The following is a 230,686-nucleotide window of genomic DNA, read 5'->3' as shown; positions in this document are numbered from 1 at the left end:
TGTACCGATGAAATAATAAATTTAATCAACGCTTTAAACGGAGAATATATTCCAATTGGAAGCACGGGAGACCCGATTAATAATCCGGAAGCGCTTCCGACCGGCAAAAATCCGATTCAAGATGATTCCCGAACAATTCCGTCCGAAACGGTTTTTAACGGCGTCGGCACTGTCCTGGCGAACGGACTCGTTGCCACCTATCAAAAAGAACACGGCGCCGGAAAATATCCGGAAAAGGTCGCTTTCCTTTTGTGGGCAGTTGAAACGACCCGTAATAAAGGGTCAATGGAAGCTGAAATCTTCTACCTGATGGGGACGAAGCCGATTTGGGGAACCGGATCAAGTGCCGGACGAATCAGCGGTGTCGAACTCATTCCGGGTTGGGACAAGCCGCGTGTGGACGTTGTGGTTGAAACATCCGGTTCTTACCGGGACACATATAGCCGACAAGTGATTTGGATTAACGAAGCGGCAAAATTGGCGGCAAATGCTCCCGATAACGGGCAGAGAAACTTTGTCAAAGAAAATTCTCTTGAAATTGAGCAGGCGCTCAAAGACAAAGGATACAACGAAACTTTTGCCAAAGAAATATCCACCGCCCGCGTTTTCGGACCGCCGCCGGGAGAATACACGCCGGGACTTGAAAATTTGGCCGGCAGCGGCAATGAAGGGAACGAATCCGATGTGGCAAACCTCTATATCAGCCGGATGAGCTACGTCTACGGCGTCAACCTGACGACGGACAAAGATGGAAACGATATTCGCGTCGATGGAAAAGCTGTCACCCAGTGGGGCGTCCCCATGCCGGATTTACTCAAAGAGAACTTAAAAGATGTGGAGATGGGCGTCTTTTCCAGAAGTTCCAACACTTATGGTCTCTTGGATCACCCGATGGTTGCATCTTACTTCGGCGGACTTGCTTCGGCCATTAAAGAGTCCGGCGGAAAACCGGACATGTACATCAACGACCAAAGGAACAAAGGAACCGATGTGACATCTCTTTCCGAATTCTTAAACGCTGAATTGAATTCGCGCGCTTTTAACCCGAAATGGATTGAAGGCATGATGGATTCCGGGTACGCCGGAACGGCCCACATGAACGAGCTTTTTGAAGCGCTCGCGGTTTGGAATATGGCAATGCCGAGCTTGGTTACGAGCGACACATGGCAAAAACTCAGCGACATTTATGTCAACGACGCCACCGGACAAGGTGTTCCGGACCACCTCAAAAATACAAATCCGTATGCTTACCAAGCGATGGTCGGAAATCTTCTCAACGCCGCCTACCTTGGCCAGTGGACACCGTCTCCGGATGTTTTAAAGCAGCTTGAAAAAGAGTATGTGGAACAAACGGCTTTAAACGGCGTCGTCTGTTGTCACCACACCTGCAGCAACATGAATTTCAACAACAAAATCATGAGCGGTCTCATGGCGTTGGATTTGCCGGATGATGTCAAAAAGCAATATGTCGATACAGTCAATGTGGCGCTGGATAAGAGTTATTCCCCGAGTTTAAGCCCGGAAAAGTCCACCGGATCGTCTTCCGGAACCGGAACCGCCAAAGTGGTGAACGGAACCGACACCGGCAACTCAACCGAAAACACATCCTCAACGACACCAACCGACGCAAACTCTCCCGGCTCGGGTTACGGTACGGACACAAGCACACCCGGACAGACCGGACCGCAAGTTTCAGGATTTGAAATGACGGTATCCGTTCAGAATGCCGCCTCCGCCGTCCGCGACTTTATGGCCAACCCGTCCGTCTCATCATCCAGCGTGATTGCGATCGCGATTGTGGTTCTCATCATCGGCGCCATCTTTTACGGATACAGAAAGAAAGGGGTTTGAAAAGAAAATATTGAAATGAAAGATTGAAAAGGAAAAGATAAATCATGGTGAAGGAAAATTCCCTTCACCTTTCTTTTTTTGAATGATTGGCGGGAACGAACGCTTAAAACGAATGGCTCCGCTGAAATTTATGATTATTACCACGGCTCGTTCTTAATGCCGAGTTTGTATCCGACAATGTTGGTTCCGACATGCAGAAGCGGCGTGATGATGATCACCGCAATGAGCGGCCAAAACGCTAACGTTTGGAAGAACCAAGTCCAAGAGGTCAGCATTGTCAGCAAAAAGGCGCCGATGAGAAAATCGTATTGGTCGACCAACGGGAAAGGCGCGCCGCGTTTGAGACCGATTCTTCTTTTGATGAAACTGAACGTCATGTCGCCGAGAAGCGCGCCGACCGCCAGAGACAAAATCGCGAGACAGGCGGACAAGTCAAGCGCATCCGGAATGCCGGTCGCTGAAAATCCGGGAAGCGCGATTCCGAAGAAATTAAATCCCATTTTGAGAAGAAAAATTTCAATAATTCCGACCAAAAAACCAAGGAGTGTTCCCGCGAAAAATCCGCGCCAGGTTTTCCCGTCGCCTAGAATCCGGCGGCCATCTTTTAATGTTTTTCCGCCGTCAATCGGACGCCCGCCGCCAAGAAGCGCGGCAAAGGAGTTGGGCAAATACGCAGGCAGCATAATCCAAACGCCGACCGCAACCGCTGTTACAATTTCAAGAAGCATAATCATCTTTTTCCATAATCACTAAAATATTTCAAATAATAATATGTTGCCGGTTCATCATTTTGGGACTTTTTGTTATTTATGATTTGTTTTCTTCGTTGATTAAATCACGGTACAATATTCTCAAAAAGTCGCGTTTGCTGTTAAGTATTCGGAATATTCTGACAACATTATTTTGAAACTTGTAATAGACAAAATAGTTGCCACAGATTAAATACCGGTAATTAAATTTAAGCCCTTTTCCAGAGGACATATCTTTTCCAAGCAAAGGAAAATCGGACAACTTTCCATAACAATTCATCAGATTGGCAATGTGATTGACAGCGGTTTCGGAACTGCCGGACACTTCCTCAATATACATTTTAATATCTTTTAAATCTAATTCAACGCGGGGAGTTAAAACAAGTTCTTTCATTCGACGCCCAACCTTTTTCTCATTTCCTTGTCGCTAATCCAATCGGCATCGCTTTGGATAGAATTTTCCGCGACCGCTAATTCCGATAACAATTGGATTAAAGCATATTGCTTTTCAAAGCTTTCGATGTCCATGATGACATATTTCCCGTAACCGTTTTTTGTCAGAAATACAGGCTCTTCGGCGGTGATGTCTTTTAATATTTCATTGTAATTTCTTAAATCAGATACCGGTTTTATATTTGGCATGGAAATTCCTCACAAATTTGGAATGTCGGGATCATAGATAAATTTTACGAATGATTTTGAGATAAATTTTAAGAAAAATATGACGCAAAATAAAGCTTAATCTTACAAAGATTAGGGGTAAAACTTAGAATAAAAATTGAATCAATTTTTTTCTTCCTTTTTATTCGGCAACAACTCCGCCAAAACAACGCTGACAAACACAATCGCTGCCCCAAGATATTGAATCGGAAGCAAATGTTCCGACGCGAACAGGTAAGCAAACAGCGCCGCAAACACGGGTTCCAGCGCGAAAATCAAACCGATGTGCGACGGCGTCGTATATTTTTGAGCGACGACTTGAGCGATGAAACCAAACGCGCTGCAGAAGACGCCGAGGAACAGAACCGGAATCCATAAGTCAACCGTACTTGGAATAAACGGGTCTTCAAAAACCAATGAAAAAATCAACCCGAAAAGAGCGGTGAATCCGAGTTGAACAATTCCGAGATTGAGCGGGTCAACTTCTTGGATTTCCACGAATCTTTTGGACAACATGATATGCGTTGAATAAACAATGGCCGCAAGAACACAAACCAAATCGCCAAGTCCGACGCCCATGCCGCCTTCAAGCGTCATGAGTCCGATTCCGATGGTGGCGCAAATGCTGGCCGCGATAATTTTCTTTTCCGGAAATTTTCTGTAAGCGACCGATGACATAATCGGAACGAAAATGACCGTGAGGCTGCCCAAAAAGCCGACGTTGGAAATGGTCGTGTGCTGGATGCCGTAGTTGACGCCGGCGAGCGTCAGAAACAAAAGAAAACCTAAGACGACGCCGCAGCGGATGGTTTTGGAATTGATTTTGGAAAAATGGCGGAAAAACAACAAAAGCGCAACGATAAAACCAACAGCGAAACGGAGCGCAATGAAATTAAAAATCGGAATGGACGCAACACCCGCACGCGTAAAAAGATAAGAGAGTCCCCAAAAAAAGACGACCATAAACATGAGCAAGTCCGCTTTTTTCTGAGAATCCATAAAACTTCACGGGTGATTAAATTTAGTCTTACCTTATAATTTTATCTATATGCCGTTATTTCTTTTACGGAAGCGATTCATATGAGAACACTTAAAACAATATAAAAACAATATAAAAACAATAAAATATTATGATGAGAATGTCAGAAGAGAAAAATATGAAAATTTAATAAATCAAAATTAAATCAGAATATTCAAAGGACGTGTCAAGTTGGCGTTTTCATTTTCCGATTCCAAAATGGCGGTTCTTCCGTTTTCGGAATTACCGGTCCGCTACCGGATCAATGCAAGTCCGTGGCAGCCGAAGGCATCTGATTTTGAATCCGGCGTTGAGTTGGCGGAAACACTGCTCGAAAAGGCGGTCGGAATCTACAATGAGAAAGCGTCGGAAGATTTTGTGGAATTTATGGCCAAAAATCCGGCCTCGAATTGGGCGCAAACCGATTTGTTCATCGAACTTGATAAGTATTACCGCCAATACATTCCTTTTTTGAACGAAAAGGGCGAACATTGTTTTTGGATGAACTTTTTTTGCCGGCCGGTCGGAAACTGGAAACTTCACCGGGTGGAAGTAAAAGCCGGGGGAACTTGTTATTTTTCAATCGGATTTAACATCGACACCGGGAAACGGTTTGATTTTTTGGTCAACGGCAAAGAATAATATTTTTCATCGCTTAATTTTTTTTCGCCGAACCGTCAATAATACGTTCAGCCGATTCTAATTTTGTATGTATTTTATATACGATTTGATGTATTATAGAATTTGCAAGTAATGATTTTAAAAATTGAGTTACTTCATTGTTGTAGATTCAGATTTACTTCTGTTTAACAAAACCAACAAGTAAATCAACTGTATGTCAAACAAAACTAAACCAACTGAATTAATAGTAAATAATAAAAAACAAAATAATGAGGAATAAAAAATGTTAGCTGTAATTGATAAAAATGAATGTACCGGATGCGGAGCCTGTGTGGACGAAAAAGAATGCCCGACCAACTCGCTTTCCATGGGAACTGAATACTCCGTTGTTGACAAAACAACCTGCACCGGATGCGGCGCTTGCGTCGATGTCTGTCCGACCGCTGCCATCAGCATACACAAAGCAACTTAAATGTTAAAAATCCAAAGCTTCAAAAAAGATATATAACTTATATGTCTTTTTGTTTTTTTCTTCAAATCTGCTTTTTTAATTGAATAAATATCATAGCCAATGTTTTATATGCCGACATTTTTTCGCCGAACCGTCAAATATACGGCTGACCGTTGCTGTTTTTTGCAAAACGTATATAAAATATATGCGTATTATCTGGTGTATATGATTCATGTAATACCGATTCGGAACATTACATAATCCAAAAAAGATGAAATTAAAGATAATATTTTGAAATTAAAATAATTGAGGAGGAGAAAATTATGCCAGCAGTTATTGATGAAAACGAGTGTACCGGATGCGGACTTTGTGTGGACGAATGTCCGAGCGAAGCGATTACCCTTTTGGATATCGGCGTCTCCCGCGTTGACCCGGCCGAATGCACCGAATGCGGCGCCTGCGTCGATGTGTGCCCGGTGGCGGCCATTACTTTAGAGTAAATATATGATACGAATGATACCGATCATTTCGGTTTCATTCTCTTTTCTATTAAATTTTGTATCTTAATTGGTTTATCTGTTTTTCATTCGAATTGTCTCAGATTCTAAATTTTTAAATGATCGTCCATCACCTTCATTAATTATAAATAGGGTAATTTCACCATAGAGGTTATTCTTTTTATGTTGTATTTATCGATTCATCTATTGATTCGCTTTTCAACTTTATAATTTAAAGGAGTCTACAATGTCGGAAACACAAGAAAAAAGTTCTCCATATCCGGTCATCAACGTGCTGGAATGCAAATCGTGCGGCAGATGCGTGTATGATTGTCCGAAAGGAGTTTTGAAAATCGGAACCGCTCTCAATGAACGCGGATACGCGCCGGTTGTCTATGCCGGTACCGGATGCACCGGATGCGCGAACTGCTACTACACCTGTCCGGAACCGCTCGCGATTGAGATTCACATTCCGAAAAAAACAAAATCGGAGGTCTGATTATGACGGTTCAATTGATTAAAGGAAATACGGCAGTCATCATCGGCGCCATGTATGCCGGTTGCGACTGCTACTTCGGATATCCGATTACGCCGGCCAGCGAAATTCTGCATGAAGCGTCCAAATATTTCCCGATGGCGGGCCGAAAATTCGTACAAGCCGAATCGGAAGAAGCGGCGATTAACATGGTTTACGGCGCCGCCGCCACCGGACACCGGGTGCTGACGGCATCGTCCGGTCCGGGAATGAGTTTGAAACAGGAAGGCATTTCCTATTTGGCCGGCGCGGAATTGCCGTGCGTCATTGTGGATGTGCAGCGGGCAGGCCCGGGTCTCGGCAACATCGGTCCCGAACAAGCGGACTACAATCAGATTGTCAAGGGCGGCGGACATGGCAACTACAAAAACATCGTGCTTGCACCCAATTCTGTTCAGGAAATGTGCGACTTGACCATCAAAGGATTTGAGTTGGCATTCAAATACAGAAATCCGGTCATTGTTTTAGCGGACGGCGTTTTGGGACAAATGATGGAACCTGTGGTGTTCCCGAAATCCGCCGTCGAGCCGAAAATCGATAATTCCTGGTCGGTCGGCGGAAACGCGGAAACCAAAAAGAATTTGGTCACCTCCATTTTCCTGGACTTTGACCAGCTGGAAGCGTTTAACAACAAACTCATGAAAAAGTATCAAACCGTTTTCGAAAATGAACCGCTCTTTGAAGAATACATGATGGAAGACGCGGACATCATTTTGGTTTCTTACGGCATCAGCAGCCGGATTTCGAAAAGCGCGGTCGATACCGCCCGCCAAATGGGCATTAAAGCGGGGCTTTTCCGTCCGATTACACTCTTCCCGTTCCCGGAAAAACGGTTGCAGGAAATTGCAGAGCGTAACTGTACGTTCTTGGCGGTGGAAATGAGTTCCGGACAGATGCGCGACGATATTATGCTGGCGATCCGCTGCAAACGCGATGTGGAACTTTCAAACAGAATGGGTGGAAACATTATTGAGATGGACAAAGTGATTCAGAAAATCAAGGAGATTGACCAAAAACAAAAGCAAAATCCGGGTCAATCTCAAAGTCAAAATCAGGCCCAAGACCAAAATCAAACCAAAAAGAAACCGGAGGCGAAATAATGGCAGGTGAAATCATCAACAGTCCGCAATCAAAAGCCGGAACCGGTTCTGTTGAAAAAGTCATTCAAAAACCGGCGAGCATGAACGATATTTATGAGCGAAAGGGCGGTGCCGCGCCGACCGCAACGCACTACTGTCCGGGATGCGGACACGGTGTGATTCATAAATTAATCGGGGAAGCGATTGACGATTTGAGTATTCAAGACCGCTGCGTTCTCATCAGCCCGGTCGGTTGCGCTGTTTTTGCGTATTATTACTTTGATTTCGGGAATGTGCAAACCGCCCACGGACGGGCGCCTGCTGTCGGAACCGGCATTTTCCGGGCGCAGGATAACGCGATTGTCATGTCGTACCAAGGCGACGGCGATTTGGCGTCAATCGGTCTGAACGAGACCATTCAAGCCGCCAACCGCGGTGAAAAAATGGTGGTTTTCTTCGTGAACAACACGGTTTACGGAATGACCGGCGGCCAGATGGCGCCGACGACTTTAATTGGTGAAAAAACCGTGACGTGCCAGGATGGACGCGACCCGAATTTTGCGGGTTACCCGCTTCATATGTGTGAGATTTTGAGCAACTTGCAGGCGCCTGTATTCATTGAGCGGGTGTCGGTGTCGGATGCCAAACACATCAAACGGGCGAAAATCGCGATCAAAAAGGCGCTTGAGATTCAGCGCGATGGCAAAGGATACGCTTTTGTGGAGATTTTGTCGGGCTGCCCGAACAATCTCAAACAGGACGCGAAATCGTCCGCCGATTTCATCAACGAGCAAATGGAAAAAGAATTTCCGCTCGGCAATTTCCGCGACCAGTCCGCTGATGTTTGTCCGATGGTCCGTCCGACAAGCGATTTTTCAACAAAGCGACTGATTGAAATTTTCGGAACATCGGATGCCGCTGTTAAATCAGATTCCAATGCCTTTGAAAATTGCCGGATCAAAATCGCCGGTTTCGGCGGCCAGGGCGTTCTTTCCATGGGAATTATTCTTGCGGAAGCCGGATGCGCCGGCGGCAAAAATGTATCGTGGTACCCGTCTTACGGTCCCGAACAGCGCGGCGGAACGTCCAACTGCTCCGTCGTTTTGTCCAAAGATCCGATCGGGTCGCCGGTGGTGTACGCCCCCGATATTTTGGTGGCGCTTAACCGTCCGTCTCTGGACCGGTTCGCCAAAGACGTCAAACCCGGCGGATTTTTGCTTTACGATTCCTCCATTGAAGGATTCGTGCCGCCAAAAGGCGTGACGACGATTGCGGTTCCGGCCGTTGAAATCGCGACAAAAGGCGGCTCTCAAAAAGCGGCGAATACGGCGATGCTTGGCGTGATCTTAGCGCTTAAAGCGACCGGGTTAACAGACGCCGAATTTGAAAAAGCGATTGCGGAGTCTTTTGCCGATAAACCAAAATTGATTGACATGAATTTGGCGGTTTTGAGAGCCGGAAAAGAATGGGCGTTGAAAAAATGATGAATTGATTGAATTCATCATTTCAAAAAAACGACCCTTTATTTTTCCTCAAAAAAAAGTGTCGCCATAACGCGTGTGTGACGGCACAGACGCAAAAAACAAATCAAAAGTCGCTCAACGTCTTGTTTTCCGCTTTTTTGTTTTTCATCTCATCCGCTTTTTCCATTTCAGCAATCACTTTTTTCATCAGTGTTGAAAACGGATAATCTTTGAAGTTTTCTTTAGCGACAAAAATTCCGCCGGTTTTGTTTTTGAAGTTCTTAAAACCCGAACTGTTTTCCGTTTTGTTGTCGATTTTTGTCTGATAAATCTCCAAACTCAACTGAATGTGTGTAAAAACGTGTTTGACCGATTTGTTTGTGAAAGTCCAGCCGGCCGCAAATGGAAAATCCGGTTCCGTTTTTCCGGCGTTTAAATCTCCGGCCGACCACGGAAATTCAAAAAGTCCCGACAAAAGGCCGTTTTCGGTTCTTTTCCGAATATAAACGCAACCACTTTCGTTTTCAACCCAGAACAAAGGCCCTGATTTTTTGACCTTTTCAAGTTTCACAATTTTCGGAATTTCGGTCACAAGATTATCTTTGAGAGCGCAGCAATCCGAATTAAACGGACAGCTTTTGCATTTCGGATTTTTGGGCGTGCAAACGGTTGCCCCCAAATCCATAATCGCAGATGTGTAATCGGCCGCACGCTTTTGGGGCATCAAATGCTGTGCTTTTTCTACAATTTCCGGTTTGATTTGATCGACCGGATCCGTCATCGAATAAAGGCGCGCGATCACCCGAATGACATTGCCGTCGACGACCGCTTCCGGTTTGTCAAACGCGAGCGATGAAATACTGGCCGCTGTATACGGGCCGATTCCGGGAAGTTTGATCAATTCAGAATATGTTTCCGGAAAAATCCCGTTGTAATCGGTAACAATTGCCTTTGCGCATTCGTGCAATTTTTTGGCGCGGGTGTAATAACCGAGTCCTTGCCAAAGCAAAAGAACTTCCTCAATGTCGGCGGACGCAAGCGATTCAATGGTCGGAAATTTGTCCGTAAACCTGTGAAAATAGGGAATAACTGTCTGAACGGTGGTCTGCTGAAGCATAATTTCGGAAACCCAAACCAAATACGGATTCGGATGCGCGCCGCGGACTCTCCATGGAAGGTCGCGCCCGTTTTCGTCATACCACGCCAGCAACTTAGATGGAAGGAAGGACTCTTCCGTTGTTTCCGGCTCCGATTCCGCTTCTTTCACCTTTCTTGCCATAAAATCATCAATTCAACTCTCTCTTATTTCAACACTTAAAATCTCAAATGCCGCGGATTGCATACGTTTTCCCGGTCGCAATCTAAAATTTCAGGTATTTGGTACCGGTTGAATTTATCCAGAAGATTTTCGGCACCGTACTTGATTTTAAATTCCAGTTCCTCCGGATAAAGCGGAATCGCCGAATAAATATGAATGACTTTTTCCGGAAGTTCGATTTTGACAAATTCTTCCGGCACGGTAATGGAATACACGAGCAGAGAACTCTCAACCGAAACAAACCGTGAAAACGGCGCGTCTTTGTTTGAAACCGTGTGTCCCCAGGAAACCCAAGTTCCGTCCGGAACCGGAAGTTTGGCAATCGTTTGAAGAACCTGAATCGGCCAGTTATTTTCTTCCTTTTCTAACTCATCCGCAAAAAGCGGCCAATATTCCGGCAGAAGCATCATCACTTCGGAAAACCGGAAGTCTTCAAATCCCGGCGGTACATCCATTTGAATTCGACTCATTCCGGCGGTGATTAAAAGATGATACGGACGCTCTCTGTTGGCTTTGACAACGTAAACATGAATCAAATCTTCAGTTTTTTCAATCCGCCCAATATCTTTTTCATCATAAAACCGCTTCAAATGGTCAAGAACCGTTCGGTCAGGATTTTCATTAGATATAAAAGATTCCTCTGCATTCATTTTTTTGTTTTCATTTTTTTGTTTTCATTTTTTTGTTTTCATTTTTTTGTTTTCATTTTTTGTTTTTATTTTTTTTGTTTTCATTTTTTGTTTTTATTTTTTTTGTTTTTTATTTTTTGATTATTGTCCGATATTTTCATAATACAAGTCAAACAGTTTCGGGCAAATGTTTCGGAGTGTTTTCGGGTCGTCTTCGTCCCAGTTGAGTTCGATTTCAATCATCATGAAATCGTCCTCAAAAGTGTCAAGGACGTCATAAAAGTCTTCTTTTCCGGTGGCTTCTTCATACGAATCAAGGGCAGCGTATAAGATTTCTTCATTTTCCGGATATTCGTTTCGTCCCATTTTTGAGCAAACTTCGTAGAGCGAATCCGGATCCTTAAGAGCGTTTTCATACACGTCTCGTCCCTGCGAAATCAACCATGCCCGAAAAATATCAAATTCATCGTCGGTGCATCCGCCGCAGATGATATATGCTGCCGCCCACAGTTCCGGATTATAAGAGTTTTCCAAATATTTGTCGAGCCGGTAGTCAAATCCCAAAATATCCTCAATCGGGCGAACCGAAAGCTCGGCAATCAAACTGTCCAGTTGATCTTGGGGGTCACCGCCTTTTGTTTTGTCAATCAATTCCCAAAACAAGTCTTCCGACATCATGTCTTTTCTTGAAACCATTTTCTTCATTCCTTTACGCTTATAAATATTTTAAAAATTTAAATCGGTCAAACAAGAGCGAAATTAAACAAATGTGAATAATATGAATAACAACAAATAAACTACAAATAAACTACAAATAAACTACAAATAAACTACAAATAAACTACAAATAAACTACAAATAAACTACAAATAAATTAAAAATAAATTACAAATAAACAACAAATAATGGATAAACTTCGAATAAATAATGAATGAATTGAAATAAACGATGAAATAAAAAACGAATGATTGAATAAATATTCATCCGTGAAAAATCTTAATCCAATTCCAAATTCCACGGGAGGGAATTAAACGGACTCTGCGGGTCTTGAATCAGCAATTCATGATTTTTAACGGCTGTTGTTCGTTCCCGAAACGAGTTATTCCACAAAAGGCATCCGGTTAAATATGAAACGGATAATTCGTCCCAAGATTCAAATTCTTGTTGAAGGACAGCCGCCGCCGGCATTATTGAATCCCACGCTTCCTCTTCGCCGATATACCCGGCCGCAAAACCGAGACGGCAGACGTAAATAAAACAGCTGAGGTCCCATGCCAAAACACTTGTCACCAATTCGGTTGCGATGATCTGTTCCCGTTTCAATAAATGAAATGCGGTCTCCATGGATTCTAATTGCGGAATTAATGTGACGATTGTGTCGCCGTCTTCATTTTCTTGCGTGAATTTTTCGATTTCCATTTTCCACTCATGCCACGACAGCGGCAGAATGTTTTCAAGGACGATATCATAATTGAGATGCTGCCCTTCATACCAAAAGTAATCCAAAGTTTGAACCAGTTCGGCTCTGGAATTAATTTGCCATTTCTCCGACAAATGCGTTTGTGCCTCTTCCCGACTCATATTCAGCCGTAAAGAGTCTAAACATTGCCCTTCTCGAAGGGAGATGTGCGCCGCCGCCGTCAGCGCCCAATATTGAGCTTCCCGAAGCGTTAAATCTTCACAAAACAACAGTTCACTTTTTGGATTTTTATCCGGCAAAACCGACCAATAATCCAGGCGCGCTTCAATTTTTTGAACGGCAAAAGTTGCGCTTTTGCCGGAAATATCGTTATCGGAATACCGGTCAATATTTTGTCCATCCACGCCGTCCGCCCACATTTCTTTGCCGTCCGCATTTCGGAAATAGATCACGGACTCCGGATAGCCGAAAACTTTGAGAACGAATGTCATCGGTTTCATCAGCATCGGCAAATTTAATTTTTCAAAACCGGCGGTTTTTAAAGCGGTGGCGACAAGCGGTTTTATGAATTTAAAAAAATCTTCTTTTGAAAAGGACGGGCCTTTTGAAATGTCAAAAACCCAACTTGGAAACAATTCGGAAGCTAAAAATACGGTGTCATTGTCGGCGTTTTCTTTAAAATATTCTTCCCAAAGCGCATTCGAGTCCGACTCTAATGGTTTTTGGGAACAATATTTTTGAGAGATGTAGCCGCCGTTTTTGATGAGGATATTGATAAATCCTTCTTCGTAACAGGCAAAGATTTCAATTTCGTGAATCAGAATATTCGTGTGATTCGTTTCTAAATTTTGAAACATTCTCTCAAAAACATCTTTCAGTTTCTGACACGTCTCGGAAATATCAATCATGCCTGTTCTCGCTCTGTTATTTTTTCGGCTGGTCTTCAAAGGCTTTGATTTTGGTATCGACGCCGTTTAATACGTTTTTAAAATCCGAGTCTTCCCACATCGATTTGTAATCGACGTCTTGAAGCGCCCATTCTTTGGACTCTGCGTTTGCTGAAATGGCTTTTTTCAAATATTTCAAGCTTTTTTCTTTTTCGCCGACGACTGCCAAAATGCCGCCGATTCTGAACCAAGCGTCCGGCAGGTCCGGAATCAATTTAAGCGCCATACTGAACGCTTCTTTAGCGTCCTGCTCCCGCCCGAGCGTCATTAAAAGTTGTCCTTTGTCGTACCAAGCTTCCCGATTCGACGGGTCTATTTGGATCACCGTGTCAAATGATTTGACGGCGTCATCGAATTTTTCCATTCGAGCTTCCGTAAGCGCTTTGTTGTAAGCGGCGCCGAAGTGTTTTTTATCCTTTCTTAAAATAATGTCATAGGCATTTTCAGCTTCCGGATATCGTTTCAATTCCATCAGCGTATTTCCTTTGTTGAAGATGGCGTCTATGTTTTCGCTGTCCGCCAAAATTGCTTTGTTATAACTGTCAATCGCATCTTCCATGAGTCCGAGTTCCGATTGAATCAATCCTTTGTTGTAATAGGCGTCGCTGTCATCCGGATTGATGACGGTTGCTTCGTCATAGGCGTCCATCGCTTCATAATATCGGTTCAGCGAGTGAAGCGTCAGTCCTTTGTTGTACCATGCGTCACCGTTTTTCGGGTCTTCTTCAATGACACTTTCATAATACTGAAGCGCCTTTTCGCGTTCAGCCAATTGGTTGTACATATATCCGGGATCGGCGGTGGATTCATATTTCTTACCGAGCTGGACGGGCGTTTCACCGAATTCCGGGTCTGAAACTTGGTTTTTTTGAATGTTTTCATCGTTTGTCATTTTTGTCACATTACCTAAGCATTAAATGAATAATCTGAATAACTATCTAAATGATAATAAGAATCTTTATCCGATTTTCGATCCGATTTATCTACTTTCCAATTAAATGTAACCTTTTAATCCTTTTGGGTCATTTTTTCATCGACACATTTAAAAATTTGGCCTCGCTTTGTTTAGCCATTTAGTAAGAATTGATTAATATTGGATAAATCATAAAGACTCAATTTCAAAATCAGGATGGAGTAAATCATTATGCTTATTGTTATGTCCCTTGGCGGCTCTATTTTGGCGGGAGATTTAGATCCCCTCCGTTTTAAAAAGTATGCGGACGCTCTTTTGGAAATGTCAAAAGAACACCACCTTTTGATTGTAACCGGCGGCGGCGTTTACGCGCGCAAATATATTGAGGCGGCGCGCGGCGTCGGCGCGGATGAAGTCACCTGTGATTTTATCGGAATCGATGTGACCCGCCTCAACGCAAAACTTCTCATTGCCGCCCTCGGCAGCGCGGCTTACCCCGAAGTTCCGCAAAATTACAATGAAGCCGCGATGGCGATGGAATCCAAAAAGATTGTTGTTATGGGCGGCGTTCTCCCCGGACAAACAACGGATGCGGTTTCCGCCGCGCTTTCCGAATACTTAAAAGCCGACCTTCTCATTATTCCGACATCGGTTGACGGCATTTATACGGCCGACCCGAACGTGGACAAAACCGCCAAAAAATATCCGGTCATGACGGCGACCGAATTGGTGAACTTGTCGGCCGGAATGTCTTTGAAAGCCGGCTCCAAGTCTCCGATTGACCCCATTGCCTGCAAATTGATTGAGCGGGGCGGTATTCGGACAATTGTGATGGACGGGCGAAGGCTGGACGATTTGGTGGAATTGGTTAAAGAGGAAGCGAAAGGGCCTCAAAAAGAATCTTGTGGGACGATTATTGTTCCTTAAAAAATTCCGAAGCGCAGCGGAGGAAATTTTCAATGGCGATAGGAGTCTGTTTCTGAAAGTTCGCTTCGCGAACGGCTCCCTTCGGTCGCTATTCTTTTTTTCTTATTTTGGGCGGGCGATAGTGTGCGCGCGGTATGGCGTGAGGTTTTATTTTGAGGTTTAAAAATCCGTGCATGGTTTTTAAAATGAAATCAAAATCGTCCTAATTTTTATCAATAACTTTTACCTTTTTCTTTTTAGTGAGGAATTTTTGTGGACAAATTAACGCCCGAACAAAGAAGAAAGAATATGCAAGCCGTCAAGAACAAAGGCAGCAAAATTGAACAAATTCTTCAAGAGGCGCTCACAGAAAGAGGATATACTTTTACAATAAATGATTCTTCGGTTGTTGGGAAACCGGATATTGTTTTTCATGAGGAAAAAATTGCTGTTTTCTGTGACAGTGAATTTTTTCATGGTTGGAATTGGGAAGTTAAAAAGAATGAAATAAAAACCAGAAGGGAATTTTGGATTCCGAAGATTGAAAGGAATATGGAACGAGATGCTGAGGTTAATAAAGAGTTGCAGCGAGATGGGTGGATTGTTTTGAGGTTTTGGGGAAAAGATATCAAAAAGAATACGGGTGAATGTGTTAAGGAGATTGAAAGGATGGTTTGGGCTTTCCAGGTTCTTCGAAAATAATTTTATTAAAATTGCCAAAAATATAATATAAATTAATGTGTATAAAGGACATGGACATGTCTTCTCTAAAAGCCGTTGACTTTTTTTGTGGTTCTGGTGGAATGACCTGCGGGTTTAGAAAAGCCGGAGTAAAAGTTCTTGCAGGAATTGATATTGAAGAAAAATGTCGGAAAACATATGAATTCAATAACGAGGGATCCAAATTCATTCATGCAAATATCAAGGAATTAACATTTGAAGGATTGGAGAAAGAAGTCAAAATATCTCAAAATGATAATGATTTAATTTTCATTGGGTGTAGCCCTTGTCAGTATTGGAGTGTTATTGCGACAAAAAAAGAAAAATCCAGCGAAACAAAGAATTTGCTTGTAGATTTTCAAAGATTTGTTGACCATTATAATCCTGGTTATGTTGTTATTGAAAATGTTCCCGGGATGCTGACTCGAAAAGATGAGAGTCCGTTGGATGAATTTTTGAAATATTTATCTTCAAGGGAATACTCTGTTGTTTATGATGTTGTCAATGTTTTTGAATATGGTGTGCCGCAATCAAGAAAGAGATTTATTTTAATTGCGTCCCGTCTGGAAAATAAAAATAAATTAAAGTTTCCGGAAGCTGATACCAAAAAAAATCCTCCCACTGTTAGACAATTTATCGGAACAGGGTGTGGATTCAAAAAAATTCCGGCAGGTCACAAAGATGATACCGACTTCAATCACACATGTGCAGGACTCGGCGAGAAAAATATGAAACGGCTTCGTGTAACGCCCCACGATGGTGGAACCCGGATGGCTTGGAAGGATGATAAAGAGCTTCAATTGCTTACATACATTGGTAGGGATAATTGCTTTAAAGATTCTTATGGAAGAATGTTTTGGGACAAGCCCGGTCCAACAATCACAACCAAATTTTTTAATATTAGTAACGGAAGATTTGCTCATCCCGAACAAAATCGACCGATTTCAATAAGGGAAGGGGCAACTCTTCAAACATTTGACAAAGATTATTTATTTTTTGGAACTTCACTTGCTTCCAATGCAAAAATGATTGGCAATGCGGTTCCGCCTGAGCTTTCAAAAAGAATTGCAAACATGATATGCACAATTCATCAATAATTTGCTTAAGGAGATTAATAATATGCCACAATTTAGAGCCAAAGCCCGTGCAGTAGATTTACTAGGAAAAGGACAAATTTCAGATTTACCTACTGCAATCTCTGAATTGTGGAAAAACGGATATGATGCTTATGGTGACAACCTCGAAGCTTACCTTTATTTAAAAGGTTATAAAGATGTAAAAAAGCCATTCTTTGTGATTTCCGATGATGGAAAAGGAATGTCTCAACAAGACATATTAGAAAAATGGATTGTTCTTGGAACGGATTCAAAATCGAGGGATGTTGTAGATATTAAAGGGGAAGAGACCCTTTGGAAACCTCCCCGAATAAAAATGGGTGAAAAAGGTATTGGTCGTTTATCTGTAGCCTATCTCGGCAGTCCAATGTTAATGCTTACAAAAAAGAAAGGACAACCATTACAAGCTTTATTTATTGATTGGAGAATTCTTGAAAATTTTAATTTGTATATTGAAGACGTTAATTTTCCACTAAAAGTAGTGTCGACAAAAGATGATTTTGTGTCAGTTTTTTCACAATTGAAGGATGAATTCTTAGATAATTTTGGGGATGATGATTCTTGGAATGATCAAATCCAGTTAAAAAAATCTATAATCTCTGAAATAAATGAGATAGAGTTGCCTTCTTTTTTCTCATCTCAATTTGTAGATCCGTTCATTAAATCTTCAACTGAAACACACGGCACAAAATTTATTATTTTTAATCCTGATGATCAACTCACAGGATTGTCGTATTCCGGAAAAGAAGAATTGCATCCGGAATATGCAGCTTCAACACTGGAAATTCAAAAAAGTCTTAGCGGTTTATTTAATGTATTTAAGGAAGATAATGAAAATAATAATGTTTCTACAAAATTCATTTTGCTTAGTGAATATGAAGTAGATTTAATTGCAAATAAAGATTTTTTTATGTCTTTAGATTTTGTAAAATGTGATCATTTGATTGATGGTTCTTTTGATGAAAATGGTCAATTTAAGGGAAAAATTAGAATTTATAATGAAAATATAAGTTATGAATTTAGAGCAAATCGAAAACCTGGGAAAACTCCTTATGGATGTTTTAATTTAAAAGTAGGTGTTGTTCCCGGCAACCCTACCGAATCAAAGTTGCCCGGTGCCGAACTTGATTATTTCAATAAAAAACTTGAAAATTTTGGTGGGCTTTACATCTACCGAGATGGATTTCGTGTTTTGCCATATGGGCGCTCAGAACATGACTTCTTAAGGTTCGAGGATAGGCGATCTAAAAATGCAGGTACCGCCTTCTTCAGTCATCGAAGGATGTTTGGATACATTGAAATATCACGAAATGGAAACAGAAAACTAACTGATAAAGCTGGTAGGGAAGGGTTCATAAATAATATTGCGTATCGAGAATTTAAAACAGACCTCGAAGCGTTTTTTAAGGACCTTGCATACCAATATTTTGGAACTCATGCAAAATCAAATATAAAGTCTGAACAAAAAGATAAACTGACTGAAGCTGCAAAAAATGAGAGGCTGGAGAAAGAAAAGGAAAAAAAACTCCGGGCAGAATATGTAATGAATTTAAAAGAATATCCTCAACAGCTGGCAACATTAGCCAAAGAGTATGGCCACTTGATTGAAATGTTCGCAGAAAAACAAAATCAATCAAAATTAACTTTTGAAAGTATGAGAGATCTGTTAAAAGATATAGAAGTTTGCAAGTCTAAAGTTAAAAAGCTAGAATTAAAGGAGCCGGTCCGTTTTTCACTTACTGAAACTCAGCAAAAAAACTTATTTAATTATAACAAAGAATACAGCAAAGTGTGGGAATGCAATATTGAGGAATCACAGCCTGTAATTGAAAATATAAAAAGTCGTCTTAACGATTATGAATTAAGTAAAGAGTTTGATGAACGTTGTAATCGCCATAGAACTACCTTATCTCAAATTTTTGATGAAGCTGCTGACGAAATAAAAAATTCTGTTTTTCAAAAAATTGAAAATATGATTAAAGAAGAAAAAAATATTTTTTTAACTGAATTTGACAAGTTTACTTCTAATCTTGTTACAAGAAATATTAATTCAAATCTTAATAAAAATGAGATTGTTAAAAACTCTTCAATATTGGATAATTTTTATGATGATTTGCAAAGCAGAGCTGATGATAAGATAAAACCATTCATAAGTCATATCAATGGATTGAGTTTTGAAATAAATGAAGATGAATTGACTGGATTTTATAAAATACGATATGAAGAAATTTTAAAACAATGGGATCAAACAAAAGAACTTGCACAGTTGGGAATTGCTGTTGAAATTATTGATCATCAATTTAATGCTCTTTATTCGGATGTTTCAAATTCAATTAAAAACATAAAAGTATTTATTCCAAATGATCCCAAAGCATTAGACATATATTCTGCTTTAAAAAATTCATTTGAGCATTTAGAAACAAGATATAGGTTGATGTCTCCTTTGTACAGAACAACCGGAAGAGTTCGTAAAAATATCCGCGGAGATGATATCAAAAGGTATTTGGATTTATTTTTTAAAAATATGCTTGCAGAACAGCAAATATCTTTTGATAGCTCTTCTAATTTTAATAATGCTTCATTCTTAACTTATGAATCAATATTATTGCCTGCATTCATAAATGTCATTTATAATGCTGTTTATTGGTTAAAATCTTCCGAACATAAAAAAATATATTTAGATTATGATGGTGCGTCCAAAATTTTAATTATAAACTCAGGGGTGCCCATTGAGGACTTTTATTTGGAAAAAATTTTTGAATTATTTTACTCACAAAAACCTAATGGTCGGGGAATTGGTTTATTTTTAGCAAAAGAAACACTTCAAAGCATTGGCTATGATATGTATGCTACAAATGACCCGGAATTTAATTCACTTAAAGGAGCTTGCTTTATTATAAATACTAATTTTGAAAAGTTATAAGACTAAATTTGATGAGGGATATATATTACAGGAACAGATTTTAAAACAGTGGCCAAATCAATTATGGATGATTCTATAAAGTCTGCAATATTTATTGATGATCGGATCCCTTCTTTATTCAGTAATGATAAAGATGAGGAGGAAATTTGTAAGCCTCTCTATGAGTCATTCCAATCAAAATCATGTTCTTTGGATTTTTTTAGATTTGATAAGGAAAGTTGGAAAAGTAAAGAAAAATTAATCTTTCACCGAAAAGATTTGTTGATATTAGATTGGGAGTTAAATGAATCCCCGGATTTACCATATGAATCCACCCTTGAAATAATAAATACAGCAGTTTCTACAGATAATTTACACTTCGTATGCATCTATTCTTTAGAAGGAAATGAAATCGATCGCATATTCTATAAAATATTAGCATATTATTCCGGAAATTCTGAAGGTAAAGACAAAGAATTGATAGATAATTTGAAAGAGATACTTGAATTTAATAATATTGATTCCGGAAAATTTTTAGAAAAAATATCTTCAATAATAAAAGAGAAAACTCTTAAAATAGAGACAAAGAAAATAGGTGAAAAGTTAAAAAAAACATTTGAAGATGAATGTGGGGATAAAAGGTTATATGGAATATTTAGAAAATTCTTAAGTGAAAATTCTAATAAAATGAAATATTGCGATGAACTAGATAAACTTGGATTTACACTTAATTCCAGAAATGACGGTTTAATATATTAGAAAGATACATGCGATGTTTTTATAAATATTGACCTTCAAAAGAATTACCTTCAAATTAATAACACATTTTTTACTGTATTTGGGAAAAAAACAGCCAAAAAATCAGGCGGAGTGCCGGCTGAGGATATATATAATGCATTTTGTGAATCTGTAATTTCCGGCAATAAGAATTTTCTTACATTAATGAGTTTGGAAATGAGAAATCAGTTGTTGGCAAATTCTTCATTTATTGGTAAAGATTTAAGTCAAATAAATGAGAACGTTTTTTTCCACTATATGGAAAATGCAGATTCTGATGATGTTTTTAATGAGTATCTTATAGATCTTTGGAAGACTTATAATACCTCCTCTTTTTATAAAAATAAACCAAAAATGCTTCATAAAAATGTTTTAAATGATTATAAAGTCGTCAGAAATTTAAAAATGGATGTAGATGAAAAAGGCTTAGCAAAATTAAATTATTATTATAATATGAATCATCAAACCGAAATAGATAGAAACATTCAGTTTGGAGATATATTAAAAATGAGAAGCAAAGATCAAAATAAATACATACTTTGTATAACCCCTCATTGTGATTGTCTCCACCCCGATAATATAAATGGTCTTTATTTTTTTGTAAAAGGTAGTGAAACAGGTATTGGTAATGGATTAAAAGCGCCAGATGCGGAATATATTTCATTTATAAAGTCTGATAAAGAAGAAATAGTATGTATTGAGTGGAGCCTTAAACCTTTTACGATATACCTTTGTGCAGAACAAAGAAAAATAAATGGTTCCCATTCCATTCTTTATATGAATAATCCATGTAAGGTTCAATATGTTGCTTCTTTAAAAGATAATTATACACAACGTATATCGAATCAAGCATTTTCTCACTCATCAAGGGTTGGTATTCCTTTTGTAAAAACAAATGGTGCCAACTCAGATAGTAGTAGCTCCTGATTCAAAATCCAAAGTATCGAAGGGGAAAAGGTTGAAGGACCATCTCCTTCAAAGACCCTCCAACCACCAAAAATTCAACGCTTACTCCGAGAAAATCAAACGCAGAGCGTTTGATTTTTCGGGACGGTTTGCTTGAATATTTTTAAAAATGACGGATAGGTTCTTGTTTTTTCAAAAAACCGCCCATGTGTTTTCTGAACTCAAAACGAAAATGTGCTGCCGTAACGCGCGCATGCCGCCGCTCAAAAAAACAAAAAGAAGAAAAGAAAAAAGAAGAAAAAGGAAAACAATTCTCACTTTCTCTTATTCTACCGGCACTTCTCCACGAAATCCCCGATCGGGAAAGACCCCGGATGCATTTGCATGTAACCGGCCATCACATTGTATTCGTAAAGCCCGTCTTTTTTGTCGGAAATGCCTTTTCCGCGCGACATTTCATAACCGAACTTCGCGTCCTTTTCCGGCGTCGTCAGCGAATAGTGGAACTCATGGGCCCGGATGGTTTTGTTTCCAAACGGCGGCGACGGCGACAACGGTTTTGCTTCAACATAACCGAGTCCCTGAAGCTTTTTCGTGATTTCGGATTCAGCCGGCAAAATGTCTGCCATTTTAAACGTTCCGTCGTCCGTTGTATAGGATTTGCACAAGTAGGAAAGTCCGGCGCCTTCGCCAAACATCGGAATTCCGTCAGCGGCTAATTTTTTGAGCTTCTTTGTCGCCGGCGAATCCGCCAGTTCCTGAATACAAAATTCCGGGTAACCGCTTCCGAAATAATAACCGTCGGCTTCCGGAAGCTCTCCCTTGGCGGGACTGAAAAAGACAAGTTCCGCGCCGGCTTTTTTGAGAGCGTTTAACATGGCCGGATAATAAAAACAAAAGGCTTTGTCTTGCGCAACGCCGATTTTTACATCCACGTCGTGCAGCAGATGCGGCGCCGGTTCCGGGCGCTTCTTTTCGTAGTCGGCAGCAATTTTTAAAATCAAATCGATATCCATATTTTGTTCGACAAAATCAGCCAGTTCCGAAAAATCAAAATCGGATTCATCCGGCATATGAAGTCCCATGTACCGTTCCGGAACAGCGATGTTCACATTCCGGGGAAGCGCGCCGACGATCGGGATTTTTCCGTCCAAAGATCCCTTGATCAATTCCAAATGACGCGGGCTTCCGACTTTATTGAGAATCACGCCCGCAATTTTCACGTCTTTGTCAAATTCAGCATAACCTTTCAACATCGCGGCCGTGCTTCTTGACATGCCGTGAACGTTGACGACCAAAAAAACCGGAACGTCTAATGTCTTTGCAACGTGGGCGGCACCCGAAATTTCGGTCGAATCCATGCCGTCAAAAAGCCCCATCACGCCCTCTACAATCGACAAATCCGTTCCCGACGACGCGCGCAGATACGTGTCCAAAACACCGTCTGTCCCCATCATGTAGGTGTCCAAGTTGAGAGATTCGCGGCCGCAAATCGCTGTGTGGTAACTCGGGTCGATGTAATCCGGACCCACCTTAAACGCCTGAACGCTTTTTCCGCGTTTTTTAAGCGCCGCCATCAGACCCATCGACGACGTTGTTTTACCGACACCGCTGTTCGTTCCCGCAATCAAAAATCCCTTTGTCATGGTTTCACCTTTTTGTCGATAGGAATATCAATATCAAAAATAAAAAATAAAAAGTAAATTGAAATCAAATCGCAAAAGAAAAGAAACCTCTATCACAAATAAATATTTCCCTAATTTCATCAAAAAATGATAGCAATGAATAAAAATGACAAAATAAATGGAGTAAAAATTAAAAAATAAAAACTTAAATCTGTGAGATTTGTTCTTCAATATTTTAGATTTTGAAATAAACTTCATTTTGAACGGAAGAATTCAAAAATAAAAAAGGCCGGCGGAAAATTTTTTATCCGAGTTTTGACGTTCCCTTTTTTATTTCCAATTTTGAATTCTTCGATTCTCTTTTTATTTTTTCATCACAAAACCGGCGAAAATGATTTGAACGGCCAAAATCAGACACATTGGAATTGTCTGCAGGTCCATTAAAATCATTTCTCCCTTCAGATTTTCTGTTGTCAGGAAGAAAATCATCAAGAAAAGGCCCGGAAGAATCCCGAACAGAGCGGCGATATTCTTCTTTTGGTTTATTTTATCGGTTTGAGATTTCATTTTATATTTTTTGTATCGGTTCACCGCAATGATTCCGGAGGTTAAAACGCCCGCTATGGACACGACCAGGTTCAACAACGCCCAGTTGTCATTCGAAGATTCGGGAACCGGCGGTTCAAGCTTTGGCTCTTCGGTTGAATTTGGTGGAAGTGTAAAGCCTTCAGATTCATTAATTTTGATGGATGCATTGCCTGTACCGTTACCTGTACCGTTGCCTGTACCATTGCTTTCTGATGGCGGCAATGTTTCTTGTGTCCATTGCGCTTCAAAAACAATGTCCGACGCATCAACGGTATAAACTGCCAAAGCATCGGCAATATGGTCATCACCATGCGCGTAAATCGTTCCGTTCGCATCATCTCGAATTTTAAATCCGGCAAACACACAATCTGCTTTTGTAAAATCATTTTTCAAAACATTGACCGTTGCGCCGTCTAAATAGGGTGACTGCGCATCCGCCATCGTCCCCGCTCCACCATTGGCGTCATAAGTTGCCGTGTATGTCGCTGGCTTATTGTTATTGTATAAAACGGCCCAATTTCCAAATCCGACGTTTTCGGAATGGACAGAAAGAATCAAACCGCTTCCATCATGAATATCCAAAACATAACTTCCGGACACACCCGTATAATTCCACGTATATGCGTCGCTGCTTGTTGTTTCAGTATCCGCACCCGCCAGCGGGAATGTACCGTCGGCAGGCATCGTATAGGAGATTATTTTTGAAACACCCGCTCCAACCGCAGTCGGATAGGCCGGCCATTCCGTATCTTGATTGAATAAACGAAGATTGGCGGAATCGCCGATATTTAAAATGCATAAGTTACCGACAGCAGTCAAATCACAATAGGTTCCAACACCGATTGCTTGAGCCTTCTGCCCGCCGTAAGCTGTTACGCTCGCATTATCTTTAACAGTGATATTTCCGGACGGATTATCTAGGAAAAAACTGTAAGATGCCCCGATTCCGGCACCGCCCAAAGAATGAAGAGTTCCGGAACGGTTCAATTTTCCGCTGCCGCCGATTGCGACAACTTCCGCATAATCCGAGATTGTAATCTGTCCCATGGTTAAATTATCGTCATCATCAACAGCATATACCCCGCCATCCGATCCGGCACCGATTCCCGCGGAAGCCGGTCCACCGATTGCTTTCACCGTTGAATTTCCATCAATGAAGATGTTGCCGCATAAGAGTATATCCCCGTAACTGCTGTAACAATTTCTTCCGGAGCCGATGCCGGCGCCGCCCATCGTTGTTCCCGTAGAAGCTGAAACAAAACCGCCGCCGGTTGCGGTGACACTGGCATTTTCCGAAATCAGAATCTTTCCGGGACGGATGAAATTGTAATCTTCATCCGTCACCCAGACACCGCCACCGTTTCCGCCGCCGATGCCGGCCGCTCCGCCTTTTCCGATTGCGTGAACCGTCGCGTTTCCTTGAATGGTAATATTATTTGCCCATCCGTTATCGCCGCCACCGATGCCGGCACCCCCCCAGGTTGTATTGTCCCCTTCGTCGCTGCCGATGGCAACAACAACAGAGTCGCCCCCGATCTCAATTGTTCCGCTGTTGACATTCGCGCCGCCGCCGATCCCGGAACTGTCGTTAAATCCGGTTGCTGTCACATCGCCGCCAAAAATTTGAATCAAAACGTTCGAAGGCTGAGGACGCCATGGACCTCCTCCCATGCCACCTGTTCCAATGCCGGCGCCACCGAGCGTATCCATGCTATTGTAGCTTTTTCCTCCATTGGCTTGAACTTCTCCTCCATGAATCAGAACCGACCCGGACGGAATGATCAAATTCCCCATGTTGCTGTTGAGTCCCCCACCACCAATTCCGGCGCCGGCACCGTAATTTCCATTTGCCGCGCGTCCACCCGAAGCGGTTACATTTCCGGAATGGATAACAATTGTTCCAAAATCTCCTTCGCCGAAAGCACCGTATCCGAAATCCGTTGCCGACTTATTATAATTTGAATTCTGGCCATTTCCGCCGATTCCGGCACCGCCGCCGATGGTTGGATTGCTGAATACACTTTGCCCTGAGCCGCCGGTCGCCGTTAGATTTCCGCTCCCTTCAATCGCCAGGCTTGAATCCGCCGAAACATAAATACCGGCGCATCCGGCCGTCGAATTTAAAACATTGTTTCCGGTCAAAATTAACGTGACGTTTGAATCATTGATTGAAAAAGCGCAGACTTCTGCGGATTTCGTTGTATTGGCCGCAACTTTTGCCGGGGGAAGTGAAATGCTAACGCCGTTGAGAGTGATGTTGTGCGTTCCCGACGTTATTTGAACCGTATCAGAAGCCGAGTTTCCGGTAATTGTATAATTTCCGATGTAGGGCGTTTCCGGTCCGGCCCCGCCTTGCGTGTAGCCGGTTGCCGTAATTGTAATACTTCCATCCCCGATGTCTAAAGATTGATCGGCAGCGGCAACCATCGGAAATGCGGTCAAAAAAAGAATTAACAAACCAAATGACAGCAGCCATATGCGATGGAGATTGTGTTTGTTTTTTCGGTCTGTTTTTTTATTACGAATGTTTTCCGACATAGTTCATGGGACTCCGATTGCTCAAATGTAAGCGTTTTTGGTTAAAAATTCATCGGATATATCATATATAATTATGTCGGATACGTTTTATTGCGTATGTAATAACTCATTAGATAATGTATGAATCTTAATTGTATTGTTAAATTCACATCATTTGCATGGTTTTGCCGAAAATACAAAAAAAGTATGCGATCAACACAGCAAACAGCAGATGCAATCCGGACAGTTAATAGCAGATGCAATCTGTACCGGAAATGGAAGATGCTATCCGGGCAGAAAATCGGAATTGCCGGCCGGGAAAAATTCAATTCAACCAGATGCAAGTGGCATCTGATTGAATCCGGAAGAGTTTCTCAATATTGAAAAATGAAGAGCGAATGGTCTTTCAATTCCTAAAAAGCGACCCCAAGTCCTTGAATTTGTCGGGAAAATGTGTCCCCATAACGCGCGCGGCGCCACTCGCCAAAAAAAGAAAAGAGAAGAAAGAAAAAAGGGATAATGGAAAAAGATTGAGTTAAGCAAGTTCCGGCGCTTTTCTGACTTTGTCCATCAAACTGTTGACATAATCGGCAAGCGCAAACAATTTTTCTTTGGACGGCGAATCCGAAATGCCGGAAAGCGCTTCTTTTGCGCGGCTTAAATACGCTTCAGCTTCGAGAATTGTTTTCTTGGCGGCGTCGGCGTACGGCATGGATCTTAAGTGAATCGAGAACAAGCTGTCCGAAAGAATGCCGGATTCTTTGTCTTTGTAAAGCCCGAAATCTTCGAGAAGATCATCGATAATTTGGTACGCCATGCCGAATTCATAGCCATATGTTCCAAAGGCGTTGATTTGTTTTTCGTCGTTCGGCTGCGCAATCCGCGCGCCGATTTTGGCGCTGATTTCAAAGAGAGCGGCCGTTTTTTTGTAAATGCATTCGAGATATTCGTCCGCTGTCATTTCACCGCGTTTGATGCTCGCGTCAATGATTTCGCCCTCGGCAAGAAGAACGCCGGAGTGCCCGAAATCCCAAACAACAGGATGATCGTAAACGGAAATCCATTCGATGGCCTTGGCAATCAAAAAGTCGCCGCAAAGAATCGCGGCGGTTATGCCGTATTTTTCATGAATGGTTTGTTGGTTGCGCCGCATTTTGCCGTCGTCTAAAATGTCGTCATGCGCAAGCGACGCCGTGTGAATCGCTTCAATCGACAGGCACGCGTTTGTCGCCGATTTATAGCCGCCGCCGGCTGCTCCGCAAGACAACATGATTGTAAGCGGGCGCAGCTTTTTTCCGCCGGCGTTAAAAATATAACTCGTCACTTTCGTGAGCGCCGGCGAAGAAGATATGCTTGATGCGGCCTCGTTCACAGCACCGATAAAGTGCCGGTATTCTTCCCAATCCTCAATTCTCATATTAACCCTTCATAAATAAACCAAATATAAACCAAATGTAACGACCATAAATAAACGTAAACATGGGTATATGACTCAATCGCTCAACAAAGAAACAAGCTGAGCTGCAATGATTTTTTTGTTTTTCCCTCAAAAGCCGAACTTCAAATGCAAATCAATTTCCTCTGAAAATTAATCAGAGACGGCATTTTTATTCATCATTATTCTCTTTTTTATTATATATCTGTTTTGAATAATAACAAAAAGATTTGAATTTACGTTTTATTCAAAATTAAAAATTTGAATTTAGATTTATTCAAAGTTATATCTTTGAAATTTTTTATTCTTTTTGTAACGCTCATAAATAAATCTGATGATTGAAATAGACGCTGAACTCATAATATATTTCACAGTAATTGAAATGAATAAAATGAGCCAACTTATAATCTTCGTTGAACATCAATAAAAACAAAGCGGATGACGGAAATGAGTTCTTTCACCGCGCTTTCATCAAGTTTATATAAAAACATGCCTTATGGGCTGTGTATGACTCTTGAGCCTGTCCACATGAAAGAAATCGAAGAAATCGCATCAGGTATCGATTATTCTTTCACGGAAAGAGAGAAAAAAGAGAATCTTGAAATTTTTAAAAATCTCTCCGAACTGAAAAGCGACGGGAAAGTGATTCTCAAATCAATCGGAACGCTCCATCGCTTTAAAACCGACATTTCCACCGCAGCTCTTTCGGAAGACAACTTTTCCGTAACATATGCGTCCGACAGCGGGAGTACCAACCCGATTCCTTTTGAAAGCGGTCTTTTTTTAGATATTTGCCACTGCGCCGCCGCGGCTGTCCCGACAGATTTAGATGTTCAAAGAAAACGAACCATTGTTTGCGTCGGGTTTTCGCCGGACAAAAACAGTTCCTTAACCGCCGGCGACGACTGGAAATATTTTGACGACGGGTTCGGGCGCAGCAAAACAATTCAGATTGATCCGGCCCTTTTGAAAAAAAGAATGGGGCGAATGGTCCACGACATGGCGATTTATGCTTCCGAGTCGGAACACATTTTGTGGCTTCAAAAAGAGATGAACAAAAAAACGGATAACGCAAAAAAAGGACAAAACAATACCGGAAGCGACAATTCTTTTTTCATGATGGACGGACCGATTTATCCGAAACAATTGATGTATTGGATGGGAACGGATTCAGACGACATAAAAATCCGGTACGATAAAAACGCGCAAAAGGTCCTTCAAAACTACATTGACATCATGGATTTTCACATTGAGCATAAGATTCCGCTCGCCGGATTTGTCAAAAACCCGGCGGAAACGCAAATCATGAATGCGCTTCGGGAGAAAATCAAATCCGAAAAGCGATATTTGGATTTGCCGTGGGCGACCGATTCCCAGCTTTTTAAATCGTTTTTAAAAAATCCGGACGAACAACAAAACAAAGCGCCGGAAACAACAAACTCTCCAAACCGCCGGAAATATTTAACGTACACCAACTGGTTTTTGCAGCCCAACCAGTTTTATGAAGCGGAAATTAAGGAAAATTCACCGCTTGTCGGGAAGAATTTATCTCACAAATTCGAGCCGGACGATTACTCTTTGGCCTTTTTTATGATTTATGTGCCGTATGAAACAGACGGCCTCTTGTTTAAAATCGAAAGCCCTTACGGACTTATCAAAGATGATGAAATTCGGGCAAAAATCACTCGGAAAATGCTTTTTGAATTATCCATGGATATCACGCCGGCCGCCCTTTTAAAAGCGGATTCTGTCGCAAAAATCGGAATGGAAGAAAAGAAAGAAATTAAAAACCTGTTCTCAAAAGAGACAATTGACCGGACATACAACAGCATCCGCTGGGGGGATATCGATGATTTTTGAACAAAAAAAGTTGAATGCGGAACAACAAGATTTTAACAGCATCAAAGAAAAATTAAGCGCTCTGAAAAAAACGGAAGCAAACGGAACCGACTTGAAGGAACCCGAAAATAATAAGATGTTGCCGGAAGACGATTTACCGTTTTTGGAAAACGATTATTTTTCGGAAAAATCGACAATAAACAGCGGCGTTGGCCGGAATAAAGCTTACGGAATCGTCACGACCGGCGTCGAACCGCTTCAAATTGACGAAACAGGCGCAAACATTATCGGCTACATTTCGGCGTCCGAGCGGGAACAAATCCGGCTTGGCGGATACGTCACCATTCCCTACAAAAATGAAAATTTGTTCGGAAAAATATCAAAATTAGAATACCGGCAGGAATTTACGGTAGATGACGCCACCGAAATCCATTCCCGGCGCATGCTTGAAAAAGAGAAACGGCGTGAAATCAACGAAGAAGATTATAAACTGCTGGCACTCATTGATCCGATTTGTATTCTTTATGAGAAACAGAATCAACTTTTGCGCCGGATGGCCGACCGGATTCCAAAGCCTAACACGCCGATTTTACCGGTCACGGACAAAAAAATGGTTCAGACGGGACTTAATATTCCGAAGGAAGGTATTTTTTTGGGACATTTGAGCGTCGGCGGCGAATTGGTCAAAACCGAATCTAAACCGTCCACCGTCGCGTATTATTTGAAAAATGATTATTCGACCGGAGATCCGCTCATTTTCCGGCACATGCTTGTTTGCGGCAGTACCGGTACCGGAAAAACGTTTCTCACAAAAAATATTTTGCGCCAATTCCTGGCAAAAACCAGCGTTTATCGCCAGCGGAGCGACCTGAAAATCGAAAAAAACCCGTGCTTGGTGATTATGGACCCGCAAGATGAATATTCGCAACTTTACGAAAACAATTCGCTTTCGGAAGATGAACGCTTTTCCTTTGAATCGGAAAATGTCGTTTATGGCGGCGTTTCCGATACGAAAACATTTACAGCGAAAGTGGACGGCGAACGCTACAGCGGAAAATCCCGGGCCCAGCAAGTGGAATTTACGATTCCGTTCTCATTTATCCGGCATAATCCATGGATTTTGGAAGCGGCCGAAATGCCTGAAAATCAAAGAATCGGCTATGAAGTGTTGATTGACGATTACTTTAAAAAAGCGGATCAGAAAAAGGAAACACCGACTTATCTCGGATTTAAATCATTCTTGGAAGACTCGCTCAATAAAGAATATTACACCGAACAAACCGGTAAAATTCACGAAGCGACTTACGGCGGCATTGTCAGAAAAGTTCTCAACAAGTCGTATGAACGTGTTTTTGATAAAGACGCAAAACCGATGACGGCTCTTTTTGAAACCATGTTCAAGCCCGGCCAAATCTCCGTATTTCCGACCGAATACATTCAATCATCACGCATCCGCGATTTGATTGTGTTGTCCATGATGACCGTGATTGTGGACAACAAACTCGGAACGTCCGGAAACGAAACCGTTAAAGATACCCCGATCATTCTTGTTTTGGATGAAGCGCACCGGTATTTGTCAGGCGCGTCATCCGCGCAGTCGGGAAAAATCATTCATAAATTTTCGGAAGCGGCAAAGCAAGGGCGAAAAGAAGGACTTGGACTGTTTTTGATTACGCAAGACCCGCAAGATATCGAAACTGAAATTCTTAAACAGGTAAATACCAAAGTGATTTTGAATCTCAACAACGACGCGGCGATTAATGCCGTTAAAGTTCCGAAAGAGTATGAAAAGCGGGTTCCTTATCTGAAAAAGGGGCAAATGATTATTCACAGTCCGGACAATGGCGATATTGTCGAGATTACGGGACTTTCAAATTGTGTGGTTAAACACCAATAACCGTCTGTTTTTTTCAAATTCTTTTTTTATTTTTCATTTTTTGTGCTTTTAGAGCCGGTCTGCGCGTGCGTTACAGCAGCCGTTTCTTTCAGATTCGTCAAAAGACATTCCCGATTTTTCACCAAAATCGGAAGGGGGAATACTTTCACACCGCTTGGATTTTTCCTTTATATTGAAACAGTCTAAAGGAATATTTGCCTCCCAAAACCAAACCGAATAAAATTGGAGGTCTACGGACATGACGAATATGACAAACACAACTGAAAAAGGCGAAAAACCTGACAGAAGAAAGAAAAGCGAATCCAAGAACGAGCACATCGTTGCTGAAACGCTTGAGAAATATGAAATACCCGAAAAAGCACAGCCGGATATGACAACAGAGATGACAGATGCGAAACCCGACGAAATAAAAGAGCCGGTCGGCGGGCACCCGGACAAAAACACCGGCACGTCGGACGATTTGATTTCGGAGTGCGCCGGAAAGATTTTGAAAAACTTTTCGGAAAAAAACATTGAACTTTCAGCCGATGAGGTTTCCGAAAAATTGCGCGACTTAATTTTCGTCTACAAAGTTCCGCCGTTTGAAGCGGAGCGAACGGTTTCAAATGTTTACGCTAAAAGGCACAACTTGTCAAAAACGGAAGTTTTGACCGGCCGCGGCGCAAAATCCATGAAAATTGAGGAGATTCCAAAACCGGACATGATTGAAAATTCGGAAAACGTTTGGCTCACGCTTGAAGGAAAGGTCATCCAGCTGTGGGACAATCCGCACGAAAGCATTGCTCAAGCCGGCCTTTTGGGAGATGAAACCGGCGTGATCAAATTTACGCTTTGGGGAAATGCGGGACATTCGGCTCTGAAACTGAATCAGTCTTACCAACTTAAAAACGTAATTGTTAAGACTTGGAACGGCAAAACTCAAATCGAGCTCAACAAAGCAACCTCTGTCAGCTCCTTAGACCGGAATATCCAGGTGTTGCCTTTTGAAACTGCCGCAGAGGCCGGTAAACAAAAAAACAATGAAATGCGGACTGTTTCGGAACTGAACAAAGACGGAGTTTGGACGGATATTTCCGCAAAAGTGGTTCAGGTTTTTGACAAATCGCATGACAGTATTACGGTTGCCGGTATTTTGGGGGATGCGACGGGAACCATCCGGTTTACCATGTGGAAAACAGCGGAATGCGAACCGGTCGAAGCCGGAAAATCCTATTTGTTCACCAACGTTATTGTCAAAGAATGGAACGGAAAATACGCGATCGAGCTCAATAAAAGCAGCCGATTGGAGGAACTTTCCGAGGAAGTCGTTGTCAAATCCGCGTCTGTCGAAGTGACAGGCTGTGCCGTTGATATTCAAGCCGGTTCCGGCCTTGTGAAAAGATGTCCGGAATGTAACAAGGTGTTGTCCAAAGGCAGCTGCGGCGACCACGGCAAAGTCAAAGGAAAATATGATTTACGGATCAAAGCCGTGATTGACGACGGAATAAATGCGCAAGAAACGATTATCAATTGCGTGCTGACGGAACAAATTTTGAAGATGACGCTGGACGACGCCGTCTCAATCGCGACCGAAACATTGGATCCGGAATCGATTGCCGATATCATCAAAAAGGATTTCTTGGGAAAATATTACACCGTCACGGGTGCCAAAACCGACCGCTACATCATTGCCGAAACAATTGAACCGGCCATGCCGATAGATGCGGCTGTGGTGAAGGAATTAAAAAGCCGGATTGAACTTGAAAGATTGGAATATGAGATCTTTGGAAACAAAATCGGAAATGAAAATGAAAAAGACCGGGTTTTTGAGCCACCCGGATCTTATTCAGAGAATATGAGCGTTGATTCTTTCGATTCGGGCAGTTTTTCCGAATCCGGCCGTCGAACGCATCTTGACACCGATCGTAAAAAGGAATTTGCCGACATCGGATATGAATTTGAATCGGTTGCGAAAGAGGTGATTTAAATGCCGGGTTACTTCAGAGAGATTGCTGTCCGCGTCTTTGCCAAAGAACTGCGTGACTCCTGCGTTTTTTACCGGGAGGAAGGCGACCAATACGCGCCGCAGTATGTGATGACGCCGACCGGCGCCCGAATCAACCGGGTGTTGATTGCGGGAACGCTGACCGAAAATGAAAATATCGGCACGGATTCCGAATATTATCGGGCGCGTATTTCAGACCCGACCGGGACATTTATGGTTTACGCCGGCCAATATCAAGCCGAAGCCATGCGCTTTTTATCGGAGGTTGAAACGCCGGCGTTCGTCACGGTTGTCGGAAAAGTCAATGCTTTTAAGGCGGATGACGGCAACATTTTAATTTCGATTCGTCCGGAACATATTCAAAAAATCGATGAAAAAGACCGCGATTTATGGGTTTTTGAAACCGCGCAAAAAACACATGAACGGTTGACAGATGTTGAAAACAATCCGGAAAAGACCGCCGAAATTCTGAAACATTACCGGCCGGATTTTACGGGATACCGCAAAATGATGGTGGAAGCTCTTGAAACCATTCAATAAGTTTTAATGAAATTTATGATAAGCCGTCTTTGGCTTATTCATAAATTCATTTTCATATTCATTTTCATATTCATTTTCAAATTCATTTTCAATATTCTGTTTGTTTTATCCAAACGTTTTTATTTTTCCGTTCTGTTCTTTCGTTCATGTACGATGTAAACTTAATTCGAAAAGATTTTCCGGTCTTGGAAAAGGTTATTTATTTGGACAACGGCGCCACCACGCAAACCCCAAAACCGGCCGTTGACGCGATGCTGGATTTTTATTATAATTACACGGCCAACTACGGGCGGGGAGCGCACCACTTATCGATTGCCGCGACAAATGCCTATGAAGATGCGCGGGATTCTGTCGCTTCATTCTTAAATGCGCCCTCTGAAAAAATGATTTTAACAAAAAACACAACAGATAGTATCAACATGGTGGCCAACGGTTTTGGTTTCGAATCCGGCGACCACATCATTACAAGCGTCGTTGAACATCATTCAAACATTGTCCCGTGGCTGCGTCAAAAGGAGAAGGGCGTCTCTGTATCGGTTGTAGACATTGATTCGGAAGGAATGATCGACCCGAAAAATATCGAAGCAGAAATCACCGAACAAACAAAACTTGTTGCCGTCTCTCATATTTCAAACGTTTTCGGGTCCGTTCAAGACATAAAAACCATTATCCAAATCGCGCATAAGAGCAATGTTCCGGTACTCATTGACGGCGCCCAGTCTGCCGGACATACGCCGGTGGATTTAAAAGAATTGGATTGTGATTATTTCGCGGCGGCCGGACACAAAGGACTCCTTGGGCCGCAGGGAACCGGTGTTCTTTATCTGAAAAATCCGGAAACAATTAAGCCGACAAGCCTTGGGGGCGGAACAACTTCTGATGCTGACCGGACTTGCTTTGTGACAAAAGAACCGCCGGAAAGCTTTGAAGCGGGAACGCCGAATCTGCCGGGCGTCATCGGTCTTGGAGCATCGGTGGAATACCTGAAAAAAATCGGCGTTGCTAATGTTGAAAAGCATGAAGTTGCGCTGGCAAAAGAAGCCGCAAAGCGTTTGTCCGAAATTGACGGCGTTTCAATTTACGGACCAAAAGAGCGGGCAGGACTTGTCGCTTTTAATGTAAAAGATTTGGAACCGCACACCGTTGCCATGCGGCTTGACAAATACGATAATATTTGCGTCCGAAGCGGCTTTCACTGCGCGATGCCGAGCCAAAAGTTTTTAGGGATTAAGGGGTCGTCCCGTGCGTCTTTCGCACTTTACAACACACCGGATGAGGTCGATGCGCTCATAGAAGGGGTCAAAAGAATTGCAAAAGAATCTTAAAAATGGTTTTTCAAAAGGGCAAGATAAATAAGTAAAGAAGAGGAATGAAATCTTATGAAAACGTATCTTTTAATTTGGTACAACAGCAACAGCGATTGTTCCAATCCGTCCGAGGTCAACAGCCGCCTCATGTCTCTTGGGTTTAAGCCGATTCAAGGGTCCTATGATTATGTCTATGAGTGGAACAAACAGGTAACGCTTGAAGACGTTTTGAGATTTGGAGATAAAATCCATTTGTCTTTGGCCGGAACCGGTGTTTTCTTTAAAATCGAGACGGATTAAGCTGAAAAACCTTCGGAAAACGGGAAAACGATGACGAAATGCCATGCCTGCGGGAAAGAAGAGCCGGCGCAGCCGGTCTGTAACGTGTGCGGAAAAACATATTGTGAAGAACATATTTCCCAAAACCGGCACATTTGTTTTAAAGACCCGAAAGGCGTCAATGTCGGAAATGGGACCGCACGTGTTTATGTGAAGACATACGGAACAGGCGCAGCCGCCGGAACAAACCCGCCGAAGGCCGATTATTACGACCAAGACAATTTTGAAAAAAAACATGGCTATTCGGCAAAAAGAAGGGACAGCCTTTGGAAAATGATCTTTGGAAGTCCGACCTACACGATTATTTTAATTTGCGTCCTGATGCAAATCATTGAAGTGATCGGCTTTGTTTTTAACTTCACGCCGTTCTTGTACGTTTTTTATTATTTATCGTTGCAGCCCAATCTTCCGTTTATCACTTCTTATCCGTGGTCGCTTGTCACGCACATGTTCCTGCACGCGCCCGTTAACATCACGCACATTCTTTTCAACATGATGACGTTGTTCTTTTTCGGAACTTATCTGGAAAAAGTGATCGGAAAGAAGGCTTTTATCGCGACCTATTTGGTTTCCGGAATTGTGGCAGCAATCGGTTTTGTTGCCGTCGAAATTTTAACGTCCGGTCCTTCAACCGTGCCTTTGGTCGGCGCCAGCGGTGCGATTATGGGTGTTTTGGCGGCGATTGCCATCATTAATCCGAACTTGCAAGTTTATATTTATTTCATCCCGGCAAAAATTAAATATCTGATTATCTTTTACGCGATTTTCGACTTTGTATTTATGGGATCGGGAGACTCCATCGCTCACGCCGCTCACTTAAGCGGTCTTTTCATTGGCCTTTGGATCGGATACTATTACCGGAAAAAATTGAGGAGCCGGCGGCCCCAGGAGTTTTAAGTGACGAAACCGCTGTTGGGGCCGGAAACCGAAAAGCCCGATGATGAATCAGCTTTTGACGCGGAAACGAATTATGACAGCGAAACAAATTCGGGTCCGGCCGTATCGGGAGACAAATTTGCCATTCCGGTCAAAACAACTGTTTCTCCACTCGTCGGCCATCATTACTTAAAACCGGCGGAGGACGAAAAAGTATTCATTCAGGTTTTGGATTTTAAAAAAATGTACGCTTGCTGGCTTCCGGGACTTCGTTACACACTTTATTTTGAAGAAGAACCGAAAACGGAAGAATTAAAGCGGGTCCGGCAGATTGTTCTTTTGGAAGTGTACGACGGGGACGGAAAAAAACTGATCGAGCTCAATGATGAAGAATTTGAGCAATTTGAAATTGTCTATGATATGTTTTCAACATATGGCGGCGAGATTTGGTTTTACCGGCAAAAAAGCGGGCGGCGGCTTCGTAAAAACTTCTGGCTGAAACAAAAAAATCAAAAGACGGGAAACCCGATTCGGAAATATAATTTATCGGAGATGGTTGAACAGAAATCAGATCGAAAATAAAAACAACCGGGACATAAGTTCAGATACATTGATTTTTGGTTTGATTTTAGATAATTATTAATAATTCGGATGCCTCATACAGTATCGTTATTTTTTATTGTTATTGTTTTTAATTGTTATTGTATTGTAATTTTTATGAATGAAAAGGTTTTGAAAACCATGAAGACAACAAAGACCGGTCTCGGTTCCATTACAAAGTATTTGTCTTCCAAAAAAGAGGTTGAGCGAAGACGCATCGGTCTTTTGGTGGACGGCCCGAATGTTATTCGGAAAGAATTTAATGTGGATTTATATGAAATTAAAAACGTTCTAAAAGAGTATGGGAATGTCAAAATCGGAAAAGTGTTCATTAACCAGTACGCCTCCGAAAAGCTCATCGAAGCCATTGAAAATCACGGCCTTGAGCCGATTGTTTGCTCAACGGATGTAGATGTGCGCCTTGCCGTGGAAGGAATGGAACTTGTTTACAACGACAACATTGACACGATTGCGATTGTGACACGAGACGCCGATTTTAAGCCGCTTCTGAACAAAGCGAACGAAAAAGGAAAAGAAACAATTATTTTCGGCATTCAGCCGGGCTTTTCAATCGCGCTTAAAAACTCCGCCGATTACGTGATTTTGCTCAAAGACGCGCAAATGATGTATGAGGAAGAAGTTGAGGACGAGCCGCGTTATTTGGGCGTTGCTGAAGAAGACGGGCAAGAGGAAATCGAAATCGCCGGAAAAGAGAAAGAAAAGGCTGTTGAAAGCAGCGAAAAGCCGCCGCAAAAAACCGAAAAAAGATATGAGGTCATCAAAAGCAAAGACGACAAAATCGGTTCTGCAGAAGGCGATTTGAAAAAATAAAACAAAAATATATTTTGGTTTTATCTTTTTTTAATTTTTACTTTGTTTTCTTTTGTTCAAGCGGTGGCATCGCGCGCGTTATAGAGACGTGTTTTCTTCGAGTTTTTAAGAAACTCGGATGTTGTTTGATAAGATCTGTTTATTGACGGATACAGCAGTGACAGAGCAATCAGAACTGAAAACTGCAGATATAGTTCATTTAATGATTACTTGTTCCCAAACTCTTCAAAACAAGTTCCTCACCAATCTTCAAAAACTTCTCCGCTTCTTCTTTTGTTTTCGATTCGGCGACCACCCGGACAATCGGTTCAGTTCCGGACGGACGGATTAAAAGCCAACCGGTTTTGAAATGAAGCTTAACGCCGTCGATGGTATCGGCGTCAACATACCCGATTTCCTTTTTAGATTCCGGCGACAAAATTGTTTTTGTGAGCGTTTCCATGACCGATTTCGGATCTTTTGGAGTGGTTTTGATTTTGGTTTTGGTGTTGAAATATTCGGGAACGATTTGCTTAAATTCCGACGCTTTGACATTGTTTTTAATCATAGACTCCAAGACAAAAGCGGCCGCCATCGCCCCGTCCCGGCAAATCTGGTGGTTCGGAAAAATCATGCCGCCGTTTCCTTCGCCGCCGTAAACGGCACAGGTTTCCATCATTTTCCGACCGACATCGATAGATCCGACTTTTGTGTACAAAATATCGACGCCGGCTTCTTTGGCAATATCGGTGAGCCGGTTTGAGGTGCTGACAGTCGTCACAACCGGACCGATTCCGCTTCCATTCGTTTTGCCCGCATTATTTTTAGGATTTTCTTTTTCCCGTTGAAGCATAAATTTCCCGATGACAGCCAACATGATTTCTTCGTCGATGAATTCGCCGTTCTCGTCCATGAAAACCGCGCGATCGGCATCTCCGTCTTGAGCGATTCCCAAATCGCCGCCAAACATTCGAATCAGAACCGACATTTCACCCAAAGATTCGACAACAGGTTCCGGGTTTCTCCAGGGGAACGTACCGTCCGGCTGCGCGCCGACCGTCAAAACTTGGCAACCGAGTTTTTGAAGCAAAACCGGAAGTGTCAACGATCCGGCACCGGACCCGGTATCCACAACGACACGCAGTTTGCGACCGGAAATGGCGTTTTGATCGATTTGGGATAAAATACCGTTGACATACAAATCGTTGGCATTGGAATCGGAAAGCAGTTCACCTGTTTTGGACCAGTCCGCATACATGAATTTCCCGGAATTGTAAATTTCTTCAACAACGGATTCGTCCTCATGCGAAAATTCGGTACCGTCACCGGCAATGAGTTTGATGCCATTGTATTCCCGCGGATTATGCGAGGCGGTGACGACAAGTCCGGCGTCAACAGTTGCGTTTTTGACGTAATATTGAAGAGACGGCGTCGGGGCGATTCCGAGATCAATGACCCGGATGCCGGAAGAAAGAAGACCGGAAATGACGGCGCATTTCAGCATCGAACCCGTAACGCGCGTGTCGGTTCCGACCGCAACGGCGGGGGTTTTTTTATGACTGCGGCTGATTAAAAACGCGCCGAAACTTTGGGATAATTTGAGCGCCATCTCAGGCGTCAGTTCTTTGTTCGCGAGCGCACGAACACCATTTGTTCCGAAAAGTGACAAAGTGATCCTTCCTCTTAAATTAAACACAATAAATTAAACAACAAATCGTAAATTAATGGTTCTGATTAAGTGTTTGAATATAAGGACAAAGAAATATAAAAGTCATGCAGACGAATCAAAAAAGAAAAGGCTTTTTTGACATTTTCGCCATTTTTTGAATGCTTTATTTAAACATTCTGATTTTGAACAAATGAAAATATTTAATAATTGATAAGTTGTCCCTGTTTTCGAGGGAATAAATGTCAACCAACTTGTTAAAAAATCCGTTTAAAAATATTAACCGGTACAGCGGACAATTATATCACGGAACCACCAAAGAAAGTGCCGCCAAAATTATGACCGACAATTTTACAATGTCATCAAAAAACACGTTGCATTTGGGACAGGGCGTCTATTTTTATGACAATGAAATTTACGCGATTTGGTGGACGCTTCGGGATTATATGAAAAAGCAATCAGATGACATTGAAGAATTGGATTCGGACACCGGAACTAACAAAAAGAAATGGGAGGAATTTTACCAAAAAGTATATGGCTATTTTGAAGAGCGTTTTGCGGTAATTGAAACCTGTTTTGAAAATGTGCGGTGTCTTGATTTGGATAATGTCAAAAATAAGTTAACTCTGGAAGAAATTTATGTTAAATTTTATCGAAAAACAATCATTTCAAAAGAACTCAAAGGCTTATCTGTATATGAATTCCTTTTCAAATGTTCAAATTTTAAAGACGAATACGATATGATTGTTTTAACAACAAATAACTATTCAACCATGATTGGAAGACCGAAAGATCACCGACTATTTCCATACATGAATCTTCCTTATCGAATCTATTGCCTCAAAAATATCAAAGCCATAAAATCTGTAGAAAAAATTAATATAGAACTTGAAAATATTGAAGATTGTATTCATTTTGTTGTTTTGAAAAATAAACTCTATGAAAAAAAGGAACGAAGAAAAATGTATAAAAATAATCGGATTCGGGAAATTTCTGAAAATTACAAATTTAAAGAAAAAATTGAAGATGAAGCAAATGATGGAACAATCAGTAGAAGGCTTGTTCAAGGGGTTTTTGATTTTTTGGATAGTTTAACGGACGAAGAATTTGAAAGAATGCTGGACGAATGCGGCAACAACGATGATAATGTCCCAAACGGACCATTTCACATGAGCCGCGAGGATTATGAACGTGTCAAAGATATGGATCCGGAAACGGCTGTTCGGGAATTGGGTTGGTAATACCAACCCGAATTCAAAAAAAATCAAAACAGCATAAAAATCAAAAATAAGCATAACAATCCAAAAGGAAAAGAAAACAATAAAAAATGTAAAACATGTAAAAAAAAATAAAAAATGTAAAAACAATATAAAAATAATAAAAATGTAAAACATGTAAAAACAATAAAAAAATAATAAATTTATGAGAAAATCAATCTGATTTTCCCGATGTATGGAATTCTATATTTGGAGATTCCGATGACCCATTCTTCTTTTACCGGTGTGTTGTAACTGATTTGAGTTTGCTGGTCCAGAAGCGGATTTGTAAACGGATTGTCGCCTTTTGTCATGTATCCGGCGTGTGGCGCGGCCGGGCCGCCCTCCCACATCGGCTCTCCTTTTTCAACATAATACATCGCCCGGTGAATAATCGGAACAGCCGTTTTACTGCCGTTTGGGCGGTATAAAATCACATCACCATAACCGCCAAACTTCATTTTCGGATTTGCGGATGAAAGAGCTTGTTCGTTGGTCTGGACCGTCACACGGTCAATATCCTTAATAAAAATAATATCCCCGATATTCATATGCGGTTCCATGCTTCCGGATTGAACGACATACATCGGTGTCCAAAGACCGAAGACCAATTGGCAAAAAATCAAAAAGGCGGCGACAATTGCCAAAACGGTTAAAATATCTTTTCCGAAGTCTTTTATTTTTTCATCCATTTCAGAACCTCTGGAATAGAAACTAACTTAAAAGTTTAAAAACGTATTGATTTCATTAAAATCGAAAAAAATAAATACGGGAAAAATAGCCAAATTGACACGCCTGTGAAATTGTAACCGAATGACAAATGTTCACGAAATAAAGAAACGGATACGTCAGTGGAATTTTAAGAGAATATGAAACTTATGTTCTTTATGTTCTCAAATGAGCATCATTTAAAAATGTGGAATTATTGGAAAAATATTCCATTTACATTGAAATAAATATTTCACTTATATTGGAATAAAAAAGAAGCGTCAAAATTTTTAGTTTAGAGTGAATTTAAATTTTATGAATCAATAGGTAAAACAATAGTTTTAAAAACAAAATTGCTTACTACAACATCAATAATCGGAATAAAAACAAAAGAGGATTTCAAATGGACGAATCGATTATCTTAGAAAAAGCATCAGAGGCCGGATTTATGATTAATCCGGACGCGATTTCTTTGCTCATCGAATGCCGGTTTCCGGATTCTTGTCTGGTTTCTCTCTTTTCCGAAGTCGACGAATCTGTTTTTGTGATTGAGCCGCAACACATCATCGCCTCTATTCCGAGTTATACGGAAAGAAATCTAAATTCAATGACAGATTCCGATATCGATTCTGATTTTCCGGATTATGACGCCGAGTTGGGTTCCGATCCGATTCCGAACTCCGCTTCCCGTTCAATTTCAGATCCCGATTCGGAATTTCATGTCAAATATACGTTTGAACAAAACCCGATTCAAGTGTTGGTTGACGTGAGCGATCAATCCACCAGCATCGGTGAATATTCTCAATATGTTCAATATTTCCGGGACCGCTACACCCGGCTCAGCGAAATGATCCGAACGCGTGTGAGCTCACGTCCGATTGAAAGTATTTCCAAAGGAAAATATATCAAACCGCTGTCCAGAGAAGAAGGGTCTTCCGAAATTTCCATTATCGGGATGGTGTCCGAAAAAAGCACCACTAACAACCAGCATATGATTATCGTTCTTGAAGACCCGACCGGCTCGTTTCCGGTTCTCGTGAACCAAAAAGATACCGCTTTGATTGAAATCGCGTCCAACCTGATTTTGGATGAAGTGGTCGGCGTTACCGGAAGCTTGTCTCCCGACGGCGGGATTTTGATGGCGTCCAAAATTACCCAGCCCGATGTTCCGAACAGTTTGTCGTCCAAACGAAATTCGGAAGGGGTGGCGCTTTTCATTTCCGATATCCATGTCGGCAGCAAAGAATTTATGAAAGACGAATGGGAACTCTTCTTGGACTTTTTAAACGGCAAAAATGAAAATCCTGTTTTGAGACAAATCGCCTCCGAAGTCCGTTATTTGATTGTCGCCGGCGATATTGTTGACGGCATCGGCATTTATCCGAACCAAGAAACAGATCTTGAAATAGCCGAAATTTACGATCAGTACCGGGCGGTTGCCAACTATTTCCACCAAATGCCGCCTCACATCCGCATCGTCATCGCTCCGGGAAACCACGACGCTGTCCGCCGAGCGGAGCCGCAGCTGACCTTCCCGAAAAAAATCAGGGATATGTTTCCGAAAAATGTCACTTTTGTCGGAAATCCGGCTTTGGTGTCGTTGGATGACGTTTACGTTCAAATTTATCACGGCTGCTCCATGGACGATTTGGTGTCAAACATCAAAGGCGTTTCCTACCAAGCCCCGACAACCGGCATGCTTGAAATGGTTAAACGAAGGCATTTGGCACCGACTTACGGCAGTCGGGTGATGATTTCACCGGAGAAGAAAGATTATCTTCTGATTGATCAAGTTCCCGATATTATTCACTGCGGGCACGTGCACACGGTCGGCATTGCCAACTATAAAAATATCATTTTGATCAATTCCGGCACCTGGCAGGCGCAAACGGATTTCCAAAAGAAAGTAAATATTATGCCGACGCCCGCAAAAGTGCCGATGGTGGATTTAAAAACAATGAAAACCCGGATTTTGGATTTTAATTTGTATGAGGACTCGGGTTTTTAATTTTTATATTTTTTATTTTACAAAAACCCTGATTTGATGCGGGTGACGCCGACGCGCGCGTTACACACGCATTTTTAAGAGAAGAGTTAAACAAGCCAATGCCGATTTCTTAAACCGTTTTCGTATTCGGCTTTCGCGTCAATATTGAATGAACAATCTTAACAGCGTCCACGGTTTCCGAAACATCGTGCGTCCGAATGATATGCCCGCCTTTGTAAGCGGCGATACTTGCGGCAACGACGCCTGAAATTAACCGTCCTTCCGGCGGCTTTTGCGTGGCATCGCCCAAAAAAGATTTTCGGGAAACGGCAATTAAGATCGGTTTTTCAAAGACAAGTAAACGTTCAAAATGTTGGATTAAATCAAAATCATAGTCGGACGTCTTCTCCGGGATCCAGTGACCAATGCCGGGATCCAAAATAATTTTCTGAGAATCAATTCCGCTGCACTCTGCCATGGAAATAGAATTGGAAAGCGCGGACAAGACGGCGTTCATTCCGAGCGGATCACCCGGCTTTTTTTGAGCGGCCATTAAAATGGCGCACGCGTCAAAATCTCCAATCACGCCGGCCATGTCCGGATCATTTTTAAGGCCGGAAATATCATTGACAATCGATGCGCCTCTATGCAACGCTTCTTCCGCAATTTCCGCATACATCGTGTCAACGGAAATCGGAACGGAAATGTTGTCCGCCAAAATGTCCAACGCAAAAAGAAGGCGATTCTTTTCTTCTTCGGTTGTAATCGAGGGAGAATTTGGCGCGGTCGAGCGGGCGCCGACGTCCAACAAAGCGGCACCGTCATCAACCATTTTTTGGGCGGCCGACAGAAGAGAGTCGCGGTCCTGAACGGATTTTTTGTAAAAAGATTCGGGACTCAAATTTAAGACGCCCATCACGAGCGGCGGATTTGAGCCGCCAATTTTTAACCCGCAAATTCGCGTTTGAAATGCCAATTTATCTCTCCTCTATGATAACTTTGGTTTTGAACAGGCTTTTCCATTTTGATTATTTTCTTTGAGCAATCAGTTCCGCGCATTTTACGACGTGCGTCATCAAAATGGCAATGGTCATCGGGCCGACACCGCCCGGAACCGGCGTGATGAGCGCGGCCTTTTTGACGACGTTGGCAAAGTCGACATCACCGTGCGTGCCGGTTGAATCTTGATTGATACCGACATCGAAAATAACAACACCCGGTTTGACCATATCTTCTTTAATCAGGTGCTTGACGCCGACGCCAACGACCAAAATATCCGCCGCTGTGGTGTAGGATTTCAAATCTTTGGTAAAAATATGGCAGACGCTGACAGTTGCGTTCCGGTTGAGAAGCATCGCCGCCATCGGTTTTCCGACAACATTGCTGTGACCGACAACAACGGCGTTTTTGCCTTGCACATCAACTTTGTATTCCTCCAAAAGCCGAATAATGCCTTTGGGCGTGCACGGAACCAACCCTTCTTCATTGATGAGAAGATTGCCCATGTTAAACGGGTGGAATCCGTCCGCATCCTTTTTCGGGTCAATCATATTCATGACGGTTTGCGAAGAGATGTGTTTCGGAAGCGGTAACTGAACCAAAATGGACGATACTGTTTGATCAGCATTCAGCTCCCGGATTTTATCCAGCAGTTCCGATTCGGTCATTGTTGCCGGAAGAATACAATCTTCCGCCAAAATGCCGACACGTTCGCACGCTTTGTGTTTCATCCGGACATACATTTGGGAAGCCGGATCTTCGCCCACCAAAACCGTGACCAGTTTCGGGAAAATTCCTTTTTCTTTGAGAGCGGCAACCGTTTTTGAGACTTCCGCTTCCACTTTTGGGGAGACCGCTTTCCCATCAATTATTTTTGAAGAATCAATTGCGTCAGACATGAAAATTACCAAGTTACAATGAATATGTGATAAAAATTAAATAAGCCATGGAATATTGTTTTTGAAAAAAATAAATAATGAAATTAAATAGAGCTAAAGTCGGAAAAGAAAGCAATCGCTTTCTTGACGACCGTTACTTGTAAACCGGAAACTTTTCGCAAAGTGCCTTGACGTCGAGCCGGATTTTTTCAAGCTCGGCATCGTTGCCGGCATTTTTCACCGCGCGGGAAATAACATCCGCGACGACTTTCATTTCCGGTTCCTTCATGCCGCGGGTGGTGGCGGCCGGTGTTCCGACACGGATACCGCTGGCAATAAACGCTTTTTGTTTGTCAAACGGAATGGTGTTCATGTTAAGAACGATTCCGGACTTGGCGCAGGCGGCTTCCGCATCTTTTCCGGTGATATTGTAAGACGTCAAATCAATCAACATTAAGTGGTTGTCAGTTCCGCCGGAGACGATTCTGAATCCTTTTTCCGTGAGCGTGTCCGAAACGACTTTGGCATTTTTCACGGTTTGGATTTGGTCTTTTTTGAATTTGTCCGAAAGCGCTTCTTTAAAGGCAACCGCTTTGGCGGCGATATTGTTCATCAAGGGACCGCCCTGAATTCCCGGGAACACGGATTTGTCAACAGCTTTCGCATATTCAGCTTTGCACATCACCATGCCGCCGCGGGGACCGCGAAGAGTTTTGTGGGTCGTCGTGGTCACGAAATCGGCGTGCGGAATCGGGCTTGGGTGCGCGCCGGCGACGACAAGTCCCGCGATGTGGGCAATGTCGGCAAGAAGGTACGCATCAACACCGGCCGCGATTTCGGCAAAGCGTTTGAAATCAATAATCCGGGAATAAGCGGAAGCGCCGCAAACAATCATTTTGGGTTTGTGTTCTTTGGCGAGTTTTTCAAGTTCGTCGTAGTCGATCATTTCGGTTTCCCGGTCGACGCCGTACGGAATGATTTTATAAAGCTGGCCGGAAAAACTGACGGGGCTGCCGTGAGACAGATGGCCGCCTTCGGATAAGTTCATGGACAGAATCGTGTCTCCCGGCTTTAAAACGGAGAAGTAGACCGCCATGTTGGCGCCCGATCCTGAATGAGCTTGAACGTTCACGTGGTCGGCGCCAAACAGTTGTTTCGCGCGTGAAATCGCCAAATTTTCCGCCAAGTCCATGTTGTCGCAGCCGCCGTAATACCGGTTTCCGGGATAACCTTCCGCGTATTTGTTGGTCAAAATGCTGCCCATGGCTTCCATGACGGCCAAACTGGCGTAGTTTTCGGAAGCGATTAAGTCCAGACGCGTTTCCTGGCGTTCCAATTCTTTGGCAAACACTTGCGCCATTTCAGGGTCGGCTTTTTTCAGATTTTCAAGATCAAAATAAGACATGAATTTCATTCCTCTGTGTTTAAAAGTAAGCGGTACAAAAATAAGGATTAGAAATTAGAATTGATATGTGGTAAAAAATGATTAAAATATAAATATATAACCGGAGAAAACGGGATTATAAATTTCAAGTTATAAAATATCGGAAAAAATTTCAACAATACTATTCCGGGATTTAAAAACTGTTTATCAAAACTTTTTACTTTTTCTGTTTTAGGGCGGCAGCGCGCGCGTTATGGCAGCACATTTTCACGATTCTTTAAAACCGTTCGCCTTCTTTTATTATTGAAAACGTTTTTACTCAACAATTTTAATCTTGAGTCGTGCAAACCACCCCGCAAATTTTAACTCTCTGCGTTTGTATTTTGCGGATTTCCAGCAGATACATTCCAATTTGTAATCAGAATGCGTTTCTAATACCGTTCTTTACTTGCTGCTTTCAGCTCTGAGTTGCACCTGCTGCTGTACCCAATCCGATTCATCGGAATCCGCTTAAACAGACGCGTCATCGCGTCTGTTTAAGCGGGAGGGGTTGCTTGAAACGATGGAGAAATAAACGAAAAATAAACGATAAACAAATTTCATGAATTTATGGATGATCAAAAAAGAAATGAAAGGACAACTTTCGTTGCCGTTTCCAAAAAATGTGTTGCCATAACGCGCGCTGCCGGCCGCACAAAATAATAAAAAACAAATCAATCGGCGATAAATAACCGATCGATTAATATTTCTTTTGCTTCAAATAATTCTGCGGGCTGTAACCCGGGAAATCGCGGCGTAAAAGTTCATCCTGCGCCAGCTTCCGGTGGTCTTCAAACGACAGGCGGACCGTGGAAATCCGGTTGCCTTCATCGTCCGAACAAGTCACCATAATGTCTTTCTTTTTGGAAATAAAATGCAAAAAGTTGCTGGTTGCCGGCGTATTGACGGACCGGAGACGGTTAATCGCCGCCACCACTTCTTTATTGTTCGGAATCGGGTTGTTTTCAAAACTGTCGTAACCGTAAGCGTAACCGGCCGCCCGGATAAACGCGTTGAGAACGTTTCGGTCAAAGCCCACCAAATCCGAAATGCCTTTGAGCATTTCGTCGGCGTACGATGTGCCGTAACCGATGCCGTAAGACTCAAAAATACGTTTGACCGACCACTCGATCACATCCGACAAATCCGATGTTCCGAGAATGCTCATGACTTCAGATGGCGTATCCAAGTTTTCCATCACGCAATAGTCCCGCATTTTTTTAGCCAGCGCGTCGACGCCGGATTCGTTACCACAGTGCTTTTTCATGACCAAAGCAATATATTTAAACGCCGGATAGCCTGCCCGTTCCAGAAGAAGCGAATCGTCTCCCAAATAAACCGGGAGCAGGTTCTTACAAATGAGAGCGCCGGATTCTTTCATGTAATTGGTACATTTGAGCGCGCAAATGATTTCGTCTTGCGTCCCGTTTTGCGCGTACCAAAAGACCATAGGGCGAACCTCCGTTTCAATCCGTCCGAAAAATTTCATGCCGCGCTCTTCCGTTAAATTGGAATCGGTGTTGACCAAAATCATCCACAAAAGATCCAATTGCTTCGGACTCGGTTGTTTGCCTTGCTGCTGCTTCTTTTCCAAAAGCTCAAGCGTATTCGCGCGGGCAGATTCGTCCTCCAAAATCGGATGTTCCAAAAGCATGTACAAGGATTCGTCGCCGATTTCATCTCCCGTGCTGTAAACCGTTTCCGGTTCGGCGAGCGCAATTGTCGTATAAATCGCGCGTTTTTGAAGCGGCGTGTTGATTTCAGCCAAAAACTGATTCAACTTCGGAACGTTGGCCGGAAGACGGCCTTTAAGCGAAAGAATCGCGTTCATGGCGGCGTCACCGTGCGGATAAACGTCCATCGCATCATAAAGAGCGTCCGAAACGGGAGTCAAATCGCCGTCAACAAGCGGAATTAAAGACAAACATTCATCCATGACGCCGGATTCGCGGGAAAGAAGGGGCGCCAAAACCGATAAAAAGGACGGTTGAAGACGAATCATTTTCAAAAATGGAATCGCGCGTTTTTTAACATCAACGCTTCCGGTGCGGAAAGTCTCTTCCAAAAGGGTATAGCTGTGTTCGCACATCGATACCGGCAAAATACTTAAATCAAAAGAAACAGTTGCCGGCTTTTGAATCAGTGTTAAAACGATTTGAGAACTGAACTGGTAAGGAACTTCCGATTTGCAAAGCAGCGCGTAAAGATGCTGGGCAATCTGAGCGTGCTTTTTGGATTTGTCCGCCATCGGCACTTCTTTTGAAAAAGATTCCACCATAAAAGGAATTACCTCGGCACCTCCGGCAACCAAAAAATCAATTCCTTTCTCCACTTTGGACGGGCTATCCGCCCCAAGCATCTCAACGGCTTTTGCCGGTGTTGTTTCAAAATTGAATAAGCCCATAAATAATTCCCCCAAAAATCATTTTTAAAAACTTATGAATCCAGTCCATGAAAATGATTCAAATCAATTTAAAAATAAAATGAAAGTCCGATATTAAACTCGGACCTGCAAATGAATGAATTGAATTTAATATCGTTGTCATGATTATTTAATTTTTCTTTGAGAAATATTTGTGCGCATTTTCGGCCGCCGCCACCACAAGAGTAACGCAGGCTTCAATATCGTTCAAGTCCAAAACTTCCACCGGAGAGTGAATATAGCGAGTAGCGATACTGATTGTTCCGGTCGGGATGCCTTCTTTGGTCAAATGAATGGACGTCGCGTCCGTGGTTCCGCCTTCACCGACACCGAGTTGAACATCGATTTTTTTGGATTTGGCCGACTCTCGAATCCATTTCACGACCGTCGGATGCGCGATGAGACCGCGCCCGGAAGCGTCGGCGATGGTGACGACCGGCCCTTTTCCAATTTCAAGGGCGGAATCATTCTTTGAAATACCGGGGTGATCTCCCGGAATCGTGGTGTCAATTGCCAGCGCAACATCCGCATCCACCGCGTATGCTGACGTTTTTGCGCCTTTGAGACCGACCTCTTCCTGAACAGTTCCGACAGCGCAAACGGTTGCCTCAATCTTTTTGTCTTTCAACCGGCGCATTGCCTCAATCATAATCACAAGTCCCGCGCGGTTGTCAAACGCTTTTGACGTCACCCGGTCGTTGGCAAGTTTTCTAAATTCGCGGTCCGTCGAAACATAAGTTCCGGCTTCAATCCCCATTTTGGCGGCGTCCTCCGCATCTTTGGCGCCGATGTCAATAAACATGTCCGTGTGCTTCACCGGATGTTTAGCGTCTTCAGCCGTCATAACATGCGGCGGTTTTGAGCCGATCACACCGTAAAGGTCGCCCTTTGAGCCGTGAACAATAACCCGTTGGTTCAAGAGTGTTTGGTCGAACCAGCCGCCGATTTTGGCGAATTTTAAAAACCCGTTTTCATCAATTCGTTTGACCATGAGGCCGATTTCATCCATATGGGCGGCCAGCATAATGACAGGGCCTGATGTGCTTCCGCGGCGGACGGCGATTAAGTTGCCGAGCGGATCTTCTTGAATTTCATCGACGCAAGCTTTTAAATCTTCTTTCGCAAGCTTGTAGATTCTTTGTTCATCCCCGGAAACGCCATAAGCGTTGGCGTATTTTTCAAGAAGAGCTGAAACGCTATTCAGATTCCCTTGTGAAGCGGCCTTTTTGGCAGTTGTTTTTGAAGACGGCACGGATTTTGCAGAGGTGGATGCTTTTTTAGATTGAACGGGCATGCGGATTCCTTTCATATTTTTTAAAATATAAAGAATTCAATATGAATGAGAGGATGAAGGAAGTGAATATTTTTAAAGGTTTGTTTTGGCCGGTACCGCACAAAAAAAGAAAAGAAACAGACAAAAAAGAAACAGACAAAAAAGAAAAAAGATTCATTTTTGACGACGTGTCAAAAACGACGGCAATAACACGCATGCTGCCGCTTCAAAATTCAAATCGCCGGCCGATCAAAGATAGCGGTCAATTTCCCACTGGTGAACGCAGCTGATATAATCATCCCATTCCGCATCCGCTTTTTGAATGATACCTTTTGAAAGCATGTCCCCGAGAACGTTTTGCAGAAATTGGTCGCACTTAAAATTCTCGACGGCTTCGACAAAGGTTCCGGGGAGTGTTCCCTGAGAATAAGATTCTTTTTCGGATTCGGAATAATCATGTGTTTCAAAGTTGACGGCGTTATTCGGAAGCAGTTGCTCGTTGATTCCGGAAATTCCGGCTGACAAGACCAAGGAAAGCGCCAGATAGGGATTACAAGAAACATCCGCATTTCGGAGTTCTATTTTTGTTGCGCGGCCGCGAGACGATGGAATTTGAATTAAGGAACAGCGATCGACTGTGGACCAAGTCACGTAATGCGGTGCCTCACTTTTTTTGACCAGCCGTTTGTAAGAATTGACGGTCGGATTCGCAACGGCGCAAATCCCGCGAATATGCTTGAAGATACCGCCGATAAAATAGCGGGCGGAGTCGGAAAGCATCATTTCCTTATCGGGGTGGTAAAATTCGTTGATGTCGTTTTTGAGAAGCGACAGAGTAAACGGCATTCCAAGACCCTCTTTAGAGGTCATGGGCTTTGGCATAAACGTTGCGTGAAGACCGAATTTTAAAGCAGCGTCGCGAATGATTTGCTTGACCGTTAAGATGTTATCGGCAATCCGAAGCGCGCTGCCTTCTTTGAGAACAACGGCGTATTGGCCGATTTCGCGTCCCCGGTGGAAAGATAAAATATCGACTTCCGACGCCGAAAGTGAACGAAGAATTTCTTGTTTGACCTTTTCAACGGCAACTTCATTTCCGTATTTGAAATTCGTCACGTCTGACGATGATTTTTCCATATTTCCGGCGTTAAAACCGGCGTCCAGTAAGAAGAAATGGACGGAAGACGAAATGTAGAAAGTGTAGCCGGATTGGTAAATTTTCCGAACGACCGTTTTAAGCGTGCTGCGCGGGCAGCCTTCAAAAGGTTGTCCGTCCAAATAGCAGAGTTCACAAATCACGCGCGCATATTTTTCATCGGAAGAGAGGTCAATGATAGAAAAAGTACGCGGATCCGGCTTTAAAACAATATCGGCGCCGGTAGACCATGAAAACCCGCCCGCGGAACTGTCAAACGGAACGCCTTTTGAAAACGCGGTTTCCAAAAAGGAAGTGGGAACTTCAAGTTCCCGGAAAACGCCGCCCAAATCTGAAAATTGAAATTTGACGTAGCCGATGTCATTTTCGGAAACACCGTCCAAAATTTCTGAAATCGTGTTAAATTGAACCATAAAATCACCTAAAACAAGAACTGTCAATGCGAAATGGGAAAATGTGTTTGGAATAATAAGAATTACAAGTATAAATAAAAACGCTCAAACAAGATTCCGAAAAAAACGACAGCGTTTGGACGAAATGTGTCAAAACAAAAGCCGTGTCCCGGTTTAGAACAAATACATGAAAAACATGAAAAATGAGCGAGAAATACGCGCGTAGCGACGCAATCCAAAAAAAGAAAAAGATTGAGGAAATTCCTCATTAAACAAACTTAACGCCGGCGTGCCTCAACGCTTTATTCATCTTGGCGACGTTTAAAAGAAGCGGCGTAATCGGCTCGGTGAGCGCGGCGGCTTCCAACGGCCCGACGTCTATCGGGTTTAAGCCGGGAATGTCGCGAACGAGTTCCATGATGACATCTTTGGTTTGCTTGTTGTTGCCGCAGACGGCGATGTCCAAATTAAACGGCTGGTCGAAATCTTCGAGCCGTTTTGCGGAAACGTTGTGGAAAGACGCAACAAGGTCCACGGATTTCGGAAGCATGGCTTGAATTTCTTTGGCGGCGCTTCCGGCTTGCGGAACAGCGTAACAGAAGTAGTCGGCATTGTATTCTTCGGGATCGACTTCAATTTTAATGGAGTCGGTGGCCATATTCAAATAGCAGCGGTCCTTAATCATTGGAACGACCACTGAGAGAACGACTTGGTTGCGTCCGAGAGCCGGTTTGATGTGTGTCAAAACTTCCGACACTTGGTCGTAGCGAATGGCGATGACCACAACATCGGCCGCTTCTGTTGCCGCTTTATTTTCATCCCCGCTGATTTTGGACGGAAGCGAACGTTCTTTCAAAAACGCCGTGTATTCCGCCGCCGCTGCTTCCGCGCGGTCTTTGTCGCGAGAACCGACAATAATTTCATGCTTTTGTCCCCAGCGGAGAGCAAACCCTTTACCAATGTTTCCGGTTCCACCTAATATTGCAATCTTCATGATTTATCACCAATAAAAATTATCGTTTTTGAAAAAGATCAAATTCAAACAAAATCAAAGCAATATATAAATGATTTGGTTGAATTCGAAAAACAAAAATGAAAAACAGTAACAGAAAGAAAGGCTCAAAATAAAATGAAGTATTAAAATCAGGTTTGTTAAATAACTTTTGATTGAAATAATTATACTGAATATAGATGTAAAATAGTCATGTCAAAGAAACCGTGTTAAAGAGTTTCGATAATGCGTAATGCCGGCATAAAACAAAAAGAGAAAACAAAAACAAAAAAACAAAGAAAAACAAAAAAGGAAAGAGAAAAACAAAATACAGAAAATCATATACAGAGAATCTATATTTTGATTTCAAACAAAGAATTTATTTTTCAAAATGCGTCAAAAGTTCTTCTTTAACATCGTTGACAATGACGGCATAATTTTCCTGACTGACCCAAGCCCGAATTTGAAGATCCGCTGTCGCGTCCGTCATATTTGAAATGTAAATCTTCGGCTCCGGTGTTTTGAGAATGACCGGGTTTTTGTTGAGAACATCCATGACGGCCTTGACTGTTCCTTCCGAGTTGTTGACCAACTTAAAAGTCATGGTTAAATCGAACCGGCGGGTCGGAAGACGCGTGGTGTTGATGATCGGAGCGTTCCAAACCATTTTGTTCGGAACCATAATGAAAACGTTGTCCGCCGTCACAAGTTCGGTGGCCATAACGCCGATGGTTTTAATAGAACCGGTCTGTCCGGCGATGGTGACGTTGTCGTTGACTTTAAACGGTCCCAGAACCGCAATCCAGATACCGGCCGCCAAGTTGGTGAGCGTATCTTGAAGACCAAATCCCAAAATCAAACCGATAACAGCAGAAAGTCCGAGAATCACGGAGCTGACGGAAACGCCAAGAGCGCTGACCGTTGCCAATAACACGGCGACGTAAAGCAAAATGGTCAACAATTGGACCAAAATGGATGAAACCAAAACCGGAATACTTGTTTTGGAAAACATTTTTTTGAAAATGCTGACAAGAACCCGGGCAATAATAAAACCGACAATTAAAACGATGAGCGCAAACACCAAGTCCGCGATCAATAAATCCGTATACGGAATTGAAATCTCTAAAAATTCAAGCATAAATGCACCTCAATATAATTTTTATGATTTTAACGGTTCATCTGAAAAACAATGAACAGCAAATCATGAAAAAGATGGAGATAATATAATATTGTCTAAATATATAACACATCCGATGAAGGAGGTTTGAAACGAAACATATAAAACGGATTCGATATTATTAGATTCGATACTATTATATTCAAGTTATAATTTGAGTCATATGATTCCTATTGCTTCCACTTCTGATTATAACTCAAATCACACAAAACAATCCAATCAATTCAGATTCAACAACGATCAACATATTTTAATACCGATTTTTAATTTGACAAATTCTAAATTCATAGATTTTTGACAGCGGACGGATACCATGAAACAAGAACTCGTTCAACTTTTGAGTGAGATGTTTAAGTCTTACGGATACAAAACCGAAGAGAGCGCCTTTTGCGATATTATCGGTAAAAGACAAGATTATGAAATCTGGGTCAAGTGCGACCTCGACGGGAATTTAGACACATTGGAACGTTTCACTCAGCAGTCCAACGGTAAAAACAGCCTTTACATCACGACCAAAAGAATCAAAGGCGGCGACGAAACGGTCAAAAGGTATGCGGAAGATACGGGCGTCATGATTTGGGACCGGGACGAACTGGCCAAAAATGTCGGCGCGTTTATGCTGGCCAACTTGAGCCGCGAAACCTTGGAAATGGTTGTCGGCAGCTACTGTTTGGAATCCATCGTCGATCAAAAAAAAAACTTTGATCCCGTAAGCGCTTTTGCAAATTCGAAAAATCCGAATACGTCCGAAAAACCCGAATTTTTGGAACAGGCCGGCATCCCGGAGGAGCCGGCGTTTTCTGAAAATGACGGATTCCCAAGTTCTTTCTTAACAGCTGAAGAACAAAAAGAGACGCAAAAAAATAATTTCCCGCCGACGCCGAAGAGCGAATATATCATCGCCGAATCAAAAAAACCGGAAATAAAACAAAAAAAGCCGGAAGTGTCGGTTGATGATAAATTCAAAACGGAAAAGAAAGAAATCATTGCTGTCCGCGCATCAAAATTAAACATGCCGGTTGAAAAGGCGGTCGCGATCGGGAAATCAACATTTGGGGAAGTCAAAGATGTCGTTCTCAAATTTGTCCCGTACTGGAAGTACACCTATACAATCAATGTGGACCGGCGGATGGGGTCCGAACAGATTCGGATGTCGGCATCCGGAGACGGTATTTACAATGCGGTTACCGGAGCGGAAGATGAAATCGAACTGGGAGAAATCAGCGAACAAACCGAAATTCCGGACATTGATTATGTGCTGAAGCAGCCGAAAGTATCAAAAGATGAAATTAAATCCAAGATTTTGGAAAAATTAATCAAAGAACACACGCAGCAAGTCAAGACCAACAATACCGACGCGCAATCCATCATTTATCAAAATAAAACGTTTAAACCGCTTGAAAAGGATTTTGATATTAAAATCAACCAAGTTTTCGCCTCCGTTTGGGAAGTGAAGGGAAAGAAAGATTGTATCGAAATCAATGCGTACAATTCCCAGCAACTTTCTAACCCGGCCGACGACGGCGCCGAATTTGTTTAAAAACTGAACAGTCAACGCTGCTCAAAAGACGAACGGTGATTATAGAAATGGAATTAAAAGTAAAAGATGAAAATCATCGAAAGGTTTTATATTCTATTTCTCATTTCTTCTTTTTATTAATTTTTTATGGTTAGGGTTATACAATTGAACACTAATTAATAGAAATATTAATATAAAAGAGTTTGAATTTAAACTGCATCAGCAGTCTGTCAAAGATTGAAAGTATACTTTATATATCAGATATTAAATTAATATCTATTCCGAATGAATTAAAATCAACAAAAATGAGGTCAAATGATGATAACCATTACAGATGAAGCCATCACGGCATTGAACGGTGTTTTGGAAGAACAAAACAAAAAAGACCACTACTTACGCGTCTTTATCGCCGGTCTCGGATGCAGCGGTCCGTCCTACGGACTTTCTTTGGACAACGAGGTCAGCAAAGATGACAAAACCACCGAAATCAAAGGCGTCAAATTCGTTTATGAAAATGAACTTGAAAAAACCATTGAAAATTTGATTATCGACTACATTGACAATGAAATGGGAACCGGATTCATCGTCGAAGACCCGACAGCCATGCAGTGCGGCGGCGGATGCGCCGGATGCCATTAAATTGATGAACGCCGGTAAAATTTGACCGGCGGTTTTTTTCTTTTTTTAGTTTTCTATTTTTTAGTTTTCTATTTTTTATTTTTCTTTTATCTTTTTTCAGGCGGTTCCGACGTGTGCGCTGCCGGCATTATTTTTGTTGAAGCAATAAACCAACCCGAACGTCTATTTTCAAGGATATTTGAAAGCATCGCAACGGGATTTGATAAGGTTAAAAATTCGAAAGGCGAATAACTTTTATATTTTAGGTCAAATTATGATTCACAATAGTTACATGATTTTTACGAAAAAGATTGAGGAGAAATAAAATATGTTTCCGGGAATGGGCCGCGGCATGAATCCGAAAAAGGTTCAAGGAATGATGAAGCAACTCGGCATTGACATGGTTGAAATTGAAAACGCCGAACAAGTGATTATTAAAACAACGGATGGCGACATTATTATCGAAAATCCGGCCGTCTCGATTATGAGAGCGCAAGGTGTTGACACTTATCAAATCAACGGGAACGCCAAAAAGGTGCCGAAACAACTTTCCATTCCGGATGAAGACGTACGCCTCGTGTGTGAGCAAACCGGTGTCAGCGAAGAAGACGCGAAAGCCGCGTTGGAAGCCGCAAATGGAGATTTGGCGGAAGCGATTTTAGCGCTTTCTTCATAAGTTTTCACATAAAAGATTAAAATATTATTTTCTTTTTTATTTCTTTTTTGTTTTCTCTTCATTAATTTCATTTTTTATTCAATTTCATTTTTTATCCGGTTTTTATTCAATTTTATTTTTTTATTTATATTTTTATTTGATTTTATTTTTTCTATTTTAGAATGAATTATCAAATTTTCACAATCAACAACGATATTTAAAATGAAAAAATGAGATTAAATATATAATTATAAAAGGATATAAATTAATTTTCATTCATTGAATTGATTTATTAAAAACAGAAGCAATGGAAGATATAAAGTCTTATGTAAACAAATCCATCATTTCGATTGTTAAAATTATAATGATAAATTTTTTTTCTATTAGAAGGATATTAAAATAATGTTGCTTTTTGATGGCGATTTTTGAGATATATAAATTTTATTAAAATAACTATATATATTTTAAACCATATTATCCTCTCATTGAATTATGTCGAAAAAATAATTAGATGGATATAATTCAGTTTTCGTTAGGAGGAATATATTTGATAAAAAGACGGATGACACCGATTATTTTAATTTTAGTAACACTTTTCGCGCTGGCCGGAACGGCGGCGGCTTTTACAGGAACGGGGATTTCAGGTGATCCCTATGTTGTTGAAAGCACAGATACAGATTTAAGCGGATGGACAACCATTGCTGAAGGAGATTACATCCGGGTTGAAAATACCAGTTTGCTTCCAAATGTCATAAGCAGCATTGCTAACAACTCAACAATTATTTTGATTAACGGGCCATACGCAGCATCCCAATTTTTTATCCCGAGCACAAAAGAAGGGATTACAATTACAAATAATGCGGGAACCGCACCTGAAATTCAATTAACAGCGGTTAGCGACGGTTTCAAAATCTGGTCCAACCGAACAACAATCACAAACGTTACTCTGAATGGTACCGGCGTTGCCAACTATGGGTTCCGCGTCCAGATTGACTACGTAAACGATACCGGTGGACATAACATTACATTTGACAATGTCACGGCAAGAAACATGGTCAAAACCGCTTTTGACTTCAGCCGCAACACCGACTGCAGTTTCACAAACCTGACGGCCGAGAATAACGGCGGTTTCGGGATTACAATCAACCAGGGAAGCAATGTTACTGTTTCCGGAAATACCAGCAACAATTCATGGGGAGGGTTAAACGTCAACAACAAAAATTTCACGGACGGAACAAACATTGCAACGGCCGGCATTAATGTTTCCGGCATTAATCTAACGGAACAACTTCCGGTCGTCATTGAAGAATATGACAATGCTGCACGAACAACTGTCAGAACACTGATCGGCGCATCTTTGGAAATTAATTTAACCAACGACTCCATCATCATCACCAATAACAATTCAACCGGTATTAACGATGACAGCATCCCGATTCTTGGAAAAATTATGATCTTGAACCCCAACAACACCGCTGACCAAAACGGCGCTATTTTAGCCGGTATTTTGGGAGACACCGGAGCTGAAGATGGAAATCAAGTGAATGTTCCGCCGGGAACCTACAATGTCGGAAACGTGACTGTCCCGACAAACATGACAATCGTTGGGTCCGGAAATCCGACCATCGTCGGTGTTTTGACGCCGGCGGATTCGAATGTGACGATTGGGGAAGAAAACGTAACGGTCACTCCGACCGCGCCTTCATCGGGCGGCTCAGGCGGCGGGTACGGTTCCGCAACCGTTGTGAACACCACAATGACCAACAACACAACCAATGCCACCAACACAACAAATACCACCAACACAACCCCGTCCAACACATCCAACACGTCGTCCAACACGTCAACCAACACATCAACCAACAACACATCAACCCCGTCAAGCAGTGAAAGCTGGTGGGACAAATACATGTGGTATGTGATCGGTGCGGCCGCCGTGATTATTATTATCGGAGCGGGAGCCTACTATTACTTCTACATGTACAAACCGAAAAACCCGTAATTAAAAACAGAAAGGGGCTTTCCCTTTCTTTTTAATATTATTTTCACATTTGTAAACCCGATAAAAGTCAATAAAAAAAGCCGTCACCCGACAGGGTGACGGCTTTATTTTTCTTTTTTGCTGTTTATCTGAATGTTTTACTGAAACTTTCATTAAAACATTTTGTTGAGACATTTTGATATGTCTTTTCGTTTTTAAACATTCAACTGAACCGTTTTTTCTTTTCAATTTATTTAATCAAATGTTCTTACATTTTTAATTTGAGGGGGGTATACTTGTTGTACAAGTAAATCACCGGAATCATCAGCAAGGTCAAGATGACCGGAAGTCCGATCCACACATTGCTCATGGAGCAGTGGTTTGCGTAGACGAAAGCGGATGTTGCGATAACCAGCACAAACAGGATTGCCAGAACGATCCACCATTTGTTGGCCAACGTTGTTTTGTATTTCTTGTACAGGAACGCGCTTTGGACGAGAGCTAAGGCAACAATCAGCAAGAACACCCAGGTGTAAGCAAACGGTTCACAAATTTCCTCGGTGGGAGTCGTTTGGTTGTTGTCACCCGTTGTTGTGTTGTCCTGGCTGCTGTTGTCTTTGACTTCGGCAAATCCGCTGCCTTCCTCTTTGGGCGGAACAACAGTTCCGTTGCCTGTACCGCCGCTACCGGAAGCCTCAACAACAACAGTCGCGGTTGCGTTTCTGAAAACACCGGAGCCGTCTTCAATAACAACCAAGTTTTTGTGTGTACCGGAACCCGTCAGTGTTCTTGTGTATTCCAACGTCGCGGATTCGCCGTCGGTTAATCCCAGACCAGTTCCCGGCGCGTAACTTCCGCCCGCCAAGGTGGCATTGCCAAGCAAATCGTTTTCAGCTTTATAAACATCGGTATTACTTGTCCCGCCAACTTTGTCGGCCACAAACTCCAATGTTTTCGCCGTTGAGTAACCGTTTGTCACCGTCACTCTATAATGAACGGTTCCGCCGCTGTTTGGCAAGTCCGCGGACCTTGACCAGTGCGTTCCGTCCAAACTGACTTCCTTTTTAACGGAAATGGCGTCTTTGGCAATGGTCGGCGTGTTGAAGGGGATATAGTAAGTGTTTTTGGTTGGATAGACCGCTTTGGCTTTTGACGGCTCAAGATGATCCGGAGCTGTAAATTTCACATAACTTCTGTTATCGTCACTGATATGGACGTGATCATCACCAGATGAAACTGAAACATCAGTGATTGTATATTTTATAACATATTGAACTGTTGATGTTGAAGCAAGAGACGTTGCCAAAACTTGGGGGTTTTCAAGATTTAAAGAAATATTACCGTCAGAATAATCGGAATCCCCTGTTGCTGTTGCCGCGCCCGGAGCGCCGCCGTCAACACTGACAGTTGCCGAATATGACCCGGCGTTGTACTCGAACAACGTTGTGTTGATTTGGTCCTGAACAACAATGTCATCCACCGGCGCCCAGAAGTAAGTTGACGACTGAACGGCTTGTTCCATCATATCATCAATTAAGCTCATGTCATTCGCATTAAAATAGTGTGCATTGCTTGTCGGAATCTTGCTGAGGAATTTAGCAACATCAATGTAACTCAATCCTAACGGAGCAGCGCCTGCCGTAAGAACCCCATCTTCTGGAGTTATTTCAGTTCTTCCATCAATTGTTTCCGTATAACCTTGCCAACCGTTACCGGAGAAAAAAGCATAAGCAACACCAATTCCAAGAGCATAAACAACAGCATTACCGTCACTTGGATCCTTTATTTGCGAGGACATTTCCCGTGCTTTTAGATTAGCTGTCAATACATCATATCTGTTGTATCCACCGATGCTGACATCCCCATTTGACAAATAATATCGGCCTGCGTTACCGTCCGTCACAAGAATAACAACACGGTTATTTTGTTCAGTATTTGCCGTAAAGTTAGAATCCGTTGTCAAAAAATTATAAGCTGAGGTCAACCCGCCTTCCGTATTTGTATCTTTTCCCATTGGAATGTCAAGAATCGATTGATTGAATGTACTTGTTCCGTTGGTCATATTGTTAACATCGGCTTTCGTGACGCGGTAATACAAATGATTGATGTCATTTCCAAAAACATAAGCTGTGTTGCCACTCAGATTTGCCGGAACGGTGGAATTAACCAATTTTTTGTATGTTTCATTATCTAGTGAACCGATCATGTAAGCTTCGGGGACTATACCAGTATTATAGGCAATGTCGGGAGAATAACCGGCAGATGTATACATTTTTGTATTGTTAAACTCAAAACCACCTGTCGGAAGCGGCTCAAAGACATCTCTGGCAAATGGAATAATTGTAATTGTGGATTCCGGATTTTGTGCCCAAATAGACTCCGCAGATTTCATGATGGCATCTTGAGCATTTCGAAGTCGAATCGGCTCATTATCTGAAGTGTCCAATGTACCTTTATCATCAATGTCATCAAGCATGCTGCTTGTGACGTCATAAACAAAAATGACATCCAATTTCGGTGGCGGATAATATGTCATTCTTCCGGGAACAACATCAATTGTCATCGTAACATCATATTCCCCAGGAGTTGCGCTTTTAACAACTTCTTTATTGATAGTGACTAAGTCATCGAATTGTGTTTTGTTTGTTCTCCAAACACCGTTATCAATCACCGTAATCGTTCCGGACGCGACCGGTCCGCTTAAATCGTATTTTGAGGGAGAATCAGCGCAATAATCCGACAAAACTTTCACAGTCGGATGCGCAACGTTGCTTTCGTCGTAGACGTTAATTGAACCGCCGGCCGCCGACGCAAGCGGCGCCGCCAAGAATAAGAGAACAAAGAATAAAGCTGTCAACTTGAATATATTTTTCATATTTACCAACCAAATTTTTTAAAAAATTGTTTTAGCATATTTGTTTCAAATCAAATACGTAGAAGAATTATTTATTTTTATGGTATATATTATTATCGCAAACATATTGATATTTAAATGACATAATGAATATACAACGCATATTATATTTTTTAAAGAATTATTTTGAAGATAACAGAACATTCAAAAATAATAAACCTTAAAATGTAAACATAATTTAAAAAATAAAAATTTGTTATAAAATTCAGGTTAACAATATCTTTCCTGATAATTTTTAATTTTTGAAATTCAATGATTACATTTATTAACAATAACAAAACTGTATGATTTGAGGTTATAAAAATGGACGCAAAAAATTACGTCGAAACGGTTTTGGAAGATGTCAAGCGCCGAAACCCCGGAGAAACTGAATTTCACAACGCTGTTGCCGAAGTGCTTCACTCTTTAACACCTGTGTTCGAGAAGAGAAAAGACTTAATGGACGCCGCGATTCTTGAAAGAATCGTCGAGCCTGAACGCGCCATTTCATTTCGCGTCCCGTGGATGGATGACGCCGGAAAAATCCACGTCAACCGCGGATTCCGCGTTCAATTCAACGGCGCCATCGGACCTTACAAAGGTGGTCTTCGCTTCCACCCGTCCGTGAATCAAAGCATCATCAAATTCCTCGGCTTTGAGCAAATTTTCAAAAACTCTCTGACCGGCCTGCCCATGGGCGGCGGAAAAGGCGGTTCGGACTTTGACCCCAAAGGCAAATCCGATGCCGAAGTTATGCGTTTCTGCCAAAGCTTTATGACCGAACTGTACAAACACATCGGGCCCGATGTGGACGTTCCGGCCGGCGATATCGGAGTCGGCGGACGTGAAATCGGCTACATGTATGGTATGTACCGCAAATTATCCAACTCCAGCAGCCAAGGCGTTTTGACCGGAAAAGGTCTGACCTACGGCGGTAGTCTCGGAAGAACACCGGCCACCGGCTACGGACTTCTTTATTTCACGAGCGAAATGTTGGCCGACAAAGGCGAATCTTTCAAAGGAAAAACCGTCGCCATTTCCGGTTCCGGAAACGTGGCCACTTACGCCATTGAAAAAGCACAGCAAATGGGCGCCAAAGTCGTCACCTGCAGCGACTCTTCCGGATATATTTATTGTAAAGACGGCGTGGATTTGCAAGCCGTCAAACAAATCAAAGAAGTCGAACGCCTCAGAATTAAAGAATATGTGAACCGTTGCGGCGGCGAATATTTCGAAGGCTGCGCAAACATTTGGGACGTGAAATGTGACGTTGCGCTTCCCTGTGCCACCCAAAACGAATTGGACCTGGCGGCCGCTCAAAAATTGATTCAAAACGGCGTGAAATATGTCGTCGAAGGCGCCAACATGCCCTGTTCTTTGGACGCCATGAAAGCTTTCCAAGACGCCGGTGTTTATTTCGGACCCGCCAAGGCCGCCAATGCCGGCGGTGTCGCCTGTTCCGGACTGGAAATGACGCAAAATGCGCTTCGATTAAGCTGGTCTTTTGAAGAAGTGGATGAAAAACTCCAAAACATCATGAAAAACATCTTCAAAAGCGCCAAGAAATCCGCCGAAGAATACGGCTACAAAGACAACCTCGTGGTCGGAGCCAACATTGCCGGTTTTATGAAAGTCGCCACCGCCATGATGGGACAAGGTCTGATTTAATTTCGTTCATTTAAAAAACGGGGAAAAGAAGCAATTCTTTTCCAAACCCTCTTTTATCTTCTATATCTCCCGGTTTGATTCTTCCTCTTTTATCCTTTGGTTTTTTGTTTTATTTTCATATTCTCATTAATTTTGTTTCACCAGAATTATTTCCAAAAACACCATCGGCAAAAAAATCGGAAGCCATATATATCACTGACAAATATTTCGGAATATTGACTTTTAAAATCTGTTTGAATATAATATTAAGAAGTTTAATGATTCAGAATAAATAATAATAAGATGGTGTTAAAATGGCGATTGAACTTGAATTATCAAATATGCCGGCGGACTTGAAATTGAAATGGGTTTTAAATGAACTTCAAGCGGATGACCGGTTTTTGGTAAAAGGAATTGAAGATATCAAGTATTATTATGCGGCAAAACAAAACTTTTCTGAAATTCTGTGGTATGTCACCCGAGTCTTAAAAGAAAAATACGGGTCCCGATTGCTTCGGCAAATGAAAATTGAAGTGGAATATGACTGTCACTTTTTGGAAATTCAAATTCCGATTGCACAAAGCGGACTTGAATTAAGTCGTGAGATGATTAGCATTTGTGAAGATGCTCGAAAAATGTATGGGACAACGGCAGACGATTTCTTTTTGATAACACAATACGAGAAGTATTAAAGGGCAATTGGGGTGAATTTATGGGGAAAAATATTAAGGGGCAAGATCTCCAATCAGACTTTAAACCGATTCATTTCTTGTATATTTCTAAATACTTATTTAAAGTCGCTCAAAACGATTGTCCTATCCCGGATTCGGCATATAGGTCCGCTATCAGCCGAGCTTATTATGCCGCGTTCCTAGAGGCACGGAGCTATGCCGCAAACCGAATGGATTTTTCAAGTTCCAAAACCGGAAAAGATCATACAATATTAGCCAATTTTTACAAAAAGTCAAAAGAACATTCGGTTCAAGATATCGGAGATTATTTGTTCAAATTAAAAAAGTGGAGGTTGATCAGCGATTATGACATTCCGGCTGAATACAGTGTTCCGATTAAAGAGCAAGCAAAGGACGCGATTCTTCATTCCATCCAAATCTTTTCAAAATTGAGAAGCATGAACTAAAGATAAAAACATATGAATTCTCCCCATTCATTTTTTGGAAGTTTGCTCTCTCGATTTGTATAAACTTCACAACCATTTCGGCCACGAAATCCCAAACGACCGGACCATTCCTGCCACTTCGTCATGAACCGGCCGGTCCGTTTTTAAAAGAATTAATCCGTACAAAAGACCACCGGCCGTAAAAACAATCAAAAGCCAAAGAATGTTTGAAATCGGAACAAAATATTTGACCGCCAGCAAAAACACGCACATGACAAGGGAAGCCGCAACCATTTTGGCGGCGGATTTCCAATCATAGGAAACCGGAATAACCTTTCGAAGAAAGAGATAAGATAAAACAGAGTTGAGCGTCATCGCTATAATTGTCGCAACAGCCGCGCCTTCCATGCCGAAATCCGGAATCAAAACCGCGTTTAAAACAACATTTGCCAAAATGCCGGCGGCAATGGACAGGAACGCAAATTTCGGATGGCTGGCAGCGTTTAAACAAATGCCTTGCAAATACATAAAAACAGTAATGATTTGAATAAACGACAGCAGATAAAGAGGGACAACACCCGGAACGTAGGCGTCGCCGTAAAAGAGAAAAATAAAATCAGAACCGAGAATCAAAAAACTGAAAAAAATCGGAATCGCCAGCATCAGAGAAATGTTTGTACCTGTTCGAAGTCCTTTTGTAATCGCGCCGGTTTGACCGGATTCATTCCAGGCGCTGAATTTCGGATACAAAACCGCTTTCATGGACGTGGCGGCCAGTCCGGCCAGCATTGAGAATTGGTAAACGATCCGGTAAATTCCGGCTTCAGTTTCCCCCATGTATTCGCCGATGAACACCACATCGATATTTTGGTAAACCAAGTAGCAGCTCATTACCAAAAAAATCAAAACGGCATAAGTGAGCAAACGCTTAAAAATATCCTTTGAAAATTTGACCAAACGAAGACCGGTATAAAACTGCGCAAAAACAGCCGCCGCAATCATGCCGGCTAAAAAACCGCCCATCAGGCCGAACGCATGGTAACCGAGCCAAACGAAAACAATCTGAAACAACGATCGAACAGCCGTATTCAGAAGAAGGGAGACTTGAAACGCGTTCACTTTTCCATCGCTGTAAGCCGCGTAAATCCGGCTGTTATAGAAATAATCAATCAGAAGAGCCGCAATGATCCACCAAAGAATCCCTGTCTTCATAACAGTGGATTCCGGAAAGAGAACGGATGAAATCAACAGCAAGGAGATGACAAAGACAAGGTAAATCAAACGAAGCGCCATGGACGCCGAATAATATTCGTTTTTCGTTCGCCCCTCGCTGATGAGTTTAACGCCGGCTTCACCAATCCCGCTCTCGGAAAATAAGTAAAAGAGGGCGTTGTAAGAGAAGAAGAGAAAGTAAACGCCGACAATTGAAGGGTCGACAGTTCGCGTAAAATAAATCGTGCTTAAAAAACCGATGGCTGTCAAACCGAATTGAGAAATGAGCGAGACCAGCGTTTGAGTTCGAAGGTTTTGCGTCCGCTTTGGGTCTTCATCACCGCCGGAACCATTCTTTTTGCGTCCGATGTTTGAAAAAATATCCGCCGTCTGAGCCATCCATTTTTAAACAGAATTGAATGTATTTAACAGTTGGGTTGAAACAACTTTTGTTGATGCTTTTTTAGGATTGCGTTGAATTTCAACAACTCCATTGAAGGCTATTTTCTAAAACAAATTCAAAAAGAACAAATAGAATTAAATAATTTGCCTGATTATTGGCTTTTTATTTGGAGTTTGACTTCATATTGTTTTTATTGTATTTTTATATTATAGTTAACATTGACCGATTATTTTAAGAGGTATAAAATTGGCACAGAAAAGTAATCATGAGCCGGGAAATCCTGTGAATGAAAAGGCGGCAGCGCCGGTTTCAAAACAAGAACCCGCCTCCAAAGATTCAAAATCCGATGACTTGGCGCACAAATACCTCGGAGACAAAAGTTCCATTTTAACAAGCGTTTTTTACGGCGTTTTACTTTTGATTTCCGCAATTTTGGCATTTGTCATCCGTATCGCTCCGAAAGATGGTGTTTTTTTAAACAACGGATTTATCCGGCTGGGAGAAAATGACCCTTGGTACCACTGGAGAAACATCGACTATCTCCTGCATAATTACCCGCACATGATGTGGTTTGACCCGGCGACCACCTACCCGTACGGAACAAACCAAGCGTTTGCACCTCTTTTTGACATGATGGCGGCAACATTCATCAAAATTCTTCAATTTTTGACCGGCAACACGTCATCCGATTATGCGATGACGATTTTTGCGTACTGGCCCTGCCTCCTTGCGGCCCTTTGCGTCATTGTGATTTACTTTGTCGCCAAAAAGATATTTGACAGCCGTGCCGTGGGTCTTGCATCCGCGTTCTTCGTGGCCATCGCCCCGGGACAATTCTTGTCCAGAAGCATAATCGGATTCAGCGACCACCACGTTGCTGAAGTTCTTTTCAGCACAATCGCCGTCTTTTTCCTCATCGTCGCGCTTTTAAAAGCCAAAGACAAAGTGATTACTTACGCCGATTTAAAAAATAAAAATTTCAGCGCCTTAAAACCGATCCTTCCATATGCGGTTTTAACCGGAATTTTCCTCGGTCTTTACGCCCTTGTTTGGGAAGGCGCGCTCCTCTTTGCGTTTATGATCGGCGTTTTCGTCACCATTCAAATGATGGCCAACCACATGAAGGGCGAAAGCACTGTTTTTATCGCCATCACCGGAATGATTATTTTTGTGATTAACTTCATCATGGTCGTTGTCACGCCGCAGATTGGTGAATACAAATCTCTTCACATGCTGGCGCTTAGTGCCGGATTTATCGCGATTTTGGCAATGGCTGTTTTGTCTTACCTTTTGGAAAAGAAAAACGCAAACAGAATCTACTACCCGATTATTTTGATCGTTCTCGGCGCCGCAGCCGCTATTGCCGGCAGTTTGATTTCCGACTCTGTCAGAAACGCGGTTTTCGGTGTTGTCGGGTTCTTTACAAGAACAGGCGGCGCTCTTACAATCGGAGAAGCATCCCCGTATTTCGGGACATCGATCCCACCGATTGCGTTTACAATCTTAATCGGAATATTCCTCATCGTTTTGCCGTTCTTGGGAACACCGTACATTAAAAAAGACTTTTCAAAAGCTGTTTACTTGATTATTTGGTCGGTTGCATTCCTGATCCTGATGATGATTTCCGGCGACGGATTCATTAAACTTTATGGCAGCTTCTCTGTATTCGGATACTTGTGGTTAATTGCCCTTCCGCTCTTAACATACAAAGCGGTTCAAGACAACAAAATGGAAAGAATATTCCTGGTCATTTGGACGATGGTGATTTTGTGGGCGCTCGTTCAGCAGAACCGTTTCGCTTATTATTTCGTCGTCCCGATTGTCATTTTAACGGTTTACCTCTTGTACGAGTTGGCTCACTATTACAAGTTGGACGCGGCCGCTGCCGGATGGAAGAAAGAAATCCTCGGTAAGATGAACGGAAACAGCAATAGCACGAAACCGGAAGCCAAACCGGAACCGGCTCGTGCGGAAAAAGCGGAATCTAAAACTTACCGCCCGGATTCAAAGGCTGCCAAACAGGCCGCCAAATCCGAAGCGGTCCGGCAACCGTCAAAACCCAAGAAAAAATCAACTTCCCAAACCGCCATCACCGGTCTTGCGATTTTATGCATTGCGCTCCTTGTCATTGTGGTTCCGACCGCGTTTTTGACCGTCCAGTACACTTACGGAACCGGCGGCCCGAACATGCCGTGGATTAACGCGACCACGTGGATGGCCAACAACACGCCGGCGCCGACTTTGGACCCGTACGGCACTTACACGCAGCCGTTCCAAGATTTGGACGGCGACGGCAAAGCCGACAGAGTTTCCGGAAGCGGTATTGAATTCTATGAAAATCAGGTGAGTACCGTTCCGTTTAATTATCCGGCCGGCTGCTATGGTATTATGTCGTGGTGGGACTACGGCCACTGGATTGAAGTGATCGGAAAACGGATGCCGGATTCCAACCCGTTCCAGTTCGGAGTGGGCGGACGCCGCGGAAACGTGACGGACCCGATGATTCCGGGATCTGCTCCCTACTTCACAGCGGAAACGGAAGCTGACGCGACCTACTACTTGGAAGCCATTGACCCGCGCGACAACATGTCAGGCGCCCGTTACATTGTGACGGACATCGAAATGGCGTCCGGCATGAGCAAATTCTACGCGATGACCGCATGGACATTGGATACCGACGGCTACACCGTGACGGTGCCGACCAGCGAAGGCAACATGACCTTAATCGGCAGCGACCGGTACTTTAACTCTCAGGTTGTTCAATTGCATCTGTTTGACGCCCAGCACATGAAACAGTACCGGATGGTTTATGAATCTGAAAAAGAAAGCCTCAACATGCAACAGCAGGAGAGTTACTACAAGGAGTTATACAACTTCTTGCACGGAACAAACATCAGCACACAAAGCACCGGATACGTGAAAATCTTTGAATACGTGAAAGGCGCCAATGTGACCGGAACAGCAACACCGAATTCGACGGTGACGATTTCCACCATGGTTCAGACCAACCAAGGACGAAACTTCATGTATTCGCAAACAGCAACCGCTGATGCAAGCGGACACTATTCGTTTACCGTTCCGTATTCCACAACCGGCCCGATTTCCGGACAAACAAACTTCGTCGTCAAGCCGACCGGACAGTACTCGGTTACGCACGATGGAACGACATCCAAAGTGGACGTGTCCGAAGAAGCGGTTTTGCAGGGACAAACGGTCCAAGTTGTTTGATAAAAATAAAATAAGCGATATGAAACCGGATTTCCGGTTTCATTCTTTTCTTTTTTAAATTTCAATCGGACTTCATTCCGGACTTTATCTTTTTTCACTTTTTTATTTGATCCATTCTTTTCATCAATGCCAGGCCGGGGGTGTTTTTACAGACAGGACGGCGGCGGCACATGAAAAAGGGATGAAAATTTTATTTTCATCGAAAAGCAGGACAACAGACGAAAAAGGAAAAATGAAGGGACGAAAAAAAGGAAAAGAGGAAAAACACGAGAATCAAAATCAGTAAAAGGGACGTTTAAAAGCTTCCGTATGTTTCTCCGGATGCCTCAAAAAATCCAATTTCTCTAAATCATTCACAAGCCCATACATGTCTTCCCCTGAAAATAAACCAAATTCGGGATAACTTTTGGGTTTTCTCACGGAAATTGCCGGCGATTCATCATAATTTTTGTTTTTGACAAAACCGTCTTCCGTCAGATAATACATAAGACCTGCTTTTTTTCGAACCGGTTCATAATCGGAATCAAAAGCGTCCGAGACCCAGTTGGCCATGGTCAATTTTTCACCGGAAGCGTTCACCGTCACGTGACCGAAATCCGGCGGGATCAGAACAACGTCGCCTTCATGTGCTTCTATGACAATGAATTCCGAAAAATCGCGTTTTTGAAGGAGATACGTGGCGGTTCCGTGAATGACTTGATAAACTTCGGGATAAGACGGCGCGTCGGCACAGGCCAGATGCGAAACCGGCGGATGATAATGACCGGCGGTTTTGATGTACTCGGGACCCAGCATTCCGGGCGGGATGACTGTAATGTCGTAACGCAGCACATGCATTTTCATTTTTGTCAAATCTTTGTCGGACAGATGGACTTCCCGGTACATATCATAAAGAACACGGTCCGGCTGTTTATTCAGCCAAATCTGATCCATCAAAACGTCAGACATGCCGTAAAGCTTCCGGGTGGAAAAAGCCGTACAGACCTTACTGAAATCCATTTGCGAATTCATATCAAATCTCCGTGAATTTGTTGAAAAGTTAGTGTGAGTGGCGTAAAATAAAATGATTGGAATCGAATTTTATAATATTTGGCTTTATAATAAGCACTGATTTGTTTTATAGTTTACCTTAATTTCAAACTGAGTTGACAAATACCCAACTCGGAAACAAACAAATATCAAGCATAACCATCAAACAGATGCCATTATCAAATTGGACTTTGGACTCAAATTGGACACGATTTTTACTCAAATCTTTTCCGAACCGCCTCAGCATGTTCGAAAAGACCTTCTTCTTCCGCCAGCGCAATAATCGTGTCTTTGATAGCGTAAAGCCCGTCTTTGCTGATCTTTTGAACCGTCACAAATTTCAAAAAGTGAGCGGTATTCAGTCCCGAATACATCCGCACATATCCGGAAGTCGGAAGCACGTGATTGGTTCCGGAGGCATAATCTCCGGCCGGGACGGGCGCGTAGTTGCCGACAAAAACGGAGCCGGCATTTTTAATTTTGGACAGCACTGAATCTTCCCGCTTCGGGTCCACCATGATTTGAAGGTGTTCAGGCCCGAATTTATTGGAAAAGGCAATGCATTCGTCCAAATCTTTTGTCACCAAAAGAGCGGAATTCGCAAGAGCTGACTCAATAATTTCATTTCTATGGGCCACTTTCCTTTGAACATTGACCTCTTCCATCACTTTTTCGGCAAAAATACTCGATGGTGTCACCAAAATGGAAACGGAATTCGGATCATGCTCCGCCTGCGCTAAAATATCAGCCGCTGCCATTTTCGGGTCCGCAAAGTCGTCGGCGATGATAAGAACTTCGCTTGGTCCCGCCGGAAAATCAATTTCCGCGAAATCCCGAATTTTCATTTTGGCAACGGTGACGTAAACATTTCCCGGACCGACGATTTTATCGACGCGCGGAATGCTTTTTGTTCCGTATGCCATTGCCGCAATCGCTTGAGCGCCACCGGTTTTAAAAATTTGATCAACACCCGCAATTTTGGCAGCGGCTAACGTTAGTGGATGAACGGTTCCATCGCTTCTTGCCGGTGTGCAGACGATCACATTTTCGACACCGGCGGCTTTTGCGGGAATGGCGGTCATTAAAACTGTTGACGGATAACTGGCGCGGCCGCCCGGAACGTAACAGCCGACACGCTCTACCGGAATCGGTTTTTGACCGAGAAGAATGCCTTTTGTGTTTTCGACCCAAATTTCTTTCGGGATTTGCGCTTCATGAAATTTTCGGATGTTGTCGGCTGCTTTTTGAAGGTGGGCGAGCAATTCGGGAGAAAGGCCGGAAACGGCGTCATCCATTTCTTTTTTTGAAACCAGGAGCGACGACAATTTGGCCTTGTCGAATTTTTCGGCGTATTCCAAAATCGCCGAATCGCCGTTTTCCTTGACATTTTTCAAAATCGCGTCCACGGACGCTTCAACATCGGAAAGCGCCGTATTGCGGGAAAAGAGTTTTTTTTGGTCCGATTCCGATAAATCGGATAAGTTTTGACAAATCATGAGGAATAAAACCGCCTGAAATCAAATAAACCTTATCATTTTGAACAAAAAGAAAAGATTAAATGAAGAGAATGGAGAAGGAACGAAAAGTTAAATGGAAAAAGAATCAGACGAACGAAAAGGGGAAGGAGAAGAGAAGGAAAAGGAAAAGAAAGAAATCATAAATACCGGTCAACCCATCTCGCATACCGTTTGTACCAAACGTTTCCATACAATAAAGACCGGTATCCGAAACGCAGGCTGTTGGAACTGACGATATAGAAATCAGAAAGAACCGTTCTCAAAAACGGGTAGTGATTTCCGGTTTGAACCAGAAATTTGAGTAAAAAGAAAAATTCATAAGTCACATAGCGAAGATCTGAGATGATCATCGCCGGGTGAATGAACGCCAATTTGATTTCGGCCGCCAAAAACATAAGCGCCCCGAATATGACAGAAATGCCGCAAAAAACCGCCATGCAGACATCCGTCAAATAATACCGCCGCGTTCCGTCCGGATTAAACCGTTTGAGATTAACCATTCTCATCACTTCTTTTTTGAATGATAAATAAAATGGATTTTTCAATATATATTCTTTCTCTACGACAATTGTTTTTTTGTGACTTAGATTGTTGACGAAATTCAAGAACAGAAGATGGTTTTTTCAATCTATTGTACTATTTTAAAACTTGCCGCCGGCATCTGCAGTTTTAAAAATTCGAGGTGGCATGACTGCTTAACATGTTGAGAATTTTGGATTTGAGTTTTCAGTACCGATTGTGGCTGCTGTTTACAGTTCCAATTGCACCTGCTGTTTGCAGCTCCAATTGCAGCTGCTGTTTACAGTTCCGATTGTGTCTGCTGTTTGCAGTTCCAACTGCAGCTGCTGTTTACAGTTCCGATTGTACCCGCTGTTTACAGTTCCAACTGCAACTACTGTTTGCAGCTCCGATTACACATATTTATTTTATATTTCAGTTGCATCTGCCACTTCTGTACCAAATTCCGTTCATCGGAATCCGATAAAATCAAACGCAAAGCGTTTGATTTTTCGGGGCGGCTTGCTTGGTTTTTCAAAAAGTGGTGGAATATATTTTTGATTTTTCTAAAAATCGCCCGAATTTTTTTACTCAAAAGAAATGTGTTGCTGTAATGCGCGCGTCGCCACCCGTCCCATCAAAATTTATTGCTTATTTTTGTTTTTGGAATAATACCAATAAGTTGCACCTGCTAAAACAATTGCACTGAGAATTCCGACAACGGCAACTATCCAAATCGTATTTTCCGAACCGGATGTGGAAACCATATTGATTCCGGACTCGTCGACCTTTGTTACAATGGCTCCCGGCTTATAGGATTTGCCGTCCGAATCTTCCCATCTCAATGACGAAAATGGTTGAAAACCCGCATTGAAATCCAAGTTGAGCCGCTCAATCGTCGGTAAAACGGCATCACTTTTTTCGCTGTTAACCGAATACGTCAATGTCAGTTCAGTCGCTTCATCAAAATAAGTGATGTTCTGCAAAATATATGATTCGCCATCCATTGCCTCTCCTTGGATTCCGGACCCTCCATAGAGATGATCAGTGTAAATGGAATCCCTTGGATCAATTTCCGACCATACACCGCCGGAACCGACGGTGGCGCCTTTTCCCCAGTAGAATGGTGCGCCAAAACCATTGACACCGCTTCCGGCATCATCTGTTGAAATTTGGCTGAGAACAACACCACCGCTGAGTGTTATAGTTCCATCATAGTTACATTCGGTCGAATTATAACATGTACCGCCACCGATGCCGGCACCGCCCTTTTGTCCTTTTGCAGTCACATTTCCGCCGGAAATGGTAATAGTTCCGACATTTCCGGCATTTCCACCACCGATACCGCTGCCGCGCTCCCCACCCATTGCCGCGACCGTGCCACCTTCAATTATAATATTTCCACCGTTTCCACCCCATCCGCCACCGATGCCGCTTGCGTAAATGCCGCCGATTGCGTTGATGGTTCCACTTTTGATGATAATTGTCCCGGCATCGCCACCATTTGTTATCTCGGGTTCTCCAAGCTCAATTTTATCAATACCCCAACCGGAACCGCCGCCAATGCCGCTACCGCCGGGGCCGCCGCTGACAGTCAAACTTCCGGTTCCATTTTCAATCTCTGAGATTTCCAAAGTGACACCAACCGGAACACCGATAGCCGCACCTTGTTTGGAGAAAGTATAATCAGATGGTTGATATACATTGATTGAATTCACTCCCGACAAGCATAATTTATTATTTCCGCTCGCAAAATGGAGTGCTGAATAAGGTTCTTGAGAAAGACCAACCGGATGAGGAATTTCGCTGTAATAATTAACATCCATAAGTGTTAAATTGACACCATTCGAGCCTGCGTTACATAGAATAAAAAAGGGTTTTTGCAACTTTCCGCGAGTTCCATCTAATGTAATTGGCTCGCTTGTTGTAACTATAATTACCGCAGGAAGATAATAGTTGCTTAGATCATATGTCCCCCCAGAACTAATTTCATAAATATGCGTAGGAGGGGGAGGAGTTTGATCTGCAAGAGCTGGGAATATAATTCCAAAAAATAAGAACAGAGTAAATAAAACTGTTAAAGATTTGTGATAATTCAATTTGAACATTATGTCACCTGCCTATTGTAATTAAATTGAAAATTATGTTCAGAAATAATTCTGAACATATTTTCTGAAGTCCATCTTTAACTAATTTTAGACATGACTTGCTCTTCAATATCTACAGTCTTCCCAGTTGAAGTAATTGCTAAGGTGTCGTTAACAATAAACAATTGTCCATCGTTGTTCAATTCAGAATAACAAACAGATTTATCGTTACTTGAAGATACGTCTGACCCCTCAATCAAGTACAATATCACCTCATCGCCTACAATATAATCTCTGGTATCTAAAGTTTGTTTAACATTGTCAACAATTCCCCCGATTCTTCGAACACGAATTTCTTTACCGGAGAAATTGCCTTTGTAAACATCATCAACTTCAATTATGACATCATGGAATATGTCATATTTGCTCATTTCTTTAATAGAGGGAGATTCTCCATCCTGTGTGTTCCATTGCCCTGGAAGAACTTCTTTCACTTTTCCCCTAACAACCAAATCAGATGCATTCACCATGAGGTCTTCAGAAAGTGAAACATATGTTATGGAAGTTGATATTTCAATATCATCATAATCATCAATGGCATTTTGAGGAGAGAAACTATTTGCAATAATTACATTGTAAATTGATTTAAGATCATTAGTATCCGTTGTGGATAAAGTCCTCCTGGCTTGACCATGTTGATACATAACTGTTGAACTGTTATCGTTATCACCAAGCCCCAAAGGATGGCCCAATTCATGAAGTGCAATTGACTGAATATCATAAACACCCCAACTTGTAGAATTAGGCGAAGTAGCTTGCGAAATATTGGATGTAAAATTATGATTCGTGTTAAATTGTATTCTGCCATAAAGAATGTACTCTCGTCCATTTCGAGTGCCAACATAACGAGTAGCTGATGCGATTGTATTATTACTGAATGATTGCTTGTTAAAAGAAATACCATCTGTGTCATTGTAGCCCGTTTTATTTACAAATTGCAATTTACGTGAGTAACTTGAACTTGCTGATTGCCAAGTGGAAGCTGCAGACATTATTTCAGATTTCCATGTGCTGTTATAGTCATTAGTAAAAGTAACGTTTATCGTTGTATTATGCATACCATACCTATAATCTACCACTGCACCAGCAGGAACTGCCAGAATCGATAGAATTAAAACGCAAACTAACATAATAGCTGAAATTTTTTTCATATTTAAAACCTCTTTATTTATTAATCGTTGTTAATACTGCTATTAACAACCAAAAATAAATAATATTCCAACTATTTAAATATAGTTACCTTATAAAAAAATAATATTTTATAAAATTTTATAAATAATACATTTATAGTTATTTCATGAATTTCTAAACCATGAAATATAAATGTTAAATCTGTTTCGTCAGCTTTTCTGCCATCCATTTCCAAAAGGCCGGACTTTTGATTTCACAAATCTCGTCCAAGCCGATGATTTCGTATCCGTCGGACACCGCCGCCCGCACATGCCGTCCGAGCGCCGCTTCTTTGAGAATTTTATCGGCGATTAAACTTTCCGCTGTTTGATATTTTCGGACGATTTCAGCGACAAGAAACTCATTTTTTATTTTAAGCGAAAACGTTTCTTCCGCATTCTTATATTTGTCATAGAACGATTTGGCGTTATCGGCCGCCCAAACCGGAGGTCCGACTCTTTTTTGAAGCGGCGGAAGTGTTTTGGACATCAGCTCAAAGAGAATAAGACATTTGTTTTCGGCAAACGAATGCGTGTTCATGACGGCAAAATCATTGGCGGCTAAAATTTCACCGAGCGAATTTTCGAGACGGAAAAGCTGCGGATAAAGTGTGTCGTCCGCCTTTTTCGGCGCGTCAAAGACAAGGCCAACCCATTCCGTTCCCCGGCATTTCATGATTTCTTTAAATTCGGAAACCGAAAGCGGCGCATATTCTTTTTTGATAAAGAAATCGACGTTTGGGCTTTGCATGTAACGCTGAGCGACGTTGATAAATTGAGCAAAACGTGTCAGAGAAAGTGCCGCTGCGACATTACGCTTCGGGTCGGTCGGATCGATAACAACCAGCGGGTCTTCGTGGGAAAGCGTTTGATGGCCAACGATATCAATCGTTTGACCGAAACGCCAACAAGCGGCGTTTTGAAGAACGTTTTCAAACGAGCCGTACCAAATGACCAAAAGTTCCGTCAAATAGCCGGAAAAACCGCCGTTTCGAACTTCAGAGCCGTAAACGCCGGTGCTCTTCATGAACTGTTTCAAAAGGAGAACATCGTCTTCCTTTCCGGAAATTCGTTCCTTGACAAAGCAACAATGAAACGGCGTCCGGTCAACGGCCGACTTGATGTCGGACGCGCTTTTAACCCGGAAACACGGCACCAAATCCACTTCAAACCCGCTTTTGGTCATATGAATATAAGGGTGTTCCGAATGCCGGTCTTCCCAAGAATCCCCGGTTTTGGCGACTTCCATCAAAAGCCGGCGGCTGCGCGTTTCCATCTCTTCCCGGGAAACGCCTTCCGGATAGGAAACAAAAAGATCAATGTCATGGTTGCCGGAAAGCCAAGTGGAACGCTCAGCAGAGCCGACAGAAATCGGAATGATGTCATCCTCATGGAATTTTTCCGCCGTTTTGCAAATCGCCTCCAAAAGTTCAGCTTTGACGGCTTCCAATTTTACTCTTTCCGTTTCCGACGGCCGGATTTTTGGAAGAACTTCCGCCCGGATTTTTGAAAAAACGGCATCATTTGGAACCTGTTCTCGATTTGCCTTTTTGTTGGAAGTCATATGGTCACAAGCCTGAAAATATAATAAGCAATTAAAAAGTCACTTCTTTTTATTAATTTTTATCTGATTCGGAGATTGAGGAAATAATTTTGAATAACGGTGAGGCAGATGATAAAGGAATGGATAACCCGTCCGGTTTGTTCAGCATTTACATCATTTCGCCAGCGTTTCTTTCATATACCAAGAATAAATATAAACTTCATCTTTTTCGATTGGCCAAATAATTGAAAAAAAGGAAACAAATAAAAACAGAAAAAACGAAATCTTTGAAACAGATTCGTTTATCCCCAATCCCGGTCATTCAATCGAAAAACCGTTTCGATTGAATGATTTGAGGGGCAGACATGTTTTTATGTTATTTCACAGCGAAATCGCATGATTGAAACCCGTGCCTTTTGCGTTCCTACCTCATGTTTTCATGAAGGTTTTGTCAGGCTTGATTTCTGAAAGTTATGCTGACATGCTCCATTTTTGGAATATGACTTCGAACTTTAAAAGATTTAAAAAAGGAAAATCGGAATCAACCAAGCCATAAATTATCAATTATTACCGATCGAGGAAGTTGAATATGGATTATACCGTTTTATACATCATTTTATTTTGGCTCATTACAATGACGGTCGTTACACTCGTGTCCGTCCGCATCGTTAAAAAATATCCGGTCTACGGATTTGTTGCTTTGACCGCCTTTTACGTCACCTACCTGCTCAGTTCGCAAGTAATCGCGACACGCATTTCTGTTTACGACCTTGGAACCTGGTTCGGATACAGTTTCGTCCTGGCAGCTCCGACGGCCGCCATCATTTATCCGTTTATTTCCCAAGTGCTTGACATGATCAACGAAGTGTACGGTAAAAAAAGAGCGGTCACCGCAATTACCATCGCGCTTTTGACTCAAGTCTTATACGTCATGTTCGTCGCTATGGCCGTTAAAATTCCGGCTGCGCCGTTTTACGAGCTTAACGATGCTTGGCTTTCCATTTTCGGGCTCAGCGTCGGTATTGTGTTCGCCAGCTGGATTTCATTTTTGGTCTGTTCAATCCTTGACACCTACATGTTTTCCTACATCAAACAAAAATTACGCCCCCGGGAACTGGCATTTAAAGGCGACACATTCTTCAACCCGTACATTTGGATCCGGTCGCTTCTGACAGACGTCGTCAGCCTGGCGCTTGACTCCGTCATTTTCGTCTTCATTGCGTTTTATCTGATCGGCGGCATGCCGCTTGATGTCGTCATTGGACTCATTGTCGGACAAATGATTGTCAAAGTGCTTGTCGGTGCCGTCGATACGCCGTGGTTCGTTCTGTATAAGAGGATGCTTGGGAATACCGATTATTCAAAAGAACTGAAACAAAACGAACCGTAAATAAAAATTTTTATTTTATTCGTTTCTGTTTCTTTACCTCTTTTTTTCTTTTTTCACTTCTTTTTCTATTTTTATTTTTTCACATTTTTATTTTTTCATTTCCTTTTTCATTTCTTTTTTTCATTTCCTTTTTCATTTCTTTTTTTCATCTTCTTAATTTTTAGACCAATATGAAAAAAATTAAAAGTCAAAATATCCGCTTTTTAACGCCATACTTTCCCGAACTTTTGTGTTACAAAACTGTTTTAAACAAAGGATATCTTTCTGTTTCTATTAGACTCTTTAATCATAATAATCATAATAATCATAATAATCATAAAATAATTTAAAATCCCGCTTGACCGTTTCAAACCGAATCAGTGCTTTTCGCATCTTTTATTCGCCTTACAAGCCGGGATATCCGCCAAAATTTTTTACCACAATAAACCGACAAGGGAGCCTGAGAAATGGAGAATCCGGAAATACCATGGACCAAAATTGCCGTTTTTGACTTGAATCACGGCGGACTTGCGATCGCGAGCCAGCTGCTTAAAAAAGGCGTTCAAATCACTGCCTTTGATATTTACAAAAAAATGAGCGATGAAAAACTTCAGGAAGCTACGAAAGAGTACGGATTTTTAGTTTCAAACAACCCGGCGGATTTGGACCCCAAAGACAAAACCTTTGAATTGGTCTGCCTGCCGATTCATGTGGACAGCAAAAATGAATTTGTCCAAAAAGCGGGCGAACTTAAAATTCCGACAACGACACACCACGACATTGTCGGCCGGATGCTTCACGGCGACAAAAGATTGGAAGGAAAAAAGCTCATCGAATTTACAGGCGTCCGTGGAAAAACAAGCGCATGTACCCTTTTTGCTCAAATGCTTTCTTACAAAAAATGCGTCGGCCTTCACACATCAAAAGGAATTTTCATGTGGAAGGACGGAAAATTTAAAATGATCCGGGAAGGTATCAGCATTTCCCCGGCCTATGTTCCGGACATTATCGACTTTATTTTCGAGAGCGGTTATAATCCGGAAATTTTCGTGTTTGAAATTTCACTCGGCAGCACCGGCGCGGAAGACATCGGCATCTTAACGACACTTGAACCGGAATACATGGTTTCCGGAAAATCCATGACGTCAACCGAAGTCAAAACACAAATATTTACCCGCGCGAAGGAAAACGGCACATTTATTGTGAACTACAATGATTGGGAAAAAATCAAAAATTACATTCGGCAGGACCAGGAAATCATTGTTTTTGACGCCTCCGGAAAAGCCGTTGAAGACGGAAAGCCGACCGATGTTTTTTTAAATATCACCAAAGGAAAAGACGGCAAAAGAACCGCTGAAATCGAATCGTCCCGAAACAGTAAGTTTTTCAGCATCGGTCTTCGAGGCGGTTACGACGCCGAAGCTTACAAAACCGCCTTTGCGGCGTCCATTTCCGCCGCTCTTGAGTTTGATGTCTCCGAATCCCAAATCATGGAAGCCCTGGATCAATTCGGCGGAATTTCCGGCCGGATGAAAGAAACGACCGAAGACGGGCGACATGTTTTAGACAATTCCAACTCCGGCTTGGATATTTATTCTTGTGAATGGGCCATAAAATACATGCTGGACAAATACTTCGAGAAGAAATCACCGCATTTTGACGCAACCGCTAAACGGGAATTCATCGTGGTTATCGGCGAGGAAAGACAGACGGTTTGCGAAGGCATCGAGCCGTTTGCAATTGATAAATTGATAGAGTATTATAAAAAAGACATCGACAAGTTGATTCTGGTCGGCGACCGTTTGAAAAAATATATGGGTGACAAATGCAGCCGGGATGTCGAACAAGAAGAAGCCGGAGCAGTAGATGCCCCTGTTGAAGCCGGTGAAAACGGCAACGTGTGTACGGCTCTTTACGCTGACGATTTCAAATCCGGATTTATGAAAGCTCTTGAAGTTTCAAAAGAAGGCGACGTCATCATTATGGCTGTTAAAAGTTTCAGATAAACAATACCGGATGTAAAAAAGAAGGGATATTAGATCGAAATCGCTTTGGGACGGAATGATGATGATGAGAGACGCGGCACAAACACTGGGCAACCTGATTGATAAACAAACCATTTGCATCATCAGTTCCATTGACGAAGAGGGATTTCCCAACACAAAAGCAATGCTTGCGCCAAGAAAGCGTGATGGGATCAAAACATTTTATTTAACGACGAACACATCGTCCGTGCGGGTTTCTCAATACCGGAAAAACCCGAAAGCCGGCCTTTACTTCTTTGACAAGAGGTTCTTCCGCGGCGTGTTGTTCAAAGGTACCATGGAAGTTCTTGAAGACGCCAAAAGTAAAGAAATGATTTGGCGGGAGGGAGACACCATGTATTACCCGCTCGGTGTGACCGATCCGGATTATTGTGTCCTCAGATTTACGGCAAGTTCCGGAAGATATTACAGCAATTTCAAATCCGAAAATTTCTCAATCGATGAATAATTCGGTCCTGCAAATGCTGTCCAATAGCAATTTACATGTTAGTTGTCCTTTTTAAAAACGGAGGAAAAATGTCTGCAAATAATGATTTAATTGTTCATCCGAGACCCAGTTCGATTGTGGCGTCGCTTTACACACTTCGGGATTTGAATGTGGACGTTGCGATTTTGCACGGCCCGCCCGGATGTTCATTTAAACACGCCCGGCTGCTTGAGGAAGACAATTTGCACGTTTTGACGAGCGCGATGGATGAAAGTGATTTCGTATTTGGCGGCCGGGAAAAACTGTCGGCGACCATTGACCGCGCAGTGGAACTCTTTTCTCCAAAATCAATTGCGCTTGTCGGTACCTGTACCAGCATGATTATCGGCGAAGAACTGAAAGATTCGGTCGGAGCGGTCTCGGACGATATTGCTGTCATCTGTGTCGAAACACATGCCGGTTACGCGAACAACACCGCCGGTGTGATGGCGGTTCTTGAGCCTGCGGCGGGTCTTGGACTTATCAGTACAGAAGAATTGACGCGCCAGCGGTTTTTGCTCAAAGAGGCGACAAACATCGAACTTCGAAACGGCGCCGCCAGCCGCGGTTATTTGGAACCGTCCCGAGGAGATTTAAAATACAAAGTGGCGGAACATCTCTTAGAACTTCTCAAATCCGGCAAAAAAATTCTGGGAATTTTAAACGCTAAAAAAGAAACGGCCTACATGTTTTCCGATGAAATATTGGCGCTTTATGAAACAGCCGAAATATTAGGCGTTTCAAAAAACATTGTTTTGATGGCCAATACGGACGTTGATTTGGGTCTTCCGCGCGTTCGCGAACACGCCAAAAACATCATGGCGGAATTTGAAAAACGCAATGTTCCGATTCATGAGATCATCGGCGGACTTGACGAATACGCCGTCACCGGTGACCGGGTGGCAAAACTCATCGATGAAAAATATTCGGATTTTGACGCCGCTTTAATTGCCGGCGTCCCGCATGCGCTTTTGATGGAGCCGTTTGCCGGAATGGAACTCATTTCGATCACAAACGGCCCCCGACAAGTGGCACCGATTAAAGAAATGGGGCACGATTATGTCATCGTGGAAATTGACTTGCACCCGAAAACGCTCGGCATTTCCTCAATTGTCCCTTCCGAATTCGGCGACACGCTGCGGGCGATTTGTGCCGACCAAATAAAAAACAACCCGCAAAAATAAACCGAGTTTGTTTTTATTTTCAATTCGGACTTTCACTTTTTGAATTCGTTGGGTGAAGTTTCCGAAAAAAATGGGAAACAAAAGTTTAAATAAAAACCAAGAAATTGTTATTTTTCATATTTTTATAACATGATTCATCATTTGATCTGACATGAAAAAAGTGATTGCGATTTACGGAAAAGGCGGCATTGGAAAGTCGAGTACCGCGTCAAACATCGCGGCAGCCGCGGCTCTCTCCGGAAAAAAAGTTCTCATCATCGGCTGCGATCCGAAAAGCGATTCTTCAATAACGCTTCTTGGCGGAAAACGGATTCCGACGGTTTTGGATTTGCTCAAAGAAAAGCAAACCATTGCCAAAGAAGACGTGATTTTCGAAGGTTTCGGTGGCGTTTTGTGCATGGAAGTCGGCGGCCCCGAACCCGGTGTCGGCTGTGCCGGCCGCGGCATCATCGTTGCGATTGAGACACTCAAAAAGATTTATCCGGAATTCATGGACAACGATTTGATTATATACGATGTCCCCGGCGATGTCGTCTGCGGCGGTTTTGTCGCCCCCATCAAAAAAGGATTTGTGAATGAAGTTTACGTTTTAACATCGGGCGAATACATGCCGCTTTACGCTGCCAACAACATCTGCCGCGGCTTTGTCCGAATCGGAATGGATTTGGGCGGTGTCATTTGCAACTCCCGAAACGCTGACCGGGAACGGGAACTTGTGGAAGAGTTTTCAACCAAAATCGGAAGCCGACTGATCGGCTACATTCCAAAGGATCCGATCGTTCAAAGCTGCGAACGCGACGGATACAGCGTTCTTGAAAAAGCGCCGGATTCCGACATTGCGAAAGTCTACAAACAACTGGCTGTTGAACTGATGAACAATAAAACACGCGTAAAAGCCGTACCGCTTGACGACGAACAATTGCGAAATTTGTCCAAAAAATACAGCGAATAAGTTCAAAAAAGAAACAAGCGGCAGAAAAATAAAACAGAAAAATCATTCAAAAACAATCAAAAAAGGAGGAAAAATATGGCAACATCCGAAAAACCCGAATTGGTTCCGCGAATTTTAATTTCCGCCGACCGGTCATCGTCGGGAAAAACAACGATTTCGATGGGGATAATGGCGGCATTGAAGGATTTGGGTTACACGGTTCAACCGTTTAAAGTAGCGCTTGACTACATCGACCCGGAATACCATACCGCAATTACGGGCCGCCGGTCTCGAAATCTTGACGGATATCTCATGAACTCAGATGAAGTCCTGGATGTTTTTTCTCATGCGTGCGATTCTTTCGAAAAAGGCGAAAAAAGCGCGGATATTGCCGTGATTGAAGGTGTCCGCGGCCTTTTTGAAGGCCTTGACGCCTATTCCGACATCGGAAGCACAGCCCAAATCTCCAAAATATTGAAGTGCCCCGTGATTATGGTCATTAACGCCAAGAGTATGACGCGTTCATGCGCGGCGCTTGTTTCCGGATTTGCGTCATTTGATCCGGAAGTAAACATCGCCGGCGTTATTCTCAACAACATCGGAAGCAAACGCCATGCCGAAAAAGCCGTGGCGGCGATTGAATCAACGACAAAAATCCCGGTGATTGGCGTCGTCTACCGCGACCCGAATATGGGATTTTCCATGCGGGAACTCGGACTTGTCCCAATCCCGGAGGGGCGGAAATTCCACGACGGGTTCTTTGATAAAATGGAAAAGATCAAAGACGGCGTCGCCGAAAATGTGGATTTGGAAAAACTGGTCAAAATTGCCAAAACCGCCGGTCCCATTCCCCGGCCGGCAAACAGTCTTTTTGAGACGCGAGCAGACCCGTTCAGCATGGTTCATCCCAAAATCGGCGTCGCTTTTGACGAAGCCTTTAACTTTTATTATCCGGACAACATTGACTTGATGCGCGCGGAGGGCGCCGAAATCGTCAAATTCAGTCCCTTAAACGATATCGAGATTCCGGATGTTGACGCTCTTTACATCGGCGGCGGCACGCCGGAAATTTTTGCGGCAAAGCTGGCCGGCAACAAAACCATGAAAGATTCTGTCAAAACCGCTTCAGAAACCGGAATGCCAATCTTTGCGGAATCGGCCGGCATGAACTATTTATCCAGGTCCGTTTCCATTAAAAGCAACAGTGGCTGCGATATCAAATTTGAAATGGTCGGTATTTTTAAGGCGGCAACCGTTTACGGAAGCGGAAAACGCGTTGTCACGTATACGAACGGTAGATTTGAAAAAGATACGCCCATCGGGAAAGCCGGCGAGGAGTTTATCGCGCACGAATTTCACCACTCCGCTTTGGAGAATATTTCAAAAGACGCGGAATTCGCCATCCGGATCACACGCGGTGTCGGGATTGCGGATAAAAAGGACGGATTTATGGTCAACAACACGATTGGAACCTATACCCATTACCACGGCGTTTCTTACAAGGGATTTGCTCGAAATTTTGTTGAGAGCGCCCGAAAATACCATGAAAACAAGAAAAATAATCAAAACGGCAAAAACAAAAAATAAATAAATTGAAAAGAATAAAAAGAAGCAGAATGAATACAGATTGTGAAAATATTTGAATCTGAAATGACTGAAATTTAATATCATCACCGGGTGTCTTTTTGAAAACAAAAATCCAAGGAAATTATGTTGTGGCCGGCGCGGAGGCTATTCCCGCCTTATACCAATCCGGCTATTTCGGGCGTCCCAAAGACAACGTCCTTTATCTTCGGTTTGTGGAAGCGGCTTACCTTCTTTACCGGAACAAAATCGAAATCTTCAAAGATAAAACAGCCCTTGATTTTGACGCGTTCCTTAAATTTGCCGCTCTGAAAGAGGATTTTTTCGAACTGAAATACATTGTCTACAAAGATCTCAAAGAACGCGGGTATTATATTCAATCGGCAGCAACCGATTTTCGGATATATCCGCGTGGCGGATCCCCCGGAAAAACAGCGGCGAAAAGCTTTGTTTTTGTTCAATCGGAACGAATTGACTTGCCGTTTTCCGCTTTAATTCAACACTTGAACAACACGGAAAATGTTCGAAAACAATTTATTTTGGCGTTGGTCGATGAAGAAAGCGACATCACGTTTTTTGAAATCAAACGCGTCGACCAAAACAACGGATTTTTCGGGGAAATGAGTTATCCCATCCCGGATTTGAAGACCGGACCGGAAGGTTTCAGGCCGATTCCCGCCATTCTCCTCAAAGAGCGGGTGGTTTTGGACAACAAAACCGTTTCCGAAAAGCTTTACCAGAATGCGTTTTTCGGAAAAATGATGGATGAAGACCGGCTTCAGTTATCGCTTGTGGAAGCGCTTTACCTGATGGAACAGAACAGAATTGAGATCTTCAACTTAAATTCCGAAAAAATGACGCCGGATGAATTCGTTGAACACGCATCATCGATTGAACCGGATTTTATGAAAAAATATGCCATTTATAAAGATTTAAAGGACAGAAAATTTGTCCCGAAAACCGGATTTAAATTCGGAACGCATTTCCGTATTTATGAAAAAGTCGAATCGCTTGACAAAATCCCGCACTCCGAGTTTTTGCTTCACGTGATTTCACCGGACCACCTGTTTAAAATGCCGGTGACGTCGGGGGCAATCCGCCTGGCGAACAGCGTCCACAAAAGAATGATTTATGCCGCCGACACCGGCCGGAAAATCGAATATATCGAGTTTGAACGGATCAAAATGTAACGGAAATGAAACAAAACACTTGGCAAAGGACTGAATATGACGATAACGGCAAAGTTGGAAAAGGGCTGAGGAGAACAATGTTTACGTCGATTGCGGTGGATATTTCCGGAAGGCACAAAATAAACATCGGGTATTATGCGGTGTGTTCGGCGGTTTCCGTATTTATGACACCGACCGGCATTGAAAAGGTGAATGAAATCCAATCGGACGCCTTTCTCATGAACAAACCGCTTGAACTTTCCGACATCGTCTTTATGATTGAGAAAACAATCGCCAAAATCAAAGAAAAAGGACCGATCATTATCGAACGCGGTGACTTATTCAACACGGACATCAGCCTGTGCAAATCCCTTTTCTCAGCCGACATCCGATATCAGGAATCCATCGGAGACCGGAAAGCCATTGAAATCGCACATCATGTCTCTCACAGCACCCGAAATATTTTGATGAAAGAACTTGGAATCGACATTCGAAACGCTGTTTCCGAAAAATGAAAAATCCGAAAAGAAAGGACCAGAAGGAGCAAATAGTATTCAAACGGAACAAACAGCCCTCCCAAAAAATAGAAAAAACCGCATCGAAACCGTTATTTTGGTGATGCGGATTTCCCCGAATTCGGATGCGGACAAAAATGCCCGAAAAGCTGCGGAATTTGTTGAGCTGGCCAAAGCGCTGGATTACAAAGTCGCGGACACCGTCGTTCAGGAGCGGTATCCGGACCGCAAGTACAATGTCGGCAGCGGAAAAGCGCGGGAAGTCGCCATTTTAGCCCGTGATTTGAAGGCAACGCAAGTCATATTTTATGATCCGCTGTCCACTTCTCAAATTTACAATATTTCTAAACTCTGCGGGGAAGCCGGCGCCGCCTGCAAAGTTATTGACCGGTTTCAATTAATTTTAGATATCTTTGCCGAGCGGGCGACAACGCACCGCTCCAAACTTCAAGTGGAACTTGCACGCCTCCGGTATGAGCTTCCGAGTGCGAAAATGTTGATCGCGCTTTCCAAAAAAGAAGAGCGAGCCGGCTGGGGCGGCCTTGGGGATTACGAAGATTCTTATGAACAAGACATCAAAAAACGCATTTCCAGAATTGAAACGGAGCTGGCAAAAGCTGACTTGGAAGAGGAAGCGCGCCGCCTTTACCGTCACAAGCGCGGGTTTTTTATGATATCTCTGGCCGGTTACACCAATGCCGGCAAAAGCACACTTTTTAACGCGCTTGTGGACGAAAACGCGGAATCCAAAGACATGTTTTTCACGACGCTGATTCCGAAAACCCGGGCGCTTGAATTCGGAAAGCGAAAAATTCTTCTCACCGACACGGTCGGATTTATCGAAGATTTGCCGCACTTTTTGGTGGACGCGTTTCGTTCGACGCTGGAAGGCATTTATTTTTCCGACATGATTCTCTTGGTGGTCGATTTCAGCGAACCGGCCGACCATATCCGAGATAAATTGATCACGTGCCATGAAACGCTTTGGGAAAAGGGAACGTCGAACATTATTACGGTTTTAAACAAATCGGAATTGGTCTCCAAAAAAGAACAAAAACAAAAGTTGGAAGAGCTGGAACATTTGATTTTAAATCCGGTATTCATTTCCGCCAAAAACAAAACCGGCCTTGATAAACTTCTCCTTGAAATCGACAGAAATCTGCCGCAACCGGTTGTGAGAACAATATCGCTTCCGAATACGAAAGCCGGCGCGTCAGCTTTGTCATGGTTTTATGAAAACGGAATTGTGGACGAAATTCTTTATGGAAAATACATGACGTTTGAATTTTGCGCAACGGACGATGTGATGGCCAAAACGGACGATGTTTTAAAAAAGGCGGAAGAAAAAGGAGTTGCCTGCTGAAAAAGTCAATAAAAAAAGGGAACTTCTGCCACGAAAATTCCCTTCTTTTCACACAATTTCGCCGTTCGTTCTTTCGTCCGGCTGTTTTCGTTTTTGGTTCACACAATTTCTATCCGTTCAAAGGGATAAATTTGATTTAAATTTTTGAATTTTGCCCGTGTTTTAGTTGAGTTTGGGATTTAGTCCGTAAAACGAATCGGACGCTTGAAAATAATGAATTCGCCGCAAATGGACGCGAATTTCCAGCCTTGGACCGCATAAGCATTGATTTGTTCCACAATGTTGAGCTCGTCAACGATGTCCATTTCATATTCACAGTCCAGCAAACTTTCATATTTTTGATGTTTGGATTTTCCGGATCCGACAAGTCCATCAATTCCGATTTCAAAAAATTTGGATTGCGGCTCAAGCACTTCAATTGACATTTGAGAATCACCTCTGGGTTCTTCTTCTTTTATTTTAAGAACAAACATGACATGGGGCTTTAAGAATATAAAGCTCAAACAAGCGGGGTGAAAGTATTAAAGAAATGTGTTTTATAGCTTCCTGCCGTTTTAATTCTTAAATTTATACAAAGAGAATATATAATCAGATATCCAATTTCTTTGCATGCTCAAATACGATTTACATGTTCATTCACAATATTCACGAGACTCAATGGCGTCTCTCAAAGATATTTTAAGAACCGCCAAGGAAAAAAACCTAAACGGAATCGCGATTTGCGATCACGACGAAATCAAAGGCGCTTTTAAAGCGATGGAGCTGGTGCGTGAATTTCCGGAAAAATACGGCGGAGTTGTCGTCATTCCGGGAATTGAAGTCAGTACCGCCAAAGGTCATATTTTGGCGCTGGGGGTTTTTGAAAAAATCCCCCCGAAGATGACGCCGGAAGAAACCACTGATTACGCCCGTGATTTGGGCGCCCTTTCCATTATCGCGCACCCGTTTCGAAAAAGCGCTCACGGAATCGGATACATTGAGGGCGCGGGCGCGGACGCCGTTGAAACGTTTAATTCAAAAAGCATCACAAACGGCGCGAATAAAAAAGCTGAAAAAGAAGCCAACCGGCTCAACATGCCCAAAACCGGCGGAAGCGACGCCCATATTGCGGAGCTGGTCGGTCAAGGATACACGAAAATCGATGTCCCCGACAACACGGCGGATTCGGTGATTTCGGCAATTCTGCAGCAAAAAACAGTTCCCGGCGGCGAATTGACGCCGTATTCGGTCGTCGCCCGCCAAATGGGCGGAAACGTGATCCGACGAACAAAATTACTCTTTAAAAGGCAATTTCATGAGGTTTAAATGATTAAAATTGTACATACGGCCGACACGCATCTCGGATACCGCCAATACCAAAGCGATATCCGAAAGCAGGATTTTTTTGATTCGTTTGCATATGTGACAAAAAGCGCCGTTGAATTGAATGCCGACGCCGTCGTCCATGCCGGAGATTTATTTGATTCCAGAAATCCGTCCCTGGAAGATTTGGTGGCAACGATTGCGATTCTTCAACCATTAAAAACGGCCGGCATTCCGTTTCTCGGAATCGTCGGAAACCACGAGGGGAAACAAAACACGCAATGGCTCGACCTTTTTGAAGGAATGGGGCTGGCCAAACGGTTGTCTGAAAAACCCCATATAATTTCAAAAGATGATGTTTCCGCATTTGTTTATGGAATGGACAACTTATCGCACCCGAGACTTTCCGCCTTTGATTTTTCCGTTTTCGAGGCGGAGAAAGCCGGCATAGGAGACGCGGAAAACTCAAATACCTCTGCGACGAACGAGCCGATTCACACTTACAATTTATTAGTTCTCCACCAGCTTCTCAGTCCGGTTTTGCCGATGCAGCCGATGTGCTGCGACGATTTTTTAGACAATATTCCGATTCCGTTTGACGCCGTTCTTCTCGGCGACAATCACAAATACGAATGCGTGAAATACAAAGACTGCTGGGCCACCTATCCGGGAAGCACCGAGCGGTGCAGCGCGTCGGAAGACGAAAATCGGTCTTTTAATTTGCTGACGCTTGATGAAAATGAATTGTCGATAACCCGATATATGATTCCGACCCGCGACTTTGTAACCGTTTCCGTTCCGTATGGCGGCGACCAATCTGATTATTTGAAAACGGTTTACGCCAAAATCGATGAATATTCTCAAAAAATACCGGACGCGGTTGTTTTTGTCGAGCTTTTGGGATTGAAAAAAACATTGATTTCAATCAGCGAAATTGAAGAATATGTTTTAGAAAAAGGCGCTCTTGTCGTCAAAGTCGGCGACAGGCGGGACCGTTACGACGAAGAGCCGGAACGGTTGTCAAATATCACATTTCAAGATCCGGACGACGTGGTCAATCAAACCATTCGGACGCTTAATCTGACAGGGGCCGGTTTTCTGTTGGACAACATTGTCCGCAGTAAAGAAATTTCGAAATCCAGTGTGGACGAAGAATCTGAAAACAGTTTGAAAGCGTATTTGGAATCGGTTGACTTTTCCGAAGAAAGCCGGCGGGAAAATCATATTCGTCCCGAAAATTTCATTCAGCCGGAAACGAAAACAAAAGCAGAATCGGAAATGGAAAAAGAAATAAAAACGGAACAGAAAAAAGAGCCTGAAAAAGAGAAAACGCAAGAGAAAGAACAAAAAGAAAAGGACAAAGAGAAAAAGCCGGGCCAAAAACCGAAACAATACACGCTCGGCGACATGTTCGGATGAGGAGATTAGCATGAAATTCAAATCGTTGCATGTGGAAAATATCCGCAGTTATAAGCATCTGGACATTGATTTTAAAGACGGCGTCACGGTCATTTCAGGCGTCAACGGCAGCGGAAAGTCCAGCATCCTTGAGGCGTGCTTTATCGGTTTATTTGGAGCCGGCGCCCTTTTTGGGACAAGTTTGGCGATTCCGGACATGATTCGAAAGGGCAGTACGGTTGCGGAAATCGCTCTTGAGTTTGAACATAAAGGCGCCGATTACCGAATCGAGCAGCAATTCAAAGTTCAAAAATCGGGTGCCGCCGGAAATACAAAATCTATTCTTTACAAAAACGGGGAAATCGTTGCGGAACAAGCCAAAAAAACATATGCGGCACTTTGCGAACTCCTCAACATGGATGAGAAAAATTTCCAAAATTGCGCTTACATCCGGCAGGGCGATGTGGACGCGCTCATTAACGCTAAGCCCAAAGAGCGTCAACAGATGATTGACGACCTTCTCCAATTGGGAAAATTGGAAGAATATCGTGAACGGACAAACATGTCAAAAACAGCCGTCAACCGTGTCCTCCGCCAAGAAGGAGATCGGCAAAAGGAAATTCAAAAGAAAGCAGCGGACATGAAAGAAAAAAATCTGTTCGGCTTGGTCAATGACCGCAAAAAAACATTGGAAGACATCAACGCCGCCGTTTCCGAACTTCGGGAGCAAAAAGAAGCCGTTGGAAAAGAAAGCGCTCTTTTGGATACGAAAATGAAAGAATTGAAAGAAAGCGAAAAAGAACTTGAAACGCTTTCAAAAGAAAAGACGGTTTTGGAAAACGAACACCGGCAAATTATCGTTGACAAAGAAGAAACGGTTGAAAACATCTCGTCAAAAGAAAAAAGAATCGCAGAACTTCGAAACGACAGCCGGACGGTTAAAAATGAAATCACCGATTTGTGCGGAAATGAAGAAACAGAAGAGTTGATCAACAATATTCCGGCGCTGGTTTCCAAATTCAAAACGGATGAGAAGGCGGCAAATGACCAGTTGCATCATGTTTCAAAGGCACTGGAACTGATGATGGCGGAAAAAGAAACGCTGAAAAAACAAACGGCTGAAAAAGAAAATGAGAAAAAGAAAGCGGAAGAAATTCTTGCCACTGTCTTGTCAAAATTGAAAAATCAGGAAAAAGACATTGAAAAAATGAACCGGGAAGTTGAATCCGGATTTTCAGACGCGCAAATTCAAAAAGACGAATTTTTGGTGTTCTTTGAAGACATTTTGGAAGATTTCAAAAAATCAATGATCATGGCCGGAACAGATCCTGTCTTGGAAAACAAAAACAATTCGGAGTCTTCCGAACAGGACATGAATTTCGACGCGGTAATCGAACCCGGGTCAACGTCGGACACGGAATGCAAACCCATTTCGATCGGACCTTTTGAAGACATGTCATTTTGTTTCAGCCTGGTCAAAGCCGAAGACCTTCCGATTCCGTCCGACGCGGAACTTTGGAAAAACTTAATGTCCGACATTGAACGGCTGGAAACATTTATTCTTCAAAAATTAAAAGAAGACGAAAGACGGCAAAATGAGCCGGAGATGGAGATTGCTCAAATATCGGGAGAACTGGAGGAAAAGAAAAAACGGAGAGAAGAAGCGGAAAAGGACATCCGGGAACTGGAAATTGAGCGCGAAAGAATAGAATCGGACCTTCAGACTGAAACAAAAGCAGCGGGAACGATTGTAAAATCCCGATCGGACTTTCATTTCGTTCTCTCGGAAAGCCAAAATAAGAGAAACGTGAAAATCAAATTATGCCCGGCGTTTCTCGAAACAGTTTCAAAAGCGCATTTGGATTTCATGCAAATCGAACCGGCGGACGTGGAAAAAACATATGATTTCGCGGTGAAAAAGCAGGAAGAAATTGTTGCCGAAAAAGCCAAACTTTCCGCCGAAAAGACCGGAATCGAAAAGGAGTGGCTCAAAAAAGAAGAACTGTTCAAGTCCGGAAAATGCCCGACTTGCGGACAGGTTGTTCCTCAGCAAAACCCGTCGGATGCCGGAACAACTCAGCACACCCATGCCTACGCAACGGATGCCGAAATGAAAAGGCTGGACGATATTTCCGCAACGCTTTTGAAATTTGAAGAAAACGAAGTGAAAAACCGTGCTCAACTTGCCGTTTTAAAGGAAATCAAAGACCTTGATGTCCGAATTGAAGAACTCAATTCCAAAATGAAAACAGGAGCGGTTGAAGAGAGCGGCAAAAAGGAACTGATTGAAAAATACAAGCGGGACCTGATTGAAAACGAAAAGAAGCGGACTGAAAAAGCAGCTCAGAGGATGGAAAACAAAATCTTTTGCGAAACCCGGCAAAAAGACTTGGAAGCGCTGAACCGCCGCCTTCTTATTTTGAAAGGCGAATCCGCGAAAAGAACCGCCAAGGCCGGACAGCTGACTGCGAAAAAGAAAATGTTCGCCGACACGGCAAACGGCATTCTTCGAAATTATATGTCTTTGGAAAATTTGAAAAAATTAAAAGAAGAGTCGGAAAATCGAAAAGGTGAACTTGAAAAATCAGTCTCGGACTTAGCTTCGGCGATTGAATCTCAAAACCAAGCCCAAACGAAGATGACCGAAAACGAAGAAAAAACCCGGGCAGAAAAACAGATCAAAGAGAAGGCGTTCACTCAAAAGGCGGATCTTCTCAAAAAAGCCGAACTTTTGGCGTTAATATCCGGCGAAGAAGAAAAAGCAAAATTAGAATTATCGGCGCTTTCGGATAAAATAAAGCATTTGGACGGAACGGTTGTTCAATACCGGCGTCAAATGGCCGAAAAAACGGATAAAATCAACCGGCTGTCATTAAATATGAACGCGTTAAAAAGCTTTGAGGGCGCGACGCTTGAAGAAAAAAGAACTGAAAATAAAAGAAAAGAATTGGAAATATCCGGTCAAATAAAAGAGTGGGAAGCGCACAAGTCGACGCTGACGGAACAAATCGGAATGTTGCAAAGCGAAATCAAGCAACTGCATCAACTCGAAGACGACGCGAAAATTCTCCGCAACAAAATCGGGTTTTTGGCGCTCGTTCTTGAAGACGTGACGGCTCTCGAAGACATGTATTTGAAAATCCGGGCCGATATGCGTTCCCGAAACATTGAGGCGCTTGATATTTTACTCAACGATATGTTTGAATTTATTTATTCAAACAACGCGTACTCTCATCTGGAGCTGGACGCTGATTACAATTTAAAAGTCTACGAAAAAGACGGGTCTGTTTTGGAACCCAAGCAGCTCAGCGGCGGCGAACGCGCAATTTTCAATTTAGCGCTTCGGTGCGCGATTTACCGGCTTCTTTCTCTCGGATTTGGGGAAGACAACCGTGGAAAAACAGCGCTTCCACCGCTTATCTTTGATGAACCGACCGTCTTTTTAGACAGCGGGCACGTGGGACAACTGATCAAACTGATCGATCGGATGAAAGAAGACGGCGTCGGACAAATCATTGTCGTTTCACATGACGAATCGCTCATCGGTTCCGCCGATCAAAACTTCCGCATCGAAAAAGATTCATTGACAAACGCGTCGGAATTGGCAAACACGTAACCGGCCGGCTGTTACCAGTGAATGGCAAAATTCAACAAATACTCAACCCGCGCGCCCAATTCCTCTTTAAAAAGAGAGGCGTCCACAATCAAGTATCCGTCCGATTGATCTTCCAAGATTTCGGCCAGGAAACCGAACCAATAGACAACAAGACCGCTGCCGTAAAGACGGGTGTATTCCGAGAACTGGTTTTTTTCATAATGCTTATGTTCCACAATACCGCCAAAAAGCGCTTTGCTTTCAACCCAGTGAATCTAGTGGTCTGAAATACAAATCGGCTGTTTGAGGACAAAATCCGGCGTTTTTCCGGGACCGTTGGCACGAATTTCATTTTCGGACAGAAATTCGCTGTTTTTCAGTTTCAGCCAAAGAGAAATAATTTCTTCGCCGGCTTTGCCTTTGATTTCCTGCATTTTATGCGCGCGCGGGGAAAAATAGTAATCGGCGTTAAGCGCTTCTGAGAGTTCTTTTCGGATCCGGGCATTTTGAGCTTCTTTCGGGTTCTTATAAAGCGCCGCAACTTCCTTTTTGTTGTAGCCGATTTTTCTTAAAATGACCGTGGCAATGAGCGTCGGCGGATATTTGTGCTTTTTGGCCAGCTCCAAAAAGGAAACGCCGGAAACCCAATCATGCACGATTTCCGATTCTTTTTTCGCCAACAAATGATATGATTTCTTAACTGTTTGAACCACTTTTTGGTTTAAAATCGTCGATAAAACACCAATCGGAATGCCGTATTTATTGGAGAGGGCGATGACGTCGTCATGGCTTTTAAGTGTGTCATAGCATGTTTTGTAAAGAGCCGAATCCATAATGCCGTCGTCCGTTTCAAATATCACGGCATTGAAAACAAATGCGTGATAGAATGTCTAAAAATAATAAAGCCGTCAAATGATAAAGTTTTGAAAATGTTATTTCTTTCGGATTGTGAAATAGTTGATATTATTTAATTTTATTTGACCAAAATCCGGAAATCAAAAATGGTTATTTATATTAATTTTGAGATTATCATTATATTTCTGAAAGTATTCATTTGGATTTTATTCGTTTTGTCCGGTTTTATGATTTATTTCATTATTTAGTTTTATACCAGGAGCAGTCAGATGCGGACCGTTTTATCAAAGCCCGGCCGGTTTTATGAAATCGATGTCTTGCGCGGTTTTGCCGTCATTTTAATGGTTATCTATCATTTTCTTTATGATTTGGATTATTTCGGTGTTTATTCTCTGCCGTCCTGGTTTTGGCCGCAGCAATTTTACGGATTTCCGATTACGGATTTGTTTGTTTTAATCGCCGGCGTGTCGCTCGTTTTTTCCGCAGCCGCCGTCCCGGATGACAAGGTTCTGGCCAAAAAACTAACCCGCCGCGGACTGAAAATATTTGCGCTCGGTCTTTTGATTACGTTGGCGACGTGGATCTATCCGCATGACGGTTTTATTGTCTTCGGAATTTTGCATTTAATCGGCATTTCCACAATTCTGGCCATCCCGTTTTTAGCCGGACACACCAAATCGGGATCAACATCCTCAAAAAACGCATGGGCTCCGCTGGTTTTCGGGTTGATTCTTTTGCTTCTCGGACCGGTCGTCCGGCGGATTTCCGGCCCGCCTTACTTGATACCGCTCGGCATCTGTCCGCCCGGATTTTCATTCTTGGATTATGAACCGCTCATTCCTTGGTTTGGCGTCATTCTCATCGGAATTGCCCTTGGATTTTGGTTGTATCCAAACGGCGTTCGAAAGTTTTCGGTTCCCGAAAGGATGCCACGACTTTTAAGTCCGTTTTCCATACTCGGCCAACATTCTTTAGTCATTTACTTAATCCACCAGCCGGTTATTCTCCTGCTGCTTTGGCTTTTCGGAATCATCCAATTGGGCTTTTGATGCCGGTTGACTTTAAAAGAGAAAAATGAAAACATTTTTGTCGTATATTCATAAGCCTTACGGTTTTGCCGAATTAAAAACGTTTAAAAGGTATCCGTGACTATTTGTTCAGAAATTGATATTGATATTTTCGAAATCGAAATGAATATCTGATTTAAGTTGAGTTTTTATGTTTAATTTTTAGTTTTAATTTAAGTTTTAATTTAAGTTTGCTCAAAATTTTACGGACGGAAAATATGTATTCAAAAGAGTTGGCAGAAATGGGCGTGGTGGTGTTTCGCCGGCAAAACGAATCCGGCGGCATCAAGCCTCATCTGTTGATCCGATTTAAATCCGTCTGCGGAAATGTGATGACTTTTGCGGTAGATACCACCCGTTCCGCGTCGCCTCACCTTCAACCGGACGCTTATCTGATTACGCATGCGCATTCCGATCATTACGGCAAATCGGCCATGCTGTCCGAACAGGCTTGGTGTTCAGCCGAAACGGCAAAAGCGCTTGAAATCCGGTACGAAAAAGAATATCGCGGAAATACGTTCGATCTTGGGAAAAGTTTTTCGATTGGCGGGGTTCTTGTTCAAACGTTTCCGGTCTTTCATACGGCCGGTGCCACGGCTTTTTACTGGGAGAATGAAATAGGGACCCGAATTTTAGTCACCGGCGACGTCAAAGATGCTTCCTGTCTTCCGCCTTGCGACGTTTTGATTACGGAAGCCAGTTATGGCGACCCGGAAGATTTCGGCTGCTACTTCTCGGACGATATAAAAGGTATTGAAGAAGCAATTTTGTCCAACATCGGCAAAAATTCGGTTGCTTTTGGCGCTTACGAATTCGGAAAAGCGCAAAAGGCGGTGTCGATTATCCGGGAACTCGGATACAACGGACCGATTTCGATGAACGAAAAATCACTCCGGCTCACGGAACAATTTTTAAAAGGGGCCGGCAAATTGGTTCTCCTGTCCGAAAGCTGTGAGATATCGAGGACGGAAGAAAAGATTTCGACTTTTGAAACGTCGGAAAACGGCATATTTATTGTCCCGCCGCATGTGCTTTCCGAAATGGAAATCCGGACGCAAAAGTATGTGTTGACCTGCCGGACGGACTACCCGTTTCAAAATATCCGCCTCAGCGACCATTTGGATGTAAACGGACTGACGCAAATGGTCAAAGCGCTCCATCCGAAAATCACGGTTGTCTACCATCCGAACAACAGTCCGCGCACGAAAAAGTTTGCGAAGCATCTGAAAAAAAACGGTTTTTCAGCCATGTCTCTTCAGGAGATCAAAAACATCGTCGGCAACGAAAAACAAAACAATGTCCCAACCAAAACCGCGGAAAACTCTCAATCATCTCAAAATCAATACGCTGAAATCATAGAAGAGATGGAAATAAAAAGCCAAGCCGTTTGAAAACATTTATAAGTCTTTCTTTTGTTGTATCTGCTCAATCATTGCAATTTTTCAGAATTAATTTCATATTTTTCGAATGACCCGATTTCGGCGATTAACTTACGGATTATAATTCATTCTCGGAGAACATAAAGAATGGCAAAAAGAGACGCGGTAAAAAAGGAAGAACAAGGTAAGCCCGAATATGTCGAGGCGGAGCAAGTCGCCGGCAAGCCGGACGCACCAAAAACAACTTCCGGAAAACCTGAAAAAACACCCGAAGAAAAGAAACGCATTTACATCGAAAATTTGATCAAAACAATGAGCGCAACCATTTTCGGAATTGTTTGCGGTGTGATTTGCTATGTTGCTTTCGGAACCGGGGAAGATGTGTTTTGGCTGTTGGTATTGGTTCCGCTCCTTGCCGTTACATATTATATTCAAAGACGGTTGGTGTTTCCGGTGGCAAAACTGGATGTCAGTTCCATTTCAAGCAAAGAATGGATCGGTATTCAGTTCCTCGTTTTGATTTTCTGTCTGGTGACTTGGACCATTCTTTTAAACGCCAGCTTTTTATGAGAAGCGCCGGCTTTGTGTCAGCAAAGCCGATCCTTTTTTAATTGACCTTAATTGAACCGGATAGATTTGAAATGAAATTTTTGATGCCGGCCTGCTTGAAACGGACGGACGAAAAACGGAAATAATTTGCTTTTGGGAAACGATTATGAGAATAGCAGTTTTAAATAAAGATAAATGTCAGCCGCGCCAATGCAGTCAGGAATGCTACAAATATTGTCCGCGCGTCCGGACCGGAGATGAAACGATTTTATTCGGCGACGACGGGAAAGCGGTTATTTCGGAAGAACTCTGTGCCGGCTGCGGCATTTGCGTCAAAAAATGCCAATTCGGCGCGATTATGATTATCGGCCTTCCGGAGTCTTTGGAGCATCCGACCCACCGGTATGGTCAAAACGGTTTTACGCTTTTCGGGCTCCCGGTACCGCAAAAAGGAAAAGTGACCGGTATTTTGGGTCCGAACGGAATCGGTAAATCGACATCGGTTCAAATTTTATCAGGAACGCTCATTCCGAATTTCGGTGAAAAGAAAACGGATTGGGACACGGTTTTGAAACATTACGCCGGAACAGCGCTTTACGATTACTTCAAATTGGCGGCATCGGGACAACTGCGGGTTTCTCAAAAACCGCAATACGTGGACTTAATTCCGAAAGCATTTAAAGGAAAAACCATTGATCTTTTGGAAAAAGCCAATACAGGCGGCGATTTGGACTATTTGGTCAAACGACTGGATATGGCCGACATTCTCAACCGCGACATCAAAGCGCTCAGCGGCGGCGAACTCCAAAAAGTGGCGATTGCGGCCTGCGCGGCAAAAGACGCCGATTTTTATTTCTTTGACGAAATCAGCCCGTATCTGGACATTTACCAACGGATTAACGCCGCTCGCCTGATTCAGGAAATGGCGAAAGAAAAAGGAAAATCTGTTTTGGTCGTCGAACACGATTTGGCGATTTTAGATATGCTGGCCGACACCGTTCATGTCGCGTACGGGCAAGCTGCCGGTTACGGTGTGATCACGCTTCCGAAAACCGTTCGCATCGGTATCAACCAATATATTAAAGGCTACCTGCCGGAAGAAAATATGCGTATCCGCGATGAAGCCATCCGGTTTGAAACGCATCCGCCGGTTGAAGGCCCGGATATTAAAACAATTTTGTCTTACGATTCCTTCTCCAAGTCCTTTGAAAACGTCTTTTCACTGGAAGCCAAAGGCGGCAGCATCAAAGAAGGCGAAGTTTTAGGAATTGTCGGTCCGAACGGAACCGGGAAATCCACTTTTGTGAAGATTTTGGCCGGCGAAATTGAGCCGGATGCCGGAGAAGTCGGCATTGACGTGAAAATATCATACAAACCGCAATACATCAAAGCAGATACGCCGATTCGGGTTCGGGACTTTTTGATGGACATTGCCGATAATTTCGGAACCAGTTTCTATGAAGTGGAAATTGCCCGTCCGCTTCAATTGGCAACGCTTTATGACAGCTTGCTCACCGATTTAAGCGGCGGCGAACTTCAGCGGGTTGCGATTGCCGCCTGTTTGAGCCGAAACGCTGATTTTTACATATTGGACGAGCCGAGCGCCCACTTAGACGTCGAACAGCGCGCGATTGTGACAAAAGTCATCACGCGGTTTGCGGAAAGCAACAGTAAAACGGCAATGGTGGTCGATCACGACATTTATATGATTGATATGATCAGCCAAAGATTGATTGTTTTTGAAGGTGAACCGTCGAAAAACGGTATTGCCAACGCCCCGACAACCATGAAAAAAGGCATGAACAAATTCCTGTCGAATTTGGACATCACGTTCAGGCGCGATGAGGAAACAAAACGCCCGCGTGTGAATAATTATGATTCTCGTCTTGACCGCGAACAAAAGGAGAAGGGAGAATATTATTATACGGGCGAATAACCCGTTCATTTTTTTGAAAAACAATACAAAATTATAATACATTTGAAAACTTTCATCAGATTATGCCAGACGTTCTCATTAAAAACATTCGTTTGCTTGCGGATGGCGCGTTGGCGCCCGCCGAAATCCTCATCGAAAACGGAAAAGTGATCGGAATTTCCAAAGAATTCCGAATTTCCGAATACGATGAAGTCATTGACGGAAAAAATGCCGTCGCCATTCCGGCCGGCATCGACGCCCACGTTCATTTCCGGGACCCGGGAATGACCTACAAAGAGAATTGGTACACCGGATCCTGTTCGGCAGCTGCCGGCGGAATCACAACCGTTTTGGAACATCCGAATACGCTTCCGCCGGTTGTGGATAAATCCGGATTTTATTTAAAATTGAAACAGGCCAAGAAAAGATCGGTCATTGATTTTGGAATCAATGGCGGCGTCACCAATAATCTGGAAAAATTAAGTGAACTCTGGGCGCTTGGCGTCAACTGTTTTGGTGAGATTTTCATGGCGGAATCAACCGGCGGCCTGAATATCAATAATCAAACGCTGGGCAGCGCGTTGTCAAAAATCGGACAAATGGAAGCCGTTGCCGCGATTCACGCCGAGGACGACGCCCTTCGCCTTCAAAATGAGGCGCTTCTTCTTCACGATAATTCCGACGATGTTCATTCCCGGATTCGTCCGAACGAATGCGAGGAAATCGCCGTCCGAAATTGCCTCCGGATCAACGAATCCGAAAAGGCGCCCGCAAACATTCATTTTTGTCACACAAGCACCCCGGAAGCGGTGGCTTTAATTGAAACGGCTCGAAAAAACCTTCAAGAAAAACAAAATCAAATGGCTGAAAAGAATAAAAACAAAGATCAAAAAGAAAAATCAAGCGATTATCAAATCTCCCGGCGAATCACTTGTGAAGTGACGCCGCACCACTTGTTTTTGTCCACCAAAGATTGCGGACGGTTAAAGACGTTCGGTAAAATGAACCCGCCGCTGCGCGATCCGAAAAGTGCGGAATATATGATGACGGCGCTTCGAACGGGACTTGTGAACGCCGTCGCGTCGGACCATGCGCCGCACCGGGTTTATGAAAAAGAAACAACGATTAAGGCAGCGCCTTCCGGTGTTCCCGGCGTTGAAACGTTAATGCCGTTGATGTTGGCGGCCGTTCGGAAAAATATGCTGACACTTGAGCGGATGGTTGAAGTCACCAGCCGGAATCCGGCCCGCATTTTTGATTTGGAGCGGCTCGGAAAAGGATTTTTAAAACAGGGATTTGACGCGGACATTGTTCTTTTTGACCCGAAAGATGTGCGCATCATCAAAGCCAAAAACTTGCATTCCCGATGCGAATGGACGCCTTACGAAGGCATGGAAGGCATTTTCCCGACGATGACGTTGTCACGTGGGGACGTGGTATGGGACGGCAGCCAAATCATTGCCAAAAAAGGATGCGGCCGGTTCTTGCCGGGAAAAGGATTAAAACCGGGCGCGGATGATTTTGACGGTGTGGACGACCGGGAACTTGTCGATGAGAATGATATTGAAAATGAAGAAGAGGAATGAAGAAGAAGAGGTTGATTTGATTCAAAATCATGCCGTCAGCATTTCAATATATTCACCTTTTTTTGACCAAATAATTGGTTCAATTTCATAACTCTCCAACGCTTCCAACGTTGGAGCCGGAATTTTTATATCCATGTCATTCAATATCGGATATAATTTTGACCCTGTTGGTCTTGTTTCTTTTGTATCTTCCCATTCAAAAAGAAGAGATTTGATGAGGTCTTTTGAAGGATTGTTAACCGCTTTAAGTATCCTCTCCGGATATTTTTTCGATTTAGGAATAGCAAAATCAAATCTATAACTGTATTTGCTTTTTCCCGTGAAATGAATGTTTGGGACATACCTGACATCCGATTGGTCAAGCCACATGACAATTTCTTCAATGAATAAATTAGTGATATTTTGAGTCGAAGTATAGAACAAATCGTTAACGGAAATCATCGCCTGAATTATATCATGTTTTTTCTGGGGAAAATTTTCATTTGTAGCGACAACAGTAATTTCACGTCCAATGTTTTGGACACCAAAGCCGTTTAAAGTGGCCTCCATTAATTTTTTTCTGTTTTTAGTCTCCAAAGATACACCCATACTTTTCAAATCATCGATGATGTATCCATCATCCGTTATTTTGTATTTATCTCCTTCCTTTTTTACATATATTTGCAAATAATCGTTGTGTGAATCTAAAAACGGAGTTGTCACTTCCACCCAATAATTATCTATTTCTTTAAAGGTTGTTTCTTCCTTCAACCAACTATAATATCCTAACATGAGTTTTTCTACTTCTTCTTTTACTGTTGCCATCCCATCAACCCTGTATTCATTTTCGGTTTTACTATTATATGGCAATAATTCATGAAATCATCAAATGTTCTTAAGATATTATCCGGATTTTTAAAATACTCCGAAGGCAACGGCTAAGCCCATTGATCTCTGTATTTTTCTTTAAATATGTGAACATGCGGGCAATTTAAAATTACTCCATCCGGATTTTTATGCGGCGGACCATTCAAATCAACACGGACAAGAGGAATAGAATTGCCCCACCGAGTTTGATATGTTATTTTCAAGGAATTAATGTTACCTCTATTAATGTCTAAAATAAACTTCTCTGATCCATCAAGAGACTCTAAATCAATTGAAAACCTTTTACCGTTCTGTGGGAATTCATTCTCTTTTGAATTAGATTTATCAGATGTTTTTTTGTTCATTTTCTATAACCGTTCAACATCTAAATCATTAATGGTTTCAACAACTTCATCCATAAATAAAAAAAACGGACAATCTATTTATAATTTTTTACATTTTGATTAATTATATTTATTCATCATCAAACTCATTTTCAGCATTCACATCAATGTATTCAATGGAATCCATTTGCGAACGGATCAGATCGTCATGCTTCTTTTCCAGGAAACTGTAAACGGTTCCGTGGTTGACGCCGTTAACCAGCATATCGATGGCTGTCCGGATGATGGTGGTTTGCTCAGGATACCCGATAACGCTGACAGTTTTTCCGTAGACAGAGAGTTTCACATTGATCAGCCGCTCCGCGATTTCACGGGTTTTTCCCTCCCGGCCGATAATTCTGCCTTTCAGGCGGGCAAGTTCTTTGGGCGTGCTGGCCGCTTCCGACAAATCAATGACGTCCAGCATCAGGAAATCATCGTTGAACAACTCAAGCGCTTTTTCCGGCGAAAACCCACGGGCGATGGCTTTGATGACTTCCATCGCGCGCATGGATAAGATGACGTCTTCTTCCGACTTGATTTCAATTCGTCCATCTTCGCCATCAATCTCCATAACTACTTTGGCAGCGTCTTCAATTTGTTTTTTTGTGCTGCCGCCGGGACCGATGATGACGGCGACTCTTTCTTTGGGAACTTTAATAAATTGTGTCATTTTAATCTTCCTGTAAATGATTTGGTGATTTGATAATTTGATAGATTTATTTTAAGATATGTCTTTTGAATCCGTTTCATCAATTTCTTCAAGCTCTTTTTCAAAGAGTTCATCCGTTTCATTTCTTTCTTTGACGCGGTCTGAAATTATTTTTTTATCTTCTTTAATACCGTATTTTTTAAAGAAACGAAGAATGTTTTCAATATCTCTTGCCATGAATTCACGAACGTTCGGATGGTCAAGTGTGACCGCTTGCCCGACATCGATGATGACGGCTTCCATCTTTTCGACATCGACAAGAATATTGTACTCGCTTAAATCGGAATGAACCAAATGCGCGCGAACATAGAGCCGCCGCATGCCTTCAATAATTTGGTCAAAGAGGTTTTGAGCGTCAGCGTCATCCAGCGGCGTATCTTTGAGAAGCGGAAAAGGAATCTTGTCTTTCCCCATAAATTCCATCACCAAAACATTTCGGTCATTGACGATCGGACGGGGCGCCCGAACGCCCGCTTTTCGGATTCGAAGAAGATTTTGGGCTTCTTTTTGCGTCCAGGCGAAAACGATATCTTTTCGGCTGTGGCGGATGTTTGAAAAACGCGGGTCTTTGAGGATGTACGGGTCCATTGCTTTGAATGTACCGGATGTCAGCCGGTAAATTTTGACGGCGACTTCGCCTTCGTTTCCGGTGGCGTAAAAAACGTTGGCTTCTTTTCCGGTACTGATTGATCCGCCCATTTCAGTAATATATCCTTTGTTGGCGAGCGTGTAGAGCAATTTCAGAGTCGGAACGTCAAAGACATTCTCTTCGGCTTTTAAAAAGGATGAATCTTTCTTAAAAGTCCGGTTTTTATCTCGCTTGTCTTCGATTTTTCGCATTTGTTTTTCGATTCTTTTTTCGCTCACTCAATCACCCGTTTCAATTCAACTCTTGCGATTGAAAAAAAGAAATGACGAAACGGTTAGAACATCACCGTTGGTCAGTTTCGAAGGTCATGGTTAAAATTAAAAAAATAAAGAATAAAGAACTAAAAGGTCTTGTTAAACCAATTTATGTTCGAAGGAAACCTTTTTTGTCCAGCCAGTCCACTTGCGGCCGGGTGTATTTCCAAATAATATCGGCTTTTTCGTCTTGGAAATCCCAAGGAACAGCAATAACGACATCACCTTCATGAATCCAGATTTTCTTTTTCATGGACCCCGGAATTCTTCCCATGCGAACGACACCGTCCATACATCTTAATTTAAGGTGGTTCGCTCCAAGGAGGCTTTCAACAATAGCCAATACTTCACGGTCTTCTTTTCTCGGAATTCGGACGCGAATGACTTGATCAGCTTCCGGCGCCGGTGCTCCTTTTTTTACAGTTCTGTTGGCGCTTGAGTTTGAGCCACGCCCTGAATTACTTGCTGTCATATTTTACCTATCTTTAATCTTTAAAAAATTATAATTTTATGATGTTAGCTCAACATTGTTTTTAATGATTTGCATACCCATGTTTTAAATTTTTTGTGCTAATAACAGTGTTCCTCTGTTTAAAGGTTGTGTATGTTTAAGCCTTTTTGGTTTTGCCTTTTCATATTTTAAAGGACTTATTCTTTTTAAATTTTTCATAAAACCACTGTGTAATGAACACACCATCGTGAATATAAATCACGAATGTAAATATTCAAGACCGGTGAAACGTTAATATTGAAAATTAAATTTCAAATTATAAAAAACGGCAATTCGTTTTTGTTTCTTCGTGTATTATTAAACATAAATGAATATTAAAAAATACAAAAACAAAACGCTCAAAACCTTTATATACAAAATATGTCTTGTTATGCTCCGCTCAACAGGCATTCAAAAAGGATGCTAAAAGAGTTCTATTGATAGTGATTTTATCAATTTTGTGAAATAGTGTTGCTGACTTTTTTGATTAAAAGTTTGATTTTTTAACAAATGCCGCTCTTCTGAGTTTTTGGTTTTTGTAAAAATGAATCAAAATCGTTATATACGATTTCAACATTACTGTCAATTCCGCACAAATTTCATAAAAATTTGTGTGATAAATTGAATTTATAAATCTTACAAACAAGTGAGGTCGGGAGTTTTTTCCTGACTGATATGTGACCTGATGTTTCGGTAAACTCTGACGGTGTTTTTTACAATCTTAACCAAGTTTAAGGTAAACCAAAAAACACTTTTAAAAGAGTGTATTGAAACATTAAAATCAAATGTGATGCAAGCGAATGCAATATTAGAGATTGGTAGTTTTTCCAAGTTTTTGAATTTTAGAACTAAGATTTAGAGATTTGTGTAAGCGCTTTATTCTTTGATTGTAATTCCTTGGCCATATAGATTTGAGTTTTAACTTTCCAAAATTAAAAAAAGATAAAAGTTGTGCAGGCAACAGTAAAATGTTGCGCATGTAATTCCGGTTGATTCTGCCGGAGGTTACTGCTATCGGTGTTTGCCTAAGCCATGCGAGTCAAATGTTCTTCGTGAACATGGCGTAATGCTCAGTAACACGTGGATAACCTGCCCTCAGATCCGGCATAACCTCGGGAAACTGAGGATAATTCCGGATAATTCTCTTCTGCTGGAATTGCTTAGAGAGTGAAAGAATTTCGTCTGAGGATGGGTCTGCGGCCTATCAGGTTGTAGCGGGTGTAAGGTACCCGCTAGCCGACAACGGGTACGGGTTGTGAGAGCAAGAGCCCGGAGATGGATTCTGAGACATGAATCCAGGCCCTACGGGGCGCAGCAGGCGCGAAAACTTTACAATGCAGGAAACTGTGATAAGGAGACACCGAGTGCTCGCATCAAATGCGGGCTGTCCGCTTACTTAAGTCGTAAGCGTTAGCAAGGGCCGGGCAAGACCGGTGCCAGCCGCCGCGGTAATACCGGTGGCCCGAGTGGTAGCCGCTTTTATTGGGTCTAAAGGGTCCGTAGCCGGACCGGGAAGTCCGTTGGGAAATCCGGATGCTCAACATCCGGGCTGTCAGCGGATACTTCCGGTCTTGGGATCGGGGGAGGTAAGGGGTACTACAGGGGTAGGAGTGAAATCTTGTAATCCTTGTGGGACCACCTGTGGCGAAGGCGCCTTACCAAAACGAGTCCGACGGTGAGGGACGAAAGCTGGGGGCACGAACCGGATTAGATACCCGGGTAGTCCCAGCCGTAAACGATGCTCGCTAGGTGTCAGGCATGGCGTGACTATGTCTGGTGCCGAAGGGAAGCCGTGAAGCGAGCCACCTGGGAAGTACGGCCGCAAGGCTGAAACTTAAAGAAATTGGCGGGGGAGCACAACAACGGGTGGAGCCTGCGGTTTAATTGGACTCAACGCCGGAAAACTCACCAGGGGAGACAGCAATATGTAGGTCAAGCTGAAGACTTTACCTGAATCGCTGAGAGGAGGTGCATGGTCGTCGCCAGTTCGTACTGTGAAGCATCCTGTTAAGTCAGGCAACGAGCGAGACCCGTGCCCACAGTTACCAGCAATATCTTCGGATAGTTGGGGACTCTGTGGGGACCGCCGGTGCTAAACCGGAGGAAGGTGCGGGCTACGGTAGATCAGTATGCCCCGAATCCCTTGGGCTACACGCGGGCTACAATGGACGGGACAATGGGTCACTACCCCGAAAGGGGATGTTAATCTCATAAACCCGTTCTAAGTTCGGATCGAGGGTTGAAACCCACCCTCGTGAAGCTGGAATCCGTAGTAATCGCGTTTCAACATAGCGCGGTGAATACGTCCCTGCTCCTTGCACACACCGCCCGTCAAACCACCCGAGTGAGGTATGGGTGAGGGTATGGACAAAGTGCCGTATTCGAACCTGAATTTTGCAAGGGGGGTTAAGTCGTAACAAGGTAGCCGTAGGGGAATCTGCGGCTGGATCACCTCCTAAGAAAAAATCACCGTCAGATGCCGAAAAAACATCAGGTCACAAATAAAATATAAAAACAAAAACAGCAGATAACAAAAAAGTCTGCCAAAAGCAGCGGGCGCAAACCCCCAAAACGGGAATAAACCCGTTTTCAACAACAGGGGCTTGTAGATCAGCTGGAAGATCGCTCCCTTTGCAAGGGAGAGGCCTGGGGTTCAAATCCCCACAAGTCCATCGGAAAACTGTTCTTAAAAACAGTTTGAGGTTCGATTCCTCAAAGGATATTTCAATGCACTCCGTGAATTTTCGCGGGGGAAGGACGGATTAAACCTGAACAGCCATTCGGGTTTGTGTGAAGTCATGTAGAGGATTGAGACAAAAAACAAATTCGACGACAGTGCGGAAATTTGGATATGCTGCCAAAACCGCATGAATTTGTTTAAACGTTTTCATAACCAACCAGAGAATATGAAAACAACTTTTGGTTATATCAGACGCTAACTGAAGAAACGGTTTGTGCTGGTATAACGCCAACAGGTGGATGGCTCGGCTCAAGGGCTGATGAAGGACGTGCCAAGCTGCGAAAAGCTCAGGGTAGGCGCAAGGAGCCGATGAACCTGAGATCTCCGAATGGGAATCTTGACGCGAAAGCGTCGATCAGTCATGATCAGGAACGCCCCGAATTGAAACATCTTAGTAGGGGCAGGAAGAGAAATCAAATGAGATGCCGTTAGTAAAGGCGATTGAACACGGCAGAGTTCAAACTGAATCCGCTTTAGGAATAAGGCGGAGATGTGGTTTATGGACGGCTATATTTTTCCGGCATTATCAAACCAAACTTGCCTGAAACGGCAGACCATAGAGTGTGATAGTCACGTCGGTGAACATAAAAGGAAAAAGGCCTGATCCGGAGTAGCGTGGGTCGGAAATCTCGCGCGAATAAGGGGAACACCAATCTCCAAAACTAAATACCTCTTGAGTCCGATAGCGAATTAGTAGGGTGACCGAACGCTGAAAAGTACCCCGAGAAGGGAGGTAAAAAGTGCCTGAAACCTGTTGGTTATGGAACGATACGGCGCGAAAGGATCTTTTTCGCGAAGGAAAAAGCCGCGAGGCTTGTGTACGAGCGAAACTGCCGGCGTCGTATCCTACGTTTTGAAGAACGGGCCAGGGAGTTTATCTTGGTGGCGAAGGCTAATTAATCGTTTAAGAAGCCAAAGCGAAAGCAACAAGTGCGCAACCGCAAGGTGAGGCACGGCGTATACAAGTGCGCGGAGTCACCGGGATAAGACCCGAAGCCGGGCGATCTAGGCGTGGACAGGTTGAAGCGTAGCGAAAGCCGCGTGGAGGACCGCAAGTGGTATTGATCTGCAAATCATTCACGTGATCCACGTCTCGGAGTGAAATGCTAATCTAGCCCGGCATCCGCTGGTTCCCTCCGAAACATGTCGCAGCATGACCTGGCTTGAGGTCGTTGGTGGAGTAGAGCACTGATTGGGGAATCCGGGGAAGAAATTCTTCGCTCCCCTGTCAAACTCCAAACCCACCCACACCAAAGACGGCCGGAGTCCGCACTGCTGGGGTAAGCTTGTAGTGCGTAAGGGAGACAACCCTGCCCATGGTTAAGGTCCCCAAGTGTCGGCTCAGTGTAAACACTAAAGGGCGTCCCAAGCCCAAAACAGCTGGAAGGTTAGCTTAGAAGCAGCTACCCTTTAAAGAGTTCGTAACAGATCACCAGTCGAGGTTTGGGGCCCCGAAAATTGACGGGGCTTAAGCCGACCACCGATACCATGGAGTACCGTATAAGGTAATCTTGTAGGAGGGCGTTGCGTTCGGGCAGAAGCAGGGCCGTGAGGTCCTGTGGACCGTGCGCAAACGAAAATCCTGGTAATAGTAGCAGCATAGTCAAGTGAAAATCTTGACCGCCGAAGGGGCCAGGTTTCCTCGGCAATGATCATCAGCCGAGGGTTAGTCGGTCCTAAGGTGCACCGTAACACGAGTGCATCGAATTGGGAAACAGGTTAATATTCCTGTACCGTTGACAAAAAATCCTGACGCTTAAGGGAAGACCGGGCGGCGCTGTCGCGCCGTTTAAGCATTGAAACGAATGGAGAGCCGTCATGGCGAGAAGTTCGAGAATGTGTGATGACGAAAGCCGGTTGCACCCATGAGCCCGTGAAAAGGGTGTCAAACGTCCGTACCAAGATCCGACACAGGTGCCCCTAGCTGAAAAGGCTAAGGCGTGACGGAGTAATTCAGTTTAGGGAATTCGGCAAATTAGCTCCGTAACTTCGGGAGAAGGAGTGCCTGCTGTGAAGACAGCAGGTCGCAGTGACCAGGGAGCTCCAACTGTCTAATATCAACATAGGAGATCGCAAATCCGTAAGGATGAGTACGATCTCTGAATCCTGCTCAGTGCAGGTACCTCAACCTCCGGTTCAACGGAACGAAGGGCCTGTAAACAGCGGGGGTAACTATGACCCTCTTAAGGTAGCGTAGTACCTTGTCGCTTAATTGGCGACTTGCATGAATGGATCAATGAGAGCTCTACTGTCCCAAACTGGAATCCGGTGAAGCTTACTTTCATGTGCACAGTCATGAGACTTCCGGGGGGAAGTGAAGACCCCATGGAGCTTTACTGCAGCCTGTCGCTGAATTGTGATTTCGAATGTACAGTGTAGGTAGGAGGCGTCGAAGCGGGTGCGCCAGCATCCGTGGAGCCGAAAGTGGGACACTACCCTTTTGGAATTACGATTCTAACTCTCAACCGAGAGGACCCCGATAGGTGGGCAGTTTGCCTGGGGCGGGACGCCCTTGAAAAGATATCAAGGGTGCGCAATGGTTGACTCAAGTGGGTCGGAAACTCACTGAAGAGTGCAAGAGCATAAGTCAGCCTGACGTTATTCCGCACAACAAGGGATGACGAGACGAAAGTCGGTTCTAGCGAACTTTTGAGCCCGCTTGGTGCGGGCCAAAAACTACAGAAAAGTTACCCTGGGGATAATTGTGTCGTTGCCGGCAAGAGTACATATCGACCCGGCAGCTTGCTACTTCGATGTCGGTTCTTTCCATCCTGGCCGTGCAGCAGCGGCCAAGGGTGAGGTTGTTCGCCTATTAAAGGAGATCGTGAGCTGGGTTTAGACCGTCGTGAGACAGGTTGGTTACTATCTACCGGAAGTGCCCGATGTCTGAGGGTAAGTTGCTTTTAGTACGAGAGGAACAGAGCAACGGCGCCTCTGGTCTACCTGTTGTCTGACAAGGCAACGCAGGGCAGCTACGCGCAAATGAATAAGAGCTGAACGCATCTAAGCTCGAAATCAAACTCAAAAAGAGACATCAATAAGGACACTCATAAAAGATGAGGTCAATAGAAACGGGATGTAAGCATCAAGGCAACGAGGTGTTAAGTCCGCGTTCACTAATTGTCCGTTCCATCACAAACACGTTTCTTCGGGCGATATCTGAATATAACCAAAAGAAAAAATATAAGCGAAATATAAAATATTTCTCTTAAAAAAATCTCAATCCACCCTACATGCCAAAACAAATTTAAACAAAAAATCCGTTCCTACATCCAACTTAAAGCAAAGGTCTTTGGCGGCCATAGCGGCGGGGAAACTCCTGTACCCATACCGAACACAGAAGATAAGCCAGCCGGCGTTCTTTACGGTACTGAAGTGTGCGAGCCTTCGGGAAATACTGATCGCTGCCAAAGGCCTTTCTTTATATATCCACAAACATCCAACATTTTTTACAAATCTGATGCCTGCTATTACTTTTTTCAGTAATACTATTCTTTTTGAAGTTAAAAGTTCATTTTCCGTCGGATCGTGTTTCGTCTGAACCTGCGACTTCATTTTTCTGCCTGACTGTGTTCCGTCTGAACCTGTGGCTTCATTTTTCTGTCCGACTGTACATGCGAGAGACTGCGCAGCTTCTGTTTTTTAGAGCCGGTAGGCGTATGAATGAAGGGGCAAGGAGGGTTTTTTGCTAAACAATTAAAAGAGGAATGGAGAAGTTTGACTATCAAACCACTTCCATCAAACACCAATTATCTTCAAGATCTCGTTTGAAACAATCCCGCCTTGATCTGCGTTTATTAAAACAACAGCTTTCGGATTGATTTGAAGAACGCTCTCTCGAATCATCCCCAGAGTATTAACGTCAACCAAATCCGTTTTATTCAAAACGACGACTTCTGAAACTTGAATTTGGTCAAAAGTCATCTTTTTTTTCTCTTTGACATTTTTAAAAAAACGGGAACAATCAACAAATGTAATCAATGGCGCAAAATCATATTCTTCGCCGTCCGGCTTGATTTGCGCTAATCTCAGCTCTTCACGAACCACAAGCGGAGACACCGATTCTTTCGGCTCGATGAATAAAATATCCGGATGAGCTTTCTCAACCAATTGGACGACAGATGTTGTAATCGCCGCCTTCAAATTGCAGGTGACACAAGCCATCGTCACTTCTTTTGTAGGGATATCATAACCAAATAAGTCACCGCCGATATCAACAACGCCGGCTTCGTTCACCAAAACAGCAACGGTTTTCCCGAGCTGCGCAAAATATTTACCCAAAGATTGAATGGCCGTCGTCTTCCCGCTTCCGAGAAAACCGCCGATGATTATGACTTTCATCAAAACACCTCAGATTATGATTGTTTTTCTGTCATTTAATCTTTTCATTTTTGTTGACCGGTTTTTTTACCGTATTCTTTAAATAAAAGAAAAACCACTAGTACAATCCTTCAAGTATCCATCGCCAACGTGGCAGAGCGGCTATGCGTTCGCCTGCAGAGCGAATATATTTCGGTTCGAATCCGGACGTTGGCTCTTTCTTTTTTTGTAATTTAAATTGGTGACCTTTGTTTTTCTTTATGAGTTGGTGAATTCTTTTCTTTGTTTTTGATTTTTTATTTTGAATGATAACTCTGCAGAGCCATGATTTCAAAAAATTAAAAAGAATTCAAGTTCAAAAATTTTGAATAAAAAAAGCCGGCATCGAAAATGAGACCGGCCTTACCTTTTGCCTTTTGTTTGAATCAAATCGGTATTACATTTTTAATTTCGGGAAATACTTGTTGTACAAATAAATGACCGGCACCTGAATCAACGTTAAAACCGTCGGCAACAAAATCCACCAATCGCTCAAATGACAATAATGTTGGTAGAACCACAAGGCTGAGACCAGCGTGGCGAAAATCATAATCAAAAGAATGACCCACCATTTGTTGTCAATCCCGGCCGTCTCAATTTTTGGTCCCGGTCTAAACTTTTTCACCAGATAAACAGACTGAACAATCAACAAAAGCGCAAGCAACGCATAGAGTCCCCACCAGTGGAAGACCTTACATGCGCCTGTAGCCGGATCATTCGGAATCGTGAGTGTGTAAACATCGCCGTTTTTGGTCAACTCGTAGCCGTCAACCGGCTGAATCGTCAAATCCTCGTTGACGGTCACCTTGATGCCGCTGTCAACCGGCTTATAACCGGTTGGAGATTCCGTTTCATAAATCATATAGGTGGTTCCGTGCGTCAAATAAATCCGCTCGGTGTGGCCGGATTGATTGGTTTTGTAAATCATTTTCGGACTAAACGAATGACCATTCTGGTCCCGGATTTCAAACGTGGCCGAAAGTTTTTTGGATGCGTTGGTACTGTCCGTTTTTTCCAAAATCAATTCGGCCCCCGGACCGCTGCTTTCAAAACCTTCCGCTGCGACGGTTGTGTTGCTCGGCGGCGTGACATTTCCGCTACCACCGCTGCTGTTATTACCGCCATCCGGTTTTGGAACCGTCACGCCGGCGATGGAAGCGCGCAGCTTTCCGCTGCCGGTGTCGTAATCGGAAACCGGATAGATGTCAAATTGCCGGACAACGACCATATTTTCATATGTTCCGGCCGTTGAGTTGTAAGTTTTGTTATAGTAAAACGTTGCCGTTTCACCGGCATTTAATGTCAAAATACCGCCGGAATAAGACGGGACAACCTTGCTGACAGAAGAGTTTTCAAGCAAATTGCTGTTGGTTTTATCAATGTAAATTGCCGTCGAATCGTTTACTCCGAACCGGTCATTCACACGGTCCAAAGTGGCAGAGGTCAGAAGACCGTTTGTCACCGTTATTTTGTAGTAAACTTGACCGCCTGTCTTCGGCAAATTAACGTGTTTCACCCAAGTAGAATTGTCGGTGCTGACTTCTTTACGGATAGCCAAAGCATTCAAAACAACCACCGGCGTATTGAACGGAATATAACCAAAAACCGTCTTCGGAGCGCCTTGATTTGGATAATAAACGATATTTCCTTTTGAATTCGGACTCAAATGATGCGGTGCGGCATAGCTGACATAACTCATATTGTCATGGCCGAGATGTAAATGGTCACCTTCTACCCCCGGTTTTGCAGTGATTTTATAAGAAATAACATATTGAACCGGCGTTGAAGATGTTCCGGTTCCTTCCGGATACGGCGCTTTGCCCATATTGACAGATATTTTTCCGTCCGCAAAATTGACGTCCGAACCCGGTTGGTAATTCGAAAACGTTGTCAACGGATTTCCGTTTCCGTTTGAGTATTTGATTTCCAAACTTCCGGGAACAAATTCAAAGTTTTGCGTGTTAATGGCGTCATTGATCGTAAAATTGTCATAAGGCGCGTAACAATTTAATGCGTCAAAAACAGCATTGGCGATTGCGTCTTCAACGGCTCCCTCGGGAGCTACTTGAGGAACAAAATACACATAATCATTGGTTGACACATTTTTAAAAGAGTCGCGGACATTTGTTGTTCCATTTATCTCTTTCATTCCAATGCCAACAACATAAACAACCGCCTTTCCTTTTAATACATCTTTGATGTAATCAGCTGTATCCTCACACGCTTGATGCGCATAAGGAATATCTTCCGGACTTGCCGCTTGCGGAAGCCATCCGGTTACGTTAAGATTGGCGGCACTGTTGTAATCATCCGGGTTCAGAACTCTTTTTCCATTCATATAGCTATTATAATTAGCCGGAACATCAAGTCCTGTGCCGGGGTCCGGCCATATCGGATCTCCAGTCATATAATGACGGTTTGCATCGCCGTCCGTAATTAACAAAACGACCCGATTCTCTTGATGTGGACTTGGAAATTTGGTAGAATCGGACAACAAATCATAAGCTGCTTGCAATCCGGATTGGGTGTTTGTATCTTCGGCCATCGGAAGCTTAAAAACAGATTCTTTAAACTTGTCCAGTTCAGCCGAATCAGCCGGCTTTTGAATTTTATAGTAATTGTATTGCGTTAATACGGTGAAAGTATCTTGAGCATTATAGTTTGTCAGATTTGAAAGCGTGTCTTGAATATTTACCAATGTACTTTGTTTTTCATATGTATCGTCATTGTATATGAACGATCTATATCCGTAAACATTTCCGGAGACAGTATTGGTAACAAATGTTGTAAGAGGAGTTCCTGCAGTCATTGGACTGTACATCAAAGAAGCATTAAACTGAAGACCACCTCCCTCTATTGGCACAAATGCATCCCTCGCATACGGAATAATTGTAATTGTTGAACCCGGACTGCTGTCCCAGATCACTTGAGCTTGTTTAATGATCCCATCTTGAGCATGTTTTAACCGGGTCTCATCAAACGGAACACTATCCACGCTTGTTGTTGCGCTTTTTTTCATACTGCTCGTCACATCATAAACGATGATAAAATCCATCGGCTTATCGTTGTAAGTGAATTTGGCCGGCGCCACATCAACCGTTAAGTTAACGGTATATTCCCCGCTGACAGGCCCGGATACGCTTTTATTAATTTCAATTAAATCCGTCAAATTAATATTTTTGTTTGAACCCGGCGCACCGTTATCCGTTACTGTCACGTTTCCGGATTTGACCGGCCCGTTTAAATCATATCCGCCAATCGCCATCGGATTTTGTGTTCCGGGGCCTTGTTCTAAACAGGCGGTTGTTGTGATTCCGGTATTATGACCGTCCACGACGATTTGAACACTGGCGGCGGCTGCCGGCGTCAACAGCAAAATCAAAATAAAAAATAAAGAAACCCCTTTTTCTAAGATTTTCATAATCAACCCACATTCTTTTAATCATTTTTTAAGATATTTATAGATATGACTCAGAAAACATAAGTTCATAAAAGTATAAATTTATTAACTAAAAATATATTAATAGAATAATAAGATATGATTAAATTTCATGTATAAATACCTAATTATTAAGAAAGGGTCATGATAAGAATAGAGGATTTTCTCTGACAATTTTTAGGATTTTAAGATATAAATCCTCATTCCTATAATTATACCTAAATTCACATTCCTTCAAGTAAAGATTAAAGTATCTTTTATCAATTCCTCTGTATTTACTCATCCTGGTTTTGGAGAATCCCCAGAATCCCTCAATCCCATTAATGTGACTTCTTCCATTGACGAATTCATATTTGCCATGATCTACTCGATAGTGTTTATCATATCCCACATCAACTAATCCATCATATCCATGCCAGTTGTCGGAATAAATAACGCTATCAAGATCAACTTTTCCTTTAATGATAGATTGTAATGTGGATTTAGAACAATCCGGAACAATTTCTGTGTAAACCTTCCCTTGCCGTTTCACCAATCCAAATACAATCGTTTTATTGCCGGCGCCGCGTCCTCTCTTTCCCTTTACACGTTTCGGGCCAAAGTATGACTCATCAACTTCAATTTCTCCTTGGAAGGGAGATTCCAATTTACAGAATTCGGCAATCCGCTCGCGGATTGCCATGAGGTATCGGTTGATCGTAATACGGCTGACTCCAACAATTTGGGATATTTGTGTTGCATCCAGATCCAAAGCAAAAAGCTTGACAATTTGACGAAATTTTGCTTCAGAAATTTTTGAACGATTGACATATTTGTTTTTCATATTCTTGAGCATGATTTGAACACCAAATTATATTTGTGTTCTTATCATGACCCTTAAGAAATAATACCAAAAATGAGAATCAAAAGAACAAAAACAGTAAATTGATCCGGACGAAAAAAATCAAACATAAATAGATAAAAAATAAGGATGTTGTAGAAATAATGGCTATATTTGAAATCAATGTTCAAATTCAAAGTTTAAATCTTCCCCGTCTTTAAGCCGCCAGACAAAATCACCGTTTGAAAGATACTTTTCAATAATTCCTTTTTCCTCAAAAGTTTTCAACCGCGGCACTACTTTGGCCGGCGCGTACCCGGTTTCATGACAAATATCAGCCGCCGTCATTCCGTCTTTTAAAAGACGGAATAAAATATCCAAGTCCACGTTGTCTTCCGAAAGCTGCGTCGCATAGTGGATAAACGAATTCATCAGACGATTCTTTTTCACATCCAATTCCTTTTGGCGGAAAGACAAGTCCCGCTGTTCTTCTAAAACAACGTCAATTTCGCGCTGAACCCGGTGAATCTGGGACAAAAAAAAGCCATCCCGGCTTTTGAGTGTTTCGTCCAAACTGTTTTTTTCAAAATCGGATTCCGAGTTTACTTCATTACCGTTTGGTCTTGATTTGCCTGTGTTTAAAATATATTCAGGCTCAGCCCCCGGGTTGCTTGCCGGTTCATCCGGTTCTCTTCTCTCAAAGAGGTGCGCGCTTTCAGCTGTTTCAATGTCAAAGGAATCTTCCGGATAAAATGTCGCCGGAAACGGTGGCGCTAAAAAAATCACGGGCCTTGACGCAAACATCGGAATCTGAGACATCCGTTTCAAATATCTTCGCCGCTGAATTTTTTGACTTGGATTTTTAAAAGCCACAGACAAAGAATACGTCGGCTCGCTCGGGATTTCAAAATCAGACCGGCTGACTTGAACGGAATAAGAATAAGGGGAAACAAAAACTTCAAGGCGCATGCTTCTTGTGATGTTGTAATATTTTCGACGCTGCAAATCGACGCTGCTTTCGATCAGACCGGCCTTCTCAAGCAGATTTAAATGGCCGATGACGGCTTTGGGAGCCACGCCGATTCGGTTGGTGATCTCATTGACATAAAAAGGGCGGTCAGCGAGAAGCGCTAAAATCTTTCGCCGGTTTTCATTTCCCAAAAGATCCAAAACCTCAGACGGGTCCATTTTTTTATCCTCCGATATTATAAACAGAAAAAAACCGAATTGATATTTTTATTGTTTTTGCTCTTTTGGAACATGCTGCTCCACCAACACGCCGGCTTCTTTGAAAAAACCCATGGAATTCGGGTCCGGATATGAATTTAAAAAAACAACGCGTTTAATGCCGGCATTGATAATCATTTTCGTACACAAGATGCACGGCTGGTGCGTACAGTAAAGCGTCGCCCCCGACGTCGGGATTCCGTGGAGCGCCGCCTGAATAATCGCATTTTGTTCGGCGTGAACGGCCCGGCATTTTTCATGCATCGTTCCGGACGGAATTTTTTGCTCCTCCCGAAGGCAACCAATATCCAAACAATGGGACAAGCCACGTGGAGCGCCGTTGTACCCTGTGGTTAAAATATGATTGTCTCGAACAATTACGGCTCCAACCCGGTTTCTCAAACAGGTCGACCGTTTCGCGACCGTTTGGGAAATTTCAACATAATAATCATCAATGGAAAGCCTCTCTGCCATGACTATACAAATAGAGGACAATATATATAAGTTTCATCTGACTCCGTCACCTGCAATCCGCCCGCTGTCACTCAGCACCATCCGCAATAGAATCAGATGAAAAAAGCAAAAATAAAAAAGAAAAGAATGGGGTCTGAAAAATCTAAAAAAATAGAAACCTGTTTCAAAAAAATAAAAACCAATAACGAAAAGTAGAAATAAGATTAACAAATAGAAAATCAAAACCTTTCAAAAAAATAATGTCCGTCGACTCGGTCTTTTTATCGTTTTCTCATCGACTGAATAAAACGATAACGAAAAAAAGAGACCCGCGAAAGTTGAAAAAAGCCGGCGAAAGCTCAGAAGATTAAGACGATTTAATCGGAAGAAGGCAAAAATATGGCGTTGGAACTCTACAATTACCTTTACCCGTTTGTGGAAAAAACGGACGATAAAAAATTAATTGCCATTCCATTAGCGGTTTTGGCAGTAGCGATCATCATTATTCTTTTGACAACCGTCAAAACCGGATATCCGGTCGCTCTTGGAATGGACTTTGTCGGCGGCACGCAATTTTCGGTCACCACCAACCTATCTGAATCTCAAATTCAAGAAATGTTTTCGGATTATCCGCTCGACGAAGTGTTGATGAACGGAAACCGCGTCATTATGCAATTCGGACAAATGGAAGACGGTGAAACCGAAAATCTTGAAAAAATAATTTACGGCAATTCGACGTTTACCAACGTTGAAGAAAAACAAGTCGCGCCGGTTTACAGTGAGCAGCTCCAAGAAACGGCGTTATTGGCCATCATTTTCTCATTCATCGGCATGGCTATCGTCATTGTGTTGATGTTTCGAAAATTAATTCCGGCCGGTACCGTTATTTTGGCTGCCGTTTCCGATATAATTGTCCCGATTGCCTTCATGGATATTTTCGGAATTGAATTAACACTCGGAACCGTTGCAGCTTTACTGATGTTGATCGGCTATTCGGTGGACAGCGACATTTTGTTGACCAACAAAGTGCTCAAACGCTCCGGAAATATGAATGATAAAATTTCAAGCGCGATGCGAACCGGTCTTTTAATGACCTCAACCACTGCCGCCGCGTTCCTGGTGATGTATTTGGTCTCCACTTATCTTCACTACATCGTCCCGAGCGTCCCCCCAATCCCGCTTTTGTCTCAGATTTCACTCATCGTCCTGGTCGGGCTCGTGATTGATATCTTCAACACCTGGTTCTTAAACGTCGGCATCCTCCGGCATTACTTAACGAGAGGCAAATCCGCTTACCACAGCAGTGGACATGGCGGACACGGCGGAAAACCGCTGAACACTTCTGTCAAACCCAACAAAGCTGAAAAATCAAAAACCGGCGCAAAAGGAGGGAAAAACGCATGATGGAAGAAAAAAAGGAAACGCCGATTTATAAGAATTACAAAGTCATCCTGTTGGTTCTCGGACTTCTGATCTCAATCATCGCTATCGGACCCGGGTATTCCGCCGAGGATGGATTTCACACAAGAATCAGTTACGGACTTGATATCGAAGGCGGGTCTTGGATTCAACTGAAATTAGACGGCGCCGTCACAAGCGTTGACGCAAACCCTGAAAACATCGTCTCCAAAATGCTTGAGAAAGAATATCCGAATGGGCTGACGATCACCGGCTCTTCATTTGATCCAACCGGAAACGGGTCCGTCACATTTACAACACCGGATCCTGTCAATGAAACGCGCTTGGATTACCTCTTTGGAAACGCGACCGTCAAACAAAGAGCTTCCGACACGGAGGTAACAATTACGGCGCCCAAAGTCTCTTTCATCACGTCCTACTTGTCAAACGCTTACAACACTGAAGTGATTCCATATGCGGTCCGGGGTGGCAGCGGATATGAATGGGAAATCCGAAAAGCGACAAGCTTGGATGAACTGACCGGAATTATGACGGCCGTCAATGGAACCGTTGTAAAAGACACTTCCGGAAATCCGATATATCGGAACGGAACCACCAAAGAAACGATGCAGACGACGATTGATGTTCTCAACAACAAACTCGGAAACGGCCTCGGCATCAAAGACCTGCCGATTCAGGCGGTCGGCGACGAATATATTTTAATTGACTTTGCAGGCGTCGATTTGGCGGAAGCCCGAAAACTGGTGGAAACGCCGGGTAAGTTCGAAATCCGGGTTCAGGTAAACGCAAATGAAACCGCGCACATCCTGTACGGCGACAGCGTGGTCGGCGTGAATCCGGTCGGCCAAACTCAAAACGGTCAATGGTATGTTCCGTTTACATTAAACGAACAAGGAGCTGTGGCGCTTCAGCAAGCCGCCATTAAAGCCGGCGCCACAACTGACCCGAACAGCCACAACCTCATCATGCTTTTGGATGATGAAGTCGTCTACAGCGCCCCCTTAAGCGGCAGCGCGGCCGCACAGCTGAATACGGGACCGATCTATTCCTGGCAGGCAACAACGTCCACATATGAAGAAGCCAAAGAACTTCAGATTCACTTGCGCGCCGGTGCTCTTCCGGTCAACGTCGAAATTATCGGTTCCGGACAAGTGGACGCCGCACTCGGGGAAGGATTCTTAAAAGGCGCCATTATCACCGCCTTCTTTGCGATGATTGCGGTTGCGCTTTTAGTTTATAACAAATACAGACGCCCTGAAATCGTCATCCCGATGGTTGGAACGTCCATTGCGGAAGTTGTGATGCTTCTCGGGTTTGCCGCCCTGGTCGGACAGGAACTGGATTTAGCGTCGATCGCCGGTATTATTGCCGTTATCGGAACCGGCGTTGACCATCTGGTCATCATCACGGAAGAAGTCGTTCATGAAGGGAAAACGCCGTCTCATAAAGTTTATTCCGCACGCATCGGAAAAGCGTTCTTTATCATCTTCGGCGCGGCCGCAACGACCGTCGTCGCCATGACGCCCCTGGTCTTCTTGGGATTCGGCGCTTTGAAAGGATTCGCCATCGTCACGATTGTCGGCGTTCTTATCGGTGTTTTGATTGCCCGTCCGGCATACTCCGCCATTTTAAAATACATTCTGACCAAAAGAGGACTGGTGGACGAAAACTTATCGGAATGAAAGAATAACAAATCGGATTGCCGGATATCCGGCTTTTCCGAAAAAACGAAATCAGAGAAAAGGATTGAAAAGAGAATGACTGAAAAAGATGTTTGGACATTGAAGTACCGCCCGAAAACCTTGGATGACATTCTCGGGAACCGGCAATCTGTTGCTACGCTGAAAAGTTTGGCCGCATCCGGTTCACTTCCGCACCTCATTTTGTTCGGCCCCGAAAACTCCGGCAAAATGACGGCGGCTCTGGCGCTTTCGGTAGAACTTTATGGGGAAGAAAGCGAACAAAATTTGACTTATTTTAACGCATCTGACTTTTTTGAACAAGGAAAAAATTATCTGGTCAGAGATCCGCGTTTTTATAGAATTCTCGGAACGGATGAACCCAAAAAAATCCAAAAAAGTGTCATTACGATTTTTAAAGACATCATCAATGAATATGCCGCCATTGCGCCGATAAATGCCGATTACAAAATAATTTGCATTGATTCGGCCGAGTCGTTGACGATGGACGCTCAGCATGCACTTCGCCGCATTATGGAAAAATACTCCAAAACCTGCCGGTTTATTCTTTCCACAAAAAGCATTTCAAAATTAATCGCGCCGCTCCGTTCCCGGTGTGTGACCCTCTTTTTCAATTATCCCAATCCGGAAGATTTAGGAGATGAACTGAAAAAAATCGCCGAAAAGGAAAACGTATCCGTTTCGGAAGAAATCTTTGCGGAATTGCCGTACTTGACGGGCGGCAACGTTTCAAAAGCGTTGGAACTTTTACAAACGGGACTTATTGAAGCCGCCGGCATGAAATCAACTCTGACCTCGGGAATGGTTAAAATGCAAATGCAGCTGGAAGAAGAAACCGCGTTTAAAGAGCTGTTAAATGCGGCTTCAAAAGAGAAAGATTTCCTCAAAAGCCGAGAAAAATTAGACACCCTTCTTGTCGATGTCGGCTATTCGGGGTCAGAGATTTTGGAGCAAATGGCTAAGATCATTGACGAATCTGAAACGGATGAAAAAGCCGCCGCCCGGAAAATTTTAGCCGTGGCCGACTGTGACAGCCGGCTGATTCACGCGCAAAGCGAACGCATTCAACTGGAAAGATTGTTGGCCGAATTTAATTAATAATTCTTTATTTCGTTTCTTCCGGTTTTATATTTTTGACTTTTTTCATCATTTCTTTTTATCAATTTTTTCGTCAATGTTTTTATCAGTATTCTTTTTATCAATTTTTTTATCAGTATTCTTTTTATCAATTTTTTTATCAATGTTTTCGATCAACATTCTTTTTATCAATGTTTTCGATCAATATTCTTTAAACTCACCGAAAACCCATACAACGGTCGTTTTTATGAAATCAAGAACATAAAAGCGATGTGAACAAAATCATTTGAAAAAAGTAAAGAAAATAAAAGAATATAAAAGAACAAAAAGAAAAAGTTGGAAGAAGTATTTGAAAGGCGAACCACTCCAAATACTTCGAGGTTTTAAATAGGTGTTTAGTTTGGAAAGTTTAAAACAGAGGTTTTAACTTTCAATTCCATTGTGTCCGTTTTTGATGCTTAAAATGCTATAACGTTTTTTGTTCAAGCACTCGTTTTTAGCAGGACACACTAAATATCAGAACCTTATTTAAAGTATCGTCCCTTTATTTCATACTTATGTTTAAAAATTATTGTCAAACAAGAAAACAAAAAAAGCGCTACAAAATGACAAGGGGGGAGTAATATAGAAAAGCCATTGACAAACCCAATCAAATAATTTGACTGAGCCTGCCAATGGATGGTGTTTTTGTTAGACCTTTTGTTTTGCTTTTTTTGTTGTTTTGTGTTTTTCGAGTTTATTGGTTTTTAGAGTGTTGCGTTTTTCTGTTTTTGAGTGATTTTAATAATCATAATTCTTCACGGAGTGATACAAAATCACAATGAAGAATATGAGAATTACAATCAGCGTGGAAAAGTATCCCGGTGCATTCCAAACAATTTGGCTGCCGACACCGCTGCCGCCTTCTCCGACAATCGTTGCTCCTTTAAGATACACAGGAATCACGACGCAAGCAAAGGCTAAAGCAAAGATGAAGATGATGTCAAACACCTGCATGGCCAAACCTTGCTTGGCGACGGCTTTGTTTTCAGTGGTTGTTGATTTTGCGGACATATTTTCACCTCATCCGTAATATTCAAATTCGTACATGTGTTCCTTAATGGAAACCCACACTTTGTAGCATCCGAGACCGTTGATGGTAAACATCAAAAGCAGGAAGAGACCATAGATACCGATCAAAAACATCGGAAGTTCAAGCCCCTGGCTGGTGACAGAGTGGAGAATGTAATACGCGACATACGTCTCGGAAAGTACGAGCGCAAGCCACATAATCACAATCACGGCAGAGTCAAGCGTCAGCCATTTCTTATAGTGCTGTTCATTGATCTCCGCCATTAGTTTTTGCCTCCTTCTGCGTTTATTGCTTTTTGTCCCAATTGGACTTCCGGGTCCGGCCAGCCCAACTTGGCATCCCAACTGAATTGAGTCTTTCTCGAATTCTTCATCTTCTTATAGCGCCAAGAGAAGTAGAAGTAGGCGACCACATAGAAAACGAGGGCGAAAATCAAGTTCAACTGATAAGCCCAGTAGAAAGTGGACATGATCACGACCGCAATCACAATCGCAAACATAGCGATATATGGCTGAAGCGGTCCGATGTACGGACGGATTTGAGACGTGTTGGTCGGGTACATTTTACGGAACCGGATCAACGCAAACGGAATCATCACATAGCAGACAAGTCCGGACACGATGGAGAAGGTAATGACCTGGTCCAAGAAACCGCTGAACGCAAAGCCGATAGCGACCGGCAATGTGAAAATAACCGCACGGTACGGGCTTCTGTATTTCGGGTGAACGGCGGTGAACCAGTCCGACACGAATTCGTCTCTGGCGAGAGCGAACCAAGACCGGGAAGAGTCGTTGACACAACCGTTGGCGCTGGCGATACATGTAAACAAGGTACCGACGGCCAAGAGGAAGATGAAGATGCCAACACCGCTGTTTTGAGCGGCTTCAAAGAGCGGGTACACGGATGCACCGAGTTTGTCGCTGCCAATCAAGCCGGAACAGATAAAGAGTGTCATACCGGCCATCAAAAGCAAGGTAATCATACCGGCCTGCTGTCCGAGCGGAACGGCACGTGTCGGCTTCTTACATTCTTCGGCACACATGGCGGCGCCTTCAATACCCAAGTAGAACCAGGGACCAAACTGAAGGGCTGCGAAGAGTCCGACCATTCCGTACGGAATAGCACCGCTGAACAGGTTTTCCGGGTGCAATGTCACGCCGCCGAATCCGGTGACGGAAGACAAGAAGAACAATAAGATCGCAACGGCTGCCACGAACGTCAGGAAGAAGTTCAAGGTGAGCGCCGTAACGGCACCACGATAGTTAATAAATGTCAAAATGGCTAAAATCAATAAAGCGACGGCTTGAACGTTAATACCCGGAATATAAGCAGCGGCAAGTTGCCCGACGACAATGGCGTCAGCTGCGGAGAGAGCAATATATTCCATATAAACGCCGAGACCGACGATTGCGGCAGCGCCCGGTCCCACGAACAAGCGGACCCAGTCATACGGACCGCCGGCCAATTTGGTCGAAGCGCCGAGTTCACTGGCACAGATGGAAATAATGATATACATCACACCGGCCACGATCATGGCCAAAAGGGCTCCTAAAATACCGCCTTTTGCCACCGTAAAGTTCCAGCCCATGTATTCACCGACCAACACGATACCGACACCAAGTGCCCATACGTGATACGGACGAAGTTTCTTTTCGAGTTCCATCTCCCATCACTCCTTCTTCGGTTTCGATTTTATCGAAACCCGATAGGCATCAAGCAACAAGTAGGCAATCAAAATAAAAGCCACAAGAAAGATGCCGATATTTAAAATGTCAATTGTACTCATATTTACACCTCTTTTCTGTGATCCAAAAAGGGAATTAAACTTCCGTGAGGTGTTTAAAAAGAGGCGCGTCTAAAATAGCATCGGGAAAAAAGAAACAAAAAATAACGCAGAATTTGTCAATAATATGAAATACCGGAGACGGATCAAGCACAGTAACAACTACTGCAACCCAAATAATCAAATGATTTACTCCGGTTGATTAAATCCGTACGAGTCGATTGCTCGCGATTAAATCCAAATCCGGTGTTTTTCAATTGAATCACATCCAAATCCTTGATTTCAAAAACCACAATCGCAAACATTTTTTACAATTTGTTTTTTGAACCGTAGATATCCCCAAATATCTAACAATTACGATCGGTGACGATTAACAATTTCAGCGTTCTTTTTTGAGAATAATTCCCACACATTCTATTTCCATAAACACACATTATTTTAAACAACCAACGTTGTTCAATGACCCGTTTTTAATCTTTTATTGGGTTAAGGTATGTAAGCAATATCAATACGAATCGGCTCAAAGAATCTTGATAAACCACAATCGATAACTCTTTTCGTTGCCGGTATTGACAGACAATTAAGTCATAATTTTAAACATGAAACGGATGATGGATTTGGAGTTGCCTCCAAATCCGTTCCTGATTTCATTATTTTTACGGGCGGACAGTTTAGAAGACAAGTCCGAGTTGTTCGAGCTTCTTCTTGGCGCCTTCATAGACTTTAACGTGTTCGGCAGTCGGGGTGACTGTCTTGACATCGTAGCATTCTTGGAAGGTCTTTCCGGCCGGGGCGGTTGCATAGTTCTTTTCGTAGAGCGGGATCAACTTGTCGAGAATCTTATTGATTTCAGCAATGTCAACACCTGCTGCGGCACGGGCAACTTCTCCCATCATGCGGGCTTCCATACCGGTTGTTTTGTTTTCAACGACTCCTTTTGCGGCGGCAACTCCGGAGAGGATTTCACGGCCGGATGCAGAGTCGGTGATGGCTTGTGCGGCAAGTTCGAGGAAGCACATTTCTGTGCACGGACCGGCACACGGGTAGTACTGGTTTCCGGAGAGGAAGTCAGTGTGGTTGCTGATGGCAGAACAGGTCCATCCGGCAACGGCGAGGGTTTCTCGGGTGTTGGTGGATCCCCATCTGATGTGGACCGGACCGTCAAGGTGCCAGCTGGCGCCGGACATGACGAAGGCGTTCAAGTGGGATGCAACGTCAACAATTGCGGTTTCTTCAAGGCCACCGGCATATCCGCCGTAAATCGGCATCTGCTCGTCCATGATGATGTCGCTGTTGCCGTGGTAGTGGGCAATAACGGAGATGGCTTCGAGGTCAATCTTCAATTCGTTCAATTGGGAAACCTCGTGGCTGTCCCAGGGTTTCATGCCGCCTTCACAGTCCGCGCTGATGTTTCCTTGTGCGGAGAGGGAAGTCTCGGGTCCCTAAACACCCATGCCGGGTCTTCCGGCAAGAGCCGTTGCTTGTTTAATAAGTCTGGTTTCTGTTTTTGCGGACAAGATTTCGTACGGTGTTTTCGGAACCGGCGGTTTTCCGCGAACGGAGGTCATCACACCGTTGACGATGGTGTCAACTTCTTTCTCAAGAGCGTAGCTCATGTGAATGGGCATGAAAACTTCTTCGGAAACCGGAGATCCTGTCGGACCGCCCTGAATGACCGGGCCTCTTTTGTCGGCAACTTTTCTCTTTCTGACTTGGACGGCGTCTCTGCCGGATCCGAGTTGGAATTCGTATTGCGGGTTGGAAATAGCGTCCCAGATTTCGTCAGCGGTGTATTTAACGACTCTTTGTTGGTCGGTCACGAAGATACCGCATTCGAGGAGCATGTCAAAGCCGGCCCAGAAGAGTTTTTCGGTCATGTCGGCATTGGTCGGAACAAATTCGCCTTTGAAGTCGAGTTTGTATTTTTGTTTAAGCTCCATGGCTTTCATCGGGATTCTCATTAAGTCCCAGTCGTCTTGAGAGCATTTCTCTCCGGTTTTGGAGCGGTCATAGAATTCGTAACAGTCAACTGATTTTGTGTATGCCATTTAAATCACCTTAGGCCATAATTTTCTTTGCAACGTTCACGGCTTCTGCTGCGTTTTCGGCAGTTCCGTCAGCGCCAATTTCTGTGATCCAGGCTTTGGACACCGGTGCGCCGCCGAACATGCATTTCACTTTGGAGCGGATGCCTTCTTCGTTGATCATAACCATCAAGTCTTTCTGACCGAGCATGGAGGTGGTCATGAGAGCGGAGCCGACGAGCAAGACTTTGCTGCCTTTTGCGGCTTTGGCTTCTTCGACGACTTTCTCATTCGGAACGTCGACACCGAGGACTTTGACTTCAAAGCCGTTTGCGCCGAGCATTGTGGACACCAGTCTGTTGCCGATGTCGTGGATGTCGCCTTCCTGAACGAAGGAAATCGCAACGCCTGCGCTTGCACTGCTGCTGCTCTTGGCAAGTTCCGGTGTAAGGAGAACCATGGCTTCATTCATGGCTTTCGCGGACATCATGATTTGCGGTAAGAAAAGTTCGCCTTTTTCAAAGCGTTCTCCGACGTTCTTCATACCGGCCGCGAGACCTTTTTGGATAATGTCGAGCGGTGCGACATTTTTAGAAAGAGCTTCTTTTGTTTTCTCAACGGCGCCGGCGATGTTTTGTTTCTCAACGGCTTGTGCTAATTCTGCAAATATATCTGACATGTTTTCAAACCTCCGTACGAGTAAGAATTCAATCCAACCAAAAAACCGGTTTTCATGATTCTCTTATTTTTTTGTACGCAAAAATAAATCAATCAAATTACAGAAGACTTTTAGAAGAAAGACCAAAACCCCCGCTTTGATCTTTCTTGTGTTGGTAATAATACCCCCAAAGTCAAAATCGACTGTAATCTACCTACAATCTGATTTTTTGATATATAACTTAAATCACAATGAAATTTTCAAGTTCTTTATATAATTCGTAAGCTGTTTACAAAATAATAAAGCATTATAAAAGATATAAAGCAACATAGAATAGAGAGCCTAACAAGAAAATGCGACCCAAAAAATAATTCATTTTAATTTAAAAACACAATCAAGAAATGTCCACATTATATATCTTTTTTGTTTTATAAAAATAGAAAAATACGAGATGACTCAAACATTTAAAAAATAAAATAACAAACCGATGTTAAAATAATATTTGAAACATAATATTAGATTTATGAAATAAGCACGCGCATCCATTCGAACATTGACCTTGGATGCAAAAAAGATGACCGGAAAGATAAATTATATATATTAAATCTTACACGTTCCTGTTTTAACGGCGAAATTATGGGAATGCAGACCATAAAAGTAACCGGCCGGTTGATAAACGCCGTTTGCTTTTCGTTTAACGCCTGATTCTTTTTAAATACATGAACTTTCTTTTTGCTTTTCATGGCAAAACCCGTTTTTTTAGGAAAACTTGTTCTTCACTGGTGCGGCAGTTGCAACGTTCCTGTCCTTGGTGAAAAATGTGCATGCGGCGCAACGACAAAATTTGTCAACGTAACACCGCCCGGAGACATCCGGCCGGCATTTCCGTATGATATCGCCCGGATCAATGACGTTTCAATCCGTCAATTCGGAAAAAAATTAATCGCGGACGACGAATTTGTCGTCTACAATAAAGCGCCTTACGAAGACCGGATGGAAGAAATCATTTGCGGCGGAACCGTCATCGGTACGATTCGTTTTGAAATTGAAAAAAGACAGTGGGTACTTCTTTTACGTTTGGAAGGCGCGCGCCGGATTTTTAACCCGAAAATTAAAACAATCGCAGAAGACATTGAAAACAATGTGCTAAAAAGCTGGATCATGATTAACGAAGGTGCCGTTCCGTTCATTGCCGAGGGAACCAGTGTTTTGGTCCCAGGAATTTTGAAAACGGCACCGGATATCAAACCGGAAGATGAAGTGGTTGTCATCACTCCGAATTTTGAAGTGGTGGCGGCCGGACGCGCCAAAATGAGCAGCGAGGAAATGAAAAATTCCGGACGCGGCAAAGCCGTAAAAAACCGCTGGAGCGGGCTTCCGGTTGAATCGGAACCGCCGTTGGATTTCGGAAAGGATGAAAAAGAGAGCGAAAAGCAAGAAAAATCCATGGCCGAATCTTGGAACAAAGTTGTCGCCGCAAACACCGAAATTCTCAATCAAGTGGAGACGGACTCGATTTTATTCATTAGAAACGCGGCGGCGAATGTCAACAAAAAAATTACCTGTTCCTATTCGGGCGGTAAAGACAGTTTGGTAACGCTTCATATGACCCAAAAAGCATCGGAAGGAACATTTGATTATGATATTTTATTTTCCGACACCGGGCTTGAGTTTGAAGAAACCATTCAAAACGTGGCGGAAATCGTTCAAATATACCAAAAACCATTCAAAGAAATCAGCGCCGGCAATATCTTTTGGGACGGATTTGAAATCAACGGACCGCCGCACGTGGATAACCGCTGGTGTACCCAATCCTGTAAACTGACGCCGATTACAACACTCATTGAATCAAATTATTTGGAGAGCGGCGGATGTTTAACATTTATCGGACAACGCCAATATGAATCTCTTGCCCGTGCAAGAAGCCAGCGGATTTGGAAAAGCCCGTCGGTCCGCGGACAAGTCGGTGCCGCCCCGATTCAGGAGTGGACAGCGCTTCATGTTTGGCTTTACATTTTCAAGCACAACCTTCATTACAACCCGCTTTACGAAAAAGGACTTGACCGCATCGGCTGCTGGCTTTGTCCGGCTGCGTCACTCGCGGATTTTGAAAACCTGAGAAATACGCACCCTGACGCCATGAAGATGTGGGATGAAAAACTTCTCACTTACGCGATGGCCGAGAAAATCCCGAATGCGGAAAACTGGGTCCGGTACGGGCTTTGGCGGTTTGAAAAATACACGCCGGCAATGGAAAAACTGGCCAAGGAAAAAGGCGTCATCGAATCAAATGCGGAAAAACAACCCTAAACCATTGTTCAATCAAGATGCTTTTAGATGTCGATTTAAAAAACAAATTCATTTTTTCAATATCGGCCGGAAAAGGGATAATCTTATAAATTATCCCATACTTATTGCTTACCTGGTGGGCTAGTCAGGGCAGCTCGGCGTTGCCTGTAACTCGAAATCGCCGATAAGCGAGTGACGAAGCAAAGGGAAGATGTTCCCAACCATAGATATGCCTAAAATCTTAACGTTGAAACCTCGTCCTGTCGGGAATGTGGTGGTAAGCGAATTGAAAGGAGTTTCGGTTTGTTTATCTTAATCGTGGAAACCGGTTCAGGCCCGGAAGGGAGCAGACTTACCGCGGACAACAGTCGCTGAAAGGGTTGCGGGGCGGAGGAGAGGTTTTCGAAACTGTCTGTGGAAGGGGCAGCAACTTGATGCACGCTCACCTTTTTTTATCCGATTTGGAAAAAATAAAACTGAATAAATCATTTTTTACGGCAAACATTAAATATTTCATCTTTCTTTATAGGGGAAAGACTGAGCCGTATTTGATTCATTTTATTCGTTTTCGTGACGAGATAGCCTAGCTCGGTAGGGCGTAGGATTGCTAATCCTATGTTGCACTGCAACTCGGGGGTTCAAATCCCCCTCTCGTCGTTTTTTAATTTATTATGTCTTTTTTATGATAGCTTTTTTGTTGTTTTTTGTTGTCCGGCGGCATACGCACGCGTTATGGCGACACAATCATTTCGATTTCAAAATCCGGCATCGTTTTAAAAATGAAAAGAGAAAAATAGAACAGAACTTATTGTCGCGCCCGAGCTCATTCAAACCGGCTTTCATACTCTTTTCTGAATTCAGCGTCCCGCATGAGACAGCCTTCCGCTTTACGATAAGCCGGATCCTTTCGGATTTTTTTCCAGGCTTCCGCCACAGCGTTTTTGCCGTCTTTGACATTGCCGTACGGAATCGGAACGCAGGAGCAGGGCAAAATATTCCCTTCGGGGGTTATGTGCATCCATTGCCGGCCGGCCATACAGCCGAATGTGTTCACAATAATCGGACCCGGAAACAGTTTGGGGCCAAACGGTTCACTTTCATGTCGGCGGACAAAATCGGCAAACATTTCGTGCTGCTTTGGCGTTAAAATTTCATTCGTATTATTCAACCAGCGTCCGGTCGGCACAATTTCATAAAAAGACAATTCATGAACGCCCAAATCAGCCGCCAGTTGATAGATTTGTTCCAAATCATCCACATTGTAAGGCGCGAGAACAATGTACATGTTGACCAAAAGACCGACAGAAAGAGCGTTTTTAATTCCGGCCGTCGCTTTGTCAAAAATGCCAAAAACACCGCGCATCCGGTCATGTTCTTGAGGACGCGGACTGTCAATGCTGACCGTAATCGAATAAAGACCGGCGTCCTTTAACAACCGGGCTTTTTCAAGAGAAAGGCCGACGCCGGAGGTAAACATGCAGGCAATCGCTTGCTTTGGATCGACGTAAGAAATCAGTTCTTCCAGACCGGCATAACCGAGCGGTTCGCCGCCGTCAAAAATAATACTGGTCGCGCCGGCACGTATGCATTGATCAATCGCATCTTTCACTTCCGGAACGCTCAGTTTGGCATGATTGTTTTTATTCGGAAGCGCGCAGTGCAGGCAGCGGTTCGGACACTCTTCCGTAATGGAGATCGTCACTTGTTCCGGCTTGTATTTTCCAAATCCCGACATCATCCGGCTTTGAACCAAACGGGAAAAAACCGGAGACGGAATCGGCGCCATCCAAGTTGAGAAGATAAGTGAACGGCCGTACCGTTCCGAATAGGAATTCAGAGTAGAATACGAATTGGAATTTGAATTGGAATCCGAATTGGGGTCCGGATTGGAAACGGGATCCGGTTCTAATTCCGCAATATACTTCTTTTGATCGAAAAAGGACATTTCTTTGGAAACGCGTTTTCCGAGAATCGGAGACAAAAGACCCTTGGACGTCACTTCTGTTTTGCCGAGGACCGGCTCGATATCGACTTCAAAGAAAGGATTTTTGTAAATCGGATATTTCATTTTGTCACCAAATGTTACTGTTTTTTCTTAATTTTGCCCGGCGTTTCGTTGATTTTCGGTTCTTTTGTTTTCGGTTCCTTAGCCTTTGTTTCTTTAGCCTTTTTCTCGGTTTTCGGTTTTTTCGGCTTCGGTTCCGGCAATTCCTCGTATGTTTTTCGGATGAGCGCGCAAAGAAATTCACGGTCTTCCAAATCGTCAATTAAAAATTGAGGCTTAGCGCCCGGATATGGCGGCGCTTCCGTAACGTTTTGAAGCATTTCTTTCCCGACGTCCGTTTTTTTGAGGAAAAACTGATTATCGCAAATGAGCGCAACAATTTTCCCGTTCAAGTAAATCGCGTATTCGCCAAACATTTTCCGGGATGAAATCATACCCGCATCTCTTAATTGCTCACAAACAAAATCAACAAATTCCTGTGAAGAAGCCATGAAATCTCGACCATTTGAAGACAGAAGACAGAAAAAACAAAAATAAAAATAAAAAAACAAATTTTTCAGATTTTTTGGTTTGAATCATCTGTTTCTGAAATAAGCGCCCGCTTTTAAAATAGCGGACGGTTTTTTCCGAAGCATCAATTCCAAAACGGAAAGTCCCTGATCCATCGCGCTTCCTTTAATCAGCGACGAGATGTCCTCATTTTCAAACACTTCGAAAAGCTCGTCAATTTCCGTGTCGTCCATTTTCCGAAGGGTTTCAAGGCCGACGCGCCCGAATGTATGCTCGACGGATAAATCCTTTTTCCATTGGGAAGAGTAATTGGACAGCGATTTTTCCGATAAATCATCCTGAGCGATTGCTTTAGCGCCGACATTTCCCGCAATCTGTCCGGCTCGCATGGCGTATCCGATTCCGGATTGACCCGCCGCGCCGCCAACCACCATGACGTTTGCACCGTAAATTTTGTCGGGAATGGTGACAATCGGGTCGCCCGCGCTTTTGGACGCGACAATTTCGAAATGATCATCGGACAAGTTTTTCAATTCCTTGAATTTTTCAACCCACGGATTTAAGAATTGAGAAACATCTTTTCCGAAATAACGGACGTAAACGCCGATCGCCGCGTTGTCGCCGCCCCGCGGCAAATAGCTGGATTTCCAACCGGGCGCATGACTTCCGACATAATACTCGGCAAATTTTGCATCACCAATGCCGGATCCGGGCGCTCGGATTTCAAGTTCGGTTCCCCAGGCAATGTCTTCGGGATGCTTCATGGTGTTTAACCCGACCGCTTTGGCGTTTTTAGACAAAATGCCGTCGGCGATAATCACAATTTTGGCTTTGACTTTTTCCTTTTGGTCGGAATCCGCACCGACAGGTTTTATTTTCAAAACGACGCCGTCTTCTTTCCTTTTGACGTCGAGAACTTCCGTTCCGGTTTGAATGTCAACGCCGGCCTTCATTGTTTTTTGTTCATAAAAGCGGTCAAAAATGGTTTTATCAATCGCATAGCCGGGCGTTTCCACCGTAATGGTGTGGCCGCCCGGGGAAATCAGTTTCATGCCGTCGATTTCGTGAACCACATAGGAGGAATCGACTTTTTCGCCGGCGTAGCTGAGCATTCCCTTAAAAAAAGAATTGGCCGGGTGCGGATCGTCGCCGATACGCTCCTTTTTTTCAAACAATCTGACATTGGCGCCGCCCATCGCCGCATACCGGGCCGCCATTAAACCGGCAGGAGACGCGCCGATGACCGCAATATCAATTTTTTCGGATTTTTCAGACATTTTATAACCTCAAATCATAAATGAACGAATTATTTTTACTGTTCATTCCCTGTAAATTATATAATTATTTGCCAGACAAAATCAAATAAAAATTAAATAAAGATTAAATAAAAATTAAATAATTGAAAATCAAATAAAAATCAGTCCCCTCTTTTTGAAAACGAAAGAAAATGTGATGCGATAACGCACGCGTATGCCGCCCGCCAAAAAAAAGAAAGATGAGATGGAAGATTCATCAGAATCCGAAAAATTCCAAAAGCGTCGGGTAAACGTCAACAAAAACCAACAGCAGAATGTCCAAAATCATGGCGGAGAACATAACACCGCGATAGTTGGAACCATCGACGAACAATCTTCCGCCAAGTTCAGGCGTCGGGTTTTTGATGAATTTGACGCAATGGAGCAACATCCAAAAACCGGACAACAGCGCAATGATGAAGTAAAGCGGTCCGAGGTTAGCGGAAAGCCCGATCGCGATGGAAAGAACAATGCCGATGACCCAAATGATCAAAATGAATTTGGCCGTGAGCGGAATGCCGTAAGTGACCGGAAGCGTGGGCGCGCCTTTTTGACGGTCGCCTTCAACGTCGCGGGAAACGCCGGCGAGCGTAAATCCCCAATCGGTCATGCAGATCATCAATCCGAAGAAGAGCGCCGGAAGCGGAAGCAAGTATGTCAATTTGAGGTCAGCGAGCGCGCTTGCCATTCCCGTAAAATACGGGCCGACAGCCGGCGTCAGAATTCCGGCCGGCGCAAACGCGAGCCAAATGCCGATCGGAACAAGACCGTAAGCCAAACCGACCGGAATGAAACTGAACGGCGTCTTTCTTTTAAAGAAAACGGAGTACAGCGTGATGATAAAAAGCGCAATCAAAAGGACGACAAAAGATTCCGGATTCATGTAAAAAGAAATGAAAACCGCAATCAAAGCCAGAGCTGTGGCATAAATAAAAGCGCTTCGCCGGGAGACTTGGCCGGACGGAAGCGGACGGTTCGGCAGATTGATTAAATCAATATCGACGTCAACACAATCGTTAAAAACATAAGAGCTGGTGATGGCAAAAAATCCGCCAATCGTCGCCAGCAGCAAGAGCCAAAGATTCGGGAGGTCGCCGGTTGCAAAATAATAAGCAAGCATTGCGGAGGAAGCCGGAAGCGTAATATCCATAAACGCGATTTCCGGACGGAGCATCGTAATGTAAGGCATTATTTTATTTTTGAGAGACAAATTGATCACCCGGACCGACACCGAAAAAGTCAACCGGCTATAAAAAATATTTTATTTCAAAGATTTGTTTGGAATATTATAGGATTAATAGGAATCGTTTTTGATTTTTTGAAAATATTTTACGATAAATTGAATCCTGAATGAATTCATCATTTTAATATTTATTGTCACATATATTGGCCGTATTCGGCATTCAAGAGATAAATAAACAACTCACACCTTTTTCCATTAATCCTCAAACTTTTCCAAGACGGCACAAACGGTTTTCAATTCTTCAAAGTAAGAGTCATCGAATTGATTCAGCCGTCTTCCTTTCACAAATGTGAATTGCGCGTTCGGGTTTTGCCGGATGAGCTTGATTGTGTTCTCAATTGCCTTTTTAAGCGATTCGGGGCCGGCGACGTCTCGAACTTCCGCATTAAACGGATAGTTTTCATCCAATTCAACCGGGTAAGCGCCAAAGGGCGGCTTAAACGTGAGAATGTTATCGTATTCCTTGTCTTTCTGGGACGGATAAGAGCGGATGAGCGCCGTTCCGAAAAGGTTGAACCGGTCAAGCCTCATTTCATAACGCAACACTTCCGGACGGTTCGCGGAAACCGCGCTGCATTCGAAAAAGGTGGATTTTGCCGCCGGATCGTGCTGTTCCAGCCAATCGGAATGGGAAAAAACGGCATCTAAAGCGCCCAGCATTTGCGGATGGGAATGGCACCGGAGTTCCACCAGTTCCATCAATTTTCCGTCCGCAATCGCTTGTTTAATTTGCCGGATTTCTTCAAAAGTCACGTATAAATTGTGACGGGCCAGCAGCTCTTCAAGATTCGGCGCTTTTCGGAGGCTGTCAGCCGTGTGGGCAACACAAACCGGACAGGAGCAGGGCAAATACTTCAGCCGGTCAACTTGGTACGTACCATTCACCGTAATGTATCGTCCGCCTTTGGCATACAGCGCGTACGCTGCCGAATCAAAAAGATCGCAGCCAAGAGCAACGGCGAGCGCAAACATCATGGGATGTCCCGCTCCGAACAAATGGACCGGCGCCACCGGATTGAGATTTTTCTTGGCGGCGACGATGATGTCGACAAGTTCCCGGTAGCGGTAGGCTTCCATAAGCGGAACGACCGCTCCGATCGGATAAACATCAAAATCAAGGTCGGACAAATAAGCTGCGCTTTTTTCCCGAAGATCAATATGCGTCGATCCTTGAATGGGACCGGCGAGCATCATGTCATCCCCGCGCTTTTTTTCTCCGGATTGCGCGCCGATTCTTGTTTGCTCGACAATCTCGCGCGCTTCTTTAAGCCGTTCGTGTGTGGTTGTCATTTCCGCAAGCGCCTTTTCGTAAGAAACATCCGGTCCGGTCGGAATGTCCAGCGGAACCCCGATATCGGTTCCGATTTGCTGCTCAAAAGAAATAATTTCGGCGTTTTCAACATTGATTTCACCGTAGACGGACAATTGGAAAGATCCGGAATCAGTCATGATCGGACCGTCAAACCCGAGTAAAGCGTGAAGACCGTCGGCAATCGCCTTTTCCCGAAGTTCCGGTTTGTTATAAATGATATACGAATTGGTGATTAAAATTTCAGCGCCGAAATTTCTCATTTCGGACGGGTCAATAATTCGGAGGTTTGGGTTAATGACCGGCATAACAGTCGGCGTTTCCACAACCCCGTGCGGCGTTTTCAACCGTCCGATTCGGCCGGCGCCGTCTTTTTCAATAATTTCAAAATTGGAGGACATAAAAAATCAACCTGTTTTAGGGAATGAAACAAATGGAAGTATTAAATTCTTCTCTCAAATTCAATTGATTTGAAAACAATAAAAGTGGAGAAACGCGGTTTTCTTATTTAAGCAAACCGTTGAACTTTTGAAAGATCCTGACGAGTGGCGAAGAGGCGTTGGCGGCGTCCGCGCGCGCTATAGCGACACATTTTTTGAATCAACCAAACCGAGATTTCAATTTCTATTTTTGATTTAGAAAATTCACCTTTGAGTTCTAATTTTGAACCCGATAAACCATCTCAATTAAGCAGACGTCATCCGTCTGCATAATTGGAGATTGTATGGCTGGAAAAGTTATCAGGAATGGCAGATGCAAATCGGAAAAAGAAAGCAACTGTATTCGGAAACGGAAGATGCAAACCGCAACAAGTAAGCAACCGTATTTCTGTGACCGAAGGGACCGTTTGCGAAGCAAACTTTCAGAAGCATCTTCCCACCGCTCCCGGAAAATTCCGAGCGACGCGAGGAATTTTCATTTATAAAAATCCGGAATCAATATCCGACAGCTTGAACTGTTTCGTTTTCGGTTTTTTGGACACGTCAAAGAAATCATAAGCCGCTTTGGAAACCACTTCCAAATGCTCCTTGGGCGAAAAAACACCCATTTTCCAAACGCTTTCCTGAGCCACTTCCAAAACGCGAACGAACGGAGACGCGTCCGTCAACTTTCTCATCGTCCGGTCCATGACTAAGGCTTTCATTTCGGCCATTTCCGGTTTTTGCGGGATGTCAATCATCACGTATTCCGGTTCAACGCCGGCGTTTTCAGCGATTTCTTTCTCAATCCGGGGAATGTTTTTGCGATACTCAAACACGTTTGTCCCGACGACGTCGAGTCCTTCGTAAAGGGCGCGCTTAAACAAATTGCGATTGTCGAGACGCTCGGCGATTTCACCGGGGAATCCTTCGGCGTTTCGCATCACACACGTGAGGCCCGGATCGTCCAGGCGGGCAAAGTCGGACGGGCGGATAACTTTGTTTTCCAAAAGATGGCCGCAGGCGCGGGAACACATGGTCTCGGAAATCCGGGAAACGTGATGGTAATAGACGGAGGAGTTCATCCAATACCGGGAAACCAACAGCGATTCAGCGGCTTTGATGGCGCTGGCGGATAAGACCAAACGGTCTTCATAAAAACTCATGTGATTCAAAAGACGCATATAGTCAACGCTTCCGGATGAGACGCCCGTATAATGCATGTCGCGCGCCAGATAATCCATTTTATCAACATCCATTTCGCTGCTCAAAATTTGACTGAGCGGGGTTTCGCCGGCAATGTGTTTGGCGATTTTGGACGGCGTAAAACCTTGGTCTTTCAAAACGTCGCCGATTTCGTTTTTGGAAATCAACTCCAAAACATTGTCATGCTTCCGGTTGGTGTAAATCTCAATGAGCTTTTCCGTCGCATGCGAAAACGGACCGTGCCCGATGTCATGAAGAAGCGAAGCGACGACAATCTCATCCATTTTGTTGCCGTCCAATTCTTGAATTTCTAAAAAAAGGGACGCCAAATGCATGGCGCCCATGCTGTGCTCAAAACGAGTGTGGTTGGCGCCCGGATAGACCAAATTCGAAAAGCCGAGCTGTCTAATCCGGCGCAGGCGCTGCATTTGAGGCGTATCGAATAAACGCTGCTCAAATTCGTTAAATTCAATATAACCGTGAATCGGATCTAAGATAACGCTTTTTTCCATTGAGACGACCGCTTTTTTTGTTCATAAATTATTTTTTCTTTGCCTTTTATTTTATTTAATTTAATTTTCCTTTATCTTCTGGTCTTATTTATATTTAAATATTCAGAAATGTGAACCCGCCAGAATTTTTTTATTTCGATACCCACCTCTTTATTGTTTACCCGTTGATTTCAACTGCATGTAAACGATAAAATAACTATATATAGATTCAAAAAGTTGAAATAAGCGGTGATTCCCATGGACCCGTTTCAATTCAAAAACAAAGAGATATCGAAACAGGAATGTTTGGAGCTGTTTGAAAACGATGCGATTTTTTTTGACACATTAAAGGCGGCTGACAGCGTTCGCGGGGACCTTTGCGGGAACGTCGTGACTTACATCTTAAACGCCAACATCAATTTTACCAACGTCTGTACCGGCTCCTGTCAATTTTGCGCGTTTAAAGTTTCTAAAAACAGCCCGTCCGCATTCTTTTTGACACCGGACCAAATCGGGCGAAAAGCTTGCGACGCTAAAATGGCGGGCGCTATGGAAGTCTGTGTTCAAGGCGGTCTCTTGCCGGAAATTGACACGCATTTCCAAATCGAAATTCTGAAAAGTATTCGGGCGCAAACCAATCCTCTCGGCGGGATTTCAATTCATGCGTTTTCGCCCATGGAAATATATACCGCTGCTGAAAATGCGGGACTTGATATTAAAACGGCCCTATCCATGCTCAAGGAAGCGGGACTGGATTCAATTCCGGGAACCGCCGCTGAAATTTTGGTTGACGACGTTCGAAAAACACTTTGCCCGGATAAAATTTCAGCCGACGACTGGGAAAAAGTGGTTAAAACCGCCCACAGAACCGGCATTCCGACAACCTGTACCATTATGTACGGCCACATTGAGGAAAACAAAGACCGTGTGGAACATCTTTTCCGCCTCAAGCGGATTCAGGAAGAAACCGGCGGCTTTACGGAATTTATTCCGCTTACATTTTTGCATGAAAACACGCCGCTCATCAAAAAAGGACTTGTGGAAAGCGGCGCTTCCGGTCTTTTGGATTTAAAAATGTACGCCATTCCGCGCCTTTTGTTCAAAGAAAAACTTCCCAATATTCAAGTGTCTTGGGTCAAACTCGGAACCAAATTCAGTCAAGTAGGGCTTTGCGCCGGCGCCAACGACTTTGGCGGAACATTGATGGAAGAAAATATTTCAAAAGCGGCCGGCTCAAAATACGGATCTTCCATGACGCAGCAAAAGATTGAAAACTGCATCCGGCAAATCGGAAGAGTCCCGAAACTCAGAAACACGCAATACAAAATCATTGAAGAAACGGCGCCGAAAACGCCGATTCAAACGTTCTGAAAACGGAAAACAAAAAAAACAGAACCGAAAATCATTAAAAAATCACGATTGTTCAATTAAATTAAGATTAAATAGAACCTCAAACTCAAAACAACCCTCTTTACTGCCCTAATTTTTAAATTCAAATTCTGAACCTGAGAATAATCGTGATTTCATGGATATTATTTACATCATCGTCATTTTGATTCTGCTGGGTTTTCTTCTCAAATATTTGGGCATTCTTTCCGAAAAAGATAAAGTGGCGCTCAACAATATCGTCATCAATGTCGCAATTCCGGCAACGCTCTTTTTATCTCTCCTGACCAATGTCAAGGCATCCGATTTGAGTTCTTATTTCAAATTGACTTTATTTATTCTGATCATTTCCCTGGTTTGCGCCGGCTTGTCTTATTTGATTGGAAAAGCGCTTAAAATGGATCTCAAATCATTGGCAGCGTTCATATTAGTTTCCTGTTGCGGCAACACTGCTTTTATGGGGTTTGCCGTCTGTTCCGGGTTCTATGGCGTTGACGGATTTGTCCGCGCCATTTTCTGTGACACAGCAACACTGTTTCTCATCATTATTCTTGGCACGTATCTCGGCATAAAAGTGAGCGGTCAAAAAGTCAGTTTCGTCAAACAAATCGTCAAGTTTCCGCCGATGATTGCTTGGGTTGTGACAATCATCCTGGTCATTCTCGGATTTCAAATCAGCATGCTGCCGACTTTTGTCGCAATCACACTCGGTTATTTGTCCGGACTCATGGTTCCACTCATTATGATTTCTCTGGGGTTGTCACTCTCTCCGAAATACTTAAAAGTCGCCGCCGTTCCCGCCATTTTGGTGACCGCCATTCAGTTGTTTTTTGCGCCGGTTCTCGGCATCGGCCTTTCCCATCTGTTTTCATTTGCGCCGCTGGACCGGAATGTCGCTGTTATTGAATCCGCCATGCCGCCCGCCATGACACCGTTGGTCTTTTCGGAAATTTACGGCATGAATTCCAAACTCATTTCCGGCGCTACCTTTTTGGCAACGGTCGTGTCCCTTGTGTCAATTCCGGCGTTGCATCTGCTTTTGGAAGCGGGACTTATCTGATGAAAAAGAGGATTATTTTTTGAGCATAAAATAATTTAATATATTTTTAAAAAAAATAATATAAAATCAAAAGAAATATATACTTTAAAATTAATCCCAGATTGTACAATTATTTTTAATTGTATGTGGGCTCAAAAACAATTCGACTCGATTTTGAACCCACAAGTGCTTAATAGCGAGGAAAGAATGGGGATTTTAGGATGGCACAACAGTTTGTGATATTTGCTTTATTATCACTCATAGCAATGGTGATATCACCATTTCTCCTAGTATCGATCATAAAAAAAGTACATAACCAGACATCAACACTTTTAATGTGCTTGCTGGAGGACTGCTTGTTAGAATGTATGTTGTTAGTTGCCAGTGCAGTCTGCTTCTGGTTTTGGCTTCTTATGGTATTTGGAAGTTTGCCAGCCTCCTAAAATGAATTCGGCAATGAATCATTTCATTGCTTTTCTTTTTTATGTTGTTGCTTTTCTGTTTTCTTTATTTCGTTTTCTTGACATCAACAAAGATTAAATCCATTGAAGCCGATGAACTATCATTTTTTAACGGAGGTTCTCAAAATGATCATTCTTTCCGGCGGAACCGGAACGCCAAAATTGATTGACGGTCTTCGGGCTCATCTTTCCGATGATGAAATCACCGTTATCGTGAATACCGGCGAAGACATCTGGATTTCGGAAACGTTCGTGTCACCCGACATCGATACGGTTCTCTATTTATTTTCCGGCGATTTGGACAAAACCCGATGGTGGGGAATGATTGACGAAACTTACACGACATACAATCAAATGAAAAAAATGGGAAAAACGGAGCTATTGATGCTCGGAGACCGGGACCGGGCAACCAATTTGATTCGGACGAATCTTCTAAAAACCAAAAGCTTGACGGAAGCGACCGTTTGTGTTGCCGAAATGCTTGGCGTTTCTGCCAATATCATTCCGATGTCGGACGAAATCATCACCAGCCGGATTAAAACACCGGATGGGGAACTTCACTTCCAGGAATTTTGGGTCGGAAAAAAAGGTGCGCCGGAAGTTTTATCATTTTACTATGAAGGAATTGAGAACGCGAAAATCTCAAAAAAAGCGCTGGAAGCGCTCAAAAAAGAAGACTGCGTCATCATCGGCCCGAGCAATCCGATGACCAGCATTGGTCCGATTTTGGCACTGCCGGAAATGAGAGAGATTCTGAAAAACAAAAAAGTCATTGCCGTCAGCCCCATTATCGGAACGGAACCGGTGAGCGGCCCGGCCGGAAAACTAATGGCATCTATTGGAATGGATGTGACGTCAAAAAGTGTCGCTGAATTTTATCGGGATGTTGTTGATGTTTTTGTGTACGACATTCGGGATACTGTGATTGACCCCGCGGAAATTGAAAATATGGGAATTTTGCCGGTTGCTTTTGATACGTTAATGACGGATTTTGAAAAACGGGAAAAGCTTGCGGGAAAGGTTTTAGAATTGTTTAAATTGATTTAAAATGCAGAAAATTGTTTGAAATTGGAATTGATTCAACGAAATCAAATCAACCTCAATTAAATCAATCCAAATTAAATCAATTTCAAGAAAATCAATCTAAACAAATTACATAATTTTTTAAAAAATATAATAATGTATTAATACGAATAGGTGTAACCTTCTTTGATAAAATAAAACGATCATTGAAGGCGACTATGATGGAAATTGAAAATTTAAAATACGATTGGCTTATTCTGGACTTAATTTCAAAAGGATATGTTTTTCCTTTTGAGTCTGTTTTTGAAATTGAAAAAGAAATGCCGGCATTCCGATTCGGCTTTGAATCATTTCCGGAAAAGAATCACACGATTCAGTACCTGGAAGAACCAAAACGATTTGAAAATAAAGAGAACATTTTTTCATATTGTGCGTTATCATGTTATAATTCACAAGCAAACGCTGAAAAAAGATATAAAGAACTCGCAGAAGCTCATTCCAATTTCAGAAAACTGACAGGAGACAGTTTATTTTTTGGAGTGATTAAACCGCCAGATGGGTGCGTAACAAAAAAAGATAAGAGAGGGCACTTTGACTTATTCGAATATAAAAATTTCCATGCGTCTGATAAATTCAAGTTTTTTAAAAGAATTCAAATGGTGATGATAAATGATGAATCCTGTTGAAAATATAAAAATACCAAACTTTCAGATATTTGAAAAAAAGGCCGACTTAATTTATTATGATGGGCCGCTTTTGTCTCATTTAATTTCACCGGCTGGAGAAGATTATATTTTTTACTGGGTGGATGTTAATGAAAAATACAATAAATGGATTGTCTTTCAAACAACTCCGAGTCAAATAGAAGAATACCTCAACAAGAAAATTTCACTACGACAATTTATGTTTGATTGCCTTGAAGGGATAGCTTATTCGATTGACATTGACAACAATATCGACTATCACAACGTATTCGCGTTTAACATCAATACAATCCTTCCGGAATACCTGCCGACAGAAGATTCGTATCATGTTTTTGAAGTCCGGGAGTATCCGGCTCGGAAAAAAACAGATGAAAACGTGAATTATGTGCGAAATGAACATGAAAAAATACAACAAGTCCGGGAGGAAGACTCAGATTACCGGATTGAAAACAGCGATGGTGAAAATTGACCGGAGAATGGCAAACTTTTAAAAACCGAAAACCATCAAAAATAAATAAAAAAGGCAACCGGTTCTTTGAAACGGTTGCCTTTTCTTTTTTCAGCGTCCAGACCGGGATTCGGACCCGGGTCGGGGCCTCGACAGGGCCCCATGATAGTCCCCTACACTATCTGGACAACAGATACTATTTTTTAAAATTTTCAAGCATTAACTGCTTAGCGTCCCATAAAAGAGACTTTTTGTATATATACCTTTCCCGCATCTCTCTCCTCAGAAAGAAAGTTCAACCGAATATGATTTCAAGCCAAACTTTCTGTCTGATTGTGAGTCCCGCCTCCCAGACTCGAACCGGGGGCATCGCGGTGCCTGCGCGATTTTTGCGAACCTCGCAAAAGACCAAACTACAGCCGCGCACTCTACCACTGAGTTAAGGCGGGAAGTTGACGAATCAACCCTTAACTCTTGTTGATTTACAGGTTTCAACGAAGCGGAAACCCATAAGGGACGGATTCTCAGTGAGAAAACGTACCCTTTCCATAGGATTCTTCATACTTATATATTTCGCTAAATGCCCGATAAGCCCAAGCATTCTGAAACAGAGCCGCCGGATTACATGGATTCCGGCGCGTCGATTCCCAAAACAAAAAGCGCATTTCCAATCGCGATTTTTGACGCGTAAACCAAAGACAAACGGGCTTTTTTCAAGTCGGCGTCGTCAATGTTTAAAACCGGAACATACCGGTAAAATTGATTGAAATCATCCGCCAACTCGCGGGCATAAATCGCGAATGGATGCGGTTTTAAATCTTTGGCGCACTCAAAAATTGTTTGTTCAAAACGCGCGATTCGTTTGATTAAAGCCGCTTCCTGCGGTTCGATGAGCCGGGAAAAATCGGCGCTTTGCAGATCGTTTTCCGACCGGATGATTCCGTCTTCTTTTGCCTTTAACAAAATATTGCTGGCGCGGGCATGGGAATATTGAATAAAGGGAGCGCCTTGTTTTTCAAAGTCAAGCGCCGCCTTCCAATCAAAAACGGTTGATTTTTCGGGAGACACTTTGATGATATCGTATCGGACGGCGCCGACACCGACCATTCTGGCAACATTGCGTTTGAATTCTTCCGACTCTTCCGGCCGCCTCTTTTCGATTTCTTCATAGGCCTTGTCAATGACTTCTTCCAGCAGATCGTCCGCGGAAATAAAAACCCCTCGGCGGGTACTCATCGACCCTTCCGGAAGTGAAACGAACTCAAAGATAACGACTTCAGGAACCTTTTGACCGAGCAAATCAAGCGCCGCCCGAAGCTGTCCGGAAATCAATTTGTGGTCGGCACCGAAAATATCCACCATCCGGTCGCACTGCGGACCCTTCCATTCGTGATAAGCGATGTCTCTGGTGGTGTAAAGTGATGTTTTGTTTGACCGCTGAATCACCAAGGTTTTTTCATACCCGTAATCCGACAGATCAACAACTAACGCCCCGTTCTCATCTTTTGTTTTACCGGTCTTTTTCAAACGGTCAATCACATTCCAAACGGCGCCGCTTTCGATAAACATCGACTCGCGAATGGATTTGTCATGTTTAACATTCATGAGGGACAAAGTTTCTTGAATGCCGGAAATCGCCAAATCGACGGCTGTTTTGAAACTCTCAATTGTCGCTTTATCGCCGGATTCCACTTTCTTCATCAAATCTTCAATATGATTGTTAATCGTTTCATCTTTGGACAGGTCAACGTTCGCTTTGATGTAAACATCCGCGATGGCGCTGTCGGATTTTTTGGTTTTATCGAGGGGATAATGAGCGCACGCCCAGGAAACAACCGCAATCTGGCGGCCGATGTCATTGACATAATATTGAACATCCACATCATATCCGGATTTTTTTAAGATGCGGGAGAGAGTGTCCCCGAGGGTTGAATTTCGAATGTGCCCGACATGAAGCGGACCGTTCGGGTTTGCGGATGTGTGTTCCAAAATAATTTTGCCGGTATTTTTCCCGCACCCGTAATTTTCCTTTTGGGCAACAACGTCCGAAACTGTTTTTGTCAAATAAAGATCAGACGCAAAAATATTGATATACGGACCGGTTGACGTCACTTTTTCAACCAAATCCGCTTTTTGAAGGTTTTCCGGGCGGATCGCGGAGACAATTTCCGCCGCTAATTTCGCCGGGCTTCCTTTTTCGGATTTGGATGCCATCAACTGAAACGCAAGCCTTGTGGATAAATCGGCATGTTCCGACACTTCAAATAAAATATCCTCCGCCGAAACATCGAATCCCAACGAAGCCGCCGCCTCTTTCAAGAGGAGCTGAACTTGATTTTTAAACTCAATAAACAAAAATCATCACACCTGAAAATTCAAAATGAAACTTTATCGATTTATAAATGTGTGACTAAATTGAGCATTTGAACTTAAAGATTTCTATATTTGTCTCAATCCGCCATCCGTTTGGAATTCAGTATTCTTATTTGGAAAATGATGTGATTCAATCGCCGATAACTACGAATCGGACCAAACAGGAAGTATTGTATATATAGAAATGAGAACTAATGAAGTGTGTCTTATTCTTGCGAATACAATTTCTCAATACATGCAAATACAATTTCATAAAATACAATTTCATAAAATACAATTTTTCACATAAAACCGTATCTTTGATGGATAATTATGCCGATTTCAACCAACAAAAATGTCTGGATTTCACTGAGCGCCATTTTCATAATCATGTGCGTGATTCTGGTGACACTTTTTTATTTCCAAGACATTTTTCTGATCTTTCTGGTCGGCTTATGTTTGATTTCGATTGTGGACAAATGTTCCCGGTTCTACAATAAACACACCGCGCGCCTGACGCATTTGCAAAAAATAACCGGCGTTGTTTTTTTGCTCATCCTGTTTTCATCCGCAATCATCTATTTTATTTCCTCGCAAATGGCTATCTTTTCCGACCTTTTTTCAGATATGTCTCAAATTCAAGGCATGATTGATGAAGGAACAAACTTTGTTTTTGCGACATTGGATGTCCTCCCGGATTCACTTTCCATCATTTTGGAAAACTATTTCATTAATTTGACAAACAGCGTTTTCGCCTCTTTGATGGACACGCTGTCGAAAATGTTTTCAGATGCACTCTTTTACGGCTTTTGCGCTGTTTTGCTCTACCCGATCATGTTTAATCTTTATTTTAAAGAAAAGGAACAAATTCGAGACCGAATGGAAGGATATGTCCCGAAAAAATTCAAAAAAGCCTATACGAACGCATCATCATCTATTTTGACGCAGGCCAATAACTTTTTTGTCGCTAAAATCATCGAAAGCATTTTCATTGCCGTCATGGCAAGCATCGGTTTTTATTTAGTCGGAATTCCGGGCTGGCTTTTTTTCGGAATCTTGTCCGGCCTTTTGAACAATGTTCCTTACATCGGCCCCACCCTTGCGGCTATCCCACCCGTTTTAATCGGCCTGACCATCGGCATTAACGTGGCTGTTTGGGCCGGCATTGTTTCCATTATTGTCCAGACTGTTGACAACTTTTACTTGATTCCGTTTATGATTTCCGACAAGGTGAACGTCAATCCGCTGACAACCGTCATTGTCGTTTTGATTTTTGCGGAACTGTTCGGCGCGCTCGGTATGATTCTATGTATTCCGATCTATATTTTTATGAAAATCATCTTGATTGAATCGTATAAGCAACTTGTTCAAATGTTCCCGGGTACCCCGAAAACAACACAAATATCTGAAAAACATTCAACCTGATATACGATTTTTATTTTTAATTTCGATATTTTATCCGACTCCGTTCACTCAGTTCCAATTTCCACTCATTCAACCCGTCTCAACAACGTTGAATAAAAAAAGAACCCGAAAACGAATCTCAAAAGACATCGTTAATATAATCCCATTTTTAATTAATCAAATTTATTTATCCCATTTCGATAAACATTTTTATATATTAATGGACAATATATGCTCTAACGTTTTTCTCAAATTAAAAATGAAATTGACCCAAAAAACCAGTATCCATCACCATTTGCAGGAAAGATAGCATGCCCATTTCAATGAATAAAAATGTATGGATTTCGATAACAATTATTTTTATTATCCTTTGTATAGGTTTGTTTACCCTTTTCTATTTCCAAGACATTTTTGTCCTTTTGCTGCTTGGACTCTGTATTATTGCGGTCATTGACAAATGTACCAAATTCTACAACAAACATACCACCAAACTGACACGGACACAAAGACGAATCGGCGCTGTCTTTGTTATTTTGACATTAATCGCGGTAACCGTTATCTTTGTTTATACTCAAATGGCCAGTTTTTCAAGTCTTTTTGAAGACATGAGCAACATCCAAAGCATGATTGAAGAAGGAACCCAAATTGTTTTGGCTCTTTTCAGCGCTTTGCCGGAATCGATCACCACTTCCATCGAAAATGCCGTCATGAGTTTGACAAACTCTATTTTCGCATCCCTCGTACAGGGCCTCTCAAAAGCGTTTTATTATATATTTGGAATGATTTTGCTTTATCCGATTATGTTCCGTCTTTACTTTAAGGACCGCGGAAGAATCAAAAATATGATCCTGGGAATGGTTCCGATGAAGTTTAACGAATCGTTTAAAAACGCATCTTCTGCCATTTTAACCCAAACCAATAAATTCTTCGTTGCCAAAGTGATGGAAAGCATTGCTCTTGCGGTCATCACAAGTGTCGGCTTTTTCCTCCTTGGAATTCCCGGTTGGCTGTTTCTCGGAATCCTTTTCGGTCTTCTCAACAACATCCCGTACATCGGTCCGTGGATTTCAACCATCCCGCCTCTTTTAATCGGACTCGCCATCAGTTGGCAGACCGCGATTTTAGTTCTTGTTGTGTCGCTCATCGCCCAAGCTGTTGACAACTACTACCTGGTCCCGTATATGATTTCCGACAAGGTGAGCGTCAGCCCGTTTACAACAGTCATTTTAGTGTTGGTTTTCGCTCAAGTTTTCGGCGCGCTCGGCATGATTTTGAGCATTCCGTTCTACATTGTTTTCAAAATCATCCTCGTGGAGTCTTACAAGCAACTTGTCCAAATGTTCCCGGACGATTCCTCAAAAACAGCAGCTGTAAAACCGGCTCCGGAATGAGGAAAAGCCGGTAACAAATAAAAATAATATATGATACAAAATTTTTGGAGATTTTAAATGTTAAAAACGAGGAACTTGAATTATAAAACTTTAATTTTTTTTCAAATCCGGCAAATATTTCCGGTCAAAATTGTATCCCGCAAAATTATTTTTCCGCATCAGTTTTCCGTCTTCTTCTAATTTTCCGAGCAATTCCACCACCGAATAAGATGCTCGCGTCACACCCATGCTTCTTTTATCGGCGTCCGTTCCCGCAACGTAGAAGTTTTCAATCGGCGTCCGGATGTCCGCAAATTCACCGGAAATGGTAACAGCCGCCTTTTCCGGAACCGTAATCTGTTCATGGCGCATAACAACATGTTTTTCAACATCCGGCGTCATTTCAAAAATTTGATCGTAAGCGTCTTTCACGCGCGAACGGATATTTTTTTGCGGCCGCGGAATGAACGCGAACCCGGCGTTTTGACAATCCGGCGGCGCCAATTTCTCATCATAATTGCTGGTCGAACCGCCCCAATACGGCATGTTTTCAAATTGAACTTCTGACCCGACGTAATCATATTCCGGCATTTTTTTGTCAAAACCGAGCCAAATTGTCAAAGAAACCGTGTGGTCAATGCGTTCTAACTTTTGAACATATTCCGAGGGAAGTGCCATGATTTGAGGCAGGCGGCTTGCGAAAGCGGTGTAAATAATCAAATCGGAATAATAAGTTTCATCTTCCACAGATACGCCTGTTGCTTTTAATTTTCCGTTTCGGCCTTCTTCCGTCAAAATCTCCGTAACTTTGCAGCCGGTTTTGATGTCCGCATTTTCCGGCATGGATGAAAGCACACAATTTGTAACGGATTGAATTCCGCCAACGGGGTATCCCTGAGTTGTAAAGCTGCCGCCATGCGTCATCATTTTTTTGGCAACCGTAAACATCGATGATGGCTCTTGAACCGGTTTTGATGTCTCGGCGTGACCGGAACTTCGGACGGAATACTGACCGTTTTGACTTGAATCTTCTTTTTGCTTTCCGAGATCGGATTCCCCGCGGACAATCGCTTCAAAATCCTCCCGGGTGAGATTTTGTTCTTTGACGACGCCGCTTCCGGCCAGCATTCTGTGAACGGTTGTTTCCTTCATACCTCGCCCGGACATGAACATGGAAAACGTATCCGCAAATGCCATTGTTTCCGGACCCAGTTTTTTGGGCAAACACTCGTAAACCGTTTTTTGAGAATAATCAGCGCCCATACCGGCTTTGACAAAAACGGATGCGATCGTTGATGTCAGTTTGAGCCGGTCTGAGAGCGGCAAATATGCGCAACCCATAAATCCGCGGACATTGGTCGGACAGCGGACCAAAGAATCACGCGTCCGAATGTAATAGTCGCCGTACGGATGAAAAGTCGGAACGGTACTGAAATATTGATTCATCAGATTCGGAAGCGGGCCGGCCCGAAGCGCCGTTATGGCATGCGGACCCGTGTCAACCATGAATCCGTCCACATTGTATGTCCGGCAGTTCCCGCCGACCACACTGTCTTTTTCAAGAACCAAAACACGGCTTCCATGCTTGGAAAGAACCAGCGCGGACAATAGACCGCTGATGCCGCCGCCGACAACGATGGCGTCATAAGTTTCATTTTCAGAACCGGGCTTCATAACAACACCAAAACAAGTCACATAAGGAAAATGAAAAATAAAGAAACAAAGGAACAAAAATAAAAACAAACCTAAATATGAAAATGAAAGATTTGTTCAAATCTTTCAATCTTTCAGTTGAAATTTTTCAGTTGAAAATTTTCAGTTGAAAATTTCCGGCACCAATTTTCGGGCAACGATTTCATATGTTTTTGACGGGTCGCCTTTGTCGAACCGGAAGACGTCTTTGTCCAAAGACTGTTTGGTTTCTTTGTCCCAAATCCGGCAGGTGTCGCAGGAAATTTCGTCCGCAAGAACGATTTCTTTGTTTGGTCCGCGGCGGCCGAACTCTAATTTAAAGTCCGGAAGTAAAAATCCGTTCTTTTCGAAATAGGATTTGAGAAGCTCATTGATTTTGAGCGCCGTCTTTTTGATTTCGGCCATTTCCTCAAAAGTGGCGACGTCCAGCGCGTAGGCGATGTCTTCGTTAATCATCGGGTCTTGGTATTCGTCGCTCTTGTAATCGAAAGCGACAATCGGCCGCTCAAAAACTTTTCCGGGCGGCATCGGATATTTTTTGGTGATGGAGCCGGCCGCGATGTTTCGGACGATGACTTCCAATTTGACGATTTCAACGACGTCGACGACCATGTCCACATCGGACGCCATGTTGACGTAATGCGTTTTAATGCCGTTTTCCTCAAGCATTTCAAAAATTTTCCGGGAAATTTGAGCGTTGTAGTAGCCTTTTTTAGGCGCTTCGCTTTTTTTGCCGCCGTTAAAAGCCGTTAAACTGTCTCTGAATTCGGAAATGAGTTTGGTCGGGTCATTGGTCTTGTAAAGGGTTTTGGCCTTTCCGGAATAAATCTGTTCAAGTTTTTTAATTTCTGTCAAGAAAATCACCGATTTGGGATGATTGAATGAATTGAAATGGAAAATGTCATTTAATGAATTATAGTATTTAAAAAGTTTGTTGATAAAAATAATTGGAAAAGAGGACAAAAAGAAGAAAAAAAGAAAAAGGAAAAAAGAAAAAGGAAAAAAGAAAAAAAAAGAAAAAAGATTTATTGTTTTCCTTTTCCTTCTTTTATGCCGTTTCGGACGGCGAATTTAATAACAAAATAAAGAAGTATCAACGGAATCACAAACATTAAAAGAACTGTAAATACAAGAATAGTCTCCGTTGTTCCAATCCCACTCATCACATTTTCACCTTTTGATTTTTTTATTCATTTAAATTTTTAGTCTTTCGTATTACTTTTTATTTTTAGATTCAGCTTCTATCCATCCGTCCCTGACCGCTTTTTTAATCACAAAATAAAGAAGCACTAAAAAAATGAGGAGCGGAACAATTGTCATAATAAACGCCATAAATAAAGCCATCGTACTTTCGTATGTTAAATCCATTTTTTCACCGGTTTTATTGTTTAATTTATTTAGATTCCAGAATACCGTCTTTAACCGCCTTTTTGACAACAAAATAAAGAACGACAAAGAAAACAACGAATGAACACGGATAAACTAAAAGCATAATTCCAAGAAGGAGTTGACTGCTAAAAGCCATATACAATAAGAAAGCGATAAGCACCAAAACCAATAAAAAGGCAGCCAGATTTTTTTGTTGTTTTGTATTCATTGAATCACCTTAAAACCACGGTTATTGCATTCTGACGTCGTATTTTGAAACAGACCGAACGCGCCCCCGGTCAATTTCATTCTCATATGCCAGCACAATCGTTTGATATTCCGATGAATTTCGGATTTCTTCAAGACTCTCTGCTTCAATGAGAATCGTTGAAGAGGAACCGGACGCCAAGATCGAACCGTCTGTTTGCGCATACACGCAGATTTTCATGGAAACCACCATTATTTTAACACAAATATGTATAAAATAAAATATAATTTAAAGGGATAAAATATTTTAAAAGTAATTGATTTGCATTGTATTTAATTATGCCGATTCAAAAAAACGGATAAATGAATAAAAAATCAATTTAAATAAAATAAGAAAACAAGAATATTCGCCATGCAGCGAATTAATTCTTGTGAACATTTTTATTTTAATCTTTTTCCGGTCAAACAAAAGTGACGTAAATCCAGAACTTGCTGATCGGCGCGTCTTCCCAGGAGCGGGCGTATTGGGCGTCAAACGTGTATGTTCCGGCAATGTCGGAAGTCACATACCATTCATAGGTTCCGCCGACACCGGCCATTCCGGGGCTGGACGGATCTGAAACGTATTCGGAATCCAACAATTTGAGCATGCCGTTTTCGGACATGAGAGCTGTCCATTCGTAACCGGTGGTCGGATTTCCTTTGGTTTGGATTTTGATCACTTGGGTTGTATTCGGCGTCGGAACACCATCATAGGCGATGATGAATTTGGGGTCTGCTGCCGGTGTTGTCGCCGGACTCGTAAACGTTAATGTTTGAACGACCGTGTTCATCGTTTCGTTTTGCGCGTTTTTGTAAACAGCGGTAAAGTTATAGGTGCCGGCCTGCTTGGCGGTAATCGTAAAGACGGTTGTTCCGCCGGTCACGCCTTCATTGACAATGAAATCGCTTGTGACATTCAAACCGTCAACGGGAACGGGTTCCCAGTGGCTGCCTGTCCGGGACGCGGTCGGGAAAGTGATTTGAACTTTTTCGTTAGCGGCAATGTCGGTGCCGTTTTTGGTGATGGTCATGGTGGTGACCGGATTGTAAGTTGTATTGTTGGTTGTATTGTTGGTTGTATTGTTGGTTGTGTTGTTGGTGTTGTTCGTCGTGTCATTCGTCGAGTTGTCGGAATCACCGATACAACCCGAAAGTGCGCATGCGGCCAAAAGGACGCAGAGCAGAACCAGGAGTGTTGTCTTCTGCTTCATAGTAAACAGAAATGGGTTCGAATCATATATAAAATTTAGTTTATATTCAAATGAGTTTGAAGTTAACCGGTATTGAAAAAAAATGACAAGGGAATGGATCGGCAATATTTAACGAAAAAAGAAAAAGAAATGGAGTGTTTTGAAAAGCTGCTTGGATTTGTTTATTTTTATTTTACGGTTTTTTGGTTCAATCCACGCCGAATCGCTTCTTTTGAAACCAAATACAAAATGGCGAAAAAGAAAGCAAGTCCGAAAAGTTCGGACAAAAGAAAGACGACGGTTTCGGCGCCACTGAGTGAGTCTGCTGTTTTGCCGTATGCAAAAATACAGACCGTCAGAAAAATTTGAATAATAGAACCAATGAACAACAGATGGAATCAAATATGACGTTGTCGGAATTAAAAAACCAACCAGAATGGACAGCTTTCTGTTTTTTGACAAAAACCCATAGACAAACTGCCGGTCAAAAGAAATATCATAAAAAGAATCAAGAAAACGGTTGACAACGCGGCTGGGAAAACGCCGTCCGGAGAGTAGACAAAGAATAGGCTTGCCGCAAAAATAAACAAAAAGACGGCAAAAAGAATCAGATTGTTTTTAAAAATTGAATGATATGGATGATTGGCCATTTTATTTTCCTCAATTTGGTTATTTAAAGGATAAATATCTGTATTAGAAATAAAAAATAGTATTATAAATTTTTTAAATTGATTCAAAAATTTATAAGGGTCATGATAAGAATAGAGGATTTTCTCTGACAATTTTTAGGATTTTAAGATATAAATCCTCATTCCTATAATTATACCTAAATTCACATTCCTTCAAGTAAAGATTAAAGTATCTTTTATCAATTCCTCTGTATTTACTCATCCTGGTTTTGGAGAATCCCCAGAATCCCTCAATCCCATTAATGTGACTTCTTCCATTGACGAATTCATATTTGCCATGATCTACTCGATAGTGTTTATCATATCCCACATCAACTAATCCATCATATCCATGCCAGTTGTCGGAATAAATAACGCTATCAAGATCAACTTTTCCTTTAATGATAGATTGTAATGTGGATTTAGAACAATCCGGAACAATTTCTGTGTAAACCTTCCCTTGCCGTTTCACCAATCCAAATACAATCGTTTTATTGCCGGCGCCGCGTCCTCTCTTTCCCTTTACACGTTTCGGGCCAAAGTATGACTCATCAACTTCAATTTCTCCTTGGAAGGGAGATTCCAATTTACAGAATTCGGCAATCCGCTCGCGGATTGCCATGAGGTATCGGTTGATCGTAATACGGCTGACTCCAACAATTTGGGATATTTGTGTTGCATCCAGATCCAAAGCAAAAAGCTTGACAATTTGACGAAATTTTGCTTCAGAAATTTTTGAACGATTGACATATTTGTTTTTCATATTCTTGAGCATGATTTGAACACCAAATTATATTTGTGTTCTTATCATGACCCATTTATAATATTATTTGTTAAAATTAATTTCAATCGGGTAGTTACCTTGGTCTACATATACATCCACATCCGCTTCAGATGTCGTTAGAGTTTATACTAAAATCAAAACCGACAGAAAATGGATAAGAAAATGAAATTCCATATGATGCAGAAAGGCCAATCGTTTGGTGACAATATGCTGTATAGATTTTAAGTCTGTCATTAGGATTATCCGTAAATTTTCTTGCTTAATTTTTTTAGATAAAGAGCAAAAATCGTAAAAATTATGATGAAGGGAGTTTGAATTAAGGCATACCCCAAAAGGTAGCTGCCGACCGGTTCCAATCCATTCGAATTTGTATCATACGAATAACCAAATTCATTGAGTGCCAAAATCGCGATCCAAACGACAATCAAAAAGCAAATGATTCCGAAAACGGTTTTCCACAGAACTTTGAAATTAAAAATGGATTTGCTTTTAAAACATTCTATAGCCTGCTCTTTCTTTTTAGAATGGGCTGCCCAACACCAAAAAAGAAAGCCAACCAATAGAAGTGGCAATGTCAATAACATATACGCCAATCCGAAAAGCCCGAATTTCAAAGAAAGCAGAGTTCCTGCAAAACCAATGATTGTGAAAATCCAACCGACAATAATAACGAGTTCATTGTGATTCATAACATTCACCTATAAAAAATAAAAATATTCAGCACAGCCTGCTGAATATGGAGTTCAGATTAAACCAACAAGATTCCAAATTGCCATCTATCAGACCACGAAAAACCAATGGGTAAGTCACCAATTTGAATAGCAACGCGTTGAATTCCATCAATGGTAACATTCATTCCACTACCATTTTTATAACTATTGGTATACGTGTCTGTTTCGGACCACACTGGAATAGTTAAACCCGTCTGCCATGTCAGAATATTATCAACAGATTTAAATTTGGGGACACCATTAATGTATTCACATGTAAATAATACATTTGCATTTTTTTCGATAAGCGGAATAGTAGTATTTCCGATTGTGATTTTATCATCAATTTCCCGATATGAAAACAGATTTGACCCAGATTGGGGACCGTACCGATATTCTTTGTATGGAACAGATTTTAGACCAGAACTGCTTGCTGAACTTAAAAAGGATTCCACATCTTGAATACTTTCAACTTTAATTAATTCTCCATATTGATCTTTATCATATCCATTATCAAGGATTTCATAAGATATTCCATGCATTTCACATAATTTTAATAATTTAATAAGTTCATTTTTGTCTTCATTCGTTAATTGAGATGAATAATTCAAAATAGGCTGATTTGTATCTTTTGTTTCATTACTAATTTCAGCCATTGCCGGTACAATCAATGCTATCAAAATAATGAAAACACCAACAAATCTGATTAATTTGTTTTTCATTTTTGAATACCTCTTAACGTTTTTGTTTTTCAATACTTTTATTGAACAGGAAATCAAAGAAGAAATGAATTCTTGTCAGTCAAGAAAATTCGTTCACATCTAAGCCTCAGTTGGCAAAAGAAATTGCCGATAACTAAAGATGAGTTTTATTTTTCATATTTCCAATTGTAAGGTTGTGTTGATGTTATAAAAAATAACCCTGTTGCAATTAAATAAATAACGATATCAGTTGAATGAATATATATTTCATTTTTATGAAAAAACTGAAAAAAACGTGCTTCCGTTTTTTGAGGAAATCAACAAAAAAAGTTACAATAACGTGTGTGGCGCCGCCAAACGAAAATCATAATTATAACGTGTTAAAATATCGAGCGGTTAACTTTATTTAAATTTTTTCTTATCCGGATAATATGAAACAATTTTGATAATGGAAGCAATCAGACAGCTTATTGCTACGGTTCCAAAGACATAAACAAACCGTCCGAATGAATAAGGATCATTCTGAGTCAGCAAATCCGAACGTTTTACATAAATTAAAAAAATGACCCATGAAACCGCAATTAAAACGTAGAATATGTAAAACGAAATCATTCGGGCGGGCAATTCATCGTCCTTTTTATGAAGCGATTTGTATTCCTTCTCATAAAAGAGAGAGGAGACAAAAAGAAAAGAGAACAAAGCCAACTGCGGCAGATAATAAGAAGAAGACTCGTCGCTCAAACAGATGTAAATGAAAAAACATAATATCAGAAATAAAAGACCTGCTAAAATTCGAAATGGGTTTATGATAATAACCACGCTCCTTTTTTATAATTTAAAAAATGAAAAAATTTGTTTTCTATTTTAACCATATTACCATGGACGAAAGACAATTATAAGTACTGAAAGAGTTAAAAAAACAATGTCAAAAATTGGTGTGTCGGATGATTCTCCATAAACCGGTACCGTTGGATGTGCATAACCAACAGCCGGGCTGGCATTATAGAATGGGCGCGGGTACAATTGGAAATAGTAATCCACTCTATTTGATTTTTTAGATAAATGTTACAGAAATCCTAAAAATTTAATTGGAAATATTTTTTATTTTTAAGATTAAGATTTTGTGTCATTTTTCTCCTTTGCAATTAAAAATAATAAGAAATAAAGGAAAGAAATCAAAAGGAGTCCTGTCCCGATTCTTAATTCTAAATAAAGGTTCAGAAAATAGAAAAGATACATAAGAACAGAAAATGAAAAAAGAATAACATTCCATATACTTGATAAATTTGTTTTTTTGAAACTAAAATAGAAATAAAAGGCGCCCAGAATCAAGGCATAAAATCCGGAATAGTTCGGATTTTTGAGATAGAAATGAGAATAAAATAATTGGAAAAACGCACCCAAAATCAAGATATAAAAAATATAATTTGTGATTTTTGAGTGAGTCATGTTTTTTACTCCTGAATTTAAATTGAAATGAATAAGAATGATTAAATCATTCTTATCTTTAACTTTAATAATTTATGTAATCGATTTCATAATATAGAGTATGCACATGTAATTTGTTGTCATATCATGAGAATCACTCTTAAAGAATTAATGATTATGCCTTAATATTCTTTTTCCACTTTTTTTCATTGAAATAAATAAAAATGACAAGATATACCATAAGAAGAATTAAAAATATAATGTCGAAAAATGACGTGTCGGACGATTTCAGCGAAATATACAATACAGTAATCGCAAACAAAAAAGTGACAAAATTCCATATTTTGGGAGCATCAGAAAGAAGAAATATCAAAATCAATAATGGAAAAGTCGCAAAAAGCAGGATGGATTTGGTGATATTATAATTGAATAATATGGAAAAAATACCTGCAAAAATAAACATAAAAATTGTTAATAAACCACCAACATAAGGTTTGTTTAAATAATTTCTTAAATAATTCATCATGAAATTATCTCCTTTTAAAAATTATCCGAATATTTAAGAAATGAATACCAAAAAATTAGTCCGCATCCGAAAACAATTTATAAAATCTTTAAGATATCAGTTTCTTCCATTTAAAGTAAACAGATGCCATCAAGTAAACCATTGAGAACAAAATCAATATTTATTAAATAATAAAGGAGAAGAAAATCAGAAAACCCCCCTGATCTTCATCATTATATAAGACAAATATCCATATTTGTTATTGCTTTCACTCAACGAATATTTATCATTGCTATCAAGAACGACATTTAATCTACCATTAATAAATATAATTGGAAGGTCCTCAATTCCCTCGTCTTGCGCATATTTTTCAAGAACAGATTTCATAGATTCAAGATCTTCCGGAGTTTTTTGATTGTTCATTTCCGGATCCAGATAAACGGAAACAAACCCATAAATATTGCAACTGTACCCGCAAATCGGACCACCGTTAACCGCCAAATAGTTTCCAAAGGCTTGATCTTCATGAACGGATTCGGTAACTCCTTTTAAAGACATCCACCAAGAGTGAGCATCCTCTCCGGTTTTCAAAGGAACAACACCAAAAGAAGCCAAAGATTTATCAGAATCTGATATTTCTTTAAAGAATTCAGGATTTGTCGGAGGCGTATTTTTAGGAACAGACTTGACTTCACCGTCTGCTAAAAATACGTTTTCCGAATCCTCATAGATTTCTTCTCCCAAAGCAATACTAACCGAACTTAAAAATATAAAAAATATAAGAGAAGATAGGATAATTTTCAATTTTTGATTCATGGAATACCTCCCATTATTAATAGAATAGATTATAAAAGGTCAATGATAAGAACATAGGATTTTCTCTTATATTTTCCAGAATTTAAAATATAAATCTTCTGTTCTTTTATAATTTTTTGGTTCGAATCACTCCGATTAATCCAACCAGAACGAAGATTGAAACCGCCATACCAAATCCGGGGATAGGTAATGAATTTTGTTCTTCTTCCTCAATCGTAAACGTTTGGGCGTTCCCATAAACAACAATCGGTGTCGCTTTAACCCCTTGATCTTTACCGATTTGAGTGATAATTTCCATGGATTTATTTAATTCGCTGCTTTTCATAGGATACGAATCAGACACTTGAACGCTGATAAAATCATAATCGACGCGAACCCATTCAATAAAGCCATGATTATCTGCCTTGTATTTGCTGAAATTTTCTTTGTATTCCGGGTCCGAATTTAAATCCGAAACAATAGACGTCAGTTTATCATTCCATTCCGAAGACTCCATTCCTTTCGATTTTTTAGGAACGTTGCCGTAAGTCATTAAAACTGTATCATTCTCCTTCAAACCTTCAAAATAAGAAGGACGTGTCGACGGAAAAAGCCCGGAACTTGGCAAAACGCTTGGAATCGGCTGTGTCGACGCACCAATAACAAACGGAACATTTTGGATTTCATTTTCTTTTGCAATCTTTGTCAAACTATTAATGATCACATCAAAATCTTGGTTCATAATATGAAAATCCGGATTTATGCCGACATAAATATATCCGTCGATTGAAGGGGTGCAATGAACGATAGGTCCATAAGGAACTTGATTTTGCTTAAACTCGGTGCCGGTTCCAAAAGAATTGCAGATAGAAAGTAATTTTTTCTGCCATTCGTAAGCTTCATTCCCGGCCTCTTTGACAGGAATATTACCTGAAATTTTATAAACATGATAGGTAGTGTTATTGAGTTCATCGAAAGCTTCCGGATTTGTAGCGGGTGTCGCATCAATCTGTTCCAGCGTTGCGCCAAAACAAACCGACAGGAGAATAGACAATACAAAAAGGAGAACAAAAGACCATTTTACTAAATTCATATTATGACCTCATAAAATAAAACTTATCTTAAATCAAGATTTTGAATTCAATTACTATTTCGTAAACTAATATTTTTGTCAAAAAATAAAATTTATGGATAAAAAACAGAAGTGATCAGATTATAAGGCGGATTGTAAAACAAATACAAAGAAAGTGCCGAAAATATAATGACCAATAAATAGGAAATGCCTTTCTTGAAATTATCCTCTTCAGTTGTTGCTGAAAAATAACCGGCGATTCCGCTTGAAACTCCCATTAAAACAAATGGAAAATGATTCGAAATGATAGTGATAATATATCCCGAATCAAGGACTAATCGATAAAGATACAGATCAGAAATGAGATTAGACGCACCCCAAAAAAATGGAAAAAGAAACCCTAAAAAAACAGCTCTCCATTTCATTTTTGACAAAAAGCCATAGATTGGACCGCTAAAAGGAAGAAAAATCATAATTAAAATAGCCCAGCATGCTACTGCGAAGTCACGATCTGTAAAATCAAATAAATAAGGGACAGAAAATAATATTGTAAAAATTAACAAAAAACAAATAAAAAGTCGGTTATTGTTTTTTGAGTTTGGGTTATAAAAAAACATATTTTCCTCCTGTAAAATAAAAAAGTAAGAACGATGTTCTTACCTTGAAAGATTAATTTTTTGAAGCAGAAGCTGACAAAAGTTTTTTGATGTCAACTTTTTCACCATATCCATTGACAGCTATTTTTGATTCGTTATCAATAAATATTTGACCTTGTCGGGGATATGCAAAGTAGTGTTCCGGACCCAAGCTGTAAGATCGCGTGCCTGTATCTTCAAACAGATAGAGCAGAACCTGTTCACCTTTGGAATATTGGGCAGAGTTATCATCAATCATGGTTATGCTACCCGTTGACCCCCCGGGTAATCTGACAATTATTTTGCCACTTTCTTCGGAAAGTTTTCCCTTATAGATTTTGTCAACTTCAATAACCGTATCATGATAAAGCATGTATCCTTCTGTTGAATACGTATCTTTGGTCCTTATGCTCGGGTCCGAACCATCCGATGTATCCCATTGGGCCGGAAGAATCTCTTTGACAGATCCTTTCACAATTAAAGTTGCTTTTTCAGCCATTTCCTCCTCGGTCATAGGTTCTATTGTGGCATTTACATAAATTTCCACATTATCCAGGACTCCATTAGAACTATGCCGGTAAGATGGATACAATGCGCGAATTCCTGCAGTATCATCGACCGTTAAAGTCCTCATGACCGAAGGAAGTGCTGATGCCCTCATTAACGCATTTTCATCATTCGAGTGAGACATTCCGGCAGCATGTCCAAGCTCGTGAAGAGCAACCGTTTGAATATCATAATGAAAAGGCGAATATGCCAAAGTAGAATTTGTTGTCCAGTTCCTAGTATTACTAAATGTAACCAGAGACAATTGTTTATAACTATTGTTATACATGATTGCTTGCTCTTGAGCTAAATAATTGGGTTGTGCCACAGCCCCCAATTGAACTGATGTATAACACGTATCCGTCGAAGAATTATAGAAATAAAAACTTGATCCCGAAACAGATGTCCACGTGTTTGCTGCGTTGTAGACACTTGACCGGAAAGAAGAGTTGAGATTGGATGAAAATGTCAGTACGGATTTACTGTCATACCACTTGCGAGATTGGTGGTTGTACGCAGCAGCCGGCGCCATGAGAACACATGCCACTAACATACAAATGAATAGTAATGTTAGAATTTTATGATATTTCTTAATCATATTCTTTTATCTCCTAAATCTTTACATTTATTTTAAATACTTAAAAATCAAAGATAGGAGTGAATTCTTTAGGATGCCTAACTTGAATTCACTCACGTCTAAGCATCGGATTTTGACAACTCGACTTGTCAAAATCCGATGGTGAGTTATCTTTTTTGTTAAAAGAGATTTTTCACATTACTAAATTATATTTTGATGTATAAATAACCATAGGTGTTCCCAATACATATTTTTATATGACGAATATAATTCATATAACCGAAATTCGTATATATGAAATAAATTGGGACGAAAAATAATTATAATTGAGAAAAATTGAATGATTCTGAACAATCATCGGATTTAAAAACAAAGAAAAACGTGCCCCTTTTTTTGAAAAAACAAAAACGACACCGATAACGCGCGCGACGCCGCCGCGCAAAAACCAAAAAAGAGATCAAAACCAACAAAATCAAAGAAAAGAAAGAAAAAAATTAAAGAATCGAAAGACTCCTTAATCTTTGGCATCAATTGCCGCTTTCTTTTGTTTAATCTTTTTCAAACTGGACATGCTTTCGCGTTCCATTTCCTCAAGGCGCAAACGAATGAACTTGACCTGTTCCTGAAACTCCGGAATCACCTTAAATTCAAGCGCGTTCACACGGCGCTTGGTTTTTTCGATGTCATCCAAAAGTCTTTTCATGGTCGTTTCAAGTTCAGCGGCGACGATAATTTTTTCCACAAGGATTTCATATGCGTCGGCCACTTCATCAATATATGTGTCCGTTCCGACCAGACCGTAGCCGCGTTCATGGAGCGGTTTTTTAACACCGCTGCCGTGAATCTTCGGAACGACAACACCCATAATGTTTGTGCTTTTGAGTTCAATGGTCGGGACAGCGTCGACGGCAAAAGACGCGGATTTCAGCGTAAAAGAACCGTCGACCGCGCTTGCCAAGTTCGACTTTTGAACGGCGAACTCGTAAGCGGCGTCTAACTCTTCCCGAACGCCTCGGGCTTGATTCAGAATCTTGAAAAATTCAAGAATCAAACCGTCCCGCTTCATTTTGAGCAGCTTGTACCCGTTTTGGGAAAGTTTGATTTTTTTCTGAACATCCTGAAGCTCGGAACGAGTCGGCTTTACATCTTGGACTGCCATTGAACATCACCCAAGTTATTTCTTCGGATAGTACTTCTCAATGTATTTGTTATCAATTCTGTGCAAATACTGAGTGGGAAGGCTTCCCAAAATGTCCCAGCCGACTTTAAGCGTGTCTTCAATCGTTCTGTTTTCCGATCTGCCTTGGCGGACGAACTTGTCCTCAAAGAGGTCGGCAAATTCCAAAATCTTTTTGTCGCGCTCGGAGAGAGCTTCTTTTCCGACGATGGCGACGAGACCACGGAGGTCGCGGCCTTCGGCGTAACCGGCATAAAGCTGGTCAGAAACCGCTTTGTGGTCTTCGCGGGTCTTTCCATTTCCGATACCGAGGTTCATCAAACGGGACAAAGACGGAAGAACGTTAATCGGCGGATAGATACCCTTTCTGTTCAATTCACGGGAAACCACGATCTGTCCTTCGGTAATGTAACCGGAAAGGTCAGGAATCGGGTGCGTAATGTCGTCTCCCGGCATCGTAAGAATCGGGATCTGAGTGACGGATCCTTTGTTTCCTTTAATGACGCCGGCGCGTTCGTAAATACCGGCAAGGTCCGTGTACATGTAACCCGGGTAACCGCGGCGGGCCGGAACTTCTTCACGGGCCGCACCCATCTGGCGGAGCGCTTCACAATAGTTCGTGACGTCTGTTAAGATAACGAGAACGTGCATGTTGTGTTCGTATGCCAAATATTCAGCGGCGGTAAGCGCCATTTTCGGGGTAATCAAACGTTCGACAGCCGGGTCGTCCGCAAGGTTTAAGAAAACGACAGCGCGCTCAAGAGCGCCGGTCTTTTCAAAGTCCTGCATGGCGTACTGGGCCTCTTCGTTGGTGATACCCATGGCCGCAAAGACCACGGCGAACTTTTCTTCAGAACCCGGAACTTTGGCCTGTCTCGCGATTTGGAGCGCAATGTCCATGTGCGGAAGACCGGAAGCCGAGAAAATCGGAAGCTTCTGACCGCGAACGAGCGTGTTTGTTCCGTCAATGGTGGAAATACCGGTTTGAATGAACTCTTTCGGCTGTGCGCGGGAGTACGGGTTCATGGCAGCGCCGTGAATGTCCATCATCTTTTCCGGGATGATTTGCGGACCGCCGTCTCTGGGCTGTCCGGAACCGGATAAGATTCTTCCAAGCAAGTCGATGGAAGCCGCGAGTTTTAACGTTTCGCCGGTGAAAATCACACTGCAATCACCGTTAAGACCGCCTGTTCCTTCATAAACCTGAACGACCACAACATCTTCGGAGGTATCCAAAACTTCTCCTCTTTTGACGGAACCGTCAGCCAATTTGATGTTCACGAATTCGCCGTAACCGACCGGCTCCGTCTTTTCGACGAAAATCAGAGGGCCTGCGACTTGCGTGATTGTCTTGTATTCTTTGACCATTTTAATAACCTCCGCCAATGTTTGCGAATTCGGTTTCCATCTTGCTCATCACTTTTTCAAGCAATTCGTCAAAGTTTTCTTCGTATTTGACTTTCGCGAGTTCGGATTTGGATTCCATGTTGATGAGCTGTTTGACCATCGCGCCGTCGGCCAAGTGTTTCTGAGCCGTGTCGCCGTAGTACATAATGCTTTTCAAGAGCTTGTACTGGTGGTCAAAGGAACAGTAGGTGTCAACCGGGTGGAACGAGTTCTGCTGGAGGAAAATTTCACGAATCATACGGGCGGTTTCCAAAGTCACCTGCTGGGATTCCGGAAGCGCGTCCGAACCGACCAACTGAACGATTTCCAAAAGTTCGGATTCGATTTGGAGAATTTCCATCGCTTTGTTTCGAAGGTCGTTCCAGTCAGGCGCCACGTTTTCCGTGTACCAGGGCGCGAGTGTGTCCATGTAAAGCGTGTAACTGTTGAGCCAGTTAATCGCCGGGAAGTGACGCTTCTGAGAAAGTTTGGAGTCCAAAGCCCAGAACACTTTCACGATACGGAGCGTGTTTTGAGTGACCGGTTCAGAGAAGTCGCCGCCGGCCGGGGAAACCGCACCGATAACGGTAATAGATCCGGTTTTGTTACACAGAGATTCGGCAACACCGGCGCGTTCGTAGAATTCAGCAAGACGCGCAGACAAGTAAGCCGGATAACCTTCTTCACCGGGCATTTCTTCGAGACGGGATGAAATTTCTCTCATGGCTTCGGCCCATCTGGATGTCGAGTCAGCCATTAACGAAACATCGTATCCCATGTCACGGAAGTATTCCGCAATCGTAATTCCCGTGTAAACGGAAGCTTCACGAGCGGCCACCGGCATGTTGGAGGTGTTCGCAATAAGAACAGTCCGCTCCATCAAGGGGCGTCCGGTTTGCGGGTCTTCGAGTTCCGGGAACTCGTTTAAAACTTCCGCCATTTCATTGCCGCGTTCACCGCAACCGATGTAAACCACAATGTTCGCGTCACTCCATTTTGCAAGCTGCTGCTGGGTGACGGTTTTTCCGGAACCGAATGGTCCGGGAATAGCTGCCGTTCCGCCTTTGGCGACCGGGAAAAGCGCGTCAAGAACACGCTGGCCGGTAACGAGGGGTGTTTTCGGCGCCATCTTTTTGTGAACAGGTCTCGGCTTTCTGACCGGCCACTTGTGGGCCATTTTGAGTTCCGTTCCGTCTTTCAATTTGCCGATGACGTCCACAACAGTGAAACTACCGCTTTTGATTTCAGTAATTTCGCCGCCGTCGCAGTCCGCCGGAACCATAACGCGGTGTTCGATATTGGCGGTTTCCTGAACGGTACCGATAATGTCGCCCGGCTTCACAACGTCGCCTTTTTTGACGACCGCTTTAAATTCCCAGAGTCTGTCATGAGAAAGACCGTCTGCGGAAACGCCTCTGTGAATGAAATTTCCCATTTCTTCTTTGAGGACGCTGAGCGGTCTTTGAATCCCATCATAGATACTTTCGAGCAATCCCGGCCCAAGTTCAACCGAGAGAGGAAGACCCGTGTTTTCCACAGGCTCGCCCGGCTTAACCCCGGACGTGTCCTCGTAAACCTGAACGATGGACTTGTTTCCAACGATTTTAATGACTTCGCCCATGAGACCTTCATGACCGACTTTGACCACGTCATACATTTTCGTGTTTAAGCCGATAACGGTAACCACGGGACCCGCCACTCGATAAATTTTACCTTTTACTTCCACAGATCAACACCTACCGCCTGTTTGATTTTATCCCTTAAATTTGTCGAACCGGCACCCGAACCACCCAAAGCAACAACAGTGGGCTGAACAGAGTCATTCAACATGGCTTTTAAAGAGTCCGGCAGTTTTAAAATATCATCATTGTGCATCACCAAGATGCCGACGTCTTTGTCTTCGAGGACAGTTCTGACGGCCGAATCGATGCTGACATTTTCGGTATCATAGATTTTCCGGATACCGGCAAGCCGAAATCCCGTCACGAAATCACTGTTTCCAACAACCGATATTTCCATCAGAGAATCACCAACTGGTCCTTGATTAAATCATTATCCATACCGACCGACTTTCCGCGAACGATGATTCTCAAATTGCGAACCTCGTTGGATTTGTAAATAATGTATTCTAAAATCGGAATAATGGAGATGATGTTTCGACGCGAATACGAGGTCACTTTCGTCAAGTTGTACCGGAGAAGCTTGGTTTCAACATCCGTCAAAGAAACGGCGTGAATGTCCTTGTTGTCAAGAACCGGTCCGATGGCTTCCCAATACGGCGTTTTCCGAATGGCCTCAATAAAATCGTCATAACACAATTTTTCTAATTTTTCGGCATCCAAGTCAAGTCCGTGAGGAATCAACAAAGAAGAGACATCCTCAATCAAACAAACATTGCTTGATGCGTCGCCCGATGCCCCGATGTCATACTTTTTGACACGGAGAAGCAACAGTAAGTTTTGAATATCAATTTCCCGCCGAACAAATTGGTCAAACTGCTTCCGGTCTGCCGATCCGGGGTAGCCGATGGCCTCAAAGAGGTTTTCGTAATAGAATTTGTCCAATTCGTTTTCGATTGCCTGAAGGTTGTCGCCGGTGTATTTGCTTAAAATCGGCGCGTAAATCGAGTCGCTAAATGCCGCCAAGATTTCATCCATGGATTTGGACACAAGATTTGACAAAAACGTGTATCTCAGCATGCCGCCTGTCACCAGGGATTCTAAGATTTGTTCGTCGGCAATGTTGTGTTTCTTTCCGCGGAGAATGGTTTTAATATCATCGATGTCAAAAACACGAAGATATTCTTGAACAAGTTCGTGCGGCTCGCCTTCGGTAATTCGTAAGATCTTTTGAAATGAAACAGCCATGTTTCTGTTCAGGGCGTGTTCGATCAGATTGACGCCTTTGTACTCTCTTGAGAGGTCATCGATATCTTGTTTGTACTCGGATTCTCCGATTTTCCGGGTGATTTCATCAAGACTCATGTTGAGGAGTCTCGGATACGTATCGCGCGGCATGAGTTTCACACGCATGGCACGAATACGCGTCACAGCGTACGGATAATTGGACGAGCCTTTCCCGATGGACGGAAGACGCGTGGGAATGTATTTGGCCACGTTGTCCGGAAGTTTTTTCTGGACTTTTCCGGCCCATTCCTGAATCTTTTGCGAACTCTGACCCATCGAAATCACCCGTTGAGAATGTCCGATATCGATTTCAATGAACGGTCGTAAACTGTTTTGAGAATTAAATCATATGTAAAATCCAAGCGAACGGTACCGTCTTTGTTTTCAATGACAATGCCGCCGACGCAATCGATGTTTCCGCCATATTCCAATTTGGAATTCTTTTTGACGAGTTCTTCGGATTTCGCATTTGAGTAAATCTTGAAACCGCCCTTCTCATGGTTTTTAATCAGCGTTTTGAGATATTTTTCGTTCTCGTTTGCCGGCAAATTTTCGATCTTTTCAAGGGCTTGATCATAAACTTGATCCAAAAGAGCTTTACGCTTGTTTAAAACAATGCGCTTCACCTCTAAATTGGCACTTGATAATACCTGTTGGCGCTGTTGTTCGAGTTTCTCTTCGACCTCTAAAAGACGGGACCCCAGTGCTTCTTTGGAAGCCTGACGGGCTTCTCCGATGATCTGCTCCGAAGTGACTTTTGTCTCTTCGTTAATCCGCCGGACATCTGCTTTGGCGCCCTCAGTAATATCATTTAATACGATTTCCAGTCCCATACTAGCACCTCTAAAAAATTAAGAGCAGATAAACTGCTCTTAATTTTTGAATTTACATGATGATTGCAACGACAAGTCCAAAGATGACGATCGTTTCAGGGAGAACAGTCATGATAAGCCCTTTAACGAAAAGATTTTCGTTTTCAACCATGGCACCGATTGCGGCGGTACCGATGACTTTTTCGCCCCATGCGGTTGCAATACCTGTTCCGACAATTGCGATTGCTTTTGCTAAAAATCTCATTGATTCTGCTGTAATTTCCATAAATTTATTCCTCCGTATACTTCTTATTATGTCCAAATGGTTTGTAAACTCTGCCCCCGCCTGTATAGAATTTGCCGAATAATTCGACATACTGCAATCTGAGTGCGTGCAAACCGGGGGCAATAATACTCAAAATGCAGTTTAAAGAGTGCCCGAGAATAAAGATCACAAGTGATACAATAACCAACAGGCTAAAGCCATCGGCAGGAGACCATATGATCCCACCAAATGCGATGTCGTTGACGGTAGATGCAATGTAAATTGAAGAAAGACCGACCGCAATAATACGGGTATAAGACATGATATTTCCGAGAAGACTCGGAAGTTCAACAGGTCCTTTGATTCCTTCCCCTTTTGCAAGCATAACTAAACCGGCGACGGCAACAATCGCAAAGATGCCGACAAGTAAATTTGAATGCAACAAGTAGTATGCTACAACTGCCGCAATCACGCCAATCTCAATAACAATCCAACTGATTTTTTCGAAAAAAGCATGTTTAAAACCGTGCTCATTTTTCACATCAAAGAAACCGACGATGAAACCGAAATTAAGATGTAAAAAGCCGAAAACAGCTGTTGCGATTAACATCGTCATAATCATATGAGTTCTGTGAATCGGGAACATGAAAGGTTCGCCCGGAACCAATGCGAAATTGGAAATATAAGTATCCCATCCCGGAATCAGGCCCGGCGTATACATGCCATGCGATTCATATCCCGCAAGCGGGAATCCCATAAACTCACCGTATATGATACCGAAAATTAACGCTGAGATTTGACAATAAATAAGTACATACATCAATGGTTTGATACCATCTGATTTCATGAATTTAAGTACTAAAAAGGCAACTGACATCAAAATGAGAGCATACCCGATATCTCCGAGAATCATTCCATAAATAAGAGGAAATGATATTGCTAATATGGGAGACGGATCAAGTTCGGTGTATTTCGGTCTTGAATAAATGCCCGTAAGGGTTTCCATGGGTCTTGCCCACTTCTTATTTTCGAATTCAATTGGAATCTTTGCAACATCTTTCGGATCATGCATATCAACCTTTTGAGTTTCAATGAAAACACCATTATCAGTTTTTACACCGACCGCTTTGACGAATGCGTCATAGTCATTGGTCGGGACATAGCCTTCGAGTACAAAAGCATGGTCAGACGTGGCAATTCTTAAAGGCAGTTCGGATTTCTCACTCAAAATGCTCAGGAATTCATCGCTGGCAAGGATGAAATTGCCGTACTTTTGATTGAGTTCTGAAACTGTTGCAGATAAAGCTTCAAGCTGTGCGTGTATGTTTGATTTTTCGGCGTCGAGCTCTTGGAGCAAAACGGACGGCTTACCGGCTTTGTCCGGCGCTCTTGTTTCTCTGTACCCCATGTCGGCCAGAAGCGTCGCCACTTCTTTTTCATACTTTTTGGAGACAAATAAAACAAAGAATTTGGAGCCGGGCTCATTGTGCAATTCGTAAGCATCGGTAATTTCCAAAAGTCGAGACTCGTTTAACGATGAAACGGTTCCCGAAAAAACGGCCAAGTTGTTGTATCCGCGGAAATTACGCAGATCCATATCAAGCCCCAAAAACGGTATGAGTTCCTTTTCCGCGGCTTCAATTTCTTTCACTCGGGTGTCGAGTTTGGACATTTTTTGGGTGTTTTCGTTGATTTCCGCATCGATTTGATCCAGTTTTTTGTCAAGATCGCTTTCCACAACCGATGTTTTCATCGGAACAGTGTCAGCGGTCGGCTTAACATTTAAAACGTTGGAAATAGAGCGGACTTTAACGAGCTTTCGGGAGACTTCTTCTCCGTACTCAACCGGAACGCCGATTGTAAAATCAGAGTCGTCACCTTCAACGAAATCTTCGACGTGTAAAACGTCAAGATCATGCAAAACATCAATCGTGGGTTGAAGATATTTCTTGTGACCGGCAAGAATGCATTTGGTCATTCGTTTCGGGTAACTCATACGCGTATCTCCCTTTCAAACTCCTCGAGTAAAAATGAAACAGCTTTTGGAATATTTGATTGGGATTTCACAGCTACAGCTTCAGCTTCGCGAAGTCCTTCGTTGATAATTTCAGCGCGTTTGGCGTCGAGTTCCTGCTCTCCTTTTCTTTGAGCGGCCTGTGCGGCTTTGACGGATTCTTCTTCTCCGTCCTCAAGGATTTGGCGAGCTTCGGCTCGGGCCTTGGCAAGTTTTCTGTTCTTATCTTCGAGAGCATCGCTGGTCGCTTTTTTTGCATCTTCTTCTGCCCTTTTAATTTCAGATAAGATTTCATTGTTAGCCATGCGAATACCGTCTCTTGTGTTTTAAAAAAATGACTTTAAATTACCGTCATCATCATTCGTTTCATCATAATGAAACATTCATGATAATTAACGTTAATTTAAATTTAAGGGTAACTAGACAACAATTACCCCCTATATAAGCACGTTGGTTATACTTTTTGACGATTTTTAATCTCTTTTTGACCCGACTTTTTGTTTTATTTTCACCGGATTTTCATGAATGTTCATGATTATGACGGCAAACTCAAAAACAGCAGAAAGCGAAGGATTTTTAGGAGAAATCATCAAAACGACAAAGCGAATAAAGAATCCCTCTTTTATATAAGTTTTGGAGAAGGACAGATATATTAAAAAAATAAATCGGCCGACGTAGTCCGATAGATGTTTCATTCAGATTCATGACAATTCGATTATATAAAAAATGAAATTATTTCAAATAATCATATTTGTTCTCGGCAATAATACAAATAATTACCCCGATTATAAAAATTCCAAAAAACACATATTGAAGCATTTGCGACAAAAACGGACTCAATAGCAGCAAAGCATAAGAATAGGCGCCTATTGTCAAATAATAGAAGACTCAACGATTGGGGGAATTTATGCCCTTCTAAAAGAACCGCACGGATGAAAGCGGACCCAAAATGTAAAATAAACATAAAGTTGAAAAAGCGGCATAATCTATATAATATTTTAAACAAACTAAATAAAACAAGTTGATAAGGCTGAAAACAATATAAAAAATATTGATGATCGTTTTTTGTTTCATGATAGGCTCTTGCGGTGGAAATTAATGTTAATAAACTATACCACAAGAGAAAATGATTTTGATCATTTAAAAGATTTACGAAGCGCAGACGTTGAAAAAATTCAAAAAATGTAGAAATAATTTAAAAATATTCAATCTTCAACAACGAATAACCCGTTTGGCATAATAAGACTTCGATTTCCATCCCAAAAGTTGGCGTAAACCAAGTATTTATCTCCCGGTTTTAAATCCCAAGGATTGACGTAAGACCCGAGCATGACATACCGGTCAACTTGCCCACCTTGGATTTCTATCACAACTTCGTCCATTGTTGGTCCTTTAACCCAATCATCCGCCTCAAAAATAACGGACGTGTAAATCGATTCATTGGTTCCGGGTACGGAAACAAACCGGTAATTCCGAACACAATTTTCGTCCCCAATCGTCCGAACACCTAACTCCGGGCTTGCGTTCAGAACTTGACTTGGTGTTTTTCCATCCGGAGTCGTCCAAACGGAAGGCCGGACTTCTTTAACCGTCCCGTAAAAAACAAGATCCGCATTTGACATTAACGTTTCATTGGAATGGATGATTCCGGGCTTGGAATCATTTTCACTTTGATAGATTCTGTAAAACAACAAGTCTTCTCCCGAAGGAATATTGCAGACTGATGTTTGGAATTCGGAAATATTCTTTCCGAGAGGATTTATTGGGTCTTTTGATTCGAGGCAACCGGAAATAAAAATGACTGAAAGAACAATAATGAGAAGGGTTATGAATTGATTTTTCATAGATAACACCAAAATAGAAATCGAATGAGCTATAAGCTCATTCAATGTGTAAAAAGGTTTATTGTTTAATCAAAGACAACAGAGATTCTTCATCCAATTTTTCATTTGTATGTGCATAGAACATATTATCTTTAAGATATAATTTCCCCATGGGACTTAAAAATACATAATGTTTGGAACCAATATCTTTAGTAGAAATGGCCTCATCCTCGATAAGATATAACAGCAACTCATCACCTTCCCTGAAATCTTGTGGATTTATATTTTCACCATAATTCATTTCAAATGAGCCGACAGTCCCTCCAAAAGAACGAACAACTACCTCTTTTGGTTCAAGATTTCCTTTGTAGCATTTTTCAACAGATATTGTAATATCTGTATAAATTCCTTCGCCCGGAGACAGATTCATGTAATAGTCGACAACCATATCCCCATGTATGTTTTTTGATTCTACAACTTTCACACCTTCTGGTTGCTCACCTGTTGGAGTACCCCATTTGGCATCTTCTTTTTTAACAACCTTCCCGAGAATAATTAAATCGCTTTCAGTACTTAATTCTTCATAAGAATAGTATGGAAAGGTTCCATTTGAAGACATTGTTGCAATTGGAGGAAGTTCTATTTCAGAAGAACTGATTTGAGAAAGACCTGATACTAGAAAAACACCAAGCAAAAATAAAAAGCATAATGAAACAATTATTAATTGAGATTTTTTCATTGTCATCACCCGTACATGTATCTGATACCATTTCTATCATCAGAATGTAAGGAACAATTTTGAGGTCCTGTACCAATCGTAGAGTACATAATTGTTGCACTGTTCCCATCATTATGGCCCAAACAAAGAGAATGGCCCAATTCATGTAAAACAACACGTTCAACGGAATATACATTAGAAGGAGTTGGATTTGCAGTGGACCATTGCTTATTACAGGTGTTTACTTGAATGGATGAAGATATTTTTATCAATTTTCCTGTTGTAGAATTATATTGAGAGTGAGTACCAGACTCCCAAGCTAATCTAGGATCTCTATCATAAGTATATTTGGAAACGGTAACATGATTTATATTCGTTTTATTCGCAAAAGTGAAGTTGGCACCTGCATTATTCCAAGTAGTCATTGCTTTGTACACAGCGGTACCCCAATCTGAAGGGTAAGTGACTTGTACCGGCTTAACTTCCCATCGGTCATTACCTGCTGTATAAGCGGTAGTTGTACTCATGAAGAAGGAGATAATGCTTAAAAATAGTAAACATATTAATATTTTTTTCATTTAAAATGAACCTCTTTTCTTTTATTTAAGTAAATCAAATAAAAGCCAAAAATTCCGGAAAAATTTGACAAGCATACTAAATTTTTATAATATAAATATATATTTGAATGTAAGAAAATAGAGTAATACAAATAATTTAACATATATAAAATAATATTAAATCAAAAAAATTTCACCGTTTTCTAATGAAAAGTAGTTGAAAAGATTAAAACAAAAACCAATTATTTTTTAACCAATCTTGAAAAACATATGGTTCAAAATTATAAAAAATAATAAATAATTGGCAAAGTAGTGAACATTTTTCGGGCATAAATATAAAATTTAACAAAAAATATGCTTCTTCAAAAAATTCAATCTTTACCCTTCTTTTGCTTCCCCCAATCCAATTTTCCCTTTTGAATTACAGAATACAAAACCATCACATAAGCAATTCCTGCCAAAGAATAAAAAGTGTAATAATTCCGATTCCAATCTTGTCCGAAGAAACAAAAGACATAAAATCCGAGAACGATCAGAATTCCGATATAATTCCAAATTTTGGAACTTTCAGTCAGCAAAAGCGAGAGGGAGATGAGCAATGGCGCACCGACGATAATGGCAATAGCGTATTCCTTCGGCTCATGCAGCAAAAGCTCAAAAAAAGCAAAAATAAAATGTTTGCAACGTTTTGTTATTCAACTTGATTATTCAATTTCCCATATTTATTCAATTTGTTACTCAATTAAATTATACAATCGAATAAAGTCCACCATACATGATTTCATAAGAATCACCGGACTCTTTCAAATACAGCAAATATCGATCTCCCTCTTTAAAGTCCCAGACGGTCGGCATTTCCAAATCATTTGTCAAATACAATACCGCCCCATCATAATTTCCGGCGTAAACGCTGACGTTGACATCTCCTCTTGCCGGTCCTTTAACAGGTTCTTCAATTTTAAAAACGACCGTCGACTGAATTGTTGAATCAGAATCTGTTTTTTCAACAATTGAAATATCAGAGGCTTCTTCTTTGACAACGCCGTAAAAAATCAAATCGGAATTGACAATCAAATCCGCTGCCGCCTTGTGAGCGGTTGCCGGTCCCGGCTTTATCGGAGCAATGGATGAAAGGGAAGCATTTGAACTTGATTTTTTGTCTGAACTGGCACTCATTGTTTTAAAATCAGAGGAATTGGAAAGAAAAGTTAAGACGCTTGGAGGAACAGCAGACAACCCGCCTGACATGAACTGCCCGATTTTTTTGCCAAGCGGATTGAGTCCGTATTTTGTCGGATCCATTCGGTCGTATGTTGTAAAGTCACCGGATCTTGTTTCCAGCAATCCGTTTGGCAGCGAATGATACAACTCTTCATAAGTGACGGGTTCATTCAACGCGTTGACCTAAGAATCGTTTTCGCAGCGGATTTGACCCATCGGCGTCATGATCAGATAATGTTTTGGGCCGATGTCTTTTGTAACGCCGGGATCTTCAATCAAATAGAGAACAAACTCATCGCCCCATCTGTAATTTTTATAAGAACGATCGTCAAAAACACGAACGATAACAAAATCGGAAATGCTGCTGCCGCCCAGATAACATTCATTCACAAGAATTGTGAGGTCGGAATAAGATGAGCCGCCGGAAATGTAATCCTGAAAAGAAGTATTATTCTGAGAAATGTTTTTCATGGAAACCGAATCTGTTGCGTTGATAACGACACCGGAAATAACCGCATCGCTTTTTTCACTCAATTCGGAATAGCTGTAAGGCGAATAAGTAAACCCGTCAACTTCCCCAAAACCGGCTTTTCCGGATGGGGGATCAACAGTGGAAACATAACACCAGTCCGTTGTCAAAACGTGCACCGCATAAAAAATACCGCATAACAACAAAAAAGCCGCAACGACCAAGACAACGATATACTCCATTTTCATTTTTTCACCGAGTTCCAATTCTTATTTAATTTACGTTTAGTATTCCCATGAAAAAATATAAAATCAAAAGTGAAAGAAAATAACATTCAAATAATTTGAATTTTTTCCTATATATCCCTTCGTATAAACCAAAAGCAATAATGAAAATCATAAAACCAAAGCGAATAATAATTGGAGATCAGGATACCAATTCTGACCCATAAAATAAAAAATGATCACGTACGCTGACAAAAGAATAGAACCGTATTTACATAATATTTTTATCTTCAATCAAGAAGTACATAATTCAACATTTGTTAATCAGTTCGAAATTTCTGAAAAAGTGAATTGACAAAAGACAAAAATCCTTTACTCATAAACATTTTGGATTTTTCAAAACCGGAAGAGTTATAGGGTGTTTTTGTGAAATCGACCGATTTTGAAAAATCTGACCCTAATCTGTCAAACAATCGAAATGATGTAAAAAATTGTTTGACAATTGTAAAATAAACACACTGGTATTAAATCTTTTGCTATAGTCAAAAAAATAAAACTGTCGATTTAAATCAAAATGAAGGAAAAAGAATGAAAAATCAAAAAATGGAAATAAAATGGAAATAAAATAGAAAAAAAAGAGAAAATCATATTTGAATTATAATTCTTCAACTTTTAATTCAAAAAGCACAACGCCGTCTTTTGTCGGTGGCGCCAGCCAATCCACAATCTTTGCTAAAGACGCTGACGATTCAGCTTTAATTTCAAGTTCGATCGAACCGAGCGGTTCGACATCGGCCGGAAAATTCAAGCGTTTCACATAAGCAACCTGCTTGTTCAAATAGACACGGATTTCCGGCTCATCCTCCGTAATCCCTTCTAAAAGAGCGGCTTTGGTCGTGTCAACGATTTCTTCTTTTCGGATCAGGTAATGAACACCGTAAAGCAAATCAATACCGCCGGAAATGCGAAGCAATTCTACCGGAGTCTGTCCGCTCTATTTTGTTTGCAAAATGTCGGCTTCCGAAATCAAACCGTCTGTCTTCGGGCGGCCGTAATTAATTAAATTTAAAAGACCGCGTTTTACTTTTTCGGGATTTTCCGTCGGATAAACCGGTGCGGAAAAAGTGACTTCATATTGAGAGGGAGGAGCTGTTTTCAAGTCCAAAAGAACACCTTCGAAACTGTCTTGTTGTTTTATAAAATTTTGGTAACTCAGCAATTTTCTACATTCAGATACGGGATAAATTATTGACAAGCTTGGTCTTGCGTCATCATTTCTTCAAATAATTTCCGAATATTTTTCCGGTATTCTTCAAGAGTTGACTTGTTTTCAATGATTCGATCGGAAGCGGCTATGGCTTCTCCCATTCCCCAGCCGATTTCGCGGGCGTCGCGCTCTTTAAGCTTTTCAATGGAATCCATATCATCTTCACGCTTTCGGACAACGATCCGGTCAAAACGCTCTTCCACCGGAGAATCAATCGCAATCGACACCAACATAAAACCATCGCCCAAATGCTCTTTGAAATAATCGACTTCCGCAATTCCGCGAACACCATCAATCACCAAAACATGCGCGTTGTTGGTTTTCATTTTTTCCAAAATCATCGCCATGCACCGCTTAGCAATGGCGTCCATTCCTTCTTTTTGCCGAAGTTCTGTCGCGATTTTTCCGCCATCGGCCGGGTCCGCTCCCCGAAGTTCCACTTCACGTCGGATCACGTCGCCCATGGTCACAACCGGAATTCCCATTTCCCGCGCAACGTTTGACGCCTCCGATTTTCCCGATGCCGGCATCCCGACAAACGCAATTATTTTCAAAAAAACTCTCCTTGAAATGACTGATTCACAAATATGCTGTTGAAAAGCGAATTTTTTCAAATTCACTTCATTGAAATTGTTTTTAATAATCGTTCATTCATTTTAAAGATATTCATTCGTTTTTCGAATGGATTTTCAGGCGGACAAATTTGTATCCTTTAAAAAAGACAGCAATAACACCCATGTAAATGAAAGCGGCCGCAAAAAAAGAAACAGCTTTGATGACGAGATCAATAACGTTTAACGCTTCCATTGAAATCGGTTCAAGAAAGCGAGAGAAGAGTCCAAAAAGAAGATACTCAAAAATCAACAAAATCAATAGTCCACCCAAAGAAATCACAAAAAGCGATAACGGAGAATAGGCTATCTCACGGGACGTCAAGTGGCCCTTTCCAAAGAAAAGCTTGTAAAAAACAAGTGTGGAAAAAACAACCAAAAAGAAAAATTCAAAAATTAAAATCATCAAAAACATAAAGTTAAGTGACGGATTCAAATTTAAAGCGAAAAAACCGTACCAGTAAACAAAAAGGAACAGCAAAACCATAAAAGTCAAAAAGGTAATAGCCACCTTTTTCTTAAAAGTTTCCGAACGGGAACGGTTTTCCTTGTGTACAAGAAGCAGATTAATCAGCGCAAAATACAACGTGATCAAATATAAGACGGATAAAACTTGACCCGGACCTGACAATATCAAATCATGCAGATTTGTCAGCAGCAAAAAAGAATAGACGAAAACATAAAAGATAGCAAAGATGATGCCGTGAAAGAAAACATTCATTTGATATTGAAAAGGTCGGCGGAAAAGGGCATATAAAATACCGGTACCGAAAACAATCGTTAAAAGATTCACCACCGGATTGACAGATTCAATCACAACGTTCGTTGTCAAAGAGCCGTCGTGCAGAAAATAAAACAAAAACAAATAAATCGGCACCAAAGAGATTAAAATATAAAAGACAAGCAAAGCTAAAAGGTCTAAGATGGATATCGTCAAATTATGTGACCAATGAGTTTTTTCCACCGATAAAATCTGGTTTTCCATATTTATCACCTTCGTTTTTAAGTTTTTATTCTAAAAAATACTGTTCGATCATCATCATCTTTTTTTTAAGAGATGGACTGTTATTTAAAAGAAGCAGGCGACTGCTTCGACAACCATCATCTTTTTAAAATCAATAATGATACTAACGGAAGCACGTTCAATAAAATACCAGAACGTTAAATTATATAAATGTTTTTATATTAGTTTTTGAGTAGTAAATGGAATTAAAAAAGAGAATCTTAAAAAAGTTGATCTCATAACAGATGGCGGATGCCGATAAAAATAAAAACCCGAGATCATGGCAGCAAACATTGCGCATGTCCCGGCAAACAAACCTTAAAAATAAATGTCAAAATCAACACTTATTCAAATTTTCAAGTTTCATTTCTACCGACCGTTCCAGATAATATTGGAACAAATCCTCCCCCCACCGAATCGAAGACGGAGAAAAACTCATCATCGAATGGTTGTGGTAAACACCATTGTTGTTGAACAACGAAAATGAAAAGAAATGATCAGTGACAACACTGGACGCCATTTCGATCGGCTCGTCATAAACATAAAATTTCGCATTTGGACGCGACAAATACTCCTCAAGGAGGAACGGATAATCGCTGCTGAACCGGTTAAAAACAGATGCCGGAATGATGATCGAAATTTCAACGCCTTTTCGAGCCAGTTCCAAATACGCCGAATGATACGTCGGGCTGAAAAAAGAGGAGACTTCCCGAATTCGAGTGGATTTAAACAAATTTTCCTCAAATTTAAGCGGCAGCTCATAAAGGCGATGGAGTTCAGGCTCGACCAAAACACAATCTTTGAGTTCATCCATCCGTTCCAAGAGGCTTGGCGGAATCGCGGAAAGCTTATGATCGCTCCAATACGCTTTATTTTCGGAATACGTATCCAACATGTCAAGAAGCGGAAGCATCTTTTGAACAATGACATCCCCCATAACGGAAAGTGAATAAAGGTTGTCAGAATAAACGATCAGGCCCTGGTCCATCAAAATTTTAATTTGAGTCATGAGCGCGCTGGTATTGACATTTAATTCTATTTTAATTTCCTCAATGTCTTTAGGACCCGAAAGCAGGAAAATCAAGACGTTCTTTCGTTTCTCTGACAAAAAGAGAGTGCCGATCAATTCGGTTGTCATTCAATCCCCCCGGATTTGAAATCAGTTACAGGACAATGTTTTTGCGTTTTTTTGTTTTTTTGCAGCCCCATCCCGCTTCTCCGAACTTCGTTCATGATACGTTCACTGCCGGCCTTTCCGGTTTCATCTTCATTCAATTCACAGTTCCCATCATCATCTTTCAAAACCGGCAAATGGACAATAAAAGACGTGCCGGAATCCAAAGATTCAGCCCAAATCTCACCTTTATGCGCCAAAATAATGTTTTTCGCAACATAAAGACCGGATTCCACACCCTCCATGTGGTTTGAATAGGACCGGTTGGAATCAATAAAAGTGATGCTTTGGAACAAATAAGGAATTTCCAACTCGTCCAACGACTTTCCGGAATCCGTAATCCGAATTTCAATCAAATCTTCGCCGGATTCGTTTAAAAGAGAAACATCCAACGAAATTTCACCGCAAGGAGGCGTGTTAATACACGCGTTTTCAATCAATGTTGTAAAAACGACAAGAAGACGTTCCGAATCGCCGAGAACCGCCGGCATTTTTTCAGGAATTTTTCTCCGGAGGCGGATTTCTTTGTCTTCGATTAACAAGATGGTGTTAAGACCGACTTGCTCGAAAAGAGATTTGAGATCGACACGCTCAAACCGGTAATGAAGCATACCGCTTCTCTCCATACTCAAATAAAGAATAGAATCTACCAGATGTTTCACCCGGTTAGCTAAGATCAAACCTTGTTCGATGACGCTTTGCTGCTGTTCGTAAGACAAGAGAATAAACTCTTCCGCCAAAATGTTTTTGTATTTATAAACGTTGTGCCGGTCCGCAATTTCAACCGATTTCTGAACGTCGTCCAAAAACTCTTTGGACATCATCGACATGGTCCGAAGTTTCGCATAGTGGTCCGACAATTCTTTTGAACGCTTTTGAAGCGCTTCCTCAAGCCTCTTTTTTTGAATGAGTTCCCAAAGGCCCTGCATTAAAAGCGTCAGGTGCAAAACGTCGCTGTCATTATAATCCGTATCCTTATTGCCGACGCCGACAACGATGACAACGCGCCCGCCGTCAAGAACCGGAACGTGCATATACCGGTGAAGTGTGACATGGCCTTTCGGATATCCTTTTTTAAGCGGATTGGACATCGTGTAGTCATTCAAAATCAACGGTTTTCGCTGGCGGACCGCTTCTCCCCAAAGTCCCGTGCCATGAAGCGGATAAACATACGGCCGATTGTTTTCGTCAATGGAACATTCTCTGACGGATGTTTTTGACCAGGAGTGCATGATCAATGTTCTTTCATCCGGCGTCGGAAACGCCAAATATCCGACTTTGCTTTTGGAAAGCCGGACTGCCTCTTCCCGCACGAAATCCACAATTTCCTGAAGGGGCGATGCGCTCATTTTTTTGAGCGTGAGAAGAACTTCCTGGCGGGCGATGCTGAGCGCTGTGTCTTCTTCCGCCTTTTTTTGCTCCGTTACGTCAAAAACAAGACCTTGATAATGCGTGACGTTTCCGGCTTTATCCCGACCGATAATGGTGCGCTGTTCCACCCAACGAATCGATCCGAATTTGGTATAAATGCGGTAAGTAATCGTGAATCCGAACAAATCCTGAGACGAAGAATATTTTTCAAAACTTTGACGCACATTGTTCAAATCGTCCAAATAAATGATATTTTCATAATTATAATGGTAATCCGAAAACTCTTCCGCCGGATACCCGAGCTGAATCACGTTTTTTGAGATATATTCCACCGGAAGTCCGGGCGCGGCCCGAAACCGAAAAACAATTACCGGGCTGCTGTTTAAAATAAATTCCAGTTCATTTTCCATATCGGAATCTGTCATAATCCACACCTTTTTTCACAAACGGAGTGTAAAATGATTTCAATGTAAATAAAAGGTAAGGACGAAATAAAATCAGATGCAGACCGGCAAAAAAATTAGTGAATGAAGGAGACGTAATAAAAATCGAAGATGAAATGGTCAAAATAACGGATTGAAATGATTCCGGCATACCAACCCGATGAAACCCGAAAGTCTATATATTCAAAAAGCGTTGACGTGTCCCATGACGCTCATGAAAGATTGCAAAAACGGATTGATTGGGGATTCCGTTAAAGCTGTTGCCGCCGATGAAGGGATGGATGAAAAAGAATTGGCGGCACTCGTCGCCAAAGGATTTGTGACCATTCCGAAAAACATCAACAAAAGAAGAGAGACAAAACCGATCGGCATCGGTAAAATGATGAGCACCAAAATTAACGCCAACATCGGTACCTCCCGAGATTATATCGATGTGGAAGATGAAATTTTAAAAGCAAAAACAGCTGTGCGTTATGGTGCCGGCTCCATCATGGATTTGTCAACCGGCGGCGATTTGGATGGAATCCGAAAACAGATCCTGGCCGAAATATCCGTTCCGGTCGGAACTGTCCCGCTGTATGACGCCGCGGCAAGCGCGCCGATGGTGGTTGAAATGACCGCCGACGACATGTTTAATGCGGTCCGCCGTCATGCCGAACAGGGCGTGGATTTCGTCACTGTTCATGCCGGCATCAACCAAAATACCGTTTCAAAACTGATGAAATCCGGAAGAATCATGGATGTTGTCAGCCGCGGCGGCTCGTTTACGGTCGCATGGATGATTCATAACGACGCTGAAAATCCGTTTTATAAGGAGTTTGATTATTTACTTGAAATCGCTGCCGAATACGATATGACGCTCAGCTTGGGCGACGGTATGCGTCCGGGATGCATTCACGACGCGTCGGACGCGCCAATGTTTGAGGAGATTTTAGTTCTCGGGGAACTGGTGCTTCGGGCGCGGGCGGCGGATGTTCAGACTTTTGTCGAGGGGCCCGGGCATATGCCGATCGACCAAATTCAAACCGCGGTTCATTTTATGAAACAAACTTGTTGCGACGCGCCGCTCTATTTGCTCGGGCCGATTGTCACTGACATTGCCCCAGGATTTGACCACATCACATCCGCAATCGGTGGTGCCATTGCCGGCGCGGCCGGCGTGGACTTTTTATGCATGGTGAGTCCGTCCGAACACTTGGCGCTTCCGACCGCAGAAGACATCAAAACCGGAATGCAAGTCACTAAAATCGCGGCGCATGCGGTGGATTTGGTCAAAACCGGACAAAGGGAACGGGCAAAAGAATCGGACAACAAAATGGCGGCCGCCCGGAAAAAACTGGACTGGGAAACGCAATACAGATTATCGATCGATCCGGTTCACGCCAAAAAGATTCGGGAATCACGAAATTCAGAGTCGGAAGCGTGTTCCATGTGCGGAAATTTGTGCGCGATGAAAATCGTGGAGCAGGAACTTGAAAAGGGAAAAATAAAAAATACTGAAAAAACGGAAAAATATCAAAAATAACAATTCGTTCTTTTCATTTTATTTTTTCACAAAAAACAACATCGTATGATGACGTGCCCGTTTCTGAGTATATTAATTTTTGGATAGATTTTGTACCGTTTTTTCAATTTTGCCGGCGGAATAAAACAAAAATCGGACGGATTCACAATAACAATCATTTTTTTTATAAATTTGATTTTACGGATGGGGCTTGCCTCCTTTTTTCCGAAATGATTTTATACCTGAGAATTCGTTGAGCAAATTACTGCAATAAGCAGAAATAGCGGGGGAGGTGAATCTCCATGGCAGCACCAGCAAAGAAAGACGCAAAAGCAGCACCGGCAAAAGCAGATGCAAAGAAAGACAGCAAAGCAGCATGCGGCTCGAAAAAGAAGTAATTTGAACTTGTTTCAAATGAAACCAATCGTAATCAAAAATAATAAATCATCTTCAATTCATCCGTGCGGATGAATTGAATTCTTTTTTACAATACTGATTTTGTTGACTGATATTTAAAACATTGATTTTTACAAAATAGATTCACGATGAATCGACTTTTCTGAAAAATAAAAATAGAAAATAAAGCAGCGTTGGCTGTTTCATTTCTGAAATATTCATTAAAGAATTTAAGAACTGAACTCAAATTCTTGATCAAATGAATAGGATCAGAACTGAGTCAGTAAAATATTTCTTAATATTCCGGATCCATACCGTCAATGGTCATGAACGCCGATTCCATTTCCTTTTTCTTTTTCACGCGGTCTTTTTTGTCTTTTTCAATACCGATGGCTTGAACCGCGCCTTCATACAAAGATTCCAGTTCTTCGGCGGAATTGAGCGTGAGAACACAAAGCGCTTCCGGAAGGCTGCCGTTTTCAACGATCAGCCCTTTAAAAACGTGGCCGACGGCGCCGGTCAATCTTTCAATTTCAGCCGACACATCGTCCATGCCGAGATATTTTTTGTCGCCTTTTAAAATAATCATGGCACGGCCCGCTTCTTTGTAAACGTCGGTCGAGAACAAGAGTCCTCTTGGAGAAAGAGCGTTTTGAATAACCGTCCGGATCGGCATTTCGTTGTCGGCTTTGAAATAACCGATTGTGGCCAGACCCGCGCCGCCTTTCATCACGGTTTTAAAGTCACCCAAGTCGGTCACCATCATCATTTCGCTGTCAAGCGAATCCAACAGGAAAATGAGACGGCGGGCAATCATTGAATTGATCCCGTCGTAAGCATCCTGGACATTTCCGCCGATCGATTTTAAATATTGATTGTCGGCTAAAATAATACCATCGCACGGACCGTCTCGGAGTTCCTTGAGCATGAAAGCGGCATTTTGAAGGTAAAGCGTTCCTTCTTCCCGGAACGGAAGAACGACGACCGCATAAATCGGAAAATCATGTGTTTTTTTAAGTTCTTCAATCAAAGGCGGGGTAAAAGAAGAACCGGTTCCGCCGGAAGCCGACGTGATGACGAAAGCGACATCAAAGTTGCCGCGCTCTTCGACATTTCTTAAAATTGTTCCTTTTTGTTGTTCAAAAACTTCTTTTCCAATCGTCCGGTTTGCGCCAACGCCATGAAGGTTCTTGATATGGATTCTGTCTTTTGCTTTTGTATATCTCATTTCTTTTAAGTCGTTAATTGCCGTGTTGATGGCAACCGTTTGCACATTGCTGTGGTACTTGTGTTTGGAAATATATTTCGCTAATCCGCCACTTGCCTCTTTGGCGGTTGACCCGCGATTCATTGCCTGCTTATTAATCGAGTCTAAAATTCTGTTTCCGCATTGACCGTTTCCGATAATTAAAACATTCAGCAAAAGAATTCCTCCGGATGAAAAGTGAAAATAATTAGATTAAATGGATAATATGGGTCCAATCTTAGAAATGTGTTTCCTTCTCTTAGGAAATTTTCAGTTATATAATTCACGTTTAAAAATTATACAAATTGTAAAAAGTTGCTCTATTGTATGTTTTGGATGAGTTTTAAAAAAGGAATCATACCGCCCGTTGAAGCGGTTTCGTTTTTTGAATTCAAATCAGAATCAAATCAATCCATCGAATTCAATTCAAAACATTGAATTCAATGGAACTGATCGAACGGATTAAAATTTATATTCTCTGTGCCGTCTCCAGAAGAAGAATCCGACGGCAAGAATGAGAATCAACGGAGCGACAAGAATGTACGGGAATCCCGGAATGTCGGAAATGGATGAAATTGTATCATTCGCGACCGCGTTAAAACTGAATGTTCCGATTGTTCCGCTTTTCTTGGCGTTGTTGTAGGTGTAATTATAAGTCGGCGTGATTTCATAATATCCGGAAGCGTTGGCTGTCACCGTATAGGTGTAAACCTTTTCATTGTTCGGCGGAATTTGATCAATGTAAAGAGTAACGGTGCCGCCGGAATCAGAAATTTCCTTTCCGCTGACGATGGCGTTTTGCGGAACATTAAATTCGACGCTGACAAATTGGGCCGGCGAAGTTCCGGTATTCCGGATTCGGAGAGTTCCGTCAATTTTGGAACGGGTTTGATAATCCACCGTGTTGCCACTGACTGTATTGTTGAATTCAAGTGCCGGAAGTTCTTCAACGGTCACGGTTGCGCCGCTTGTTTGGTTGAAATCATACCGATTTCCGGCCGAGTTTTCCGCTGAAACGGTCACATTTTTTAAGGTGAACGTCCCGGGCGCCGTCGCCTTGAGCGTATATTGAAGCACGGTTTCATTTTCGCCGACATCGATGGATTTGACGCTGGTCTTGTTGATGGTTGTTCCTGTCAAAACAAACATTTCTTGAGACGGGTCCGACACGGTTACATTAAGCGCTTCATATTTTCCGGTATTTTCAACAAAAACGGTCACTGAAACCGTCCCATCAACACTGATTGTTGTCGGACTGGCAACTTTTGTGATTTTTAAAACCGGCTTTCCGGTTCCTTCCACTTTGGAATGTCCGCCCGTAACATACCGGTTGGTGGTCACGTCCGCGTTTGTCCACATGTTTAATTTAACACTTCCGCGGCCGCTGGCCCGGAAATCTTCCGCTTTAATGGTGTAGTTGCCGTCTGTCGCGGAAAAGTTCATTGTATCATTTACTTTCAACCGGGTGGCATTGACTATTTGGGTCCACTTATCATTTTTCCATTCCCAAACGGAAACTTGTGCGCTGCTGTTGTTAACCTCGTCCGATACACCAACAACGACATCAATCACGATATTATTTAATTGGTAACCGTCCCCGCTGTTGAGCCAATCCGTCACTTCGTAAGCTGCTGCCGGCGCTGCCGCAAAAACGAGGCAAAGCGCCGCAAGGAAAAGCATGACGACTGCATTTTTAAATTTCAAAATGATTCCTCTCCATAATTTATCGTTTTTTTAGAACAAATGTTTCCGAGTTATTCTTCCGAAAACGTTTTGATTTACACACACAATAGATTCAATATCGGTAATTTGGTCATACAAGTATTATAATTACCTCAAAATAATTCACTCAATGATCATAAATCCATTTATTTTATTTAAACATTTATGAAATACCGCCGTTTGTGTATTTTTTATAATTTGATTCAATTTCTCTTGTCCCAATAACTTTTTCATTGAAAAGCATGAGTTATTGAATTAATTTGAAAAATACCGGACGAATCAAAAAAGCCGCTGATAAAAAAATAAAAAATCAAGCCGATAAAATCAGCTTGATTTTTGAAACGGCAGCCTCTTTTGCCTTTTCAATATTTTGAGTGTCAGGGCCGCCGCCCATAGCCAAATCCGGTTTTCCGCCGCCGCCGCCGCCAACAACCGTTGACATTTCTTTGACCAAATCGCCGGCCCGGATTCCTTTTGAAATGACATTTTTACCGCATGCGGCAACCGCCTTAACGCCGTCTTTGTCGCTGAGAAGAACAGCCGCCACATCGTCATCTTTTAAAAGTTCGACCGCCGTCATCCGAAGCGCGTCGGTGTCTTCTCCTTTGGTAACGAAAGCAACGACTTTGATGCCTTTGACATCTTGAGCATTTTTCACCATTTGAAGCACGCGAGATCCGGCTACTTCGGCTTTTAACCGTTCGTTTTCTTTTTGAAGGTCTTTCCACTCCTCAAAGAAACGTTCAACCGTTGCCGGCAAATTTTCCTGCGGAATGCTGAGCGTTTGCGACGATGTTTTCAGCAGTTTTTCCATCTCTTGAATGGCGGCAACAGCTGCTGTTCCGGCCGCGTATTCCAACCGTTCGACACCGTCCTGAATGCGTTCGGTTTTTAAAATCTTAATCGGGCCGATGACACCCGTGCTTTGGCAGTGTGTTCCGCCGCAAGCTTCGATATCGGTTCCGACTTTGACGACACGGAGCGTTTTTCCCGGAGGAACCCCGCCTTGATAAAGACCGAAACCGTACCTTTGTTCAGCTTCCGTCCGGTCCAAACTTTCAAACCCGACTTTTTTATTTTCCATCACCATTTTGTTGGCCAGCATCTCAATTTCATTGAGTTCTTCCTGCGTAATGTGTTTGTAGTGAGAAATGTCCAGACGAGCGCGATCTTCCGTCTTTTGGGCGCCGGACTGCCAAATATGGTTTCCGAGAACTTTTCGGGCGGCATCGTTGATGATGTGGGTGGCGGTGTGATGGCGCGAGTGGGCCATTCTCCGGTTTTTATCCACCTGGCCGATAATCATGTCGCCGCGGTTGATTAAAAGCTCCCGATCGGATACATCAACCGTGTGAATGACGATCCCGTCAATCATTTGGACATCAATAACATCATAAACAAATGTTCCGGCCATGATCATGCCGTGGTCGGCTTCCTGCCCGCCGCCTTCCGGATAAAAGAATGTGTTGTCCAAGACCACATAATTATCAAAGACATCCAAAACAACCGCTTCAAATTCCATCCGGTCAGGTTCGTCATAGTAGAACCGTTTCGTCTGCGGCAAACGCTCTAATTTGTCGGCGTATTTGAATTCGTGCGTTTCTTTTTCGCCGGCTTCGCTGTGCATATCGGCAATCAGAGAATAGAAATTGTCCGGGAAATCCACCTCGACGCCGACTTCTTTGGCCGCTTCTTTAGCGATTTCCGGCGGAATGCCGTGGCTGTCGTAAATTTCCATCAATTCTTCCAAAGGCAACTTTTGTCCCTGTTCTTTGTACTTGACAGCCGATTTTTGAATGATGCGTTTTCCGCGTTCAATCGTTTGGCGGTATTTTTCCTCTTCAAGCGCCAGGATTTCTTTCGTAACCTCAAAATTTTCCTCAAATTCCGGATATTCCGGCATGTTTTCAATATGCAGCCAAACAATATCCGAAAGCGGCACCTTAATACCCAAATCGTTCATCAAACGAATCGTCCGGCGAATCACGAGACGGGCCAAGTATCCGGCTTTGACGTTAGACGGAATGATGCCGTCGCTGAGCATAAACGTCAGACACCGGGTGTGGTCGGCGATTGTGTAAACCTTTTCGACCGGGTCCATTATTTTGTTGAGTTCCTCGACATTCATACCGATTTCAGTGGCCACTTTTTTGCGAAGCTCCATCAAATTGGCATTGCCGCTCACGTCCATCACGCCGGCAAACTTGGCGTTTTGAGAGAGAATTTGAGCATATTTAGAATCGCTCAGCTCGTGTTTAATACCGGCCAAACTCATGAGTTCCTCGACGACTTTGGGAAAAATGGCGTCGTAAATGGTCGGAGACCCTTTGGAAGCCCAAACAAAACGCTCCAAACCGTAACCGGTATCGACGATGTAATTATCCATTTTGACGTATTTTTTTCCTTTGACTTCAATGTCGCCGTTTTTGGATTCTTTCAAATTCATGAAAACCAACGTGGCTAACTCAAGTCCGCCGACCATCACTTCAACGGAAGCGCCGGCATTTCCGCCGCCGGCCCACGGATTTTTAATGTAAGTGACATCTTTCGGGTCAGCGCCAAGACCCATCAACAGTTGGTCGCACAGCTCAATGGTTTTGTCTTTCCAGTAGATTTCTTTGCCGGACTTGTTAAAAACGTGATGGGCCATCATTTCAAAAGTGGTCAGATGGCGCCCGGTGCGTCCGACAGAATCCAAGTCGTTGAGCCGGATGCACGGCTGAGAAATCGTAAGCGGATTGGCCGGCGGCGGTGCCAGGCCGGACGTGACGAACGGCTGGAAATCAGCAATGGAAGCAATTGTTAAATAAATGTCATCGCGCCAGCGAGCGATGACCGGGTAGCGTCCGATTCGTGTATGGCCGCGTTCTTCAAAGAATTTCAAATAATATTCCCGCATTTCGGAAAGATTCATCGGCGTCTTAAAGATCGGTTTTCCGATAAAAGAATAATAATCGCAAGGAGCGTCGCCGCACGTTTCTCTTTTCGGGTCGCGCGTCCAATAAATGTTACCGCATTTGCTGCATTTTTTTTGCACAAATCCGTTTTCTTTAAAATAATCTATGTTATACTCGTCGTCGAGCATCGTCATTCCACCCATATAGTTTTTCTGTTATTTTCAATTTCGTTGTTGATGATTGATGATTTTCGTCTGTAAACGGCCAAGAAGCCATTTATTGCTTGTAAAGCGTTACGGTCCTTCCGCGAACGTCAATTAAACGCGCGTTGCACTTTTGCGCCAGCGCCGCTCCCGCTTCTTTGATATCATCGATGTCATCCGAATTCCGGTGAATTCTCACCTTGACCAGCTTTTTGATTTTCAGCTGTTTTTTGAGTTCGTCAACAACGGAATCCGAAATCCCGTTTTTTCCGATGCTGATGAGCGGATCTAAATTGACAGACTCTTTCTTTAAGGCATACTGCTTGACTTTATCCATAAGTTTTTCACATATTTTCCTGTTTTAAAATTGTTTAAAATTGTTCAAAATTTAGTCCTTGAAAAGTTCTCAGGGATTATAAACTTTCCTTTTTTGATTTTGGGTCTGTCTTTTGTTTGATTTGATTTTTTTAACCTTATATAATTTGAATTTTTTCATTGAGAATTTATAGGAGCTCGGCGTCATTTTTTAGGATTGAACTAACCGGTGCTTATTTTCAAAGCGCGGAAAAAGTCAAAAAAGGAAAATAAACAAACAAGTGAAATAAAAAATGAGAAAATAATAATTTTTATTGAAATAAAGAATAAGAAAATAATAACATTTATTGAAACGTTTAGATAATAAAGAACAAAAAGAGATGACTGCCAAAGCAGTCATTCCGTTTTAATTTCAATTTTATTTTTTCGATTTTGAGGACGAATTTTTGTAATACCAATATCCGGCAACAGCGATGATCAAAATCAAAATGAGAAGAATCAGCCACCACCAGGTTCCAAACCAACTTTTGTTGTCGTTGTCCGGCGCTGTTTCCGGTGAATTCGGAATGGTGAGCGTGTAGATGCCGCCGTTTTGAGTCAAATTGTATCCCAAAACCGGTTGAACCGTTAAATCGTCGTTGACGACAATTTTAATACTGCCGTTTAAGGGCTGATAACCTTCCGAAGATTGCGTTTCATAAAGAATGTAGGTGGCTCCGCCCGTCAGGTAAATTTTTTCCGTGTGGCCGGATTGGTTGGTTATGTAAATCATTTTCGGGTTGAAGGAATTACCGTTTGCGTCTTTGAGTTCATACGTTGCGGTCAGCTTTTTTGACGCATTGCTGCTGTCAACCGTTTCCAAAATCAAAATCGCTCCGGAACTCGATGATTCATATCCTTTAACTTCGGCGGTATTATTTTGAGGACCAACCGTTGCGCCGCCGGTTCCGCCGCCGGGACTTACTTTCGGGCGCAAGTGGGAAGCATCTTCTTCTAAAATTTCAGTTTGCCAACTCAAAATCGGAAGCCTGTAATTATAAGATTTGGAGTCGCCGAAAGAATTCTGCTTCCAAACAGTGCTGTCCAAATTGCTCCAAACGGTACCGGTTGGATACGTTTGCCAAACTTCTGTTGAAGAAATATCGTCGCCGTTATAGTCCGGGTTGTTACCGAAGTTTCCGGACATGTTTTCCCAAGCATACGTGTCAGTAATCGTAATAGGGGTTGTTCCGGAGAAATGATAATTTCCATAAACCCGGCCGACTTCCGTGTTTCCGCTTACGATTTCATTCAGCGCATAACAATTCGAAAGTTGGGCCGTACCCATCGGATTCCCATTGCTGGTGCCGACAAGACCACCGACATAATTCCCGATCGTGATAACATCGCCGACAGCATAGCAGCCGGTAATATTTCCTTCAACGAGAACTCCTGTAAAACCGCCGACATAATCTCCTGTTCCGTTCACATTTCCGGCAGCATAACAATCTGAAATGTCCGATGTATCCAATGATCCGGCAAAACCGCCGACAAATTCTCTTCCGGTTCCGGTGGCATTTCCGGTGGCGTAACATTCCACAACATTTGAATCATACAATGATCCGGCAAAACCGCCGACATTATTCACACCATTTACATTTCCAATCGAATAAGATTTGGATATTGATCCATTATCTGCATCGCCGACAAACCCGCCGGCAAAGTCTTCAAAGCCGCTGATATTCTCGCCGGTCACGTTTCCGGCGGCATAACATTCTGAAATTGTTCCATTAAGGAGACGACCAATAAATCCGCCGGCACCCATTATTGATTTCACATCTCCTGTCGCATAACTTTTTGAAACAGTTCCGTTATCAGACACCCCGATAAGGCCGCCAAGACCCGATGCACCCGTTACATTTCCGGTAGCATAACTTTTTGAAACATTTACATTTTTCAATCTTCCGGCCAAACCTCCGGCACTACTATCTGCGATGATATCGCCGGTGGAATAACATTCGGAGATGTTTCCATTACTAAAATACCCGACAAGGCCGCCGGATGTGTTAGTAGTTGCCGTTACATTTCCGGTTGAGTAACATTTTGAAATATTGCCCTCAGTAAGCATTCCAACAATACCGCCGGCATGACATTCTGTTGTTTTAATGTTAATGTTTGAGGAACAGTTGTCGATTGTCCCGTTGCTCATATATCCGACCAAACCACCGATATTTCTGCTGCCGGTAAGTAAAATACCCGGAGCGGCGATGTTAACGGAACAATTCGAAATAACCACCCGGTTTGAACCGTCAATAACGGACCCGACCAAAATACCGGAATCGTCTTTAATGTTGGTCAGATTTTTGGAGACTGTTATTGTTAAATTTGAAATACAGCCGGAACCCTCTCCGGTCGAATTGACGACGCCGAATAAACCAAAACCTCTGTCCAGACCATCCAATGTTGTAACATTTTCAGAAAACGTAATTGAATGCCCGTTTCCATTAAAAGTTCCTGTAAACGGGTCAGTATTACTTCCGATCGGTTCCCAGTTTGAGTCATTAATTATCAAATCTTGAGCTAAAATGTAATCCTTAGATAAATTTGAGGTACTGTTGATATTTTTCAGTTGTTGGACATCTGTAATAGATTCTGGTGTTGCTGCTGCAGCTCCGCACAGTAAAAGCAAAACGACAAACATCGCTGCCGATAATAGTAACATTTTGAGTTTCATAAAAATCATCCTTTATTTTTGAGATCAAGATAACATGTTGTTTCCAACAGTTCGATAAATAATTAAATAGGAATAAAATACTATAATAATATTACCATATAAAAAGATTATCAGAATAATTTCTTATCAATATAATAAAAATAACATATAGAATATATCTAAAACAGATTGAATCTGAATGATTTTAAGAGATCTATAAAAATTAAAAAAAAAGAGTCAATTGGAAAAAACAATCAAAAAACAAAAAAATGATCGCCGAAGAGGTCCTTAAATTTTAAAGAGAATATAAAGAGAATTTAAAGCTGACAAACATTGGTTTCTTATCTTCAATCAAGAAGTGCATAATTTCATGACTTCGAAAGAAGTCATGAAATGCATGCATTTTCTTGGTATTGTTAATCCAATTTGCAACCTATTATAATTTGTTCTACCGTTACCTTTGAGAAATCAGTACTTTTCGGGAAAATCCGTCTGATAATCCCGATCGTATTTTCAACTGTTCCCTTTTCCCAACTCTGTTTTTTATCTTTAATCCTCTTTTCTTCCTCTTTCGATGCCGCTTTGGAAGATATTGGATCAAGTCAGTTCTTTCCTGATAAAGATGAAGATAAATTGTCTCATAATTGGTTTGCTTTCCGGGAAGGCCTATTTTTATCCGACCGGCAATCTGTTCGGGTGACCAAACAAGTCTAATTTTATCATGGGCGTAATCCTTGATTACAGGATTCTTCAATCGTTCCTTTTTTGCAGCATTCAGTTTCCGCTGAGTACTCCGCTCGTGAACTTTTTGGGCATTGTATTTTACTGTAATTTGGAGGGGTTGATTCCTTCTCAATTCACACGAGACGGTAGATTGCGAGCGGCGCGAGGGCCGCCGCAATCTCCGTCTGGGTTTTACCTGAGTGGGAATATATGGAAATTTGAATTCGTTCGGCCATTGTGAGATGGCAATATTTTTTATAGTTCCAAATTGTTTTTGGGGTGCTTACACTTCCTTTTTGCGCAACATATAGGAAGATAAGCACCCTCATTATTTTTTCGGAAATTATGCACTTCTCCGTTGAATTCAGGAATTAAAAATTGAAAAATGAAAAATCTGATTGAAAAAAGAGAAAATAAAGAATCAGAAAATAATAACATTTATTGAAACGTTTAGATAATAAAGAACAAAAAGAGATGACTGCCAAAGCAGTCATTCCGTTTTAATTTCAATTTTATTTTTTCGATTTTGAGGACGAATTTTTGTAATACCAATATCCGGCAACAGCGATGATCAAAATCAAAATGAAAAGAATCAGCCACCACCAAGTTCCAAACCAACTTTTGTTGCCGTTGTCCGGCGCTGTTTCCGGTGAATTCGGAATTGTCAGCGTGTAGACGCCGCCGTTTTGAGTCAAATTGTATCCCAAAACCGGTTGAACCGTTAAATCGTCGTTGACGACAATTTTAATACTGCCGTTTAAGGGCTGATAACCTTCGGAAGCTTTTGTTTCATAAATGGTGTAAGTTATCCCATTTGTTAAGAAAATTTGTTCCGCATGTCCGGATTGGTTGGTTATGTAAATCATTTTCGGGTTGAAGGAATTACCGTTTGCGTCTTTGAGTTCATACGTTGCGGTCAGCTTTTTTGACGCATTGCTGCTGTCAACCGTTTCCAAAATCAAAATCGCTCCGGAACTTGATGATTCGTATCCTTTAACTTCGGCGGTATTATTTTGAGGAATAACCGTTGCACCGCCTGTTCCGCCGCCGGGACTTACTTTCGGGCGCAGGTGGGAAGCGTCTTCTTCTAAAATTTCAGTTTGCCAATTCAAAATCGGAAGCCTGTAATTATAAGAGTTGGAGCTGCTGAAAGAATTCTGTTTCCAAACAGTGCTGTCCAAATTGCTCCAAACGGTACCGGCTGGATACGTTTGCCAAACTTCCGTTGAAGAGATGTCAATGCCTCTGTCAGCCGGATTTCCATCAAAATCCCCGGACATATTTTCCCAGGCGTAAGTGTTGGTAATTGTGATCGGTTTTAAACCTGGCGTCGGACCAAGAAGAGAATAATTGCCGTAAATTCGTCCCACATTTTCATTTCCGGTTACGATTTTATTCAATGCGTAACTGTCAGAGATTTGGTAAACGCTGGCTATCCACCCTTCATTCAGTCCGACAAGACCACCGGCATAATCTCCGGACGCAATAACTGATCCGGTCGCGTAACATTCAGAAATGGTTCCGTTGTGCAAATCTCCGACAAGACCACCGACAAAGTTTATGCCGTTTGTGGTTCCTGTGGCGTAACATTTTTCCATCGTGCCGTTAAACGCACCGGCAATTCCGCCGCTTCCATTTTGAACTGCCGTTACATTTCCGGTGGCATAACTTTCGGAAATGTTTCCTTCAAATTGCCCGAATAAACCGCCGGCACAGTCCGTTGCCGAAAATATGTCTCCTGTTGCATAACATTCAGAAACATTACCTTCATAGGCTAACCCGACAAGTCCTCCTGCCTGATAGTTAGAGTCAACCGCGCCGGAAGCATAACAATTCAAAACGTTGCCGGACCATAACAGGCCCACCAAACCGCCCGCATACTGCATTCCATTGACGTTTCCGGTGGCATAACAATTCGCGACATCAGCTTCCCATACCGTCCCGATAAAACCACCGACATAAAATTTTCCGTTGACGTTTCCCATGGAGTAAGAGTTGGATATAACTCCGTTGTAAACTTCTCCAATAAAACCACCGGCATTGTTTCCGGCTGTTTTTACATGGATGTTTGAAGAACTGTTTTTGACGGTTCCGTTTCCCATATAGCCGGCTAACCCACCAATTGACGCGTTTCCGAGAATGGAATAGTTGCCGGTTGCCGTGATTGAACAATTTGAAACAAGGACAGTGCCGCTTTCTCCGATTCGTCCGACCAAAACGCCGAACCTGTTTGAGTCGGCCGGTATTGTCAAATTCCCGGACACGTTGATATTTAAGTTAGAAATATTCGCCGAACCGTTCACATTTCCGAACAGTCCATAACCATTATTGGCGGTCATGTCGTTTGTAAAGGCTGTGTCTCCCGCAAATGTAATTGTATAATTGTTCCCGTTGAAATTTCCGATAAAAGGATTTGTGTTGTTGCCGATGGAAGCCCATGTTCCCGCGGGAATTATCAAATTTTGCGTTAAAATATAATCGCCGGACAAGTTGGCAACGCTGCTGATGTTTTCCAAATCCGAAACTGTACTGACCGAAGTGGCCGCTGCTGCTGTTCCGCAAAGCAAAAGCAATACGGAAAAAATGATGAATGTCAAAAATAATGATTTAATTGCCATAAAAACCTTCTACTTTTATTTAGGAGCTGTTTTAAAATGAAACAAGTATTAAACAGATATCATAAGTAATTATTATTATAACATATAAAGTTTTGGGATAATATAGCATTATATTGATGAAGATATAATATATTTAATTTATATACATTGAGTAAAATGCTAATTTTTTGGTAAAATCGCATACGATGTGAGAATCAAAGACATGTCTAAAGCTGATAGGCATTGGTTTTAAAAAATTCACGCAAATCTCCGGTAAAATTTATAAACCCGAAAGATATTACAAGTAGCAAAATCGTGCTTTATTGTTTTAAACCAAAATCCGTGCCGAATCGGGCTAACCATCATGCATAGGATACATCGCCAGAGATTTGGGTCGGCGTGTAATGATGTAAAAGGCGGATAATCCCCAAGTGTTTTTCAGTTGAGCCGTTTTTAATTAAATTAAATAATATTATTACCGCATTCAACTGCACCGTTTATTTAAAAATTATCAATGGAGAAATTATTATGGTTAGAAAGCCGGCAAGTATGTACAGAAACATCCGACAACATTCCTTCACCCGTAGAAAATATATGGGTGGTGTCCCGGGTGTTCAGATTATTCACTACGACATGGGAAACTTGACTCGACAAGACTACCCCGTCAAATTGTCCCTCCTTGTGGAGGAAAAGTGCGCGATCCGCCACACAGCTCTTGAAGCTGCTCGTATTACGGCCAACAGACACATGACCAACAAGGCCGGCCGCGGTAACTTCCACATCAAGTTGAGAATTTATCCGCACGAAGTTTTAAGAGAAAACAAACAGGCCACCGGCGCCGGTGCCGACCGTGTTTCAAGCGGTATGAGAGCCGCGTTTGGTAAAAACGTCGGAACTGCTGCCCGTGTTGTTCCGCTCCAAAGAGTTTTTACCATTTCCGTTGACAAAGAACATTTCGCGACCGCCAAAAAGGCGCTTCAAAATGCCGGGCAAAAATTGCCGACCCCGACCAGAATCGTGATCGACAAAGGCGCAGAACTTGTTTTGTAAATCGGCGCATTATGACAAATTCGGAAAAATCTTCCGAATTTCAGTTTTTCTTTTTTTGTTTTCATTTTCCGTTGTGTCTCATTTTTTGCATTTATATTTCCGTTTGTTTGCCGCACCTTTCGCCGCCGACGCGCTCGTTATAGCGACACGTTTTGCATGATTTACAGAACAAATGGGCGACTTGTTTTTTATAAAAGCTATAAAATTCGCCGTTTCTTCAAGTCAAAAATTTTTGGTGTAATACCTTTTTATAATATCTTGTGGTTTGTTGTAGAAATCAAAACCAAATAGAGGAATAAAGATGGACAGTTATGAAAAACTTTTAAACCGCGCGATTGAGCAATTACCGGATGAAGAAACCACTGATGAGCGTTTCACCGTTCCCGATGCCAGGATTTTTTCCGAAGGGAAAACAACCGTTCTTGAAAATTTCGCAAACATCGCTGATGTTCTCCGCCGGGACCCGGACCATTTGATGAAGTACTTGACCCGCGAACTCGGAACGGCCGGAAAATTAGAAGGCGGACGCGCCGTGTTTCAAGGACGGTTCACCCGCGATCAAATGGATTCAAACATTCAAAGTTATGTCGAAGAATATGTGATGTGCTCGGAATGCAACCGCCCAGATACGACGCTTGAGAAAAACGAACGCGTTTTGATTCTCAAATGCGCGGCTTGCGGCGCGCACCGGCCGGTGAAAAAGAGACAGACCACCGGAACAAAAGCCGCAACGACGCTTGAAGAAGGCGGAACATACATGATTCAGATCGAAGCGGTCGGGTCTAAAGGAGACGGCATCGCTAAGTTTGATAAATTTACCATTTTCGTCCCGGGCGCCGCTAAAGGCCAAACGCTGAGTGTCAAAATCAAAAAGATTACCGGGTTTTTGGCGTTTGCCGAAAAGGTTTGAAAACTTTGGTTTCGGATTCAAATATAAAATAAAGATATACGACAAGTATAATTATATGGTTGGGAATTATTATCCTTTATCCCGACCTTATACTTATCGTCCTGATTCTACATTTCAGGTTCAACACCGGTGGTGAATTCGTGATAAAAGATTCCATTCCCGTCTTTCAAAAACCGGGTTTGACCATTTCCGTCTCAAGAGACAATGATTCAAAAATACAATTAGAAAGCCGCGGTCCGTTTAAAGCGATTGCCGAACCTTTTTTGTCTGTCATGAACAAAAGGTTGGCCGATGAAAAACCGGCCAAAGTCACGGATGATTCCGTTTTTCCATCGACTTGGCTTCCGCCGATTCCAAGTCCGGTTTTTGACCGTTTGATTAAAGACGAAGTGAAAATCGCAACACGCCGTTTTGTTCCGGAAACGGTTTCGATTGAAGTGACCTGCAAATACAATCCGCACGTTCACAAAAATTACGGCATCGCCGGTCAAAAGCTCAAACAAATTGACCCGCCCGAACCGTCTGCGGATCAAATCAAAAGCGCGATCGATCAGGCGCTTGAAATGGGCGCGGTTGTGATTACGTTTACGGAAGGAGACCCGCTTCTCAACAACAACATTGAGGAACTCATCGAATACGTTGACAAATCAAAAGCTGTCGTCATGACATACACCTGGGGACTTGACTTTTCCCTCGAAAAGGCGCGCCGCCTCAAAAAAGCCGGTCTTCAAACGCTTTTGGTCAGCATTTATTCCACCAAGCCGTCCGTTCATGATAAAATGAGAGGAATTCCGGGCGCGTACGACAAAGCGGTCGCTGCCATTAAATACGGGTTGGATGCCGGTCTTTTGGTGACCATGGCCACACATTTGGATAAAGACCGTGTTGGAGAAATGGAAGACTTATACCAGCTGGCGAAAAAACTGGGCGTTCACGAGTTTTCAATCTGGGAAACGGCGCCAACCATCGAAGGCGTCAAACAAATGGGCGCCGAAGGACGCAAAAAAATCAATGAATTTTATAAAAAAATCAATTCCCACGAAGGCGGACCACGCGTCTTTTCAAATACGATTTTTGAAGGACAAATGTTTGGCGCGATGGCCGGCCGCCGCTGGCTTCACGTGACGACCACCGGCGACGTTTGGCCGGACCCATATATTCCGCTGTCATACGGAAACATCAATGAAGAGCCGATGGCGGAAATCTGGAAAAAAATCCGAAAAGAGCCGGTTTTCAAAGAAAAAAGGGAAACACATGCGCTTTATGATCCGAGTTACCTCCGAAAAGTGCGGCTGGCCAACGATTGGGATTTCCGGGACATTAAAGACGACGACAAAAAAACAAAAAACAATTCAAATAATCAAAAATAAAATCAGTAATAAAACAAAAGCAACAGGAGAATGAAAATGGCAAAAGAAGACAATTTTGAAGAAGTGATTGCAGACGCAGACGACGGCGAACCGACCGCGTACGCCGAAATTAAAATGGGAGGCGGCTGGTACATGGCCATTTCTCTGGAAAGAAGCGAACGCTACGACAAGGAATATGTGGAAATTTCCAAGGAACGCGCCGGCAAAAAGCGGTCCCGATTCAACCTCAGCCCGAAACACACCCGGGTTTTAGGGGAAGCGCTGATCAAATTCGCCGACGAAAACAATTTGGATAATTTAGGCGGCGATGAAAAAGAGTAAATCTCTTTTTCCATATTTCCTATTTTCGATTCAAAAATCATCAAAAAATATCTGAAATGATATTTTTTATCAAAATCTTTTTATGCTACTTTTTCCTTCTCTAAGTCGCTTCAAGTAAGCTTTCACAAACATTCGCTGTAGTCCCGTAGTGTAGTGGTCAATCATGTCGGCCTTTGGAGCCGACGACAATGGTTCGAATCCGTTCGGGACTATCCATTTTTTTAATTTTGTTGTTTGAGCAAACGTTTTTGATTTATCTTTGACTTCCTTTTATTGTTTTCAGTTGTTTTTCGACTTATTGTCGTTTTTCAAAAACGCCGCGAATATGATGCCGGATGTACGTTTTTCCGTCATATTTCTTTTCTTTTTCAACCGATTTGATTTCCACCGTTTCAAACCCGTTCTTTTCAAACAGCTCAATCACTTCGTTTTCCTCAAAATAATGATAGAAAATGCCATTTTGCCGGACAAAGCTGTTCGGCTCCGGGCTTTCATTTTGTTGTTCGCTTCCAAAACGCATATCGCGGGTTCCAAAGGCTTCAAAAAAAACAAGCCCTTTCGGTTGAAGAACACGGAAAAATTCGGAGACGGCTGTTTTCCGGGCGTTTGCCGTCAAATGCTGAAGAACGCCGAGGCACAAAATTGTGTCAAACCCGCCTGAAAAGGGGAGATGTGCAATATCTCCGATGATAAACTCCGGAAAAACAGTTTCTTTCTTTTTCGCAGAAAGCCGGCCATAAAAAGACGCCGTGGATTCCGCCGAACGAAAAACCGCTTGTTTTGAAAAATCGAGCGCGAAACATGTGTTTGCCGGAAAAAACTCTTTGACATACCGTCCGGTTCCGCAGCCGGCGTCTAAAAGAACGCGACCGGGCAAAAGCCGTTGTTTGATCCAAGCCGCGTCGGAAACGCCGCCCCATTCCAGATGCGTGTATTCCAAATCCCAAGCGTCAACGTCTTTTTTGCCGGACATTTTGTCCTCAAATGGGTACATTATTTCCGAATGTCGAGACTGATATCTATCCACTTGGCATCGTTTGTCACGGCGCTGAGTGAAATGATATCGACACCGGCAACGGCATATTCCGGCAAATTTTCTTTTTTGATGCCGCCCGACGCTTCAATTAGAATCCGGTCACGCAACTTATTTTTAACCAACAAAGAAACTGTTTCTTTGATTTCGGCCGGCGTCATGTTGTCCAACATCACAATATCAGCACCAAGGCGGGCCGCCGAAAGAGCTTGTTCTTTGGTTTCCGCTTCCATTTCAATTTTTTTGGAGAAAGAGGCTTTTCTTTTCGCTTCCAAAAACGCGTTTTCAAATCCCATGATTTCGATGTGATTGTCTTTAATCATCACCAAATCCGCCAGATTGTTCCGGTGGGAATCGCCGCCGCCGTCAATGACCGCTTTCTTTTCAAACTTGCGGATGCCGGGCGTTGTCTTTCGGGTGGCCGCAATTTTCGGCGCGTTGATGCTTGTTTTGTTTTGTTTGTTGAAGTCGGAGACACTTTTTTCAACAATGGAAACGTAATCATGCGTATTGGTCGCAATCCCGGACAATCGGGACAAGAAATTCAAAACCAAACGTTCGGCGCGTAAAATCGAAACGGAATCGCCGGACAATTCAAACAAAACGTCGCCTTTGCCTGCCGAATCTCCCGGATTCTTTTTTTGAACATAAGAAATATTCATATAATCCAAAATGGCAGCCGCAATTTCAAGTCCGGAGACGAGACACGCCTGTTTTGTAAAAATGACCGCTTTGACCGTTTTATTCGGGACGAGCGTGCAGGAAACATCGTCGTCTCGAAGGTCTTCTTCCAGAAAAGTTTCGATTTCTTTTGTTAAAATCATCTTTCCACGCCCATGGAAAATAAAACTAAATGATCTTTATGTGAAAATGAAAAGAGTTGTGAATTGTAACAAAAACTACACATTCATTGGATAAAAGGTTTATCGATTACATTTTTGAATTGTTTCAAAATTTTTGCCGACGGATGTTGTTTTTGATATGCGGAAGACATAATGCTTTTCGGAAAGGATAAAATATAATGAAACGGTCTGATTTGCGACATCACTCAAAAGGTATATTTAGCCGTTGAATTCTTTTTGTCATTCAATACTTTCGCATTCACTTTTCATTCGTTTTTCATGTGGGGGAATTTAATGATTAAAATCGGGGTTATCGGTTGCGGTTTTATCGGATCTCAAATTTGTATGGCCATTGATTCCGGGCTTGTGGTTGCGGAGCTGGCCGGTATTTTTGATTTTTCCGGCGAGAAAGTCGATTCTGTCCTGCGGGAACTCAAAAATTCATCGCCCAAAAAGGTAACACCGGAAGAGATGGCAAAGAGTTGCGATTTGGTCATCGAATGCGCGTCTCAAGAAGCGGTTTTAAAATACGCGCCGATGATTTTGGAAAACGGCAAAAACATGATGATTTTGAGTGCCGGCGCTTTCCAAAATCCGGATTTTTACGCCAAAATCCAAAAAGCGGCTTCCAACCACAATTGTAAGGTTTATCTCCCATCGGGCGCCATTGCCGGAACAGACGGTTTAAAATCCGCCGCGATTGCCGGTTTAAAATCGGTCACCGTAACGACCCGAAAACCAATTTCGGGACTGATCGGCTCGCCTTATTTGACCGAAAAGAAAATCAATCTCACCGATATCACGACGCCGACGCTTCTCTTTGAAGGAAAGGCAGCCGACGCCGTTGTGGCGTTTCCCAAAAACGTCAACATTTGCGCAACAATCAGTTTGTGCGGCATCGGTTTTGAAAAAACGGTCGTTAAAATCATTGCTGACCCGACAATTTCGGACAACATTCACGAACTGGAGGTGTTCGGCGACTTCGGACACATGAAAATGCGCATTGAAAATAAACCGTCGCCGATTAACCCGAAAACCAGTTACTTGGCGGCGTTGTCCGCGATTTCGACATTAAAGAGAATTACCGACCCGATTCAAATCGGGGTTTGATTTTTTACTTTTGTTTTTTAAGAGGATTTATTTTTTATGTGTTGTTTAATAATTCTTCATTTTTAATTGATATCTTCCGGTTTTAGAGTTTTTGACATCAAAATAATATATTATAGCGAATGCCGCTGCTGTTTTTTTCATTTTGTTTCGATAGCGTGTCTATTTTTATTTAATGAGCTTTATTTTACAAATTGCGGAGATAGGTTTATATTTTGCTTTTAGTTTATAGTTCATCGCCCAATCTCAAATTATATTTAGTGAGTTGAGAGATTGGTCATTATTATTCATACAAATAACGGATTAAAATAGGTGAACCATTGAATATGAAAAGTCAAAGCCGAATCAGAATCGGCATTGTTATTCTTGTTATTTTATCGCTGGCGTTTTTATTTGTGACACTCTTGGTCGATCGCGAACCGCAAACAAGTTGCCTCAGTTGCTCATTGTCATCCCAAGATGCCGGAGGATTCGAGCAGGCGGTTCCCGGAAACAGTTCCACATCGCCCCGGATTCCGCCAAAAAACGTGACGCCGGATGGCGGTGGAAATCCGCCGATCTCACCGGTTGACCCGCCGGTTCCGCCGGCGCCCGGAGGCGATCCGATTGACGCGGACGTTTCGCTTTACGATTACAAACTGTGGTCGGACAGCGCTTATTATTTACGCGTTTTGATGACGCCGGACGGCGGCACAACCATTACGGGCTCGGAGCTCAAAGTCTATTACACGACAAATGGTTCCGGCGGCTGGGTTCAGAATGTCAGCTATGAATTGCTTTCGGCACCGAACACTTATGTCGTCAAAATGAAAGATCCCGTTCTGGAAAACGCCGGAAACGGAAAAATTTACACTTACACGTTCTACATTGACGGCGATAAAGGAACCGAGACCGTGAATTATCCGTTCGAATCCGGAAAAGGAACGGCGGCAAATCCGTATATGATTTCCGATGTCGTTCAAATGGACGCGCTTCGGTATTATACGGGAATTGCCGACGCCGGCAAGTATTTCGAACTGGCGGATGACATTGATATTCCGGCGGAATGGAACACGGGAACGGTGGAAAAAGATCGGGCTTATGCGGACGGTTTCGGATGGATTCCGATTGGGACGGCAACAATGAACCTTGATGATACCGGCAATTATATAATAGAGTCTCCGAATCCATTTTCCGGAAATTTAAACGGACAAAATAAAACGATTTCAGGATTGTACATCTATCGGCCATTTAGTTTTATGGGTTACCCGTACGAAGACGAAGAAAACAACTTCATGGGGCTCTTTGGTTATTCGGAACACTCTAAACTGGAAAATTTGAATTTAGAAAATATTGACGTTACCGGCTGTTTTTATACAGGCGGTCTTTTGGGTCATGGAAATAACACACAGATTCGGAATGTGAATGTGTCGGGAAATTTGATCGGAGCAGAAAGCAGCGGCGGCCTTTTGGGCTACGCAACCGGACTTATTTCAGAGTGTTCAGCGGAAGTTAATGTATCAGACGACTATATCGGCGGAATAAAATTCGGCGGACTGATTGGCGAAATCGGTGAAAACACGTTGGCTTCAAATACTGTCGAAAATTGTAAAGCAAAGGGAGACACAGTCGCATTGGAAGATGTCGGCGGACTGATTGGCCGTGTGGCAAGCAGTTCGGTCATTCAAAATTGCCGTTCAGAAGGAACAGTGGAAGGACGAAATGGATTTTTTGCTGTCAGCACAAAGGCCGGTGGTTTGGTCGGGTTCATGAATAAAGGAGTTGTTACCGATTGTACATCCGAATCAAACGTGTCCGGAAACGCTTATGTCGGCGGTCTCATCGGTTCAGACTTTAAGGCGCCTGTGACAAATTGTACCGTAACCGGAAAAGTTGAAGGCATTCAATATGTCGGCGGCCTCATTGGCGGAACCGGACTGACAAGTACGCATGAAGCAAACTTTAACTTAACAAAATGCCGCTTTACAGGTCCTTCTGTTTCCGGAAACCATACGGTTGGCGGTCTGGCCGGCATTTATGTGAACAGTACGATGACAAATTGTTATTCCACGGGTGATGTTTTATTCAATTCAACCGCCATTTACGGAACGTCATCCGGCATTACCGGAACCGGCGGTTTGGTCGGTTATTTGAACAGCAGCACTGTACTCAACTGCTACGCCGCCGGAAATGTAACCAGCAACAACGCAAGTTACGCGGTCGGCGGGTTGGTCGGCAACACTTCCCAAACCAATCTCATTGAAAACTGCTATTCAAGCGGCAATACCGTTTCCGGAAAGAACAGCACCGGTGGTTTGGTTGGAAGTGTGAATTCGGATACGGCCGTTAAAAACTGCACCTCGTTCATCCAAACATTGTCAACGACAAGTCCTAATAAAGGCCGTATCGCCGGTTTAAGTTCCGGAACTTTGGAAAACAACTACGCTCTTGGCGAAATGACCGGCGGAACTTGGATGTCAAATGCCAATGGAAAAGACGGGGCCGATGTTTCCGCCTCTGACGCCAAAACCAAAACATTCTATAACGGTCTTGGCTGGAGCATTCGAAACTCAACGGACAACGACAACAATGAAATTTGGATGATTGCTGAAGGAACCGCTTATCCGATTCTGTCTTGGCAATGATTCAAAAAGATAAAAGTTTGAACAAAATCAAGCAAGCCATCCCGTAAAATCAGATGCGAAGCATCTGTATTTTACGGATACCGCTGAAAAGGCAGATGCAACTCGATATTGGAAACCGCAAGGTGCAAGCTGAAAATAGTAAACGGTAAGATGCAATCCGAAACTGTAAACAGTAAGGTGCAATCAGAACTGTAAACAGTAAGATGCAATCTGAAACTGAAAACTGCTCATTGAATGTACCTGCGTATGGAATTCCGCAAAATACAAACGCAAAGCATTGCGGGACGGATTGTTTGCTTTTTTTCAAAAACCCATCCTTGATTTTTCTTGACTTTTTAAAAATGTGTCGCCATAACGCGCGCGGCGCCGCAAAAAGAATAGCAAGAAAGACAAAACGTCATTTTTTATTTTTCATCAATCATTTTTTCACAAATTTCAAAACATAAAACAATTTATATATTTTAAATTTTGAAAATTTTATTTGTATTTTAGCCCGACACACGCTGCTTTTCTATTTTTTGAATATTATAATTTTTCAGAATGTTTTCGTAAAACTTATAAAATGTGAGCCCGAAATAATTGAAAATCCGAAGTATCCGAAAAAGTGTCAGAAATGACAGGAGGTTATCATGACAGATACGAACCCTCGGACATACAAAGCCTACACATCTTATAATTTCAAAGAAATTGAACAGGCGGCATGTTTGTCCGAAAAAGATATCGAAGCCGTTGAAGTGGTCGGGCAGGTTTTACCGTTTAAGACCAACAATTACGCCACCGACGAGCTCATCGATTGGGAAAATGCGTCGACAGACCCGATGTTTTCCCTTCATTTCCCGCGAAAAGACATGATCTCAAACCATGATTATGAGACGGTCAAGATGTTCCTTCGCCGGTATCAGGAAACAAATGATCCGGCCGACAAGAAAAAACTGAGCGACGCCGTTGAGGCCGTCCGCTTGTCGCTTAACCCGGACCCGTCCGGGCAGTCTCACAATGTTCCGGTTTTTGAAGGAACCGCATTGAACGGCCTTCAGCACAAATATCGGGAAACGGTTCTTTTATTTCCGAATCAAGGACAAACGTGTTACGCTTACTGTTCTTTTTGTTTTCGTTGGCCTCAATTTTCCAAGATTTCAAGCATGACGGACTCCAAATTCGCCATCAAGGAGGATTACGAAACATACATGGACTACATCAAATCCAAACCGGACGTCACCGATGTTTTGTTGACCGGCGGTGACCCGATGACCATGAAAACGCCGGTTTTGTCAAAATACATCGACCGCTTGCTTGAAGAGGACATGAAGCAAATCAAAACGATTCGCATCGGTACCAAAGCATTGGCGCACTGGCCCTACCGGTTTACAACAGATTCCGACGCCGATAGCATGATTGCTTTGTTTGAAAAAGTTGTTGCCGCCGACAAACATTTGGCGGTGATGGCCAACTTTAACCATCCGAAAGAAATGGAAACAAAAGCCGTTCGTGAAGCCATTCACCGGATTTTATGCACCAACGCTCAAATTCGGACGCAATCACCTGTCCTCAACCACATCAATAACGACCCCGCCTTATGGGCAAAGATGTGGCGCAAGCAAACCGATTTCGGCTGCATTCCGTATTACATGTTTGTCGCGAGAGATACAGGTGCCAAGCATTATTTCGAACTGCCGTTGGAACGCGCCCAGCAAGTTTTCCGGGAAGCGTACCAACAAGTGAGCGGCATTTGCCGGACGGTGCGCGGTCCGATTATGAGCGACCACGCCGGAAAAATTCAAATTCTCGGAACAAGCGACGTTTACGGCAAAAAAATATTTGTTCTTCGTTTTATCCAAGGACGCAATCCGGATTGGGTGGCCAAACCTTTTTTTGCAGAATACAATCCCGATGCGACCTGGTTTGACCAATTGAAACCGGCGTTTGAGGAAAAAGAGTTCTTTTTTGAATCGGAAATTGAGGATTATTTGAATCCTTGATTTTTGATTTTTAAAAAATTATTTGAAATAATGTCATTTTAAACAAACAGATGAAATTGTCCGAGTAAAACATAGAACCACTCGGATGGAATGAATATTTAAGAGGCAGATTCTTCAGATTTTTCAGACAAAATAGTTTTGGAATCTTCCGAAAGTAATTCTTTTGAGAGGAAAGTTGTCATTGATACTTCTGAAGGTATTTCTCCATTAAGAGGTTCAATAAATCCCCTTTCAATCAATTCGTTAATTTTTTGTGGATCAGTTGTATAAAATTCAATAATGTATCCGCCAGTATCCTCAACTGACACCAATTCCATAAATTCAGCATCGTTGAACGGATCAGCATCATTGTCTGATTCAATAGCATCATTACCTGATTTAGTAATATCCGCCATGACTATATTTACAGAGAGTATGAAAAAAACAACAAAAAAAAGAGAAATTATTTTAGATTTTACCATCTGCTCACACCTTTATTTGCTATTTATCAGTATTGAAAATTAGTCCGAATTTATGGTATTGATAGAATAATATATTAAATTTTGCAGTGAACTAAACCGCATAATATAAACCAATATGAGATTCTGAACTTTCAATTCAAAAAAATTAGTTTGACCAATTGAAACCGGCGTTTGAAGATAAAGAATTCTTTTTTGAATCGGAAATTGAGGATTATTTGAATCCTTAAAAAGTAATGGGAATAAACAGAAATGTTTATTTTCTTTTTTTCCATTCGAAGCTTGTCAACGATGGCCATATCCGCCAATTGAGTTTATCGTGTCTCTTTTTGAATCCTGTTCACAGAAATATGTTTAAATCGTATTTTATTTTTAACCCTGAATGTTATTTTTTAGGATAATATATATTACCCAAATAAAATAATTTATATCCCTTAAAGAACTATGAAAATTGATTTTAATTAATTTAATATAATTTTTACTATAATATAATAATTTAAATTATATTAATCAATAATTTTGGGGTTAGGCTGTGAATTCGTCATCTTCCGCGTCTTTGTCTGCAACCCATATTTCATCAGCTGAAATCCAAAAAGCTTCAGTTACGCCGCCAAAGATTCTTGTGCCAAGCGGATTTAAAACGAAAGAATTCGGAACGAATCAAACAGCAGCCGTTTATCAAAAACAAGATTTAGTGAACGGTCACAAATACTACATCCGTTCGAACTTAGCCGGAAATGGTGAGAATGCTTATGCTGAACAATTTGAACTCTCCGCTTCCAAAGCTGAAATTCATGACCATTCAGCGCATTCACTTTTGGAACACGGCCATGAAATGGATTCCGTCTCCGGAATTTTCACGCATCATGCCGGCGATCGCCAGGAAATTGAAAACATTTTGGCATCAAACATGAACAGTGATGTTTTTGCCGTAACCGAACCGATTCTCATTGACTTGACCGAGACGTTCGGTGCCGGAAACGAACCGGATGTCGAATGGTGCCACGAAAATATTCCGTATTTCACCGGAACACAAACGGTGACGCTTCAAAGCACATCAACGTCTTCCGGCGCAAGCAGCTTTGCCGCCTCCAAATACACCTACACCGGAAAAGAGTTTGAGTCGGACATCGGCATTTACTACTACGGTGCCCGATACTATAACCCAACGACATTTACATTCACGCAAGCGGACAGCATGATTCCAAACGTATATAATCCGCAAGCATTGAACCGGTATGCGTACAGTTACAATAATCCGGTGACATATACGGATCCGGATGGGCATACGCCATTGTTGGTAACGGCGGCAGCAGGAGCCATAGCGGGCGGTCTTATTGCAGGAGGTATGTCTGCTGCGATTCAATATGCTACGACAGGGGAAGTCAATTGGAAACAAGTCGGTGGTGCCGCTCTTGGCGGTGCCGTTGCAGGGGGCATATTTGGATTGACTTTAGGAGTTGGTTCAGGATTAATGGCCGCTGCCGGAGCAACTGCATTTGAAACCTCATTCGTAATGGGAGTTACCTCCACTGGTGCAAGCCTTATCAGTGGGATGGCTGGAAGAGCTGCCGAAAGTTATTATGTTGCAGGCGAAATTGATAAGGAGTATGTCTTCGATTCAAAATGCATGATTGAAGATCTTGCCTTTGGAGCTGTTGGCGGCGGATTTGTAAAACCAGTAAAAGTAACGAAATTTAAAGAAGTATTAAAAATGGGTAATGTTCCTGCTTTGAAGTACCTTGTAAAAAGTACCGGAAAACAAACTCTCAGAAATACACCACTTGAAACATTTACCAAATCAATGCACAATGAGAAAGAAATTTCTGATATTGTGAATATTGTCGGTGATCATGTTGTTGACTCCACCCACGGCGGAGGAACAAGTAGCAGCGGAGGAAGTAGTGGCGTAAAATACTGTCCGGTTTGCGGTGCAGTAATCGGATAAGTATTTGAAAGCTGTATCAAAAATAGAGGATGGGGAGTTTTCCTCATCCCATCTAGTAAGGAGGCATCAACATTCAACCAAAAGACTTTCAACATTATGGGATATTAATTATTAAGTTATTATTAATTCTGGGAATAGCAGCTTGCGTTTTTTTCTCATTCTTATCCCATCATGTTCTCTCTTTCGGATTTGTATATATGGGTACCCAATATCTTGTTTTTGAATACTGTTTTGAACATTATCAATTCTTTAAAGTTCATTCAAAAGAAGGAGATCCGGAAGGATCAATCCATTACCTATTATCACTTGCCGGTTACTTATTTAACGCCATTGCACTTCCATTAATTTCAATGGATCTTTTTATTTCAGCATCTATTTATTTCAATCCCGGATTAATCGTCCTGGATTTTATGAAAAATTATTTGTTTGTTTACCCGTTTTTATTCACTTTTGATTTAATCTTTATTTTATTTTTCCGTCATTTAACAAAGCATGCTACAAAAATACCATCGATTGAAAAAAGCAAAAACGTGGTGAATTCGAAATGATTGTTGATCAATATGAATTTGCCTTTATGTTTATGGCAACTCTTCCCGGCATTTACTTAGCGGCAAGAAAAAATTTCATTTATACAGAGAATAAAAGATACAATCTGTTTATCGTCAGGATTTTATTTACGGTTCCATTATTTTTTATTGCGAATGTGCTTATTTCAATGATAACTGCCAGAATTTTTATTTGGTTGTTTCCAAAAATTTCCTCATTTTTTGTAGGATTAATGGGAAATTATGCAGCTGCACTTGTTTCCTTCATTTTCAGTTTAATTCTAATTTTTTTACTTCAAAGATACGTTGTTCTGCCGAGGAGTCTAAAAATTGAAACAATAACTAAAAAAGATGTTAAAGATTATGATTTGTACTATTTTCATCCAATGGAAACAATGCTGGGCGGTAGAACCTATGGAACAAAATATAAAATAATCAACCCCAACAGAAAACCTGATGACTTGCCAATCCGTTCTCAATTAACGGATTTAGCAGCCGATTTCAGGTATCTTGAAGGAGAATATCTGATGATGACGACGCATGGAGAAATTGTCGTTTCAAACCAAGCGTTAGAAATTCTGAAAGAAAACGATTTATCCGGATTTTATACGCGTCCGGTCAAAAAAGATGAATCTTACCGTGTTTTTTCAAAACCGGATCCGGCAGACAATTTCAAATATAAACAGCTTATTTGCAATCATTTCATGCCAAAGATGTCACCACCAACGGAAATTGTGACCAAAAAATACCCGTTGAGAATTTTGGTTTCAGGAAATATCTATTACAACCAACAAGTTCTGTCAGAAATTGCTGACTTTAATCAGACGTACGAATATTTCGGAAGCGATTATGGGGATCCCGTGTTTGTTCAAAGATTTTGGATTTTGACAAAAAAGGCACGAGATATTTTCATTGAACGGTTTGACCAAACGGAAGATGATTTCAGCCCGGTTCATTTGGTAGACGAGGACGGGAACGTGATTGAAAATCAACTATCTGATGTTTCTAAAATTCTGTGAGTAATGATACATATTCATTACTCATTTTTCAAAAAGGGATAAATATGAACACTTTAAAACGATTTCACGAAAAAAAAATATTACGTGACTATTTGATTTTGCAAATCATATTTCTAATTGCATTTCTTTTATTTTATTCAAGCCTCAGTTTTCTAAAAATATATGTTTCGATTCAACTTTTATTTACATTTTATTATTACGGATATTTTCATTATTATCGGGTTCATTCAAAAACACGCAATCTATCTAACAGTTGGTTTGCGGCTTTTTTCCAACTTTCAGGCTTTTTAGTTAATTTAATCATTCTTCCGATGGTTTTAGCCGGAGTTATTGCATTTTTCATTTCCGTGCTTGACCCGGCACGGACTTGGATAGAAATTCTTGAATTTCCGGTCATATTTTATTTCAGTGTTTGGTTTTGTGATACCGTTATTTTCTTTCTTTTTAATTATCTTTCTAAAAAAGCAACGCAAATGCCAACGAATAAAAAATATCCATCTGCAGAGGGTTTTTTATGATTGCTTCATTTTATGAATTTTTATTCTTCGTTACATCGGTTGTTCCGAGAGCATATGTTCTTTTGATGGCCTTTTCCACAATGATCCCTGGAGTTTACATTGCGTCTCGAAAAAATTTCCTTTACACTTTGAACCAAAAATATGATTTTTTTGTTACTCGGTTGTTTTTTACCGTTCCCGGATTAGCCTTTTTGAATTTCGGAGTATCTGTTTTCATTGAAATTATTGTTTATTTTATATCTCCCGATCTGGCCTACATCTTTTTCAATACTTTCGGTTATCTGTCAATTCTTCTTATTCCACTTATCTTTGACTTTATACTCATTTTATACTTCCGAAAAATATCTCCGACGGACAAACCGGAGATTCTTCGCCGGAAGGAATGTAAATGTGAACTTTACGTTTATATTCCGTCTTACAAAATTCACGGCGGAAACTACTACGGCGCAAAATTTGAAATTATAAACAAGAGTCGAAAAAGTGACGAATTGATGATCCAAAATCAAATTTCAGATTTGATTATTCGAGAAAAAGAACTTCATGGAAAGAATATCAGTTTGACAGATTTTGGAGAACTCATTCTCACCAAAATCGGACTTGATATTTTCAATGAGAATGCGATTTCCGGATTTGATTTCAGACCCGTAATGAACAGCATCGGAAATACTTTGTTTCCAAAGGCTGAAATTTCAAATCAGACCGTTCAATTAATCAGCAATCACATCATGCCGCCACTATCTTCAAAAACCATCTTTCGTCGTGAAAAAAATCCAGCTTCGGTTTTTGTGTCCTATTCTGATTTTTATTACTGCCGAAATGTATTGGATGAGATTTGCGATTTGAACCAAACGGTTGAGTATTTTGGCAGCAATTCGGGGATCCCATACTTTGTTCAAAGATATTGGATTATCACAAAAAAGACAAAAGATATTTTGATCCATAAATTTGACCAAAAAGAAGAAGATTTTCGTCCGGTTTATTTGGTGGAGGAAGTAACGGTATAAAATACTGTCCGGTTTGCGGTGCAGTAATGTAACGAAAATTCAGGAGCATGATACTGCCAACAAGTAAAAAATCAAGATAAATGAGAGGAAAGTTTTCCTCTCATTTATTGGGAGACAAATTATGCAACCACGATTATTTCAGGATTATTTATGGTTCATCTTTAAAGGAGTACTCATTTTAATAATTCTAGCTTCTGTTTTGTTTTCATTTTTATTCAAAAACGCCAGTTTTTTTGTATCAGTTTATGGACTTACACAACTTCTCGTTTCTTATTATTGCCTTGAACACTATCAATTTTTCAAAATTCACTCAAAAACAGATGCAGCAGACAAGACGTTACACACTCTGTTTTCGTTTATCGGTTATTTATTTAACGCATTTGCATTTCCATTAATTTTAATAGACCTTATTGCTTCCATATATCGTTATTTAAATCCAGAATTGCCTGCTTTGGATATTATGGGAAATTATTTGTTTGTTTACCCATTTTTATTCATTTTTGATTTAATTTTTATTTTGTTTTTCCGCCATTTAACAAAACATGCCACAAAAGCACCATCAATTAAAAAGAGTAAAGCTAAGGTGAACTCAAAATGATGGCTATTCAATATGAATATGTTTTCATACTTATGGCAACCCTTCCCGGAATTTACTTAGCGGCAAGAGAAAATTTCATCTACACGGAGAATAAAAAATATAACTTGTTCATTATTCGTCTTTTATTCACGATTCCGTTGTTTTTTATTGCGAATGTGCTTATTTCAATGATTTTCGCCAGAATTTTTATTTCCTTGTTCCCAAAAATTTCCTCGTATTTTGAAGGATTGGTGGGAAATTATGCCGTTGTTCTTGTTCCTTTCATTTTCAGTTTGATTTTAATCATCTTACTTAAAATATACATTGTTCCACCAAGAGATTTAAAAATTAATTATTTGGAAGAAATAATTGACAAAGATTTTGACTTGTACGTGTTTCATCCAAACGAGGTAATGCCGGATGGTCGAACGATGGGAACCAGATTTGATATCGCCAACAAAAAAAGAAAAGAAGATCAATTGCCAATCCGTTCCCAATTAACGGATTTAGCAGCCGACTTCAGGTATCTTGAAGGAGAATATTTAATGATGACGACGCATGGAGAAATTGTTGTTTCAAACCAAGCTTTAGAAATTCTGAAAGAAAACGGTATATCCGGATTTTATACCCGCCCTGTCAAAAAAGATGAATCTTACCGGGTTTTTTCAAAAGCAGACCCGGCGGATAATTTCAAATATAAACAGCTTGTCTGCAACCATTTTATGCCGAAGATGTCTCCACCAACGGAAATTGTAACCAAAAAATACCCATTAAAAGTTTTGGTTTCAGGAGACATCTATTACAATCAACAAATTCTATCGGAAATTTCTGATTTTAATCAAACGTCCGAATATTTCGGAAGCGAGTATGGTGACCCCGTGTTTGTTCAAAGATTTTGGATTTTGACAAAAAAGGCACGAGATATTTTCATTGAACGGTTTGACCAAACGGAAGATGATTTCAGCCCGGTTCATTTGGTAGACGAGGACGGGAACGTGATTGAAAATCAACTATCTGATGTTTCTGAGATGGCACAAGTAAATGAAAACTGAATTTCCTGAAACGGATTGAGGAATTAAATTATGAACATTTTAGAACAAACCAACAAAAAACCGCACATTCTCCGTGATTATTTGATCTTACAGATTGTGCTTTTTACTTTATTTTTCCTATTTTATTCAAACGTCGGCATATTATTTTTATTTTATTCTCCCGTTCAAATCGCGTTCTCATTTTACTGCTATAGATATTTCAATTTTTATCGTATACACTCTAGATTAGATCCGCCTCCATATACCCCGACAAAAGGCCGTATCCTGGTATTGTCAGGGTTCACTTTAAACAGCATATTCATCCCTATTACTCTGTATGAGCTTACAACTTATTTAATCTCATCAATTCCTATTCAAGATGGTATCATTTTTTATCTTTGTACAAGCCTTTTCGATACATTTTTCATTTTATTGTTTTCAGTTCTTTTTAGAAAAACAAATGCGATTGCGCAAAAAACCGACATGTCACAAAAAGAGGGGGTTGAATAATGGAATCTACATCTCTCATTTTGTTTTTCTTAATGACGGTGTTTCCTGGAATTTATCTGGCCACAACAAATTTCCTCTACACGCCGATTAAAAAATACGACTTTTTCATCATCCGTGCCTTTTTAACGGCACCATTGTTTTCAGGTCTGAATGTTCTCATTTCCGGTGTCATTGTCATTCTATTTGCCCGAATTTTTCCGGAAATAACACTTCAAATTACCGGTATTTTCGGAGAAGCCGCCATTTCCTTAGCGCCCCTGTTTGTCAGTCTGATTTTTATTATCCTTCTCAAAATATTTGTTATTTCAACCGATGAATCCGATGTATTCGATTCGGAAAGTGAACTCTATGTTTATTATCCGAGACGAAAACTCAGCGGCGGAAAATTCAACGGAACAAAATTTGAAATCGTCAATAAATATCGAAAAGAAAATGAGCTGCTCATCGAAAAACAAATCACCGACTTGATCATCCGGTCGGCGGAATTGGAAGACCGTAACTTAACGTTGACAAATTTCGGAGAAATGGTGGCGACGCTGTCCGGACTTTCGGTTCTGAACAATAAAAATATTTCCGGATTTTATACACGCAACGTAATAAAATATGAAGAAAAAGTTCACAAACAGAATGAAACAGGACAGAAATGCTTTCAACTCGTTTCGACAAGTCTAATGCCGCCGGTTTTGTCTCCTCCGACGATTATTCAAAGAAAAAAGTACCCTGTTGGCGCATTTGTTTATCGTCTTCAATTTTATTACCATCAAACTGTGATGAAAAATGTTTCTGATTTGAATCAAACAGAAGAATATTTCGGAAACATCATGAACAATCCTTATCCGGTTCAACGGTTTTGGATCATCACAAAAAGAGCGAGAGATATTTTCATTCAAGAATTGGGACAGGATGAATACGATTTTTTTCCCGTTCGTTTGGTGGATGATGACGGGAACATAATTCAAGAAAGTGGAGTCTCAAAGGATTAACATTTTTAATTTTCGGACTCTCTTTCTTTTTTTGCCGGCACCGTCCGCGCGCGTTACAGCACCCATTTTTAAAAAACAGTCAAAGCCGGAATCCGGTCTTTTTTCAATCATCTCAAATTCGGAAATGGTTTAATATTAATAGAATGATTCCTTTTACTCATCATTTGATTGATTCATTATTATTTTGTGATTCTTATGAATGCGGAAGAAACGGTTCTTCGGATTGCCGAGCTTAAATCGGAAAAAAACGCCATCATTCTCGCGCACAACTACGCCCGGCCGGAAGTCCAAGACATCGCCGACATCGTCGGGGATTCGCTCGCGCTCAGCCAAGCGGCTGTCGACGTCGATTGCGGCATTATTGTTTTTGCGGGTGTCCACTTCATGGCGGAAAGTGCTTACATTTTATCTCCCCAAAAGAAAGTATTGATGCCGGACGCCGATGCCGGCTGTCCGATGGCGGATATGGTCACCGTTGACGCGCTCCGGGTGGAAAAAAAGAAGTATCCGAATGCAGCGGTGGTCTGCTATGTCAACAGTTCGGCGGCGGTCAAAGCTGAGTCCGACATTTGCTGCACGTCCGCCAACGCCAAAGAAGTCGTCAATTCCCTTCCGAATGACGAAATTTTATTCATCCCGGACAAAAACTTGGGACACTACATTTCCCGGCACACCGATAAAACTGTCCACCTTTGGAACGGATTTTGTCCGGTTCACCAACAAATTACAAAACAAGATGTTTTGGACGCCAAAGACGCGCATCCGAACGCCATTTTCTTGGCGCACCCGGAATGCCGCCCCGAAGTATTGGATCTCGTCGACGGCATTTACAGCACGGCCGGAATTATCAAATACGCTGCCGCATCTCCGGAAAAAGAATTCATCATCGGAACCGAGCAGGCAATGATTCACAAGCTTAAAAAAGACAGTCCGGACAAGCTCTTTTATCCGGTTTCCAAATACACGTACTGTTCCAACATGAAAATGGCGACGCTCCCGTCCATCTCGCGCGCGCTTGAAACGGAACAACCGGCAGTAACCGTCCCCGAAGACATTCGTGTCCGCGCCAAAAAAGCATTGGACAGAATGCTTGAAGTTGTCCCGAAAAAATAAACGGATTCTTCCTAAATTTATTGTTATTCATCAATTTCGAACAGAGAAACGAGACGCGACAATGGTCCAATTGATTCAAAAGGCAAAAGATTATCTGGAACTGATGCGGTACAAAAACTGCGTCATGGCCGGCTTTTCATCCGTCGTTGCTGTTTTCATCGCCGCATCCATTCTTGATTCCGCCGTTTCCGACATCTATTCTTTGTACGATGCGTTCATCTTGTTGGATATTTTCATCATGGTTTTTTTAGCGTCCGGCGCCGGAAATGTTCTCAACGATTATTACGATATCGATATCGACCGAGTCAATAAGCCGAACCGCCCGCTTCCGGCGGGACGTGTCAGCTTAACCGAAGCCGTTTATTTGGCGATCGCCGGCTTTTCCGTCGCGCTCTTGATTGCGTTTCTCATCAACCCGATTGCCGGTGTCTTTGGTTTCTTAAATGTTTTCATGCTGATTTGGTACGCCAAATCCTTAAAACGCACAATTCTCATCGGAAACTTGTCCATCGCCTATCTGACCGGATCCACATTCCTTTTCGGCGCCGCGTTTTTCGGCTGGGATGGAATTTTTGCGCTTTTGCCGCTTGCCGTTTTGGCGTTCTTCGCGACCGCTTCACGTGAAATTGTTAAAGACATTGAAGACATTAAAGGAGACGCTGAGGACGGCGCTGTCACCTTCCCGATCAAATACGGCGAAAAACCGGCCGCTTATTTGGCCGCCGCCATGGGAATTTTCGCAATGATATTAAGCCCGATGCCGTATTTTATGGGAGAAATGGGCGTTTACTATTTGTACGCGCTTATTCCGGTGGAACTCTGCTTCCTCTACACAGTTTACGTGCTGGTGAAAAAAGATTACACCAAAGCCTCAAAGTTGCTTAAAATCGCCATGTTGCTGGCACTGGTTGCTTTTATTGTCGGAATTATTTAACATTAAAACAGGACGAACTGATTTCGTCATTTAAAAATGGCGGTCTGCTTTTTGATTCGGCATCAAAAGCAGTCGCCATAACGCGCGGGCGACCGCCGGCACATTATCCGCACACAGTATCCGCATTTTCAAATAATTTAATCTTAAACGATTTTGAACCAAAATGATTTTAAAAACAAATTCAATCCTACTATATCTTATTGATTAATCATCAAACATTATCGGAGTTTCATTCATTTTAAATTTCATCATTTAACATAGAACAAATAGAATCGGAGTTTTTCTATGACCAAAGAATATATGCTTGGAAACGCTGCCATCGCCCGCGGCGTTTTGGAAGGAGGCGTCGGTGTCGTGTCCGGATATCCCGGAACGCCGTCTTCCGAAATCATTGACATTTTGCGTGTTCAAAAAGACCGCGATTTTTACGTGGAATGGTCCGTCAATGAAAAAGTAGCGGTTGAAGTGGCGATCGGCGCGGCCTTTACGGGCGTTCGCTCGCTTGTCACTATGAAACATGTCGGTCTCAACGTCGGCGCCGACCCTTTAATGACGGTCGCGTATTCCGGTGTCAAAGGCGGCATGATTATTGTGTCGGCGGATGACCCGTCTTTTCACTCGTCCCAAAACGAACAAGACACGCGACGTTATGCGGAATTTGCGCAAATTCCCTGCTTTGACCCGGCCACAATTCAAGATGCGAAAGACATGATTTCGTATGCGTTCGAATTTTCGGAAAAGTTTGAAACCCCGGTTTTGTTCCGACCGACGACAAGAACCAGTCACGGCAAATCCGGCGTTATTCTCGGAGAAGTTAAACCGAATGACAGAAAAGCCGATTTTACCAAAGACCCGGCACACTGGGTGATGATGCCGAACAACGCGAAAGCGCGCCACAAAGTGATTTTGGACCGATATCCGGAAATGGGAAAAGCATTGGAAAGCTCTCCGTGGAACGTTTTGGAACTGTGCGAAAAGTCAGAAATCGGGGTGATCGCATCCGGCATCGCATCTGTTTACGCCAAAGAGGCGCTTCATTATTTGGGCATCAACGCCTCGTTTTTGAAAATTACGGCGTATCCGGTTCCGGAAAATTTGATTTTAGAAATGCTTTCCCGCTGCGAGAAAGTGTTGGTGATTGAAGAGTTGGAACCGATCGTGGAAAACAATGTCCGGATCATCGCGGAAAAACACAAAGAAACCGTCAAAACTCAAATTTTCGGCAAAGACCCGGTTCCGCGCATGAACGAACTTAATTTTGACATTTGCCGAAACGCACTTCTTTCCGTTTTTAAAGATGAATGCGATCCGGCCGTGTTGGCGCAACTGGACTCGGAATTGATATCATCTGTGACAGTTCCCAATGTATCGCTTTTTCCGAAAGAGTTGGCGGAAATTGTTTTGCCGCCGCGGCCGCCGGCTTTGTGCGTCGGCTGTTCTCACCGTTCGGCGTTTCAAGTCATTAAAGATGTGTTCGGCAAAAACGCGGTTTTCCCAAGCGACATCGGCTGCTACACACTCGGAATCCATAGCGGCGCTGTTGACACAACCATTTGCATGGGCGCGAGCATCAGCATGTCTTCCGGAATGTCGGCTGCCGGCGAAAAGAAATCAATTTGCTGTACAATCGGCGACTCCACCTTCCTGCACACCGGCGTTAATTCGCTGATGAACGCCGTCTACAACAAATCCAACATCACGGTCGCGATTTTGGACAACCGGATTACGGCGATGACCGGACACCAGCCGAACCCGAATGTCGGGCTGACCGCCACCGGCGAAGAAACGGTTGCCGTGTCTTTGGAAGCCATTTGCATTGCCGTCGGCGCGAAGTTTGTCCGGGTTGTTGACGCTTACAATTATGACGAAATGAAAAACGCGTTTAGAGAAGCAAAAGCGTTTGAAGGCACCGCCGTCGTGATCGTCAAACAAGCCTGCGCGATTGTCGCTCGAAAGGACGGCGTCAAAAGAAAGCCGTACGCTGTTTCAAAAGAGCTTTGCCGCGGCTGCAAAAAATGTATTTCATTCGGCTGCCCGGCAACGGAATTCAATACGAAGGAAGCGGTCGCTTTTATCAATTCACAGTGCATCGGCTGCGGCGTTTGCGCGCAAATTTGTCCGTTCCATGCCATTTTGGAGGTGACAGAATGATTCCGGTTAACAATAAAACTCAATGTTTCGGAACGGTCCCCAACGGCGGAAAAACAGACGTCAAGTACGATGTCGTCATTTGCGGCGTTGGCGGGCAGGGCGCGATTTTGGCATCCGACATTTTGGGACGCGCCGCCGTTTTGGAAGAAATGGCGGTTCAGGCCGCGGAAACTCACGGCATGGCTCAGCGCGGCGGTTCGGTTGAAAATCACGTTCGAATCGGCAGCGCTTACGGATCTTTGATTCCGCAAAGAAGCGCCGACTTAATGATTGCGCTTGAGCCGATTGAAGCCGTCCGGTACGCCCATTTGATGAAAAAAGGCGGCGTCATTCTCATGAACACGGAAACAGTTTTGCCGTTTACGGTGACGACCGGAAAAGCCGTTTATCCGAACGTTTCGGAACTCGCGGAAAAGTTGTCCAAACATTTCAAAGTGGTTCCGTTTAACGCGACGGAGGTGGCGAAAGCCGCCGGGAACCGCCAAGCTGCAAACGTTGTGATGATTGGCGCCGCGTCTAATTTTATTCCGATTCCGGAAAAAACATTTAAAGAATGTATTCAAGCGTTGGTTCCGCCCAAGTTTTTGGACGTGAATTTAAAAGCGTTTGACATGGGAAAAGAAAGCGGGAAACAATAACGTTTTTCACTTTTCTTCCTTTCTCTGTTTTCTTTTCTCTTTTTTGCAGCGTGCCGGCGCGCGCGTTATGGCGACACATTTTCATTTGATTCAAAAGGGAACGGGGACGGTTTTTTGAAAATTCAAGCGGCAAGGACATATTTTTTGATAATCAAGCAAACCCTCCCGAAAAATCAAACGCTTTGCGTTTGATTTTCTCGGATTTTGATAAGATGATTTGAGTACAGTATCAGCAGATGCAAACAGAACAGTAAACAGCAGATGCAATCGGAACTGTAAACAGCAGATGCAATCGGAACTGTAAACAGCAGATGCAATCGGAACTGTAAACAGCAGATGCAATCGGAACTGTAAACAGCAGATGCAATCGGAACAGTAAACAGCAGATGCAATCGGAACTGTAAACAGCAGATGCAATCGGAACAGTAAACAGCAGATGCAATCGGAACAGTCAACTGACAATCAGAATGCATCTGCTTATGGAAATCCGCAAAATACAGACGCGAAGCGTCTGATTTTGCGGGGCATTTTGCTTGACGGATTCGTATGGCAAAAACAAACTTTTAGCGACCGAAGGGAGTCGTTCGCGAAGCGAACTTTTTAGAAACAGACTCTCCCCCGCCCTTTGAAAAATTCCGAAGCAAAGCGTAGGAATTTTTAACTTCAAACTTTCAATTTGCCTTCTAAAATTTGAATATTCATATCCACATTTTCATAACCGGAATCGATCGTCTTCAAATTTTTAAAAGCATTCAAAGCGTCCAAATACCGCTCCAACTTAAAAAGCGTCGTCGCGTAATTATCCAACACATCCGGATTTGACGCGTCGTATTTGAGAGATTCCTCAAAGAACTTTGCCGCCTCTTCATAATTGTTCATTTTGACCAAGATGAGCGCCTTGTTAAAATACGCTTTCGGATTGAACGGGTCGGAATGAATCGCGCGGTCAAAATTTTGAACGGCTTGTTCATTGCTGCCCTTTTTAGCGTAAACGATGCCGAGCATATTCGTGATTTCGTAGTGGAACGGATCAATGTTTTGCGCTTTTGACAAAAGAACGATGGCTTCATCCAAAGCGGCCGGATATTGAATGGCGGACGCTAACTTTAATTTTCCGATTTCTTCGTACACCGGAATGAACGCCGGATCCATTTGAGAAACATAAGTGAAAGCGGCCAACGCCTTTTCCGGCTCGTTTAACCGGAGATGAATTTTACCGATTTCATAGCGGACGCTCAAATTCTCAGGCTCGGCCGCGACAATTTTGTCAAAGACAGAAAGAGCCTTTTCCAACGAATCGAACGTATTGATTTTGGACAACACAAATCCGAGCTGAATTCGGGCATTCATGAAATTAGGGTCTAACTCAATGACTTTTTCAAAAGACGATACCGCTTTTTGAAGCTTCCCGGTCGCGTTTTGCATCAATCCCAAATAATAATAAACGCCGGCATCGTTGGGGCTGATCAGAAGTTCTTTTTCCAAAACTTCTTCCGATTTTTCAAAAGCGCCCATCTTCATAAACGCAAACGATTGGTAACTGTAAAGCCGGCGAAGGTCTTCCTGCCGGAGTTTCGTCTCATCGTCTTTCCCAAAAAGCGTGCCTTCGCGGTCTTCTTCATTGCCTTCGGCGACAAAACCTTCAAACCGGTCGATAAAAAGAAGACAGGATGCGGCAAGCTCATCGTAAATGCCCAAAGACATTAAGCAAACGCATTTGAGGTCGGCCGCTGAAAATAAAAACGGATCCGCGTTAAGAGCCCGGTCAAAATACGCAATCGCGTCATTCAACTTCTTTTGCCGGGAGAGAATGAATCCTTTGGAATACAAATATTCGGCATTCTCCGGATCGAATTTTAAGGCTTTTTCAACCGACGCCATCGCTTTGTCAAACTGACCGGCCTGTTCTTCCAAAACCGCTTTTTGATTCCAAAAAACATGGTCTTTCGGATAGCGGATTAAAATTTCTTCGTAACATTCGATTGCCTTATCATATGCGTTCAACTGGACATACGTATACGCCAAGCTTTCCCATGCCTTTTTAAATTTCGGCATTTCCTTTGAAAGCTGCGCAAAAATGTCTCCCGCTTCCTTGTACCGGCCGTCCAGCAGAAGCGTTCTTCCTTGCTCAAAGCGATTATCCGGTTGACTCATTTTTGAAAACCTTTTTCAATTGTCAATAAAACCGCGCCGTAAAACAAACAGACCACGATTTATAAACGTTTTTTATTTCCTTTGCTTTGAATTCTCAGAGGATGGAAATATGAATGGAATATTAAATATGGATTCTGAATATGGATTCAAATGTATAAGTAAATGTATGAATGCACAGGCAAACAAGATTGATAAATATTTTTGTCTAAATATTTGATTTTATTTTGCATCGGACACGGGATTGAATCATAAAACAGATGTTGAAAAATCTGTTTTAAAAAATTATAGAGGAAAGGGACGTAACACAAGGTTTTTATTTTTTGACTTTCCTCTTTGATAGGTTTCGCATAATTTGTAACTGAATCTCTATTCCTTACAATTTCATACTTATCAATCTTAATCTTATCATGATGTCCGAGTCCTCCGGATTAAGACGAGTTGGTGATTTTTTTGGTCAAAAGAGCACTTATCAGTGTTTCCGATAAAACAGGTATCGTTGATTTTACAAAAACGTTGGTTGCGCACAATTTTGAAATCATTTCAACCGGCGGAACAGCAAAAACACTTCGAGACGCCGGCATTTCAGTCATGGACGTTTCCGAAATTACCGGGTTTCCCGAAATGATGGACGGACGCGTCAAAACCCTTCATCCGAAAATTCATGGCGCACTTCTCTATTTGAGAGATAATCCGGTTCATGCGGCGCAAGCTATGGCTCAGGGAATTGCCGCCATTGACATGGTCGTCGTCAATCTCTATCCGTTCCGGGAAACGGTGGCCAAAGAGGGTGTGACGCTGGAAGACGCCGTTGAAAATATTGATATTGGCGGACCGTCGCTTCTTCGGGCGGCGGCGAAAAATTACAAATTTGTGACCGTTGTGTGCGACCCGTCCGATTATTCCAAAATCAAAAAGGAATTGGAAGAAAACGCGGGTAACGTTTCTCTCCCGGTCAAAGAAAAAATGATGGTGAAAGCCTTCCGTCACACCGCTGATTATGACGGCGCGATTGACACCTATCTGAGCCGGACGCTTCTTGATGAAAAGGTGAAACGTTTCTCTTTTGTCGGCGGAACCAAACTCCGCTACGGTGAAAACTGGCATCAGGAAGCTTCATTTTATAAAGACACGCGTTGCGCCGGACCGAGCTTGTCCAACGCGACTCAGCTTCACGGGAAGGAACTCTCCTACAACAATTATATCGACATCGATAACGCCCTTTTAACGCTCAAAGATCTGAGCAGCAAGAACCCGAGCGTCGTGATTGTGAAACACAACAACCCGTGCGGCCTTGCCACCGGAAAAACACTCAAATCCGCCTTTTTGGCGGCTTGGGACGGCGATCCGGTTTCGGCATTCGGAAGCATCATTTGCGTCAACCGGATTTTTGACGTTGAAACGGCAAAGTGTTTGGACAAAAAATTTATTGAAATCATTGTCGCTCCCGGCTTTGAACCCGAAGCCTTAGAAATTCTGAAAAAGAAAAGCGAAAGCCTTCGCCTTTTGGAACTCAAAGGATTTGACAAAGCGTTTGACAACAAATTCGTGTATAAACACGTCACCGGCGGACTTCTTGAACAAAACCGCGACATCGGTCTTTTTGAAAAATGGGACCTTGTCACCCAAGAAAAATTCCCGGACGCCAAAAAAGGCGTTTCCGAATTTGCGATGAGCGCCTGCAAATGTATTAAATCAAATTCAATTTCAATCGCTTACGAATATGAACCGGGATATTACATGCTTCTCGGCATGGGCGCCGGACAGCCGAATCGCGTGGATTCCATCCGAAAACTCGGCGCGCCCAAAGCCTACGACAATTTAAAAACCATGTACGAACGGATGAATGCAGAAAACCCGATGACGATCACGCTTGAAGAATATCAAAAACAAGTGATTTCGGAATGTGTGATGGCGTCAGACGCCTTTTTCCCGTTTGACGACAGCGTCATTTTCGCAAGCGAAGCGGGACTCAAATACATTTTGTCGCCGGGCGGGTCCATCCGCGACGACGAAGTGATTGCAACCGCCAACCGTCTCGGCGTTGCCATGGTCTTTACCGGCATGCGGCATTTCCTGCATTAACTTTTCTTTTTTCACTTTTCTTTTTTTGAGTTTGCGACGACGCGCGCGTTACAGCGACACTTTTTCGTTTAGATTTTAAGATTGATGCTCCCTTTTTGAGTTCAAAAAAACCGAAATTCGTTCGTGAATTACTATTTATACATCAAGGATGTTTTCAGAGCCACGATTTTAAAGTTATTTTTATAAAAAATTTAGGGTCATGATAAGAACACAAATATAATTTGGTGTTCAAATCATGCTCAAGAATATGAAAAACAAATATGTCAATCGTTCAAAAATTTCTGAAGCAAAATTTCGTCAAATTGTCAAGCTTTTTGCTTTGGATCTGGATGCAACACAAATATCCCAAATTGTTGGAGTCAGCCGTATTACGATCAACCGATACCTCATGGCAATCCGCGAGCGGATTGCCGAATTCTGTAAATTGGAATCTCCCTTCCAAGGAGAAATTGAAGTTGATGAGTCATACTTTGGCCCGAAACGTGTAAAGGGAAAGAGAGGACGCGGCGCCGGCAATAAAACGATTGTATTTGGATTGGTGAAACGGCAAGGGAAGGTTTACACAGAAATTGTTCCGGATTGTTCTAAATCCACATTACAATCTATCATTAAAGGAAAAGTTGATCTTGATAGCGTTATTTATTCCGACAACTGGCATGGATATGATGGATTAGTTGATGTGGGATATGATAAACACTATCGAGTAGATCATGGCAAATATGAATTCGTCAATGGAAGAAGTCACATTAATGGGATTGAGGGATTCTGGGGATTCTCCAAAACCAGGATGAGTAAATACAGAGGAATTGATAAAAGATACTTTAATCTTTACTTGAAGGAATGTGAATTTAGGTATAATTATAGGAATGAGGATTTATATCTTAAAATCCTAAAAATTGTCAGAGAAAATCCTCTATTCTTATCATGACCCAAAATTTATAAGCAACATACTCATTCACAATTTTACACAATTTTACTGTTTTGATTCCTATGACCGACAAATTTGAAATGATGGAAACCGGAAGCGTTAAAAAAGCGCTGGCATGGCTTGCCGCGCCGGCCATTGTTTCTTTAACAATTCAAACGCTTTACGGCTTTGTCGACACTGTTTTTGTCGGACGCGGTCTTGGCGCCGACAGCGTTCTTGGTCTGGGGGCGCTCACCATCGCGTTTCCGATTGCGTATCTGGTGGTCGCCGCGTCGTCCGGCGTCGGTGTCGGCGGTTCATCTTACATTTCCCGCGGATTCGGCGCCAAAGACGAAGAACGCGTCAAAAAAGGCATCGGAAACATGATTATTTTAGGACTTTTGGTCAGCCTGATCTTTACGCTGGTTGGATTTTTCTTATTGGACCCGACGCTGAGATTATTCGGGGCAACGGATACAATTCTCCCGTTTGCGAAAGATTACATGTATTGGATTTTGATCGGCTGCGTTTTTCAAGTGCTGACCATCACACTGACCGCGATTGTGATGGCGGAAGGAAACGCCACATATATTATGGGCATGTATCTGGTATCCAGCTTGACCAATATTGTTTTGGATTATGTTTTTATATTCATTTTCGATTGGGGAATCGCGGGCGCCGCCATTGCGACTGTCATTGCTCAAATCCTCAACTTTTTGATTTTGGTCTTTTACATGTATCGGGTGAGCAGTTTAAAATTCAGTTTGCGCTGGGTTGTGTTTGACCGGCACGTGTCTTCTGACATCGTTAAAATCGGTGTCTCTGAATTTATTCGGGAAGGATCGCTCACGCTTATGTTTATTATCGTCAACCGGAACTTAGTCATTTACGGCGGCGATGTCTCCATCGCGATTTTCGGTCTCATCAACCGCATTTTCGGCGTCGTTATTATTCCGGTTATCGGTATTGTTCAGGGAATGATTCCGCTGACGGGATACAATTACGGCGCCAAAAACTTTTCCCGGGTGCGGGAAATTTTCAAAACCGCCGCCATTTGGGCTGTTGTCGGCAGCTTGGTTTTGGGTGTTGTCAGCTACATCTTTACCGCCGAGATATTTGCCCTATTTACAACTGATTTGCCGCTCATTGAAGAGGCGGTGATCGCTTATTGGCTGGCCGACCTCAGCATTCCGATTGTCGCGTTTGCCATTGTCGGATCGGCTTTTTTGCAGGCGCTTGGGAAAGCCAAAGAATCATTTTTGCTGACCATTGCGCGCCAGATTTTTATTTTGCCGGTTTTGACCGTGATTCCGATTTATATGGGACTCACCGGCGTTTGGGTGTCTTTTCCGGTTGTGGATACGATGACGGGAATTTTGACATTGTGGTTTGTTTTCCGCCAATTGAACGTGTTGAAAAAAGAAGAAGAAAAATATGCGGCGAAAAAGGCCGCTGTTGTCTAATGCTTAAATTTTGGTTTTTATGACCATGTTAAAAGTTTATTTTTGAATTGAATCTCATTTTCAACTCTTTGTCGGAAGTTATCTTCCATACCAACCATGTTCTTCAACCCATTGATATTGCGTTCCGTTAATCAGCGACAACAGATATCCTTCTTTATAGACCCGAATTTCTTCATTGTAAAAGATATCGCCCCTATGATTCAACTTTCCCCATGGCGTGATGATAACATAATGTTCCGGCCCAATGTCTTTGTGAAGACCGTCGTCTTCTGCCAAATACAAAAACAATTCATCCCCTTTCGAAAAATCATCCGGATTCAAACCATCAATGTAATACTGTTGAATTTGGTCAACCGTTCCGCCGGGCAAACGGATAATAATTTCATTCGAATTAGACGTCCCCTTGTAAACGTTTTCAATTGAAAAAACGATGTCTGTGTAAATTGTATCTGTCGGGAACGGACCAAGTCCTTCAATGACGTTTCCTTTTGAATCAATGGACTGCACAACTAAAATCGGATTGCCGTTTTCATCCGTGGAGTTGGAAACAGTCACATTTTCCGGCTGCTTTCCATCAACGGTCGTCCATTTGGATTCATGGACGTCGGCCACTTTTCCGAAAACGATCAGATCGCTTTGTTCGGTTAAAGAACCGGGCGGCGTATAAATCATAAAAGTGATATTCGAAATCACCGTCGCCACCGGGTTTGAAGATACGGATGATCCGGCCGTCTGTTTCTGAGAAGGTGCGTTCAAAGATTCGGAATTTGCCAAAGCATAGCCTGCAAAAAAACTCAATAAAAGCAGAACACAAACAAAAACCGCAATAAGCAGATTTTTTTGAGTCATATCAGTCACCACATAAGAGTTATGGCGCCCATATTATAAAAACGGTTTTCAAAACAGTATTTAAATTTATTCTTTTTGAAAATTTCGAAACTGATTTATAAGACAGACGCATCCCACTAAATATCCAAAATTTTTAACGTAGGGGAAAGGAAAGATGATTCAGATTAAAGCAAAAGATTACATTTCGGAAGGGTTTTCATACAGTGATGGTGAAGTTATTCAATCGGCTGTTGATCAAATATTGGACAAAGGAGAATCTGTTGCCATTGATTTTTCAAATATTGACTCATATACAGCATTATTTTTTAAAATTGCATTGATCAGACATTTGGGCTCGATGACACCTGATGAATATGAATCAAAAATAAAAGTTGAAAACTTGTCGGAGTTGGGTAATCTCGTGTACAATCAGTGTTATCGGACTGCTGTTAAATTTTACCGTTTGACCCCCGAAGAACAAGAGATACACACACAATGTATTCGGGAAATGATGGAAGATTTGGGGGTTTCCGAATGATTTATCAAATTCCATTCCGTGGAACAGTTGACCCAAAAGAGAAATATTTTATTGATGCAAATGTTCTTTTATTTTTGTATGGATGACGATCAATTACAGAATGAAAACAAAATTAAAATTTATTCGGAATTTATGAAATATTTAAAGAACAATGGAAATCCATTGTTTATCTCATCTTTAAATCTTCAAGAAGTATTGCATGTTGTTGAAAAAAAAGAATATGAAAATTATTGCAAAGAAAATCACTGTAAAATCAAATTGAAACGCTACCGCCGTAATCATCGTGAGAGAAAAGAACTCAAAATGAAATTGGGATCAATTCTTCAACAAATCGTTCAAAATTATTCCGTTGAAGGCGATTCGGTTGAAATCGAAGATATTGAAGCGTTTGTTTCAAGTTTTGACACCCACCTGTATGATCCGATTGATTTTTTCGCCGTAGATTCAAGATGCAGCCGAAATTGTTTCAATTACATAACAGACGATTCCGATTTCAAAAAGAATCTGAACTTCAACATGAACCCGAATGTGAATTTATACACATGTGGCGAACCGTCATCATAAACGGAACATAAAAATAAAAACAGAGCGAAACAACTCTAAGAAAACATTTCAAATTTAAATTCAAAGAAACATTCAAATTCTTTGGTTTCTCTTTTTTACGCATGACAAATATTGTGAATTCAAAAAATAATTTTTCTAAAAAATCCCCGCTTCTCCTCATGATTTTGGACGGCTGGGGTTTTAAATCCGCTCATTTCGGAAACGCGGTCGCCGCCGCCAATACGCCGAACTTGGATTTTTTTGAAAAGCATTACCCGACTTGTCTTTGCGAAGCGTCCGGAACCGCCGTCGGCCTTCCGGCCGGCCAGATGGGAAATTCCGAAGTCGGTCACCTCAACATGGGCGCCGGACGTGTGATTTATCAGGATTTGACGCTGATTAACAAGGAAATTGAAGAAGGAACTTTTTTCAAAAACCCGACGCTTCTGTCGGCAGTCGAAAACGCCAAAATGAAAAAGTCGGCGCTTCATTTGATGGGACTTGTATCTTACGGCGGCGTTCACAGCAACCTGAACCATTTAAAGGCACTGCTTCTCCTTGCGAAAAGAGAAGGATTAGACCGCGTCTTTGTTCACGCCTTTTTGGATGGACGGGACGTGGCGCCAAAATCCGCCATGGCTGACCTTTCAGATTTGGAAGAATTCATGAAACGGGAAAATATCGGACAACTTTCCACCGTCATGGGACGGTATTACGCGATGGACCGCGACAAACGCTGGGAACGGACGCAAGCGGCATATGATGTTCTGACCGGAAATCCGGCGGCGAACAGTCCAGTAGAAGTTGTTTATACGCAAGATTGGAGATCCGCGCTTCAAAAGTCGTTTGAGAAAGGTGAAACGGACGAATTCGTGAAACCGATCGTACTTATGGAAAACGAAAAACGTATCAGCATTATTTCCGATAACGATTCCGTGATTTTCTTTAACTTCCGTCCGGACCGTGCGCGCCAACTGACATATGCGATGACGCTTCCGGACAACAAATTTTCCGGATTTGTTCGCAAAACCCGGCCGGATGTTTTTTTCGTGTGCATGACGCAATACGACGAAGAACTTGACATCCCGATTGCGTATCCGCCCAAAGATATTAAAAATACGCTTGGAGAGTATTTGTCGTCTTGCGGAATTGAACAACTTCGGATTGCTGAGACGGAAAAGTACGCGCATGTGACGTTCTTCTTTAACGGCGGCGTGGAAGAGCCGAATGCCGGAGAGAACCGGATTTTGATTTCGTCTCCGAAGGTGGCGACCTATGATGAAAAGCCGGAGATGAGCGCTTACGAAGTGACAGAAACGCTTTTGGTGGCGATTGACGAGGACAAATATGAGTTGATCGTCCTGAATTTCGCCAACATGGATATGGTCGGTCACACCGGTATTTTTGAGGCGGCCGTGAAAGCTGTGGAGGCTGTGGACGAATGTGCCGGAATTCTTGTGGAAAAAATCCTGGAAAAAGACGGCGCTGCCATCATTACAGCGGACCATGGAAACGCGGAACAGATGGTGGACGAAAACAAAAAACCGCATACGGCTCATACGACAAATCCCGTGAAAATCATTTATGTGAGCGACAAAAATAAAAAAGATGGAAAAGCCATTTGCACCTTAAGAGAGGGTGGAAAATTATGTGATATTGCGCCGACGCTTCTTGAGATCATGGGACTTGAGATTCCGAAAGAAATGACCGGGCAATCGCTTTTGAAGAAATAATTCATTTTAACGGTTTCTTTTTTCTTTCCTCGTTCTTTGACGGGCGGTTGCACGCGCGTTATGGCGACACATTTTGTTTTAGAATTTAAGAAACGGGGGGATGTTTTTGAAAGATCAAGAAATCGGAAACCATAGAAGTCATCTGAAACGATAAACAGCTGACCCAATCAAAAACAAAAAATTGTCAATACCGGATACATCCGTCATACAGAAAACAATCCGCCGTATGGTCGTTGACAACGCCCACCGCTTGCAAATAAGCATAAATAATGGTCGATCCAACAAATTTAAACCCGCGTTTTTTCAATTCTTTGCTGATTTTGTCGGACAATTCCGTTTGCGCCGGAACTTCCGACACAGATGTCCAACTATTTTGGATCGGTTGGCCGTCTGTAAACGCCCACAAGAAACGGTCAAAACTACCGAATTCTGCCTGAATTTTCAAAAA

Annotated in this window: 188 protein-coding genes, 6 tRNA genes, 3 rRNA genes, 1 other RNA gene and 4 pseudogenes (2 of these 202 cut by a window edge); 95 read left to right on the top strand and 107 right to left on the bottom strand. The window is 42.4% G+C overall.

The window, feature by feature from the left end; genetic code table 11:
• Positions 1-1,851, top strand: partial view of a cobaltochelatase subunit CobN gene (locus tag MsAc7_RS07895; protein ID WP_338102370.1) — the final stretch only. Its footprint begins 2,322 nt before the window's first position; only the last 1,851 of its 4,173 coding nucleotides appear in the window; its start codon lies beyond the left edge, outside the window; its stop codon occupies positions 1,849-1,851.
• Between the two features lie 137 nt (positions 1,852-1,988).
• On the opposite strand, the gene MsAc7_RS07890 is transcribed toward MsAc7_RS07895, so the two are convergent.
• From MsAc7_RS07890 to MsAc7_RS07875, 4 genes are all read right to left on the bottom strand, one after another.
• A complete protein-coding gene (locus MsAc7_RS07890; protein ID WP_338102369.1) occupies positions 1,989-2,579 on the bottom strand; it encodes a CDP-2,3-bis-(O-geranylgeranyl)-sn-glycerol synthase in 591 nt (196 codons plus the stop codon).
• Positions 2,580-2,658: 79 nt separating this feature from the next.
• Entirely contained in the window at positions 2,659-2,994 is a 336-nt protein-coding gene (locus tag MsAc7_RS07885; RefSeq protein ID WP_338102368.1) for a type II toxin-antitoxin system RelE/ParE family toxin, read from the bottom strand.
• Positions 2,991-3,242, bottom strand: a complete 252-nt coding sequence (locus MsAc7_RS07880) for a type II toxin-antitoxin system Phd/YefM family antitoxin (protein WP_338102367.1) — start codon at positions 3,240-3,242, stop codon at positions 2,991-2,993. The genes MsAc7_RS07885 and MsAc7_RS07880 overlap by 4 nt, the downstream gene beginning before the upstream one ends.
• Positions 3,243-3,383: 141 nt before the next feature.
• Entirely contained in the window at positions 3,384-4,259 is an 876-nt protein-coding gene (locus tag MsAc7_RS07875) for a DMT family transporter (protein WP_338102366.1), read from the bottom strand.
• A 211-nt stretch (positions 4,260-4,470) separates the two neighbouring features.
• Here MsAc7_RS07875 and MsAc7_RS07870 point away from each other — a divergent pair, with 211 nt between their 5' ends.
• The 6 genes and pseudogenes from MsAc7_RS07870 (at position 4,471) to MsAc7_RS07845 (ending at position 8,945) form a co-directional block, all read left to right on the top strand.
• Complete coding sequence (locus tag MsAc7_RS07870; protein WP_338102365.1) at positions 4,471-4,920, top strand: hypothetical protein; 450 nt, start codon at positions 4,471-4,473, stop codon at positions 4,918-4,920.
• A 262-nt stretch (positions 4,921-5,182) separates the two neighbouring features.
• Entirely contained in the window at positions 5,183-5,371 is a 189-nt protein-coding gene (locus MsAc7_RS07865; protein WP_338102364.1) for a DUF362 domain-containing protein, read from the top strand.
• Between the two features lie 302 nt (positions 5,372-5,673).
• Positions 5,674-5,850, top strand: coding sequence for a 4Fe-4S binding protein (locus MsAc7_RS07860; protein ID WP_338102363.1), 177 nt, complete (start codon positions 5,674-5,676; stop codon positions 5,848-5,850).
• 244 nt (positions 5,851-6,094) lie between these two features.
• Positions 6,095-6,346: a 4Fe-4S dicluster domain-containing protein gene (locus MsAc7_RS07855; RefSeq protein WP_338102362.1), complete on the top strand. Its 252-nt coding sequence runs from the start codon at positions 6,095-6,097 to the stop codon at positions 6,344-6,346.
• Positions 6,347-6,348: 2 nt separating this feature from the next.
• Positions 6,349-7,389 (top strand): annotated as a pseudogene (locus tag MsAc7_RS07850) (3-methyl-2-oxobutanoate dehydrogenase subunit VorB); the annotation flags it as partial.
• 92 nt (positions 7,390-7,481) lie between these two features.
• A complete protein-coding gene (locus tag MsAc7_RS07845) occupies positions 7,482-8,945 on the top strand; it encodes a 2-oxoacid:acceptor oxidoreductase family protein (protein WP_338102361.1) in 1,464 nt (487 codons plus the stop codon).
• Between the two features lie 103 nt (positions 8,946-9,048).
• Here MsAc7_RS07845 and mutY read toward each other — a convergent pair whose 3' ends face one another.
• From mutY to MsAc7_RS07820, 5 genes are all read right to left on the bottom strand, one after another.
• Positions 9,049-10,203 (bottom strand): A/G-specific adenine glycosylase, encoded by a 1,155-nt coding sequence (mutY, locus tag MsAc7_RS07840; protein WP_338102360.1) that lies wholly within the window; start codon positions 10,201-10,203, stop codon positions 9,049-9,051.
• A gap of 35 nt (positions 10,204-10,238) precedes the next feature.
• The gene (locus tag MsAc7_RS07835; RefSeq protein ID WP_338102359.1) at positions 10,239-10,892 is read right to left on the bottom strand and encodes a suppressor of fused domain protein; all 654 of its coding nucleotides are present in this window, start codon (positions 10,890-10,892) and stop codon (positions 10,239-10,241) included.
• A gap of 120 nt (positions 10,893-11,012) precedes the next feature.
• The gene (locus MsAc7_RS07830; RefSeq protein WP_338102358.1) at positions 11,013-11,567 is read right to left on the bottom strand and encodes a DUF4240 domain-containing protein; all 555 of its coding nucleotides are present in this window, start codon (positions 11,565-11,567) and stop codon (positions 11,013-11,015) included.
• Between the two features lie 300 nt (positions 11,568-11,867).
• Complete coding sequence (locus MsAc7_RS07825; RefSeq protein ID WP_338102357.1) at positions 11,868-13,199, bottom strand: DUF1266 domain-containing protein; 1,332 nt, start codon at positions 13,197-13,199, stop codon at positions 11,868-11,870.
• A 16-nt stretch (positions 13,200-13,215) separates the two neighbouring features.
• The gene (locus MsAc7_RS07820; protein ID WP_338102356.1) at positions 13,216-14,130 is read right to left on the bottom strand and encodes a tetratricopeptide repeat protein; all 915 of its coding nucleotides are present in this window, start codon (positions 14,128-14,130) and stop codon (positions 13,216-13,218) included.
• Positions 14,131-14,382: 252 nt separating this feature from the next.
• Between MsAc7_RS07820 and pyrH the strand changes: the two genes are divergently transcribed.
• The 6 genes from pyrH (at position 14,383) to MsAc7_RS07790 (ending at position 21,498) form a co-directional block, all read left to right on the top strand.
• Positions 14,383-15,078, top strand: a complete 696-nt coding sequence (gene pyrH / locus MsAc7_RS07815) for a UMP kinase (protein ID WP_338102355.1) — start codon at positions 14,383-14,385, stop codon at positions 15,076-15,078.
• A gap of 252 nt (positions 15,079-15,330) precedes the next feature.
• Positions 15,331-15,759 (top strand): very short patch repair endonuclease, encoded by a 429-nt coding sequence (locus tag MsAc7_RS07810; RefSeq protein ID WP_338102354.1) that lies wholly within the window; start codon positions 15,331-15,333, stop codon positions 15,757-15,759.
• 50 nt (positions 15,760-15,809) lie between these two features.
• The gene (locus tag MsAc7_RS07805) at positions 15,810-16,874 is read left to right on the top strand and encodes a DNA cytosine methyltransferase (protein ID WP_338102353.1); all 1,065 of its coding nucleotides are present in this window, start codon (positions 15,810-15,812) and stop codon (positions 16,872-16,874) included.
• 22 nt (positions 16,875-16,896) lie between these two features.
• Positions 16,897-19,815, top strand: a complete 2,919-nt coding sequence (locus MsAc7_RS07800) for an ATP-binding protein (RefSeq protein ID WP_338102352.1) — start codon at positions 16,897-16,899, stop codon at positions 19,813-19,815.
• 63 nt (positions 19,816-19,878) lie between these two features.
• On the top strand, positions 19,879-20,553 hold the full coding sequence (locus MsAc7_RS07795) for a response regulator receiver domain (RefSeq protein WP_338102351.1): 675 nt from the start codon (positions 19,879-19,881) through the stop codon (positions 20,551-20,553).
• A 111-nt stretch (positions 20,554-20,664) separates the two neighbouring features.
• The gene (locus MsAc7_RS07790; RefSeq protein WP_338102350.1) at positions 20,665-21,498 is read left to right on the top strand and encodes a hypothetical protein; all 834 of its coding nucleotides are present in this window, start codon (positions 20,665-20,667) and stop codon (positions 21,496-21,498) included.
• A gap of 308 nt (positions 21,499-21,806) precedes the next feature.
• On the opposite strand, the gene MsAc7_RS07785 is transcribed toward MsAc7_RS07790, so the two are convergent.
• The 3 genes from MsAc7_RS07785 to MsAc7_RS07775 all read right to left on the bottom strand — a co-directional run bounded on the left by MsAc7_RS07785 (position 21,807) and on the right by MsAc7_RS07775 (position 27,624).
• Positions 21,807-23,123, bottom strand: coding sequence for a cobyrinic acid a,c-diamide synthase CobB (locus tag MsAc7_RS07785; protein ID WP_338102349.1), 1,317 nt, complete (start codon positions 23,121-23,123; stop codon positions 21,807-21,809).
• 342 nt (positions 23,124-23,465) lie between these two features.
• Positions 23,466-26,132 carry an FILTED domain-containing surface protein gene (locus MsAc7_RS07780; RefSeq protein WP_338102348.1) on the bottom strand — a complete coding sequence of 889 codons (2,667 nt, stop codon included), beginning with the start codon at positions 26,130-26,132 and terminating at the stop codon, positions 23,466-23,468.
• A 610-nt stretch (positions 26,133-26,742) separates the two neighbouring features.
• The gene (locus MsAc7_RS07775) at positions 26,743-27,624 is read right to left on the bottom strand and encodes a polyprenyl synthetase family protein (RefSeq protein ID WP_338102347.1); all 882 of its coding nucleotides are present in this window, start codon (positions 27,622-27,624) and stop codon (positions 26,743-26,745) included.
• A 465-nt stretch (positions 27,625-28,089) separates the two neighbouring features.
• Between MsAc7_RS07775 and MsAc7_RS07770 the strand changes: the two genes are divergently transcribed.
• The 9 genes and pseudogenes from MsAc7_RS07770 to MsAc7_RS07730 all read left to right on the top strand — a co-directional run.
• Positions 28,090-29,502 (top strand): DNA double-strand break repair nuclease NurA, encoded by a 1,413-nt coding sequence (locus MsAc7_RS07770; protein ID WP_338102346.1) that lies wholly within the window; start codon positions 28,090-28,092, stop codon positions 29,500-29,502.
• Positions 29,492-31,378: an ATP-binding protein gene (locus tag MsAc7_RS07765; protein WP_338102345.1), complete on the top strand. Its 1,887-nt coding sequence runs from the start codon at positions 29,492-29,494 to the stop codon at positions 31,376-31,378. The genes MsAc7_RS07770 and MsAc7_RS07765 overlap by 11 nt, the downstream gene beginning before the upstream one ends.
• Positions 31,379-31,616: 238 nt before the next feature.
• Positions 31,617-33,344 (top strand): replication protein A, encoded by a 1,728-nt coding sequence (locus MsAc7_RS07760; RefSeq protein WP_338102344.1) that lies wholly within the window; start codon positions 31,617-31,619, stop codon positions 33,342-33,344.
• Complete coding sequence (locus MsAc7_RS07755; RefSeq protein ID WP_338102343.1) at positions 33,345-33,902, top strand: DNA-binding protein; 558 nt, start codon at positions 33,345-33,347, stop codon at positions 33,900-33,902.
• 146 nt (positions 33,903-34,048) lie between these two features.
• Entirely contained in the window at positions 34,049-35,227 is a 1,179-nt protein-coding gene (locus tag MsAc7_RS07750; protein ID WP_338102342.1) for a cysteine desulfurase, read from the top strand.
• Between the two features lie 54 nt (positions 35,228-35,281).
• Positions 35,282-35,509: a hypothetical protein gene (locus MsAc7_RS07745; protein WP_338102341.1), complete on the top strand. Its 228-nt coding sequence runs from the start codon at positions 35,282-35,284 to the stop codon at positions 35,507-35,509.
• 30 nt (positions 35,510-35,539) lie between these two features.
• Complete coding sequence (locus MsAc7_RS07740; RefSeq protein WP_338102340.1) at positions 35,540-36,445, top strand: rhomboid family intramembrane serine protease; 906 nt, start codon at positions 35,540-35,542, stop codon at positions 36,443-36,445.
• Positions 36,446-37,006, top strand: a complete 561-nt coding sequence (locus MsAc7_RS07735) for a hypothetical protein (protein WP_338102339.1) — start codon at positions 36,446-36,448, stop codon at positions 37,004-37,006.
• Positions 37,007-37,165: 159 nt separating this feature from the next.
• Positions 37,166-37,660, top strand: a pseudogene (locus tag MsAc7_RS07730) (TIGR00288 family NYN domain-containing protein); the annotation flags it as partial.
• Positions 37,661-38,054: 394 nt separating this feature from the next.
• Here the strand turns inward: MsAc7_RS07730 and glmM are convergent.
• Positions 38,055-39,503 (bottom strand): phosphoglucosamine mutase, encoded by a 1,449-nt coding sequence (gene glmM, locus MsAc7_RS07725; RefSeq protein WP_338102338.1) that lies wholly within the window; start codon positions 39,501-39,503, stop codon positions 38,055-38,057.
• Between the two features lie 239 nt (positions 39,504-39,742).
• On the opposite strand from glmM, the gene MsAc7_RS07720 reads away from it, so the two are divergent.
• Entirely contained in the window at positions 39,743-40,741 is a 999-nt protein-coding gene (locus MsAc7_RS07720) for a hypothetical protein (RefSeq protein WP_338102337.1), read from the top strand.
• A gap of 179 nt (positions 40,742-40,920) precedes the next feature.
• Here MsAc7_RS07720 and MsAc7_RS07715 read toward each other — a convergent pair whose 3' ends face one another.
• Entirely contained in the window at positions 40,921-41,448 is a 528-nt protein-coding gene (locus tag MsAc7_RS07715) for a S26 family signal peptidase (protein ID WP_338102336.1), read from the bottom strand.
• A 419-nt stretch (positions 41,449-41,867) separates the two neighbouring features.
• Here MsAc7_RS07715 and MsAc7_RS07710 point away from each other — a divergent pair, with 419 nt between their 5' ends.
• Positions 41,868-43,472: a DNA-directed DNA polymerase II small subunit gene (locus tag MsAc7_RS07710; protein ID WP_338102335.1), complete on the top strand. Its 1,605-nt coding sequence runs from the start codon at positions 41,868-41,870 to the stop codon at positions 43,470-43,472.
• Positions 43,473-43,581: 109 nt separating this feature from the next.
• On the opposite strand, the gene folP is transcribed toward MsAc7_RS07710, so the two are convergent.
• From folP to MsAc7_RS07670, 8 genes are all read right to left on the bottom strand, one after another.
• Positions 43,582-44,427 carry a dihydropteroate synthase gene (folP, locus tag MsAc7_RS07705; RefSeq protein WP_338102334.1) on the bottom strand — a complete coding sequence of 282 codons (846 nt, stop codon included), beginning with the start codon at positions 44,425-44,427 and terminating at the stop codon, positions 43,582-43,584.
• 52 nt (positions 44,428-44,479) lie between these two features.
• Complete coding sequence (locus MsAc7_RS07700) at positions 44,480-45,349, bottom strand: bifunctional 5,10-methylenetetrahydrofolate dehydrogenase/5,10-methenyltetrahydrofolate cyclohydrolase (RefSeq protein ID WP_338102333.1); 870 nt, start codon at positions 45,347-45,349, stop codon at positions 44,480-44,482.
• Between the two features lie 133 nt (positions 45,350-45,482).
• Positions 45,483-46,733 carry a serine hydroxymethyltransferase gene (locus MsAc7_RS07695; protein WP_338102332.1) on the bottom strand — a complete coding sequence of 417 codons (1,251 nt, stop codon included), beginning with the start codon at positions 46,731-46,733 and terminating at the stop codon, positions 45,483-45,485.
• 718 nt (positions 46,734-47,451) lie between these two features.
• The gene (locus tag MsAc7_RS07690; protein ID WP_338102331.1) at positions 47,452-49,155 is read right to left on the bottom strand and encodes a hypothetical protein; all 1,704 of its coding nucleotides are present in this window, start codon (positions 49,153-49,155) and stop codon (positions 47,452-47,454) included.
• A 148-nt stretch (positions 49,156-49,303) separates the two neighbouring features.
• On the bottom strand, positions 49,304-50,467 hold the full coding sequence (locus tag MsAc7_RS07685) for a M42 family metallopeptidase (protein WP_338102330.1): 1,164 nt from the start codon (positions 50,465-50,467) through the stop codon (positions 49,304-49,306).
• A gap of 228 nt (positions 50,468-50,695) precedes the next feature.
• The gene (locus MsAc7_RS07680; RefSeq protein WP_338102329.1) at positions 50,696-52,015 is read right to left on the bottom strand and encodes a glutamine synthetase family protein; all 1,320 of its coding nucleotides are present in this window, start codon (positions 52,013-52,015) and stop codon (positions 50,696-50,698) included.
• 247 nt (positions 52,016-52,262) lie between these two features.
• On the bottom strand, positions 52,263-52,988 hold the full coding sequence (locus MsAc7_RS07675; protein WP_338102328.1) for an NAD(P)-binding domain-containing protein: 726 nt from the start codon (positions 52,986-52,988) through the stop codon (positions 52,263-52,265).
• A 376-nt stretch (positions 52,989-53,364) separates the two neighbouring features.
• Positions 53,365-54,123 (bottom strand): mechanosensitive ion channel family protein, encoded by a 759-nt coding sequence (locus MsAc7_RS07670; RefSeq protein ID WP_338102327.1) that lies wholly within the window; start codon positions 54,121-54,123, stop codon positions 53,365-53,367.
• Positions 54,124-54,475: 352 nt separating this feature from the next.
• On the opposite strand from MsAc7_RS07670, the gene MsAc7_RS07665 reads away from it, so the two are divergent.
• The 4 genes from MsAc7_RS07665 (at position 54,476) to MsAc7_RS07650 (ending at position 58,956) form a co-directional block, all read left to right on the top strand.
• A complete protein-coding gene (locus tag MsAc7_RS07665; protein WP_338102326.1) occupies positions 54,476-55,702 on the top strand; it encodes a hypothetical protein in 1,227 nt (408 codons plus the stop codon).
• Between the two features lie 294 nt (positions 55,703-55,996).
• Positions 55,997-56,320 carry a HesB/IscA family protein gene (locus MsAc7_RS07660; protein ID WP_338102325.1) on the top strand — a complete coding sequence of 108 codons (324 nt, stop codon included), beginning with the start codon at positions 55,997-55,999 and terminating at the stop codon, positions 56,318-56,320.
• 307 nt (positions 56,321-56,627) lie between these two features.
• Positions 56,628-56,975 (top strand): nascent polypeptide-associated complex protein, encoded by a 348-nt coding sequence (locus MsAc7_RS07655; protein ID WP_338102324.1) that lies wholly within the window; start codon positions 56,628-56,630, stop codon positions 56,973-56,975.
• Between the two features lie 526 nt (positions 56,976-57,501).
• Positions 57,502-58,956 (top strand): right-handed parallel beta-helix repeat-containing protein, encoded by a 1,455-nt coding sequence (locus MsAc7_RS07650; protein WP_338102323.1) that lies wholly within the window; start codon positions 57,502-57,504, stop codon positions 58,954-58,956.
• 247 nt (positions 58,957-59,203) lie between these two features.
• On the opposite strand, the gene MsAc7_RS07645 is transcribed toward MsAc7_RS07650, so the two are convergent.
• Complete coding sequence (locus MsAc7_RS07645; protein WP_338102322.1) at positions 59,204-61,810, bottom strand: hypothetical protein; 2,607 nt, start codon at positions 61,808-61,810, stop codon at positions 59,204-59,206.
• A gap of 342 nt (positions 61,811-62,152) precedes the next feature.
• On the opposite strand from MsAc7_RS07645, the gene gdhA reads away from it, so the two are divergent.
• From gdhA to MsAc7_RS07630, 3 genes are all read left to right on the top strand, one after another.
• Entirely contained in the window at positions 62,153-63,496 is a 1,344-nt protein-coding gene (gdhA, locus tag MsAc7_RS07640; RefSeq protein WP_338102321.1) for an NADP-specific glutamate dehydrogenase, read from the top strand.
• A 293-nt stretch (positions 63,497-63,789) separates the two neighbouring features.
• A complete protein-coding gene (locus MsAc7_RS07635) occupies positions 63,790-64,167 on the top strand; it encodes a hypothetical protein (protein WP_338102320.1) in 378 nt (125 codons plus the stop codon).
• Between the two features lie 20 nt (positions 64,168-64,187).
• Complete coding sequence (locus tag MsAc7_RS07630) at positions 64,188-64,613, top strand: HEPN domain-containing protein (protein WP_338102319.1); 426 nt, start codon at positions 64,188-64,190, stop codon at positions 64,611-64,613.
• A 66-nt stretch (positions 64,614-64,679) separates the two neighbouring features.
• On the opposite strand, the gene MsAc7_RS07625 is transcribed toward MsAc7_RS07630, so the two are convergent.
• On the bottom strand, positions 64,680-66,203 hold the full coding sequence (locus MsAc7_RS07625; protein ID WP_338102318.1) for a flippase: 1,524 nt from the start codon (positions 66,201-66,203) through the stop codon (positions 64,680-64,682).
• Positions 66,204-66,453: 250 nt separating this feature from the next.
• Here MsAc7_RS07625 and MsAc7_RS07620 point away from each other — a divergent pair, with 250 nt between their 5' ends.
• Positions 66,454-69,435 (top strand): STT3 domain-containing protein, encoded by a 2,982-nt coding sequence (locus MsAc7_RS07620; protein ID WP_338102317.1) that lies wholly within the window; start codon positions 66,454-66,456, stop codon positions 69,433-69,435.
• Positions 69,436-69,714: 279 nt separating this feature from the next.
• On the opposite strand, the gene MsAc7_RS07615 is transcribed toward MsAc7_RS07620, so the two are convergent.
• From MsAc7_RS07615 to cca, 6 genes are all read right to left on the bottom strand, one after another.
• A complete protein-coding gene (locus MsAc7_RS07615) occupies positions 69,715-70,446 on the bottom strand; it encodes a glucose-6-phosphate isomerase family protein (protein ID WP_338102316.1) in 732 nt (243 codons plus the stop codon).
• 233 nt (positions 70,447-70,679) lie between these two features.
• On the bottom strand, positions 70,680-71,960 hold the full coding sequence (gene hisD, locus MsAc7_RS07610; protein ID WP_338102315.1) for a histidinol dehydrogenase: 1,281 nt from the start codon (positions 71,958-71,960) through the stop codon (positions 70,680-70,682).
• A gap of 158 nt (positions 71,961-72,118) precedes the next feature.
• On the bottom strand, positions 72,119-72,481 hold the full coding sequence (locus MsAc7_RS07605) for a hypothetical protein (RefSeq protein WP_338102314.1): 363 nt from the start codon (positions 72,479-72,481) through the stop codon (positions 72,119-72,121).
• 642 nt (positions 72,482-73,123) lie between these two features.
• Positions 73,124-74,305, bottom strand: a complete 1,182-nt coding sequence (locus MsAc7_RS07600) for a hypothetical protein (protein ID WP_338102313.1) — start codon at positions 74,303-74,305, stop codon at positions 73,124-73,126.
• A gap of 359 nt (positions 74,306-74,664) precedes the next feature.
• Positions 74,665-75,777 carry a matrixin family metalloprotease gene (locus tag MsAc7_RS07595; protein WP_338102312.1) on the bottom strand — a complete coding sequence of 371 codons (1,113 nt, stop codon included), beginning with the start codon at positions 75,775-75,777 and terminating at the stop codon, positions 74,665-74,667.
• A 175-nt stretch (positions 75,778-75,952) separates the two neighbouring features.
• Positions 75,953-77,359 (bottom strand): CCA tRNA nucleotidyltransferase, encoded by a 1,407-nt coding sequence (gene cca, locus MsAc7_RS07590; RefSeq protein ID WP_338102311.1) that lies wholly within the window; start codon positions 77,357-77,359, stop codon positions 75,953-75,955.
• 568 nt (positions 77,360-77,927) lie between these two features.
• Between cca and MsAc7_RS07585 the strand changes: the two genes are divergently transcribed.
• The 9 genes from MsAc7_RS07585 (at position 77,928) to hflX (ending at position 87,964) form a co-directional block, all read left to right on the top strand.
• Complete coding sequence (locus tag MsAc7_RS07585) at positions 77,928-78,728, top strand: queuosine precursor transporter (RefSeq protein ID WP_338102310.1); 801 nt, start codon at positions 77,928-77,930, stop codon at positions 78,726-78,728.
• A gap of 446 nt (positions 78,729-79,174) precedes the next feature.
• A complete protein-coding gene (cfbE, locus tag MsAc7_RS07580; protein ID WP_338102309.1) occupies positions 79,175-80,713 on the top strand; it encodes a coenzyme F430 synthase in 1,539 nt (512 codons plus the stop codon).
• A gap of 55 nt (positions 80,714-80,768) precedes the next feature.
• A complete protein-coding gene (locus tag MsAc7_RS07575) occupies positions 80,769-81,200 on the top strand; it encodes a pyridoxamine 5'-phosphate oxidase family protein (protein ID WP_338102308.1) in 432 nt (143 codons plus the stop codon).
• Between the two features lie 68 nt (positions 81,201-81,268).
• On the top strand, positions 81,269-82,402 hold the full coding sequence (gene cfbD / locus MsAc7_RS07570) for a Ni-sirohydrochlorin a,c-diamide reductive cyclase catalytic subunit (protein ID WP_338102307.1): 1,134 nt from the start codon (positions 81,269-81,271) through the stop codon (positions 82,400-82,402).
• Between the two features lie 151 nt (positions 82,403-82,553).
• The gene (gene cfbC / locus MsAc7_RS07565) at positions 82,554-83,354 is read left to right on the top strand and encodes a Ni-sirohydrochlorin a,c-diamide reductive cyclase ATP-dependent reductase subunit (protein ID WP_338102306.1); all 801 of its coding nucleotides are present in this window, start codon (positions 82,554-82,556) and stop codon (positions 83,352-83,354) included.
• A 75-nt stretch (positions 83,355-83,429) separates the two neighbouring features.
• Positions 83,430-84,920: a Ni-sirohydrochlorin a,c-diamide synthase gene (gene cfbB, locus MsAc7_RS07560; RefSeq protein ID WP_338102305.1), complete on the top strand. Its 1,491-nt coding sequence runs from the start codon at positions 83,430-83,432 to the stop codon at positions 84,918-84,920.
• Between the two features lie 98 nt (positions 84,921-85,018).
• Positions 85,019-86,107 (top strand): tRNA-intron lyase, encoded by a 1,089-nt coding sequence (gene endA / locus MsAc7_RS07555; protein WP_338102304.1) that lies wholly within the window; start codon positions 85,019-85,021, stop codon positions 86,105-86,107.
• A gap of 77 nt (positions 86,108-86,184) precedes the next feature.
• Positions 86,185-86,601 carry a DUF2209 family protein gene (locus tag MsAc7_RS07550; protein WP_338102303.1) on the top strand — a complete coding sequence of 139 codons (417 nt, stop codon included), beginning with the start codon at positions 86,185-86,187 and terminating at the stop codon, positions 86,599-86,601.
• A complete protein-coding gene (gene hflX / locus MsAc7_RS07545; protein ID WP_338102302.1) occupies positions 86,564-87,964 on the top strand; it encodes a GTPase HflX in 1,401 nt (466 codons plus the stop codon). Before MsAc7_RS07550 ends, hflX begins: the two co-directional genes overlap by 38 nt.
• A 179-nt stretch (positions 87,965-88,143) precedes the next feature.
• Here hflX and MsAc7_RS07540 read toward each other — a convergent pair whose 3' ends face one another.
• Positions 88,144-88,389, bottom strand: a complete 246-nt coding sequence (locus MsAc7_RS07540) for a hypothetical protein (protein ID WP_338102301.1) — start codon at positions 88,387-88,389, stop codon at positions 88,144-88,146.
• A gap of 184 nt (positions 88,390-88,573) precedes the next feature.
• On the opposite strand from MsAc7_RS07540, the gene MsAc7_RS07535 reads away from it, so the two are divergent.
• The 3 genes from MsAc7_RS07535 to MsAc7_RS07525 are packed head-to-tail and all read left to right on the top strand — an operon-like array spanning position 88,574 to position 94,280.
• Positions 88,574-89,269, top strand: coding sequence for a PHP domain-containing protein (locus tag MsAc7_RS07535; protein WP_338102300.1), 696 nt, complete (start codon positions 88,574-88,576; stop codon positions 89,267-89,269).
• Positions 89,270-90,685, top strand: coding sequence for a metallophosphoesterase (locus MsAc7_RS07530; protein WP_338102299.1), 1,416 nt, complete (start codon positions 89,270-89,272; stop codon positions 90,683-90,685).
• Positions 90,686-90,695: 10 nt separating this feature from the next.
• Complete coding sequence (locus tag MsAc7_RS07525) at positions 90,696-94,280, top strand: AAA family ATPase (protein ID WP_338102298.1); 3,585 nt, start codon at positions 90,696-90,698, stop codon at positions 94,278-94,280.
• Between the two features lie 11 nt (positions 94,281-94,291).
• Here MsAc7_RS07525 and MsAc7_RS07520 read toward each other — a convergent pair.
• Positions 94,292-95,092 (bottom strand): annotated as a pseudogene (locus tag MsAc7_RS07520) (C15orf41 family protein).
• Positions 95,093-95,383: 291 nt separating this feature from the next.
• Between MsAc7_RS07520 and MsAc7_RS07515 the strand changes: the two are divergent.
• The 5 genes from MsAc7_RS07515 to MsAc7_RS07495 all read left to right on the top strand — a co-directional run bounded on the left by MsAc7_RS07515 (position 95,384) and on the right by MsAc7_RS07495 (position 101,610).
• Complete coding sequence (locus tag MsAc7_RS07515) at positions 95,384-96,163, top strand: heparan-alpha-glucosaminide N-acetyltransferase (RefSeq protein ID WP_338102297.1); 780 nt, start codon at positions 95,384-95,386, stop codon at positions 96,161-96,163.
• Positions 96,164-96,399: 236 nt separating this feature from the next.
• The gene (locus tag MsAc7_RS07510; RefSeq protein ID WP_338102296.1) at positions 96,400-97,572 is read left to right on the top strand and encodes an MBL fold metallo-hydrolase; all 1,173 of its coding nucleotides are present in this window, start codon (positions 96,400-96,402) and stop codon (positions 97,570-97,572) included.
• Positions 97,573-97,707: 135 nt separating this feature from the next.
• Positions 97,708-98,130 carry an EMC6-like membrane protein gene (locus MsAc7_RS07505; RefSeq protein ID WP_338102295.1) on the top strand — a complete coding sequence of 141 codons (423 nt, stop codon included), beginning with the start codon at positions 97,708-97,710 and terminating at the stop codon, positions 98,128-98,130.
• Positions 98,131-98,275: 145 nt separating this feature from the next.
• Positions 98,276-100,045, top strand: a complete 1,770-nt coding sequence (locus MsAc7_RS07500; protein WP_338102294.1) for a ribosome biogenesis/translation initiation ATPase RLI — start codon at positions 98,276-98,278, stop codon at positions 100,043-100,045.
• Positions 100,046-100,107: 62 nt separating this feature from the next.
• Positions 100,108-101,610 carry a dihydroorotase gene (locus MsAc7_RS07495; RefSeq protein ID WP_338102293.1) on the top strand — a complete coding sequence of 501 codons (1,503 nt, stop codon included), beginning with the start codon at positions 100,108-100,110 and terminating at the stop codon, positions 101,608-101,610.
• Positions 101,611-101,637: 27 nt separating this feature from the next.
• Here MsAc7_RS07495 and MsAc7_RS07490 read toward each other — a convergent pair whose 3' ends face one another.
• From MsAc7_RS07490 to eif1A, 5 genes are all read right to left on the bottom strand, one after another.
• Entirely contained in the window at positions 101,638-102,414 is a 777-nt protein-coding gene (locus tag MsAc7_RS07490; protein WP_338102292.1) for a DUF1829 domain-containing protein, read from the bottom strand.
• Between the two features lie 113 nt (positions 102,415-102,527).
• On the bottom strand, positions 102,528-102,821 hold the full coding sequence (locus tag MsAc7_RS07485) for a DUF6978 family protein (protein WP_338102291.1): 294 nt from the start codon (positions 102,819-102,821) through the stop codon (positions 102,528-102,530).
• A gap of 109 nt (positions 102,822-102,930) precedes the next feature.
• On the bottom strand, positions 102,931-103,512 hold the full coding sequence (locus MsAc7_RS07480) for a KH domain-containing protein (protein ID WP_338102290.1): 582 nt from the start codon (positions 103,510-103,512) through the stop codon (positions 102,931-102,933).
• Positions 103,513-103,563: 51 nt separating this feature from the next.
• The gene (locus MsAc7_RS07475) at positions 103,564-104,418 is read right to left on the bottom strand and encodes a serine protein kinase RIO (RefSeq protein ID WP_338102289.1); all 855 of its coding nucleotides are present in this window, start codon (positions 104,416-104,418) and stop codon (positions 103,564-103,566) included.
• Between the two features lie 145 nt (positions 104,419-104,563).
• Entirely contained in the window at positions 104,564-104,926 is a 363-nt protein-coding gene (gene eif1A, locus MsAc7_RS07470) for a translation initiation factor eIF-1A (RefSeq protein ID WP_338102288.1), read from the bottom strand.
• A gap of 1,000 nt (positions 104,927-105,926) precedes the next feature.
• On the opposite strand from eif1A, the gene MsAc7_RS07465 reads away from it, so the two are divergent.
• From MsAc7_RS07465 to rrf, 4 genes are all read left to right on the top strand, one after another.
• Positions 105,927-107,401: ribosomal RNA gene (locus MsAc7_RS07465) — 16S ribosomal RNA — on the top strand.
• Positions 107,402-107,543: 142 nt separating this feature from the next.
• Positions 107,544-107,616, top strand: a tRNA-Ala gene (locus MsAc7_RS07460).
• A 279-nt stretch (positions 107,617-107,895) separates the two neighbouring features.
• Positions 107,896-110,823 (top strand): 23S ribosomal RNA (locus MsAc7_RS07455).
• A gap of 152 nt (positions 110,824-110,975) precedes the next feature.
• A 5S ribosomal RNA gene (gene rrf, locus MsAc7_RS07450) occupies positions 110,976-111,097 on the top strand.
• Together the 16S, 23S and 5S rRNA genes with 1 tRNA gene alongside form the textbook arrangement of a ribosomal RNA operon.
• A gap of 325 nt (positions 111,098-111,422) precedes the next feature.
• Here rrf and MsAc7_RS07445 read toward each other — a convergent pair.
• Positions 111,423-112,025, bottom strand: coding sequence for a GTP-binding protein (locus tag MsAc7_RS07445; protein WP_338102287.1), 603 nt, complete (start codon positions 112,023-112,025; stop codon positions 111,423-111,425).
• Positions 112,026-112,148: 123 nt separating this feature from the next.
• On the opposite strand from MsAc7_RS07445, the gene MsAc7_RS07440 reads away from it, so the two are divergent.
• Positions 112,149-112,220: transfer RNA gene (locus MsAc7_RS07440), tRNA-Cys, on the top strand.
• 220 nt (positions 112,221-112,440) lie between these two features.
• Here MsAc7_RS07440 and MsAc7_RS07435 read toward each other — a convergent pair.
• The 4 genes from MsAc7_RS07435 to MsAc7_RS07420 all read right to left on the bottom strand — a co-directional run bounded on the left by MsAc7_RS07435 (position 112,441) and on the right by MsAc7_RS07420 (position 118,003).
• Entirely contained in the window at positions 112,441-115,464 is a 3,024-nt protein-coding gene (locus MsAc7_RS07435) for a SpaA isopeptide-forming pilin-related protein (protein ID WP_338102286.1), read from the bottom strand.
• Positions 115,465-115,624: 160 nt separating this feature from the next.
• On the bottom strand, positions 115,625-116,305 hold the full coding sequence (locus MsAc7_RS07430) for an IS1595 family transposase (protein WP_338103468.1): 681 nt from the start codon (positions 116,303-116,305) through the stop codon (positions 115,625-115,627).
• Positions 116,306-116,482: 177 nt separating this feature from the next.
• Entirely contained in the window at positions 116,483-117,490 is a 1,008-nt protein-coding gene (locus tag MsAc7_RS07425) for an ArsR family transcriptional regulator (RefSeq protein ID WP_338102285.1), read from the bottom strand.
• Between the two features lie 48 nt (positions 117,491-117,538).
• Positions 117,539-118,003, bottom strand: coding sequence for a deoxycytidylate deaminase (locus MsAc7_RS07420; protein ID WP_338102284.1), 465 nt, complete (start codon positions 118,001-118,003; stop codon positions 117,539-117,541).
• A gap of 378 nt (positions 118,004-118,381) precedes the next feature.
• On the opposite strand from MsAc7_RS07420, the gene MsAc7_RS07415 reads away from it, so the two are divergent.
• The 3 genes from MsAc7_RS07415 (at position 118,382) to MsAc7_RS07405 (ending at position 122,199) form a co-directional block, all read left to right on the top strand.
• The gene (locus MsAc7_RS07415; RefSeq protein ID WP_338102283.1) at positions 118,382-119,386 is read left to right on the top strand and encodes a protein translocase subunit SecF; all 1,005 of its coding nucleotides are present in this window, start codon (positions 118,382-118,384) and stop codon (positions 119,384-119,386) included.
• Positions 119,383-121,083 carry a preprotein translocase subunit SecD gene (locus MsAc7_RS07410; protein WP_338102282.1) on the top strand — a complete coding sequence of 567 codons (1,701 nt, stop codon included), beginning with the start codon at positions 119,383-119,385 and terminating at the stop codon, positions 121,081-121,083. Before MsAc7_RS07415 ends, MsAc7_RS07410 begins: the two co-directional genes overlap by 4 nt.
• A gap of 75 nt (positions 121,084-121,158) precedes the next feature.
• The gene (locus tag MsAc7_RS07405; RefSeq protein ID WP_338102281.1) at positions 121,159-122,199 is read left to right on the top strand and encodes an AAA family ATPase; all 1,041 of its coding nucleotides are present in this window, start codon (positions 121,159-121,161) and stop codon (positions 122,197-122,199) included.
• Between the two features lie 759 nt (positions 122,200-122,958).
• Here the strand turns inward: MsAc7_RS07405 and MsAc7_RS07400 are convergent.
• From MsAc7_RS07400 to MsAc7_RS07375, 6 genes and pseudogenes are all read right to left on the bottom strand, one after another.
• Positions 122,959-123,231, bottom strand: coding sequence for an AcrB/AcrD/AcrF family protein (locus MsAc7_RS07400; protein WP_338102280.1), 273 nt, complete (start codon positions 123,229-123,231; stop codon positions 122,959-122,961).
• 9 nt (positions 123,232-123,240) lie between these two features.
• Positions 123,241-123,513, bottom strand: a complete 273-nt coding sequence (locus MsAc7_RS07395; protein ID WP_338102279.1) for a monomethylamine transporter — start codon at positions 123,511-123,513, stop codon at positions 123,241-123,243.
• Positions 123,513-124,913, bottom strand: a complete 1,401-nt coding sequence (locus MsAc7_RS07390; RefSeq protein WP_338102278.1) for an APC family permease — start codon at positions 124,911-124,913, stop codon at positions 123,513-123,515. Before MsAc7_RS07390 ends, MsAc7_RS07395 begins: the two co-directional genes overlap by 1 nt.
• A gap of 266 nt (positions 124,914-125,179) precedes the next feature.
• Positions 125,180-125,338 carry a hypothetical protein gene (locus MsAc7_RS07385; RefSeq protein ID WP_338102277.1) on the bottom strand — a complete coding sequence of 53 codons (159 nt, stop codon included), beginning with the start codon at positions 125,336-125,338 and terminating at the stop codon, positions 125,180-125,182.
• A gap of 366 nt (positions 125,339-125,704) precedes the next feature.
• Positions 125,705-127,081 (bottom strand): annotated as a pseudogene (locus MsAc7_RS07380) (monomethylamine:corrinoid methyltransferase).
• A 10-nt stretch (positions 127,082-127,091) separates the two neighbouring features.
• Positions 127,092-127,736, bottom strand: coding sequence for a methyltransferase cognate corrinoid protein (locus tag MsAc7_RS07375; RefSeq protein WP_338102275.1), 645 nt, complete (start codon positions 127,734-127,736; stop codon positions 127,092-127,094).
• Positions 127,737-128,456: 720 nt separating this feature from the next.
• On the opposite strand from MsAc7_RS07375, the gene MsAc7_RS07370 reads away from it, so the two are divergent.
• The 3 genes from MsAc7_RS07370 to MsAc7_RS07360 all read left to right on the top strand — a co-directional run bounded on the left by MsAc7_RS07370 (position 128,457) and on the right by MsAc7_RS07360 (position 130,661).
• Complete coding sequence (locus MsAc7_RS07370) at positions 128,457-130,025, top strand: phosphoadenosine phosphosulfate reductase domain-containing protein (RefSeq protein ID WP_338102274.1); 1,569 nt, start codon at positions 128,457-128,459, stop codon at positions 130,023-130,025.
• 113 nt (positions 130,026-130,138) lie between these two features.
• Positions 130,139-130,452: signal recognition particle sRNA (ffs, locus tag MsAc7_RS07365), an RNA gene on the top strand.
• Positions 130,453-130,576: 124 nt separating this feature from the next.
• A tRNA-Ser gene (locus MsAc7_RS07360) sits at positions 130,577-130,661 on the top strand.
• A gap of 166 nt (positions 130,662-130,827) precedes the next feature.
• Here MsAc7_RS07360 and MsAc7_RS07355 read toward each other — a convergent pair.
• The 7 genes from MsAc7_RS07355 to MsAc7_RS07325 form a co-directional block, all read right to left on the bottom strand.
• Positions 130,828-132,072, bottom strand: a complete 1,245-nt coding sequence (locus MsAc7_RS07355) for a radical SAM/SPASM domain-containing protein (protein WP_338102272.1) — start codon at positions 132,070-132,072, stop codon at positions 130,828-130,830.
• Between the two features lie 14 nt (positions 132,073-132,086).
• On the bottom strand, positions 132,087-132,500 hold the full coding sequence (locus tag MsAc7_RS07350; protein ID WP_338102271.1) for a TfoX/Sxy family protein: 414 nt from the start codon (positions 132,498-132,500) through the stop codon (positions 132,087-132,089).
• An 84-nt stretch (positions 132,501-132,584) separates the two neighbouring features.
• On the bottom strand, positions 132,585-133,796 hold the full coding sequence (locus tag MsAc7_RS07345) for an NAD(P)/FAD-dependent oxidoreductase (RefSeq protein ID WP_338102270.1): 1,212 nt from the start codon (positions 133,794-133,796) through the stop codon (positions 132,585-132,587).
• Positions 133,797-134,031: 235 nt separating this feature from the next.
• Complete coding sequence (locus MsAc7_RS07340) at positions 134,032-135,033, bottom strand: UbiA prenyltransferase family protein (RefSeq protein WP_338102269.1); 1,002 nt, start codon at positions 135,031-135,033, stop codon at positions 134,032-134,034.
• 219 nt (positions 135,034-135,252) lie between these two features.
• Positions 135,253-136,767, bottom strand: coding sequence for a tRNA guanosine(15) transglycosylase TgtA (tgtA, locus tag MsAc7_RS07335; protein WP_338102268.1), 1,515 nt, complete (start codon positions 136,765-136,767; stop codon positions 135,253-135,255).
• A 339-nt stretch (positions 136,768-137,106) separates the two neighbouring features.
• On the bottom strand, positions 137,107-137,238 hold the full coding sequence (locus MsAc7_RS07330) for a hypothetical protein (protein ID WP_338102267.1): 132 nt from the start codon (positions 137,236-137,238) through the stop codon (positions 137,107-137,109).
• Positions 137,239-137,285: 47 nt separating this feature from the next.
• Positions 137,286-138,503, bottom strand: a complete 1,218-nt coding sequence (locus MsAc7_RS07325) for an HD domain-containing protein (protein ID WP_338102266.1) — start codon at positions 138,501-138,503, stop codon at positions 137,286-137,288.
• 237 nt (positions 138,504-138,740) lie between these two features.
• On the opposite strand from MsAc7_RS07325, the gene cofH reads away from it, so the two are divergent.
• The 5 genes from cofH (at position 138,741) to MsAc7_RS07300 (ending at position 143,564) form a co-directional block, all read left to right on the top strand.
• Complete coding sequence (gene cofH, locus MsAc7_RS07320; RefSeq protein ID WP_338102265.1) at positions 138,741-139,853, top strand: 5-amino-6-(D-ribitylamino)uracil--L-tyrosine 4-hydroxyphenyl transferase CofH; 1,113 nt, start codon at positions 138,741-138,743, stop codon at positions 139,851-139,853.
• Positions 139,854-140,007: 154 nt separating this feature from the next.
• Entirely contained in the window at positions 140,008-140,928 is a 921-nt protein-coding gene (locus MsAc7_RS07315) for an AEC family transporter (RefSeq protein ID WP_338102264.1), read from the top strand.
• Between the two features lie 566 nt (positions 140,929-141,494).
• The gene (cofD, locus tag MsAc7_RS07310) at positions 141,495-142,415 is read left to right on the top strand and encodes a 2-phospho-L-lactate transferase (RefSeq protein WP_338102263.1); all 921 of its coding nucleotides are present in this window, start codon (positions 141,495-141,497) and stop codon (positions 142,413-142,415) included.
• Positions 142,416-142,609: 194 nt separating this feature from the next.
• Positions 142,610-143,077, top strand: a complete 468-nt coding sequence (locus tag MsAc7_RS07305) for a hypothetical protein (protein ID WP_338102262.1) — start codon at positions 142,610-142,612, stop codon at positions 143,075-143,077.
• On the top strand, positions 143,061-143,564 hold the full coding sequence (locus MsAc7_RS07300) for a DUF6575 domain-containing protein (protein ID WP_338102261.1): 504 nt from the start codon (positions 143,061-143,063) through the stop codon (positions 143,562-143,564). Before MsAc7_RS07305 ends, MsAc7_RS07300 begins: the two co-directional genes overlap by 17 nt.
• A 94-nt stretch (positions 143,565-143,658) precedes the next feature.
• Here the strand turns inward: MsAc7_RS07300 and MsAc7_RS07295 are convergent.
• From MsAc7_RS07295 to argS, 3 genes are all read right to left on the bottom strand, one after another.
• Positions 143,659-143,731 (bottom strand) — tRNA-Asp (locus MsAc7_RS07295).
• 152 nt (positions 143,732-143,883) lie between these two features.
• Positions 143,884-143,992, bottom strand: a tRNA-Tyr gene (locus MsAc7_RS07290).
• A 172-nt stretch (positions 143,993-144,164) separates the two neighbouring features.
• On the bottom strand, positions 144,165-145,898 hold the full coding sequence (gene argS / locus MsAc7_RS07285) for an arginine--tRNA ligase (RefSeq protein ID WP_338102260.1): 1,734 nt from the start codon (positions 145,896-145,898) through the stop codon (positions 144,165-144,167).
• A gap of 330 nt (positions 145,899-146,228) precedes the next feature.
• Here argS and MsAc7_RS07280 point away from each other — a divergent pair, with 330 nt between their 5' ends.
• Together MsAc7_RS07280 and MsAc7_RS07275 are read left to right on the top strand one after the other, a co-directional pair.
• Positions 146,229-147,320: an AI-2E family transporter gene (locus MsAc7_RS07280; protein ID WP_338102259.1), complete on the top strand. Its 1,092-nt coding sequence runs from the start codon at positions 146,229-146,231 to the stop codon at positions 147,318-147,320.
• Positions 147,321-147,610: 290 nt separating this feature from the next.
• On the top strand, positions 147,611-148,690 hold the full coding sequence (locus MsAc7_RS07275) for an AI-2E family transporter (RefSeq protein ID WP_338102258.1): 1,080 nt from the start codon (positions 147,611-147,613) through the stop codon (positions 148,688-148,690).
• A 90-nt stretch (positions 148,691-148,780) separates the two neighbouring features.
• Here the strand turns inward: MsAc7_RS07275 and MsAc7_RS07270 are convergent, their stop codons facing one another.
• The 7 genes from MsAc7_RS07270 to MsAc7_RS07245 all read right to left on the bottom strand — a co-directional run bounded on the left by MsAc7_RS07270 (position 148,781) and on the right by MsAc7_RS07245 (position 153,189).
• Entirely contained in the window at positions 148,781-150,343 is a 1,563-nt protein-coding gene (locus MsAc7_RS07270; protein WP_338102257.1) for a phytoene desaturase family protein, read from the bottom strand.
• Between the two features lie 141 nt (positions 150,344-150,484).
• Positions 150,485-151,207, bottom strand: a complete 723-nt coding sequence (gene purC, locus MsAc7_RS07265) for a phosphoribosylaminoimidazolesuccinocarboxamide synthase (RefSeq protein ID WP_338103483.1) — start codon at positions 151,205-151,207, stop codon at positions 150,485-150,487.
• Positions 151,208-151,386: 179 nt separating this feature from the next.
• Positions 151,387-151,473: a DUF6019 family protein gene (locus tag MsAc7_RS08975; protein ID WP_420847471.1), complete on the bottom strand. Its 87-nt coding sequence runs from the start codon at positions 151,471-151,473 to the stop codon at positions 151,387-151,389.
• A gap of 103 nt (positions 151,474-151,576) precedes the next feature.
• Positions 151,577-151,729, bottom strand: coding sequence for a hypothetical protein (locus MsAc7_RS07260; RefSeq protein ID WP_338102256.1), 153 nt, complete (start codon positions 151,727-151,729; stop codon positions 151,577-151,579).
• Between the two features lie 25 nt (positions 151,730-151,754).
• A complete protein-coding gene (locus MsAc7_RS07255) occupies positions 151,755-151,958 on the bottom strand; it encodes a hypothetical protein (RefSeq protein ID WP_338102255.1) in 204 nt (67 codons plus the stop codon).
• Between the two features lie 21 nt (positions 151,959-151,979).
• Positions 151,980-152,177, bottom strand: a complete 198-nt coding sequence (locus tag MsAc7_RS07250; protein ID WP_338102254.1) for a hypothetical protein — start codon at positions 152,175-152,177, stop codon at positions 151,980-151,982.
• Positions 152,178-152,397: 220 nt separating this feature from the next.
• The gene (locus MsAc7_RS07245; RefSeq protein ID WP_338102253.1) at positions 152,398-153,189 is read right to left on the bottom strand and encodes a protease inhibitor I42 family protein; all 792 of its coding nucleotides are present in this window, start codon (positions 153,187-153,189) and stop codon (positions 152,398-152,400) included.
• Positions 153,190-153,282: 93 nt separating this feature from the next.
• Between MsAc7_RS07245 and MsAc7_RS07240 the strand changes: the two genes are divergently transcribed.
• Positions 153,283-153,537 carry a hypothetical protein gene (locus MsAc7_RS07240; RefSeq protein WP_338102252.1) on the top strand — a complete coding sequence of 85 codons (255 nt, stop codon included), beginning with the start codon at positions 153,283-153,285 and terminating at the stop codon, positions 153,535-153,537.
• A gap of 381 nt (positions 153,538-153,918) precedes the next feature.
• Here MsAc7_RS07240 and MsAc7_RS07235 read toward each other — a convergent pair whose 3' ends face one another.
• The 29 genes from MsAc7_RS07235 to MsAc7_RS07095 all read right to left on the bottom strand — a co-directional run bounded on the left by MsAc7_RS07235 (position 153,919) and on the right by MsAc7_RS07095 (position 181,012).
• Positions 153,919-154,599: an IS1595 family transposase gene (locus tag MsAc7_RS07235; RefSeq protein ID WP_338103468.1), complete on the bottom strand. Its 681-nt coding sequence runs from the start codon at positions 154,597-154,599 to the stop codon at positions 153,919-153,921.
• 260 nt (positions 154,600-154,859) lie between these two features.
• A complete protein-coding gene (locus tag MsAc7_RS07230) occupies positions 154,860-155,309 on the bottom strand; it encodes a hypothetical protein (RefSeq protein WP_338102251.1) in 450 nt (149 codons plus the stop codon).
• Between the two features lie 59 nt (positions 155,310-155,368).
• Positions 155,369-156,052 (bottom strand): hypothetical protein, encoded by a 684-nt coding sequence (locus MsAc7_RS07225; protein WP_338102249.1) that lies wholly within the window; start codon positions 156,050-156,052, stop codon positions 155,369-155,371.
• 381 nt (positions 156,053-156,433) lie between these two features.
• The gene (locus tag MsAc7_RS07220) at positions 156,434-156,772 is read right to left on the bottom strand and encodes a hypothetical protein (RefSeq protein ID WP_338102248.1); all 339 of its coding nucleotides are present in this window, start codon (positions 156,770-156,772) and stop codon (positions 156,434-156,436) included.
• A 1,399-nt stretch (positions 156,773-158,171) separates the two neighbouring features.
• A complete protein-coding gene (locus MsAc7_RS07215) occupies positions 158,172-158,780 on the bottom strand; it encodes a hypothetical protein (RefSeq protein ID WP_338102247.1) in 609 nt (202 codons plus the stop codon).
• Positions 158,781-158,886: 106 nt separating this feature from the next.
• Positions 158,887-159,852, bottom strand: coding sequence for a hypothetical protein (locus MsAc7_RS07210; RefSeq protein WP_338102246.1), 966 nt, complete (start codon positions 159,850-159,852; stop codon positions 158,887-158,889).
• Positions 159,853-159,944: 92 nt separating this feature from the next.
• Positions 159,945-160,448 carry a hypothetical protein gene (locus MsAc7_RS07205; protein WP_338102245.1) on the bottom strand — a complete coding sequence of 168 codons (504 nt, stop codon included), beginning with the start codon at positions 160,446-160,448 and terminating at the stop codon, positions 159,945-159,947.
• A 52-nt stretch (positions 160,449-160,500) separates the two neighbouring features.
• Complete coding sequence (locus MsAc7_RS07200; RefSeq protein WP_338102244.1) at positions 160,501-161,544, bottom strand: matrixin family metalloprotease; 1,044 nt, start codon at positions 161,542-161,544, stop codon at positions 160,501-160,503.
• A gap of 559 nt (positions 161,545-162,103) precedes the next feature.
• Complete coding sequence (locus tag MsAc7_RS07195; RefSeq protein ID WP_338102243.1) at positions 162,104-162,748, bottom strand: V-type ATP synthase subunit D; 645 nt, start codon at positions 162,746-162,748, stop codon at positions 162,104-162,106.
• A gap of 15 nt (positions 162,749-162,763) precedes the next feature.
• Positions 162,764-164,134 carry a V-type ATP synthase subunit B gene (locus MsAc7_RS07190; RefSeq protein WP_338102242.1) on the bottom strand — a complete coding sequence of 457 codons (1,371 nt, stop codon included), beginning with the start codon at positions 164,132-164,134 and terminating at the stop codon, positions 162,764-162,766.
• A gap of 1 nt (position 164,135) precedes the next feature.
• Complete coding sequence (locus MsAc7_RS07185; RefSeq protein WP_338102241.1) at positions 164,136-165,878, bottom strand: ATP synthase subunit A; 1,743 nt, start codon at positions 165,876-165,878, stop codon at positions 164,136-164,138.
• Positions 165,869-166,171, bottom strand: coding sequence for a V-type ATP synthase subunit F (locus MsAc7_RS07180; protein ID WP_338102240.1), 303 nt, complete (start codon positions 166,169-166,171; stop codon positions 165,869-165,871). Before MsAc7_RS07180 ends, MsAc7_RS07185 begins: the two co-directional genes overlap by 10 nt.
• Entirely contained in the window at positions 166,171-167,334 is a 1,164-nt protein-coding gene (gene ahaC / locus MsAc7_RS07175; protein WP_338102239.1) for an ATP synthase A1 subunit C, read from the bottom strand. Before ahaC ends, MsAc7_RS07180 begins: the two co-directional genes overlap by 1 nt.
• Positions 167,335-167,339: 5 nt before the next feature.
• On the bottom strand, positions 167,340-167,891 hold the full coding sequence (locus MsAc7_RS07170; RefSeq protein WP_338102238.1) for a V-type ATP synthase subunit E: 552 nt from the start codon (positions 167,889-167,891) through the stop codon (positions 167,340-167,342).
• A 52-nt stretch (positions 167,892-167,943) separates the two neighbouring features.
• Positions 167,944-168,156, bottom strand: a complete 213-nt coding sequence (locus tag MsAc7_RS07165; RefSeq protein ID WP_338102237.1) for a V-type ATP synthase subunit K — start codon at positions 168,154-168,156, stop codon at positions 167,944-167,946.
• A 4-nt stretch (positions 168,157-168,160) separates the two neighbouring features.
• Positions 168,161-170,131 carry a V-type ATP synthase subunit I gene (locus MsAc7_RS07160; RefSeq protein ID WP_338102236.1) on the bottom strand — a complete coding sequence of 657 codons (1,971 nt, stop codon included), beginning with the start codon at positions 170,129-170,131 and terminating at the stop codon, positions 168,161-168,163.
• Positions 170,128-170,454, bottom strand: a complete 327-nt coding sequence (locus MsAc7_RS07155; protein ID WP_338102235.1) for an ATP synthase archaeal subunit H — start codon at positions 170,452-170,454, stop codon at positions 170,128-170,130. The genes MsAc7_RS07160 and MsAc7_RS07155 overlap by 4 nt, the downstream gene beginning before the upstream one ends.
• Before the next feature lie 900 nt (positions 170,455-171,354).
• The gene (locus tag MsAc7_RS07150) at positions 171,355-171,993 is read right to left on the bottom strand and encodes a hypothetical protein (protein WP_338102234.1); all 639 of its coding nucleotides are present in this window, start codon (positions 171,991-171,993) and stop codon (positions 171,355-171,357) included.
• A gap of 58 nt (positions 171,994-172,051) precedes the next feature.
• Complete coding sequence (locus MsAc7_RS07145) at positions 172,052-172,711, bottom strand: hypothetical protein (protein WP_338102233.1); 660 nt, start codon at positions 172,709-172,711, stop codon at positions 172,052-172,054.
• 5 nt (positions 172,712-172,716) lie between these two features.
• Positions 172,717-173,268 carry a matrixin family metalloprotease gene (locus MsAc7_RS07140; protein WP_338102232.1) on the bottom strand — a complete coding sequence of 184 codons (552 nt, stop codon included), beginning with the start codon at positions 173,266-173,268 and terminating at the stop codon, positions 172,717-172,719.
• A 350-nt stretch (positions 173,269-173,618) separates the two neighbouring features.
• Complete coding sequence (locus MsAc7_RS07135) at positions 173,619-173,897, bottom strand: hypothetical protein (protein WP_338102231.1); 279 nt, start codon at positions 173,895-173,897, stop codon at positions 173,619-173,621.
• Positions 173,898-173,994: 97 nt separating this feature from the next.
• Positions 173,995-174,642: a hypothetical protein gene (locus tag MsAc7_RS07130; protein WP_338102230.1), complete on the bottom strand. Its 648-nt coding sequence runs from the start codon at positions 174,640-174,642 to the stop codon at positions 173,995-173,997.
• Positions 174,643-174,651: 9 nt separating this feature from the next.
• Positions 174,652-175,185 (bottom strand): hypothetical protein, encoded by a 534-nt coding sequence (locus tag MsAc7_RS07125; protein ID WP_338102229.1) that lies wholly within the window; start codon positions 175,183-175,185, stop codon positions 174,652-174,654.
• A 631-nt stretch (positions 175,186-175,816) separates the two neighbouring features.
• On the bottom strand, positions 175,817-176,134 hold the full coding sequence (locus MsAc7_RS07120; protein WP_338102227.1) for a hypothetical protein: 318 nt from the start codon (positions 176,132-176,134) through the stop codon (positions 175,817-175,819).
• Positions 176,135-176,155: 21 nt separating this feature from the next.
• Complete coding sequence (locus MsAc7_RS07115; protein WP_338102226.1) at positions 176,156-176,326, bottom strand: hypothetical protein; 171 nt, start codon at positions 176,324-176,326, stop codon at positions 176,156-176,158.
• 80 nt (positions 176,327-176,406) lie between these two features.
• Positions 176,407-176,982 (bottom strand): AAA family ATPase, encoded by a 576-nt coding sequence (locus MsAc7_RS07110; RefSeq protein ID WP_338102225.1) that lies wholly within the window; start codon positions 176,980-176,982, stop codon positions 176,407-176,409.
• Between the two features lie 112 nt (positions 176,983-177,094).
• Complete coding sequence (locus tag MsAc7_RS07105) at positions 177,095-178,024, bottom strand: hypothetical protein (protein WP_338102224.1); 930 nt, start codon at positions 178,022-178,024, stop codon at positions 177,095-177,097.
• 355 nt (positions 178,025-178,379) lie between these two features.
• Positions 178,380-179,180, bottom strand: coding sequence for a helix-turn-helix transcriptional regulator (locus MsAc7_RS07100; protein WP_338102223.1), 801 nt, complete (start codon positions 179,178-179,180; stop codon positions 178,380-178,382).
• Positions 179,177-181,012, bottom strand: a complete 1,836-nt coding sequence (locus tag MsAc7_RS07095) for a sensor histidine kinase (RefSeq protein ID WP_338102222.1) — start codon at positions 181,010-181,012, stop codon at positions 179,177-179,179. Before MsAc7_RS07095 ends, MsAc7_RS07100 begins: the two co-directional genes overlap by 4 nt.
• A gap of 223 nt (positions 181,013-181,235) precedes the next feature.
• On the opposite strand from MsAc7_RS07095, the gene thiC reads away from it, so the two are divergent.
• Complete coding sequence (thiC, locus tag MsAc7_RS07090; protein ID WP_338102221.1) at positions 181,236-182,555, top strand: phosphomethylpyrimidine synthase ThiC; 1,320 nt, start codon at positions 181,236-181,238, stop codon at positions 182,553-182,555.
• 670 nt (positions 182,556-183,225) lie between these two features.
• Here the strand turns inward: thiC and MsAc7_RS07085 are convergent.
• From MsAc7_RS07085 to MsAc7_RS07060, 6 genes are all read right to left on the bottom strand, one after another.
• Positions 183,226-184,353: an FtsZ/tubulin family protein gene (locus tag MsAc7_RS07085; RefSeq protein ID WP_338102220.1), complete on the bottom strand. Its 1,128-nt coding sequence runs from the start codon at positions 184,351-184,353 to the stop codon at positions 183,226-183,228.
• A gap of 285 nt (positions 184,354-184,638) precedes the next feature.
• Positions 184,639-185,880, bottom strand: a complete 1,242-nt coding sequence (locus tag MsAc7_RS07080; RefSeq protein WP_338102219.1) for a COG1361 family protein — start codon at positions 185,878-185,880, stop codon at positions 184,639-184,641.
• 328 nt (positions 185,881-186,208) lie between these two features.
• A complete protein-coding gene (gene alaS, locus MsAc7_RS07075; RefSeq protein WP_338103482.1) occupies positions 186,209-188,983 on the bottom strand; it encodes an alanine--tRNA ligase in 2,775 nt (924 codons plus the stop codon).
• A gap of 88 nt (positions 188,984-189,071) precedes the next feature.
• Positions 189,072-189,335, bottom strand: coding sequence for a YhbY family RNA-binding protein (locus tag MsAc7_RS07070; protein ID WP_338102218.1), 264 nt, complete (start codon positions 189,333-189,335; stop codon positions 189,072-189,074).
• Between the two features lie 396 nt (positions 189,336-189,731).
• Positions 189,732-192,026, bottom strand: coding sequence for a GLUG motif-containing protein (locus MsAc7_RS07065; protein ID WP_338102217.1), 2,295 nt, complete (start codon positions 192,024-192,026; stop codon positions 189,732-189,734).
• Between the two features lie 1,214 nt (positions 192,027-193,240).
• On the bottom strand, positions 193,241-195,346 hold the full coding sequence (locus MsAc7_RS07060; protein ID WP_338102216.1) for a GLUG motif-containing protein: 2,106 nt from the start codon (positions 195,344-195,346) through the stop codon (positions 193,241-193,243).
• A 507-nt stretch (positions 195,347-195,853) separates the two neighbouring features.
• Here MsAc7_RS07060 and MsAc7_RS07055 point away from each other — a divergent pair.
• The 5 genes from MsAc7_RS07055 to MsAc7_RS07035 all read left to right on the top strand — a co-directional run bounded on the left by MsAc7_RS07055 (position 195,854) and on the right by MsAc7_RS07035 (position 199,188).
• On the top strand, positions 195,854-196,375 hold the full coding sequence (locus MsAc7_RS07055) for a 50S ribosomal protein L16 (protein ID WP_338102215.1): 522 nt from the start codon (positions 195,854-195,856) through the stop codon (positions 196,373-196,375).
• 301 nt (positions 196,376-196,676) lie between these two features.
• Entirely contained in the window at positions 196,677-197,285 is a 609-nt protein-coding gene (locus tag MsAc7_RS07050) for a translation initiation factor IF-2 subunit beta (RefSeq protein ID WP_338102214.1), read from the top strand.
• Between the two features lie 140 nt (positions 197,286-197,425).
• Positions 197,426-198,655, top strand: coding sequence for a radical SAM protein (locus MsAc7_RS07045; protein WP_338102213.1), 1,230 nt, complete (start codon positions 197,426-197,428; stop codon positions 198,653-198,655).
• Positions 198,656-198,769: 114 nt separating this feature from the next.
• Positions 198,770-198,976 (top strand): hypothetical protein, encoded by a 207-nt coding sequence (locus MsAc7_RS07040; RefSeq protein WP_420847470.1) that lies wholly within the window; start codon positions 198,770-198,772, stop codon positions 198,974-198,976.
• 139 nt (positions 198,977-199,115) lie between these two features.
• A tRNA-Gln gene (locus tag MsAc7_RS07035) sits at positions 199,116-199,188 on the top strand.
• Between the two features lie 83 nt (positions 199,189-199,271).
• On the opposite strand, the gene MsAc7_RS07030 is transcribed toward MsAc7_RS07035, so the two are convergent.
• Together MsAc7_RS07030 and nadC are read right to left on the bottom strand one after the other, a co-directional pair.
• On the bottom strand, positions 199,272-199,949 hold the full coding sequence (locus tag MsAc7_RS07030; RefSeq protein WP_338102211.1) for a methyltransferase domain-containing protein: 678 nt from the start codon (positions 199,947-199,949) through the stop codon (positions 199,272-199,274).
• Positions 199,950-199,969: 20 nt separating this feature from the next.
• Positions 199,970-200,833, bottom strand: a complete 864-nt coding sequence (nadC, locus tag MsAc7_RS07025) for a carboxylating nicotinate-nucleotide diphosphorylase (RefSeq protein ID WP_338102210.1) — start codon at positions 200,831-200,833, stop codon at positions 199,970-199,972.
• 312 nt (positions 200,834-201,145) lie between these two features.
• Here nadC and MsAc7_RS07020 point away from each other — a divergent pair, with 312 nt between their 5' ends.
• The 3 genes from MsAc7_RS07020 to MsAc7_RS07010 all read left to right on the top strand — a co-directional run bounded on the left by MsAc7_RS07020 (position 201,146) and on the right by MsAc7_RS07010 (position 206,561).
• Positions 201,146-201,961, top strand: coding sequence for an aspartate dehydrogenase (locus MsAc7_RS07020; RefSeq protein ID WP_338102209.1), 816 nt, complete (start codon positions 201,146-201,148; stop codon positions 201,959-201,961).
• 323 nt (positions 201,962-202,284) lie between these two features.
• On the top strand, positions 202,285-204,582 hold the full coding sequence (locus tag MsAc7_RS07015) for a GLUG motif-containing protein (RefSeq protein ID WP_338103481.1): 2,298 nt from the start codon (positions 202,285-202,287) through the stop codon (positions 204,580-204,582).
• Between the two features lie 629 nt (positions 204,583-205,211).
• Positions 205,212-206,561 (top strand): KamA family radical SAM protein, encoded by a 1,350-nt coding sequence (locus tag MsAc7_RS07010; protein WP_338102208.1) that lies wholly within the window; start codon positions 205,212-205,214, stop codon positions 206,559-206,561.
• A 98-nt stretch (positions 206,562-206,659) separates the two neighbouring features.
• On the opposite strand, the gene MsAc7_RS07005 is transcribed toward MsAc7_RS07010, so the two are convergent.
• Positions 206,660-207,022 carry a hypothetical protein gene (locus MsAc7_RS07005; protein WP_338102207.1) on the bottom strand — a complete coding sequence of 121 codons (363 nt, stop codon included), beginning with the start codon at positions 207,020-207,022 and terminating at the stop codon, positions 206,660-206,662.
• Between the two features lie 529 nt (positions 207,023-207,551).
• Between MsAc7_RS07005 and MsAc7_RS07000 the strand changes: the two genes are divergently transcribed.
• The 12 genes from MsAc7_RS07000 (at position 207,552) to MsAc7_RS06945 (ending at position 219,990) form a co-directional block, all read left to right on the top strand.
• Positions 207,552-208,967, top strand: coding sequence for an RHS repeat-associated core domain-containing protein (locus tag MsAc7_RS07000; RefSeq protein ID WP_338102206.1), 1,416 nt, complete (start codon positions 207,552-207,554; stop codon positions 208,965-208,967).
• Between the two features lie 197 nt (positions 208,968-209,164).
• The gene (locus tag MsAc7_RS06995) at positions 209,165-209,515 is read left to right on the top strand and encodes a hypothetical protein (protein WP_338102205.1); all 351 of its coding nucleotides are present in this window, start codon (positions 209,165-209,167) and stop codon (positions 209,513-209,515) included.
• Between the two features lie 458 nt (positions 209,516-209,973).
• A complete protein-coding gene (locus MsAc7_RS06990; protein ID WP_338102204.1) occupies positions 209,974-210,531 on the top strand; it encodes a hypothetical protein in 558 nt (185 codons plus the stop codon).
• 44 nt (positions 210,532-210,575) lie between these two features.
• Positions 210,576-211,049, top strand: coding sequence for a hypothetical protein (locus MsAc7_RS06985; RefSeq protein ID WP_338102203.1), 474 nt, complete (start codon positions 210,576-210,578; stop codon positions 211,047-211,049).
• Positions 211,046-212,053, top strand: a complete 1,008-nt coding sequence (locus MsAc7_RS06980) for a hypothetical protein (protein ID WP_338102202.1) — start codon at positions 211,046-211,048, stop codon at positions 212,051-212,053. The genes MsAc7_RS06985 and MsAc7_RS06980 overlap by 4 nt, the downstream gene beginning before the upstream one ends.
• Before the next feature lie 121 nt (positions 212,054-212,174).
• The gene (locus MsAc7_RS06975; protein ID WP_338102201.1) at positions 212,175-212,651 is read left to right on the top strand and encodes a hypothetical protein; all 477 of its coding nucleotides are present in this window, start codon (positions 212,175-212,177) and stop codon (positions 212,649-212,651) included.
• Positions 212,648-213,682: a hypothetical protein gene (locus MsAc7_RS06970; RefSeq protein ID WP_338102199.1), complete on the top strand. Its 1,035-nt coding sequence runs from the start codon at positions 212,648-212,650 to the stop codon at positions 213,680-213,682. Before MsAc7_RS06975 ends, MsAc7_RS06970 begins: the two co-directional genes overlap by 4 nt.
• Before the next feature lie 488 nt (positions 213,683-214,170).
• On the top strand, positions 214,171-215,154 hold the full coding sequence (locus MsAc7_RS06965; protein WP_338102197.1) for a hypothetical protein: 984 nt from the start codon (positions 214,171-214,173) through the stop codon (positions 215,152-215,154).
• Positions 215,155-215,349: 195 nt separating this feature from the next.
• The gene (gene nadA, locus MsAc7_RS06960; protein ID WP_338102195.1) at positions 215,350-216,267 is read left to right on the top strand and encodes a quinolinate synthase NadA; all 918 of its coding nucleotides are present in this window, start codon (positions 215,350-215,352) and stop codon (positions 216,265-216,267) included.
• 61 nt (positions 216,268-216,328) lie between these two features.
• On the top strand, positions 216,329-217,201 hold the full coding sequence (locus MsAc7_RS06955) for a geranylgeranylglycerol-phosphate geranylgeranyltransferase (protein WP_338102193.1): 873 nt from the start codon (positions 216,329-216,331) through the stop codon (positions 217,199-217,201).
• 285 nt (positions 217,202-217,486) lie between these two features.
• The gene (gene iorA, locus MsAc7_RS06950; protein WP_338102191.1) at positions 217,487-219,352 is read left to right on the top strand and encodes an indolepyruvate ferredoxin oxidoreductase subunit alpha; all 1,866 of its coding nucleotides are present in this window, start codon (positions 217,487-217,489) and stop codon (positions 219,350-219,352) included.
• Positions 219,349-219,990, top strand: coding sequence for an indolepyruvate oxidoreductase subunit beta (locus tag MsAc7_RS06945; protein WP_338102190.1), 642 nt, complete (start codon positions 219,349-219,351; stop codon positions 219,988-219,990). The genes iorA and MsAc7_RS06945 overlap by 4 nt, the downstream gene beginning before the upstream one ends.
• Positions 219,991-220,163: 173 nt before the next feature.
• Here MsAc7_RS06945 and MsAc7_RS06940 read toward each other — a convergent pair whose 3' ends face one another.
• Both MsAc7_RS06940 and MsAc7_RS06935 read right to left on the bottom strand, forming a co-directional pair.
• Positions 220,164-220,463, bottom strand: a complete 300-nt coding sequence (locus MsAc7_RS06940) for a hypothetical protein (RefSeq protein ID WP_338102189.1) — start codon at positions 220,461-220,463, stop codon at positions 220,164-220,166.
• A 190-nt stretch (positions 220,464-220,653) separates the two neighbouring features.
• Complete coding sequence (locus MsAc7_RS06935) at positions 220,654-222,144, bottom strand: tetratricopeptide repeat protein (protein ID WP_338102188.1); 1,491 nt, start codon at positions 222,142-222,144, stop codon at positions 220,654-220,656.
• Between the two features lie 450 nt (positions 222,145-222,594).
• Between MsAc7_RS06935 and purH the strand changes: the two genes are divergently transcribed.
• From purH to MsAc7_RS06920, 3 genes are all read left to right on the top strand, one after another.
• Entirely contained in the window at positions 222,595-224,226 is a 1,632-nt protein-coding gene (gene purH, locus MsAc7_RS06930; protein WP_338102187.1) for a bifunctional phosphoribosylaminoimidazolecarboxamide formyltransferase/IMP cyclohydrolase, read from the top strand.
• A 247-nt stretch (positions 224,227-224,473) separates the two neighbouring features.
• On the top strand, positions 224,474-225,154 hold the full coding sequence (locus tag MsAc7_RS06925; RefSeq protein WP_338103468.1) for an IS1595 family transposase: 681 nt from the start codon (positions 224,474-224,476) through the stop codon (positions 225,152-225,154).
• 62 nt (positions 225,155-225,216) lie between these two features.
• Positions 225,217-226,596: an MATE family efflux transporter gene (locus MsAc7_RS06920; protein ID WP_338102186.1), complete on the top strand. Its 1,380-nt coding sequence runs from the start codon at positions 225,217-225,219 to the stop codon at positions 226,594-226,596.
• Positions 226,597-226,674: 78 nt separating this feature from the next.
• Here MsAc7_RS06920 and MsAc7_RS06915 read toward each other — a convergent pair whose 3' ends face one another.
• Positions 226,675-227,445, bottom strand: coding sequence for a hypothetical protein (locus MsAc7_RS06915; protein WP_338102185.1), 771 nt, complete (start codon positions 227,443-227,445; stop codon positions 226,675-226,677).
• 154 nt (positions 227,446-227,599) lie between these two features.
• Here MsAc7_RS06915 and MsAc7_RS06910 point away from each other — a divergent pair, with 154 nt between their 5' ends.
• From MsAc7_RS06910 to gpmI, 3 genes are all read left to right on the top strand, one after another.
• The gene (locus tag MsAc7_RS06910) at positions 227,600-227,962 is read left to right on the top strand and encodes an STAS-like domain-containing protein (protein WP_338102184.1); all 363 of its coding nucleotides are present in this window, start codon (positions 227,600-227,602) and stop codon (positions 227,960-227,962) included.
• Positions 227,963-228,265: 303 nt separating this feature from the next.
• Positions 228,266-228,526 (top strand): hypothetical protein, encoded by a 261-nt coding sequence (locus MsAc7_RS06905; protein ID WP_338102183.1) that lies wholly within the window; start codon positions 228,266-228,268, stop codon positions 228,524-228,526.
• Between the two features lie 101 nt (positions 228,527-228,627).
• Positions 228,628-230,238 carry a 2,3-bisphosphoglycerate-independent phosphoglycerate mutase gene (gpmI, locus tag MsAc7_RS06900; protein WP_420847451.1) on the top strand — a complete coding sequence of 537 codons (1,611 nt, stop codon included), beginning with the start codon at positions 228,628-228,630 and terminating at the stop codon, positions 230,236-230,238.
• Between the two features lie 184 nt (positions 230,239-230,422).
• Here gpmI and MsAc7_RS06895 read toward each other — a convergent pair whose 3' ends face one another.
• Positions 230,423-230,686, bottom strand: partial view of a DNA-3-methyladenine glycosylase I gene (locus tag MsAc7_RS06895; RefSeq protein ID WP_338102182.1) — the final stretch only. It continues 312 nt past the right edge of the window; the window shows 264 of its 576 coding nt (coding positions 313-576); its start codon lies off the right edge, out of view; its stop codon occupies positions 230,423-230,425.

The sequence above is a fragment of the Methanolapillus millepedarum genome, assembly GCF_032594115.1.
Taxonomy (GTDB): domain Archaea; phylum Halobacteriota; class Methanosarcinia; order Methanosarcinales; family Methanosarcinaceae; genus Methanolapillus; species Methanolapillus millepedarum.
Note: the sequence above shows the minus strand (reverse complement) of the source record. Positions and strands in the feature narration are given on the sequence as shown.

Excerpts from the sequence above, each read along its gene's own strand:
- MsAc7_RS07890 (WP_338102369.1), bottom strand. The coding sequence starts at position 2,579 with ATGCTTCTTGAAATTGTAACAGCGGTTGCGGTCGGCGTTTGGATTATG.
- MsAc7_RS07885 (WP_338102368.1), bottom strand. The coding sequence starts at position 2,994 with ATGAAAGAACTTGTTTTAACTCCCCGCGTTGAATTAGATTTAAAAGAT.
- MsAc7_RS07880 (WP_338102367.1), bottom strand. The coding sequence starts at position 3,242 with ATGCCAAATATAAAACCGGTATCTGATTTAAGAAATTACAATGAAATA.
- MsAc7_RS07875 (WP_338102366.1), bottom strand. The coding sequence starts at position 4,259 with ATGGATTCTCAGAAAAAAGCGGACTTGCTCATGTTTATGGTCGTCTTT.
- MsAc7_RS07865 (WP_338102364.1), top strand. The coding sequence starts at position 5,183 with ATGTTAGCTGTAATTGATAAAAATGAATGTACCGGATGCGGAGCCTGT.
- MsAc7_RS07860 (WP_338102363.1), top strand. The coding sequence starts at position 5,674 with ATGCCAGCAGTTATTGATGAAAACGAGTGTACCGGATGCGGACTTTGT.
- MsAc7_RS07855 (WP_338102362.1), top strand. The coding sequence starts at position 6,095 with ATGTCGGAAACACAAGAAAAAAGTTCTCCATATCCGGTCATCAACGTG.
- MsAc7_RS07845 (WP_338102361.1), top strand. The coding sequence starts at position 7,482 with ATGGCAGGTGAAATCATCAACAGTCCGCAATCAAAAGCCGGAACCGGT.
- mutY (WP_338102360.1), bottom strand. The coding sequence starts at position 10,203 with ATGGCAAGAAAGGTGAAAGAAGCGGAATCGGAGCCGGAAACAACGGAA.
- MsAc7_RS07835 (WP_338102359.1), bottom strand. The coding sequence starts at position 10,892 with ATGAATGCAGAGGAATCTTTTATATCTAATGAAAATCCTGACCGAACG.
- MsAc7_RS07830 (WP_338102358.1), bottom strand. The coding sequence starts at position 11,567 with ATGGTTTCAAGAAAAGACATGATGTCGGAAGACTTGTTTTGGGAATTG.
- MsAc7_RS07825 (WP_338102357.1), bottom strand. The coding sequence starts at position 13,199 with ATGATTGATATTTCCGAGACGTGTCAGAAACTGAAAGATGTTTTTGAG.
- MsAc7_RS07820 (WP_338102356.1), bottom strand. The coding sequence starts at position 14,130 with ATGACAAACGATGAAAACATTCAAAAAAACCAAGTTTCAGACCCGGAA.
- pyrH (WP_338102355.1), top strand. The coding sequence starts at position 14,383 with ATGCTTATTGTTATGTCCCTTGGCGGCTCTATTTTGGCGGGAGATTTA.
- MsAc7_RS07805 (WP_338102353.1), top strand. The coding sequence starts at position 15,810 with ATGGACATGTCTTCTCTAAAAGCCGTTGACTTTTTTTGTGGTTCTGGT.
- MsAc7_RS07800 (WP_338102352.1), top strand. The coding sequence starts at position 16,897 with ATGCCACAATTTAGAGCCAAAGCCCGTGCAGTAGATTTACTAGGAAAA.
- MsAc7_RS07795 (WP_338102351.1), top strand. The coding sequence starts at position 19,879 with ATGGATGATTCTATAAAGTCTGCAATATTTATTGATGATCGGATCCCT.
- MsAc7_RS07785 (WP_338102349.1), bottom strand. The coding sequence starts at position 23,123 with ATGACAAAGGGATTTTTGATTGCGGGAACGAACAGCGGTGTCGGTAAA.
- MsAc7_RS07775 (WP_338102347.1), bottom strand. The coding sequence starts at position 27,624 with ATGAGAATTGAGGATTGGGAAGAATACCGGCACTTTATCGGTGCTGTG.
- MsAc7_RS07770 (WP_338102346.1), top strand. The coding sequence starts at position 28,090 with ATGAGTTCTTTCACCGCGCTTTCATCAAGTTTATATAAAAACATGCCT.
- MsAc7_RS07765 (WP_338102345.1), top strand. The coding sequence starts at position 29,492 with ATGATTTTTGAACAAAAAAAGTTGAATGCGGAACAACAAGATTTTAAC.
- MsAc7_RS07760 (WP_338102344.1), top strand. The coding sequence starts at position 31,617 with ATGACGAATATGACAAACACAACTGAAAAAGGCGAAAAACCTGACAGA.
- MsAc7_RS07755 (WP_338102343.1), top strand. The coding sequence starts at position 33,345 with ATGCCGGGTTACTTCAGAGAGATTGCTGTCCGCGTCTTTGCCAAAGAA.
- MsAc7_RS07750 (WP_338102342.1), top strand. The coding sequence starts at position 34,049 with ATGTACGATGTAAACTTAATTCGAAAAGATTTTCCGGTCTTGGAAAAG.
- MsAc7_RS07745 (WP_338102341.1), top strand. The coding sequence starts at position 35,282 with ATGAAAACGTATCTTTTAATTTGGTACAACAGCAACAGCGATTGTTCC.
- MsAc7_RS07740 (WP_338102340.1), top strand. The coding sequence starts at position 35,540 with ATGACGAAATGCCATGCCTGCGGGAAAGAAGAGCCGGCGCAGCCGGTC.
- MsAc7_RS07720 (WP_338102337.1), top strand. The coding sequence starts at position 39,743 with ATGTCAACCAACTTGTTAAAAAATCCGTTTAAAAATATTAACCGGTAC.
- MsAc7_RS07715 (WP_338102336.1), bottom strand. The coding sequence starts at position 41,448 with ATGGATGAAAAAATAAAAGACTTCGGAAAAGATATTTTAACCGTTTTG.
- MsAc7_RS07710 (WP_338102335.1), top strand. The coding sequence starts at position 41,868 with ATGGACGAATCGATTATCTTAGAAAAAGCATCAGAGGCCGGATTTATG.
- MsAc7_RS07700 (WP_338102333.1), bottom strand. The coding sequence starts at position 45,349 with ATGTCTGACGCAATTGATTCTTCAAAAATAATTGATGGGAAAGCGGTC.
- MsAc7_RS07695 (WP_338102332.1), bottom strand. The coding sequence starts at position 46,733 with ATGTCTTATTTTGATCTTGAAAATCTGAAAAAAGCCGACCCTGAAATG.
- MsAc7_RS07690 (WP_338102331.1), bottom strand. The coding sequence starts at position 49,155 with ATGGGCTTATTCAATTTTGAAACAACACCGGCAAAAGCCGTTGAGATG.
- MsAc7_RS07685 (WP_338102330.1), bottom strand. The coding sequence starts at position 50,467 with ATGCCCGTTCAATCTAAAAAAGCATCCACCTCTGCAAAATCCGTGCCG.
- MsAc7_RS07680 (WP_338102329.1), bottom strand. The coding sequence starts at position 52,015 with ATGGTTCAATTTAACACGATTTCAGAAATTTTGGACGGTGTTTCCGAA.
- MsAc7_RS07675 (WP_338102328.1), bottom strand. The coding sequence starts at position 52,988 with ATGAAGATTGCAATATTAGGTGGAACCGGAAACATTGGTAAAGGGTTT.
- MsAc7_RS07670 (WP_338102327.1), bottom strand. The coding sequence starts at position 54,123 with ATGCTTGAATTTTTAGAGATTTCAATTCCGTATACGGATTTATTGATC.
- MsAc7_RS07665 (WP_338102326.1), top strand. The coding sequence starts at position 54,476 with ATGAAACAAGAACTCGTTCAACTTTTGAGTGAGATGTTTAAGTCTTAC.
- MsAc7_RS07660 (WP_338102325.1), top strand. The coding sequence starts at position 55,997 with ATGATGATAACCATTACAGATGAAGCCATCACGGCATTGAACGGTGTT.
- MsAc7_RS07655 (WP_338102324.1), top strand. The coding sequence starts at position 56,628 with ATGTTTCCGGGAATGGGCCGCGGCATGAATCCGAAAAAGGTTCAAGGA.
- MsAc7_RS07645 (WP_338102322.1), bottom strand. The coding sequence starts at position 61,810 with ATGAAAAATATATTCAAGTTGACAGCTTTATTCTTTGTTCTCTTATTC.
- gdhA (WP_338102321.1), top strand. The coding sequence starts at position 62,153 with ATGGACGCAAAAAATTACGTCGAAACGGTTTTGGAAGATGTCAAGCGC.
- MsAc7_RS07635 (WP_338102320.1), top strand. The coding sequence starts at position 63,790 with ATGGCGATTGAACTTGAATTATCAAATATGCCGGCGGACTTGAAATTG.
- MsAc7_RS07630 (WP_338102319.1), top strand. The coding sequence starts at position 64,188 with ATGGGGAAAAATATTAAGGGGCAAGATCTCCAATCAGACTTTAAACCG.
- MsAc7_RS07625 (WP_338102318.1), bottom strand. The coding sequence starts at position 66,203 with ATGGCTCAGACGGCGGATATTTTTTCAAACATCGGACGCAAAAAGAAT.
- MsAc7_RS07615 (WP_338102316.1), bottom strand. The coding sequence starts at position 70,446 with ATGAATTCGCAAATGGATTTCAGTAAGGTCTGTACGGCTTTTTCCACC.
- hisD (WP_338102315.1), bottom strand. The coding sequence starts at position 71,960 with ATGATTTGTCAAAACTTATCCGATTTATCGGAATCGGACCAAAAAAAA.
- MsAc7_RS07605 (WP_338102314.1), bottom strand. The coding sequence starts at position 72,481 with ATGGTTAATCTCAAACGGTTTAATCCGGACGGAACGCGGCGGTATTAT.
- MsAc7_RS07600 (WP_338102313.1), bottom strand. The coding sequence starts at position 74,305 with ATGGATGTTAATTATTACAGCGAAATTCCTCATCCGGTTGGTCTTTCT.
- MsAc7_RS07595 (WP_338102312.1), bottom strand. The coding sequence starts at position 75,777 with ATGAAAAAAATTTCAGCTATTATGTTAGTTTGCGTTTTAATTCTATCG.
- cca (WP_338102311.1), bottom strand. The coding sequence starts at position 77,359 with ATGACTTCCAACAAAAAGGCAAATCGAGAACAGGTTCCAAATGATGCC.
- MsAc7_RS07585 (WP_338102310.1), top strand. The coding sequence starts at position 77,928 with ATGGATTATACCGTTTTATACATCATTTTATTTTGGCTCATTACAATG.
- cfbE (WP_338102309.1), top strand. The coding sequence starts at position 79,175 with ATGGAGAATCCGGAAATACCATGGACCAAAATTGCCGTTTTTGACTTG.
- MsAc7_RS07575 (WP_338102308.1), top strand. The coding sequence starts at position 80,769 with ATGATGATGATGAGAGACGCGGCACAAACACTGGGCAACCTGATTGAT.
- cfbD (WP_338102307.1), top strand. The coding sequence starts at position 81,269 with ATGTCTGCAAATAATGATTTAATTGTTCATCCGAGACCCAGTTCGATT.
- cfbC (WP_338102306.1), top strand. The coding sequence starts at position 82,554 with ATGAAAAAAGTGATTGCGATTTACGGAAAAGGCGGCATTGGAAAGTCG.
- cfbB (WP_338102305.1), top strand. The coding sequence starts at position 83,430 with ATGGCAACATCCGAAAAACCCGAATTGGTTCCGCGAATTTTAATTTCC.
- MsAc7_RS07550 (WP_338102303.1), top strand. The coding sequence starts at position 86,185 with ATGTTTACGTCGATTGCGGTGGATATTTCCGGAAGGCACAAAATAAAC.
- MsAc7_RS07540 (WP_338102301.1), bottom strand. The coding sequence starts at position 88,389 with ATGTCAATTGAAGTGCTTGAGCCGCAATCCAAATTTTTTGAAATCGGA.
- MsAc7_RS07535 (WP_338102300.1), top strand. The coding sequence starts at position 88,574 with ATGCTCAAATACGATTTACATGTTCATTCACAATATTCACGAGACTCA.
- MsAc7_RS07530 (WP_338102299.1), top strand. The coding sequence starts at position 89,270 with ATGATTAAAATTGTACATACGGCCGACACGCATCTCGGATACCGCCAA.
- MsAc7_RS07525 (WP_338102298.1), top strand. The coding sequence starts at position 90,696 with ATGAAATTCAAATCGTTGCATGTGGAAAATATCCGCAGTTATAAGCAT.
- MsAc7_RS07515 (WP_338102297.1), top strand. The coding sequence starts at position 95,384 with ATGCGGACCGTTTTATCAAAGCCCGGCCGGTTTTATGAAATCGATGTC.
- MsAc7_RS07510 (WP_338102296.1), top strand. The coding sequence starts at position 96,400 with ATGTATTCAAAAGAGTTGGCAGAAATGGGCGTGGTGGTGTTTCGCCGG.
- MsAc7_RS07505 (WP_338102295.1), top strand. The coding sequence starts at position 97,708 with ATGGCAAAAAGAGACGCGGTAAAAAAGGAAGAACAAGGTAAGCCCGAA.
- MsAc7_RS07500 (WP_338102294.1), top strand. The coding sequence starts at position 98,276 with ATGAGAATAGCAGTTTTAAATAAAGATAAATGTCAGCCGCGCCAATGC.
- MsAc7_RS07495 (WP_338102293.1), top strand. The coding sequence starts at position 100,108 with ATGCCAGACGTTCTCATTAAAAACATTCGTTTGCTTGCGGATGGCGCG.
- MsAc7_RS07490 (WP_338102292.1), bottom strand. The coding sequence starts at position 102,414 with ATGGCAACAGTAAAAGAAGAAGTAGAAAAACTCATGTTAGGATATTAT.
- MsAc7_RS07485 (WP_338102291.1), bottom strand. The coding sequence starts at position 102,821 with ATGAACAAAAAAACATCTGATAAATCTAATTCAAAAGAGAATGAATTC.
- MsAc7_RS07480 (WP_338102290.1), bottom strand. The coding sequence starts at position 103,512 with ATGACACAATTTATTAAAGTTCCCAAAGAAAGAGTCGCCGTCATCATC.
- eif1A (WP_338102288.1), bottom strand. The coding sequence starts at position 104,926 with ATGACAGCAAGTAATTCAGGGCGTGGCTCAAACTCAAGCGCCAACAGA.
- MsAc7_RS07445 (WP_338102287.1), bottom strand. The coding sequence starts at position 112,025 with ATGAAAGTCATAATCATCGGCGGTTTTCTCGGAAGCGGGAAGACGACG.
- MsAc7_RS07435 (WP_338102286.1), bottom strand. The coding sequence starts at position 115,464 with ATGAAAATCTTAGAAAAAGGGGTTTCTTTATTTTTTATTTTGATTTTG.
- MsAc7_RS07430 (WP_338103468.1), bottom strand. The coding sequence starts at position 116,305 with ATGAAAAACAAATATGTCAATCGTTCAAAAATTTCTGAAGCAAAATTT.
- MsAc7_RS07425 (WP_338102285.1), bottom strand. The coding sequence starts at position 117,490 with ATGGACCCGTCTGAGGTTTTGGATCTTTTGGGAAATGAAAACCGGCGA.
- MsAc7_RS07420 (WP_338102284.1), bottom strand. The coding sequence starts at position 118,003 with ATGGCAGAGAGGCTTTCCATTGATGATTATTATGTTGAAATTTCCCAA.
- MsAc7_RS07415 (WP_338102283.1), top strand. The coding sequence starts at position 118,382 with ATGGCGTTGGAACTCTACAATTACCTTTACCCGTTTGTGGAAAAAACG.
- MsAc7_RS07410 (WP_338102282.1), top strand. The coding sequence starts at position 119,383 with ATGATGGAAGAAAAAAAGGAAACGCCGATTTATAAGAATTACAAAGTC.
- MsAc7_RS07405 (WP_338102281.1), top strand. The coding sequence starts at position 121,159 with ATGACTGAAAAAGATGTTTGGACATTGAAGTACCGCCCGAAAACCTTG.
- MsAc7_RS07400 (WP_338102280.1), bottom strand. The coding sequence starts at position 123,231 with ATGTCCGCAAAATCAACAACCACTGAAAACAAAGCCGTCGCCAAGCAA.
- MsAc7_RS07395 (WP_338102279.1), bottom strand. The coding sequence starts at position 123,513 with ATGGCGGAGATCAATGAACAGCACTATAAGAAATGGCTGACGCTTGAC.
- MsAc7_RS07390 (WP_338102278.1), bottom strand. The coding sequence starts at position 124,913 with ATGGAACTCGAAAAGAAACTTCGTCCGTATCACGTATGGGCACTTGGT.
- MsAc7_RS07385 (WP_338102277.1), bottom strand. The coding sequence starts at position 125,338 with ATGTTTGCGATTGTGGTTTTTGAAATCAAGGATTTGGATGTGATTCAA.
- MsAc7_RS07375 (WP_338102275.1), bottom strand. The coding sequence starts at position 127,736 with ATGTCAGATATATTTGCAGAATTAGCACAAGCCGTTGAGAAACAAAAC.
- MsAc7_RS07370 (WP_338102274.1), top strand. The coding sequence starts at position 128,457 with ATGGCAAAACCCGTTTTTTTAGGAAAACTTGTTCTTCACTGGTGCGGC.
- MsAc7_RS07355 (WP_338102272.1), bottom strand. The coding sequence starts at position 132,072 with ATGAAATATCCGATTTACAAAAATCCTTTCTTTGAAGTCGATATCGAG.
- MsAc7_RS07350 (WP_338102271.1), bottom strand. The coding sequence starts at position 132,500 with ATGGCTTCTTCACAGGAATTTGTTGATTTTGTTTGTGAGCAATTAAGA.
- MsAc7_RS07345 (WP_338102270.1), bottom strand. The coding sequence starts at position 133,796 with ATGTCTGAAAAATCCGAAAAAATTGATATTGCGGTCATCGGCGCGTCT.
- tgtA (WP_338102268.1), bottom strand. The coding sequence starts at position 136,767 with ATGTCCTCCAATTTTGAAATTATTGAAAAAGACGGCGCCGGCCGAATC.
- MsAc7_RS07330 (WP_338102267.1), bottom strand. The coding sequence starts at position 137,238 with ATGCTTCTGAAAGTTTGCTTCGCAAACGGTCCCTTCGGTCACAGAAAT.
- MsAc7_RS07325 (WP_338102266.1), bottom strand. The coding sequence starts at position 138,503 with ATGGAAAAAAGCGTTATCTTAGATCCGATTCACGGTTATATTGAATTT.
- cofH (WP_338102265.1), top strand. The coding sequence starts at position 138,741 with ATGGACCCGTTTCAATTCAAAAACAAAGAGATATCGAAACAGGAATGT.
- MsAc7_RS07315 (WP_338102264.1), top strand. The coding sequence starts at position 140,008 with ATGGATATTATTTACATCATCGTCATTTTGATTCTGCTGGGTTTTCTT.
- cofD (WP_338102263.1), top strand. The coding sequence starts at position 141,495 with ATGATCATTCTTTCCGGCGGAACCGGAACGCCAAAATTGATTGACGGT.
- MsAc7_RS07305 (WP_338102262.1), top strand. The coding sequence starts at position 142,610 with ATGATGGAAATTGAAAATTTAAAATACGATTGGCTTATTCTGGACTTA.
- MsAc7_RS07300 (WP_338102261.1), top strand. The coding sequence starts at position 143,061 with ATGATGAATCCTGTTGAAAATATAAAAATACCAAACTTTCAGATATTT.
- MsAc7_RS07280 (WP_338102259.1), top strand. The coding sequence starts at position 146,229 with ATGCCGATTTCAACCAACAAAAATGTCTGGATTTCACTGAGCGCCATT.
- MsAc7_RS07275 (WP_338102258.1), top strand. The coding sequence starts at position 147,611 with ATGCCCATTTCAATGAATAAAAATGTATGGATTTCGATAACAATTATT.
- MsAc7_RS07270 (WP_338102257.1), bottom strand. The coding sequence starts at position 150,343 with ATGAAGCCCGGTTCTGAAAATGAAACTTATGACGCCATCGTTGTCGGC.
- MsAc7_RS08975 (WP_420847471.1), bottom strand. The coding sequence starts at position 151,473 with ATGTTTGTGATTCCGTTGATACTTCTTTATTTTGTTATTAAATTCGCC.
- MsAc7_RS07260 (WP_338102256.1), bottom strand. The coding sequence starts at position 151,729 with ATGGATTTAACATACGAAAGTACGATGGCTTTATTTATGGCGTTTATT.
- MsAc7_RS07255 (WP_338102255.1), bottom strand. The coding sequence starts at position 151,958 with ATGAATACAAAACAACAAAAAAATCTGGCTGCCTTTTTATTGGTTTTG.
- MsAc7_RS07250 (WP_338102254.1), bottom strand. The coding sequence starts at position 152,177 with ATGAAAATCTGCGTGTATGCGCAAACAGACGGTTCGATCTTGGCGTCC.
- MsAc7_RS07245 (WP_338102253.1), bottom strand. The coding sequence starts at position 153,189 with ATGAAGCAGAAGACAACACTCCTGGTTCTGCTCTGCGTCCTTTTGGCC.
- MsAc7_RS07240 (WP_338102252.1), top strand. The coding sequence starts at position 153,283 with ATGGATCGGCAATATTTAACGAAAAAAGAAAAAGAAATGGAGTGTTTT.
- MsAc7_RS07235 (WP_338103468.1), bottom strand. The coding sequence starts at position 154,599 with ATGAAAAACAAATATGTCAATCGTTCAAAAATTTCTGAAGCAAAATTT.
- MsAc7_RS07230 (WP_338102251.1), bottom strand. The coding sequence starts at position 155,309 with ATGAATCACAATGAACTCGTTATTATTGTCGGTTGGATTTTCACAATC.
- MsAc7_RS07225 (WP_338102249.1), bottom strand. The coding sequence starts at position 156,052 with ATGAAAAACAAATTAATCAGATTTGTTGGTGTTTTCATTATTTTGATA.
- MsAc7_RS07215 (WP_338102247.1), bottom strand. The coding sequence starts at position 158,780 with ATGAATCAAAAATTGAAAATTATCCTATCTTCTCTTATATTTTTTATA.
- MsAc7_RS07210 (WP_338102246.1), bottom strand. The coding sequence starts at position 159,852 with ATGAATTTAGTAAAATGGTCTTTTGTTCTCCTTTTTGTATTGTCTATT.
- MsAc7_RS07205 (WP_338102245.1), bottom strand. The coding sequence starts at position 160,448 with ATGTTTTTTTATAACCCAAACTCAAAAAACAATAACCGACTTTTTATT.
- MsAc7_RS07200 (WP_338102244.1), bottom strand. The coding sequence starts at position 161,544 with ATGGCGCCGGCTGCTGCGTACAACCACCAATCTCGCAAGTGGTATGAC.
- MsAc7_RS07195 (WP_338102243.1), bottom strand. The coding sequence starts at position 162,748 with ATGGCAGTCCAAGATGTAAAGCCGACTCGTTCCGAGCTTCAGGATGTT.
- MsAc7_RS07190 (WP_338102242.1), bottom strand. The coding sequence starts at position 164,134 with ATGGTCAAAGAATACAAGACAATCACGCAAGTCGCAGGCCCTCTGATT.
- MsAc7_RS07180 (WP_338102240.1), bottom strand. The coding sequence starts at position 166,171 with ATGGAAATATCGGTTGTTGGAAACAGTGATTTCGTGACGGGATTTCGG.
- ahaC (WP_338102239.1), bottom strand. The coding sequence starts at position 167,334 with ATGGGTCAGAGTTCGCAAAAGATTCAGGAATGGGCCGGAAAAGTCCAG.
- MsAc7_RS07170 (WP_338102238.1), bottom strand. The coding sequence starts at position 167,891 with ATGGGACTGGAAATCGTATTAAATGATATTACTGAGGGCGCCAAAGCA.
- MsAc7_RS07165 (WP_338102237.1), bottom strand. The coding sequence starts at position 168,156 with ATGGAAATTACAGCAGAATCAATGAGATTTTTAGCAAAAGCAATCGCA.
- MsAc7_RS07160 (WP_338102236.1), bottom strand. The coding sequence starts at position 170,131 with ATGAGTTACCCGAAACGAATGACCAAATGCATTCTTGCCGGTCACAAG.
- MsAc7_RS07155 (WP_338102235.1), bottom strand. The coding sequence starts at position 170,454 with ATGGCTAACAATGAAATCTTATCTGAAATTAAAAGGGCAGAAGAAGAT.
- MsAc7_RS07150 (WP_338102234.1), bottom strand. The coding sequence starts at position 171,993 with ATGAAAAATCAATTCATAACCCTTCTCATTATTGTTCTTTCAGTCATT.
- MsAc7_RS07145 (WP_338102233.1), bottom strand. The coding sequence starts at position 172,711 with ATGAAAAAATCTCAATTAATAATTGTTTCATTATGCTTTTTATTTTTG.
- MsAc7_RS07140 (WP_338102232.1), bottom strand. The coding sequence starts at position 173,268 with ATGAAAAAAATATTAATATGTTTACTATTTTTAAGCATTATCTCCTTC.
- MsAc7_RS07125 (WP_338102229.1), bottom strand. The coding sequence starts at position 175,185 with ATGAAAATGGAGTATATCGTTGTCTTGGTCGTTGCGGCTTTTTTGTTG.
- MsAc7_RS07105 (WP_338102224.1), bottom strand. The coding sequence starts at position 178,024 with ATGGAAAACCAGATTTTATCGGTGGAAAAAACTCATTGGTCACATAAT.
- MsAc7_RS07100 (WP_338102223.1), bottom strand. The coding sequence starts at position 179,180 with ATGACAACCGAATTGATCGGCACTCTCTTTTTGTCAGAGAAACGAAAG.
- MsAc7_RS07095 (WP_338102222.1), bottom strand. The coding sequence starts at position 181,012 with ATGACAGATTCCGATATGGAAAATGAACTGGAATTTATTTTAAACAGC.
- thiC (WP_338102221.1), top strand. The coding sequence starts at position 181,236 with ATGACGCTCATGAAAGATTGCAAAAACGGATTGATTGGGGATTCCGTT.
- alaS (WP_338103482.1), bottom strand. The coding sequence starts at position 188,983 with ATGCTCGACGACGAGTATAACATAGATTATTTTAAAGAAAACGGATTT.
- MsAc7_RS07070 (WP_338102218.1), bottom strand. The coding sequence starts at position 189,335 with ATGGATAAAGTCAAGCAGTATGCCTTAAAGAAAGAGTCTGTCAATTTA.
- MsAc7_RS07065 (WP_338102217.1), bottom strand. The coding sequence starts at position 192,026 with ATGAAACTCAAAATGTTACTATTATCGGCAGCGATGTTTGTCGTTTTG.
- MsAc7_RS07060 (WP_338102216.1), bottom strand. The coding sequence starts at position 195,346 with ATGGCAATTAAATCATTATTTTTGACATTCATCATTTTTTCCGTATTG.
- MsAc7_RS07055 (WP_338102215.1), top strand. The coding sequence starts at position 195,854 with ATGGTTAGAAAGCCGGCAAGTATGTACAGAAACATCCGACAACATTCC.
- MsAc7_RS07050 (WP_338102214.1), top strand. The coding sequence starts at position 196,677 with ATGGACAGTTATGAAAAACTTTTAAACCGCGCGATTGAGCAATTACCG.
- MsAc7_RS07040 (WP_420847470.1), top strand. The coding sequence starts at position 198,770 with ATGGGAGGCGGCTGGTACATGGCCATTTCTCTGGAAAGAAGCGAACGC.
- MsAc7_RS07030 (WP_338102211.1), bottom strand. The coding sequence starts at position 199,949 with ATGTCCGGCAAAAAAGACGTTGACGCTTGGGATTTGGAATACACGCAT.
- nadC (WP_338102210.1), bottom strand. The coding sequence starts at position 200,833 with ATGATTTTAACAAAAGAAATCGAAACTTTTCTGGAAGAAGACCTTCGA.
- MsAc7_RS07020 (WP_338102209.1), top strand. The coding sequence starts at position 201,146 with ATGATTAAAATCGGGGTTATCGGTTGCGGTTTTATCGGATCTCAAATT.
- MsAc7_RS07015 (WP_338103481.1), top strand. The coding sequence starts at position 202,285 with ATGAAAAGTCAAAGCCGAATCAGAATCGGCATTGTTATTCTTGTTATT.
- MsAc7_RS07010 (WP_338102208.1), top strand. The coding sequence starts at position 205,212 with ATGACAGATACGAACCCTCGGACATACAAAGCCTACACATCTTATAAT.
- MsAc7_RS07005 (WP_338102207.1), bottom strand. The coding sequence starts at position 207,022 with ATGGTAAAATCTAAAATAATTTCTCTTTTTTTTGTTGTTTTTTTCATA.
- MsAc7_RS06995 (WP_338102205.1), top strand. The coding sequence starts at position 209,165 with ATGGGTACCCAATATCTTGTTTTTGAATACTGTTTTGAACATTATCAA.
- MsAc7_RS06985 (WP_338102203.1), top strand. The coding sequence starts at position 210,576 with ATGAACACTTTAAAACGATTTCACGAAAAAAAAATATTACGTGACTAT.
- MsAc7_RS06980 (WP_338102202.1), top strand. The coding sequence starts at position 211,046 with ATGATTGCTTCATTTTATGAATTTTTATTCTTCGTTACATCGGTTGTT.
- MsAc7_RS06975 (WP_338102201.1), top strand. The coding sequence starts at position 212,175 with ATGCAACCACGATTATTTCAGGATTATTTATGGTTCATCTTTAAAGGA.
- MsAc7_RS06970 (WP_338102199.1), top strand. The coding sequence starts at position 212,648 with ATGATGGCTATTCAATATGAATATGTTTTCATACTTATGGCAACCCTT.
- MsAc7_RS06965 (WP_338102197.1), top strand. The coding sequence starts at position 214,171 with ATGGAATCTACATCTCTCATTTTGTTTTTCTTAATGACGGTGTTTCCT.
- nadA (WP_338102195.1), top strand. The coding sequence starts at position 215,350 with ATGAATGCGGAAGAAACGGTTCTTCGGATTGCCGAGCTTAAATCGGAA.
- MsAc7_RS06955 (WP_338102193.1), top strand. The coding sequence starts at position 216,329 with ATGGTCCAATTGATTCAAAAGGCAAAAGATTATCTGGAACTGATGCGG.
- iorA (WP_338102191.1), top strand. The coding sequence starts at position 217,487 with ATGACCAAAGAATATATGCTTGGAAACGCTGCCATCGCCCGCGGCGTT.
- MsAc7_RS06945 (WP_338102190.1), top strand. The coding sequence starts at position 219,349 with ATGATTCCGGTTAACAATAAAACTCAATGTTTCGGAACGGTCCCCAAC.
- MsAc7_RS06940 (WP_338102189.1), bottom strand. The coding sequence starts at position 220,463 with ATGCATTCTGATTGTCAGTTGACTGTTCCGATTGCATCTGCTGTTTAC.
- MsAc7_RS06935 (WP_338102188.1), bottom strand. The coding sequence starts at position 222,144 with ATGAGTCAACCGGATAATCGCTTTGAGCAAGGAAGAACGCTTCTGCTG.
- MsAc7_RS06925 (WP_338103468.1), top strand. The coding sequence starts at position 224,474 with ATGAAAAACAAATATGTCAATCGTTCAAAAATTTCTGAAGCAAAATTT.
- MsAc7_RS06920 (WP_338102186.1), top strand. The coding sequence starts at position 225,217 with ATGACCGACAAATTTGAAATGATGGAAACCGGAAGCGTTAAAAAAGCG.
- MsAc7_RS06915 (WP_338102185.1), bottom strand. The coding sequence starts at position 227,445 with ATGACTCAAAAAAATCTGCTTATTGCGGTTTTTGTTTGTGTTCTGCTT.
- MsAc7_RS06910 (WP_338102184.1), top strand. The coding sequence starts at position 227,600 with ATGATTCAGATTAAAGCAAAAGATTACATTTCGGAAGGGTTTTCATAC.
- MsAc7_RS06905 (WP_338102183.1), top strand. The coding sequence starts at position 228,266 with ATGAAATTGGGATCAATTCTTCAACAAATCGTTCAAAATTATTCCGTT.
- gpmI (WP_420847451.1), top strand. The coding sequence starts at position 228,628 with ATGACAAATATTGTGAATTCAAAAAATAATTTTTCTAAAAAATCCCCG.